Here is a 230,686-nt window from a genome sequence, read left to right as displayed (position 1 = left end):
GACGGCGCGCTGCGACTGCGAGCGACACAGCGAGTGCCGGTCGTCCGCCTTGCCGATGACGATGTTGGAGGCCGAGAGGTTGGCGAGAATGGTCGCCCCCGCCAGCGCTCCCTTGGACGACGGCGGGATCGGCGCCCACACGTCCTCGCAGATCTCGACGTGGAAGACGAAGCCCGGCAGGTCGGAGGCAGCGAACAGGAGGTCGATCCCGAACGGCACCGTGCGGCCGGCGACCGCGATCGCCTCGCCGACGCGCGAGCGGCCGTGCGAGAACCAGCGCTTCTCGTAATACTCGCGGTAGTTCGGCAGGAACGCCTTGGGTACCACGCCCAGGATCTCTCCCCGCGCGACCACCACGGCGCAGTTGTATAGCCGCCCTTTGTGGCGCAGAGGGGCCCCCACCAGCATCACCGGCGCCAGCTCCACGCTCGCCTCGGCGATGGTGGCGATCGCCTCGTCCACCGCCGCCAGCAGCGCCTCCTGGTGGAGCAGATCGTCGATCGCGTACGATGAGACGCACAGCTCCGGGAAGATCAACAGGTCGACGTGGGCGGCGTCGGCCCGGCGCGCCTCGGTGAGGATGGCGTCGCGGTTGAAGGCGACGTCGGCGGGCCGGCCGTTGGGCGTCGACGTCGCGACGCGCACGAAGCCGTGCCGGTGCATGGCATGAAAATTGGCGGTCGGCAGGGTGGTCACTCGCTGGCCCTCGGAAACGTCGGGCGGCGCACCCGCCCCGTCCCGTTCGTCCACCATTTCGCGCGGCGAGGCAAATCGCCGCCGCGCGGGTGGATGCGCGGCGCGGCGGTCGTCAGGCCGGGTCGAGCACGGACGCCGGGACCGGCGGCGCGGCGGTGAGGGTCGTCCCGAACCGCCGCTCGAAGGTGTCGCGCAGGACCATGTCCACCTCCTCCATCGAGGCGATGCGTCCGAGGGCGGCGAGGCTCGTCACCCCATGCTCGCGCACCCCGCACGGCACGATGCCGGAAAAGTGGGAGAGATCGGGCTCCACGTTGAGCGAGATGCCGTGGTAGGTGACCCAGCGGCGGATGCGCACGCCGATCGCGGCGATCTTGTCCTCGCCACTGCCGTCCGGCCGCACGACCCACACGCCGACGCGCCCGTCCCGCAGCTCGCCGCGGACGTTGAAGGCGTCCAGCGTGTCGATGATCCAGCCTTCCAGCGCCTCGACGTAGGCGCGCACGTCACGCCCCCGCTCGCGCAGGTCCATCATCAGGTAGGCCACCCGCTGGCCGGGGCCGTGATAGGTGTACTGGCCGCCGCGGCCGACGTGGATGACCGGGAAGCGCTCCGGGTCGACGAGGTCGGCCGGATCGGCGCTGGTCCCGGCGGTGTAGACGGGCGGATGCTCCAGCAGCCACACCGCCTCGTCGGCGCGGTGTTCGGCGATGGCGGCCGCGCGTGCCTCCTGCGCGGCGAGCGCGGCATCATAGTCGACGAGGTCGTCGGAAATCATCCATTGGGTCGGCATGGTCGCAATGTCGGCGACGCCCCGTCCGATTGCAAGCGTGGCGCCGCGCGCCTCAGCCGAAGATGCCGCGCACCGCGGGCGTGTAGGCCTCGGAAAGGCGGCCGGTGCCGTGCTGGTCCCGCTCGCCGGCCTCCCCGGCGCCGATCGCGCTGCGCTCGAACTGGCCGTCGCTCGGCGGCGGATCGAACGGCATGGTCTCGGCCTGGATCCAGTCGAAGTCGGCGGTGGCGGCGACATTGAAGGTGTTCACGGCGCGGTCTCCTCGTGCATTTGTGGCAAGGCCGCGGCCATCGCCGTCCACCTCGCACCATCGGATCTGGGAAGAGCAACGCGCTGTCCGTGTGATCGGTGTCACACAATGAGCGTCTACCGGTTTGCGAGGATGGAGTGGTTGATTTCGTGCCCAAACCCGCTTGCAAGACCGAACGGTGGGTGCTACTTGCGCCACTCCGATCGCGGTCGTGGCGGAATTGGTAGACGCGCAGCGTTGAGGTCGCTGTGGGGCAACCCGTGGAAGTTCGAGTCTTCTCGACCGCACCATCATTTATTTCAATGATTCGGAATTCACCCCGACTGGGTCCGGACGGATCCCGTCGGCCGGTGTGACTGAGGCCGACATCGCCCATCGATTCGCCGATCAGTGTCGCGGCATCCGCGCAACCGTCAAAAAACCACACGGGCTACCGCATCTTTCTGCTGCTGCATTGCGTGATCGCGATCCGACGCGTGTTATCGGCTAGGAGCAAGCGCAGGGAGAACGCCTCTACATGGCCGATCAGTTGACCGACGACGAGGTGACCGTCTCCGACGGCCTCCTGGACGAGGTCCGCGCACTGATCGGCGCGGACGACAAGGAGGGCCTGACCGCACTGGTCGAGGACCTCCACGAGTCCGACGTCGCCGAGTTGATCTCCCGCCTGGAGCCGGACGAGCGCGTCGAATTCGTCCGCCTGCTGGGTCGCGACTTCGACTTTACCGCGCTGACGGAGGTGGACGAGAACGTCCGCCTGCACATCCTCTCCGAGCTCGCCCCGACCGACGTCGCCGACGGTCTCGCCGACCTCGATTCGGACGACGCGGTCTACATCCTGGAAGACCTGCCGGACGAGCAGTCCGAGGCGATCCTGGCGCAGCTGCCGTTCGCGATGCGCCACCGCCTCAAGCGCAGCCTCGATTTTCCCGAGGAGTCGGCCGGCCGGCGCATGCAGACGGACTTCGTCGCCATGCCCCCGTTCTGGACCGTGGGCCAGGTGATCGACACGCTGCGCGAAGAAGTGGACCTGCCGGACCACTTCACCGAGATTTTCGTGGTGGATGCGGCGTTCCGCCTCATGGGGACGGTCAAGCTCGACCGCCTCCTGCGCACGCAGCGCCCGGTGAAGATCACCGAGATCATGGACGAGGACCCGCGGACCATCCAGGCCGAGGAGGACCAGGAGGAAGCGGCCCGCATCTTCCAGCGCTACGACCTGCTCTCGGCCGCCGTCGTGGACGATTCCAGCCGCCTCGTCGGCATCCTCACCATCGACGACATCGTCGACATCATCGAGGCGGAGGCGGAGGAGGACATCCGCGCCCTCGCCGGCGCCGGCGACGCGGAACTGTCCGACACGCCGCTCTACGTCGCCCGCACCCGCATCCCCTGGCTGATGATCAACATGATGACCGCCTTCCTGGCGTCCGGGGTGATCGCGCTGTTCGACGGGACGATCGAGGCGATGGTGGCGCTGGCGGTGCTGATGCCGGTCGTCACCGCGCTCGGCGGCAACGCGGGCATCCAGGCGATGACGGTGACGGTCCGCGCCATCTCCCAGCGCGAGATCACCAAGCGCAACGTCATCCGCGTTACGCTGCGGGAGGTGCTGGTGGCGCTGATGAACGGCACGTGCGTCGCGGTGTCGGTCGGCATCGTCGCAGCGGTCTGGTTCGCCAACATCGAGCTGGGCGGCGTGATCGCGGCGGCGATCGTCTTCAACATCATCTGCGCAGGGTTCTTCGGAGCGACGCTGCCGATGCTGCTCGACCGGATCGGCGTCGACCCCGCGGTCGCCTCGTCGGTCTTCCTCACCACGCTGACCGACGTGATCGGCTTCTTCGCCTTCCTGGGCATCGGCAGCTGGTGGTTCGGCATCGGCTAGCAAGGGTCCGTGCGACCCCGCTAGAATGCGACGGACGCCGCCGCGCGGGCGGAGCGTGAGGAGGAACGCGCCATGATGCGGCTCTTGCGCATCCGCGACCTGGAGTACTTCATCGCCATCGCCGAGAACGGCTCCTTCTCGCGGGCCGCGCAGGCGTGCGGCATCTCGCAGCCCACCCTCTCGGCCCAGGTTCGGCGGATGGAGGACCTCCTCGGCGTCACGCTGCTGGAGCGCCGCCACGGCCACACCTCGATCACCACCGAGGGGGCCGAGGTGCTGGCCGCCGCACGCGAGATCATGGACGCCTTCCACCGCGTGCAGCGCACGACCAAGGGCGACGGCGTGCTGCTCGGCCGTCCCATGCGCTTCGGCATCCTGCCGACGGTGGCGCCCTACCTCGCGCCGCACTTTCTCACCACCGTCGCCGAGCTGTCGGAAAACTCCGACATCACCTTCGTCGAGGACCGCACCGACCAGCTGGAGGCCGGCGTCGCCTCCGATCATCTCGACTTCGCGATCACCGCCACGCTGCCGCGCGCCAACGCCCTCACCGCGCTGCCGCTGGGGGACGAGCGGCTGGTCGTGGTCTCGCGGCACCCCTTGCCGGAGACGGTGTCGCTCGACGGTCTCAACGGCCCGCTCCTGCTGATGCAGGAAGGGCACTGCTTCCGCGAGGTGGTCTCCGAAGCGATCCGCCGGGCCCAGCTGCGGTTCGAACCGGCGATGAGCACGCGCATCGGCCCCTCCTCTTTCGCCACGCTGGTCAGCCTGGTGCGGGCGGGTGTCGGCGACACGATCCTGCCGGAACCCTACGCGCGGCAGAGTGCGGAGGCGGTGGCGGGGCTGTCGGTGGCGCTGATGGAGCCGCTGTCGGAGGGGCGGCAGCTGCATTTCGTGGTGCGGGCGGGCCGCGAGCGCTACCGCGACGTGACGCGTCTGGTGGAGGCGGCGCGAGACGCCCACCGCCTCGTCGGCGGCGATATCGGCGAGCCGGCGGGATCGTCGGCGCTGGCGAACTCGCCCTTTGCGCCGACCCTATAGCCCGAAGCTCCCCTCCCGCCTCGCACAAGCTCGCTAGGCTACGCTTCCACCCGGCGCCGATCGGCCGAGCCCCCATCGGGCTCGCCCGCCTCGACGCCCCGGACGCACGCCCCACGCCGCCGGCATGTCAGGCCCGCGGCACCGCACGTCCGGCCGGGAATGAGGCCCTCGGTGCCCCGCTCCGCCCATCCGGCGGGCGGGCACCTGCGTAACGTGTCGGGAGCGAACGATGCAGGTTCTTCTGGTGTTCGGCGGGCTGTTCGCCGCGGGCGTGGTCGTGCTGTGGCTCGTCGCACGCGGCACGCTGGACTTCGCCGAGCGGTTCGACCTCTCCGAGCATGCCGCCGTCCGCCTCACGGTCCCGGCGCGCCACGGCCATGGTGCCGATCCGCGGGCCGACGCGCCCCCCGCCGCCCCCGAGCGCTCGCCGCTCGACACCATCCACGGCCCGCTGCAAACCGTGGCCGCGCTCCTCTACTTCGTCTCCGGCGACGGGTGGGGCGAGGCGCGCCCGCAGGTCACCACCCGGCTGAGTCAGGTCGGCAATCGCCGCGACGTGGCGGCGGCGCTGCGGGTCGCGGCACGCGCGGCGGCGGGCGGTGTCGAGCCGGTGGTGGCGATCGACCGGCTGGCCGGCCGCCTCGCGGCACGGATGGACACGGCCGAGCGCGCTTGCGTCGCCGACATGATCCGCGCCGTCGCCTACACCGGCACGACGTCCGCCGCCCGCGCCACCCGCGCCACCGCACTCCTCCTCAAAGGCTGACCGCCCCCGCCCCCTTCTTCCCGCCGGCGTCCGAGGGCAGGGGCGGGGTCAAGTGCCCGCCCGGACCCACGCGCAGCGCGCGCCGGGCGGCGGCCGTCGGGATTGAACGAGGTTCGGCGGCCCGCCGCAGCATGGCGCGAGCATGGGGAGGACGGGCACTTGACGCCGCCCCGGCCCGACCAGGCTCGATGAGCCGTTCAGCTCAGTCGTTCGCCCTTCGCGACCGTCTGATCTGAACGGCTGGCCGTCGCCGAGACGGAGGGAGCGCGAGGGGGAACCCCCTCGCTCCGACTCGCCCCGCGGCAAAGCCTCGCCGTCCCACACGAAGCGCCGCCTACTCGATCCCCAACTTGCCGCGCACGATCTCCTGCACGGCCTTGGGATTGGCCTTGCCGCCGGTCCCCTTCATCACCTGGCCGACGAACCAACCGGCGAGGTTCGGCTTGGCCTTCGCCTGCTCGGCCTTGTCGGGGTTGGCGGCGATCACCTCCTCGACCGCGCGCTCGATGGCGCCGGTGTCGGTCACCTGCTTCATGCCGCGCCGGTCGACGATCTCGGCCGGGTCGCCGCCCTCGGACCAGACGATCTCGAAGAGATCCTTGGCGATCTTGCCGGAGATGACGTCCTGCGCCATCAGGTCGAGGATCCCGCCGAGCTGGGCGGCGGAGATCGGCGAATCCTCGATCTCGATCCCCTCCTTGTTGAGACGACCGAACAGCTCGTTGATCACCCAGTTGGCGGCGGCCTTGGCGTCGCGGCCGGTCGCCACGGTCTCGAAATAACCGGATGCGGCGACGTCGGTCACGAGGACCGAAGCGTCGTAGGCCGACAGGCCCAGCTCCTCGATATAACGCGAGCGACGCTCGTCCGGCAGCTCGGGAAGCTCGCCGCGCAACCGGTCGACCATCTCGTCGGTCAGGATCAGCGGCAGCAGGTCCGGGTCGGGAAAGTAGCGGTAGTCGTGCGCCTCCTCCTTGGAGCGCATGGAGCGCGTCTCGCCGGTGCGAGCGTCGTACAGGCGGGTCTCCTGGTCGATCTTCCCGCCGTCCTCGAGGATGCCGATCTGCCGGCGCGCCTCGTACTCGATCGCCTGGCCGGCGAAACGGATGGAGTTGACGTTCTTGATCTCGCAGCGCGTCCCCAGCGGCCCGCCCGGCTTCCTCACCGAGACGTTGATGTCGGCGCGCAGATTGCCCTTCTCCATGTCGGCGTCGGAGGTGCCGAGCGTCTTGAGGATGAGGCGCATCTTGGTGAGGTATGCGCGCGCCTCATCGGCGGAGCGGATGTCGGGCCGGGAGACGATCTCCATCAGCGCGACGCCCGACCGGTTGAGGTCGACCGAGGAGCGCCCCTGGTGGAGGTCGTGGACGGACTTGCCCGCGTCCTGCTCCAAATGCAGCCGCTCGATGCCCACGACGATGCGCTCGCCCGACAGCATGTCGACGATCACCTCGCCCTCGCCGACGATCGGGTGGGCGAACTGGGAGATCTGGTAGCCCTGCGGCAGGTCCGGATAGAAGTAGTTCTTCCGGTCGAAGCGCGAGACCATGTTGATCTGCGCGTTGAGGCCGAGGCCGGTCTTCACCGCCTGCTCGATGCAGGCCTGATTGATGACCGGGAGCATCCCCGGCATCGCCGCGTCGACGAGGCTGACATGGTCGTTGGGCTCACCGCCGAAGGCCGTCGCCGCGCCGGAGAACAGCTTGGCGTTCGACTGCACCTGGGCGTGGATCTCCATGCCGATGACGACCTCCCAGTCGTCCAGCGCGCCCTTGATGTACTGCGACGGGTCGGCCTCCCGCCAGCCCAGCTCCTTGTGCGTCGGCGGCGCGACATGTTCGTTCATGGCCTAACCTCACCCTCAAACCTCGGCCGTCGATATGCACCAGCGCGCGGGCGGCCGCAACGCGCCTACTGGGGGCCCGGTGGATCGATCGTCGCGCGCCGGCAGCCGTGACCGCGCGTCGGTGCCGCCCGGATCAGCGCGCCGAGATCCGGGTCGGCGGTGATCTCCCCGCGCAGCGCGATGCGCAGCTCCACCAACACGGTGCGGCCACTGTCGGGATCGCGGTCGCACTCGAAGGTGACGCGGCGGCGGGCGCCGGGACCGAAGGCGGCGTCGAACGCCGCGCCGATCACCGCAGTGTCGATCGTGCGGCCGACATTGTCCAGCATCGCCGCCCGCACGGGGGACGCGTTGAGCGCCTCCACCAGGGCGACGGTATCGGCGAAATATTCGTCGGCGTCGGCGTTGTAGCAGGTCCCGTGCGAATACCACTCGTGGCGCTCGAGATGGCTGAGCATGCCGGGCATCAGGGGCGCGAGGGCCGAGACGGTGGCGCGGCGCAGCGGCACCGGCGGAAGGTCCGACCAGCGGCGCGCGTCGCGGGCGGCGGCACCGGCCGGCCCGCAATATTCGCCCGCGTCCGGCCACAGGCCATGGATCGAGAAGCGAGCGGCGGCGGCGCCGATCCGGCCTCGCGCCAGCGCCCGGCACTCTCCCCGGCGCGGCGCGATCTCGCAGAAGGCGCTCTGCCAGCTCACCGCCAGCACGTTGCTCGTGGAGGCCGCACCCGCCCCGGCGCGCAGCTCCGGCGGGTCGTGCCGAGGCGGCGCTTCGGCGGCGCCCCGCGCGGCGTCGCGCTCCTGCAGCGTCCCGCACGACAGGGGCACCCAGCGGGCCGTCAACTGCGGCGCGCCGGGCACCTCGACCCGCAGATGGTCGCCGCCGGGGCGGTTCAGCTCCAGCGCCCGGTAGCGGGTGCCCGGCGCGGTGCGCACGTCGCCGGGATTGGCGCCCGAGCGGATGGAGCGCACCGCCGGGCACGCCTGGCGCGCCTCGAAGACGCCGTCCACCGGCGGACCGGCCGCCGCCGCGGTTGCGGTCGCGAGCAGCGCCAAGGCGCCGGCGAGTGTCCCACACGACCGCATCATGCTCGCCTCCCCATCAGATCGTCACGACGTTGTCGTGCTTGGCCTTGTGCTGCGGCTCGACGTGGATGGAGATCACCGACTCGCCCATCTCGCGCCGGATCGCCGCCTCGATCCGGTCGCAGATCACATGCGCGTCCGCCACGGACATATGGCCGGGCACGACGAGATGAAAGTCGACGAAGGTGCGCCGGCCGGCGTTGCGGGTGCGCAGGTCGTGCGCCTCCAGCGCGTCGCCGGAGTTCTCGGTGATGGCCTTGCGGATGCGCACCAGCTCCTCCTCGGGGGGCGCGGCGTCCATCAATCCGCTGACACTTTCGCCCATCAGCTGCCAACCCGAGCGCAGCACGTGGACCGCCACCACCGCCGCGAGGATCGGGTCGAAGATCGTCCACCCCGTCAGCACCGCCAGCGCCAGACCGACGGCGACCCCGGCGGACGTCACCACGTCGGCCATGATGTGGCGCCCGTCGGCCAGCAGTGCGGGCGAGCGTTCGCGCCGGCCGTGTCCGATCAGGATCATCGCCCAGACCCCGTTGATGACGCCCGCGGAGAGATTGATCGCGAGGCCCAGCCACGGCGCGTCGATCGGGTGCGGGTCGACGAGCGCGCTGAAGGCCTCGCGGAAGATCATCAACGCGGCGATGAGGATCAGCGCCGCCTCCAGCACGGCCGAAAGGTACTCGGCCTTGTGGTGGCCGTAGGGGTGATCGTCGTCGTCGGGCTGGCGGCTCCAGCGGATGGCGATGAAGGCCGCCATCGCGGCGCCGATGTTCACCGTGCTCTCCAACGCGTCCGAATAGAGCGCGACACTGCCCGTGACGCCCCAGGCCAGCAGCTTGATGGCGAATACCACCAGGCCGACGGCGATGCTGATGGCCGCCATCGTTGCGGTGTTGAGACGCGACAGCTCGATCATTGTTCAGCCTCGCTGGTTGCCGGCCTCGCGAGCGGCGGCGCCCTTGTCGCCCAATCCGCCCCGCGACACAAACCGCAGCGCATCGTTTCAGAGGACCCGGCTGGCGACGGGGCCGCCCCCCGCGCGAAGGCGGGGCGGAACGCCGGATACCAGACGGAAAAGGGGCCGCGCAGTTGCTGCGCGACCCCTTGATACGACGACTGGCGGCCGAAGCCGCGCAGCGATTAGCGCGAGTAGAACTCGACGACCAGGTTCGGCTCCATCTTCGCCGGGTACGGCACGTCGCCGAGGGCGGGGATGCGGGCGTAGGTGGCGGTCATCTTGGTGTGGTCGACGTCGAGGTAGTCGGGCACGTCACGCTCGGCGAGACCGACGGCCTCGAGCAGCGCGAGCATGTTCTTCGACTTGTCGCGCACTTCGATCAGGTCGCCCTGCTTGCAGCGGAACGAGGGGATGTTCACGCGGCGGCCGTTGACCTTGACGTGGCCGTGGCTGACGAACTGACGCGCGGCGAACACGGTCGGCACGAACTTGGCGCGGTAGACCAGCGCGTCCAGGCGGCTCTCCAGGAGACCGATCAGCTGCTCGCCGGTGTCGCCGCGGCGGCGGACCGCCTCGTCGTAGATGGCGCGGAACTGCTTCTCGGAGATGTTGCCGTAGTAGCCCTTGAGCTTCTGCTTGGCGCGCAGCTGCGTGCCGAAGTCGCTCATCTTGCCCTTGCGGCGCTGGCCGTGCTGGCCGGGGCCATACTCACGGCGGCCGGGGCTCACCGGGGACTTCGGGCGTCCCCAGATGTTTTCGCCCATGCGGCGGTCGAGTTTGTACTTCTGCGAATGTCTCTTCGTCATTCCATCACGTCTTCTTGGCGCCGCACGAGCCCATCCCGTGCGGTTGCCGGCCCCGGATCTCCGGTATGGCCGGCCAGAAAGACGCCCCTCCTCTGTGCCCCGCCGATCGTCTATCGACGATCGCAAAAGACACTGACAGGGCCTTGGCGGACGGCCGCCGCGACCCACGGGTGCGTTTTCGTCTCCTGAGAGAGCGCTCCATGTAGCGGCCCGGCGGTGGAAGGTCAACCTCGCGGACCGGGCAACATCTTGCCGCCTTAACAATCGCGTGGCACACCGCCCCCGGGCCCGAGTGGGAGAGTGAGCGTCCATGCATCTGTCCGACGAGACTATCGCCGCATATGGGCTGGCGGACAGCTTCATCCCTCCATACCCGCACCGCTATACCGAGCGGCTCTCTGTGTGGAAGCGTATCCGGCTCGGGTCGAAGAACCTGCTCGCCACGTTCCGCGACTTCGACTTTCAGAACAAGCGGATCAAGCAGTCGTTCCTCGGCCAGACGCTCCATGTCTGCAATCAGCCGGAGGGCGTGCGCGAGACGTTGCACCAGCAGGCGGTGACGTTCGAGAAGAAGTCGCCGGTGCAGCGCCACTCGCTGGAGCCGCTGCTGGGCGACGGGCTCTTCGTCTCGGACGGGCGGACCTGGGACGAGCGGCGCAAGATCGTCGCCCCCATCGTCCACGGCCGGCGGGTCGACACCTTCGCCCCCATCATGCACGACGTCGCCGAGGAGTGGTGCCAGCAGTGGGCGAAGGCCGGCGATGGGGCGACGCTCGACGTGCTCTTCGAGATGGGCGAGCTGACGGCGGAGATCATCTCGCGCACGATCTTCGGCGCCAAGCTGGGGCGGGAGAACACGCACGAGATCATCGCCGGGTTCGCCGCCTACCAGAAGTCGATCCAGGTGCTGGACTGGCTGACCCTCCTCAACCTGCCCGACTGGCTGCCCCGCCTGCGCAGCCGGCGCACCCTGCGCGCCCGCGACAAGGTGCACCGCGTGATCGACGACATCATGCGCCGCTTCCAGGCCGGCGCGGTGGACGAGCGGGCCGTCATCCGCAGCCTCTTCGAGGCGACCGATTCGCAGGGTAAGCCCCTCTCCAAGACCGCGATCCGCAACGAGGCGATCGTGATCTTCATGGCGGGGCACGAGACGACCGCCAACACGCTCGCCTGGGCGTTCTACTGCGTCTCGCAGAGCCCGCGCGTGCAGGCGAAATTGACCGAAGAGTTCGACCGCGTGCTGGGCGGGCGCACGCCCGAGCTGAGCGACGTGGCGAGCCTCGCCTACACCCGCGCCGTGGTCGAGGAGACGCTGCGGCTCTACCCGCCGGTGCCGCTGCTGGGCCGCACCGCGACGGCGAAGGGCACGCTGCTGGGCAACGAAGTGAACCCCGGCGACCTCCTCATCGTCGCGCCCTGGCTGCTGCAGCGCAACCGGGACATCTGGTCCCTGCCCGACCACTTCGTGCCGGAGCGCTTCGTGCCGGAGATCGCGCGGCGCCCCAACAAATACGCCAACATCCCCTTCGCCAGCGGTCCGCGCGTGTGTCCGGGGATGACGTTCGCGCTGACGGAGGCGACCATCTGCCTCGCGGCCCTGATGCAGCGGTTCGACGTGCGCCTGAAAGACGGCCTCACCGTGGAGACGGACTGCCGGCTGACGCTGCGTCCGACGGCCCCGTTGTCGATGACCATCCACGAACGGGTGCCGGCCACCGTCCGCGAGCCGCAACGTGCGTAACAAGGACATCCCCTGGGCCGCGACGTACGCGCCCGAGCCCGTCGCCCCGCCGCTCGCCGAGCTCTTCGCCGGCGACGAGGGGCTGCGCAAAGCCGCCCGGCGCTTCCATGTGCAAGACCGTCTCTATGGCGGCGGCAAGGTGGCGCTGCACCGCCTCTTCGCGATGCTGCCGCCGGCAACCGGGTCGAACTTCGCCGGCCGCGTGGTGGCGCCGCGCTCGCGCGAGTTCTACAGGGGCAAGCCGTTCATCGACCGGATGAACACGATGATCAGCCGGCTCGACCCGGCGCTGGCCGACGACCCGGCCGGGCGCGAGGCGCTGATCGGCCGCTGGTTCGAGAACACCGCGCGGGCGATGGCCGAATTCTCGCAGCTGGAAGCGATCTGCAACGAGCCCTACACCACCGTCGAGGGGCTCGACATCGTGCGCCGCCTGCAGGCGGAGGGCCGCTCGATGGTGCTGACGACCGTCCATACGGGGATGTGGGAGATGATCTCCTACCTCTCCTCGCGCCATTTCGGCGACAAGGGGACGGGGGCGTGGGCGCCGCAGTCGAACCGGTTCGAGAACCGGATCGTAGCGAGGACACGCGAGAAGCTGGGCATCAAGGTGCTGCCCGCGACGCCGAAGCTGGCGCGCCAGCTCTACCGCATCCTCGCCGTGCCGGGGCAGACGATCGTGCTGGTGATCGACGAGCCGTCCGAGAAACAGGTGAAATTCCCGCTGTTCGGCCGGCCGATCGAGGAGCGCTGCAACTTCGCCTTCGCATTGTACGCGGCGCAGCGGACGAAGGCGGCGATCGTGCCGGCGGTGATCACGCGCACTGGACCGACGCGGTTCACCTTCGCCTACCGCGAGCCGATCGAGGTCGGCCCGGGCGAGGACGGTTTCCGCGACGCCGCGTTCGCCCTCAACGCGGTCTACGAGCCACACGTGCTGGCGCACCTGGAGCAGTGGTACATGCTGCACGAGGTGAAGGTCCCAGCCCCCGTCCCCCGCTGAGCGGCCCGGAACGAGCGGCCCGGAACGGTGTGCTGAACCCCGCTTTTCGCCCGCGAGCGCTGCCGGCCCAATACGGCGGGAATACGGCGGTGGGCAAGGCGCACCGGGTACGGCCCTCGAACCGGCCCGCCGCGGTGCCGACGACGAGCGCGAACCATTTGAGAGCGCCGGCAACCGGAGCCCGCCGGCCGCCGCAGCGGCGCGGAGCGCGCCGGCCTCCACCGAGGAGTGTGCCCGCTTTTTCGTCGACGGGCGGGGCGTGCCGATTGCCTTGGGCGGGCGAAGCCGGTCGCTGCGGGTGTTCGGGCGGAGGGTGAGTGGGCCGCGCGGAAGCCGGCCGGGCGGGGAGCCGCCCGATCGGCTGCGCTGGTGCCTACCGGTGTAGCCGCGGGCCGGACCGGCGGCGGGTCAGCTACGCTCGACGAACTTGTGAAAGCGGCTGGTGCGGCCGGACTTCGTCTTCTCTCGGAAGAGGAAGGCGAGGCCCTTCTCGTCGAACGTCGACAGGAAGCTGTCCCAGGAGACTTCCGCCAAGCCCTCGTCCGGCTCCTTGAAGTCGATCCGCAGGACGCCGAGGTCATTCTTGGAGGCGGTGTCGGCGACATGGCACGGACGGCCGCCACGGGCCTCGACCCACTCGCGGATGCGGGAGTGGTCGGTGGTGCGGTGCGCGTCGTCGTCCGCGTCGGCTTTCGCCTTGCGGGCGGCACCGGCTGCGGCATCCGCCTTGGCCTTCGCCGAAGAACCCGCCTTCGCCGCACCGGCGGGCTTGGCGGCACTCGCGGTCTTGGTGGCGCGTGCGGCCTTGGCCGATGCGGGGGCCTTCGATGCACCGGTCGTCTTGGCGGGGGTCTGGGCGGAGGCTTTCGCGGCCGACTTCGGCGCCGCCGTCTTCGTCGACCCCGTCTTCGTCGATTCCGTCTTCGTCGGTCCCGCGGCGCTCGCCTTCGGGGTGCCGGTGGTCGCTTTCTTGGTGGATGCCTTTGTCGACGAGGACTTCGTGGCGGCGCTGGAGGCGGTCGCCTTGGCGGACGTCGCCTTGGGCGTCGCTCTTGCCGTCGCTTTGGTTGCACCGTTCGCCTTGGCCGCCGCCGCCTTGGCGGGGGCGGGCTTGGTGGAGGCCGCCTTCGTGGTCTTCGCCGTCCCCGCCTTGGCAGTGGATTTGGATGCCGTGCTCTTGGCGGGCGCCTTGGCTGCGGGCGATTTGGCGGTGGTGGCCTTGGATGTGGCGGCCTTCGTAGCGGCCTTGGCGGGCGTGGCCTTCTTGGTGGTGGCCTTCGCCTTGGTGGCGGACTTGGCCGGTGTCTTCGGCGCGGCCTTTGCCTTCGTCGTGGCAGACTTGCTCGGCGCCTTGGCCGTGCCGCTCTTGGCGGCGCTGCTCTTGGCGGTGCTGGTTTTGGGCGCGCTGGTCTTGGCGGCGCCGCTCTTGGCCGGGGTGGCCTTCGCGGTGGCCTTCGCCTTGGGCTTCGCCGCGCCGCTCTCCGCCGCGTCGACGAACTTGACGAACTTGCTCGTGTTGCCCGCCTTGGTCTTCTCCTGCAGGAGGACGGCGAGCTTGTACTCGTCCATCATCCGGAAGAAGTCGTCCCACGAGATGCGCTCCAGCGAGCCGTTGGGCTTGCCGAAGTCGAACCGTAGGATGGCGCCGGGGACGCCGTTATTCGTGGTGTCGGATACGACCGCGGGACTGGCCTTGCGGGCGTCCGCCCAAGCCACGATCCGGTCACGATCACGCGTCAATTCAGCATCACTCATGAAGCAAGCCCTCCGCCGATGGCTCGAGACGTGGAGTCGTCCACGCCTCGAAGAGAAGAATGACAGATTTCCCCGGTAAGAACAGATATCGGGCCGTTAAGTTCGCCGATCTCGGCAAATTTCCCGGTCGGAGACGGATCGAGCGCCGTGGCAGCCGCCCGCCCCTCTGTCACCGTTCCAGGTCGCGACCAGTCCAACACCCGTCCTTATCGTGACCATCACTTACGCTCTGCTCGCTGCGACGCGTCGTCACCGACGTGCAGTCTCACAGTCCGTCGAGAAAATCGGTATCGGTCATATGGCTGCAATAGCGCGCGAAGATGGCCCGAGGCTTACCGCGGCGGTTTCCCCCCACTCGACATGCTCTTAGTCCGCACATCTTGCCGAGATCGGCGGGCGGAACGGCCTCGTTCATTTCAATACTGCAAAACTCGAACGCGCGGGGCCGGGCCCCGCGCGTTCGCATCGCATCGCCGGAACGACCGCGTCAGGTGTGCTGCGCCGCCCGTCGTCGCCACCCGTAGAGCCACAAGGCCAGCGGCAGGAGCCACATCGCGAACGTCACGACGCCGAGGCTGCCGGCGATCGGCCGCTCGAAGAAGGCGAGCATCGAGCCGTCGGCCTTGATCAACGAGGTGATGAAGTTCTGCTCCAGCATCGGGCCCAGGACGAGGCCGAGGATCGCCGGCGCCACGGGAAAACCGTTCTCCTCCATGAAGAAGCCCAGGACGCCCAGGGTCAGCGCGATCACCACGCCGTACATCGAGTTGGTGATCGCAAACGCACCCACCACGCAGAACATCAGGATCAGCGGCATCAGCACCCGCTGCGGCACCCGCAGCGCCTGCTTGGAGAGCTTGATCGCCGCCCAGCCGAACGGCAGCAGAATGAGGTTGGCGAGGAAGAAGACGATGAAGACCGCGTGGATCAGCTCCGGCTTGTGGATGAAGATCGTCGGACCCGGATTCATCCCCTTCACATAGAGGACGCCGATCACCACCGCGGTGATGGAATCGCCCGGGATGCCGAACACCAGCGCCGGGATCCACGCGCCCGACAGCGCGCCGTTGTTGGCCGCGCCCGCCTCGGCGAGCCCCTCCTCGTGGCCGGTGCCGAACTTCTTCGGCGTCTTCGAGAAGCGTTTGGACAGGGCATAGGCGATCCACGCGGCGATGTCCGCCCCCGCGCCCGGCAGCGCGCCGATGGCCGTGCCCAGCACCGAGCCGCGCAGGCCCTGCTTCCAGTAGCGCCGCAAGTTGGCACCCTGTCCGCGCAGAATGCCCGTCATCGCCCCCGCCTCCGGCTTCAGCGACAGCCCGTTCGACACCACCGCCCGCATCACCTCCGAGACGGCGAAGAGGCCGATCATCGCGGGGATGAAGGGGACTCCGGTCAAAAGCTCGTAGTGGCCGAAGGTGAAACGCGGCTGTCCGGCCGGATTGTCGATCCCGATCGTGGCGATCAGCAGTCCGATGAAGAGCGACACGAGACCCTTCATCGGCGAGGCCGGCGAGATGAAGACCGCGCACGACAGCCCCAGGCACACCAGCCAGAAGTACTCGAACGAGGAGAAGGAGAGCGCGAACTCGGCGAGGACCGGCGCGGCCAGCACCAGGACCGTCGTCCCGAAGAGACCGCCGACCACCGAGAAGACCAGACTGGTCCCCAGCGCTCGCTCGGCCAGGCCCTTGCGCGTCATCGCGAACGCCTCGTCCGCATAGGCCGCGGAGGCCGGCGTGCCGGGGATGCGCAGCAGGCAGCCCGGAATGTCGCCGGAGAAGATCGCCATCGCCGTCGCCGTCACGATCGCGGCGATGGCGGGGACCGGGTCCATGAAGAAGGTGACCGGCACCAGCAGGGCCGTGGCCATGGTGGCGGTCAGCCCCGGAATGGAGCCGACGAAGAGACCGAATGCCGCCGACGCCGCGATGACGGCGAGGACGTACGGGTCGAGAACCAGGCCGAACGCGGTGATGAGATCACTCATCGTCTACCACCAACCCGACAGGATCCCGCGCGGCAGCGGCACGCGCAGGAGGTTGCCGAACGCCCAGGCGACCACGTAGGTCGCGATCGGCGACACCACGACGGCGACGAGGACGTTCGCGCGGAAGGTGAGGAGCAGGCCGAACATCAGGGCCGACCCCGCGATGAGGAAGCCCAGCTTGTCCGCCAGCATGACGAACGCCGTCACCAGGACGACGATCGCCAGCAGCCGCAGCCAGGACGAGAGCTGGCGCCCCCATCCCTCGACGGCGACGGAGAACCCGTCGCCGCGGGTGATCCCGGTGATGGTCATCACCGCGCCCAGCCCGATGAGGCAGACGCCGATGGTCACCGGAAAGGTCGCCGCCCCATAGGCCTGGTTCGGCAGATTGGGCAGCGACCACGCACTCCAGGCGACCACCAGGCCGAGGAGCGCGACCAGCGCGCCGATCGCAGCGTCACCGACGCGCATCGCAAGATACTCCGAACGCGGGGCTCGTTACTGGACGAGCCCGGCCTCTTTCATGACCTTGCCGAAGTCCTCGTCGGACTGGCCCATGAACGTGGCCGCGTCGCTGGAGGGCTGCCACATCAGACCGAAGCCGCGGTCCTTCATGAAGCTCTGGAACTCGTCGGAGTTGTAGGCCGCCTCGACCGCGCCCTCGAGCTTGGTCTTCACGTCGTCCGGCAGCCCCTTCGGCGCCACCAGCGCGCGCCACGCGGCGACCGTCCAGTCGGACGAGGTCGCCTCGGAGAGCGTCGGCGTGTCGGGGAAGATCGCGCTGCGCTCGGTCCCCATGGTGGCGAGCGGGGTCACCTTGCCGGCCTCGATCAGCGCCCGGCCTTCGGGCAGCGAGGAGGTCACGATGTCGACACCGCCGGCGACCATGTCGGTCAGGCCCGGCGCGGCGCCCTGGCTCGGCACCCACGTCACCTTGTTGGGGTCGACGCCTTCGGACATCAGCCAGCCGGCAAGGCCGACGTGCCAGATGCCGCCCTGCCCGGTGCCGGAGGCCTTGAAGGTGCCGGCGGGCTCGTTCTTGATCGCCGTCAGCAGGTCCTCGAGCGACTCGTAGCCGGAGTCGGCCGAGACCATCACGCCGCCCGGATCCGCGTTCACCAGCGCCAGGACGTCATAGTCCTCGTAGGTGAGCGGGGTGAGGCCCTGATGGTGCATCATGGTGATCTCGACGGTCATGACGCCGAGGGTGTAGCCGTCCGGCCGCGCCGAGGAGATGGCCGTATGACCGACGACGCCCGAGCCGCCGGTGCGGTTCACTACGTTGACGGGCTGGCCGAGTTCCTTCTCCAGCAGCGTCGCGAAAATGCGGCCCACGGCGTCGGTGCCACCACCCGCGCCCCACGGCACGACGAGCTGGATCGGACGATCGGGATAGTCGGCAAAGGCGGGGGCGCTGGCGGTCGCACCGGCAAGCATCATCGCAGAGAAGGCGAGCGCCTTCACAAAACCGCGTCGTTCCACGGTATCCTCCCATAAAGACAGGCGATCTCTGGTGTCGCCGTTGAGGGGAGACAACCACGACCCGGCCCCGGGCGCAAGATTGTCGAGCCGTCTCAACACATTCATGGATAAAGGCGACCTCGCCATCACCTGCGCCGCCGCGCCAGCCGGGTGGCGCGGTCGCGGCGCAAAGCATCGCGTCGCCGGCATCCCCGAGCCTCGCCCCACCGCCGCCGTCCGCCCATCCGTGCGGGGAGCGTGCGCGCCCGCCGCGCCGTCCTTTTGCCGCAATGCATCCGGCGCCCGGTCGTCCGCGCGGCGACGCCCTTTTGGAAATGACACGAACGATCGGGGAGGCTAAGTTTGGTCTCGCGGAGCGGGCCAGATTCAATTGTACGCGGTCGTCCCCGGCATCAGGCCGGCGGACGTCGCGGGCTAGGAGCGTTCCACGGTGCCCGTCCAACAAGCCGAGACTCCCATCCGCGTCGGCGTCCTGTTTTCGCAGAGCGGCGTGACCGCCGTCGTCGAGCAGACCCAGCGCAACGCCGTCGCCATGGCGATCGACGAGGTGAACGCGGACGGCGGCATCGACGGCCGCCTTATCGTCGCCGACTATGCCGACCCGCGCTCCGACCCCAAGAAGTACCGCGAGGCGGCGCAGGCGATGGTGGACGCCGGCATCCGCATCCTCTTCGGCTGCTACATGTCGTCGACGCGCAAGGCGGTGCTGCCGGTGGTCGAGCAGGCCGGCGCCCTCCTTTTCTACCCCACGCTCTACGAGGGGTTCGAGTTCTCGCCCAACTGCTTCTACGGCGGCGCCAGTCCCAACCAGAACTCGATCGGCCTGGCGCGCTATCTGATGCGGACCTACGGGCCGGACTTCTACCTCATCGGCTCGAACTACGTGTTTCCGTACGAATCGAACCGCATCATGCGCGACTTCATCGAGACCGAGGGCGGGCGCGTCCACCAGGAGCGCTACGTACCGCTCGCCTCGAGCGACGAGGATTTCGCCCGCGCCATCGCCGAGATCTCCAGCCAGCCGCGTATGACGGTCCTCTCCACCGTCGTCGGCGACGGCACCGCGCGGCTCTACCGCGCCTACCGCGAGGCGGGACTCGACCCGGACGTCACCCCCATCGGCAGCCTGACGACGGGGGAGCCGGAGGTGGCGCTGATGGGCGGTGCCCTCGCCGAGGGGCACTACACCGCCGCCCCCTACTTCGAGACGGTGAAGACCGAGGCCAACCGCGCCTTTCTGCGCCGTTACCGCAGCCGCTTCGGCGCCCACGCGCCGGTCTCGGCCTGCACCGAGGCCGCCTATGTCCAGGTGCACATGATGGCGATCGCGGCCCGCGACGCATCCGACAACGTCGACGATCTGCGCACCGCGCTGGGCGTGGCCGAGTTCGACGCGCCGCAGGGCCGCGTGCGCATCGACGGCGATAACCATCACACCTGGCTGTGGCCGCGCATCGCCCGCGCCGACGCCAGCGGCACCTTCCGCATCGTGTCCGAAAGCCGCACGGCACTGAAGCCGGACCCCTACCTGATCACGCCCCCGTCGGCCGACTGGGCACCGTCCGCGACGGTGGCCTGAACCCTGCCTCCCCCTCCTCGTCGACCACGACCTCAAGGGACCCCATGAAGCGGGACAAGGCCCACGCCTTCGCACTGAAGGACCTGCGCGAACTGTCGGTGCATGTCGTCCACGCACCGGACGAGGACGGGCTGGCGTTGCTCGACCACCTGCGCCGCATCGGCTGCAAGGCGGAGGCGCACTGGCCGCCGCCCGAGCGGCTGCCGGGCCACGCCGACCTCCTGTTCGTCGCCATCGACCGCGAGATCCACGCCCAGGTCACCAAGCTCCTGCGCCGGGCGGAGACCGCGCCCGCGGTGGTCGCCGTGGTCGACTACGAGAACCCGGCCACCTTGCAGCTCGTCCTCGAAACGCGCTCGTTCGCGGTGATCGGCAAGCCGATTCGCCCGTTCGGGCTGCTCGCCAACCTCGTCGTCGCGCGCAACACCTTCCTGGAACTCGAGAAATTGCAGGGACGCCTCAGCACCTTGGAGGCCAAGCTCGCCAGCGAGCGCAACATCGCCAAGGCCAAGTCGATCTTGATGGAATTCCAGGGCCTTAGCGAAGCCGAAGCGTACCGATCGCTGCGCGCCCAGGCGATGGCCAAGCGCACCACGATCGAAGAGATCGCGCTGGCGATCGTCCACGCAAATGACCTCTTGAACTTCCGTCCGGACCGTGCTTAAAAAACTGGCGCGCTCAAAACAAAGGCGTTTTTGAGCCCCTGCCGCCGGGACGGCGGTCCGCCGGTCCGGCGGTGTGACTGGGTCACAGACGACCCGATCCGGCACGCGCCCCGTCGCCGCTGACGCGGTCGCGACGCCACCATACTTCCCCTGTCGATGCCGGGATCGCGCGGCCACCCGCCCGCTTTTCCATCACCCTGACCGACGTGGTTTCGGACGGCACCTTCGCCGCTCCGCACCTGGCGATGCGCCCAAGCCTTGCCGCTTGCCGCCCGACGCCGCGTCGGCCTGCGCCGTGCGCCCCGCGACGGGCCCGGCGCCCGGCTCCCTGCCTCGACAGCCCCGCCCTCACCGTCCGCTCGTCAAGGAGAGCCCACCCATGTCGATCACTCGGCGCAATCTCATCAAGACCTCCGCCATCGTCGGCGCCGGTGCGCTGGCCGCGCCGTACCACTTCATCCGGCCGGCCGCCGCCAACGGCACCGTGGACGTGGGCGTGCTCTTCTCGCTCACCGGCGGTCTCTCGATCATCGAGAAGTCGCTCTCCGACGTGACGCGCATGGCGATCGAGGAGATCAACGCCGAGGGCGGCGTGAACGGCATGATGATCAATCCGATCGTCGAGGACGGCGCCTCCGACCCGAAGACCTACAACGAGAAGGCCTCCAAGCTCGTCATCCGCGACCGCGTGCCGACCGTCTTCGGCTCCTACACCTCCGCCTCGCGCAAGGCGGTGCTGCCGGTCTTCGAAAAGCGCCGCAACCTCTACTTCTATCCGACGTATTACGAGGGCTTCGAGTGCTCCAAGAACGTCGTCTACACCGGCGCGGTGCCGAATCAGCAGCTCTCGAACTTCATTCCGTGGATCATCGAGAACCTCGGCAAGAAGAAGTTCTTCATCGTCGGCTCGAACTACATCTACCCGCGGGAGATGGCCAAGGTCTGCAAGATCCTGATCGAGCAGAACGGCGCCGAGTGGGTCGCCGACGAGTACCTGGAGCTGGGCCACTCCGAGTGGGGCGCCATGGTGCAGAAGATCAAGGACTCGGGCTGCGACGTGGTCCTCTCCAACGTCGTCGGCGACTCGGTCGTCGCCTTCTATCGCGAGTTCATCAACCAGGGCCTCGACCACGACACCCTGCCGATCTGCGCCACGGTGACGTCCGAGATCGAGATCCAGGCGATGGGTCCCGAATTCGCCGCCGGCTCGTTCACCTCCTTCCCCTACTTCCAGGCGATCGACCGGCCGGAGAACCACGCCTTCATCGAGCGCTACCGCAAGTTCGTGAACGACCCGAAGGCGGTGACGCACCACGCGCTCGAGTCGTCCTACTTCCAGGTCTACCTGTGGAAGCAGGCGCTGGAGAAGGCCGGCGAGGCCACCCCCGAGGCGATCCGCGAGGGCGTGAAGGGTCAGGAGTTCGACGCCCCCGGCGGCCACGTGAAGGTCGACGGCGAGAACCTCCACACCTACCTCACGCCGCGCATCGCGCAATGGGGCGCGGACGGCCAGGGCACCATCGTCGACGCTTACCCCGAGCCGGTGATGCCGCTTCCCTACGTCGCCTACGGCGAGACCCCGGACAATCTCTACTGCACCGCCAAGGGTCTCGACACCTCCAAGCTCTGAGGCGCACGGCCGGGGCGGCCGCGGCCGCCCCGCCCGGACCCGCGCGCCGCCACCGGCGCGCCCCCGACACACCACACGAGGCGCCGTACATGGCCGACATCCTCTTCATCGGATTGTCTCTGGGCTCGATCCTGCTCCTGATCGCGCTGGGGCTGATGATCACCTACGGCGCCATGGGCGTCATCAACATGGCCCACGGCGAACTCGTCATGATCGGCGCCTACACCGCCGTGTGGTGCGGGCTCCTGTTCGACATGAACATGCTCATCGCGATCCCCGTCGCCTTCGTCGTCGCCGGCGCGCTGGGGCTCCTCATCGAGCGGCTCGTGATCCGCCACCTCTACGGGCGCATCCTCGACACGCTGCTCGCCACCTGGGGTATCGCGATCCTGATCCAGCAGGCCATCCGCCTGCAGTTCGGCCTCACCTTCTTCGACGTCAACGTCCCCGGCCTCGGCCCCGGCCTGCAGAACCTCTCGGTGCCGCACTGGCTGAACCGCCCGTTCGATGTCGGCGGCTTCACCGTGCAGCCCTACCGCAGCTTCATCATCGCCCTCACCCTGGTGCTCGTCGCGGTGACGTGGTGGCTGATGTACCGCACGCGCTTCGGCATCCAGGTGCGCGCGATCATGCGCAACCCGCAGATGGCGGCGGCCTGCGGCATCAACGTCAAGCGCATCTCCGCCCTCACCTTCGCCTACGGCTCGGGCCTGGCGGGGGTCGCCGGCGTCATGATGGGCGGGTTCAAGACCGTGTCGCCGGAAATGGGTCAGGCGCTGGTGGTCGACGGCTTCCTGGTGGTGGTCGTCGGCGGGGTGGGAAGCCTCCTCGGCACCGTCGTCGCCGCCGGGGGGCTGGGCGAAATCAACGGCGTCGTCGCCTCCATCACCAACGACATCCTCGCCCGCGCGGTGATGTACGGCCTCGTGATCGCGCTGATCATGTGGCGCCCGGCCGGCCTCTTCTCCTTCAAGCAGCGGTAGGGACCGATGCGCCTTTTCTCCGACCGCCACCACGTCGCCGAGCTTCTGGCCTACCTCGCCTTCATCGCCGTCGTCCTGGCGATGCCGGCGATGATGGACGTCTTCTGGCTGAACCGGTTCGCCAAGTATCTCGTCTACGGCATGCTGGGCATCGCCATCGCCCTCTCCTGGGGCTACGCGGGCGTACTCAATCTGGGCCAGGGGCTGTTCTTCGGCCTCGGCGCCTACATGGTCGCCATGAGCCTGAAGCTGCAGTCCTACACCTCGCTACAGCAGGGGTCGGACAGGCCGGTGCCGGACTTCATGCTCTGGAACGCCGAGCCGGGCGCGCCGACGGAGCTGTGCTGCATCACCCCCGGCTCCTGGCTCTGGCTCCCCTTCCAGACGACGTGGTTCGGCATCGTCATGGCGATCGTGGTTCCGACCGTCATCGCCTACGCCATCGGCTCGGCGATCTTCCGGCTGCGCGTCTCGGGCGTCTACGTGGCGATCATCACCCTGGCGCTCGTCCTCCTGGTGCGGCTCCTCATCATCGACTTCCAGCCCATCACCAACGGGTTCAACGGGCTGACGGATCTCGGCTGGCTCACCGTCGGCGGGTTCGAGTTCGACCCCTACATGGTCGAGACCTACTACCTCATCGCGGTGCCGACGATCGTCGTCCTCCTGCTGGCGCGCGCGCTCGTCGCCACCCGCGCCGGCCTCATCCTCCAGTCGACCCGCGACGACGCCAACCGCGCCCGCTATCTCGGCTTCGACGTCGCCGGCTACCAGGTGTTCTTCTTCGCCGTCTCGGCCGCCATCGCCGGCCTGGCGGGGATGCTCTACGTCGTCGCCGCCGAGTTCGCCTCACCCACCTTCATGGACCTCACCTTCTCGATCTCGATGGTGGTGTGGGCCGCGGTCGGCGGGCGCAGCTCGCTGCTGGGCGCGGCGATCGGCGCCGTCCTCATCAACACGATCGAGGCGACGGCGTCCGAGACGGAAATGCTGCAGGAGAGCTGGCGCGCCATCATCGGCCTCGTCTTCGTTCTCGTCGTCCTCTTCCTGCCGCGGGGCCTCGCCGGCCTCTCCCACGACATCGTCGCCCGGCTGCCGTTCGGCAAGCGGCGGCGCGAGACGGCCGCCGGCGCCGTCGCCAACCCTGCGGAGTAGGTCATGGCCGAGGCAGCCCTCACCATCGACGGTCTCGGCGTCACCTTCGGCGCCTTCCGGGTGATCGACAACTTTTCCATGATCGTCGAGGACGGCGAACTACGCACCCTGCTGGGTGCCAACGGCGCCGGCAAGACGACGCTGATGGACCTCATCTCCGGCCGCACCCGCTCCACCGAGGGCCGCGTCTTCCTTTTCGACAAGGAGATCACCAACCGCCAGGAGCACGAGATCGCGCGCGCCGGGGTCGGTCGCAAATTCCAGATCCCGTCGATCTTCCGCGACCTCACCGTGCGGCAGAACATGGAGGTCGCCGCCACGCCCGAGCCCGCGGTCCTCAAGAACCTCGCCTTCGGGCTGCCGCGGACGGCCCGCGTCCGGGTCGAGGAGGTGATCGAACTGACCGGGCTCGAGGACGTCCTCGCCAAGCGCGCCGGCGACCTCAGCCACGGGCAGATGCAGTGGCTGGAACTCGGCATGCTCATCATCCAGGACGCCCGCGTGATCCTGCTCGACGAGCCGACCGCCGGCATGACCTCCGGCGAGACCTACAAGACGAGCCAGATCATCAATCGCCTGAAGGGCCGCCACACGCTGCTGGTGGTCGAGCACGACATGGCCTTCGTTCGCGAGATCGCCAGCAAGATCACCGTGCTGCACCACGGCCAGCTGCTCGCCGAAGGCTCCATCCGCGACATCGAGACCAACCCGAAGGTGGCCGAAGCCTACCTCGGGTCCGGAGGGATCCACTGATGCTCACCCTCGCCTCGGTCGATTCGTTCTACGGCCGCAGCCACATCCTGCACGGCCTCTCGCTGGTGGCGGAGGCGGGCAAGGTGCTCGCGGTGCTCGGCCGCAACGGCGTCGGCAAGACGACGCTGCTCAAAACCATCCTCGGCCTGACCGACAAGCTCGCCGGCACCATCCGCCTCGGCGACACCGACCTCTCCCGGGCGCCGACCCACGAGCGCGCCCGCGCCGGGATCGCCTACGTGCCGCAGGGCCGGCAGATCATCCCGGACTTCACCATCCGCGACAACATCCTGATGGGCGGCTTCGCGGCGGCCTCCGGGAGCGCCGGGATTCCCGAGATCGTGCGCGAGCTGTTCCCCTACCTGATCGAGAATCTCGACCGGCCCGGCGGCGTCCTCTCCGGCGGCCAGCAGCAGCAGCTCGCCATCGCCCGTGCCCTCGCCGCCGAGCCGTCGGTGCTCCTGATGGACGAGCCCACCGAGGGGATCCAGCCCAACATCGTCGCCCAGATCGAGGAGGCCATCGTGCGGCTCAACAAGGAGCTGGGGCTCACCGTCGTCCTGGTGGAACAGAACGTGCGCTTCGCCCGCGAAGGGGCCGACGCCTTCGTCATGATGGAGAACGGGCGCAACGTCGCCGCCGGTCCCATCGCCGAGCTGACGGACGAGATCGTCGGCCGCCACATGACGATCTGAGCGATGAGCGCCGCACCGATGCACCCGTCCGACGCCCCCCTCACCGCCATCCTCGGCAGCGCCCGCGACGAGCCGCTGCATTCGCGCCTGCACGCCCTCGGCGAGCGGGTCGAAACGGTGGAACTTGCCCGGAGCGACCTCGCCCGCCGCCGCCTGCGCGTCACCACCGACCGCGGCCGCAGCGTCGCCATCGCCCTCGCCCGCTCCGAACGGCTTTTCGACGGCGCCGTCCTCTACCTCGGCGGGACGGCGGCGATCGTCGTGCGCGTCGCGGCCGAGCGGTGGCTGCGCCTGGCACCGGCGACGGCGGCCGACGCACTGGCGCTCGGCTATCACGCCGGCAACCTGCATTGGCGGGTCGCGTTCGAGGGCGAGCACCTCCTCGTCGCCGTCGAAGGCGAGGACGAGGGGGCCGAGGGGCGCTACCTCGCCCGCCTCGCCGACTTCCTCCAGAGCGGGCGGGCCGTGCTCCTCGCCGCCGCCAAGCCGCGGCCGAGCACGACCGCGACCAACGGCCACCACCACCCGCTGGGCGGAGGCCACCCGTGAGCGACGCGGGCACGACGCTGCGCCTGTTGCAGGTCGCCGACAGCCTCTTTCCATCCGGCGCCTTCGCCTTCTCGGGCGGGCTCGAGACGCTCGCCGAGGACGGCCTGGTGCGCGGCGCGGACGCCCTCGGCGCGGTCCTCGCCCACCAGATCCTGCCCCGCTGGGCCGGCATCGACCGCCACTTCCTCGCCGCGGCCCAAGCCGCGGCCGATGACCTCGACACGCTGACCGCCCTCGACGCCGATTGCGAGGCACATGTCACGGTCGCCGAGGCGGGCGAGGCGTCGCGTCGCACGGGCGCGGCGCTGCTCTTGACCCACACCCGCATCGCCACGCCCGGCGCCGAGGCGTACCGCGCACGCGTCGCCTCCGGCGCGCCGGGGCATGCCGCCGTGGTGCAGGGTTTCGTCGCCGCCCGCTTCGGCCTGCCGCGCGCCGAGGCCGAAGCCGGTAGCCTCTACGGCGCGGTGCAATCCTCGCTGAGCGCGGCGGTCCGCCTCGGCATCGTCGGCGCGCTGGGAGCGCAGCGGCTCCTCGCGGAGCTGCGCCCCGCCATGGCCGCCGCGCTCCGGGCGCCGCCACCGCCGCTGCCCGCCGCCCTCACCCCCTTTGCCGACATCGCCCTGGCGCGCCATGCCGCGACGCCCGGCCGACTGTTCGCCTCCTGACGGAACGACCATGCTGCTGACGCCCACCGAGTACGAACGCCTCACCATCTTCACCGCGGCCGAGCTCGCCCGCAAACGGCGCGCCCGCGGCCGCACGCTGAACTACCCCGAGGCCGTCGCCCTCATCACCGACGAGATCCTGGAGGGCGCGCGCGACGGCCGCACGGTCGCCGACCTCATCTCCTACGGATCGACGATCCTCACCACCGACGACGTGATGACCGGCGTCGCCGACATGATGGACATGATCCAGGTCGAGGGCGTGTTCCCGGACGGGACCAAGCTCGTCACCGTCCACCAGCCGATCCGCCCTGGCGCCGGCGCCGACCTGGCGGACGCGGTCGCACCCGGCGCGATCGAGGCCGCGGACGGCGAGATCGAGATCAACGCCGGGCGGCCGAAGACGGCCGTCACGGTGGTCAACACCGGCGACCGGCCGGTTCAGATCGGCAGCCACTACCACTTCTTCGAGGTGAACCGCGCGCTCGACTTCGACCGCGGCGCCACCTACGGCCTGCGCCTCGACATCGCCGCCGGCACCGCGGTGCGGTTCGAGCCCGGCCAGTCGCGCGAGGTGACGCTGGTGCCGTTCGGCGGCGAGGCGCGCCTCGGCGGCCTCAACGCGCTCACCGACGAGCGCCCCCTCACCGCCGACGGGCGCGACGCGGCGACGGCGCGCGCCCGCGCCGCCGGCTTCCGGGGGGCTTGAGCGCGATGGCGATCCTCTCCCGCCGCGCCTACGCGGAACTCTACGGCCCCACCAAAGGCGACCGCGTGCGCCTCGGCGACACCCAGCTTTGGGCCGAGGTCGAGCACGACCACGCCGTCCCCGGCGACGAATGCCTGCACGGCGGCGGCAAGACGCTGCGGGACGGCATGGGCCTCGCCGCCGGCGTCCTCTCCGCGGGCGTGCTCGACATGCTGATCTGCAACGTCCTCGTCATCGACCCGGTGCTCGGCATCGTGAAGGGCGACATCGGCATCAAGGACGGGCGCATCGTCAAGGTCGGCAAGGCCGGCAATCCGGCGACGATGGACGGCGTCGACCCGGAACTGGTCGTCGGCGCCGCCACCACGGTGCGCGACGCGGAGGGCATGATCGCCACCCCCGGTGCCATCGACGTGCACGTCCACTTCGATTCCGCGCAGCTCGTCGAGCACGCGATCTCGTCGGGCATCACCACCATGCTCGGCGGCTCGCTGGGGCCGATCACGGTGGGGATCGACTCGGGCGGACCGTTCAACGTCGGCAAGATGTTGCAGGCGTCCGAACAGTGGCCGATGAACTTCGGCTTCCTCGGCCGCGGCAACGCCTACAAGCCGGACGCACTGCGCGAGCAGATCGAGACCGGCTGCCTCGGCCTCAAGATCCACGAGGACTGGGGCGCGATGCCCGCCACGATCGACTGCTGCCTCGGCGTCGCCGACGAGATGGACTTCCAGGTCCAGCTCCACACCGACACGCTCAACGAGAGCGGCTTCGTCGAGGATACGCTGGCCGCCATCGCCGGGCGCACCATCCACATGTACCACACCGAGGGCGCCGGCGGCGGCCACGCGCCGGACATCATCCGCGTCGCCGGCGAGGCCAACTGCCTCCCCTCGTCGACCAACCCGACGAACCCGTTCACCGTCAACACCTTCGACGAACACCTCGACATGACGATGGTGTGCCATCACCTCAACCCGAAGGTGCCGGAGGACGTCGCCTTCGCCGAGAGCCGCATCCGCGCGCAGACCATCGCCGCGGAGGACGTCCTGCACGACATCGGCGCGATCTCGATGTTGGGGTCGGACAGTCAGGGCATGGGCCGCATCCACGAGGTGATCTGCCGGACCTGGCAGCTCGCCTCGAAGATGAAGACCCAGCGCGGCCCGCTGCCGGGCGACGGGCGCGGCGACAACGCGCGCATCAAGCGCTACATCGCCAAGTACACCATCAACGCCGCCCGCTGCTTCGGGATCGAGGCGCATGTCGGCAGCCTCGAGCCCGGCAAGCTCGCCGACGTGGTGCTGTGGCGCCCGGCTTTCTTCGGCATCAAGCCGGAGCTGGTGGTGAAGGGCGGCTTCATCGCCTGGGGGGCGATGGGCGATTCGGCCGCCTCGCTGATGACGTGCGAGCCGATCGCCCTGCGCCCGCAATGGGGCGCGTTCGGCCGCGCCGCCCCGGCGCTCGGCGCCTCGTTCGTCAACCCGCGCGCCATCGCCAATGGCCTCGCCGCCCACCTCGACCTGAAGAAGCCGCTGCTGCCGGCGGTCGGCACCCGCACCCTCACCAAGCGGGACATGGCGATGAACGACGCACTGCCCGACATCCGCGTCGACCCGGCGACGTTCGAGGTGTTCGTCGACGGCGTCCTCGCCACCTGCGAGCCGGCGACCGAGCTGCCGCTCGCCCAGCGGTACATGCTGCGATGAGCGCGCCTCCCCTCCAGCTTCCGTCGGCGGCGCGCATCGGCATCGGCGGCCCCGTCGGCTCCGGCAAGACCGCCCTCATCGAGGCGCTGATCCCCCGCTTCGCGGCGCGCGGCGTGTCGCTCGCGGTGGTCACCAACGACCTCGTCACCAAGGAGGACGCCGAGCGGCTGCAGCGCTCCGGCCTGATCGACCCGGACCGCGTCGCCGCGGTGGAGGCCGGCGCCTGCCCGCACACCGTCATCCGCGAGGATCCGACGCTCAACATCGCCGCCGCCGACGCGCTGGAGACGCGCTATCCGGGCCTCGACCTCATCATCATCGAGTCGGGCGGCGACAACCTGGCGTCCACCTTCTCGCTCGACCTCGTCGACTGGTGGATGTTCGTGATCGACGTCGCGCAGGGCGACGACATCCCGCGCAAGCGCGGCCCCGGCATTCTGCAATCCGACCTCCTGGTCATCAACAAGGTCGACCTCGCGCCCCACGTCGGCGTCGACGCCGGGGCGATCCTCGCCGAGGCGACGGCGGTGCGCGGCGGGCGGCCGACGATCGCCTGCCGCTGCCGCGGCGCCGAGGGCACCGGGCTCGACGCCATCGCCGACCTCATCGCCCGCGACGTCCTCATGCGCGCCGCCGACGGGAGGGCGGCATGACGCTGCACGCCGCGCCCGCCGACTTCCTGACCGCGCGCCGGGTCGCGGCGCAGCTGTCGTTCCGCCGCGCCGGCCGGCGCACGGTGCTCGGCGCGCAGCACACGCCGCACCCGTTCCACATCACCCGCCCGTTCGCGCACGACGGCGATCCGGATGGGATGGCGACGCTCTACCTGCAATCCTCCTCCGGTGGGCTCTATGCGGGCGACGACCTCTCGCTCGACGTCACCGTCGGTCCCGACGCGGCGGTCCACCTCACCACGCAGGCCTCCACCGTCGCCCCCGGCGCGCGGGGCGGCACGGCGCGGCAGCGGACCGCGATCACCGCCGCCGCCGGCTCGCTCACCGAATACGTCGCCGATCCGCTGATCCTGTTCGACGGCGCGGCGGTCGAGACCACGCTCGACGTCACCCTCGCCCCCGGCGCCCGCGCGATCCTGATCGACGGGCTGATGCTGCACCGCCCAGGCGCACCGGGCCCGGTCGACGCCGCGTGGCGCTCGACGCTGCGCCTCGCCTGGACCGGCGGCGCGCATGGCCCGCTGGTCGACCGGCAGGCCGCCGCCGGGGCCGCCCTTGCCGCCGCGCTGACACCACCGGGCGGCACCGCGCCGTTCGCGATGGCGACCGTCGTCCTCGCCGGCGCCCCGCCGGATGCGCCGGCCCGCCTCACCGACGCGCTCGACACGGCGGTCGCCGCCGCGCCGCTGCGCGCATTCGCTGGCGTCACCCACCTGGCCGGCAAGGGCGTTATCCTCGCCCGCATCGCCGCCCCCGACGGGGCGACCCTCACCCGGCTCACCGCCGCGGCCTGGAGCGCCGCGCGGCTGAGCTTCCACCCGGACCTCCGCCCCCGACCGCGACGCAAGTAACGGATGGGCGGCGCGTCCGCCCGACCGACACAAAGGACGACACCCGTGGCGCTGGACACCGAGATCTTCGAGGCAGGCCCCTTCACCCTCCAGTCGGGGGCGACGCTCGCCGCCGCGACGATCGCCTACAAGACCTACGGCACCCTCGCCCCGGCGAAGGACAACGTCGTCGTCCTGCCCACCGCCTTCGCCGGCCGGCATTCCGACTACGAGTGGATGATCGGCCCCGGCCAGGCGCTCGACCCGGCGCGCCTCTTCGTCATCATCCCCAACATGCTGGGGAACGGCCTCTCCTCGTCTCCCTCCAACACCCCCGCCCCGCACGCCGGTCCCGACTTTCCCGCGGTCACCATCCACGACAACGTCGTGCTGCAACAGCGCCTGCTCGCCGAGGTCTTCGCCATCGAACGGGTCGCGCTGGTCGTCGGGCGCTCGATGGGGGCGTTGCAGGCCTTCCACTGGGGCGCCCTGTTCCCGGAGCGGGTCGCGCGCATCGCCGCCATCGTCGGCGCGTCGCGCTGCTCGCGGCACAATTTCGTCTTTCTGGAGGGGGTGAAGGCCGCCCTCGGCGCAGACGCCGCCTTCGCGGACGGGCGCTACACCGCGCCGCCGGAGAAGGGCCTGCGCGCGATGGGCCGGGTCTACGCCGGCTGGGGCTTCAGCCAGGCCTTCTACCGCCGGGAGGAAGACCGCACCGCCTTCGGCTACGCCACGCTGGAAGACTTCCTCGCCGGCTTCTGGGATCCCTTTTTCGCCGCCAAGGACGCCAACGACCTCCTCGCGATGATCGCCACCTGGCAACACGCCGACATCGCCGCCAACGACCGCTACCGCGGCGACCGTGCCGCCGCGCTCGGCGCGATCACCGCGCGCGCCTTCGTCATGCCCTCGCAGACCGACCTCTACTTCCCGCCCGAGGACAGCGCCCTCGAGGTGGACCTGATGCCAAACGCCGAACTGATCCCGATCCCGTCGATCTGGGGTCACTTCGCGGGCGGCCGGGGAAATCCCCAGGACGCCGCCTTCCTCGACGAGAAGCTGAAGCTGCTCCTCGCGAGCTGACCTTCCTGCAACGCCCCCAAAGGAGTGAGCGATGTACCACGGTGATATTACGTCCAGCAACGACACGGTCGGCGTCGCCGTCGTCAATTACAAGATGCCGCGCCTGCACACCAAGGACGAAGTGCTGGCCAATGCCCGCAACATCGCGGACATGATCCAAGGGATGAAGGTCGGCCTGCCGGGCATGGACCTCGTGATCTTCCCCGAATACTCGACCCACGGCATCATGTACGACGAGAAGGAGATGTACGAGACCGCCTCGTCCTGCCCGGGCGACGAGACGGACATCTTCGCCGCCGCCTGCCGCGCGGCGAACGTGTGGGGCGTCTTCTCCCTCACCGGCGAGCGGCACGAGGAGCACCCGAACAAGGCGCCGTACAACACGCTCATCCTGATGAACAACAAGGGCGAGATCGTCCAGAAGTACCGCAAGATCATGCCGTGGGTGCCGATCGAGGGCTGGTATCCCGGCAACTGCACCTACGTCTCGGACGGGCCGAAGGGCATGAAGATCTCGCTGATCATCTGCGACGACGGCAACTACCCCGAAATCTGGCGCGACTGCGCGATGAAGGGGGCCGAGCTGATCGTGCGCTGCCAGGGGTACATGTACCCCGCCAAAGAACAGCAGATCACCATGGCCAAGGCGATGGCGTGGGCCAACAACACCTACGTCGCGGTGGCCAACGCCACCGGCTTCGACGGGGTCTACTCCTACTTCGGCCACTCGGCGCTGGTGGGCTTCGACGGGCGCTCGCTGGGCGAATGCGGCACCGAGGAGAACGGCATCCAGTATGCGCAGATGTCGGTCTCGGCGATCCGCGACGCGCGCCGCAACGGGCAGTCGCAGAACCACCTCTTCAAGTTGCTGCACCGCGGCTACACCGGCATGATCAACTCTGGCGACGGCGACAAGGGCCTCGCGGCCTGCCCGTTCGACTTCTACACCAAGTGGACCACCGATCCGGAGGGCACCCGCGAGATGGTCGAGGCGATGACCCGCACCACCGTCGGCACCGACGAATGCCCGATGGACGGCATCCCCAACCAGAAGACCGCCGCGCACCGCTGACGGATCCGCCGGCGCCGCGCGGTGCCGGCCCCCACCCCCGCAAGAGGAGGCCGCCGATGGCGCTCGATGCCTACCGCATCACCGAGGAGCCCTACTACAGCCCCGCCGGCAACGAGGTGCGCCTCTTCGAGGCCGCCTACGCCGTGCGGCTGCCGATGATGCTGAAGGGCCCCACCGGCTGCGGCAAGACGCGCTTCATCGAGCACATGGCCTGGCGGCTCGACCGGCCGCTCGTCACCGTGTCGTGCCACGAGGACATGACCGCGTCCGACCTCGTCGGCCGCTTCCTGCTGGAGGGCGACACGACCGTTTGGCACGACGGGCCGCTGACGACGGCGGTGCGCGAGGGTGCCGTGTGCTACCTCGACGAGATCGTCGAGGCGCGGCAGGACACCACCGTCGTCATCCACTCGCTGACCGACGACCGGCGCATCCTGCCGCTGGAGAAGAAGAAGGAGCTGGTGAAGGCGCACCCCGACTTCCAGCTCGTGATCTCCTACAATCCGGGCTACCAGTCGGTGCTCAAGGACCTCAAGGAGAGCACCAAGCAGCGCTTCTGCGCGATCGACTTCGCCTATCCCGACAGCGCGGCCGAGGCGGCGATCATCGTCGCGGAGGCGGGGGTCGAGCGGAAGGTGGCCGACCAGCTCGTCACCATCGCCGCCCGCTCGCGCAACCTGAAGGGGCACGGGCTGGAGGAAGGCGCGTCGACGCGGATGCTGATCCACGCCGGCAAGCTCACCGGCCACGGGGTGCCGTTCGGCGAGGCGTGCCAGATCGCCCTCGTCACCCCCATCACCGACGATCCGGACATCCGCGACGCGCTGGCGTCCGTGATCCGCGCCGCCGTCTGAGCCGTGGCCGGGAGGGCGCCGTTCCTGAAGGTGGTCGGCACACCGCAGGCACCGCCGGCTGCACCCGCCGCGTTCGCGCCGCCGTTCCTGGCGCCCTACCTGCGCGCGGTGCGCAAGCTGGACGGGGCCGGCTACGGCGCCTCCCTCGTGGCCGCCTACGAGCGCGCGGCCGCCGAGGTCGCCGCGGCCGTCGGCCCCGAGCCGGCGATCGAGATGGCCGACACGGTCTCGGCGGTCGTCGTCAAAGCGGGCCGGCGCTCGGGCGAGCGCGTCGCCGACGCCGCCGGCGATGCGGCGCGGCGGTTCGCCGACCCGCTGCGCTTCCGCTCCTGGCTGGGGCTGATGCAGCGCTTCGCGGCGATGGCGCCGGATTCCGTCGCCGCGGTCGGCGAGCGGATGGCGACGCTGCTCGGCACGCTCGATCTCTCCGGCCTGGAGGCGTGGCTGCTGGCGGGCGTGCGCGAGGCGGGCGGCGACACCGAGCGCCGCGCCGCCTTCTTCTCGTTCGATCGCCCGGAGGCCGCGCGCTGGCTGGCTCGCGAGGCCGGCGAGGTCGTCTTCGCCGACCACGAGAGGCGGCTGAAGGCCTACCTCTGCGCCCTCTTCGACGTGCACGTCCCGATCCGCGAGCCGGCCCCCGGCGCGCCCGAGCCGCAGCGGCGGCGCCCCGGCTTCGCGGAAGGTCTCATCCGCATGCCGCCGACCTTCCCCGGCTACCGCGGCGAGGCGGCGCAGGACGTCTTCCGCGCAGCGCTCGCCCACGTCGGCGCGCACATCCGCTTCACTGGCGCGCGCTTTCCGGTCGGTCAGCTGAAGCCGATGCAGGTCGCCGTCGTTTCGCTGATCGAGGACGCGCGCGTGGAGGCGCTGGCGATGCGCGAGCTGCCGGGTCTGAAGCGCCTGTGGCTCCCCTTCCACATCGCCCACCCGTCCGGCCCGGCGACCGCGCCGTCCCTCTTCGCCCGCTTGGCGCGCGCCCTCATCGACCCCGACTTCGAGGACCGCGACGGGTGGGTGCGCAAGGGCCGTGACCTCTTCCACGCCGCGGCGGAGCGGATGGAGGACCCGGCGATCTCGCGCCGGATCGGCAACGTGCTGGGCAACGACCTGGGGCAGATGCGGGTCCAGTTCAACGCCAAGACCTACGTCGTCGAGCCGCCCTACCGGGACGACAATCTCGGCCTGTGGGACTTCGGCGAGGCGCCGCCCGAAGATGAAGAGGCGGAGGTGATCGTCGAGGCCGTGACGATCCGCCAGACGCGCGAGGACGAGGGCGCGGCCGACCGCGACCGCCCCGAGGAGGCGGACGAGGGCCACACCAGCGTGCGCCTCGCCGACCCAGACCCGGCCGCCGGCGTCCCCGTCGCGCGTTACCCGGAGTATGACTACCAGGTCGGCCGCGAGCGGGCGGACTGGGTGACGGTCAAGGAATACGCACCGCGGCTCGGTTCGGCGCGGACGGTCACCGCGATCTTGGAGCGCCACCACGCCGTGCGCCGACGCATCGAGGCGCTCATCAAGACCGCGCGCGTCGGCCGGCCGGAGCGGCTGAAGCGCCGGATCGAGGGCGAGGCGCTGGACCTCGACGCCGTGCTGGACGCCGCGATCGACCGGCGCACCGGCTCGACCCCGGACGAACGCGTCTACCAGACGACCGCGCGGCGCCAACGCAGCCTCTCGGTGCTGGTCCTGGTGGACACCTCGCAATCCACCCGCGACCGGGTGAAGGGCGCCACGACGTCCGTGCTCGACATGGAGCGCGACGCGACGCTCCTGCTGGCCGAGGCGATGGACGGCCTCGGCGATGCCTTCGCCCTCGCCGCCTTCGCCTCCGACACGCGCGAGGACGTGCGCTACACGCGCCTGAAGGACTTCACCGAGGACTATGGCGGGCGGGCGCGCGAGGCGCTGGCCGGCCTCGCGCCGGGCTACTCCACCCGCCTCGGCGCCGCGCTGCGTCACGCCGGACGCGACCTCGCCGCCCAGGCGACGCACCGCCGCCTGGTGCTGGTGCTGTCGGACGGCGAGCCCTCCGACATCGACTGCCCCGACCCCCGCTACCTCGTCGAGGATGCACGCCGCGCGGTGCAGAGCCTCGCCGCGCAAGGGATCGACGCCTTCTGCATCGCGCTCGACTCCGGCGCCGACGCCGCGCACGCCAAGATCTTCGGCGCGCGCAACGTCCTTCCCATCGCGCGGGTGGAGCAGCTGCCGCAGCGCCTGCCGATCCTCTACATGCGCCTGACGTCGTAGCCCGGCGTCAGGCCGCGGGCGGGGTCGACGGGCGCGACCCGGACACGGGGAGGCACCGCTCCCCCTCGCCGGCGGGTGCGGCGAGGCCCGCCGCGCCGAGCCCCTCGGTGGTGGCGGGCGGCGCGGGGACGGGGCGTGGCACGCCCGCGTCCTCGGCGTGCACCAGCTCCTCGGCGAGGCGCGTGGCGGCGACCGTATCGAGCTTGCCGGTCCCCAGCAGCGGGATCGCCTCGACCTGGTAGATGCGCGCCGGCAGGTAGCGCTCGGGCAGCATTTTGCGGTGCAGCTCGGCTTGCAGCGCCTCGCGCGACGGCGCCGAATATTCGGTGAGGAGGACGATCGTGTCGCCCTTGCGCCCGCCCGCCACGGCGGCGGCGGCATGCGCATGGTCCGGCCAGGCCGCGCCGGCGAGGTTCTCCACCGTCACCAGCGACGTCATCTCGCCGGCGATCTTGGCGAACCGCTTCAGCCTGCCGCGGATCGTCAGGTAGCCGTCCTCGAACGCGGCGACGTCGCCGGTGTCGTGCCAGCCGTCGACCGGCGGCGTCAGCTCTCCCTCGTCGCCGAGGTAGCCCTTCAGCACGTTGGGACCGCGCACGTGCAGGCGCCAGCCGTCGCCGAGGCCCGGCACCGGGTCGAGCCGCGCCTCCAGGGACGGGACGATGCGGCCGACGGTCCCGTCGCGCACCTCCTCCGGGTGGTTGACGGCGATCACCGGGCTCGCCTCGGTCACGCCGTACCCCTCGACCACCTCGAACCCGAAGCGCGAGCGCACCAGGTCGCGCGTCTCCGGCCGCACCCGCTCGGCCCCGCACACGGCGAATTGCAAGGTCGAGAGCGAGCCGTCCGCCCCCACCCGCGCGTACTGGCGCAGGAAGGTGTCGGTCGTCAGAAGCACGTTGGCCTTGGTGTCGGCGATCCGCTGCGTCACCTCCTTGATGCGCAGCGGTGACGGGTGCAGCGCCAGCTTGATGCCGAAGGTGAGCGGCAGGATCATGCCGGGGCCGAGGCCCAGGGAATGGAACACCGGCAACGGATTGAAGAACACCTTCACCACCGACAGCGGCAGATGGCGGTGCACCTGGGCGCAGTTGGACAGGAGGTTGCGGTGCGACAGCACCACCCCCTTCGGCAGCCCCTCCGAGCCGGAGGTGAAGATCACCGCCGCCGTGTCGTCCGGCTGGGGGCGCGGCAGCAGGCCGAGCGGATGCGCGGCGGCGGCGAACGCCTTGTCGCTCAGCCGCAGGCGGCCGCGCAGCTCCTCCAGCGCCAGCACGGGGGCGGTGTAGGAGAGGCTTTCCGCCAGCGGCTTCAGATCGGCGATCTCGAGGAAGCGCTCGGCCGTCAACACCGCGGAGGCCCCGCAGGCCGTCAACGCGTGGCGGATCGTCCCCTCGCCGGCGGTGAAGTTGAGCATCGCCGGGCGCAGCCCCGCGGCCAGCACCGCGTAGTAGGCCACCGCCGCCGCCGCGCTCGACGGCAGCATGATCGCCACCGTGTGCGCGTCCCGCGGCACCGCGCGGCGCAACACGCGCGACATCGCCGCCGCGGCGCGCACCAGTTCCCGGTAGGTCAGCCGGCGACGGTCGCCATCCTCCAGCGCCACGGTGTCCGGCCCGACGCGGACCATCGCCGCCCGCAATGCGCACAGCACGCTCTGCCCGCCGATCGCCTCGATCTCGGCCAGATCGGCGGGGCTGCCCTGGGCCGGAACGTAGAGCGTTCCATCCGCGGTGACCTCGGTGCCCGGCGGCAGGATCACGCTCGGAACGCCGTGCGGTCGGTGCCTTCGTACAGCGCGGCCACCTGCGCGCCCATCGAGCGGGCGTGCGCGGCGCGTGCGGCGTCGTCGAGATCGGCGACCGGTTGCGGCTCGAGCTGGAAGTGGCCGTAGGTGTCCTTGCCGCGGACGAGCATCGCCCAGTCCTCGGCCTTGGTCTGGGCGAGACGCGTCGGGATGTAGCGCAGCGCGAAGCCGATGCGCCGATCCGCCGTGGTGTTGGCCTTCGACCCATGCACCAGGAGCACGTGGTGCAGGCTCATCTCACCCGACTTCAGCGGGACGGCGACGCCCTCGTCCTGCGGCACCTCGACGGCGATCTCCTGCCCGCGCGACAGGAGGTTGTCGTCGGCGAAGGTGTCCTTGTGGGGAAGCTGGAGCTGCTGATGGCTGCGCGGCCAGAAGGTCATCGCACCCGATTCGACCGGTGCATCCGCCAACGCCACCCAGGCGGTGACGACATCCGACCCGTCGAGCCCCCAGTAGGTCGCGTCCTGGTGCCAGGAGACGAACGCGGTCGTCTTCGGCTCCTTGATGAAGAAGGACGAGCCCCAGAGCAGGACGTCCGGCCCGAGGATCGACGCCACGGCGTCGACGATGCGCGGATTGTGGGCGATCTCGTTGGCCCAGGTGAACAACAGGTGCGACTTGTGGCGCATGTTGCCGGCGATCGGCCCGCCGTTGTCCCGCTCGAACGCTTCGAGCCTGGCGCGGTAGGAGGCCGCCTCCGCCCGGCTCATCACCTCGACCGGGAACACGTAACCCTCGCGCCGATAGTGCGCGACCTGATCCTCCGTCAGACCCATCACTTCCCCCCTAAGTTGATCTTTTGCCGACCAACGTGGCGCCGCGCGGGCGACAACACAAGCACCCGCCCCGCACCGCTCGCGGCAATGGGACGGATCAGCCGCGCGCGCCGACCTTGAAGAGGCGCTTCGGGGTCGTGGCGACCATGGTGACGCAGTCCGCCTCGGCGACACCGCAATGGCCCAGCAGAACCAGGAACTCGCGCAGCCCCTCCACCGGCCGCGGCAGCACGCCGACGCCGCAGTCCGAGGAGAGGATCGCCCGCTCCGGCCCCGCCGCCGCGATCGACGCCGCGATCTCGGCCGGGTGGACGAACGGCACCGCGTGCGCCGCCGCGTCGACATGGGTGAGGCCGATGCGCGTGGCGTGGGAGACGGCGAAGAACGAGAATTCGCACACCGCGCCCAACCCCGCGAGGGTCGCGACGGTGGCCGCGTCGTAATGCGCCGCCGGCACCAGAATGCGCCCGACGCCCCGCGCGCGGGCGACCTCGACCAGCCGCACCGCCTCCGGGCCGGAGACGTGCCCGGTGTTGAAGACGACGTCGGCCGCGGCGACGAGGTCGAGGATCTCGGGGAGCGGATCGGGCAGCGGGCCGGTGTCGGGGATCGCCAGGCAGCTCTCGACATAAGCCGGCGAGCGGCGTTCCAGGCGGGCGACGTTGCGGGTGTGATGGGTCGGCAGCGAGACGAACCGCGCGCCGTCGCCCGGCCGGTAGCCGTAGGCGAGCGCGATGCGCACCGCCTCCGCGCTCAATCCGCCCGCCGGCGGCTCCATGATGAGCCCGCCGAAGACGTCGATCGCCAGTTCCGGCAGCGCGGCCCGCGCGAGGGCGGCATAACCGGCGCTGTTGGCGAAGTTGTCCATCAGGCCGAGCGCGGCCATGCCGGCGTCCGCCGCTTCGCGCACCGCGGTGAGCACGTCCAGCGAGCGGGCATTGATGTGGGGGCAGGCATGGACATGATTGTCCATCGCGCCGACGAGGAGATGCGCGCCCGGCGGCGCGAGGCTCATCGTGCGCGCTCCATGCCGGCGAGGCGGGCGACGGGGGTGGGCGTGGCGAGATTTTGCAGCGGATCGGTCCCTTCGGCAGCGCGCTTGCATGGCATGCAATTGCCTTGCCGGACAGGGCCGGGCGGGCGGACGAACCGGCGTGGGGATGATGAGCGAACCGACCGACTGCGCGCGTGAGGTCGACGGCGACGGAGACGGAGGCGGAGACGGAGACGGCGGCGCGTGCCTCGACGTCGACGGCGCGCGCATCCCGTTCCGGCCGGGCGAGACGGTGGCCGTGGCGTTGCTGCGCGCGGGGATCGTGGCGTTGCGCTCCAGCCCCGCGGCCGGCATGCCGCGCGGCGCGTTCTGCTTCATGGGCGCGTGCCAGGAGTGCGTGGCGATGGTCGACGGCGAGCTGCGCCAGACCTGCCTCACCCCCGCCGCACCCGCGATGACCGTCACGCTGACGGATCGGCCGTGAGCGACGGCACGGCGCGGCCGCTGCACGTCGACGTGGCGGTGGTGGGTGCGGGGCCGGCCGGCGCGACGGCGGCGATCGCGGCTTGCGCGGCCGGCGCCCGCGTCGTGGTGGTGGACGAGGCGGACGCCGCCGGCGGGCAGATCTGGCGCCGCCCCGCCCTTCCCCGCCCCGTCCCCGCCCTCGACCCACGCCCCGACCCACGCCCCGACCCGGGGGCCAGCACTGCCGGTGCCGCAGGCGCAGGGCCGGACCGCCGGCGCGGCGACGCCCTGCGCGAGGCGCTGGCGAGCAGCGGCGCCGTCCCGCTCCTGGGCGTGCGGCTCTGGTCGGTCCTCGCCATCGGCGGCCGGTTCCGGCTCGACGGCGTGGGCGGTGACGGCCCGGTCTCCATCGACGCGGCGCGGCTCGTGGTCGCCACCGGCACATCCGAGCGGGTGGTGCCGTTCGCGGGCTGGACGACGCCGGGGGTGGTCGGCCTCGCGGCGACGACGATCCTTCTGAAGGCGTTCGACACCGCGCCCGGCCGGCGCACGCTCGTCGCCGGTGCGGGACCGCTGCTGGCGGCGGTGGCGGCCGGGATCATCGCACATGGCGGCACCGTCGCCGGCATCGTCGACCTCAACGGCCGGGCCGACTGGGTGCGCGCCCTCCCCGCCCTCGCCCGCCAGCCGGCCCTGGCGCTGAAGGGCGCGGGCTGGCTCGCCGCCGTCCGGCGCGCGGGTGTGCCGGTCTGGCACCGCCACGCCGTGCGCCGTGCCCATGGCGGTAAGGTCCTGGAGGCGGTGGAGGTCGGCCCCGTCGACCCCGGTGGGAGGCCCTGCGGCCCGACGCGCGCCATCGCGGTGGACGCGCTCGCCATCGGCAACGGCCTCTCCCCCGGCACCGAGATCACCCGCCTTCTGCGCGCCGAACACACCTTCGACCGTGCCCGCGGGGGCTGGCACGCGGTGGCCGGGCCCTCCGGCGCGACCACGATCCCGGGCCTCTACGTGGCGGGCGACTGCGCGGGCGTCCTGGGTGCGGAGGCTGCGGTCCGGTCCGGCGCCGCCGCCGGTGCGGCCGCCGCCGGCGGCGGACACGGTGGCGGCGGACGCGGTGGCGGCGCCGGGCCACGCGGCCGGTCGGTGGGTGCGGCCATGTCGCGCCTGACGGCACTGCGGCCGGCGCAGGTCGCCGCGATCGCCGACGAGACGGTGGTCTGCCGCTGCGAGGACGTGACAGCCGGCGCGATCCGCACCGCCGTCGACGCCGGCGCCCACGACCTCAACCAGATGAAGCATTTCAACCGCTGCGGCATGGGGCCGTGCCAGGGGCGGATGTGCAGCGACATCGCCGGCGAGGTGATGGCGATCCGTCTCACCGGCGCCACGGACCCCGCCACGCTCGACCGCGCGCGCACCCGCATCGGCCAGCTCACCGGCCGCGTCCCCCTCCGCCCGGTTCCCCTCGGCCAGATTATCGGCTCCTTCGACTATGACGACATCCCCGTCCCCCCGCCCGCCCCGCTCTGAGGACGGCGGCGCGGACGCCGTGGGTCCGCCCCTCCCACCGGCCGGGGCACCCGCGGCGCCACGCACCCCCACGGGCCGGCCGCCGTACGATGTCGCGGTGATCGGCGGCGGCATCCACGGGGCAACGGCGGCGCTCTTCCTGGCGCGCGGCGGCATGCGCGTCGCTCTCTTCGAGCGTGGCGGGCTGTGCCGCGAGGCGTCCGGCGTCAACGCCGGCACCTTGACGATGCAGATGACGCGCGTCGCCCTGATCCCCTACGCGCTCCAGGGCCACGCCATGTGGGCGAGCGCGCGCGAATGGCTGGGCCACGACGTCGGCACCGTCGTCACCGACGGCCTGTCGCTGGCCTTCACGGAGCGGGAGGCGGCATTGCTGGACGAGCGCGCGGCCAGGCGCCGCGACGCCGGCGCCCCCATCCGCATCGTCACCGCCGCCGAGGCGCGGGCCATCGAACCCGGCCTGTCGGACCGGCCGATCCTCGCCGCGCATTGCCCCGTCGACGGCTTCACCGCCTCCTACCTCACCGGCAAGGCCTACCGTGCCGCGCTCCTCGACGCGGGCGTCGCCCTCTACGAGCACACCCCCGTCCTCGCGGTCGAGCCGGGCGCCACTTACGGTGTCCGCACCGCGGGCGGAACGCGGTACGCACAGCGGGTGGTGTTCGCCGGCGGGGTGTGGATCGAGCCGATGCTCGCCTGGCTCGGCGTCCACCTGCCGATCAAAGTGCTGGTCAACCAGCTCGCGGTCACCGAGCGCACGCCGCCGGTGATGCGCACGGTGGTCGGGATCGCCAGCGGCCTCCTGTCGCTGAAGCAGTACCCCAATGGGACGACCGTCATCGGCGGCGGCTGGCAGGGGTGCGGCGACCGGGCCCGCGGCGGCGAAGCGCTGCTGCCCGAGCGGCTCGTCGGCAACATCCGCCTCGCCTGCCACGCGATCCCGGCGCTCGCCGGGGCGCGCCTCGCCCGCGCATGGGCCGGGCTGGAGGCCGAGACGGCCGACGCGATGCCCGCCGTCGGCCCCGTTCCGGGCTTCGAGGGCGCGTACGTGGTCGGCAGCGTCCACTCCGGCTACACCAGCGGCCTCTACATCGCCCGCCTCCTCGCCGCGCACATCCTCGGCCGCGAGCCCCCCCTCCCGCTGTTCCCGATCGACCGGCTCGTCGGCACGCCGCCGGCCTCCAAGGATCCCACCCATGGCTGAACCCTCCCTTTGGCGCGGCGTCCTGCCGGCGCTCCCCTGCCCACTCGACGCCGACGGCACCGTCGACCATGCGTGCCTCGCCGCCCATGTCGACCGGCTCGCGGCGCTGGACGGCGTCACCGGCTTCCTCGTCAACGGCCACGCCGGCGAGAACGTGACCATGCCGCTCGCCTGGCAGCGGGACGTCGCGCGCACGGCGATCGACGCGGCGGCGGGGCGGGTGCCGATCGTGGTGGGCGTCAACGTCCCGGCCGCGGCGGAGGCCGCGCGCCACGCCGCCGCGCTGGAGGAGCTGGGCGCTGCCGCGATTATGATCTTCGCGCCCGACGGCTGGGGCCTCTTCAACGACCCGGCTGCCGTGGAGGCGCACCACCACGCGATCCTCGCCGCGACCAAGGGCGACGTCATGCTCTTCCAAGGCTCGGTCAACACCGGCCGGATCAGCCACCACCCGGCGGTGTTGGCGCGGCTGGCGCAACTCCCCCGCGTCGTGGCGGTCAAGGAGGGGAGCTGGGAGGTCGCCGCCTACGAGGCGAGCCGGCGCGCGGTGAAGGCGGTGGCGCCGCAGGTGGCCGTGATGGGTTCGGGCGACGAGCACCTCTTCACCAGCGCGGTGATCGGCAGCGAGGGGGCCATCGTCAGCCTCGCCGCAGTGACGCCGCAGCCGATCATCGACCTTCTCGCCGCCGTCGAGGCCGGCGACCTCGCCGCGGCGCGCGCCGCCAACGACCGGATCTACCCCATCGCCCGCGCCATCTACGGCGCCGCGCCCGGCGGCCGCGCCAACGCTCGCCTCAAGACCTGCCTCGCCATGCGAGGCGTCTTCCCGCGCGACACGATGATCGCCCCCACCGCGCCGACGCCCCCGCAGGAGCACGCGATGCTGCGCGAGGCGCTGGTCCTCGCAGGCGAGACGCTCCGCGCCTGAGCCGGCCGGTCGTCAGATCACCCCCAGCTCGGCAAGGCTGGTCTCGGCGCCGCGGCCGATGATGAGGTGATCGTAGAGCTTGATGCCGACGGTCTCGAGCGCGGCCCTGATGGTCTCGGTCAGGCGGATGTCCTGGCGCGAGGGCGTGGGGTCGCCGGAGGGGTGGTTGTGGATGAGGAAGACGCCCACCGCGTTGTGCTGCAACGCGCGCTTCACCACTTCGCGCGGATAGGCGGGCGTGTGGTTCACCGTGCCGCGGCCCTGCTCCTCGTCGGCGATCAGCTCGTTCTTGGTCCCCAGGAAGAGGACGCGGAAGTGCTCGACGCGGTGGTGGGCCATGATCGTGCGGCAATAGTCCTTCACCGCGTCGCGCGAATCGAAGCTGATCGCATCCCGCAACCGGACCTTGGCGAGGCGCTGCGCGATCAGCTCCGCCAGCTTGAACTGGTGGACGATCCAGTGATCCACCTTCGGATGCGCCGCCAGCTCCTCGCGCGAGGCGGTGAGGAGTTGCTCGATCCCACCGAAATCTTCCAGCAGCGTCTTGGCGAGGGGCTTCACGTCGACCTTCGGCACCGCGTTGAAGAGCAGCATCTCGACCACCTCGTAATCGGGCATGCTCTCTCCGCCGCCGGCGGCGAAACGCTCGCGAACCCGTTGGCGGTGTCCCCAATAATGCGGCCGTTCGGCGGCACTGCGACGAGGCGTCCGGTCGGCGCGCGCCGGACGATCGGCCGGAAACTCGGTGACGGGGGGCGCCGGGTCGATCGGCCCCTCGACACGCCGCGGCCGCGACGGGACGGCCCGCGCCACGGTGGTGTCGAACGCGCGCACGGCCTGCTCGCTCAGCCCGAACGGCGCCGCCGCATCCTCCCCCGCCTCATTCCACTCGCCGTGTGACATGTGCGCAGCCCGCCCCCAGGCGGCTACCTTAGCGCGCAATCATCCGCCCAACAATCAAGGGTATAGTGCCGGAGCGGTCCGCCCCGCCGCCACGAATCGGCCTCGATTCGCAGCGATGCGGCGAGGGATGGCGTCAGCCGGCGCTACGCCGCGGGAGCGGTGCCGGGAAGACGAAGTGTGCGGGGATCACGATCGAGCCACATTCAGTGGTGGAGCCGAGGGGATTCGAACCCCTGACCTCTGCAGTGCGATTGCAGCGCTCTCCCAACTGAGCTACGGCCCCGTGCGCGCCGATATGCGAGCCTGAGACGCCAAAGTCAACAAGCATCGGCGGTGTTTGCACCTGAGGATGACCTCAGGCCAGTCTGAGACCCGAGCGAAGGACCGCACGTGATCGTCTTCATCGAGATTCCCTTCTCCGCAGGACGCGGGGCGTTCCAGGCATTTACCAAGGCTTTGAGCGCCAATCGCGTCGGCTGGCTGGGCCGGAACGCCACGATGAAGGACCTCAAGGCGCCGGACGCGCCGGAAAAATATGATCTCGTCGGCGGCCGGTTCACGCTCGACGACGCGCTGAAGATGAAAGGTGTCACCGGGTATGCCACCGTCGCCGGCGATCCGGTGCTGCGGATGCTCAACACCTGGAACGCCTGGGAGCGGCAGGCGCGCCACCAGCTCCACTGGCTGCCGCACACGTTCAACCTGCGCGAGGCGATCGACGAGCGTATCCTGCCGGTGATGGAATCGACCGAGGCGATGATGCGCTCGCTGCGCAAAGCCGGCGTCGGCACCGAGATCGACCGCATCGTCGCCGACCTCGCCGCCCTCCCCGTCACCATCGGCTTCGGGGAGCATCCGGAGGCCTTCGCCGAGGCGATCGCCGCCAAGCTCGGCCTCGGCCCGGACGACCTCAACCCGGACGCGTTCGCCGAATATGGCCGCGCGCCGGCCAATACCGGGCTCTACCAGTCGCTGGTCAACGGCACCGTGCCGGACCGCACACTGCACCTGCGCCTCACCGAGGCCGCCGCCGACGAGCCGGTCTGGACCACGCACTGAGACCCGGCGGCCGCGTCAGGCGGCTTCATCACGCGGCCGCGTCAGGCGGCTTCATCACGCGGCCGCGTCAGGCGGCCGTGCGGTTGGCGGCCTGCATCTCGATTTCGCGCAGGCCGGTCATGAATTTCTCGGCGTTGCCGACATAACTCAGCGCCTGGCGCTTGAGCTGCTCGGCCGCCGCGTCATCGAGCTGGCGAATCACCTTGCCGGGCGTGCCGACGACGAGGCTGCCGTCCGGGATCTCCTTGCCCTCGGTGATCAGCGCGCCGGCGCCGATGATGCAGTTGTTGCCGATCCTGGCGCCGTTGAGGACGATCGCCCCCATCCCGATCAGCGTATTGTCGCCGATCGTGCAACCGTGGATGATCGCCCGGTGCCCCACCGTGCACCCCTTGCCGAGAGTCGCCGGGTAGCCCGGATCCACATGCACCATCACGTGGTCCTGGATATTGGTGCCTTCGCCGATGGTGATGGTCGTGTTGTCGCCACGCAGCACGGCGCCGAACCACACGCCGGTCCGCTCGCCGAGCACCACGTCGCCCATCACATGCGCGCCCGGCGCGATCCACACCGAACCGGACGCAGGAAGGGTCGGGCGAACGCCGTTGAGTTCGTAGAGCGGCATGGGGGGTCCTCCGAAGGCTGGCCGGTCTCGCGGCCGGCGTCTTGTGTCGCCCGATGATGGGCCGCGGGCTCGCGCCCTTCAACCCACCCCGCCCTTCGCCCCACCCCGCTCTTCGACCTACTCTGCCTTTCGCTCGATCGAGATCGACGGAACGCCAGCGGCTCTAGGTCACCATCCGGCGCAGCTGCTGGGACAGGATGTCCGTCAGCGACACGGTCAGGACGACGACGATGATGATCGCCGCGGACTGCGCGTAGTAGAAGCCGCGAATCGATTCGAACAGGATCTGGCCGATGCCGCCGGCGCCGATCACGCCCAGCACCGTCGCCGAGCGCACGTTCGATTCGTAGCGGTAGAGCGTGTAGCTCATCCACAGCGGCAGCACCTGCGGGATGACGCCGAACACCACCTCCTGCACGCGCGTCGCGCCGGTGGCGCGGATCCCCTCCACCGGCCGCGGGTCGATCGCCTCGACCGCCTCCGAGAACAGCTTGGCGAGGATGCCCGTGGTGTGAATGAACAGCGCCATCACACCCGCGAACGGCCCGAGCCCGACGGCGACGACGAAGAGCACAGCCCAGACGATCTCGTGGATGGCGCGGAAGGCGTCCATCAGCCGGCGCACCGGCTGCCAGATGTACCAAGGCACCATGTTGTGTGACGACAGGATGCCGAACGGCACCGAGAACACCACCGCCAGCGCCGTGCCCCAGACCGCGATCTGTACCGTCACGACCATCTCGCGCACGTAGTAGCGCCACTCGGAGAAATCGGGCTCGGTGAACTCGGCCGCGTACTGGCGCATATTGTCGAAGTCGGTGAACAGGAAGGTCCACCGGTCCATTTCCGACGGGTACCAACTCCACGCCAGCAGCGCGATCAGTACGATCCACACCGCCGCGTTGAACAGCGTGCGCGACCAGTCGCGCCGCAGCTCCAGCTTGCGCGGCGGCAGGCTGGAGGGACCCGTCCCGTTGGTGACCGTCTGGCTCATCTCAACCTCACAAAAAAGACGGCGAGCCGAAGCCCGCCGCCGGTCGTTGCCGCAGGGACAGCGGGGCGATCAGCCCTGCGTGTCGTTGGCGTCGATCTGCGCCTGGAACTCTTTCTTCTGCGCCTCGAGCTCTTCGACCTTCGCGGCCTTCTCCTCGTCCGACAGCTTGTCGTCGGACTGGACCTTGGCCTGCTCCTTGGCGATCTCCATCACGCGGATCGGCAGCAGCTGGTCGTTGGTGGACTCGCGGAACGGCGCCCAGGCGAGGCCCTCGAGGATTTCAAGCTCGGCGGCCTTGTCGCCGGCGGTCTCGTCGGTGCCGTAGGTCACGAAGAAGGTCTTGATCTTCTCCTTCACGTCGGCCGGCAGGTCCTTGCGCCACACGATCGGATCGGCCGGGATCAGCGGCGACTTCCAGATGATCTTGATCTTGTCGAAGGCGGCCGGGTTGTTGGCCTCGATGCGGGCGAGGTTCTCGGTGTTGTTCGCCGCCGCGTCGACCTGGCCGTTGGCGACCGCCATGGCGTTGGTCTCGTGGTTGGCGTTCGTCACGTTCTTGAAGCACTCCTTCGGGTCGACGCCGTTGGCGGCGAACACGAAGGTGGTCGGCACCAGGAAGCCGGACGTGGAGTTCGGGTCACCGAGGCCGAAGTTCAGCGAGCCGTCGCACTTCAGGAGGTCGTCGAGCGAGTTCAGCTCGGAATCCTTCGGCGCGAGGATCAGCGACCAGTAGCCGGGGTTGCCGGACGAATCGACGGTCTGCACGAAGATCTCGCCGTCCGAACGGTCCACCGCTTCCATGGCCGACTTGTTGCCGAACCAGGCGACCTGCACCTTGTCGAAGCGCATGCCCTCGATGACGCCGGCATAGTCGGACGCGAAGAACGCGTTGACCGGCATGCCGATGGCCGACTCCATGTCTTCCAGGAACGGCTCCCACTGGGTGCGCAGATTCTGCTGCGACTCGGTGGAGATGATGCCGAAGTTGATCTCGCTCACCTCTTGCGCCACGGCCGGCGCCGCCAGCGCGAGCGACAGGGCGGCCGCGCCCAGCGTCTTGACGATGTTCATCGTGCTTCTCCTCGTGATGTCGATTTTGTGGATCAGGCCGTGGCCAGGGTCGGGCCGTGGATGATCCCTTCGCGAGAGGTGTCCATCCGCAGCGGTGCATCGGGCAGCACCAGCTCGTCGGACGCCTCGCCGTAAAGCTCTTTGAGAAAGGCCGGGGTCAACGCCGTCGACGGGCCGTCGAAGGCGATCTCACCGTCCCGCAGGGCGATGGTGCGCGGGCAGTAGCGACGCGCATATTCGACCTGATGGAGCGAGACGAGGATCGTGATCCCCTCGTCGCGATTGATGGTGGCGAGGGCCTCCATCACCGTCTTCGCCGAAGCCGGGTCCAACGAGGCGATCGGCTCGTCGGCGAGGATGACGCTCGCCTTCTGCACCAGGGCGCGGGCGATCGCCGCGCGCTGCTGCTGCCCGCCGGACAGGGTTGAGGCACGGCGGCCAGCGGTGTGGGCGATCCCGACCCGGTCCAGCGCGGCGAGCGCGGTCGACTTCTCGTCCCTGGTGAAGAGGCCGAGCGTGCCGCGCCACTGCGGCATCTGCCCCAGCAGGCCGACCAGCACGTTGGTCATCACCGCGAGACGGTTCACCAGGTTGAACTGCTGGAAGACGACGCCGACGCCGCGGCGGATCGCCTTCGCGTCCGCGGCGAGGCGGCCCCGCTGCTGCATGACGCGCTCGCCGATCGCGATCTCGCCGTCACCGCTGTCGCCGCGCACGAGGCCGGCAATGTGGCGGATGAGGGTCGACTTGCCGGAGCCCGATGCCCCGATCAGCGCCACCATCTCGCCCGACTCCACGGACAGGGAGATGCGGTTCAGGGCCTTCTGGCCGCCGAACGTCTTCGATAGCTGCGCAACGCGGACACTCGCCATGGGCACCTCGTGTTTCAGGTGCTCCCATATCCGCCGGAGTTAACGGATATGTGCCGGTCTGGTGACGGTTGGATGACAGCCGAGACACCTGAGACCGCGGCTGCTTCGTCCGACGCCGGGCCCCCTCGCCCCGCCGCCGCCCGAACCGGGGCGCCCGAAGGGCATCGACGGCGCCCCGCACAGGCAATGGACGCAGCGCGAGAGGCTATGATTCAGGCCGCGTGACGACATCGGCGCCGGGCGTCGGACGGGTTCGGCACCGGCCGTGACCGGCGCCCCGAATGCGTGGCGTGGGGGCGATGGGTCAGCCGGCGGCGTTCGAGCAGCCGGTGGCCGGCCACGGCTGGCGGTCGATGTCGACGAGGGCGGGAGCGGTCGTGCGAGCGCGATGGGGCGGCGCGGCGGGGGCGAGCGCGATGGGCGCGGCGCGGTGCGGGCTGGCGCGGCGGTGGCTGGCGCGGTGGATCTGGCGCGGCGGGGCGGCCGGGCGTGTCAGACGTGGCGGCGCACGGCCTCGTTGAGGAGTTGCAGCACCGTCGCCACCCCGGCGAGGCCGCTGGTCGCGATCTTGTACTCGATGGCCGCCTGAAGCTCGCTATCGATCTCGGCAGCCACGTCCGCCAGGTCGTACGGCTCTCCCGAACCGCCTCCCGGATCACCGTGATCACCCTGGTGGAAGGGTGGGCTTTGCCTCAGCATCGGCACGGACCTCTCAACCCACGAACCGGACTTCGAGGACGCTAGCAACGGATTGCCACGAATAGCAACCTTGAATATCATCGCGTCTAAATTTTACGTTGATTACCGGCCGATGAAATCGAGTGTGATCGTGCGGGTGTGCCGGCGGTCGCGGTGCTCGATGAGATAGAGCGCCTGCCAGGTCCCCAGTTGCAGACGCCCGTCCGCCACCGCGACAGAGATAGAGGTGTCGCTCAGCATGGCCTTGATGTGCCCGGGCATGTCGTCCGCTCCCTCCACGCTATGCGCATAGCGGGCGCCGCGCGGGGCCAGCCGGCCCAGCGCGGCGAGGAGGTCGGACTGCACGTCCGGGTCGGCGTTCTCCTGGACGGTGAGCGAGGCGGTGGTGTGGACGACGAACGCGGTCAGCACGCCGTCGCGCAGTGCATTGTCGCGCACGAAGGTGGAGAGCGCGGCGGTCACGTCCGTCATGCCGGGGCCGTCGGTGGCAACGTCCACCCGGCCGCGCACCATACGCTCGACCGGCGCCTCCCCCAGGGTCTCGACGTGGATCAACGCTCCTCAGCCGTCAACGCTTCGACGAGGCCGCGGAACCGGTTGACCGCGTAGACCGTGATCTCGGCCGCTTCGTCGATGTCGCGCCGGACCTTGGCCGCGTCGAAGGCGGGCTGCTCGGCGTCGGCGATGGTCGCGGCGGCGTCGTCGCGGCCGTCGGCGATCGCGATGATCCGGCCGAGGCGCCGCTCCAGCACCGCGACGCGCTCCGCGAGGCGCCGGTTTTCGGCCGCCATCTCGGCGGACGTGCCGTCGGCGGGGTCGGCCTCGACCAGCGTCTTGCATTGCCAGGCCGTCCCGTCGTCACGGCAGGAGGCGATCTCGCCGGTGTCCCGGTCGAGCCGCAGGACGTTGGCGCCGGAGCGCTCGAGCTGATAGCGCCCCGCGGACTGCGCCGCGGCCGGCGTCACCGCCGGGAGCGCCAGGATCGCGGCCAGCATCGCCGGGGCCGCTCCGTGTCTCGTCGCCATGCTTCCCCCTCGCCGCCGCCGCGCGGCCGTTACTGTTCGATACGCAGCGCCGTGAAGCGCAGCGCTCCGTTGGCGCTGGACAGCGTCAGGAGCGCGGTGTTGCGGTTCCGCTCTTTCAGCGCCTCGACCTGGTCGGCCACCTCCTGCGGCGTGGTGACAGGCTTTTGGCCGACCTCGATGATCACGTCGCCCGCCGAGATCCGCTTCTCGGCCGCGAGGCTCCCCGCCTCGATGTCGACGACGATCACCCCGGCGACCTCGGCGGCGATGTCGTAGGTCTGGCGCAGCTCGTCGGTCAGGGGCGACAGGCCCATGCCCAGCAGGGTCATCTTGGCCTCGGACGCCGGGTCGACGGCGGTCGGCGCCTCGGTCGCCGGCTCTTCAGCCTCGGCCTCGGGCGTCGTCGCCAGCTCCGGCTCGGCGCGGGCCTGGTCCTCTTCCAGCAGGCCGATCGTCACCGCCACGGTGATCTCCTCGCCCTCGCGCAGCACGCCGACGTCGACCGAGCTGTCGATCTCGGTCTGCGCCACCAGGAGTGGCAGCTCGCGCATCTCGGCGATGGGGTGGCCGTCGTAGCTCAGCACCACGTCGCCGGTCTGCAGGCCGGACGTCTCGGCCGGGCCGCCGGCCGTCACCCCCGCGACGAACGCGCCGCGCGGCTTGTCGAGGCCGAGGCTCGTGGCGAGTTCCGGCGTGATCTTCTGCAGGCGCACGCCGAGCCAGCCGCGCCGCGTCTCGCCATATTGGCGCAGCTGGTCGATCACCGCGGTGGCGATCTCCGCCGGGATCGCGAAGCCGATGCCCACCGAGCCGCCGGAGCGCGAGATGATGGCCGTGTTGATGCCCACCACGTCGCCGCCCATGTTGAACAGCGGCCCGCCGGAGTTGCCCTGGTTGATGGCCGCGTCCGTCTGGATGAAGTTGTCGTAGGGGCCGGAGCGCAGATTGCGGTTGCGCGCCGAGACGATGCCGATGGTCACCGTCCCGCCCAGGCCGAACGGGTTGCCGATCGCCATCACCCAGTCGCCCACGCGCAGGTTCTCGGTGGAGGCAAAGTCGAGCGGATTGAGCGGCGTTTCGGGCTCCACCTTGAGGAGCGCGATGTCGGTCTTGGGGTCGCGGCCGACGATCTCGGCGTCGAGCACCGTGCCGTCGGCGAAGTTCACCACCACCGCCTCGGCATCCTTGATGACGTGGTTGTTGGTGACGACGTAGCCATCCGCCGAGATGACGAAGCCCGAACCCATGGACTGGGCGCGCCGGCGCTGCGGCGGGCCGTCCTCGCCGAAGAAGTCCTCGAAGAAGTCGCGGTAGGGCTCCTCGGCGTCGTCCTCGCCCTCCTCCGCCTCCTCGCCGCCCGGCATCGGGGCGGACCGTTCGGCGACCACGCGTTCGGTGGTGGAGACGTTGACGACGGAACCCAGCAGCGAATCGGCGAGGTCGGCGACGGAGCGAGGCCCCTGGTCCTGGGCCCACGCCGGATAGGTCGTGGCGGCCATCGGGGAGATCGCCAGCAGGGCGCCGGTCACGGCGGCGCACAATTGACGGGTGATCAGGCTCATGAAGCTCCTCCCGGCGCCGCGCTACGCGGCCCTTACGATCCACACCAGAACCACGCCGACCACCGCTGCGACGAGCCCGGTGACGCGCAGCACATCGTCCGGGGTCGTCGTCAGTTTGGCCATCATGCCACGCATCGCCCCCGGCGCCAGAGCGTACAACGCACCCTCCAGCACCAGGACGAGACCGATCGCCGAGACGAGGTCGCTCACTCGCGAGCGGTCGTCTCGTCGGCCTCGTCGCCCGTGGCATCCGCCGCGTTCGTGTCGCCGGACCCGGTCGCCGTCGTCGCGTCGGAGGGCGCTTCGCCCGCCGTCGCATCCGTGGCCGCCGGGGCGGTTTCGCTGGCCGCCTCGCTGGAGGCGGAGTCATTTTCGTCGGGGTCGGACATCGCGGGGATGTCCTCCTGCGGGACGTCCTCGCCCAGGGTGCCCTCGGCGGCCGCGTTCGCGGCGTCCGACGGCGCCGGCTCCGCGGTGTCGACGGCGGCCTCGGTCGACGCCTCGTCGGCCGGGACGGCGCCGGACGTCGATCCGCCGGCGTCGGTGTCTTCGCCCGTCGCCGTCGCCTCCGACTCCTGCTGCAGGGCCGCGCCGATGTCGCCACTGTCGGCCGACAGGGCCGACGTGCCGACGACCGGCTCCACCGCGGTGACGTCGCCGGCGATCTCCTCGATCTGCTGGCGCACGCCCTCGGCCTTGGCTCGGCTCTCCTCGTCGTCGAGCGCGGCTTGCGGCTCGACCTCTTCCTCGACGATCACCCCGGCATCCGGCGCCTCGCCCTGCGCGGCCTCGCCGTCGGGCTCGGCCTCGCCGGCGGGGGCGGCGGCCCGCGGCGTCGCCGCCAGACCCTCGTTGACGCCGCCGCGACGCGGTGCGCCGCGCGGGTCGCCGAGATAGCGGAAGAAGTCCGTGTCCGGCGACAGCACGAGGCGCGTATCCTGTGCGCTCAGACCCTGTTCGTAGGCCTGCATCGAGCGGTAGAAGTCGAAAAAGTCCGGATCGAGCGAGAACGCGGCGGCGAAGATGGCGCTCTTCTTCGCGTCGCCCTCGCCTCGGATCTGCTCGGACTGACGCCGTGCCTCGGCGCGCAGCACCGTCGCGGTGCGGTCCGCGGCCGCCTCGATGCGGCGGGCCGCCTCGGCGCCCTGGGCGCGGATCTCGCGCGCTTCCTGCTCGCGCTCGGTCTGCATCCGCCGATAGATCGCCGCGGAGTTGGCCTCCGGCAGATCCGCACGGCGGATCTTCACGTCGATGATCTCGACGCCGATCGCCTCCGCACGCGCCGCCACGTCCTGCTTGATGCGCTGCATCAGATCAGGGCGATTGTCGCGCACGATGTCGGTGAAGGTCGCGTCGGCCAGGACGGCCCGCAGCGAGGCCTGGACGAAGGTGTTGAGACGCTGCGAGCCTTCGTTGACGTTGTTCACCGTCTGGAAGAACTCGACCGGGTTGCGGATGCGGTAGCGCATGAACGCGTCCACCACGAGGCGCTTCTGGTCGGCGGCGATGATTTCCTGCGCCGGGACGTTGAGGTCGAGGATCCGCTTGTCGAGGATCATCACGTCCTGAATGAACGGCACTTTCACATTGAGGCCGGGCTCACGGATGGTGTTCTTCACCTGACCGAATTGCAGGACCAGCGCCTGCTGCGTCGGGTTGATGATGAAGAGTGCGTTGAGCGCGGCCACCACCGCCGCGACGACGACGATGGCGAAAACGACGAGACCGGCACGCATCAACGATTCCCCTGCGCGTTCGAGTTGGTGGTCGTGCTCGGAGCGCGGTTCATACGGTCGAGCGGAAGATACGGCACGACGCCGGAGCCCGCACCCTGATCGATGATGATCTTGTCGGTCTTGGAGAACACGCGTTCCAGCGTCTCCAGGTAGATGCGCTGGCGCGTCACCTCGGGCGCCTTGGCATATTCCTCGTACACGGAGAGGAAGCGGTCGGCCTGACCGGTCGCCTCGGCGACGACCTGATCGCGATAGGCCTGTGACTGCTCGACGATCTGCGCCGCCTCACCGCGGGCCTCCGGCACGACCTCGTTGGCGTAGGCGTCGGCGCGGTTCTGCGCGGTCTCCTGGTCGGCGCGGGCGGCCTGGACGTCGCGGAAGGCGTCGATCACCTGCTCGGGCGGGTCGACCTTCTGCATCTGCACCTGGGTGATGGTGATGCCGGCCTGATACTCGTCGAGCGTCTGCTGCATCAGTTGCTGCACGGCGAGCTGAATCTGCTGGCGCTCCTGGGTCAGGATCGGCTGGATGTTGCGCCGGCCGACGACCTCGCGCATCGCGCTTTCGGCGACCTGCTTCACCGTGCCTTCCGGATCCTCGATGTTGAAGAGGAAGTTGGCCGGATGGTCGCGGTTGATCTGCCACTGCACCTTGAAGTCGATGTCGACGATGTTCTCGTCGCCGGTCAGCATCAGGCTTTCGGCGGGAACGTCGGTCGTGGCGCCGCGCCCGTTGCCGCGCGTGCCGATGACGAGCTCGCGGATGCGCAGCACGTCCGGCGTAAAGACCTCACCGAACGGGTATGGGACATTGTAGTTGAGGCCCGGCATGGTGTTGCCGACATGGCGGCCGAGCACCAACTCGACGCCGACCTCGCCCGGGCGGACCGTGTAGATGCCGGTCAGGCCGTAGATCACCGCCACGACGATCGCCGCCAGGGCGATGCCGCGCGCACCGATGCCGCCGAGCGACGGGCCACCGCCGCCGCCCCCCGGCCCGCCGCCGCCGCGCCTGCCCGGAAAGACCCGCTTCAGCCGGTCCTGGCTGCGGCGGAGCAGCTCCTCGAGGTCGGGCGAATTCTGCGGATCCTGTCCGCCGCCACGCTGCGGGCCGTTGCCCCATGGGTTGTTGGGCCGGTTCGGTCCGTTACCCCACGGGCCGTCGCCACCCCCCCAAGGACCACCGCCCTTACCGCCCGACTGGTTATTCCAGGGCATTCTTGCTCCCTCTGCCGCCTCTGCCTTGATGCCGGGCGCGAAGCCCTAAGCGCACATAATGATGCTGATCTTCTCCGCAAACGCGGCGAAACGCGCGCCCTGCGCGTGCCCTTATAGGCCGAGGGAGACCGCAGTCGCAATCAAGCCGGTCACGACAACCTTACGTAGGTTTCGAATTGGAATCCATACTCATCTCGCGGTCCCCTCTCCCCGGGCACCGTGGCGACCCGTCGGAACCGTGCCGGATCGATCGCCGGAAACACCGTGTCGCCGTTGGGCGCGCCGTCCACGCGGGTGAGGTGAATCTCGTCGGCATGGTCCATGCCTTCGGCGTAGATCGCGTGGCCGCCGATCAGCGCCACCGGGCCCCGCGCCGCCGCCAGCGCGGCCGGCAGCGAGGGCACCGTCTCCACCCCCTCTATCGTGCGCGAGGTGACGACGAGGTTGCGCCGCCGCGGCAGCGGTTTGCCCAGCTCTTCCCAGGTCCGACGCCCCATGACGACCGTGCGCCCCAGGGTCAACGCCTTGAAATGCTTCAAGTCCGAGGGGATGCGCCAGGGCAGGTCACCGTCGCGGCCGATCACGCCGTTGCGCGCCACCGCCGCCACCATGATGATCGACGCGGCCGCGCCCTCGCCCCGCAAACTCACACCGCGACCGGAGCCTTGATCGCCGGGTGCGGGTCGTAGCCGCGCACCTGGATGTGCTCCGCCGCGATGGCGAAGAGGTCGCGCGGGGCGGTCGACAGGTCGAGCGTCGGCAGCGGCCGCGGCTCGCGCGAGAGTTGTTCTTCGACCTGCGCCATATGGTTCAAATATATGTGTGCGTCGCCGAGGGTATGGACGAGGTCGCCGGCCACCAGCCCGGTGGCGTGCGCGACCATATGCGTCAGGATCGCATAGGAGGCGATGTTGAACGGCACCCCGAGGAAGACGTCGGCCGAGCGCTGATAGACCTGGCACGAAAGCCGCCCGGGTCCGTCCGCCTGCGGCGCCACGTGGAACTGGAAGAGGAGATGGCATGGCGGCAACGCCATCTCGTCCAGCTGCGACACGTTCCAGGCGGAGACGATGTGCCGGCGCGAGGCGGGGTCGGTGCGGATCTGCTCCACCACGCGGGCGAGCTGGTCGACCGGGCCGCGCTCGGTCGGCCACGCGCGCCACTGCCGGCCGTAGACCGGGCCGAGCTCGCCGTCCGCATCCGCCCACTCGTCCCAGATCGTCGCGCCGCGGGCCCGCAGCTGGTCGGCGTTGGTTTCACCGGCGACGAACCACAACAGCTCGGCGACGACGGACTTCATGTGCACCCGCTTGGTCGTGACCAGCGGCAACCCCTCGGAAAGGTCGTAACGCGTCTGATGGCCGAATACCGACAGCGTGCCGACGCCGGTCCGGTCGGCCTGACGCACGCCCTCGCCGAGAATGCGCCGCAGAAGGTCGTGGTAGCTTTTCACCGTCGGGTCACCTTCGTCTGTGGCCGGGCGTCGCCGCGTCTGGGTCGAACGGCGGGCCGCTCTGCCGCCGGGCAGACACATCAGGCCGCCGGCCGGGTCGGTTCAAGGGGGCGCGCCACCCTGTCCACTGTGTTGCAGGCTTGCCCACAGCCCACCGCGGCGTCCATCGCGGCACGCCGCCCCCCTTCTCCTCGGGCGCGCCATCGCCTATATTCGATCCTGCCAGCGACGGTTGGCTATGGCGATAAACGAGACGTGCAATAAGCCTTTCGGACCCGGGGGCGGTACCCGGCGCCTCCACCCAAGTGACCCGCATTCGCGGCGGGCCGTTTCGGCGGGGGCGAAATAGGATCGACGAGGGTCTAAAGACGTTTTTTTCGCTCGGCATGGTACCACCGACATCGGGCCATCTTTGTAGTTGCGAATGACAACTATGCTGAGGCCCGTCTCGCTGCGTAAGCGGCGCGACACCTCAATTTAAGTCCTCCTACCGCAAGTAGGAGGCGGGGTCGGGAGGCACCTGGCAACAGAAGCCCCCACTTCCCTCTCCCCTATGTGTCCGCTCCCTATGTGTCCGCTCCCTATGTGTCCGCGCGCGATCGTTTCGGCCGCGATCCGTAGCCGGCTGAGACGCTCGGCCGCGGAAAATCGTCGTGGGTGGCGCCAGTTCCCTGCATTCGTGTGTTGGATTGCGCCAGTCGCTGCGCTACCTATCCCGGACCGAAGGAGGCGCGATCGTGGCAGACGATCTGATCCGATACGACGTTCTGGTGCAGGACGCCTTGCGCGGTGTCGTGCGCAAGGTGATGCGCGAGGTCGCGGAAGGTGGGCTGCCCGGCGAGCATCACTTCTACATCGCGTTCGACACGACCGCGCCGGGCGTGCGCATGTCCTCGCGGCTGCGCCAGCAGCATCCGGAGGAGATGACCGTCGTCCTGCAGCACCAGTTCTGGGACCTCGCCGTCTCCGAGCACGGCTTCGAGGTCGGCCTCTCCTTCGGCGGCGTGCCGGAGCGGCTGCTGGTGCCCTACGCGGCGGTGAAGGGCTTTTTCGATCCCTCCGTCCAGTTCGGGCTGCAGTTCGACCCGGCGACCGCCAACCAGGGCTCCGACGCGGTGTCCGAGCTGCCCGCCGGTGTCGTCCCCGGCACCGCCGGCATCCCCGCCCCCGCCACGGAAGCGCAGTCCACCCCCGAGCCCGAGGCCGACGAGGACGACGACAAACCGACCGAGGGCGCCGAGGTGGTCTCGCTCGACGCCTTCCGGAAGAAACCATAGTGGACATCCAGAAGCGCATCGCGCTCTCGGCACACGACGCCGTGAAGCCGGCGCTCGTGGCCTGGGCCTTCGCCAACGAGCGGAACCTGTCGCGCCATCATCTGACGGCGACCGGCAATACCGGCCAGCTCCTCCTGCAAGAGACCAACCTCGGCGTCGACCTCGTGCGCTCCGGCGCGCTGGGGGGCGACATGGAGCTCGGCGCGATGATCGCCGAGGGCGCGATCGACATCTTGATCTTCTTCACCGATCCGGTGACGCGCCAGCCGCACGATGTCGACCCGGCGCCGATCTGGCGCGTGGCGACGCTGGCGCAGACGGCCGTCGCCATCAACGAAGCATCGGCCGACTTTCTCATCCGCTCCGAGCTGATGAGCCGCACCTACCGCCGCCCGCACGCCCAGGCCGCGCTCCCCTCCGCCCGCCGGCGCCTCGACGCGCGCAAGGACGTCGAGCTGAGCTGACCGGCCGGGCGGCAGCGCCGTTCCGAAGCGAATCGGGATGAGACGAGGGCGCCTCCGCCGACGGAGGCGCCGCGTTCAGATCTGCGTCAGCGAGCCGGAGCCCAGGCGCTCGCCGGTCGGCTGGCCGGTGGGCGAACCGCCGGCCGGCTCGGACGTGACCACGAACTCGGCGCTGGCGTCCATCAGGTCGAACGCCTCGGGCGGGAGGGCGAGGTGAGAGCGCTGCACCGCGTCGAGGAGGCCCAGGGAGACCGGCACCCCGGAGGGCGGAACCAGCCACAGCTCGGCCGAGCGATCCGGCCCCACCGTGGGCACCGGCTCGGCGACCAGGCGGCCTTCGTCATCGACCCGCGCCAGCGCGATCGTGCCGTCGAGCCGGACGATCGCCGCGATCCAGTCCTCCGCGCGCGGGCCGCCGCCGAGCCCGACGAGATCGGGCCGCACGACGATCACCACCAACGAGGCGGCCGTGATTCCGGCGACCGTCATGAAGACCAAGGCCGCGTCGCGCCAGAAGGCGATCGCCCGGCGCGCCTTGCGCATGGCGCGCTCGTCGGCGCCGAACAGGCGTGAGGCGACCGCGCGCCAGACCCGGCGCGGCGCCGGCCGCGGCCGCAGCGCATCGGCGAGCGGGCGGAACCGCTCCTCCCAGCTCCAGACCGCCTGCGACAGCTCCGGATCGTCGATCAGCGCCGCCTCGAAGCGGCGCCGCTCGGGGTTGGCCTCCAGGCCGAGCGCATATTCGCCGGCGTCGATGTGGTCGCCGTCGCTGAGGCTCATCGCGTCAAGCACTCCTTCAGCGCGGCGAGCGCGCGCCGCATCCGGCTTTTCACCGTGCCGAGCGGCGTCCCGTCACGCTCGGCGAGTGCTTTGTAGGTCACACCGCCGAAATATGCGATCCGCACCATCCGCCCGTCGGCGTCGCCCAGGCCGTTGATGCAGTCGATCAGCCGCTGCGCCTCGTCGCCGGCGAGCGCCTTCTGGTCCGGCCGCATCGCCGCGTCGGCGACGTTCTCGGCCGCATCGAGCGCGGCGCCGGGCGCGCGCTTGGTGCGCAACCGGTCGATGCACTGGTTGCGGGTGATGGCGATCATCCACGTGCTCGCACTCGCGCGCGAGGCCGCGTAGCGCTCGGCATAGCGCCAGATCTTCACATATGCGTCCTGCATCGCATCCTCCGCCTCGGCCTTGTCTTGAAGGATACGCAGGCAGAGCGCGAAAAGCTTCGCATTGGACTTCTCGTAGAGCGCCTCGAAGGCGCGACGGTCCCCGAGCGCGGTCTTTCCCAGAAGCTGTTCGAGACTGGCTTCGTCCATCGCCCGGCGCCCCAGATTGCCGCATGGGCCGGCGATGACCGACGGTCGCAACCGCCGCGCTGACAGGGCGCCCGAGCTTCGGCCGCTTGCCTGCCATCGCCCCGCAATCGGGCGTCACACTGCCAACGGCCGCGCGTTCTACAACAACGCGCTAGCCATAGCCGTGAACAAGCGCAGAGACAATCGGCTCGGCGACCGCGGGCGGCGCGATCTACGGCCGGGCCGCGATCAGGCCGGTACCGGGCGCCGCGAGCCGACCAGCAGCTCGATCACGAGAGCCTGGTCGCGCGCCGTGGCATGGCGGTAGAGGTCGGCGATCGCGCCGGGATGAGCACGCCATTCCGGCGCTTCGGGTGGCTCATCGCGGATCGTGCCGCGTTCGTCGCGCACCAGCTCGGCCAGCGAGGTATCCAGCGCATCGGCCACAGCCTTCAGACGCACGATCGAGATATTACCCTTGCCGTGCTCGAGCTGTGCCAAGAAGCGCTCGGACACCCCGCTGCGCTCGGACAGCACACGTCTCGAAATACGACATTTGTTGCGCTTCAATTTCACCCGCGCGCCGACGTCCGCAAGGAACGTGTCGCGACGTCCCGTCATTTCGACCGGACACAGGCTGCCATCTAGAATCTGTTCAATCATTCCGTCCCTCGTTTTCTTGACTTCCAAGCAAATACGAGGATCGACCTTCGCGCACCGGCGTGTTGGTGATCGGGTCGGTCCTTACGTCATCCTCAGCGGTTCGGTGACCTGATCGAGGCACCAGCGGTTGGCGTCCTCGGGCGACAGCTCGAGCGCGAGCAGCGCCGCCGACAACAGCTGCGCGCAAATGACCTCGCCGCCCCCCTCCGCTTCGGCCCGCGCGTACTCGATCAGGCGGCTCAGCACCTCCCGGTCGTTGAGCATGGTGACGCGTTCGCTATTCTGCGGGGCCTGAAAACAACCTGACATTTAGTAGCTCCTTTAGCCGTCAACCCGACGTGACAGCACATACATATTATGTCATCGTGATTTCATCGTGAAACTTGTCGGTTTGGCATAGATCAAGTGTCGCTGAACCAAACTGTACTGGTTCAGCGGTGTGTTCAGCTCTAACGGTACGCGACACCATGATGACCACGCCTTCCGGGCTTCAGATCCGATTACTAGGTACGCCGTCTTTGACGATCGGCACCGAGAGGGTAGAATTTCCTAGTCGTAAATCTGCTGCACTTTGTCTTTATCTTATCGCCAATGGTGGCCGTCACATCGAGCGCAGCCACCTCGCCGCCTTACTTTGGGGCGACAACGATGCCGAGGCCGCGCGCGCGTCGCTGCGCAAGTCCTTGTCTCTGCTTCGCGCCAACGAGGTCACGGCGCCGCTGATCGGGTCCGATCGCGCGCACGCCTGGTTCGCCGGCGACCCCACCCGATCCGACCTCGCGACCTTCAACCGTTGCCTCGGTGCGGGAACCGAGCGGGCCTACCGCGAAGCCGCCCGCCTGTGGCGCGGCATCCCGCTGGCGGACCTGGAAACCGGTGAGGCGCTGTTCGACGAGTGGATCGCGCAGTTTCGGGCCGAAACCGTCAGTGTCACGCATAAGTGCTTGGGCAAGCGGCTCGATTCCATGCCGGAGGCCACGACGCCGCTGACACTGCAAATCGCGGCGTGCGAGCTGTTGATCGCCATCGAGCCGTCCGATTCGGAGGCCAACGAGCGCCTCTTGCGCCTCCTTCTGCGCGACGGACAGCGCGCCGCGGCGGCGCGACAATTGCGCACATACACCCACGCGCTGAAGGAATTGGACCTCGCCCCGTCCGAAGAGCTGGTCGACGCGGTGCGCAAGGCGACGGGCCAGGTGCGCCCCGAATCGCTGCCCCAGCCGCACGCCGACTATCAGCCCAAACGCTACGCCGACCGCCCGCACGTGGCGCTGATTCGCGCGCGCCAGGGCAACCAGGCGGTGCCTGACCTTCTCAGCTTCGCCCACTCGGAGGTGATCCACCAGCTGACGCGCTTCCGCTCGGTGCGCTGCTTCGAGCGTGACGATCGCGACGATGTCGACGGGCGCGACAACGGCCTGATCAGCCGCGTCGGCTTCTCCGACGCGCTCGACCACGACTACCGCCTGCTGCTGTGGGACGAGCCGCGGGCCAAGTCGATCTACCTGCGCTGCGTCAACGCGCGGCGGCAGGACACGGTGTCGTGCGTTCGCATCAGCTACGAGTGCCTGGACGATCGGAGCTCGGCCGAGACGATCATCGCGACGGCGATCAACAGCCTGGAGCAGGACATCATCATGGACGAGCGGCCGCGCACCTGCGCCTCGCCGTTCGACCGCTGGCTCGAGGCCTACCAGCTCCTCACCCAATGGAGCGAAGCGTCCGCGCGGGCCGCGCTGCCGATTCTGGAGGGGTTGGCGAACGAGGAGGAAGGCAAGCGCCTCAGCCTGGTCCACTCGTCGATCAGCTCGCTGTTGATGATCCGCCGGCTGACGATCCCGACCAGCGCGCAGCTGGCGCGTGCCGATCAGGAGCGGGCGCGCGAGGCGGCATTGCAGGCCATCGCCCTCGACGCGCTGGAGCCGTTCAACCACGTCGTGCTGGGCTGGATGCGCATGCAGGCCAACGAGCACGACACCGCGCTCCTCTCCTTCCAGGACGCGGTCGCGCTGAACCCCTACTCCGCCGCCACCGTCGTCGCCGCGGCCGAAGCGAACGCCTACGCTGGCAACGTGACGACGGCGCAGTCGCTGGCGGAGAAGGCGATCGCGCTGTCGGGTCGCTACACGCCGGCCTATTTCTATGCCTACCTCGCCAACATCGCCTACCTGCGGGGAGATCTGGGGCAGTGCATCGAGTACCTGCGCCGCGCGCCGGAGAGCATGCACACCGCCACATTGATGGTCGCCGCACAGGCCGAACGCAACGACATGAAGGCCGCCGGCGCCGCGCGAGTGCGCTTCGAGCGCGAACTGCGTCAGGCCGAGCCCTACTCCAAGATCGACGGCTCGACCCTGTCCAAGTGGCTGGTCTCCACCAACATGCACCGCGACGCATCGGTGCGGCGGCGCATGTTCTCCTCGCTGGAACGCGCGGGCCTTCCTGTCGACGCGGCGATGTAGCCCGCACCGTCGCGACACGAAATGCCCGCCCTCGCGAGTCTCGCAGGGGCGGGCATTTCGTGTCGCGAGGGGGACGGAACCGCGCCGGCCTTGTCACCGGCCAGGCGAATTACCGGCCGGTCAGATCACGCGTCCGGCAGATCACGTGTGGGTCAGATCACCGGGCGGCAGCAGCCGAGGACGGCGGCGGTGCCCAGCGCGTTGAGGTACTCTTGGTCTTCCCCTTCCAGGCGCTGCGCATCGACGCGCGACGGCAGGACGAAATGCAGCGTGCTGTCGTCGTCCTCGTGCAGCACGACGTTGAGACCCGCGAGGCTTTCCTCGGCGATGCCGCAGGATCGCAGGTACCCCACCGGGTCGGCGCGGAAGGCCTCGCGCTTTCGAGGGTCGTTCGCCGCCTCGCCAAAGGCCTTGCCGATCGTGTTGATGGCCGTCCGTTTCACCGGGATGCGCGCCATGCCTTCTCCTATGCATTGTGGCGGATTAGACTGCGTCTCGCGATCCGACACCTCAATCGACGCCATGTCAATTTGAGGGGCCCCGATGCCTCACGCGACGGTCCGCTTTGAATCTGAAACGTGATTCCCGACTGGGTCGGATCGTAAGTCTGCCCCTTGCCGCTGGGAACCTCGAAAACGCGGACCTGTCGCTGGTTCGCGCCGTTCTTGCCGATTGTCCGGCATCGTTCGTCGTCGCCCGGCCGCGGATGGCCGGAGCCGCGCCGCATTGGATGCACGGCTGGGGCGTTTCCGCCGGCCGCGGCCTCACCCTGGAGGATGCCCAGATGGGGGCGATCTTCGAGGCGATCGAGCGGGCCAGCCTCCTGGCGCAGCGCCCGCACGACCCGCGGGCCGTGCCGGTCGCCCCCGGCACCCGAACGCCGGCCCCCGGAAACGCCTATTGGCACTTGAGTGCCGCACAGCTGGCCGAAGCCGGCGCTACAATGCACGAATGCGGCGCCGATAGCGACCTATTTGTCGACAGCGCGGCCCTCCCCGCGGTCGACCTCGTCACCGGCGCGCGGTTTCCGGTGCCCGCCAGCGCCGCGTTCGTCGACGAGGACCTGCGCCGCGGATGGCCCCCGGTTATGGGCACGTCCACCGGGACGGCGGCGCACACCCGCTTCGACGCCGCCACCCGCGCCGGCCTGCTGGAATGCATCGAGCGCGATGCGGTGGCGATCTGGTGGTACAACCGCCTCCCGGCGCGCCGCATGTCACAGGCGGCGATGACGGCGGCCCTCCCCGCCCCGCTCGCCGGCTGGATCGCCGGGCGCCGGCGCCGCACCTGGTGCCTCCTCGCCGAGACCGATCTGCCCGTTCCCGCCGTCGTCGCCCTCTCCGCCGCGCCGGACGGGCGCCGCCCGGCCATCGGCGCCGCGGCCCGCCTCGACACGGCCGCGGCCGTCACCGCGGCCGTGCTCGAGATGCTGCAGGGCGAAGTCGGCCTCGCCCACATGCGCGCCGCGCAGACCGGTGCCTCGCCCCCCGCGCCGCCCCCGCTCCTCGCCTGGTCCGAGGCGACCGACGCCTTCGCCGCGCCCGAACTCCAGGGCGAAGGCGGCGCGCCGCTCCCCTCCGTCACCACCTGGGACGACCTCCTCGCCGCGCTGGAACGCCGCCGGATCGATGTCGCGGTGGTCGACCTCACGACGGACGAGTTCGCCATCCCCGTCGCCAAGGTCGTCTCGCGCACGCTGCGGGACTGGCAGCCGCGGTTCGCCCCCGGCCGCCTCTACGACGTGCCGGTCGCGTTCGGACATCCGCGCCTCGCCGAGGGCGACCTCAACCCCGTCCCATTCGTGATTTAGCGCCGGACGCGAAGTCCGCTACATCGGTCCCGAAGCCCTCTGAGGACGACGCCCATGATACGCCACCGCCGCTCGCCCCGCCTCGCCGGTCCGGGCGCTGCGCTCCTTCTGACCCTGCTGCTCGCGGGGTGCGTCGGCGGCGGTGGGTCCGCGGGCGGGGGCGGGGGCGGCTGCGCCACGCCGGCCTCACTCGCCGACCGCGACGACGACCTCGCCGTCTTCGGCTCGGCCTGCGCCGACGCGGTGACATTCTCCGAGGGAGGCGAGAGCTGGACGATCCAGACCTTCCGCAATGGGAGCGGGCCCCTCTTCGTGGTGCCGCACGACGACGAGAACGCCGCCCTCGCCACCGCCGCCGCGGCATTGAAGCGGTACGGCGGGACGGTGGCGATGGTGGAGACCGGCGGCGCGCGCTTCAACGGCCGCATCGACCCCAATCGCAATTTCGACGGGGGGCGGCTCTCCTGCGGCAAGGCGGGGCGCAGCCCGCAATTCGTCGCCGCGATGCTGCCGGGCGGACGGCCGATCGTCGGCCTCCATACCAATAGCCGGGGATCGGCCAGGACCGGCGGCAGCGGCACGATCTCGATCCGCTCGCCCTATGCCGGGGCCGAGGCCTTCCCCGCCTCCGGGCCGCTGGCGGGCGAGGACGCGATGGTGATCCTCGCCAGCCGCGACGGCGCCAAGTCCGTACGCAATCAGGTGCAGCGACTGAACGCGGCCGGCGTCAACGTGATGGTGGAGACGGTGGACCTGGCGAAGACCGATTGCTCGCTCTCGCACTACGCCGCCGCCAACGGCATCCCCTACGCCAACGTCGAGGCCGCGCACGGCGACGGCGCCACGCAAAAGGCGATCCTCGACATCGTCATGCGCACGCTTTGACCCCTCGGCGCGCGCCCGCATCGGCCGGCGGTGGCCCGCAGGCCACGCCGCGACGCCGATCTCCGCCGGAGCGTTGACTCAAGGGGCCCGGAGCGGCAGCGTCCGCCGCATGCCCCGGACGGCCGGGCGCCTCATCCGCGAGGCCAACAATGACATATACGTTTACCACCGCTGGCGGTGTCGGGATCACCCGGACCGATCAGCTCGTCGACCATGACACCGCGCTCGATCGGTGGATCACCCGGCTCGACCACGAGCGCGGCTGCGTCTTCACATCGAGCTACGAGTTTCCCGGCCGCTATATCCGATGGGACTTCGCCCTGGTCGACCCACCGCTGGTGGTCGAGGCCAAGGGACGCAAGGTCACGGTCAAGGCGCTCAACCCGCGTGGCCGGCCGCTGCTGTCCGCCGCACAGGCCGCCTTCACCGCCGCCGACCTGCGGGCGACGCGCGACGGCGACGTGGTGACGACGATCGTCCCCGAGCCGCACGACGAGTTGCTGTTCGAGGAAGACCGGTCGCGCAGGCCCACCGCGTTCACCGCGCTTCGCGCCCTGCGCGCCTTCTTCGCCACGCCGGAGGACGCGCAGCTCGGCTTCGCCGGCGCCTTCGGCTACGACCTCGCCTTGCAGTTCGACCCGATCCCGCTGGTGCTGGAGCGACCCGACAGTCAGCGCGACTTCGTCCTCTATTTCCCCGACGAGATCCTCGCGGTCGACCACTACGCCAAACAGGCGACGGTCGCCTCCTACGAGTTCCTGTTCGACGAGGAGAGCACCGACGGGGTGCCGCGGGTGCCCTCGCCCCGCCCGCTCGCCTCCAAGCGCAATGCCGCCGAGGACGACCACAAGCCCGGCGAATATGCCGACACCGTCCGCCGCGCGTTCGACTACTTCAAGCGCGGCGACCTCTTCGAGGTGGTGCCGAGCCAGACCTTCCGCGACCCGCTGGCGGATGCGCCGTCGGCGATCATGCGGCGGCTGACGCGAATCAACCCCTCGCCCTACGGCTTCTTCATCAACCTGGGCGAGGACGAGTTCCTGGTCGGCGCCTCGCCGGAGATGTTCGTGCGCGTCACGGGCCGGCGGGTCGAGACGTGCCCGATCTCCGGCACGATCAAGCGCGGGCGTGACGCGATCGAGGACGAAGAGCAGATCCGCAAGCTGCTCAACTCCACCAAGGACGAGACCGAGCTGACGATGTGCTCGGACGTCGACCGCAACGACAAGAGCCGCGTGTGCGAGCCGGAGTCGGTGCGTGTCCTCGGCCGGCGACAGATCGAGATGTACTCGCGCCTGATCCACACGGTGGACCACATCGAGGGCATCCTGCTGCAGGATCGCGACGCGCTGGACGCCTTCCTCTCCCACGCCTGGGCGGTGACGGTGACCGGCGCCCCCAAGCGCCGCGCGATGACCTTCATCGAGGCGAACGAGCGCAGCCCGCGCGCCTGGTACGGCGGCGCGGTGGGGCTCGTGCACCTCAACGGCGACCTCAATACCGGGCTGACCCTGCGCACCGTCCACATTCGCGACGGCGTGGCGGAGGTGCGCGCCGGCGCGACGGTGCTGGCCGATTCGGACGCGGACGCGGAGGAAGAGGAGACCGTCCTCAAGGCTTCGGCGATGCGGGCGGCGATCCGCGGCGAGGGCGCAGACCGGGTGACCGCAGCGCGCAAGTCGCCGCCGGGCGCAGGCAAACGCGCGCTTCTGGTCGACCATGACGATTCGTTCGTCCACACGCTCGCCGGCTACCTGCGCCGCTGCGGGCTGGAGGTCGTGACCTTGCGCTCCCCGGTCGACCGCGCGACCTTCGCCCGCATCAAGCCCGATATCGTGGTGATGTCGCCCGGCCCCGGCATCCCGTCCGACTTCGACTGTACGGCTACGATCCATCTCGCCGAATCGCGGCGCCTGCCGGTGTTCGGCGTGTGCCTCGGCCTACAGGCGATGGTGGAATCGCAGGGCGGCAAGCTCGCCTTCGCCCCGCCGATGCACGGCAAACCCTCGACCTTGGTGACCGAGTCCGGATCGCGGCTGTTCGACGGGATCGCCGGCCCGCTCACCGTCGGCCGCTATCACTCGCTGGTCGCCGATCCGGATGCGCTGCCGAAGGAGTTCGTCGTCACCGCGCGGGCGCCGGACGGAGCGATCATGGCGATTGAGCACCAGAGTGCGCCCATGATGGCGGTACAGTTCCACCCCGAAAGCATCATGTCGCTCGGCAACAATGTGGGGATGGCGATCCTCGAGAACGCCATCACCGCGCTGCTCGACAAGGCGCCCTCCTCGGAGGCGGCGGCGTAGCACGGCCGCCCCAGGCGCTTTTCGCCGGGGTCGCGCGGGATCGCGGCCCTGAGCGAGGACGGGAGCGCAGACGGCTGCGGTCGCACGCCCTCGCCTCGTCTCGCCGCCCCGGCCCCTCGCCGCGCAGGTCACGCACGAGGGGCGAGGCCGGCGGCTACTCGATGACGGCGCAGGCGATGCGGTTGCCGGCGTCACCAGCGGGTTGCGATTCGTAGTCGTCGGCGCCGGAGTGGATCATCAGCGCCGATCCGTCGTCGTCGAGAAGCGGGTTCTCGCCGCCTTTGACCGACACCATCGTGTTCAGCACCGAGACCTTCAGCACGCCGTCGCTGCCGACGGTGACGTTGGGCATGTCGCCCGGGTGCGGCCCACCCTCGACGAGGAAGCCGTGCTTCATGCCGCCGGCGTAGTGCCCGCCGGCGGACTTGAAGCCGTCCGACGCGTCGCACTTTCCGGTCTCGTGGATGTGGAATCCGTGCTCGCCTTCCGGCAGATCGGAAATATCGGTGGTGATGAGGACACCGGCGGGCGTCTGCTGGAAGGTGATCGTACCGATCTCGCCGCCGTCCGCGTTGATCATGTTGCCGGCTGCGGTCTCGGACACCTGAGCGGCGGCTGGGCTGAGGCTTGCAGCCACCAATGCGGCACCGGCGCTCAGGGCTAGAAGGGCATGGCGCATAGCGGGTCTCCTGTGTTCGCGGCCAACGGCCACGTTAACTCGGAAAACGTGAGCCGCGACCCCGCTGTTCCCCGCGTGCGACGGATCGTGACTCCGGCGCGCCGCGCCCTTGTCAGCCTCCGCGACGCGCGGCCGGATGGGCGCCGAACTTGCGCCGGCACGCGGGGCCGGGACCGCGCATATAATGTTTCTCCGGCTGGTAGCGATCCCGCAGCCGGTTCAGGGCCGTCGTCGCGCAGGCCTGGGCCCACACGCGCAGGCGGCGCGAGGCGCCGTTCGGCGCAACCGACGCCACGGTTTCCAATGTCCAATGCACGACACACACTCCAGTGAGCACGCGTGGAGGAAAGACGTCCTCCCCGCATTGCCGCGATGACATGATCTGCTGGAGCGAGGCTTGATGCTCGGTGAATCCGGCGCCGGCAATTCTCCCGTGGCATCGATTGTCGCACGGTGTGGCCCGCCCGCCCCGGAAACCGGCCGCCCGGCGACCAATTATGGCGGAATCCGGGCACTCCGGACCGCCAGCGCGGTGCCACCCTCAAGGGCCGGGCGCACCGGGCCGGGTCCCGGTCGCCGTCACCCATCGCGCGCGGTCTGGGCCGGGGAGAGGCCCGAGAAAGCCAAGCCGCGCGAGGCTTAGAGAATGAAGTCCAGGTCCGACAAGGACAGGATACCGTCCAGTTCGATCTGCAGGTCAGGCAGGCGATCGTCGTCGACGTTGGCGCTGACGATGGTGGAGGTGTCGGTGAAGGTCACGCCGACCTCGCCGGTCCCCAGCACTGCCGCGCGGCCGACGAAGGTGAACGCCTGGTCGCCCGGCAGCACACCGTCTGCGTCGATCGCGGAGAGGTCGAGCCGATCCTCGCCGGAGACGAAGTCGCGCACGATGTCCCGGCGGGCGGCGCCGAGGCCGGTGTCGCCCTGTGCGAAGACCACCACGTCGTCCCCGCCGCGCAGGGCATGCACGTCCTGTCCCGCCCCGCCGACCAGCGTGTCGTCACCCTCGCCGCCGACCAGCGTATCGTTGCCGGCGCCGGTGACGAGACGGTCGTCGCCGCCCTCCCCGCGCACGTAGTTGTCCAGCGCATTGCCTGTCAGGACGTTGGCACCGTCGTTGCCGCTGCCGGCGTTGACGCCCGCACCCAGCACCATCGCCTCGACGTTGTCGCCGAGCGTCGCGTTGGCGACCTCGGCGCGCACGGTGTCGAACCCCTGCCCGCTGCCCTCGATGACCACGTCGTCGAGCGAATCGACGACGTAGACGTCGTTGCCGGCGCCGCCGCGCATGACGTCGCGCCCCGCGCCGCCGTCCAGCGTGTCGTTGCCGTCGCCGCCGGCGAGGGTGTCGCTGCCGGCCGCGCCGTTCAGGACATTGGCGAGCGCGTTGCCGGTCAGTCGGTTGGCGGCGGCATTGCCGGTGCCGGTGAGCGTGCGGCCGGCAAGCTCCAGCCCCTCGACCTCCGCGCCCAGCACGAAGCCGTCGACATAGGTCTCGACCGTGTCGAACCCGCCGCCGGCCTTCTCGTCGACCACGTCGCCCGGCAGCCCCAGGACGTAACGGTCGTTACCCGCGCCGCCGACCATGGAGTCGATGCCGGCGCCGCCGTCGATCGTGTCGTCCCCGTTGCCGCCAACGATGGTGTCGCTGCCGCGTGCCCCGTCGATGGAATCGTCGCCGTCCTCGCCGCGCAGATAATTGTCGAGCTCGTTGCCGATGATGGCATTGCCCGCGGCGTTGCCGTAGCCGGCGTTGTTGCCGCTGCCCAGGACGAGCCGCTCGACGTTGCGGGGCAGCGTATAGTTGGCGACGTAGGCGATGACGGTGTCGTAGCCCTGCGCGTAATCCTCGATCACCTCGTCGCCGACGATGCCGACGACGTAGCGGTCGTCCCCCGCGCCGCCGCGCATCAGGTCCGCGTCGGCGCCGCCGTTGAGCGTGTCCGCCCCCGCGCCGCCCAGGAGCGTGTCCTCGCCCTGCCCGCCGGAGAGCGCGTTGTCGGCGCCGTTGCCGGCCAGCGTGTTGGCGAAGGCGTTGCCCAACCCGTCGACGTCGCCGGCCGCGCCGGCCAATTGCAGCCGCTCGACATTGACCGGGATGGTGTAGCTCGATGCGGACGACACGACGGTGTCGTCGCCTTGACCGAGCTTCTCGGTGACGACGTCCTCGGTGTGGTCGACGACGTAGAGGTCGTCGCCCTCTTCGCCGGCCATGACGTCACGGTCGCTGCCGCCGTCCAGCGTGTCGTCGCCCTCCTCGCCGTAGAGGTAGTCGATCCCGGCGAGGCCGGAGAGGAGATTGTCCTCCTGATTGCCGTGGATCGAGTTGCGCAGGGCGTTGCCGGTCCCCTCGAACGCGCCGATCGACAGGTTCAGCCGCTCCACGTTGTCGGGGAGCGTATAACGCGCCAGCCGCGAGTTGACGGCGTCGAACCCCTCGTCCGCCGCTTCGATGTAGACGTCGCCCGGATGGTCGAGGTAGGCCCAGTCGTCGCCCGCGCCACCATAGATGGTGTCGGCGCCGGCACCGCCGTCGAGCGCATCGCCGCCGCCGCCGCCCTTCAGGACGTCGTTGCCGCCGAGGCCGGAGAGAAAATCGTAGGCGTCCGTGCCGATCAGCGTGTCGTCGCCCTGCCCGCCTTCGAGTTGCTCGATGCTGGAGAACGTGTCGACACCGTCGACCGTGAAGGTGCCGGCGCCGAGGTCGGCGCGGAAGCCGCGGGTCTGGTCGCGGAAGGAGACCATGTCGGCCCCGTCGCCGCCGACGAAGGTGTCGTTGCCGGAGCCGCCGACGAAGTGATCGCCGCCGGAGCCGCCGTCCAGCCAGTCGTTGCCGGGGCCGCCGTCGAGCGTGTCGGGCAGGTCACCGGCGCGCAGGACATCGTGGCCGGCCCCGCCGCTGAGACTTTCGTTGGCGTACTTGTCGCCGCCGTCGATCGTGTCGTTGCCGGCGCCGCCGTCGATCGTGTCGCTGCCGTCGCCGCCGTTGATCTCCTCGTCGAGGCGGCTGCCCTGGAAGGTGTCGTTCTGGTTGGTCAGCTCGAAGCGGGCGGCTTCGACGTTGCGGATGACGGTCCCGTCGCTGAATTGGTAGACGACCGTCTCGCCGTCGACCACCACCCCACCGGACAGCGCCGGATTGGTCCATCCGGAGAGGCTGCCGCCCTTTTCGCCCAAGCGGGTGAAGTAGACCGTGTCGAAGCCCGGGCCGCCGTCCAGCGTGTCGGCGCCGCGAATGGACTGCAACTCGTCGTCGCCGCCGCCGCCATAAAGGTAGTCGTCACCGAAGAGGCCCAGTGCGCCGCCGGTCTCGGTGAGAAGGTCGCTGCCGGCGCCGCCGACGAGATAGTCGTCCCCGCCCGCGCCGACCAGCGTGTCGTTCCCCTCGCCGCCGTTGAGCGTCGTGTCCGACGTCGGCTGCTCGGTGAGCGTGTCGTAGGTCATGGGCGTGGCGGCGAGGCGATCGTTCCCGGCCTCGCCGTAGACGACGTCGTTGCTGTCGCCGGAGTAGATCGTGTCGGCCCCGTCGCCGCCGTAGATCGTGTCGTCCGAGGCGCCGAGGCCGAGGAGATCGCCGTAACGGGTGCCGTAGAGGACGACGCGCGAGAAATTGCGGATCTCGGTCCCGTCGGCGAAACTGACGTTGCTGTAGGGCTCGACGCGGTCCGAAAAGCCGACGTTCGTGGTCCTCAGCGCACCTCCGTCGAGGCGGCGGTCGAGGACGAGGACGTCGTCGAAGCCGTAGCCGCCGTCCAGCGAGTCGGGGCCGCCGTAGCTGCGGATCGTATCGTCTCCGAGGCCGCCGAGGACCGTGTCGGCGGCCGAATTGTAGCGGGGGGTGCCGCCCTCGGTGGCGTCGTCGCTCAGGAGATCGTCGCCGGCGTCGCCCTCGATCCGGTCGGCGCCGCTGCCGCCTGTCACGGTGTCGTTCCCGGCTTGAGCCCGGACCGTGTCCGCGTTGTCGCCGATGACGATGTTGTCGTCACCGATCGTGGCGTCTTCGTCCATGTCCGTCCCTTCGTCCGCCCCCGGCGCGCCCCGGCGTGGGTGCGGTCCTCGCGGATCGCACGAGCGCGCGCGGCGCACGACGCCCACCAGAGGCACGCGGCCGCCGTACCGCAGCGCACCGCCACGCACGCCACCGCGCTCGGCCGAGGAGAGGCGCGCGACGGTCACACGACCGCCGCCAGCCGCTCGTCTTATAGACCGTGCACCTAACCATCCTGTCAATTGGCTATATCAATAAGCAGGTGCATCGAAACACGTTTTGCCCTGTACATGACAAAATCTTAAACAAATCCCGATCGAAAAACAGTTATAGCGAATGTAAGTGAAGGTAATCGCGCGCGGTCATGCTCCCGGCGCGGTGCGAGATCCAACGCGCCGGTCGCCGGAGAGCGGGGAAACCTCCGTCGGGCCGAGGCCTGTCACGGCGATTTCGGCACTGTCGACACCATGCGGCGCGCGGTGGTCTCCGGGCCGCGCCGGGCGTCCTCGATAAACCGCGGACCGCCGATCATGCCGGCGACGACGGGTCCGGTGTGGATCCCGACCCGCAGCGACCCCGCGCCATCTCCTTGGCGAGCGCGCGGCGCGTGGCCCACGCCTCCCGCCGCCCCCGCTCCGAGGCGTAGGCGCCGAAGGCCAGAACCAGCAGCGTCGAGACCAGAAAGAGGATCGGGATGGTGCAGGTCACGCCCGGCATGAAGATCACCATGCGCTCGGCATAGGCAAGCGTGGCGACGGCGGCGATCGGCAGCGCGAGGCGGAAGAGGAGCGCGGGCAGCACCAGCGTCATCGCCAGTGCCATGATGAAGGCCGGGATCATCGCCAGAACCTGGCTGCCGTAGCTCTGGACCGAGAGGTAGAGCCCGCCGTTGAGGGCGATGAAGAAGCCGGCCAGCACGAGTTGCCCCCACCGCACCATCGTCGGCGACCGGCTGAGCGCCAGCGCGCCCGCCACCGCCGCGATACCCAGGAGACGGCCCGGCAGCAGCGCCGTCGCGGCCGGCGAGCCGGTGACGAGATCGAACACGGCAAGGAGCGCCACGAGCGCGATGCAGAGCGCGCCCAACGCACGCACCGGGCCGACGGCGCGCTGGTTGTTGTCGGCGATGAACAGGCACTCGATGCGCGGATCGCGGAAGGCGAGAGACAGGGGCCAGAAGCGCGGCGGGGTCGTTGGGGTCGGACGGATGGTCGGCGCTCCGGCTCGTTCGGGGGACACGCCGCCGGCGGACGACGCGTGCGCGCCCCTTGCCCCGGGCATCGTGGTGCCCGGCCGCGAAGGGCCGCCGCGGACACGCATCCAGCGCCCGCCGGCACCGACCTTAGGCCATCGGCGCCGACTTTGCGCCCCGTCCGCGGCGCAATCCTCGTCATTCCGGAGCGGGCGGGGCCGCGGCCGGCTCAGTAGATGAAGTTGCCGGCGCCGAGGTCGCCCGGCGCGATGCCGGCGAGGAAGATCGCCGGTCCGACGGGGCCGAGGACCACCCGGTGTCGCCCCAGTTCTTCGATCCGGTCGGGCGGCCCTGCAGAATGCATCGATCCAACCGGAGTGATAGGCGCGGCCATCACGATCGCGTCAGAAATAAAGCAGCATAGATCATAAAGCCTTGGATCGTGCGCCCCGCGCGCTCGCCTAGGTTTCGCAGACCCCACAACTTTTACGATAAATTACAATTCTCCCCTTGTTTTAGATCCTATGGCAGAGCAGGTTTTTCAGGGTTGATCCAGTTTAATGCCGGGTCATCCGCCGTTGCGTATTCGCACGCTCATTGCGGATCAATTCACCGGATCACGCCAGTAATGTTGGTGAAACACCAAAACGAGTATGCTCAAATCTTCGAACTTTTCGAGCTATCCCCCGCCGGGCTCGCACTGTTCGATGCGCAGACTCCATTCCGCGTCCACACCCACAACCCGCGATACCAGACCTTTTGGGACGAGCCGTTCGCCTCGGACGGGATGGTCGGCATGCCGTTGCAGAGCTTCGTCACCGAGGCGCGGCCCGCCGGCATCCTCGCCGCGTTCGAACGCGTGGTGCGCACCGGCCAGGCCGAATCCGGTGTCGACTTCCCCTACGACGGGCTGGCGCGCGGGCGTGTGTGGCTCAACTGGCACCTGGCGCCGGTGGTGCAGGGCGGGCGCGTCGTCTCCATCGCGCAGACGCTCATCGACGTCACGCGCGAACACGAGGCGCGCGCCAAGCTGGAACGCGAGGTGGAACGGCGCCAGGCGATCGAGCGGGAGCTGCGCGATCAGGAGCACAAGCTGCTGATGGAACAGAGCTTCTTCGATTCGATCATCGAGGTGGCACCGGTCGGCATCTCCATCGCGCGCGACCCGATGGGCAAGCCGCCGATCATCAACCGCACCGCGCGCGAAATGACCGGCCTGTTCCAGATCCCCGGCGGCCTGGAACGCTACGACCAGGGCAAGGCCGTGCACGAGGACGGCCGCCCCTACACCTTCGAGGACTATCCGACGGCCAAGGCGCTGCTGCACGGGGTCGTCACCCGTAACGAGGAGATGCGCTACCGCACCGCCGACGGCGACCGGCGCTGGCTGCTCAACTCCAGCCCCCTGCGCGACGACGAGGGCAAGATCATCGCCGCGATCACCGCGTTCGTCGACATCGAATCGCAGCGGCAGGCGGAAGAGCACGTGCGGTTGATGAACCGTGAGCTGAACCACCGCCTCAAGAACCTCTTCAGCGTGCTGCGCGGCCTCGTCGTCGTCGGCGCGCAGCAGGAGAAGGACGCGCGGCAGGCTGCCGCGAAGCTGTGCGCGCGGCTCGACGCGCTGGCGGCCGCCCACCTCATCAGCATCGACAGCGACCGGATGGAACCGATCCCGGTCAACCGCCTCCTGGAGGCGGTGCTGTCCCCCTACGAGGACGCGCTGCGCAGCTGGGAGCTGAGCGGACCCGACCTGCTGATGGCGCGCCAAGCGGTCACGCCGATCGGCCTCGTCATCCACGAACTGGCGACGAACGCCATCAAGTACGGCGCCTGGTCCCCCTCCGGCGGGCATGTGGAGGTCACGTGGGGCCGCCAGGACGACAGCTTCTGCCTGGAGTGGCGGGAATTCATCTACGCGTTCGAGGATCGCCAGCCGAAGACCGAGCCCGCCGACGGATTCGGCGGCCGGCTGATCCGTTCCTCGGTTGCACAGCTCGGCGGACGTATGGCACGCCGATGGGCGCCGGAGGGCGTCCTGATTCGGATTCAGATTCCCTCGGAAAACCTGGTGGAAGCGTGATTATCGACATTGTAGCGGACGAGCTCGTGGCAGGCCAAACCGCCCCCCCTCTTCGCCTTCAGAACGTGCGCGTCCTCCTCGTCGAGGACGAATCGCTGATCGGGATGCTTCTGGAACTGGCCTTCGTGGAGGCGGGTGCGACGGTGATCGGCCCACTGTCGCAGCTGGAGGACGCGGTGCTGGCGGCGCAGGAGGATTCGTTCGACGTCGCCGTCCTCGACGTCGACCTCAACGGCAAGGACGCCTATCCGGCGGCCGATGTCTTGGAGGATCGGGGGATCCCGTTCGTCTTCCACACGGGCCACGGCACCAAGCGAGAGCTGAGGGCGTCCTACCCCACCGCCCCGGTGATCAAGAAGCCGACCCCGCCCGAGGAGATCATCACGCAGCTCGCCAAGCTCGTTTGACCTCGGTGCCGCCGCCGACGGCCCGACACGGCGCCGTACACCGGTCGCGAGCGGCGGCGGATGAGACGAGGCGGTTCGGGACGAGAAGTCTCGGAGATCGGGAAGCTCGGAGATGGGGAGACATGGTGGGCGCGACTGGGATTGAACCAGTGACCTTTCCGGTGTGAACGGAATGCTCTCCCGCTGAGCTACGCGCCCTCAGCCAGAGGCCGCGATATACGAGCTTCCTGGCGTGGAGGCAAGGGGTCGTCTCCGCCCTTTCGGTGGAAAGTCCCCTCGCCGTGCGCTCGACCCGTGCGCGGCGCCTCAGGCCTTGTCGACGCGCGGGTGGACCCAGGTCTCCTCGAGGCCCGCGGCACGCCACTTGCGGTAGCTCGCCTCACCCTGCACCGCCTCGACGTAGGCGCGGGTGGGACCCTCCATCGGCCAGGAATAGCCGGTGAGCCGGGCGGCCACCGGCGCGTACATCGCGTCGACCGCGGTCCATTCGCCGAACAGGAACGGGCCGCCGCTGCGGGCCAGACGGTCGCGCACCATCGCCTCGAAGCGGGCGACGTCGCGCGCGGTGGCCGAGCCGCCGCGGTGCTTGAAGCGCTTCACGACCTTGAGGTTCATCGGGCACGAGGTCCGCAGCCCGGCGAAACCGGCGTGCATCTCCATCGCCAGCGAGCGGGCGCGGCTGCGCGCCTGCAACTCCGCCGGCCAGATGGGAAGATCCGGGTGCCGCTCGGCGAGATACTCGATGATGGCCATGCTGTCCCACACCGCGAAGCCGCCGTCGAGCAGGACGGGGACCTTCCCGGCCGGCGAATGCTCGAGAATCGTCGGCCGCGTCTCCGGCATGTCGAGGGGAACCATCACCTCCTCGTACGCCAACCCGAAGTGGTCGAGCACGAGCCACGGCCGCATGGACCATGAGGAATAGTTCTTGTTGCCGATGACGATGGTGTACTTCATGGACGATCCTGAGGTTGAACGGCGGCCCCGTCCGGGCCGGTCAGACTATGTCGCGGTGCGCTTTGCCATGGCAACCTGCGGGCACGCCACCGGCTACCCGCTCTCCGCGCCCGATGCGGCGCCCGGCGGCGACGGCGACGGCGACGGCGACGGCGACGGCGAACCGGTGGGCCCGGAGGCGGCCGGGCCCGGCAATAGCTCGCCGGTGCGGCCGAGCAGGCGGTAGGCGGCGAGCGAGAGCCACTCGCGCAGAGCCCAGTCCAGTTCGCTGAGGCCGCTGCCGGCGTCGCGCGGGACGTCTTCCCAGATGTCGGTGGTGATGCGGCCGGTGGGGACGGCGACCATCTCCGGCCAACCCACGCGGCGGAAGATGCCGATCGAGCGGGGCATGTGCGAGGCGGAGGTGACGAGGGCGTAGCGCTTGGCCGGGTCGGGCTGCATCACCTCGTAGCCGTAGCGGGCGTTTTCCCAGGTGGAGGTGGCGCGGGGATCCAGGAGGATCCGGGCCGGGTCGACGCCGAGCTCCACCAGTGCCGCCCGCGTGCGCCCGGCTTCCTCCGTCCCGGTCATGAGGATCGGCACGTCCGGGAAGCGGCGGGCGAGCATGGCGGTCACCAGCAGCCGGTCGCCCGCCCAGCCCAGCTCCAGCGCGTAGGGGTCGGTCTCGTGGCCGGCGAGGAAGCCGCCGAGCAGGACGATCCCGTCCACCCGGTCCGGAAGCTGACGGGGGAAGCGCGTCTCCAGCGGCTCGGCGAGCAGGCGGCCGAGCGGCAGGTAGGCGACCGCGCCCCAGGCGACGAGCGCCGAGGCGAGGACCGTCATGCCCAGCCGGCGCCGCCAGAACAGCATGAGAAAGCCGGCGACGGCGAGAAGGTAGACGGCGTTCGACGGCTTGAGGACCGCGTACACCGTCTCCAGCGGACCCAAGGCGTCAGTCCCAGTCGGGCGCGAATTCCGGATCGACGAGGCGGCCCGCCGGGCTGCGCAGCGCGTCGAGCGCCGCGCGTTCCTGCGCCGTCAGAACCACGTCGACCGCCTCGAGGTTCTCCATCAGCCGCGCCGGAGAGCTGGACTTGGGGATCGCGATCACCGAGTCCTGGCCGATCAGCCACGCCAGCGTCAGCGCCGCCGGGGTGACGTCGTGGCGCGCGGCGATGCCGGCGATGGTCTCGTCCTCCAGCACCTTGCCGCGGGCGAGCGGGCAGTAGGCGGTGAGACCCATGCCGTGCTTGGCGAGTGCCGCCATCACCGGGCCCTGGTCCATGAACGGGTGGTACTCGACCTGATTCACGGCGAGCTCCACCTCGGTCGCGTGGACCGCCTCCTCGATGAGCTTGGTCGGGAAGTTGGAGATGCCGATCGACCGGGCGAGACCGCGCGAGTGGATGCGGTTGAGCGCGGCGATCGCCTCGGCGACCGGGACGTCGCGGCTCGGCCAGTGGATCAGATAGAGGTCCACCCGGTCGAGGCCGAGGCGCTTCAGCGAGGCCTCGCAAGCGGCCTGCATGGCACTGTCGGACAGGTGATCGTGCCAGACCTTGGTGGTGACGAAGATCTCGTCCCGCGCCAGTCCGGAGGCGCGGATCCCCTCCCCGACGGCCACCTCGTTGCCGTACATCTCGGCGGTGTCGACGTGGCGATAGCCGCCCTGCAGGCCCTCGGCGACGGCGCAGGTCGCCGGCTCGCCGTCCATGTTGAAGGTGCCGATCCCGATCTTCGGGATCGACACGCCGGCGACGTCGAAGGTCGGCATCGCCATCAGGAGAGCTCGCCCGTGCGCTTCACGATCTTGCCGACGAGGCCGTAGTCGACCGCTTCCTCGGCGCTCATCCAGTGGTCACGGTCGGTGTCCTTCTGGATGCGCTCCAGCGGCTGGCCCGTCGCCTCGACGAACAGCTTCTCGAGGCGTTCGCGCATCTTGAGGATCTCGCGAGCCTGGATCTCGATGTCAGAGGCCGCACCGCCGGCACCACCGGAGGGTTGGTGAAGCAGGAAGCGCGTGTTGGGCGTGCAGTAGCGCTGCTCCTTCGGCACGGAGATGTAGATCAGCGCACCGGCCGACGCGACCCAGCCCATGCCGAGGATATTCACCTTCGGCGAGATCATGGAGATCGTATCGTGGATCATGTCGCCGGATTCGACGTGGCCGCCGGGCGAGGACACGATCACGGTGATCGGATCGTTCGACACATGGGCGAGCGCCAAGAGGCGCTGGCACACGTCGCGTGCCAGGTCCATCGAGATCTGGCCGACGATCATGACCTGCCGCGCGTCGAAGAGGTGCTTGTCGACAGGGATCGACTGCTGGCTCTTCAGCTTCTCTTCGTCCTCGTCGTCGTCATCGTCGAAGCGGGAAAATAGGGGCATTCTCGTCCTCTCGAGTGTTGGCCGCTATCTATGAGGGTGCGGCCCGAAACGCAAACGGGATCGGATCACCGGCCGGTCGCGTTCCTTCCATCCGAACGGAGAAACCGGATGGAAGACAAGACGCCCTGGCAACGCGTGAACAAGCGCAAGCTCTTCGAGCGCTTCGCGATCGAGATCGGCCCGGCGATCGTATTCGTCGTGGCGCTGCAAGGCGTCAACCTCAAGGCGGCCACGCTGCTCTTCGTCGTCGCGACGGGGGCGAGCGCGGCCTATTCGTGGATCGAGAAGCGGCATTTTCCGTTCATCCCGGCGGGGATGGTCCTCCTGGCGGCGGCTTTCGGCGCGCTGACCATAGCCTTCGACGATCCCGACTACATCCAATTTCGCGCGACGGTGGTGAACGGCGGCGGCGCGCTGGCGATCCTTGCCGGGCTGCTGACGGGACGTCTCCTGCTGAAGCGCTCGCTGCAAGACGGATTTCGCCTCACCGACGGCGCGTGGTGGACCCTGTCGCTGCGGATGATCGTCTACCTGACGACGATGGCGGTTGCGAACGAGATCATCTGGCGCACCATGTCGGTCGAGGCGTGGGCCTGGTTCAAGACCATCGCACCGACGTTCAACATCCTCTTCCTGTGGCTGAGCTGGCCGGTGATCCGCGAGAACCTGCGGACCGAGGACGGCGCCTGCCTGGAGGAGAGCCCGCCGGCGGGCGCCAAGTCGGCGATGAACCCGGCCGCGCATTCGGCCTGACCTCCGACCCGCGAAGGGAAACGCCATGAGCGACAGCGCCGAGGCGCTCGCCCGGAGCGTGCCGCGGCGGGACTTCGCCCGCTTCGTCGTCGCCCTCGCGCGGGACGAGCTGGACCATTCGCGCCGCTCCGCCGCCGCTTGACGAAGTGGACCCGCGCGGTGAGGTTTGCCGACACCGCAGCGCCAGCGCGCGCCGAGGCAGCGTGCGCCGAGGGAGGCCGATTTGTCCTACATCACCATGAACCGCTTCCAGGTCCGCAAAGGCTCCGAAGCCGACTTCGAGGCCGTCTGGCTCGGGCGTGACACGCACCTCGGCGAGGTCCCGGGCTTCGTCGAGTTCCACCTGCTCAAGGGGCCGGAGAAGGACGATTACACGCTCTACGCCTCCCATACCGTGTGGGCATCGCAGAGCGCCTTCCTCGACTGGACGCGCTCGGAGGCCTTCCGCAAGGCACACGCCGGCGCGGGGGACAACAAGCCTCTCTACATGGGTCACCCGGAGCTGGAGAGCTTCGACATCATCCAGACGGTGAACTGAAACCCCGCGCGCGGCACGGCGGCCGGTCAGCGCGCCACCACGCCGCGGATTTCGCCGACGACGTGACCGTTGCGGTCGGCGACCGGGCGGCGTGCCATGGCGGCGACGCTCGCCGCCGCCTCGTCCGGAAGCCCGCCGTGGCGCAATGTGAGGGCGGCGACGAGCGCCTCGGCCGCGCGGGTGCCGCCGTCGTCACACTTCAGCGCCAGCGCCACGCCGCAATGCGGGAAGGCGGCGACGTAGACCCCTTCCGCCCCCGTCTTGGCGTAGACGTGGCCGGGAGCGGCCTGCATCAGCGCCGTGCACAGGCGGCCCGTGCCGGCGACGAGCCAGGGCTCGGCCATCGCCGCCTGCATCAGCCGGCGCGCCGCCGCCGCCCGTTCCGGCGCGAGGTCGGCGCCGGTGGCAAGCCGGGCGAACCCGCGCGCCAGACCCTCCAGCGGCATGGCGAAGGTGGGCGCCGAGCAGCCGTCGATGGAACAGCAGTCGCCCGCGATCACCCCGCCCACGAGGCTCTCGACCGCCGCCTTCGCCGCGCGCTGCACCGGGTGCGCGGGATCGAGGTAGGTGGCGACGTCGGCACCGAGGTGGCGGGTCGTGGCGAGGAAGCCGGCATGCTTGCCGGAGCAGTTGTTGTGGACCCGGCCCGGCGCGCCGCGCGACATGAGGACGGCGGCCGCGTCGCGCACCTCGGCCGGCCATTGCGGGCCGCAGCCGAGGGCGTCCTGCGTCAGCCCGACGCGCTGCAGCATCTCCTGCGCCAGCGCGACGTGCCCCGCTTCGCCGGAGTGAGACGCGCCGGCCAGCGCCAGCGCGCGGGTGCCGAACCCCGCCGCATCCGCCGCACCGCTCTCCACCAGCACCAGAGCCTGCATCAGCTTCATCGCCGACCGCGCGAAGACCGGCCGCGCGACATCGCCCGAGGCGGCGATGACGCGGCCGGAGCCGTCCACCACCGCATAGGCGCCACGGTGAACCGATTCGACGATCCCCCCGCGGGTGACCTCACAGATGACCGGATTGGGCATGTTCACTCCTGGCATGATGCGGCGGCGCGACGAGCGGATGCGCCGCCCTCCTAGCGCCCTGCGAAAGCGAAGGACAGCTCACACGAAGGACGGCTCATGCGAACGACGGCTCATGCGAACGACAGCGGCCCGCGCGCCAACGCCGTCAGGAGGGCCGGGTCCTCGCCGGCGACGACCGTGGCCCCCAGCTCCCAACCGAGCGTGTCGATACGGCGGAGCGACCGGGCCGCCGCCGTCTCGTCGACACAAGGCGGCAGCGTCCCTGCGGCGATACCGGCGGCCGAGGTGCCCGCGCCGCCGACCAGGAGAACCGGCCCCGCCCCGCCCACCTCCACGATCAGCGACTGGTGGCCGCGGGTGTGACCGGGAGTGGCGACGACGGTCACCCCTTCGTCCATCACCCGGTCCCCGTCGACGAGGTCGAACCGCGCGGGTGGGAGGTCGTAGTCGAGCGGCAGGTAGCGGGTGTCGGGCGGGCCGCCCGGCGCGAACGCCGCGTCGTACTCGGCGCGCTGGAGGGCGACCGTGGCGGCGCAGAGCGACTTCAGCGCCCCGGTCGCCTCGGCGTGCAGGTGGCTGAGGATCACCTGGTCGACATCGCCGGGCGCCAGGCCGAGGCGTTGGAGCTGCGCGGCGAGGTCCCGGCCGGGCTCGACCATGGGCGCCGGTGCGTCGTTGCCGCGGGCCTCGAACATCACCGCGCGCCGGACCGGGTCGTTCACGTGGCGCGGGTCGACCCCGGTGTCGAACAGGATCGTCCCATTGAGGGTGCGGGCGAGGGCGGCGGTGATCGGCACGCTCTCCACCGCACCGCCCGCGCCCGTCAGCGGTACGAAGCGCACGCCCACGAGCAGGACGTGAAGCTCCAGCACGCTGGTCATCGCCCGGTCGTCCGCATGCTCGTCCGCCGTCCGCTCATCGCCTCGCTCCGCTCGTCGTAGTCGCCTCGCCCGGTCCTCGCGGCACCCGATCACCGGCCCCGTCCCCGGCCCCGTCCGATCCCGGTCCCCGCCCGGTCCGAGCGGAACCGCCGGGGTCCGGCGGCCGGAACGCCTGCCGATGCGGCATTCTATCGCAACGGTGATCGCGCAAATGCCATATCCGGGCGGTCGTCTTGAAGACGTTACACGTACCGTCGTCCATAATGGTTGCGTTTAGAGGACATATTGCTCTAACTCGATATCTGTCACAAATTTCAGAAATCTCTGAAATCCAGACGGGAGACGCCCATGTTCGACCAGTTCGATGCGCTGCTTTTGGCGCGCATCCAGTTCGGCTTCACGGTCGCCTTCCACTTCCTCTTCCCCGCCATCACCATCGGGCTGGCGAGCTACCTTGCGGTGCTGAACGGGATGTGGCTGTGGCACCGCGACGAGGCCTACCTCCGGCTGTGGAAATTCTGGGTGAAGCCGTTCGCGGTGGTGTTCGCGATGGGCGTCGTCTCCGGCATCACCATGAGCTACCAGTTCGGCACCAACTGGTCCGTCTTCGCCGACAAGACCGGCCCCGTCCTCGGCCCGTTGATGGCCTACGAGGTGCTGACCGCCTTCTTCCTGGAGGCCGGCTTCCTCGGCATCATGCTCTTCGGGCGCGACAGGGTGGGCGAGAAGCTGCACATGTTCGCGTGCCTGATGGTGGCGGTCGGCACGGCGGTGTCGGCCTCGTGGATCCTGTCGGTGAACTCGTGGATGCACACGCCGACCGGCTACACCATCAGCGAGGACGGCCAGTTTCTGCCGGCGGACTGGTTGGCCGTCATCTTCAACCCGTCGTTCCTGCACCGCTTCGCCCACACGGTGACGGCGGCCTATCTCACCACGGCCTTCATCGTCGGCGGTGTCGGCGCGTGGCACCTGCTGCGCGGCCGCGGCGCCAACCGGTCGGTGACGACGATGTTCTCGATGGCGATGTGGATGGCCGCGCTAGTGACCCCGGTGCAGATATTCCTGGGCGACTCGCAGGGCCTCAACACGCTGGAGCACCAGCCGGTGAAGGTGATGGCCATGGAGGGCCACTACGAGAGCCACCCGGACGGCGCCCCCCTCGTCCTCTTCGGCATCCCCAACGACGCCGAGCGGCGGGTCGACTATGCGATCGAGATCCCCAAGCTCTCCAGCCTGATCCTCAAGCACGACCTGAACGCCCCCCTCGCCGGGCTCGACAGTGTGCCGCAGAGCGAGTGGCCGCCCACCGCGATCGTCTTCTTCGCGTTCCGCATCATGGTCGGCCTGGGCTTCCTGATGCTGGGGGTCGGCATGTGGAGCCTGTGGGCGCGGTGGCGCGGCACGCTCTATACCGGGCGCTGGCTGCACCGGGCGGCGGTCGTGATGGGCCCCTCCGGGCTCGTCGCGGTGCTGGCCGGCTGGTTCACCACCGAGGTCGGCCGCCAGCCCTACACCGTGTACGGCCTGCTGCGCACGGCCGACAGCGTGTCACCCGTGGGGGCCCCGGCGGTCGCGACCTCGCTGATCGCCTACATCGTCATCTACTTCGTCGTGTTCGGGGCGGGCGTCTGGTACGTGCTGCGCCTCATCGACCAGGAGCCGGGCGGCGGGACGACCGACGGGGCTGGCGACGGGGCGGACGCACTCGGTCCCATCCGCAGCGCCGGCATCACACCCTCGCCCCAGGTCGCCGAGAAAGGCGCGTTCGGACCGGGGGCGGCGGAATGAACGCCTCTCCCACCTCCAAGGCGGCGCGCCGGGGCGCGGCCTTCGCGACAATCGCACAGTGCCGGGGAGCCTAAGCGATGGATCTGGCTGTCAGCTTCGACTTGACGGTGGCATGGGCGCTGCTCCTCGCCACCGGCATCTTCATCTACGTCGTGCTCGACGGGTTCGACCTGGGCCTCGGCATCCTCTACCCCTTCTTCCCGACGCGGAAGGACCGCGACCTGCTGATGAACTCCGTCGCGCCGGTGTGGGACGGCAACGAGACGTGGCTGGTGCTGGGCGGCGGCGGGCTCTTTGCCGCCTTCCCCCTTGCCTATGCCATACTGATGCCGGCGCTCTACCCGCCGATCATCGCGATGCTGTTGGCGCTGGTTTTCCGCGGCGTCGCCTTCGAGTTCCGCTGGCGCTCCGAAAAGCGCCGCTATCTATGGGACTTCGCGTTCATCGGCGGCTCGACGCTGGCGGCCTTCTGCCAGGGCGTGGCGCTGGGGGCGATCCTCCAGGGTGTCGAGGTCGAGGGGCGGGCCTACGCCGGCACTTGGTGGGACTGGCTGTCGCCGTTCACCGTGCTCACCGGGCTCAGCGTCGTCGCCGGCTACGCGCTGCTGGGGGCCACGTGGCTCAACATGAAGCTCGCCGGGGAGCCGCAGGAGAAGGCCCGCAAGATTGCCTGGGTCTGCGGCGTGGCGACGGTGGGGTGCATCGTCGCCGTCAGCCTCGCCACGCCCTTCCTCGGAAACGCCTACTGGGAACGGTGGTTCGCCCTGCCGCAGCTCCTGTTCGCCGCGCCGGTGCCGATCCTGGTGGCGCTGCTGACGCTCGCCCTCTTCCGCTCGCTGATGCGCCACAACCAGGACATCGCGCCCTTCGTCATCGCGCTGGCGATCTTCTTCATCACCTTCGTGGGGCTGGGGATCTCGATGTGGCCCTATGTGATCCCGATGGAGGTCACGATCTACGACGCGGCCTCGCCGTTCAAATCGCAGCTCTTCATGTTCGTGGGCGCGGTGGTGATGCTGCCGATCATCCTGGGCTACACCGCCTATTCGTACTGGGTCTTCCGCGGCAAGGTCGACCCGGACAAGGGCTATCACTGAGCCCCTCTTCCAGGGCCGCGCGCCATGCGACGCGCGCCCGCAACCGGCGAAATTCCCGCTATGCCGACCACACTGCGAAAAGTCCTCTGGTTCGTGGCGCTCTGGTGCGTCGGGGTGGCGACGGTCGGCTCCGTCGCCATCGCGATCCGCTTCATGATCGGCTGAGGCACGCCTCTCGTGCCGACGAGGCCTTGCGCCCGGCGCCACGGCGACGATATCGAGGCGTCCGAACAAGGAGATCGCCGTGAAGGCTGAGACCGAGACCCTCGTAGATGAGATCAAGCAGGCACTCAGCCTGCTGAGGAGGCATCTTTGACTGGGATAACGCCGTCAAACGCCTCGAAGAGCTGAACGCTGCGGCCGAAGACCCGTCGTTGTGGAACGACGCGCAACGCGCGCAGGGTTTGATGCAGGAGCGCCAGCGCCTCGAGACGTCGATCACCACGATCAACGGGATCGCCCGCGACCTCGACGATACCGTCGAGCTGATCGAGCTGGGCGAAATGGAGGGCGACGCCACGGTCGTCGCCGACGCGGAGGGCGCGCTGAAGCAGCTCAAGGCGGACCTCGGCAAGAAGCAGATCGCGGCCCTCCTCTCGGGCGAGGCGGACGCGAACGACTGCTACGTCGAAATCCACTCCGGCGCCGGCGGGACCGAATCGCAGGACTGGGCGTCGATGCTCCTGCGCATGTACGTGCGCTGGGCCGAGCAGTCGGGCTTCAAGGTCTCCACGATGGAGTACCAGGACGGGGAAGAGGCCGGCATCAAGTCCGCCACCATCGAGGTGAAGGGCGAGAACGCGTACGGCTGGCTGAAGACCGAGTCCGGCGTCCACCGCCTCGTGCGCATCTCGCCGTACGACAGCCAGGCGCGCCGGCACACCTCGTTCGCCTCGGTCTGGGTCTACCCGGTCATCGACGACCGGATCGACATCGAGGTCAGCGAGAGCGACGTGCGGATCGACACCTATCGGGCCTCCGGCGCGGGCGGCCAGCACGTCAACACGACCGATTCGGCGGTGCGCATCACGCACATTCCGACCGGCATCGTGGTGGCGTGCCAGAACGAGCGGTCGCAGCACAAGAACCGCGCCACGGCGTGGGACATGCTGCGCGCCCGGCTCTACGAGGCGGAGCTGAAGAAGCGCGAAGAGAAGGCGCAGGCGGAGGCGGATTCGAAGTCCGACATCGGCTGGGGCCACCAGATCCGCTCCTATGTGCTGCAGCCCTACCAGCTGGTGAAGGACCTGCGCACGGGGGTCGAATCGACCGCGCCCGACGATGTGCTGGACGGCGAGCTGACCCCCTTCATGGAGGCCTCCCTCGCCCAGCGCGCCTACGGCTCGACCGAGGAGGTCGAGGACGTCGACTGACTTGGTCCAGGGTCGCCGCGGCCGGGTCCGCGGCGATCGCCGGTGCCTTTGCGGTGACCGGCGCGAATGATACCTTGCCGAGAGCGGAGCGTTCCGCTACCTCTCGGCACACCGGCACCCGTAGCTCAGCTGGATAGAGCGCTGCCCTCCGAAGGCAGAGGTCACAGGTTCGAATCCTGTCGGGTGCGCCAATCTTTTCAATACATTATCGGCGTTCCGGCGCACATCCCTGGCGCACTCTCCGCGCACCGGAGCCATCCGCCTTGCGCCCCACCCACGCACGCCGGACGGACGCGGCATTCCCCGGCGGCGAATTTCCGGTAAGGCCTCTCCACGCGAACCGACCGCGACATGGCGAAAATGCGGCGTTCGCGTACCCGCGCCGGCGATCTTGTGGACGAGGCATGGTCTTTGGCCGGCCAGGACGATCCGACGCGGGAGTCGCGTCGCCCCGCTTGCGCGTCCGTGGTAAGGCGCACGACGTGTACAGTAGCCTTGGGACTTGCTCGTGCAGTTCGAGACCCAGTCGACCATCGACGTCGCGCGCGACGAGTTCGCCGAGTACGTCACCATCACGCTGGACCGGGACTTTCGCAGTACCAGCTTCGCCACGATCGCCGCCGAGGCGCGGCAACGCGGCCTTTTCACCGCGCGCGAAATGACCCAGTGCCAACGCGGCTCGGCCCTTCCGGACTGGCTGCTGGAGCGCATCACCAAGGTCGCGCCGCCGGCGTTGTCGAAGGCCTGGACCCGCCACACGATCGACGAGCCCTTCGGCGCCGGCAGTCACCCGGTCGATCTCTTCGAGGCGGGACCGGCGCGGCTCTCGATCCACAACCACAACCGCCTGGCGCTGGTGGCGGACGGGATCGTGCCGGCGATGTCGCCGCCGGAGGGACGCTGGACCGCGCCCTGGGTCGCCGCGGCGACGGACGTTCCGGCCCTTCCCGGAACGACCATGAACGCCGTCGTCGAAGGGGGCCCGCTCTACTCGCATTGGATCTTCGACGCGCTGCCCAAGCTCCTGGCGCTGCGCCGGCACATGGACCTCGACGCGGTCGACAACTTCCTTTTCACCTCTCTGCGCAACCCCTTCCATGCCGAGACGCTGGCGCTGCTCGGGATCGACCCGGCCCGCTGCCACACCCGCGAGCATCACGGTGCCGTCGTCGACGTCGAGCGGGTCCTGTGGGTGCCACGGCAGCGCCGCGCCGGTCTCGCCCGGCCGGAGCTCTATGACGCCGTGCGCGATCTCTTCCGGCCCGAGACGCTGGACCCCGCCACGCCCCGGCGCGTCTACGTCTCGCGCGGGAGGGCCAGTCGGCGCCGCCTCGTCAACGAGGAAGAGCTGCTGCCGATCATCGCCGCGCGCGGCTATACGGTGGTCAACTTCGAGGACTACGGCATCGCCGGTGCGGCCGGGCTGCTGCACCAGGCCGAGCACATCATTGGCTTGCATGGGGCGGGTTTCGCCAACATCGTCTTCGCCCCGCACAGCTGCCGCGTCACCGAGCTGCACGGCCCCCACATCAGCGCCGAATTCCACCGCATCGCCGAGACCTTCGGCCTCCCGTACGAGGCGTACGACTGCGGGTACGACCGCGCCGCCTACGGCGGCGACTCGCTGGGCATGAGCCACGCCGACGTCGTCGTATCGAAGGAGGCGTTCGCGGGGTTGCTGCTGCCCTGAGGGCGCGGCGCAGGCGAGCTGGTACGGGCGGCGGGACTCGAACCCGCACGGGCAAAGCCCTCCGGATTTTAAGTCCGGTATGTCTACCATTCCATCACGCCCGCGGCGGACCGGGTCCACGGCACGGTGCGGCTGGCGCTTGGCCGTCCCGGGTCGGCCCCGGCCTCCCAGGCGGTTTCGGTAGCAGGCGGGACGACGCGGCGGCAAGGCGCTTGTGGCGCCCCCGCGCCGAAGCGCCGGCGCACGGCGTACCGCCGCGCACGGCTCCGGTGCCCGGTGCGGCGGTCCCCTCCCCGTCGACGTCGCCAAGGGGCCTAGAGTGCCGCGCTTGCCCCGGCCTGCCGCGCGAAGAAAACCGCGAGACTATGACAATTCCCGCGCATCATCGCACAACCCGCGCGAATTGCGGGGTTTGCCGGCCGCCGCAAGCCTCGCACGAGGCACGTCTGGAATAGCCGAACCAACGCAGACAGCCTCGTTGCAGGTGACAGCAATGGCGACACAAGCGCGCGAATGGGTCGAGGCGAGGTATTGCTCGATCCTCGACGAAGACGACGGCGAGGACGACGACGCTCGCGGACCCGAGCGGCGCGCGGTCCCGCGCACGGCCGCACCCTCGCACGACCGCGGCACGGCGGAGCGCCCCCCGCCGGCCGAGGTCGCTCCCTGGCAGGCCCTCGCCGCACGCACCCGCCGCGCCCCGATGCCGGGCGAGGTCTATCGCAACAGCGACCGCCTGACGATCTGAGCCATACCGGCCTGCCTGCCGCGCCGCCGCTCGGCTGCGTCAGCGCGGGGCAAGACAGCGTCCTTAGGCTCCCGGAGAGCCCCCGGCCGATGCAGGCCGCGTTGCGAGTGGAATGTCATGACCGGACCCCGCCGATCCACCGCCTCCACCGCCATGCGCCCCAAACGCCCGATGCCGCGTCGGCCGAGGGCGCCACGCTCACCATAGGCCGCCCGTGGCCTGTGCCGGACGACCCCAGGCCGGCGAGCAGCGCCGGCAGCCCCACCTCGCCCCGACCCCCGACATGACCGGATCGACCGAAAGGACGCGGCAGTGACAGACCCCAGCGTTTCCAGCGCCCTCCCCACCGACCTTGCTGCCACGGGCGGCAAGGCACGACGCATCCTGATCGTCGAGGACGAAGCGCTCATCGGCTTCACGCTGAAGATGCTCTTCGAGGACGAATTCGGCTTCGAGGTCCTGGGGCCGATCGGCCGCCTCGACGAAGCGGTGCGCGCGGCCCGCGAGGAGACGGTCAGCTTCGCGATCCTCGACGTGAACATCATCGGCGGCGAGGTGTTCCCCGCGGCCGATATCCTGCAGGCCCGCGGCATCCCGTTCATCTTCCACACCGGCCATGGGGTGAAGAACGAGTTGCGCTCGATCTACGCCGGCTCCGAGGTGCTCTCCAAGCCGACGCCCGACGACGCGCTGATGAGCGCCGTGCGCCGGATGCTCGTGTAGCGCCGGGCACGGGTGCGCGGCGAGCGGTGGCCGCCCGAGCGCGCCGACGGACCGCACTGTCGCTGGTGTGAGCCTTGCCGCATCGAGGGACAATCTGGCTACCCACAAGGATAGCCGGCCGACCGCGCGCCGTGCTCGGCCTACAGCCGAAGCATTGGCGCGTGGATTATGGGATCCTGCAATAGCCTCCCGAGCAATACACACGGGGGCACCCCTCCAATACGCTTTATCCCGTACGAAAAGCCTGGAGGATACGCCGTGACTGACATGACAACGGAGCAAGGCCTCCAGGAGTCGAAGCTCTACGAGGCTGGCGATCTGTTCGACCACAGCCATGGCGTCGCCGGTCTGAGCCCGGCGAAGGCGACGCCCCACGATCCACGGCCCGACGACATGGCCGACGCACCGCGCGATGCCGCCGCGACCATGGCCGCCACATCGCGCGAGGCGGCGTCCGGCGGTGAGGACGCGCAGCCCGCCGCCGAAGGTCCCGCCGCCGGCCTCGCCGCGACCGACGAGACCGACGCCGCCATTTCGCCCTCCGCAGGGACGCTCACGCCCCCTGTGCAGACGGCCGAGCCCGCGTCGCCCGACGACGCGTCCCTCGCCGCGTCCGCCGCCCCGCTCCCAGGCCCGGGTCCGGTCGTGCCGCTCCCGCTTGCCGACATCGCCCTCCCCGACGCCCCCGGCCAGGCCGTGCCGAGCGACGCGCCCCGCCCCGACGCCACCCCCTCGCCCACGGCCTCGCAGCCGCCCGTCGAAGACCCCGTCGCGGACAGGCCGGTCGCCGATGAGCCCGTCGCACTCGAGCCCACTGGCGTCGAGCCCGCTGTGGACCCCGTCGTCGAGCCCACTGGCGTCGACCCCGTCGTCGACACCGTGTCCCCATCGCGGCCGAGCGCCGAGCCGGACCCGCAGCCGCTCACAGACACCACCCCGACGACGGCCCCCCTCATCGAACCGGGACCGAACAACGGCCCCACGACCGAAACGCCCCCGTCGGACGGACCTGCACCGACGAGCGACCCCATCGCCGTCGACGAGCCGGCAACGCCCACCGCGGCGGATGTCGCCCCCGAGCCTGATCTCGAGACCAGCCCGGCCCCCGTTTCTCCGGTACCGGCGCCCGAGCCCGTCGCCGAGCCCACCGTGGCCGAGCCCGTCGCCCTCGATCCCGCGCCGGAGCCCGTCGCGGAACCGGCCGAGGAGCCCGTGGTCGAACCCATCGTGGCCGAGCCCGTCGTGACCGAGCCCGCCGCCCTCGATCCCGCGCCGGAGCCCGTCGCGGAGCCGGCACCCGAACCCGTCGCCGAGCCCATCCTGGCCGAACCCGCCGCCCTCGATCCCGCGCCGGAGCCCGTCTCAGAGCCGGCGCCCGAACCCGTGGTCGAGCCCATCGTGACCGAACCCGTCGCCCTCGATCCCACGCCGGAGCCCGTCGCGGAGCCGGCGCCCGAACCCGTGGTCGAGCCCATCGTCGCCGAACCCGTCGCCCTCGATCCCGCGCCTGAGCCCGTCGTCGCGGAGCCGGCGTCCGAACCCGTGGCCGCGCCCATCGTCGCCGAACCCGTCGCCCTCGATCCCACGCCGGAGCCCGTCGCTGAGCCGGCGCCCGAATCCGTGGCCGCGCCCATCGTCGCCGAACCCGTCGCCCCCGATCCCACGCCGGAGCCCGTCGCTGAGTCGGCGCCCGAACCCGTGGCCGAGCCCGTCGTGGCCGAACCCGTCGCCCTCGATCCCACGCCGGAACCCGTCGCTGAGCCGGCGCCCGAACCCGTCGCCGAGCCCGTCGTGGCCGGACCCGTCGCCCTCGATCCCACGCCGGAGCCCGTTGCAGAGCCGGCGCCCGAACCTGTGGCCGCGCCCATCGTCGCCGAACCCGTCGCCCTCGATCCCACGCCGGAGCCCGTCGCGGAGCCGGCGCCCGAACCCGTGGCCGCGCCCGTCGTTGCCGAACCCGTCGCCCTCGACCCCACGCCGGAGCCCGTCGCTGAGCCGGCGCCCGAACCCGTGGCCGAGCCCGTCGTGGCCGAACCCGTCGCCCTCGATCCCATGCCGGAGCCCGTCGCTGAGCCGGCGCCCGAACCCGTGGCCGAGCCCATCGTGACCGATCCCGTCGCCCTGGATCCGGAGCCCGTCGCTGATCCGGCCGAGGAGCCTGTGAGCGAACCGCAAGCGGTGGAACCCGTTGCATCCGAGCCGGTGGACGACCCGGTCGTGACCGCGCCAGCCACGGAACCCGTCACAGCGGACACCGATCCGGCGCCAGCCGCCGACCCAGTGAGCGAGGCCGCACCCGTCGGCGCCGATCCGTCCGCGGAAGTCGCAGCGGAGCCGGAATCCGAGCCCGAATCCGGCGATGCCGTCGTGACTGCCCCTGTCGAGGCGCCTGAGAGCGAACCGGAGGCTATAGAGGCAGTCACCGCCGACCCGGAGCCTGCGCAGACGCCCGTCGCGACCGATCCGCCGGCCGAACCCAGCGCGGAAGAGCCCGTGGCCGACGGATCATCAACCGGTGCCGCCGAGGCGCCGGCGGCCGAGCCGGTCGCCGCGGAGGTCGTGGCCACCGAGCCTGCCGGGCCTGCCGCAGAGCCCGCGGCCGAGCCCGAATCCGCAGAAGCGCCCGCAGATCCGGAGACTTCCGAGGCGGCCGTCGCAGACGAGCCAGTAGCCGAACCTGGCGCGGAGGATCCCGCGGCCGTCGAAGCTGTGATGGCCGATCCGGAGGCTGCGGAGGACGTTGCGACCGAACCCGCGACGGAGGAGCAGGTGGCAGCCGCACCGTCGTCGGAGCCAGCCGCCGATGACCTGACGAGTGAACCCGCTGACGAACCTTCAGCGCAGGCGGCCGAGCCCGAGGCGGCCGTCGCAGACGAGCCGGTAGGAGAACCCAGCGCGGAGGACCCCTCGGCCGTCGAAGCTGTGGTGGCCGAACCTGAGCCTGCGGAGGACGTTGCGGCCGAACCCGCAACGGAGGAGCAAGTGGCAGTCGCACCATCATCGGAGCCAGCTGCCGATAGCACGGCTGGTGAATCCGCTGACGAACCTACAGCAGAGGCGACCGAGTCCGCGCCGGCGGAACCCGTGGCGGCAGAGCCTGTGGCCGCTGAACCCGCGGCCGACGAGCCCGCGGCCGCAGAGCCCGTCGCCGCAGAGCCCGCGGCCGCAGAGCCCGTCGCCGCAGAGCCCGTCGCCGCAGAGCCGGCCGCGGAGCCCGTGCCCGTGGCTGTGGAGCCGGTCGTCGAGGCGGTGCCGCCGGAGCCGGTGGAGATCGACCTCAACGACTTCGTCATCGCGCAGGACTATGCCGGCAGCCTCACCTTCCTCTCCGAGGATGCCGGCTTCCAAAGCTCGCTCGGCATGTACAAGATCGCCGACGACGGCACCATCGAGGACGTCGAGTTCATCTTCAACAACACCTCCGGCCTCGGCAGCGGCGGCGACCTCGTCGGCGGCGAAAGCACCGTCGACCTCATCCTCGAAGGGGGCGACAGGGTCGGCTTCTTCGTCGTCCCGCACGGCTTCGGCATGGATCAATACGGCCTGCTCCCGGCCGATCTCGACTATGTCTTCCGTGACCCGCAGGGCAATGCCGGCAACATCAACACCGAGGAGGACCTTACCCTCTACGCGGTCATTCCCGGCTGGGGCGAATACCCGATCTACAGCGCCTTCGGCACCGAGATCTACCACAGCGCCGCCTCGGCGCAGAACGGCTTCGCCCTCAACCCGGACGACTACAAGCACACCGTCGGCAAGCTCGACATCGAGACCGGCACCGTTCAGCTCGGCTTCGAGGACTTCACCAACGGCGGCGACCAGGACTTCAACGACCTCCTGTTCGAGTTCGATATCGGCGAATCCAACGCTCAGGTGCTCGACCCCAACATCGTCTACGCGGCGCCGGCCGAGGTGGGCGCCGTCGGCGACGCGCTGGGGACGGACGCCGACGCGACGTCGATGCTCGCCAAGATGGCCGGCGTCGACGACGAGCTGGACGCCGACCTCGCCCTCCTCTCCGCGCCCGAAGCCGGCGCGGCCGACAGCGCGGACGCCGCCGCCGGCAGCGGCGATACGCTGAACGACCTCTTCCTCGACGCCGACAGCGCCGAACCGGCGGCCGAGTTCTCCGACCCCGCCGACGCCGGCGCCATGGACTTCGACACCGACATGGGCCTCGACATGGACGCCAACGACACGCTCCAGACCCACGCAATGTAGAGCGTCTAGTGCTTCGGCATGGCTCAGATCACGGTGCCCAGCAGCGAACCGTTGGCCTGGAAGCGGTCCCTGACGGGACTGCTCCTGGGGACGATGGCGCTCAACGTGCTGGGCTTGAGCGTGCCGCTGGCCGCCTCGCTGGTGTTCAACCGCGTGATCGGCAATCCGGGAAGCACGACGCTGCCGATCATCGTCGTGTGCGGGCTGATCATCGCGCTGGCGGAGGGCGTCCTGCGGCTCGGCCGTGCCTCGATGCTGACCCACTCGCACGCCGGCTTCGCCTGCGCACTCACCCACAAGGTGCTCACCCACGTCGTCAGCAGCGACCTCGGCGCCGAGCGCTCGTCCTCCTCGCGAAGCCTGGAGCAGCTCAGCGCGATCCACCAGCTTTCGGAGCGCCACTCGGGGCAGATCCTCGTCGGCATCGTCGAGCTCTTCTTCCTGCCGCTGGTGATCGGCGTGATCTTCTACATCTCCTTCACGGCGGGACTGCTGGTGATGGGGAGCCTTGCCCTCATCGGCAGCGTGACGCTGGCGTACGCGGTGCGGATGAAGACCCTCGTCGCCCGCGCCCAGCGACTGGACGAGGAGCGCTACGACTTCCTCTTCGGCACGCTGAGCGCACTGCACTCGATCAAGGCGATGGGGATCGAGGACAAGATCACCCGCCTCTACGAGGTGGTGCAGGCCCGCGTCGCGCGGGGCAACTTCCAGCTCGCCAAGACCACCGACCGCCTCCTCAACATCGCCCCCCTCGCCAGCCAGACCATGGTGGCGATCATGCTGGTGTTCGGCGCGGTCGCCGTGGGAGCGGGCGAGATCACCATGGGCAGCGTGACCGCGCTCGTCCTGCTGGCGGGCCGCGTGATGGCGCCGCTCCAGCACGGCTGCTTCATCTTCGCCCAGTTGAGCGACGTCGAGGCGGCGCGAGAAACGGTCGACGGTGTCCTCGCCCGCCCGCGCATCGCGCTCGGGGACCATACCGGCCTGGTCGACAATGTCGGCCACCTGACGCTGGAGGGGGTGAGCTACGGCCCGCGTGCGCGCCCGCTGGTGGCCGACGCCGATTTGACGCTCGAGCCGGGCGAGGTGCTGGCCGTCTCCGGCTCCAACGAGGAGTCGACCGCGCTGCTGCGGCTGATGGGCGGGATCGTCGCACCGTCCGAGGGTGAGGTGCGGCTCAACACCATCGCCCCGACGCGCTATCCGCAGCGCCTGCTCAACCGCTGCGTCGGCTACGTGCCGCCCAACGGCGCCCTCTTCCGCGGCACCATCCGGGACAATATCACCCGCTTCGGCGAGGTCTCCGTCAACGAGGCGCTCAGCGTCGCCGCGCTCCTGGAGATCGACACGCTGATCAAGGAGCTGCCGCGCGGCCTCGACACGCCGGTGAGCGGCGGGCCGGGCGAGTTCCTTTCGCCGGGCTTGATCAAGCAGCTCGCCATCGTGCGCGCGCTCGCCCCGCGCCCCAAACTGATCCTGCTCGACCGTGCCGGCCGCAGCCTCGACAAGGACGCCTACGAGAAGCTGCATCGCTTCCTCGGCATGATCCGCGGCCAGGCGACGCTGGTGATCGCCACCGGGGACGAGAACCTCGTCGGCCTCGCCACCAAGCGCTGCCGGGTGGTGGACGGGCGGTTGAGCTTCCTCGCGCCGCTGGCCGGCCGGCCCCGCATCGCCTACCGGGAATTGCGGTTGTGACGGCGCCGGCGGCGCAGGTGGGCCGCGCGACGGGCACGGCGCCGATGGTCGTCGACGCGGCCGCCCCAGCGTCCAACGGGGAGGCCTTCGCCGAAGCGGCCGATCGGTTGATGACGATCGTGCGGCAGAACGTGTCGCCCGGAGAGGGGGAAGGGCCGGGGCTGGAGCGTCTTTTGTGCCTCCTGTGCCTGTCCTGCGAATTCAAAGTGCCGGTCGCCCGCCTTGCCACGGCGCTTCCCGAGGGCACCGGCCCGCTCGACGTCCACGGACTGATGGCCGCGATGGCCAACTTGGGCTTCCACGCCACGCTGGTGCCGGCCGCGCTGGCGCGCGCGCCGCACTCCGCCCCGCTCTTGTTGGAGGGCGGGCGCGCCGGACCCCATGTGGTGCGCAACTGTCCGGAGACGGGTCGGCGCACCGTGGTGTGGCCGTGCGGGCGGATGGAGACGCTGGCGCCCGGCGCGCCGCCCCCCAAGGCCGCGCGCGCCTGGATCTTCCGCTACGGCCAGGAGCACGACCCCGTCGGCAAGATGCGGCGCGGGCACGCGCGGCAAAGCTGGTTCCGTGCCCTGCTGGCGCTCCATGCGGCGCCCGCCATGACCATCCTGGGCTGCACCGTGGCGCTCGCCCTCTCGGCCTTGGTGATCCCGCTCTTCACCATCTACGCCTACACTCAGATCGTCAGCCTGGGCGCCTCGGCGCCTTTGCCGGGGTTCATCGCCGGGGCGGTGCTCGTCATCGTCGTCGAGGCGCTGCTGCTGGCGCACCGCGGGCGGATGATCGCCTTCGTCGCCAACCGGCTGGAATATCTGGTCGCTACCGCGTCGATGGAACGGGTTCTGAAGATCCGCGCCGCGCTGTCGGAGACGCTCGGTCTGACCGACCAGGTGGCGCGGCTGAAGTCGTTCGACAACGTGCGCGGCTTCCTCACCAGTCCGTCCTTCTCGGGCATGATCGAGGCGCCGGCCAGTGTCGCCTCGCTGATCGCCATCATGCTGCTCGGCGGATGGATCGTGATCGTGCCGCTGGGCGGGATCGCGGCGCATCTGGCGGTCTTCGCGCTGGCGCGGCGCAGTGCAATCCCCGCGACACGCACCTCCGCGGACCACTCCACCGAGATGCAGCGCCTGGCGATCGACACCTTCGAGAAGCGCGAGGAGATCCGGGACGCCGGGATCGCGCACGTATGGTCCGCGCGCATCGCCGATGCGCTGGTGCGCCAGCAATCGGCCATGAGCCGGCTGCGGATGGTGGGGGCGTGGGGCAAGGCGCTGTCGGCGTTCGTGGTGACGGCGACGGCGATGCTGCTCCTGGGTGCGGGCGCGCAGGCGGCCTGGCAGGGCGTGCTGGGCTCCGGCGCCTTCCTGGCGATCACCATGCTGGGCCTGCGCGCGCTGGCGCCGTTTCACATGCTGTGCCTCTCCATCCAGCGCATCGAGCAGGTGAAGAGCAGCGTGGCTCAGCTCAACCAGCTGATGGAGATGGAGCCGGAGCACGACACCGAGCGCTACTACGCGCCGATGGAGGCGCTCTGCGGCGCGGTGACCTTCGTCAACACCGGGCACCGCACCGGGGACACGCGCCCCGTCTTCATGGGCCTCGATCTCGAGGTGGCGCCGGGGACCGCGGTCGCCATCACGGGCGGAACGGGTTCGGGCAAGACGTTGATCCTGAAAATGATCCAGGGCATGACCGACATCTCCATCGGCACCGTGCGGATCGACGGGATCGACCTGCGGCAGCTCCCGCTCGACGAGTTGCGCCGGCGCATCGGCTACGTGCCGCAGCGGCCGCGCCTCTTCGCCGGCTCGCTGCGCGACAACCTCCTCCTCGCCAACCCCCTCGCCTCCGACGACAAGATCGCCCAGGTGCTGGCATGGACGGGCCTCGCGGAGGACCTCGCCGTGCTCGACGGCGGCCTCGACCGCGAGCGCGGCACCGCCGAGATCGCCGTCTTCCCGCAGCGCTTCCTGTTCAAGTTCGCGCTGGCCCAGGCCCTCCTCGTCGGCTCGCGCCTCATCCTGCTCGACGCGTTGCCCAACGCCGTCCTCGATGGCGAGGTCGGCGACGTGGTCCGGCGCATCATCGGCCTGTCGAAGGAAGGGTGCACCATCTTCTACGCGACGCAGCGCAGCGACTTCCTCCCCCTCGCTGACCGCATCGTCAGCTTGCAGTACGGCAAGGCGCCGCTCGTCACGGTCGCCAACGATCATCTGGCGGAGTCCGCATGAGCCCCCTCACCCCGATCGGTGCCGGAGGCACCGCGCCTTCCCCCGCGCCGGCGCGACCGCAGTCGCTGATGCTGGACCTGTCGCAGCCGCTGTCGGCCTCGCAGGCTCGCAATCAGGCCTTCCTGCAACGGCTGTGCATCATCATCTCGCTCGCCGTTCTCGCCCTCGTCGCATGGTCCGGCTTCGCCACGGTGCACGAGGTGTCGGTGGCGCGCGGGTCGATCGTCCCGGCCCAGTTGGAGCGCGTGGTGCAGCACTTCGAAGGGGGCGTGGTGCGGCAGATCCTGGTGCAGCCGGGTGACCGGGTCAGCGCCGGCTCGGCCCTCTTCGTGCTGGAGGACGCCACCACCTACGAGGACCTCGCCCTCGCCCAGCGCCGCCGGGCCGACCTCGAAGCCCGCATCGAGAGCCTCCTCGCCCTGTCGGAGGACCGCCCCGCTGACTTCTCCCGCTTCGACGACGAGATCGCCGAGGACGCCGCGGCGACACACCGGACCAAGCGCGACGCGCTCATCGCCCAGCACCAGCTCCTGGAAAGTCAGATCGCCCAGGCGCAGCACCTCGACGCCACCTACGACGCCCAGCTCGAAAGCCTCGAGGACGATCGGATCTTCGCCGAGCAGAACTTCGCGCGGATCGAAAGCCTCGTCGACAAGGGCTACGCGACCCGCGCGCTCCTGGCCGAGCGACGCAAGGCGATCACCGACGCGCTCAACCAGATCGTCGTCGCGCGCGAGAAGAAGAAGGCCGCCGCCGAGCAACTCGCCGAGGCCGAGAAGCAGCTCACCGCCTTCCACGCCGACACCCACTCGCAATGGGCCGAGAGCCTCCAGGCTTTGCGGACCGAACTCGTCGCCCTGATCGGCGACGTCAGCCGCTCGACCCGTCGCCAGGGGCGCCTCACCGTGACGTCGCCCGTCGCGGGGCGGGTGAAATCGCTCGCCGTCACCAGCGCCGGCGACATCGCCCAACCCGGCGAGACGTTGGCGACGATCGTGCCCATCAACCAGGCCCTCCTCGCCGATACCAAGGTCCCGGTCAGTGAGATCGGCTACATCGATGTCGGCGCGCCGGTCCACGTGAAGGTCTCCGCCTTCGACTTCACGCGGTTCGGCTGGATCGACGGCACGGTGACGCGCATCTCCCCGTCCGCCTTCATCGAAGACGGCGAGGACGCCTACTACCAGGTGATCATCAGCCTCGCGGCGAACCACCTGCCCGGCATTCCGACCGCCAAGCTCGTCCCCGGCATGAGTGTCGAGGGCGACATCATCACCGGCGACAAGTCGGTGCTGGCCTATCTGCTGGTGCCGCTTCGCAAGGCGCTGAAATCCTCGTTCATGGAGCGCTAGCATGACGACCGAAGAGACCACGACACTGGTCCCCGCCGGCGACGTCGCGGCGAAGGTGCTCATCGTCGAAGACGACACCACCACGCTCATGACGCTGGAGGCACGGGTCGGCGCGCTGGGCTACGCCGTGCGCACCGCCCGCAACGGCGCGGAGGCCTACGCCCTCCTGCGCGGCGAACCCGGCGCGATCGACATCGTCCTGACCGACTTCATGATGCCCGTGATCGACGGGATCACGCTGACCCGGCGGCTCAAGCGCGAGACCTCGACCAAGCACATCCCGGTCGTCATGCTCACCGCCTCCAGCGAGGTGGCCGACGTCAGTGCCGGCCTGGAAGCGGGCGCCTTCTACTACCTCACCAAGCCTCCGGTGGAGCAGCTGCTCGCCTCGGTCCTCTCCTCCGCCGTCGCCGACGTCACGCGCCAGCGCCAGCTTCAGGCCGACCTGGAAATTCACCAGTCGGCCTTCGCCAACCTCGCCGTCGCCAAGTTCCGGCTGCGCCTGCCGCACGAGGTGGAGCCCGTCGTCAGCATGCTGGCCAGCATGCAGGACAACCCCGGCCGCACCATCCAAGGCATCTTCGAGCTGGTGCAGAACGCGGTGGAGCACGGCGTGCTGCGCTTCGGGTTCGAGGCGAAGGCCAAGCTGCTGCGCGACGGCATCTGGCAGGACGCCTTGCGCGAACGTGCCGCCGACCCCCGCTACGCCTCCGGCCTCGTCGAGGTCACAGGCACGCGCAAGGACGACGGCGTCTACGTCAGCGTCAAGGACAACGGACCCGGCTTCGACTGGAAACACTTCATGCATACGGACCGTGGCCGCGCCACCGCTCCTTGCGGCCGCGGCATCTCCCGCGCGGCGACCGGCGTCTTCGACAAGCTGATCTTCGATCAGACGGGCAACCAGGTCGTGGGATTCGTCGCCAATTCGCCTCCCATCAGATGGTGATCTGATCCATGACCGACCAAGCGAAGTCGCGCCCGGCCATCCTGCGGCCCTACCTCGTCATCGCCGTCATCGTCAGCCTCATGGCGGGAATGATGATCTGGTACATCGATCGGCGCACCGCCGAGCATCGGCAGATGTTCGAGTACGAAGTGGCGAACTTCGAGCGGTCCATGGAGGAGCAGCGGTCGGCACTCGCCCTGCGCGTGAAGGACACGGTGGGCTTCATCTCCGCCGGCATGGGCGCCGAGATCGCGCGCAAGCTGCGCGACACCACCTTCCGCTCGCCCTACCTGCTGCGCCTCGGCCGGTTTCCCCTGAGCAGCCCGCGAAACATCACCCCCTACCGCGGCGACCCGCTGCTCTTCTCGCGCGTCGACACGTTCGAATACCAGCAGCTTCTGCAAAAGTACGAAAAGTACCCCGGCATCATATTCACCTGGACGAAGAACCAGTTCACCGCGCTCTTTCCCGACCTGCCGATGCATTCGGTCGTGATGGCCCAGTCGATGCCGGTCAGCTCCGGCGATGAGGGGCGCGCGGTCGTCTACGCCGCGATCGACATCGAGGGGCTGGTGCAGGATTCAGCCAAGAAGCTGCAAAAAGGCGCGCTGAAGTCCGTCCGGTTCGACAGTCCGGGTTTCTGGTATCGCACGCACTACCCCGTCCAGACGCACTGGATGGACTTCCTCTACACCCCCGCCGAGGCGACCTTTCCGGTTCTCTTCGGCCGCGGCAGCGCCTTCACGGTGACGCTGCGGGAGCGCACCGACCAGCTCTCCTCGCTCTTCGTCATGGTCTTCGGCCTCGGCACCCTCGGCATGGTGAGCTTCGTGCTGGTGCTCTCCTACCAGCGCATGCAGCGCATCGCCGGGCTCAAGCTGCGCCACGCGCTGAGCGAGGCCAAGCAGGCCAACCACGCCAAGTCCCTCTTCCTCGCCAACATGAGCCACGAGATCCGCACCCCGCTCAACGGCGTCCTCGGCATGGCCGAGCTGCTCGCCCGTTCCGAGCTTCCCAAAGGCCAGCGCCATTATGTCGAGCAGATCAAGTCGTCCGGCTCGACACTGTTGACGGTGCTCAACGACATTCTGGACATCTCCAAGCTGGAGTCGGGCCAGATCGCCATCGACCCGATCCGCACCGACCTGCGCTCGCTGGTGAGCGAGGCGACGGCCTTCTTCGCCCCCAACGCGCATCAGAAGGGGCTCGAGATCCTCCTCGACCTCGACCCGCGGCTCCCGGTGGAGGTGAACGTCGACCCGGTACGGGTGCGCCAGATCATCAGCAATTTCATCTCCAACGCGGTAAAATTCACGGAGGTCGGGTCGATCATCGTCACGGCGACGATGAAGTCGGTGGACCCGGCGACCAAGTCGGCCACCATCACCTGCTCGGTGCGCGACACCGGCATCGGCATCTCCGAGCAGAACGCCGCCGCTCTCTTCTCCCGCTTCACCCAGGCCGAGACCGAGATGACCCGCCTCTATGGCGGCACCGGCCTCGGCCTCGCGATCTGCAAGGAGATCTGCGAGCTGATGGGGGGCACGATCGGCGTGGAGAGCCGGAAGGGCGAGGGGTCGAACTTCTGGTTCTCGCTGCCGGTGCGCTACTTCGCGCTGCCTGAAAAGCCGTCCGTTCCGCCGGTGCGCCTCGCGGTGTTCTCCGGCTCGGCCCAGCTCCTCGCGGTGGTGGAGCGGGCGGCCGAACACCGCGGCATCTGCGTCGTGGCCTACGGCACCGGCATGGAGGACGCCCGCGCGGCGATCGCCGCCCACGCCAAGAACCCGTTCGACATGGCGATCCTCGACGAAGGCCCGCACATGGCCCAGCCCCGCCTCCTCCGCGACACGCTGAAGGACCATCCCGAGACGACCGCGCTCCCCTGCGCCATCCTCGGCCGCCAGGAAATCGACGACGCCTACAAGGACTTCGACCTCGTCGTCACCGTCCCGTTCGACGGAGCGGTGCTGATCGACCGCCTGCTGGCCCATCTCGGCCTCGGCCCACGCGTTTCCGGCAGCGCCGGAGACCGCGGCGCGTCGACGGGCGCGTCGAACACGTGGAGCGCCCGGTACGACGGCCGCAACGCGCTGCTGGCCGACGACAACAACCTCAACGTCCTCTTCGGCAGCGAGGTGCTGCGACAGCTGGGGTTCCGCGTCACCACCGTCAGCAACGGCAAGGAGGCGCTCGACGCCGCCCGCGCCGAGCGCTTCGACGTGATCTTCATGGACTGCCAGATGCCGGTGATGGACGGCTACGACGCTTCGCGCCAGCTCCGTCGCCTGATCCGCGAGGGCGTGATCGAGCCGGTGCCCATCGTCGCCGTCACCGCCAACGCGCTCAAGGGAGACAAGGAGCGCTGCCTCGAGGCGGGGATGGACTACTTCATCACCAAGCCGATGAAGGTCCAGGACCTGGAGAGCGTGCTGCGCAACCTCTTCCGTGCGCCGGCGACGCTGCTGCCGTTCAACCGCGCGCAGCGCGCCGGGCGGCAGCAGGCGGCGGCCCCCTCGCCCGCCGGCCCACCCCACGACAATCCCCAAGCGAAGGACGCCGAGTCACCGACGATGCCAAACCGCCAACCTGCCCCCCACATCGACATCACCGCCGTCCTGAGGGGCGTGCCTCACCTCGACGCGGAGACCTTCAAGGAGACGTGGGACTCGATGCCGAACTTCGAGATCCTGCTGTCGCTGTTCCGCAAGGATACCGAGAAGTATCTCGACGCGATCCGCCACGCGATCGACATGGAGCGCGACGGGGAAGCCGGCATCCCGGCGCACATGGTGAAGGGGTCGTGCCGGATCCTCGGCGCGGCCGCGCTGGCCCAGCTCGCCGAGCTGATGGAGGACCGTGCCCGGCTCGACCCGCCCAACACCGCCGAGCTGATCGAGATCCACAAGCACATGAAGCAGGTCTTCGCTGCGACGCTCGAAGAGATGGAGACAGCCTACCGGGCCGACCAGGACCGCCTCGCCGTCGGTTGAGGCCGGCTCGCGCACCGGCCTCGGCGGCCCGACGTTTCTATTGGGCCGGCGGCACCGGGCAGGATGTGTCGCCCTCCTCGCAGTGGAGGAAGCCGTCCAGCGTGGCGGCCCGTTCGTCGGTCAGCGAGGCGATGCACTCGCCCCACACCAGCGGGTAGATCGACCCTCCGGCGACCCCGCTCGCGGCGAAGGTGCACTCGGCGTCGCGGTAGGCGGTCCAGGCCTCCTGCGCGGCCTGGAAGCCGGCGCGGGCCTCCTCATCGGGCAGGCGGGCGAGGATCTCTTCGCTCATTTGCGCAAGGTCCGCCTCGGCAGCGTCCACCGCGCGGCCGGCACAGGCGTTGAGTTCGGCCTGGGTCGCGTCGTCGCCGCAGGGCTGGGCCGCCGCGCCGCCGATGCCCGCCGCCAGAAGCAGCGCCGCCGCCGCGCCGCACCAGCCCCACCGATCCGCTCTCGTCATAGTCGTCGCTCCCTCGCCAGTCGGCCCGAGCCTACACACCGAAGCGGCGCGATGCATCATTGGGCCCGTGGCCGCGCGCAGAGGCCGTCGAGGAAGACGTCGAGCAGGCGCACCACGCTGTCCTGCCAGTCGGGCGGCTGATTGCCCATGTAGCAAAGGCCCAGCATCGTGCGCAGCAACTCCTCCGGTGAGACCTCGTCGCGCAGCTCGCCCGCGGCGACCGCCCGCCCCATCAAAGCCGCCAGCGCGCCGCCGACCCTGGCGGCATTGTCGGCATAGAAGGGCGAAGTGTTGTCGATCGCGGGGGCGAGCGCGGCGACCATACCCTTCTTCGTCGCCACCATCCTCACCGCCGCGCGCAGCCATGTGCGCAAGCCCGCCAGCGGTTCCGCCTCCGCGGTCAGCCGCTCGGCCGCCTCCACCAGCTCGTCCACCTCGTGACGGTAGACGGCCTGAAACAGCGCCTCGCGCGTCGGAAAATGGCGGTAGAGCGTGCCGATGCCGACGCCGGCCGTTCTTGCCACCGCTTCCAGACTGGCGTCCGGCCCGCCGGCCGAGAAGACGGCCGCCGCCGCCTCCAGCAACCGCTTGCGATTGCGGACGGAATCGGCCCGCGGCTTGCGCTGCGGACGCCGTTTATTCTCTTCGGCCTGGACTACGATTCACTCCAATCCTAAAAACGGAGGCGCGCTCCGCCTTGAAAGCGGAGGCACCCTCCGTATATGTGCTTCCAGGCGGCGGCGTTCACCCACCTTTTCCATCGCGTGGTGACGCCGTTCCGCCTCCTCAGGACATACACCTCATCGGAGGCACGATGACCCTTTCCCTGTGTCTCACTGTCAACGGAGAGCGCCGCGAGGTCCAGCTCGAGGACGCGCGACCCACTCTTCTCGACGTCTTGCGCGAGCGGTTGCAGCTGACCGGTACCAAGAAGGGCTGCGACCGTGGCCAGTGCGGCGCCTGCACCGTGCTGGTCGACGGCCAGCGCGTGAACGCGTGCCTGACGCTCGCCATGAGCGTCGACGGCGCCGAGATCACCACCATCGAAGGCCTGTCGGCGGACGGTGTGCTGCATCCGGTGCAGGCCGCTTTCGTCGAGCATGACGCCTTCCAGTGCGGCTACTGCACGCCAGGCCAGATCATGAGCGCCGTCGGTCTGCTCGCCGAGGGCGAGGCCGGCGCCGACCCGGAGCGCATCCGCGAGGGGATGAGCGGCAACCTGTGTCGCTGCGCCGCCTACCCCGGCATCACCGAGGCGGTGCTCGACGCCCACGCGCGCCTCGCCCGCAAAGAACGGACACCGGCATGAACGTCTTCGACTACGTCCGCCCGGCCTCGGTCGACGAGGCAGTCGCGGCGGCGACCGAACCGGGCGCCGCCTACCTCGCCGGCGGCACCAACCTTCTCGATCTGATGAAGGGCGGCACCCGCCACCCCACGCGCATCGTCGACATCCGCCGTCTCCCCGGCCTCGACCGGATCGAGACGCTGGCCGACGGCGCCATTCGCATCGGCGCGCTGGTGACGAACGCCGCCCTCGCCCGCAACGGGGATGTGCGCGAGGCCGCCCCGGCAGTTGCGGAGGCGCTGCTTTCCGGCGCCTCGCCACAACTGCGCAACGCGGCGACCGTGGGCGGCAATCTCATGCAGCGCACCCGCTGCGCCTATTTCACCGACCCCCACAGCGCCTGCAACCGCCGCACCCCCGGCGCCGGATGCGACGCCCACGGCGGAGACACACGCGGCCAAGCGGTGCTGGGCTGGAGCGAGGCGTGCATCGCCACGCACCCGTCCGACTTCTGCGTGCCCCTCTTGGCCCTCGACGCGGTGGTGGAGATCGCCGGGCCGGCAGGCTCGCGCGACCTTCCGCTCGACGCACTGCACCGCCTCCCGGGCGACACGCCCGCGGTGGAAACGGCGCTGGAGCCGGGCGAACTCATCACCGCCGTGCGCCTCCCCCCGTCCGCGGCGGGCTTCGCCGGCCATGCGCGGTATCTGAAGCTGCGCGAGCGTACCTCGTACGCCTTCGCGCTGGTGTCCGCCGCGGCGGCGCTGCGGATGGAAGACGGCGTCATCGCCGAAGCCCGCCTCGCGCTCGGCGGTGTCGCGGCCAAGCCGTGGCGGTCTGCGGCGGCCGAGGCGAGCCTTGCCGGTGCACCCGCGTCGCCCGAGGCGTTCCGCGCCGCCGCCGCGCTCGCCCTCCAGGGTGCCCGCCCCTCCGGCGACAACGCCGCCAAGATCGAACTCGCCGGCCGCGTCGCCGCCCGTGCGCTGGCGCTCGCCGCCGCCGGCACCCCGGAGACGATCCCGGCCCTTCCCGCCTCCGTCTTCGCGACCGCCCCCGTGCATGGAGCCACCGCCCATGGCTGAGACCCTGGATGCTTCCACCGGCCACGTCCGCCTCGGTTCGAACGCGGGCCAGCCGATCACCCGGCGTGACGGCCACGCCAAGGTCACCGGCGCGGCGACCTTCGCGGCCGACAACCACCCGCAGGGCATGCTCTTCGCGGTCTACGCCAGTGCCGCCGTCGCCCGCGGGCGCGTGACCTTCCTCGATGTCGCCGCCGCCAAGGCGCACCCCGGCGTCGTCGAGGTGATCACGCCCGCCAACCGCCCCGCCCTCGCCCGCGATCCGGACGAGAAGGTGCACATGTTCTCATGGCGCACCGAGGCACTGCAGAACGACGCCGTGCGCTACGCCGGCCAGCCGGTCGCGGTGGTCGTCGCCGAGACGCTGGAGGCCGCCGCCGAGGGCGCGCGCCTGCTCGCCCCGCGCTACGACGTCGAGCCCGCGCACGTGACGCATGACGACGGCGAAGTGTACGACCCGCCCGGCGTCGGCATCGGCGCCGAGCCGGCGTTCGCCAAGGGCGACGTCGAGGTCGGCCTCCGCGACGCCGCGCACCGCATCGAGACCGCCATCGAGACGCCGCTGCAGTACCACAACGCGCTGGAGCCGCACGCCATCGTCGCCGCCTGGGACGGCGACCGGCTGACGATCGACGTGCCCAATCAGGCGATCAACATCGCCCGCGGCGACTTCGCCGGCTACTTCGGCGTGCCGGCGCAGGACGTGCACCTCAAGAGCCCGTTCATCGGCGGCGGCTTCGGCTCGAAGGCGATCCTCAACGGGCCGCAGCTCCTTTGCATCCTGGCCGCGCGCATGGTCGGCCGCCCGGTCAAGCTCGTCCTTCGCCGGGACCAGATGTTCGGCCCCGTCGGCCACCGTGGCGGCACCCGCCAGCGCATCACCCTCGGAATCGACGCCGAGGGGCGGCTGACGGCGCTCGACCATCACGCCCAGTCCACGACCTCGCGGTTCGACGACTTCCTGGAGCCGGCGGCCAACGCCTCGCACAACCTCTATGCGACGCCGGCGCTGCGCACCGGCCACACCGGCGTGCGGATCGACACCGGCACCCCCGGCCCGATGCGCGCGCCCGGCGAGGCGACCGGCTCGGCCGCCCTCGAATGCGCGATGGACGAGGCGGCGGAAGCGGCCGGCCTCGATCCCTTGGCGTTCCGCCTCCTGAACTACGCCGAGACGGACCCGGCGACCGGACGCCCGTTCTCGTCCAAGGAGCTGCGCCGCTGCTACCTGGAGGGTGCCAGCCGGTTCGGCTGGGCCGGCCGGCCGCTCGCCCCGCGGCAGATGCGCTCGCAAAGCGGCGCGTTGGTGGGCTGGGGCATGGGCACCGCGCTGTTCCCGGCGCCGATGTTCCAGGCGCAGGCCAGCGCGACGCTGCGTGAGGACGGCACCGCGGTGGTGGAGATCTCGGCGGTGGAGATGGGCCAGGGCGCTCTCACCGCGCTGGCCCAGATCGCCGCCGACGGCCTCGGCCTCGACGCCGACAAGGTGGAGCTGCGCGCCGGCGATTCCGAGCTGCCCGACGGCGGGGTCGCCGGCGGGTCGGGCCACACCGCCACCGCCGGCAGCGCCATCTTCGCGGCCGGCGGCGAGGCGATCGCGCGGCTGGCCGAGATCGCCACCGCCGATCCCGCCTCGCCGCTCTTCGGCGCGGGCAACCAGGGCGTCGTCGGCCGCGGCGGACGGCTCCAGCATGCCGACGACGAGACGCGCAGCGAGAGCTACGCCGAGATCATGCGCCGGGCGGGGGTGAACCAAGTGGAGGGCGCCGGCACCGGGGCACGCAACCCCGCCGACGCCGAGGACTACGCCATGTTCACCCACGGCGCCGTCTTCGCCGAGGTGATGGTCGACCCGGACTTGTGCCAGGTGCGCGTCAGCCGCCTCGTCGGCGCGTTCGCCGCGGGGCGGATCATCAACCCGCGGCTGGCGCGCAGCCAGCTCACCGGCGGCATGATCTGGGGCCTGAGCTTCGCCCTCCACGAGGCGGCCGTGCATGACCCGCGCACCGGCCGGCCGATGAACGCCGACTTCGCCGGCTACCACGTCCCCGTCAACGCCGACGTCCCGTCGATCGAGGCGTTGCTGGTCGACGAGGTGGACCCGCACGTCAACGCCCTCGGCGTCAAAGGCGTGGGCGAGGTCGGCATCACCGGCACCGTCGGGGCGATCGCCAACGCGATCTGGCATGCCACCGGCGTGCGCGCCCGGCGCTTCCCGATCCGCATCGAAGAGCTGCTGCGCTGAACCGTCCGGCCGGCCTCGTGATCGGGGCCGGCCGGACACCCCAAAGACGAAATCGACGTAATCCGCCAGTCGCGTGCGCAACTTGGAAAGTCACCGGAAGCAGGCTGCATCCATGGGCGGCACGCTGTCTGCAACGGGCCCGTCTTCCCGCCATACGCGTCGCGATTTCCCGCCACTAAAACGCCACATTAAACGACGGCCCCGGCGCTTTGGGACATTTCAACGCGCTCAAACGCGCGTTTGTGAAAATATAGGCTCATTTACAACGATGGATCGGTAATTTTACAACGGTCCTTATCACGCTCGCTCCAACTGCACGCCGGCATCTCCCTGGCAAGGCAACGCCGCTGTGGCGTGTCTCTCATCGAACATGTCTTTGGAGCGTGACAATGCCATTTGTCCCCATTAACGGCACGATCTTCGCGGACTTGATTGACGGCACCGGCGCCGACGAGCTGATCAATGCCAGGGCTGGCAACGACGATGTTTTCGGCCGCGGTGGCAACGATATTCTTCTGGGCGGCCTCGGCCGCGATTTTCTGTCCGGCGGTGCCGGCAACGACACGCTCGACGGCCAGCTCGGGTCCGACACTCTCGTCGGCGGCCTCGACGACGACCTGATGCGTTGGCAGGAGAGCGACGGGCCGGGCAACGATCTCTTCGACGGTGAGGACGGCTACGACCAGGCGAACTTCATCGGCAGCGACGGCTTCGTCGGCGACAACTTCACGCTGGCGTCGGCGGGCGGCCGGGTCGAGTTCAACAAGGTGGCGAGCCCCTCCAGCGTCAGCGTCGGCACCACGGAGCGGATCCTCGTCGTCACCCGCGGCGGCAACGACCGCGTCGACGCCGGTGCCCTGCAGGCCGGCATGGTCGAGCTGGTCATCGACGGAGGCGGCGGCAACGACGAGCTGCTCGGCAGTCAGGGCGACGACACCCTTCGCGGCGCCGCCGGCGAAGACACCCTCGTCGGCAACGCCGGCGACGACACCATGCTCGGCGGTGCCGACGACGACCTGATGATCTGGAACAACGGTGACGGCAACGACACCATGGACGGTGGCGACCAGTTCGACACCGGCGAGATCAACGGCTCCGACAGCGCCGGCGACGCCTTCAAGGTCTCCACCACCGGCCCGCACGTCCTGCTGGAGCGCACCAATTTCGGCAACTTCTCGGTCCAGCTGCGCAACACCGAGCTGATGGAAGTGAACGGCCAGGGCGGCGACGACACCATCGACGGCAGCCTGGTCGCCGACGGTTTCATCCAGTTCAACGCCGACGGCGGGGCGGGCGACGACCTCCTCCTCGGCACCCAGGGCGACGACCTCCTCGAGGGGGGGCTCGGCGACGACAAGCTCGTCGGCAACGAGGGCGACGACACCATGCTCGGCGGGCTTGGTGACGACCAGATGGTCTGGAACAACGGCGACGGCTCCGACACCATGAACGGCGGCCTCGGCGACGACATCGCCATCGTCAACGGATCGGACGGGAGCGGCGACGCGTTCGTCGTCGGCAACACGTTCGGCACCGTCGAATTCGACCGGGTGAACTTCGGCCAGTTCGGCCTCGAGATCGACAACACCGAGACGCTGGTGGTGAACGGCCTCGGCGGCAACGACACCGTGGACGCCGGCGACCTGCGCATCGGACTCATCGACCTGAAGATCAACGGCGGCGCCGGCGAGGACGAGCTGATCGGCTCCAACGGCGGCGACACGCTGGCCGGCGACACCGGCAACGACACCATGCTGGGCGCGCGCGGCGACGACCTGATGATCTGGCGCAACGGTGACGGCTCCGACCTCATGAACGGCGGTGCCAACGACGACACCGCCCTCGTCGAAGGGGCCGACGGTGCCGGCGACAGCTTCGAGATCAGCACCAACGGCGGCAACGTGCTGTTCGAGCGCGTCAATTTCGGCAACTTCACGCTCGACATCCGCAACACCGAGACGCTGGAGGTGAAGGGTCTCGCCGGCAACGACAGCATCGACGCCAGCGCCCTCGACAACGGGCTGATCGACCTCGAGCTCTTCGGCAACACCGGCAACGACGAGATCACCGGCAGCGCCGGCAACGACACGATCGACGGCGGCGAGGACGACGACGTCATGACCGGCGGTGCCGGTGCCGACATCTTCGTCTACGAGGAAGGCGCCGATTCGATCACCGACTTCGGGACCGGCTTCGACCGCATCGAGATCTCCGACGACCTCGGCTTCAACTTCTTCCAGACCAAGCAGGCGATGACCCAGGTCGGCGCCGACGTGGAGATCGACTTCGGCAACGGCAACGTCCTCACGGTCGAGAACACGGCGGTGAACGACCTCAACTTCATCGATTTCATCTTCTGATCCCCGCGGCGGGCGGCCCCCGCCCGCCGCACCGCGCCATCGACGACCCGTCCCGGCCCCCGCGAGCCCGCTCGCGGGGGCCGTTTCGTCTCCCCGCCCCCGCCCGGGACCGTGCCGGGTCGTGCCGGGCCGGGACACGGCGCACGAAAAAGGCCCCGCCGCGGACGCGACGGGGCCGTTCTCGCTCGGCGGTGTCCCGGTGAGGGGCCTTCCGCGCGGGCCGCCTCAGGGGCGCAGGTCGCGTTTGATCTCGGCGATCTGCGCACGGGTCAGCCCGACATCCGTCAACAGATAGTCGGGCATGTCGAGCAGCCGGCCATACTCCCGGCGGCGGGTGAGGTAGGTGGCGAGCCGATCGGCCAGGCGCCAGAAAGGTTGCGCAGGTCCGGGGGGCGCCGCATGGCGGTTCGCCGCGAATACGGCGATCCGGGGTCCGGTATCAGTCGATGTCATCGGTGAAATTCCGTTCGTTACAGGGTGAAAAGGCATCGGGCGCGGCCGAATTCGTGCGGTCGCGCCAAACAGGGCGACGGCGCTAGCCGTGCCTCTCGGCATCGCGGCGGGAGACGCACCGCGGGTCGGGCGCAGCGATCGCCGTCCCTCTTGTCGTGCCGGGGCCGGCGCCGCCGGGTGCCGTGCGCGTCATCCGATACGCACCTCCATCGGTGTAATCTGGCGGATGCCGCCGATGCCGCTCAGGTGCGGGCGCCGGACCATGGTCAGGTTCGGCGCCCCGGCGACCAGTGCGGGACCGCTCCGGGTCACGGTAGAGGTGGGGGTCGCGCATCGCCGACATTGTGCTGATGCGCACAATCGCCCTGGCCGGCACCACCACGTCGCCGATCGGCACCGGCGCGGTGGTGAAGCGCACGGAGCCGACTGGGACCCGTGCGGCCATCCGGTCGACGAAGTCGAACTTCTCGCCCAGCGGCAGTCCGGCGACGATGCGCTCGGCGACGATGCGCACGCCGGCGCGGCGCGCGCGGACCGCTGAAATTGCTTGGAAACGTGCTCATCCGCGGCCGAACGGGCGGCGCGCCGGCCGGAACCTCGCGTGCCGTGCACGTCACCTGCCGCCGGTTGCGGGACGAATCTTGACGTTGATGGAACTTCGGCGCGGCGATACACGCGCGCCCCGCCGCATACAGAATACGTTCAGACGATTAGAAGAATTCTTGAACCCATAAACTTACCCACACGCCTGCATTCAGACGCGGCGAGCCCCATATCTGCCATAATTACGGGCACCACCCCCTCGATTACGCAGATCGCACCGCACAATTTGTCATCTGAGGGCGCCGCGTTGTTGCCAGCGTTGTGAATTGCGTATTATTCGACGCGCGTTCGCGTTGTTTTCATGGGCTGGAGCCGTGGATGCCGTCACACGATCTGGAAATTACCCTCTTCGGCGAGCTGAAGGTGTTCGCGGGCGGGAGCGCGGTGGCCCTCCCCTCCTCACGCAAGGCGCGGGCGTTGCTGGCCTTTCTCGTCGCGACGGGCCGGCCGCAGCGGCGTGAGCGGCTGTGCGAAATGTTCTGGGGCCTGCCGGACGATCCCAAGGCGGCGCTGCGCTGGTCGCTCAGCAAGCTGCGCAAGGTGGTCGACGCGCCGGACCGCGTGCGCATCGTCGCCGACCGCGAGCGGGTGACGTTCGATGCCACCGGCGTGACGGTCGACCTGGCCGAGATCGAGCGGCAGTTGAGCGGCGGGGCGGCCCCGGTCGACCTCGCCGCCCTGCAGGCGATGGCCGAGCCGCTCGGGATGGTCTTCCTCGACGGGATGGACGGTGCGGGGGACGCCAGCTTCGAATCCTGGCTGGCCGTGCAGCGGCACGACGCCCTGGTGACACGGGCGCAGGTGCTGCGCCGCCTCGCCACCCACCCCGAGCTACCGCCGCTCGAGGGGCAGAAGTGGCGACGCCTGTGGCGCGAGGCGGACCCGGCCGGCGCCGAGGCGCACATGGCCGCGGCCGCGCCCCCCGCCAATGCGCGCGTGCCGAGACCGCCGCCGCCCCACCCGCCCGCGCGTCGCCGCCCGGACCCGGTGGACCCCGCCCACGCCCCGGCGGTGCCGGCACGCCGGCCGCGCCGCGTCACCGACATCCGCCACCGTCCGTTGCGCGCGCAGCGGATCGGCTTCTGCGACGTGCCGGACGGCACCAAGATCGCCTATGCGACCGTCGGCTCAGGGCCGCCGCTGCTGAAAGCGGCCAACTGGCTCAACCACCTGGAGTTCGACTGGTCCAGTCCGATCTGGGGCCGCAGCTTCGCCGCCATCTCGCGCACCCGCACCTTCGTGCGCTACGACGAGCGCGGCTGCGGCCTGTCCGACTGGGAGGTGGACGACCTCAGCTTCGATGCGTTCGTGGAGGATCTCGAGGCGGTCGCCGACCGGCTCGGCCTCGATCGGTTCCCGCTGCTGGGCGTGTCGCAGGGCTGCGCGGTGTCGATCGAATATGCGGTGCGCCACCCGGAGCGGGTCAGCGGCCTCATCCTGGTGGGGGGCTACGCGGCAGGGTGGCGCCACCTCGCCAGCGCCGCGGAGCAGGCGCGGCGCGAGGCGGTGCTGACCCTGACTGCGCTGGGCTGGGGGACCGACAACCCCGCCTACCGGCACATCTTCTCGCAGACCTTCATGCCCGAGGCGAGCGCCGACGAGCTCGCCTGGTTCGACGACTTCCAACGCCAGACGACCTCGCCGTCCAACGCGGCGCGGTTCCAGGACGCGTTCGGCTACATCGACGTGCGGCACCGGCTCGCTGCGGTCCGCGCGCCGACGATCGTGCTGCATTCCAAGTACGACCAGCGGATCCCGCTGGAGCAGGGCCGCGCGGTGGCGGCGGGGATCCCGGGGGCGCAGTTCGTGCCGCTGGAAAGCCGCAACCACATCATCGTCGACCACGAACCGGCCTGGAAGGTCTGCTTCGAGTGCATCGGCCAATTCCTGGCCGAACACGGCATCTGACCCGCCCCCGTCTCACCCCCTAAACGCCCCCGGCACGACGTCCCCACCGCACGGCGCCCACGCACCGGGCCTTTCGGAGCCTGATCGCCGGAGCCGCCGTCGCGCCCCCCGTCCGGCAGGGGCGGTGGCGCCGCGCAAGGGGCCGAAGGCCGGCGCAGCCGCTCGCCCTTGCGCGGTGCCGCGGGCGCTGCCAGGGGGACAGCGCGACGGCGGTTCCGGCGATCAGGCGGGCCCCCTGATCGCTGGTGGGACCCGAGCCCGCCGGAGGCCTGCGGCGGGCTCGGCCGGAACGCGGCTCAGCCGCCGAGCCCCGCGGCGCGCGGCCCGTAGCTCGCGACGGCGCCCTCCGGCGTCAGGAACCCGTCGTCGATGTCGCGGGCGATCGCCGTGGTGGGACGCTCGTCGGGAGGGCCGTAGCCGCCGCCGCCGGCCTGCTCGAGGCGCAGCTCGGCGCCCGGAACCAACACGTGCCGCCCCTGGCCGTCGACCTCGACCCCGTCGATCATGTGACGCCGCCGCGCGCCGGGCCGGCCTCCGAAGAGGCCCTCGGCGGCGAACATCGTCCGGTTGGCCATGGCGAAGAAGACCATGTCGCGCGCCGTGCCGTTGCGCATCACCACGGTCTGCCCGGCGCCGCCGCGGAACGCCCCGGCGCCGCCGCTGTCGGCCAGCAGAGACTTCTCCTCCACGACGAGGCCGCTGAGCGGCTCGAACACCTCGATCGGCGTGGTCCCCATGTTGGACGAGCCGGGCGTCGTCTGCCGCCCGTCCATCCCCTGGAGGCCCCCGAAGCCGCCGCATACGAAGTAGTTGGCGGCCATCTCGCGGCCGTCGTCGTGCCGTCCCTGGAAGGTCATGATGTCGATGAGGCCGCTGGCGGCGGTGACGCGGTCGGGCACGATGCGGGCCATCGCATCGAAGATCAGAGGCACGACGAAATGGCCGATCGTGTGACGCCCGGCAGAGGGCGCCGGCGGCACCGCGGCGAGGATCGAGCCCACGGGCGCCACCACGTCGATCAGGGCCGTGGCGCCGTCGTTGTTGGGGATGCCGGGCGTCGTGATGCACTTCAGCGCGTAGAGGGCCATGGCGCGGGTATACGGAAACGGCACGTTGATGCCAGCGCCGACGCACGGCCCGGTCCCCTCGAAGTCGACGGTGAGCCGGTCTCCCGCCTTCACGACGCGGCAGCGGAGGGTCCGGACCTCGTCGTAGGCCTCGACCTGCGCCCGGCTGGTATATTCCGCGTCCGGCATCGCCAGGAGCGCCTGGCGCACGGCATTCTCGGACTGGGCGAGGATCTCGTCGGCGAGCGGCGTCAACGAGGCCAAGCCGTATTCGTCCATGAACTCCAGCACATGGCGCACGACGACCGACGTGCAGGAGATATTGGCGAAGATGTCGCCCGCGACCTGGTCGGGCACGCGCACGTTGAGCTTGATCAGCTCCATCAGGTCGTCGTCGAGCACGCCCTTCTTCACCAGCTTGGTGATCGGCAGGCGCAGACCCTCGTGGTAGATCTCGGTGGCGGAGACGGAGAACCCCATCCCGCCGATATCCGGCAGGTGCGTGATGGACATCGCATAGCCGGCCAGCGTGCCGTTGCGGAAGATCGGCCGCATCACCGCGAGGTCGTACATGTGGCCGGTGCCGATGGTGGGATCGTTGGAGATCACCACGTCGCCCGGATCCAGCGTGGCGCCGGGGAACTTCCGCAGCATGTGCGAAAGCGTGATCGGCGCGGTTCCGATGAACACCGGAATGCATTTGGTCGACTGGGCGATCATCCGCGCGTCGGCGTCGAAGATCAGCACCGAGAGGTCGAACCCCTCGCGCACCAGGGTCGAGAACGAGGTGCGGATGAGCGCGGTCGCCCCTTCGTCGGTGATCGAGACGAGGCGTTCCCAGAGGATGGAGAGGTCGACGGCGTCGAACGTGGGCGTCATGGTCGTGTCCCTCAGGCGATCGCGGCGGCGATGCTGGCGACGACGGCGCCGCTGGGATGCACCTCGGCGGTGTCTCCGGCATCGAGCAGGATGGTGGATTCGCGCTCCTCGACGAGGCAGGGCCCGGCCAGGCGCTCGCCCGGCGCGATCCGGTAGCGGTCGTAGACCGGACAGTCGACGAGGCCGCCGGCCGCCGGGAAATAGGCGCGGCGGTAGCCCTTCAGCGCAGCGGCGAGGGCGCCTGCCGTACCGGCGTTGCCGGCGGCGAGCGGCATGTCGGGCCGCGGCCCCGTCGCCTCGACCTTGAGGCTGGCGATCTCGAGCGGCTGGTCGAGCGTGGTGTCGAACGTCGCGCGGTAGGCCTCGGCGAAGAGGCCGGACAAGGCATCCGGGATCGCCGCAGGCGCCAGCCCCGCGGGAACGGCGACCTCGATGTCGTAGCCCTGGCCGCGGTAGCGCATGTCGAGGCGGCGCTCGACGGTGATCGCGTCGGCGGTGAGGCCGGCGGCGAGGAGGTAGGCCGTCGCCTCCGCCTCGATCTCGCTCAGCGTCGCGGTGAAGGCGGCGGCGTCCAGCCCGGCGACGGGCGCGCGGTAGGAGCGCACGATCTCGAACGAGGTGGCGCCGACCAGCATGCCGAACGCGGACATCACGCCCGCGCCGGCCGGGTAGATCACCTGCGGCACCTTGAGTTTGCGGGCGATGCGGGCGGCGTGGATCGGCCCGCCGCCACCGGACGCCACCATGCCCGAGCGGCGATAGTCGAACCCGCGCTCGGTGGCGTGCATGCGGAAGGCGCGGCAGATGTCCTCGTTGGCGATGTCGTGGATGCCCCAGGCGGCGCGGACGGTCTCCAGGCCGAGCGGCGCGGTGCGCGCGGCGATGGCGCTCTCGGCGGCGGCGGGGTCGAGGGGCATCCGGCCGCCGAGGAAGAAGTCGGCGTCGAGGTAGCCGAGCGTCAGGTTGGCGTCGGTCAGCGTCGGGTCGGTGCCGCCGCGGGCGTAGCAGGCCGGCCCCGGCACCGCGCTCGCCGACCGCGGGCCGACGCGCAGGAGGCCCAGCTCGTCGATCGAGACGATGCTGCCGCCGCCCGACCCGATCTCGGCCATGTCGATCACCGGGATCTGGAGCTTCAGCCCGCTGCCGGTCTTGTGCTTGTAGGAGTGCGCCGCCTCGAACGCGTAGGCCTTGAAGGGGCGGCCGCCACGCACGAGCGCGCCCTTGGCGGTGGTTCCGCCGAGATCGAACGCCAGGAGATCGTCGACGCCGACCACGTCGCCCACGCGCGCGGCCATCAGGACGCCCGCCGCCGGCCCCGATTCCAGGAGCCGCACCGGGAACCGGCGCGCCGTCTCCAGCGTCATCAGCCCGCCGCCGGAGCCGATGATGGCGAGCCGGCCGGCGAAACCGGCGTCCGCCAGCCCCGCCTCCAGCCGCGCCAGATAGGCATCGACCATCGGCTGGCCATAGGCGTTCGCCGTGGTCGTGGTCCAGCGCTCGAACTCGCGCGCATAGGGGAAGACGCCCGACGAGGTGGATATGTAGAGGTCCGGGTAGGCCGCTGCGGCGATCCGCCGGGCCCGCTCCTCGTGATCGGCCGAGGCGTAGGCATGCAGGAAGCAGATCGCCAGCGCCTCGACCTTCTCCTTCTCGACGAGGTGGGTGACGGCGGCGGCGACGGCGTCCTCGTCGAGCGGGGCCAGCACCGAGCCGTCGTGCTTCAAACGCTCGGGGATCTCCACCCGAAGCCGGCGCGGAACCAGCGGATCGGCGAACTTCAGGCGCAGGTCGTAGAGGTCGTAGCGCTGCTCCTGGCCGATATCGAAGGTGTCACGGAAGCCCTTCGTGACCAGCATCCCCGCCCGCGCGCCGCGCCGCTCGATCAGCGCGTTGGTGACGAGCGTCGTGCCGTGGACGATCTCGCCGATGTCGGCGACCGCGATCCCCTCCGCCGCTGCGATCGCCGCGACGCCTTCGATCACGGCGCGGGCGGGGTCGTCGGGCGTGGTCAGCCGCTTGTGGACGGCGGCGCGCCCGCTGTCGCTCTCCACGAGCGCAAAGTCCGTGAAGGTCCCACCGATATCGACGCCGAGCCGTAACATTCACACACCGTTTCTGAAGGAAGGCGCCAAACTACGCGTGCCGCCGGGGCGGTCAACGCGGCGAGGGTCGCCGTGCGCGCCAAATTCCCGGCAACATCTGACCGATAATCAGCCGCTTGCGCATTGTGCGCGCACCGCGCGTGGGGCCGGGTCCTATTCGCCCGGCAACCGCTCCACCACGCTCTGGATCGGCCTCAGGTGGCGGTTGAGGAGGCCGACCACGCCGTCGCCGTCGCCGCGGTCCAGGGCGTCGACCATCGCCTCGTGCTCGGCGAGGATGGTTTCGAGGCGCGACGGGTCGGCGTTCAGCACAGCATAGGCCACCTGCTGCTGGCGGGCGCGCAGGGCGTCCAGCACCTCCATCAGCACGTCGTTGCGCGAGCCTTCGACGAGGGCGACGTGGTAGTCGCGGTCGAGGTCGACGTGGCGGCGCAAGTCGCTGTCGCCGAGGGCACGCATCTCCGCCGCGAGGCGCTTCATCTCGACCGGGGCGCCCTTCGCGGCTTCGCAGATGCGGCGGGCGGCAAATCCCTCGATCAGCCGGCGCGCCTCGTAGACCTGCATCATCTCCTGCGCCGTCACCTGGCGCACGCGCGCCCCGCGCCGCGGCAGCAGCTCGATGAAACGCTCCGATTCCAGGCGGTGGAAGGCCTCCCGCACCGGCGTGCGCGATACGCCGGCGGCCGAGGACACCCACTCCTCCTCGATGAAGTCGCCGCCGCGGAAGTCGCCGCGGATGATGTGGTCGAGCACGTAGGCGTAGGCCTTGGCGCGTGCCGTCGGGACCGATCTGTCTTGGTGGATCTTGCTGGCCATGCCGTCTCGTCGAACGCCGTTGAGTTCGTGCGGATTGAAATAATGAGAGGTTGACAAAGCGGGCTGGAAATCCCGTTATGCATCCGCCGTGTATACATGACGGATGCGCGGCGTGCCAACTTTCATCGGGAGGCCCCATGCAGACCGAACGGACCTGGCGGGTCGGGGTCGACTCCGGCGGCACGTTCACCGACGTGTGCCTGTTCGACGAAGCCACCGGCCGCACCGACGTCTGGAAGGTCGCCTCCACGCCGCACGACCCGTCCGAGGGGATCGCCGCGGGCGTCGCCGAGGGGATGGCCCGCGTGCTGCCGGGCGAGGCGCAGGCGGCCGCGCGCATCGCCTACTTCGGCCACGGCACCACCGTCGCCACCAATGCGTTGATCACCCACCGCGGCGCGCTCGTCGGCCTCGTCACGTCCGAGGGGTTCCGCGATCTCCTCGAGATCGGCCGGCAGAAGCGTCCCAGCCTCTACGACCTCTTCGAGGATAAGCCGCAGACGCTCGTCGCGCGGCGCCATCGCAAGGAGGCGGCCGAGCGGCTGCGCCACGACGGCACGGTCGAGACCCCGCTCGACGAGGCGGCCGTGCGCCGCGCCGCGCGCGAGCTCGCCGAAGCCGGCTGCCAGGCGGTGGCGATCTGCTTCCTCTATTCGTTCGTCGACCCCGCGCACGAGGCGCGGGCGCGGGCCATCGTCGCCGAGGAGCTGCCGGACGCCTTCATCTGCGCCAGTCACGAGATCGCGCCCGAATTCCGCGAGTTCGAGCGGCTGTCGACGACCGTGGTCAACTCCTACCTCGGCCCGATCATGCAGCGCTACATCGACCGGCTGACGCCGCGGCTGGAAGCGCTCGGCATGACCGCGGCGCCTCACCTCACGCAGTCCAACGGCGGCGTGGTGAGCTTCGAGGCCGCGTCCCGCACGCCGGTGCGCGCCGTCCTCTCCGGGCCCTCCACCGGGGTCGTCGCGGCCGAGGCGATCGGGCGCGAGGCGGGCTTTTCCAACCTCATCACCTTCGACATGGGCGGCACCTCGACCGACGTCGCGCTGATGCAGGGCGGCCAGCCCAAGCTCGCCTCCGAGGCGATCGTCCACGGCTACCCGATCAAGGCGCCGATGCTGGACATCCACACGGTCGGCGCCGGCGGCGGGTCGATCGCCTACATCGACTCCGGCGGGCTCCTGAAGGTCGGCCCGCAGTCGGCCGGCGCGGACCCCGGCCCGGTCTGCTACGACCGCGGCGCCACCGCCCCCACCGTGACCGACGCCAACGTCGTCCTCGGCACGCTCAACCCGACGCACCTCCTCGCCGGCCGCATGCCCATCCGCCGCGACCTCGCCGAGACGGCGATCGGCGCGCTGGGCGATCGGCTCGGCCTCTCCACGATGGCGACGGCCGAGGGCATCCTCGCCGTGGTGACGGCCAACATGGCGCGCGCGATCCGCACCATCTCGGTCCAGCGCGGCCACGACCCGCGCGACTACGCGCTGATGGCGTTCGGCGGTGCCGGGCCGCTGCACGCCGCGCGGCTCGCCGACGCGCTCGACATGGGCCGCATCGTCATCCCGCCCAGCCCCGGCATCATGTGCGCCATCGGCCTGCTGCTGACGGATTTGCGTGCCGATTTCGCCGCCACCAAGCTGATGGCCGCCGAGGCCGAAAACGCCGCCGCCGCCGAAACGACGCTCGCCCCCCTGGTGGAGGAGGCGGAAGGCTGGCTCGCCGCCGAGCACGTCGCGCCCGACGCGCGGCGCCTGTCGCGCACCGTCGACATGCGCTACCGCGGGCAGAACTACGAGCTCGCCGTGCGCGTCCCCGCCGGGCCGATCTCGCCGGACAGCGTCGCGGCTTTGATCGACGGCTTCGAGGACGCGCACCGCCAGCGCTACGGCTTCCTCGCCAAGGAGGAGGCGGTGGAGTTCGTCACCTTCCGCGTCGAGGCGTTCGGCGTCGTCGAGAAGGCGAGCCTGCCGCGCGCCGAGCCCGGCTCCGCCGACCCCTCCGGCGCCGAAGTCGGCACCCGGCAGACCTATTTCGCCGCCGCCGGCGAAGTCGTCGCGACGCCCGTCTACGCCCGAACCGCGCTGAAGCCCGGCATGACGTTCGAAGGCCCCGCGATCGTCGAGCAGATGGACACCACCACCGTCGTCCCGCCCGGAACCCGCCTCACCGTCGACCCCATGGGCAACCTCGTCATGGAGGCCTCGTGATGGACGCTCCCGCCACCGCCACGCAGCTCGACCCGATCACCGTGGAAGTGATCGGCGCCGCGCTCTCCTCCATCGTCGAGGAGACCGGCGAGGCGCTGATCCGCGCGTCCTACTCCACCAACATCAAAGAGCGGCGGGACTGCTCCACCGCGCTCTTCAACACCGCCGGGCAGACGCTGTGCCAGGCCGAGCACATCCCGCTGCACCTCGGCTCGTTCATCGGCATCATCCCGAAGATCCTGGAACTGCACGACGTCGCCGACATGGCGCCGGGCGACGTCTTCGTCGGCAACGACGCCTATATGGGCGGCGGCACGCACCTTCCCGACATCGTCCTCGCCGAGCCGATCTTCGTGGACGGCGAGATCGCGGCCTGGACGGTGAACCTCGCCCACCATGCCGACTTCGCCGACCGCGGCCACGCCCACATCTACCAGGAAGGCCTGCGCATCCCGCCGATCCGCCTCTACAAGGCGGGCGCGCTGCAGAAGGACGTGCAGGACCTCATCCTCCTCAACTGTCAGGTCCCGCGCGAGCGGCTGTCGGACCTTCGAGCGCAGATGGCGGCAAACCGCGTCGGCGTGCAGCGCTTCCAGGACTTGTGCGCCAAGTGGGGGACCGAAACGGTGCTCGCCGCCGGCGACGCACTGCTCGACTATGCCGAGCGCAAGATGCGCGCCGGGATCGCCGCGCTGAAGGACGGCGTCCACACCTTCGAGGACGTGTTCGACGGGCCGGAGTTCGACACCACCCTCCCCCTCGCCGTCACGTTGACGGTGACGGGCGACGAGATGACGGTGGACTTCACCGCCCCGCCGCAACAGCGCGCCGGCATCAACATGACGTGGACCGCGCTGGCGGCGACCGTCTACTACATCGTCAAGGCCGTGGTGGACCCCACCGTGCCGCCCAACGCCGGCCTTGCCCGACCCATCACGGTGACCGCGCCCTCGGGTTCGCTCCTCAACTGCCGGCACCCCGCGGCGGTCAACGGCCGGGTGCAGCTCTGCCAGCGCGTCGCCGACCTCACCCTCGGCGCGCTCTACAAGGCCGCCCCAGACAAGGTGACCGCCTGCACCAACTCGGCCTGCTGCGTGGCGACCTTCACCGGTCAGCGCAAAGCCGACGGCACCATCTGGGTCTACCTCGAGACGTTCGGCGGCGGCGGCGGTGCGCGGCCCACCAAGGACGGGCTCGACGGCATCCACGTCCACGTCACCAACACCTCCAACCTCCCGGTCGAGGCTCTGGAGCTCGAATATCCGCTCACGGTGGTCCGCTACGAGCTGGTCAACGGGTCGGCCGGCGAGGGCAAGTTCCGCGGCGGCATGGGCCTCAGGCGCGTGGTGCGCGCGGAGGAGGACTGCCTCGTGCGGGTCGACGTCTCGCGCACCCGCTCCCGCTCGTGGGGGCTTGAGGGCGGCGGCGAAGGCGGGCACGGCGCGCTGGAGCGCGGCCCCGGCGTCGCCCCGTTCGATCATGACAAGGGCCAACTCGCCGCCGGCCAGTGGTTCGCACTCGCAACGCCTGGCGGCGGCGGCTTCGGCCCCGCCGACGAGCGGACCGCGACTCTAAAAACACAAGACGAACTCGATGGCATAGCCTCTGCAATCTGACGGCAGACCGGCGGGCCACACCCGCATCCACCAAGGGGGAGAGACGACATGAGCTTGGATCTGACACGTCGCCGCTTCATGGCCGGCGCGGCCGCAGCCGGTACCATCGGCTTCATCGGCGCACCGACGGCCCGCGCACAGGCCACCGGCATCCTCACCTTCGGCCTGTCGTCCTACCCGCCCAGCTTCGCCGCGCTACAGAATGCCGGCACCGCGGCCGGCACCGTCAAGCTGATGATCCACCGCGGCCTCCTAAGCTACGACAACGCCGGCCAGATCCGCGGCGAGCTCGCCGAGGACTGGGGCGTCGACGAAAGCGGCGTGTGGACCTTCAAGCTGCGCGACAACGCGGTGTGGCACGACGGCCGCCCCGTGACCGCCGCTGACGTGAAATACACCATCGAGACCGGCGCCGCGGAGGGATCGTCCGCCGCCTACACCACCTCGCTCCAGCTCATCGAGAAGATCGAGATGCCGGACGCCAAGACGGTGAAGCTCACCTTCTCCGAGCCCTTCGCGACGGCCGAGACGCTGTTCGCCCACTACAACATGCCCATCATCCCCGAGGGGTCCGACGAGGAAGCCCTCGTCGGCGCAGGACCGTTCAAGATCGACAGTCGCGAGCGGGGCGTTTCGGTCGATCTCGTCGCCAGCGACAACTACTACAAGCCCGGCCTTCCCAAGCTCGCCGGCATCAAGGCGGTCGCCTACGCCGACGAGAACCTGCGCGTCGCAGCGCTCGAAGCCGGCGACGTCGACCTCATCGAGTACGTCCCCTGGCCGGCGATGGGCTCCATCGACGACAACCCGTCGCTGACGCTCGACGTGGTCGAGGGGCCGTTCATGTACCTCACCTTCAACGGCGCCCGGAAGCCGTTCGACAACCCGTTGGTGCGCCGCGCGATCGCCCACGCGGTCAAGCGCGAAGACGTGGTCGACGCCGCCTTCTTCGGCCGCGGCGCAGGCCTGGCACACCTGCCGATCTCGGACGCCAGCCCGTTCTACAACCCGCAATACGCCGACGCCTGGGCCTACGACCCGGAGAAGGCCAAGGCGCTGCTGGCCGAGGCCGGCCACCCGGACGGGTTCGACTGCACGCTGCTGTCGACGGCGCAGTACGGCATGCACACCTCCACCGCCGAGATCACGCAGGCGTACCTGTCGATGATCGGCATCAACGTCACGCTCGACCTGCCCGACTGGGCGACGCGCGTGCAGAAGGGCAACGCCGGCGAGTATGACTTCGCGGTGATGGGGACCTCCGCCGATTCCAACGATCCGGACGGCATCGCCCGCCTGATCGACCCGGCCTTGCCGCCCTCGTTCGCCCGCAGCATCAACCTCGACATTCCTCAGATCACCGCCCTCCTCACCGAGGGGCGCTCCACGTTCGACACCGAGGCGCGTAAGGTGATCTACGAGAAGCTTGAGGGCATCGCGATCGACGAGGTGCCGCTGGCGGGCTTGTGCTGGCGCGCGCAGGGCTACGGCATGTCGGACAAGGTGTCCGGCTTCAAGAACCTCCCCGGCCAGCTCACGTTCTATTCCGGGCTCACCCTGGAAGAGACCGCGCTCTCCTGATGCTCGCCTATGTGGCCCAGCGGATCGCGGTCGCCGTCCTCATGGTGTGGCTGGTGGCGACGATCGTCTTCCTGCTGCTGCACATCGTTCCGGGCGACCCGGCCGAGCTGCTCCTGTCGACCGGGAGCACCGCGCCGGACCCCGCGGCGGTCGCCGCACTGCGGGAGAAGCTGGGCCTCAACGCGCCGATCTACGTGCAGTATTGGGATTATCTGACGGGCCTGGCGCGCGGCCACCTCGGCAACTCGCTGCAGGACGGCACCCCGGTCGCCGAGCAGGTGGCGCTGCGTCTGCCACGCACCTTGGAGCTGATCGTCACCGCCGCGCTGGTGGCGACGGCGATCGGCATCCCCGTCGGCATCCGCGCCGCCACCCATGCCGGCGGGATCACCGACCGTCTCGCCTCGGGCGCGGCCGCCGTCGCCCTGTCGACGCCGGTCTTCGTCATCGGCACGCTCGCCATCCTCCTCTTCGCGCAGACGCTGAAGATCGCCCCCGCCGGCGGCTACGTCGCCTTCGCCGACAATCCGGTGCGCCACCTCGGCCTCCTCATCCTTCCCGCCCTCACCGTCGCCACGCCGTTGACGGCCGTCATCGTGCGCATGACGCGCAGCGCCGTCCTCGAGGTGTTGGAGCGCGACTTCGTGCGGGCGGTGCGGGCGCGGGGCGTGGCGCCGCGGCGGATCCTGTCGCGCCATGTGCTGCGCAGCGCGCTGGTGCCGGTCGTCACCGTAACGGGGCTGGAGCTCGGCACGCTGCTGGGCGGCACGGTGCTGGTCGAGTTCGTCTACAACTGGCCGGGCCTGTCGGGCTTCCTCGTGCGGGCGGTGGATGCGCGCGACTATCCCGAGGTGGTCGGCATCGTCCTGACGATCTCGGCGCTCTTCGTGCTCATCAACCTGGTGGTCGACCTCCTCAACGCGATGCTCGACCCCAAGGTGCGGCTGAGCGCATGACGGCACGGGCGGCGACCAAGCTCGCGATCCCCGTCGCGCTGGTTCTTCTCATCGTCGGGGCGGCCGTGCTGGCCCCGCTCCTGCCGCTGCCGGATCCGACCAAGATCGACATTCCGCACCGCTTCGCCGGCCCCTCCTGGACGCATCCGCTGGGACAGGACGAGTTCGGCCGGGACGAGCTGTCGCGCATAGTCTGGGGCGGGCGCGCCTCGCTGGCGGTGGCGATCCTGTCCTCGCTCGTCGCCGCGGCGATCGGCACCGCGCTCGGCCTCATGGGCGGCTACTTCCGCGGCCTAGCCGAGCTCTTCACGGTGCGCGCGGCCGAGGTGCTCCTATGCCTGCCGCCGCTGCTTCTGGCGCTCCTCGTCGTCACCCTGCTCGGCTCGGGCGCCACCACGCTGGTGATCGCGCTGTCGATCCTCTACACGCCGCGCTTCGTGCGCGTCGCCTACGCCGCCACGTTGCAGACGCGCGGGCTCGAGTTCGTGGTCGCGCAGGAAGCGCTGGGGCGCCATCCGGTGCCGATCCTGGCGCGCACGCTGCTGCCCAACATCGCCCCGCCGCTCCTGGTGCAGCTCTCGGTGACGGTCGCGTCGGCGATGGTGATCGAGAGCGGGCTCTCCTTCCTCGGGCTCGGCGTCGTGCCGCCGGCGCCGTCGTGGGGCCTGATGATCCGCGGCGCGCGCGCGGCGATGGACACCGCGCCGCTGCTTCTGGTGTGGCCGTGCCTGGCGCTCGTCCTGGCGATCTTCTCGTTCAACCTCCTGTGCGATGCGCTGCGTGACGTCCTGGATCCGCGCGCCGCGCCGAAGGGCACCGTGAGCTGGCTGCGCAAGCGGCGCGGCACGGCGCCGGCCGCGACCGCCGGCACCGGCGGCGCGGTCGCCCGGCTCGACGGGCTTACCGTCGCGATCGGTCCCGGCCCGACCGCGACGCGGCTGGTGCGCGACGTCTCGTTCGACGTGCGCCCCGGCGAGACGCTCGCCCTCGTCGGCGAAAGCGGCTCGGGCAAGACGCTGTCGGGCCTCGCCATGATGGGCCTGCTGCCGCCGGGCCTCGCGCCGAGCGGCACCGTTTCCCTCGCCACCGGCGAGGGCGAGGTCGACGTGCTGACACGCTCGGAAGAGGAGCTGCGGCGGCTGCGCGGCCGCGACGTCGCGATGGTGTTCCAGGACGCTTCGGCGAGCCTCAGCCCGGTGATGCGCGTCGGCGAGCAGATCACCGAATCCATCCACGCCCACACCGACGGCGTGGTCGACAGGCGCGAGGCCGCCCGCCGGGCCGAGGCGCTGCTCGCCCGCGTCGGCATGCCCGACCCGCGCCGCGCCGCGAAGGCCTGGCCGCACGAGCTGTCCGGCGGGCAGCGCCAGCGGGCGATGATCGCCGCCGCGCTCGCCAACGGCCCCAAGCTCCTCATCGCCGACGAGCCGACCACCGCGCTCGACCCGACGATCCAGGCGCAGATCCTCGCCCTCCTCGAAGAGCTGAAGGCGGCGGAGGCGGGCATGGCGATGGTCTTCGTGACGCACAACCTCGCCATCGTCGCCGAGATCGCCGACCGCGTGGTGGTGCTCTACGCCGGCGAGCTGGTCGAGACCGGCCCGGTCGCCGAGGTGTTCGCCGCGCCGCGCCACCCCTACACGGCCGCGCTCCTGAAATGCGTGCCGGAGAGCGGTGAGGACCGCCTGCTGGCGATCCCCGGCGTCGTCCCCGCGCCGCACGAGCTTCCCGAGGGGTGCCGCTTCGCCCCCCGCTGCACCCACGCCGCGCCCGCCTGCCACACCGACCACCCGGTGGTGGAGGAGGCCGGCCCCGACCACGCGGTGCGGTGCCTCAGATGGCGCGAGCTGGCATGAGCGCCCTCACCCCCCTCGTCTCGGCCAGAGGCGTCTCGCGCAGCTACACGGTGCGGCGCGGGCTCTTCGGCGCCGCCGCGCTCAAGGCGGTCGACCGGGTGGACCTCGACGTCTATCCGGGCGAGGTGGTCGGCATCGTCGGCGAGAGCGGGTGCGGCAAGTCCACCCTTGGGCGCCTGCTGCTGGGCCTCGCCCGCCCGACCGCGGGCGAGGTGACGTTCGCCGGCGAGCCGTTGAGCGCGCGCCGCGGCGCCTCGCGCCGGGCGCTGAAGGCGCGCATGCAGGTGGTCTTCCAAGACCCGTTCTCCAGCCTCGACCCGCGCCGCAGCGTCGGCGCACAGATCGCCGACGGCTTGCGCATCCACGAGACGGTGGCGCGCAGCCAGATCGCCGCCGAGGTGGCGCGTCTCCTCGCCATCGTCGGCCTCGACCCGCAAGCGGCCGCGCGCAGGCCGCACGAATATTCCGGCGGGCAGCGCCAGCGCATCGCCATCGCCCGCGCCCTCGCCACCCGGCCGGACTTCATCGTCGCAGACGAGCCGGTGTCGGCGCTGGACGCGTCGATCCAGGCGCAGGTGGTCAACCTCCTGGCCGACCTCCGGGCGGAGCTGAAGCTGGCGCTGGTCTTCATCAGCCACGATCTCCACGTCGTGCGCCACCTGTCGGACCGGATCGCGGTGATGTACCTCGGCCGCATCGTCGAGGAAGGGCCGGCGGCGGAGGTCTTCAGCGCCCCCGCCCACCCCTACACGCGCGCCCTCATCGAGGCGACACCGTCGATGAAGGCGCGGGCGAGCGAGCCGCCGCTGCAGGGCGAGCTGCCGGATCCGGTCGCGCCGCCCTCGGGCTGCGCCTTCCGCACCCGCTGCCCGATCGCCGAGGCACGCTGCGCCGAGGCCGAGCCGGCGCTCGCCGCCGTGGGCAACACCCGGCGGGCCGCTTGCATCAAGCCGCTCGTTCGCCTGTAATTTTGCAATGGCTCCCGTGAACCCCTCGCAACACCCCACCCTCCCCGCCGCGGTCGACGTCGTCGTCATCGGCGGCGGCATCGTCGGCGTGACGGCCGCCCGGTACCTCGCCAAGGACGGCCATTCGGTCGCCCTCGTCGAGAAGGGGCGCATCGCCGCCGAGCAGTCCTCCCGCAACTGGGGCTGGATCCGCAAGCAGGGCCGCGACGCGCGCGAGTTGCCGCTGATGATCGAGAGCGCACGCCTGTGGGAGGGCCTCGCCGCCGAGACGGGCGAGGAGATCGGCTTCGGCGCCAAGTCCACCACCTACCTCGCCCAGACCGAAAAAGAGCTCGCCACCCGCGCCGCCTGGCTCGACGAGGCGCGCGACTACCAGCTCGACACCCGGATCCTGTCGCCGGCCGAGACCGACGCCCTCCTCGGCCGCGACGACCGCCGGTTCGCCGGCGCGCTGCACACCCCGTCCGACATGACCGCCGAGCCGACGCTCGCCGTCCCCGCCTTCGCCCGCCGCGCCGCGGCCGAGGGGGTGACGATCGTCGAGGGCTGCGCCGCGCGCGGGGTCGAGACCGCCGGCGGGCGGCTGTCGGGCGTCGTCACCGAGCGGGGCACCATCGCCTGCACGGCGGCGATCCTCGGCGGCGGGGCCTGGTCGCGCACATTCCTCGAGAACCTCGGCGTCTACATCCCGCAGCTCGCCGTCCGCTCGCAGGCCGCGCGCACCACGCCGGGGCCGCTGATCCACCCCGGCGGCATCGGCGCGACCGGCGCCTCGCTGCGCCGCCGGCTCGACGGCGGTTACACGCTCGGCCGCACCAACGCGTCCACGTTCCAGATCGTGCCGGCCGCGTTCCGCCACTTCTTCACCTTCGTGCCGACGCTCTATCACCGCTGGGGCATGGCGAAGATCCGCGTCGGGCGGGATTTCTTCGGCCCCCTCGGCCACGCGCGGTGGGAGAACGACGAGGTGACGCCGATGGAGAAGGTCCGCATCCTCGACCCCGAACCCGACCACGCCCTCCTCGCCGACATGCTGAAGAGCGCCAAGGAGATCCATCCCGCGCTCGCCGGCGTCGAGATCGCCGAGAGCTGGGGCGGCATGATCGACGTCACGCCCGACGAGATCCCCATCATCGACGAAGCCCCCGGCACGCCGGGCCTTTGGATCGCGACCGGCCTCTCGGGCCACGGCTTCGGCATCGGCCCCGGCGTCGGCCGCCTCGCGGCCAGCCTCGTCGAGGGGCGCACGCCGGTGGTCGACCCCGCCCCCTTCCGTCTCTCCCGCTTTGCCGAGGCCGCCGCATGAGTGCCCCCGACGTCCTCGTCATCGGTGCCGGGATCACCGGTGCCGCCGCCGCCCTGTCGCTCGCCGAAGCCGGCGCCAGCGTCGAGGTGATCGACGCCTACGGGCCCGCCGCGATGGCCTCGGGCTGGACCTTGGCGGGCGTGCGCCAGTCCGGCCGGCACCCCGCGGAGCTGCCGCTGGCGCAGGCCGCCGTCGCCGAGTGGCCGCACCTCGCCGCCAAGCTCGGCGCGCCGACTCACTACCGCCAGGAGGGCAACCTGCGCCTCGCCCGCGACGACGGCGAGGTGGAGATCATCAAGCGCCTCGTCGCCGACCAGTCCGCCGCCGGGCTCGAACTCACCTTCCTCCCCACGTTGTCGGACGTGCGCACCATCGCCCCCGCGATCTCCGACAAGGTGATCGCCGCCTCGTTCTGCCCCAGCGACGGCCACGCCGACCCGGTCGCCACGGTGACGGCGCTGCTGGCCGCCGCCGAGCGTGCCGGCGCGCGCCTCCGCTACGGCGAGCGCGTCCGGTCGCTGGAGCACGAGGGCGGTCGCATCACCCACGCCGTCACCGCCACGCGCCGCATCGCGGTGGGCGCGGTGGTGATCGCCGGCGGCGTCCACGTCAACGACCTCTTGGCCCCGCTCGGCGCCAGGATCCCGATGATCGTCCCCATCGTCACCGTCGTGCAGACCGAGCCGGTGGCACCGACGCTCGGGCCGGTCCTCGGTGTCGCCAACGCCAACCTCGCGGTGCGGCAGGAGGCGAACGGCTGCTTCCGCCTCACCAGCGGCCGCGAGACGTTCGACGGCACGCTGGAAGAGGAGAACGGCCGCCCGGTCGCCCGCCCGCGCACCAAGCAGATCGCCACCACCATCGCTCGCACCGTCGAGGTGCTGCCGGTGGTCGGCGAGGCCCGGTTCCAGGCCTTCTGGGGCGGCCTCCTCGACCTGACCCCCGATTCGCTCCCCGTCATCGACCATGTGCCGGGGATGGACAACGCGGTCGTCGCGGCCGGCTTCTCCGGCCACGGCTTCTGCCTCGGGCCGGTAACGGGGCCGCTCGCCGCCGACCTCGCGCTCGGCCGCGCGCCGCGCTTCGACCTCGCCGCCTTCCGGTTCGACCGTCTCGCGAAGCTCGACGCGAACGCCGCCGACCTGACCCTGCACGGATGAGGACGGGCAGCGACATCGCCGTCGTCGGTGGCGGCCTCGTCGGCTCGGCGCTCGCCTTCGGGCTGGCGACGCGCGGCGCCACCGTCACCCTGTTCGACCCCGACGCGGACGACCTGCACGCCTCGGTCGGCAACTTCGGCCTCGTGTGGGTGCAGTCGAAGGGGATCGGCGCGCCGGCCTATGCGGACCTTTCGCGCCGCTCGGCCGCCGCCTGGGACGCCTTCGCCGCCGACATCGCCGAGCGCTCCGGCGAGAACCCCGCCTACGAACGCTGCGGCGGCGTCAAGATCGCGCTCAGCGAGACGGAGCTGGCCGCGCTGGACGACACCGTGCGCCGCCTGCACAACCAGGGCGCCGGCGACGTCGAGGTGATCTCGCGCGAGGCGCTGGTGGAGCGGGTGCCCTCGGTCGGGCCGGAGGCGGTCGGCGGGGCGTGGTGTCCGGCGGACGGGCACGCCGACCCGCTCGCCACGCACCTGGCGTTGCGCGCCGCGCTTCTGGGCACCGGCCGCGCCCGCGTGGTGCGCCGGCGCGTCGACGACGTCACGCCCGAGGGGGGCGGGTTCGTTCTGACGGCGCAAGGGGAGCGTTTCGCCGCCGGGCAGGTGGTGCTCACCGCCGGTCTCGGCACCACCGCGCTCGCCGCCGAGCTGGGCCTCGACGTGCCGCTGAAGCCGCAGCGCGGGCAGATCCTGGTGACCGAGAAGCTGCCGCACTTCCTCGATCCGGCGTGCTTCATCGTGCGCCAGACGAACCAGGGGAGCGTGCTCATCGGCGACTCGAAGGAGGACGTCGGCTACGACCGTGGCACCACGACCGAGGTCGGCGGCGCCATCGCGGCACGGGCGGTGCGGATGTTCCCCCGCCTCGCCGGGGTCCGGGTGGTGCGCCAGTGGGGCGCGCTGCGCGTCATGTCGCCGGACGGCTTGCCGATCTACGCCCAGTCCGAGGCTCACCCCGGGGCGATGGCCCTCTCCTGCCACAGCGGCGTGACGCTCGCCGCCGCCCACGCCGGCGAGGTCGCCGAGGCCGTCCTCGCCGAGACGCTCGCCGAGCGCTACCCCGCCTTCTCGCCCCGGCGCTTCGCCGAGGTGCCGGCATGAGCGGGTTCCGCCGCATCGGCGAGGGCCGCGCCGTGACGATCACCGTCGACGGCGCCCCGTTGGCGGCGCGCGAAGGGGACAGCGTCGCGCTGGCGCTGCTGGCGGCCGGGCGACCGACGATCGGCGACGGACCAACGCCCTACTGCCTCATGGGCGTATGCTTCGGCTGCCTCGTCACGATCGACGGGCGCCGCGGCGAGCAGGCCTGCATGGTCCCGGTGCGCGAGGGCCTCGCGGTCCTGACCGAGCGCGGCGCGGTCCTGACCGAGGACGGCGCGGTGCTGACCGAGGGCGGGGCGTGAGGACCGTCGACGTCGCCGTCGTCGGCGCCGGGCCGGCCGGCCTGAGCGCGGCCGCCGTCACCGGCGCGGCCGGCCTCACCACCCTCCTGATCGACGAGCAGCCCGCGCCGGGCGGGCAGATCTGGCGCGCCGCCGAGGCCGCCGCCGCCGACCCCGCGCGCGCCGCGCTCGCGGCCGGCTATGCCGGCGCCGCGGCCACCATCGCCGCCGCCCGCCGCCACGCCACGCTCGCGGCCGGGGCCGAGGTGGTCGACATATCGTCCGACCGCGAGATCCTGTGGTTCGACAAGGCGGCCCGCCGGCTGCGGCAGACGCGGGCCCGCGTCCTCCTCGTCGCCACCGGCGCGATGGAGCGGCCGGTGCCCTTCCCCGGCTGGACGCTCCCCGGCGTCAGCGGCGTCGGCGCGTTGCAGATCGCGTTGAAGCAGGGCGGCATGGTGCCGGACGGCCCGGTCGTGCTCGCCGGCCAGGGTCCCCTCGTCCTGCTGGTGGCGCGCCAGCTCGCCGCCTTCGGGGTCGAGATCGCCGCCACGCTCGACTTCGCCCCGGCGCTCCCGTCCCGCGCGGCGCTCGCCCGGCTACCGGCCGCGCTCGCCGACGACGCCGGCCTCCTCGCCAACGGCGCCGCTCTCGCCGTACGCCGTTTCCTCTCCGGGACCGCCTATCGCGACATCTCGCATCTGGAGGCGCTGGGGGGCGAGCGGCTGGAGGCCGTGCGGTTCCGCGCCGCGGGGCAGATCCACACCCTCCCCGCCGGCCGCCTCGCGGTGCACGACGGCGTCATCCCCAACACGCAGCTCACCCGCCTCCTCGGCCTGCCGCACCGCTGGGACGACGCGCAGGCCGCCTTCGCCGCCGAGGTCGACGCCGCGGGCCGGACCCCGCACGAGGGCGTCTTCGTCGCCGGCGACGGGGCCGGGATCGGGGGCGCCGCTCTCGCCGCGCGTCAGGGCGAGGCGGCGGCCCACGCCATCTGCGACGCGCTGGGCGTCGCCACCGGACCCACCGCGTCCATCGACGGCCGCCGCGCCCGGCACTTCGTCGACACGCTCTATGCGCCGCGCCCGGTGAGCGCCTTCGCCACCGACGACACGGTGCTGTGCCGCTGCGAGGCCGTCACCTACGGGGCGGTGCGGCGCGCGGTCGAGCTGGGGGCGACGGGGCCGAACCGGGTCAAGACGGCGACGCGCTGCGGCATGGGACCGTGCCAGGGGCGCATCTGCGGGGCCAATCTCACCCGCCTGCTGGCAGCCGAGACCGGGCGCGCGCCGGGCGAGGTCGGCGCGTTGCGGATCCGCCCGCCCCTGAAGCCGCTGCTGTTGAGTGACTACGCGGCCCTTGCTACCGCAGATGGTACATGATGGCATGCAAAACATGACAACGGGAGGCGCCGGATGAGGGAGGACGCCGACATCGCCATCGTCGGCGGCGGGCTGATCGGCCTCTGGACGGCCGTGCGCGCAGCGCGAGCCGGTCGCCGCGTCCACCTCCTCGAGGCCGAGACGATCGGCCGGCACGCCTCCTGCGCGAGCGCCGGTGGGATCCGCAGCCTCAACCGGCACCCCGCAGAGATCCCACTCGCCCGCGCCGCGCTCGCCCTCTGGCGCACCGCCGCAGCCGACCTCGGCTCCGACGTCGGCTTCGTCCCCTCCGGGCAGGTCCGCGTCGCCGAGGACGACGAGGCGATGACCGCGCTCGAGGCCCGCGCCGCCGCCACCCGCGCGCTCGGCTACGACCACGAGGTGACCATCGGCGCCGCCGCCCTCGCCGCGCTGGAGCCGGCCCTCGCCCGGCATTGCCGCGGCGCGCTCGTCGTGCGGGACGACGGCTTCGCCGATCCGCTGAAGACCGTCCACGCCCTCGCCCGCGCCGCCCGTGCCGCCGGCGTCCGGGTCAGCGAGCAACGCCCCGCCCTCGCCGTCGTGCGCGACGCCGCGTGCCTGCGGGTGGAGACGCCCACCGGGCCGGTGCGCGCACCGATCGTCGTCAACGCGGCCGGGGCGTGGGGCGATGCGCCGGCGGCCGGCGCGGGTGAGCCGGTGCCGCTCACCCCGACCGCGCTGCAAATGAGCGTCACCGAGCCGCTGGCCCCGTTCGTGAGCGCGGTCGTCGGCACGCAAAACGGCAAACTGTCGTTGAAGCAGAAGCGCTCCGGGCACGTCGTCATCGGTGGCGGCTTCGCCGGCGAGGTGGACGCGGCACACCGGATCGGGCGCCCGCGCCCCACGCTGGTCGGCGCCAACCTCGCCAACGCACAGCGACTTTTCCCGCACCTCGCGGAGGCGCGGATCGTGCGCACCTGGGCCGGGCTGGAAGGCGTCACCGCCGACGGGCTCCCGATCATTTCGGCAAGCCGCACGACGACTGGCCTCATTCATGCCTTCGGCTTCTCAGCGCACGGGTTCGCCCTGTCGCCGCTGATCGCACACCTCATCCTGGAGATCGCCGACGGGCGGCCTTCGTCAGCCCCGATCGCGCCCTTCGGCGTCGACCGGTTCCCATCCGTTTTGGAGGAGCGTCGCTATGCTTGAGCCCGAGGGCCGCGTCATCATGATTTCGGGGGCGAGCCGCGGCATCGGCCGCGCCCTCGCCGAGACGCTGCTGGCCAAGGGCTATTCGGTCAGCGCCGGTGCCCGCAACGTCGACGCGATGGCCGCCGCCCTCCCCGACGCGCCGCAGGACCGCTTCCTCGCCGCCCGCTACGACGCCGAGGACCGCAGCACCTACCAGGCCTGGATCGACGCCACGGTGGCGAAGTTCGGCCGGATCGACGGCCTGGTGAACAACGCCGGCACCTCCAACACCTTCTCGATCGAGGCGGGTGACGAGGCGGACCTCGACACGCTCTTCACCATCAACATCAAGGGCCCGCTCTACATGACGCGGCTGGCGCTGCCGCACCTGAAGAAGGCCGGCTCCGGGCGCATCATCAACGTGGCGTCTCTCTCCGGCAAACGCGTGCGCAACGACAACATCGCCTACGCGATGACCAAGCATGCCCTCATCGCCTTGACCCACGGTACGCGGCGTATCGGCTGGGAGGACGGCGTGCGGGCCACGTCCGTGTGCCCCAGCTTCGTCGCGACCGACCTCACCGCCGGCGTCACCAAGGTGAGCCGCGAGGAGATGATCGACCCCGACGACCTCGCCGAGCTGATCGCCACGGCCATCGCGCTGCCCAACACGGCGGTGATGGCGGAGATGCTCGTCAACTGCCGCCTGGAAGACCTGTTCTGAGCCTTGTTCTGCGTGCCGGGCACACCCGACCGAACCGACATCGAAGGAGGAGTTCCATGAAAACGAAAATCCTACTGGCCGGCCTCGCGAGCATGCTCATGGCGAGCGCCGCCCATGCCGACGGGACCACGCTCAACGTCGGCATGGGGACGGCCGACGCGGGCACGCTCGACCCGCACGTCGCCACGACGACGCCCGACAAGGGCCTGCTCTACTGGATGTTCAACGGGCTCGTGCGCATCACCCCCGGCCAGTCGAGCCCGGAATTCATCGAGCCCGACATCGCCGAGAGCTGGGAGACGTCCGAGGACGGCCTGACCTGGACCTTCAAGCTGCGCGAGGACGTCGACTGTCACGGCGAATACGGCAACCTCGACGCCGAGGACGTGGTCTATTCGCTGAAGCGCTCGGCCAACGGCGACACCTCGTCCTTCGCCAAGGACTACACGCCCATCTCCTCCATCGAGGCGACGGGCCCCTACGAGGTGACGATCCAGCTCGAGCACGCGATTCCGAGCCTTCTGGGGCTGCTCGTGCCCTATCACGGCGGCAACATCGTCTGCCAGGACGCGGTCGAGGCGCTGGGCGACGACTTCAAGACCAACCCGATCGGCACCGGCCCGTTCATGTTCGCCGAGTATCAGCCGCAGCAGTACGTGAAGCTGGTCGCCAATCCGGACTACTTCCGCGGCGAACCCGAGATCAAAGAGATCTACTACCGCTACATCCCGTCCGACGCGGCGCGTGACCTCGCCTTCCAGGCCGGCGAGATCGACATGATCTACGGCCGCCAGGACCAGACCTGGGTGGAGCGCATCGAGAAGGTGCCGAACACCAAGGTCTCGGTGATGGTGCCGGGCGAAATGTCGGTCATCCACCTCAACATGACCAAGCCGCCGCTGGACGAGATCAAGGTGCGCCAGGCGATCGCCCACGCCATCGACCGCGACACGATGGTGGCCTTCAAGGGCGACCGCGTGACGCTGCCGGCGATCTCGCCCGTGCCGGAAGGCTACCTCGGCTACACCGACGACGTGCCGACCTACGAGTTCTCGGTCGAGAAGGCCAAGGAGCTGCTGGCGGAGGCCGGCCACCCGGACGGCATCACCATCAAGGCGATCCACACCACGCTGCCGGGCATGCTCTCGACGATGGAAGCGGTGCAGGAACTGCTGCGTCAGGCGGACATCAACATGGAGATCGAGACGGTGGAGCACGCAACGTTCCACAGCCAGATCCGCGAGGACGCCAGCGACGTGGTCCACTATTCGGCCGCCCGCTTCCCGATCGCCGACACCTACCTGACGCAGTTCTTCCACTCCGACTCGACCGTCGGCACGCCGACCGCGGTGACGAACTTCTCGCACTGCGACGTCGCCGACGACGAGATCGAGGCCGCCCGCACCGAGACCGACCCGAAGAAGCAGGCCGAGCTCTGGGCGAGCGCGCAGCAGAAGATCATGGAGGAGGTCTGCGCGGTGCCGATCTACCAGAACCTCCAGCTCTGGGCGTGGAAGGACAATCTCGATCTCGGCTACGACATCAAGGGTTCGCTGAACCTGTCGCCCGCCGTCACCGAGAAGGCCCACTTCACCGACTGACGCGCCTGGCGGCCGCCCGCGGGTGGCCGCCATCCGCCCACCTCGGAGGACCGATGGCAGAGGCCACGCACCCCTGGCGGCCGACCGCACGCGCGGGCCTGGACCGGCACGCGGTGAGGCTAACCCTCGTCCCGGTCCACCCGTTCAAGCAGGAGACTTCCCCATGACGGGACTGCCCCCGACGGGCCACGCGACCGCCGGAGGCGAGCGCCGGTGACGGCCTTCGTCCTCAAGCGGCTCGGGTTCGCCTGCGTCACGCTGTTCGGCGTGCTGACGGTCGTGTTCTTCATCGTGCGCGTGCTGCCGGGCGATCCGGCGCTGATCATCCTGGGCGATCAGGCGAGCCAGGCCTCGATCGCCTCGCTGCGCGAGCGGCTCGGCCTCAACGAACCGATGATCGTGCAATATCTGCGCTTCCTCGGTGGCGTGATCGTCGGCGACTGGGGCGTCTCGCTGGTCTCGGGCCGGCCGGTCATCGAGGAGGTCATGAAGGTCCTCCCGGCGACCTTGGAGCTGACGAGCGTCTCGCTGGTGATCGGCGCGGTGCTCGGCATCCCGCTCGGCGTCTGGTCCGCGCTCCGCCGCAACAAGTTCACCGACTACGTCATCCGCATCACGTCGCTTCTGGGCCTGTCGCTGCCGGCGTTCGTGTCGGGCATCCTGCTCCTGATCGCGTTCGCCATCCAGCTGGACTGGTTCCCGGTGATCTCGTCCGGCCGCGGCACCACGCTCGGGGACCGCCTGTCGGACCTCGCCCTGCCGGCGATCAACCTCGGCCTCATCATGGCGGCCTACATCACCCGCGTCGCCCGCTCGGCGATGCTGGAGGTTCTCAACCAGGATTATGTGCGCACCGCCGAGGCGAAGGGCCTCGCCTTCGCCGTCATCGTCTGGCGCCACTGTCTGCGCAATGCGCTGATCCCGGTGGTGACGGTGGTCGGCCTCTATCTCGGCTACCTGATCGGCAATTCGGTCCTGACCGAGATCGTCTTCAACCGGCCGGGGCTCGGCAAGCTGATCGTCGGCGCGCTCAACCAGCGCGACTACACGATGCTGCAGGGGATGATGGTCATCTACACGCTGATCGTCGTGCTGGTGAACCTTTGCACCGACCTCGTCTACGGCCTCATCGACCCGAGGATCAAATACAAATGAGCACCCTCGGATCCCGCCCCCCCACCTCCCGCCCCCCCACCTCCCGCATCGCCTATGTGAGCCGGGTCTCGAGGGCGTTCGGCGCCGGGCTCTACAAGGCCTTCAACGCCAACAAGACGTCGTGGGTGGGGCTCGGCCTCTTCCTCGCCGTGTGCCTGCTGGCGATCCTCGCCCCGTGGATCGCGCCCTACGACCCGATCGACCAGTCCATCCTCTTCCGCCTCAAACCGCCGTCGGCCGAGCACTGGTTCGGCACCGACTATTACGGCCGCGACGTCCTCTCGCGCATCCTCTACGGCGGACGCATCTCGCTCACCATCGGCCTGCTCGCGATCGGCCTGGCGCTGGTGGTCGGCACGATGATCGGCATGATCGCCGGCTACTTCGGCGGCGCGATCGACATCGTGCTGATGCAGATCATGGACGTCTTCCTGGCGTTCCCGGCGCTGATCCTGGGGCTCTTCATCGTCGCGATGCTGGGCCCCTCGGTCGAGAACCTGATCTTCGCCATCGCCGTCACCGCGGTCGCCCCCTTCGCACGCATCGCGAGGGCTCCCACGATCTCCATCAAGGAGCGCGAGTTCGTGGAGGCGGGCCGCGCGCTCGGCTTCTCCAACCGGCGGCTGATCGTGGGGCATATCCTGCCCAACATTCTCCCCGAGATCCTGGTGATGGGCTCGCTCTACCTCGCGACCGCGATCCGCGTCGAAGCCTCGCTCGCCTTCATCGGCCTCGGTGTCGCGCCGCCGACACCGACATGGGGCGGCATGATCCGCGAAGGCTTCGAGAACATCCTCGACTCGTTCTGGCTGGCGGTCTTCCCGTCCATCGCGATCCTCATCGTCGTGTTCTCGCTGAACCTCCTCGGCGACGGCCTGCGCGATGCGATCGACCCGCGTCTGAAAGGCGAAGAATGAGAGTGCTCAGCGTCGACGAACTCTCGGTCGCCTTCCGCTCCGAGGGCCGCTGGCTCACGGTGGTCGACGGCGTCTCGTTCCATATCGAGGAGGGCGAGACGGTGGCGGTGGTGGGCGAATCGGGCTCCGGCAAGTCGGTGACCGCGCTCTCCATCATGCGCCTCCTGCAAAAGGGCGTCTCACGCATCGAGGGGCGCATCTCGCTCGGCGACACGGAACTGACCGCGCTGAGCGATGCGGCGATGCGCGACGTGCGCGGCGCTGACATCGGCATGATCTTCCAGGAGCCGATGACGAGCCTCAACCCGGTGCTGACGGCCGGCTTCCAGGTGACGGAGGCGCTGCGCCGCCATCGCGGGATGTCCGCCGCGGATGCGCGCAAGGAGGCGCTGCGCCTCTTCGATCTCGTCCGCATCCCCGACGCCGGGCGCCGCTTCGACCAGCACCCGCACACCTTCTCGGGCGGCCAGCGCCAGCGCGTGATGATCGCGATGGCGATGGCGTGCCGGCCCAAGCTACTCATCGCCGACGAACCGACGACGGCGCTCGACGTCACCATCCAGGCCCAGATCCTGTCCCTGATCGCCGAACTCCAGAAGGAGATCGGCATGGCGGTGATGTTCATCACCCACGACATGGGCGTGGTGGCGGAGATCGCCGACCGCGTCGTGGTGATGCTGAAGGGCGACAAGGTCGAGGAAGGCCCGGTTCGCGAGATCTTCGCCGCCCCGCGCGAGCCCTACACGCGCATGCTCCTCGCCTCGGTCCCCCGCCTCGGCGCCCTCGGCGAGACGACCACCCCCCGCCGCTTCGCCGACCTTTCGGCCGCCGAGCCGATCGAGGTGCCGCAGGAGCCGGACAAGCGGGGCGCGCCGATCCTCTCGGTGGAGAACCTCGTCACCCGCTTCCCGGTGCGCGGCGGGCTGCTCGGCCGCACGGTCGGCCACGTCCACGCGGTCGAGGACGTCTCGTTCGCGGTGCGGGCGGGCGAGACACTGGCGCTGGTGGGCGAATCGGGCTGCGGTAAGTCCACCACCGGCCGCTCGCTGCTGCGGCTGATCGAGCCGACGGGCGGGCGCATCGCCTTCGAGGGCGAGGACGTGATGGCGGCGAAGCCCGCCGAGATGCGACGGATCCGCCGGCGGATGCAGATGATCTTCCAGGACCCGTTCGGCTCGCTCAACCCGCGCAAGACGGTGGGCGCGGCGATCCGCGAGCCGATCCGCGTGCACGGCCTCGCCAGTGCGGCGGAGGCCGAGGCGCGGGTGGCGGACCTGTTGGAGCGCGTCGGCCTCACCCCCGACCACGCGCTGCGGTTCCCGCACGAGTTCTCGGGCGGCCAGCGCCAGCGGGTGTGCATCGCGCGGGGCCTGGCGCTCGACCCGACGCTCCTCGTCGCCGACGAATCGGTCTCCGCGCTCGACGCGTCCGTGAAGGCGCAGGTGGTCAACCTGATGCTCGACCTGCAGCGCGACCTCGGCCTCGCCTACGTCTTCATCAGCCACGACATCGCGGTGGTGGAGCGGGTGAGTCACCGGGTGGCGGTGATGTACCTGGGCGAAATCGTCGAGATCGGTCCGCGCGCGGCGGTCCTGACGTCACCGCGGCACCCTTATACGCAAAAGCTCATCGCCGCGGTGCCGATCGCCGACCCGGCCGAGCGCCAAGGCGCGCGCGACCTCCTGACCGACGAGATCAAGGGCACCGTCCGCCCCCTCGACTACGTGCCGGAAAAACGCCGCATGATCGAAGTCGCGCCGGACCACTTCGTCATGGAGCACTGACCCCGCCCCTCACCCCTCGAGGCGGCACCCGCACGGCCCGAGGGATGCGGCGGGGTCAAGCGCGCACCCGGAGCCACGCGCAGCGCAGCGAGCATGGCGAGGACGAGCGCTTGACGCTGTCGCAGCCCACTCCACGCTGGACCGGGTCTGCAGGAATGAAGGGCGCCAGCCCGCCCATCCTGCAGGCCTGCCCATCGGCGAGATGGAGGGAGCGCGAGGGGGGAACTCCCCTCGCTCCGCCTCTCCGCCCGGCAGCGCGCTCACGGGTTCAGGCGGGGCCGCGCCTCAAGCGTATCGAGAGAGGAACCGCTGCGCCCGTTCCGTCTTGGGGTTGCCGAAGAACTCGCTCGGCGTCGCGTGCTCGACGACCACGCCGCGGTCCATGAACACCACCTCGTCGCAGACGTCGCGCGCGAAGCCCATCTCGTGGGTGACGACGACCATCGTCATCCCCTCCTTGGCGAGGTCGCGCATCACGGCGAGCACCTCGCCGACCAGCTCCGGATCGAGGGCACTGGTGGGCTCGTCGAACAGGAGCACGTCCGGCTTCATGCACAGCGCGCGGGCGATGGCGACGCGCTGCTTCTGCCCGCCCGAGAGCGCGTAGGGGTAGACGTCGCGCTTGTCGGCGAGGCCGACCTTGGCGAGCAGCGCCTCGCCGTGCGCGGTGGCGTCGGCCTTGGAGACGCCGAGGACCTTGGTCGGCGCCTCGATCACGTTCTGCAGCACGGTGAAGTGCGGCCACAGATTGAAGCTCTGAAAGACCATCCCCATCCGCGCACGACTGCGGGCGAGTTCCTTGTCGCTCATCAGCCGCCCGTCGGGGTGACGGCCGACCGGCTCGCCGCGCAGGAGCACCCGGCCCTTGTCGGGCGTCTCCAGGAAATTGAGGCAGCGCAGCATGGTGGACTTGCCGGAGCCCGACGGCCCCAGCACGGAGATCGTGTCTCCGGGGTTCACCACGAGCGAGATGTCGCGCAGCACCTCCAGCTCGCCGAAGGTCTTGGAGATGTGACGCGCTTCGAGGGCGGGGGGCGCGGGATCAGGCACGGCCGAGGCCTCTCTTTCTGGCAAAGCGTCCGACGAGGAAGACGAGGCCCTCGATCGCCATCGTCATCAGCCAATAGAGCGCGATGGCGACGATGAAGGGTTGCAGCGGCACGAAGTACATCGACTGCACCGAGGAGGCCGCGTAGGTCAGCTCCTGCACGGTGATGATCATCAGGAAGGCGGTGTCCTTCAGCATGTAGATGAGCTGATTGCCGAGGATCGGCGCGCTGCCGAGGACGAGCTGCGGCAAGACGATGCGCAGGAACAGCTTGGCGCCGTGGAAGCCCATGGCGCGGGCCGCCTCGGTCTGCCCCGGGGGAAGCTGCGCCCACGCGCCGCGCAGGATCTCCGCCACGTAGGCCGCATGGTAGAGGATCAACCCGGACAGCCCCGCCGTCCACGCCGACATGCGGATCCCGACCGACGGCAGGCCGTAGTAGAGCAGATAGGCGAAGATCAGGAACGGGAGCATGCGCATGCCGTCGACGTAGACGTGCGCGGCACCCTTGACCGACGGGTTGCGGGCGACGAGGGCGTTGGCGAGGAAGGCGCCGAGAACGAAGGCGCCGACGACCGAAACGCCGAACAGCATCAGCGTATTGGAGAAGCCGCGCGCGAACCGCGGCCACTCCTGGAGGACGATCTCCCAATCACTCATGCGAGGTCACTCATGCGCTGTCACCCACCCGAACGCCTCATGCGGCACGTTTCGCGGCGCGCGCTTCGAGCACGCGTTGCAGGCGCACCATCCCGGCGATGATGAGCATGTAGATGACGCCCGCCGCGATGATCGGCGGCAGCGGCTCGTAGGTGCGCGCGGAGATGCGGTCGGTCACGCGCGTGAGGTCGACGATGCCGATGACGGCGATCGCCGGGCTCGCCTTGATGAGCAGGGTCGCCTCGTTCATCAGCCCCGGCAGGGCCGCCATCGACATCTGCGGCAGCATGATGCGGCGAAAGATCAACGGCCGCGGCATTCCCACCGCCTGCGCCGCCTCGACCTGGCCGCGGGGGAACGCGTCGTACACCGAGCGCCAGATCTCCGCGTTGAACGTCGCGGTATTGAGGAGCAGCGTCAGCACGCCGGCGGTGACCGCGTCGATATCGATGCCGACCACCGGCAGGCCCACGAAGAGCAGCAGCACCAGCGTCACCAGCGGCGTCGCGCGGCCGATGGAGATGTAGAGCGCCAGGACCTGCGACAGGACGGGGATCCCCGCGACCCGCCCCAGCCCCAGCAGGAGGCCGAGCGGTACGCCGCCGACGATGGCGAGCGCGGAGATCCAAATCGTGGTCCATGCGCCCGAAAGGAGCATCTGGAATTCGGCGCCGGTCACCCGTCTCGCCTCCTGTGCGCCGGGCGGATCAGTCGACCCGCGTCAGCGCTTCGTAGGTCTCGACGGAGGTGATGGGTTCGGCGGGCAGGTCCGGGAAGGCCTGGCCGAACCATTTCTCCTGCAACTCGGCGAGCTTGCCGCTCTCCTTCATCTCGAGGATGAACCCGTTGATGAAATCGAGCAGCTCCTCGTTGCCCTTGGGCACCGGGTAGGCGTGGAAGCCGGGGCCGGAGACAGGCTCGCCGAGGGTGAACTCGTCGCCGCGCTCGGCGATGAGGCTCTTGGCGGAGATGATGGAGTTGACCGTATAATCGAGGCGCCCGTTCTTCAGGTCCTCGTAGATCTCCGGATAGGACGTGTACTCGACGACGCGGCCCATCGACCCGCCGCTCTCCTCCAGCATCGCCTCGAGCTCCGGCAGGCGCGACAGGAGCACCGAGCCGGCCTGCACCCCGACGGTCAGCCCGTCGAGGTCGGCGATGCCGGCGATGCGGTCGTCGTCGGCGCGCTTGATGTAGTAGTGCTGGGCCGAGGCGGTCGGCACCGCGAAATCGAAGACCCGCAGTCGCTCGGGAGAGATGATCGAGCCGGTGATCGCCGCGTCGTACTTGCCGGCACGCACCGCGGCGAGCAGGCCCGACCACGGCAGGATGTCCTGTCGGATCTCGAACGGGGCGTATTCCTTGAGAGCGGCGACCATGTCGTGGGTGAAGCCGGTCGGCGTGTCACCCTCCATGATCTCGAACGGTGCGTAGTTGTCCTCGGTGGCGATGCTCATGTAGCCGCGCTCCTTGATCTCGGCGAGATCGGCGGCGCCGGCCGCGAGCGGCGCCGCGATCAGGCCGAGGGCGAGGACGGTCCGGCTGAGGACGTTGGGCAGATCCACCATGTCTTGCTCCGTTCTGGTTGCCTGGGCGGCCCGCCGCGGCGGCGGTACGGGCGGGGTTGCGTGGCCCGGAGCGCTGCAACCTCAATGCCAGATCCGAAACCGGCGGCGAAAAGTCGACGCGCCGAGCCCGAGCTGTCGGCCGGCAAAGCCGGAGCGGGCCGCACATGGCGCCGGGCGCGCATTTATTGCACCATTGCCCGACGAGCCGGGCGCGACGGCCTCCGGCACGCGAGCGAGGAACGGAGAATGCGATGGCGGCGCGGCGTGCGATGTGGATTTCGGCAACGCTGGCGTCGGCGCTGGCCGTGACCGCCGGCGGCGGCGCACCGGCACACGCGCAGGAGGTCGGCCCCGGCGCCTATGCGTGCCAAGGGGCGCGGGCGGTCTCCATCCGCCACGAAGACGACGGCACCCCGGTCGCCGGGGCCGAGGCCCCGCCGGAGATGCCGTTCCGGATTCTGATCGGCCGGGCCGACCCGGAGGACCAGTTCATGAACTGCATGGCAATCGCCGGGGCGGACGACGACACCATCCAGGACCTCTGCCGCGACGGCGACCTCGTCATCTACGAGGCGGCGATCGCCGACCGGGACGAGCCGTGGTTCGCCGCGCTCTACGCCTGGGCCGGCCGGATCGAGGCCGGGGCGCCGGTGACGTTCATGAACGGCCCCTCCTCGCTGCACTTCTTCGCCGGCCGGGGCGACTTCCGCTACACGCTGATCTACTCGGTGCCGCAGTCGGTGCCGATGGGGTTCACGTTCGACTACGTCACCGAGCAGGGCAGCTGCCGGCGGACCGGGTGAGCCGGGCTCAGTCGGTCGCGGCGATATCGTCGATGCCGGTGCGGGTCAGCCGCTCGTAGCGCCGGCGATACATCGCGACGACGGTGTCGAGCACGCAGGGCTCGGTGTGGCCGATGGCGTCCAGCGCCGCCTTCATGCGCTCGACGTCTCCGTCCTGGGCGGCCTCGGCGAGGATGTCGATCCCCTTGGCGGTCATCTCCAGCTGATGCGACGGCGGGTGGTTGGGGCCGCCGATGAGGCCGAAGACGTCGATCGCCTCGGTCTTTCCCTTCACCTTCACCTTATCCACCAGGGCGAAGAGATAGCCGGCGGGACGCGCCTGCTCGGCCGTCCTCGGACCGACGAGGATCGGCAGCCCGTAGGTCTTCGTCTGGCTCTCCAGGCGCGAGGCGATGTTCACGTCGTCGCCGATCACCGAATAGTCGAACCGCTGGCTGGCGCCCAGGTTGCCGACGCAGCACACGCCGGTGTTGAGGCCGATGCCGATGGCCGTCTCCGGCAGCGCCCCACCCGAGCGCGCGTTGAACGCCTCCAGCGCGTCGAGCATGTGGAGCGCGGTCTCGCAGGCGTGGGCGGCGTGGGCGAAGTCGTCCAGCGGCGCGTTCCAGAACGCCATGATGGCATCGCCCATATATTTGTCGATCGTGCCGCGGTGGGCGAGGATGACGCCCGTCATCTCTGTCAGGAAGGCGTTGAGGTAGGCGGTCAGCGCCTGGGCGTCCATCGTCTCGCCGATGGTGGTGAAGCCGCGAATGTCCGTGAAGAGGATCGTCATCGGGCGCATCTCGCCGCCGAGCGTCAGCCGGGCGGGGTCTTGCGCCAGGTTCTCCACCACGTCGCGCGAGACGTAGCGGCTGAAGGCGTCGCGCACCCAGCGCCGGTCCCTCCGCTCGCGCACGGCGACCCATGCCGTCGTCGCGAACAGGGTCACCGCGCTGGCGAGTGACGGGTAGGACGGGTCGAGGAAGAGCCCCGCACGCACGAAAGCGGCGTAGCTGCCGGCGAAGACGAGGCCGATGGTCGCCACCCCCACCAGCACCGCCGTCTGCGGCGAGAAGAGCCCCGAGACGAAGCCGAACAGGACCGCCAGCACGATGAAGACGACGAGCTCCAGCCCCTCCGCCCAGTCCGGCCGCTCCAACCACACCCCTTCGACGATCTGCTCGATGAGCTGGGCGTTGATCTCGATGCCGGGGATCGCGACGTCGATCGGCGTCGCCTGAAGGTCGAACAGCCCCGTCGCCGTCGCGCCGACGAGGATGATGCGCCCGGCGATCTCGTCCGGGTCGACGAGCCCCTCCAGCACCCACCAGGCGGGGATCAGGCGCGCCGCTTCGTGCGGGGTGTAGTGCATCAGCACGCTGCCGTCGCGGGTCGTCGGCACGGCGAAGGCGCCGATCTTGACCGCGTTGATGCCGGTGTGAGCGCCGAACGAGGTCTGCCCGCTGGCGTTGGAGGAGCGCACCACGAAGCCGGAGGCCTGCTGCGCGACGCGCAGCGTCTCGGCCGCGAGACCGGGCATGTAGACGCCGTCCTCGGCATGGAAGAGCAGCGGTACGGTGCGCACGATCTGGTCCGTACCCGGCAGCCAGTTGAGCGCGCCGAGGCCGAGGGCGGCCTGCGCCAAGCCCGGAAGCGGCCCGTTGATCCGGCCGAAGTGGGGGAGGAACTGGTCGGGCGGGTCCCCGGCGAAGGCGAACCCGGCCTTGGGATCGGTGAAGCCGCGGTCGGCCTGCGGCGCGTCGACCCCCGGCCCCGCCCCCGCCTCCAGCAGGACGCCCACCACCGCCGGCGCATTCTGGAGCGAGACGGCCAGCATATCGTCGCCCCGCGGCACGCCCTGTAGCGCCGCGGCGACACGCTCGCGCTCCGGCCCCTCGGGCATCAGGCGGGCGATATTGTCGGGCGACATGCGGTCCGCCTCGGCGAACAGGATGTCGAGGCCGATCGCGGCGGCGCCCATCTCGGTCAGCCGGTCGACCAGATCGGCGACGCGGCTGCGCGGCCAGGGCCATTGGCCGAGCCGGTCGAGGGATTCCTCGTCGATGGCGATGATGCGCACGGGGGCATCGAGGTCATACTGCCGCGGGTGGAGGTTCTGGTACTCATCGAACACGATCGTCCGCAACCGCTGCAAGGCGGCGAAGTTCTCGACCCTGACGAGAATGCCGGTCACGATGAGGGCGAACGTGATCAGGGTCAGCGGTGCCACGCGGCGCAGCAGCCGGCGCCACCGAGTGGGGCGCAGGCGGCGCTGTTTCAGGGCTTGCGGACCGGAGCCGCCCCCCTCGCCGGTGCGTTCCATCGACCCGCCACCCCGCCGTCATCTCAAAATTGTTGCCGAGACGCGACACACGCCGGAAGAACGCAGAATCGGCCCCCATGGACCGATGTGATCATGCCAGCACTGTGTCAAGTTCGGCTGTATCAATTTGCATCCTTATGTCTGTTTCTGACGAAGAGGTTGGTCCATGGCCCGCATGTCGACGGTGCGCCGCCGAACAGCACGCGGAGCCCTGCTTCGTGGTGTCCTGTCGCTCTTCGTCGTGGTCGCGCTCGCGGGCACGGGATGGGCGCAGTCGTCCACGGGGCCGAGCTCGCTGGAGGCCCGGCGCGACCAGCTCTTCCTCGCCACGCTGAACGATCCCGACAACCTCGACGTCGCCTTCGAGTATGCGCTCGTCTCCGCCCAGCTCGGCGACTACGAGGGTGCGATCGCGACCCTCGAGCGCATTCTCGTCTTCGCGCCGAACCTGCCACGCGTGCAGCTCGAACTCGGAGTGCTGTACTACCGCATCGGCGCGCGCGAGATGGCGCGCAGCTACCTCGAGGCCGTCGCCGCACAGCCCAACATCCCGGCCCCGGTCCGCGAGCGCGTGCAGAGCTTCCTCGGCCAGATCGACGCGCAGGACCGGCGGTTCTACGTCTCCGGCCAGGTGGTCGGCGGCATCCAGTACCAGACCAACGCCAACGCCGCGCCGGGCGACGATACGATCACCGTGAACGGCATCCCGGTGGTCTTGAACCAGGACGCGCGGGCGGCCGGCGACTGGAACGTCTTCTCGCTGGCGCGGGCGCACTTCTCCTACGACCTGCGCAACCAGGGCGACCTCATCGAGGCCGACATCACCAACTACAACAGCGTCTTCGGCGACATGCGCCGGCTCGACCTCAACCTGATCGAGGCGCAGATCGGCCCCTCGTTCGGGCTCGGCCGGGTGGGTCTCGACGAGGCGCGCATCGGCGTCTACGGCATCCTCGGCGCCAATGCGCTCGGGCACTCGATCTACTCCAGCACCTACGGCGGCGGCGTGCGCTTCCAGAGCAAGCTGATGGGCAACCTGCTCTACGACGGGCGGGCCGAGGTGCGCGCGCTCAACTACGACAACTCGCAATATTACCCCACCGTCCGGCTACAGACGGGTGAGGAGTATCGCGGCTCGGCCCGGCTGACGGGACTGTGGTCGCCGCAGTGGATCACCTCGCTCGCCGCCGGCTCGCGCATCGTCGACGCGCGCGACGACTTCAAGAGCTTCGCCGAGCTGTCGCTCGTCGGCAATGTCACCTACCGCTTCTTCGGCCCCGGCTACGGCCCGCTCGACCAGGGGGTGCCGTGGGCGCTGTCGCTGACGGGCGGCACCTTGTGGCGCGGCTACTGGGGTCCGGACCCGCTGATCGACCCCAACTCCACCGAAGACGACTACGCCTTCTGGGCCGAGGCCGGCGTCTCGGTGCCGATCGAGAACAACTTCTCGGCCTTCCTCACTGGCCAGATCCGCCACCAAGCGTCCAACTACGACACGCGCGAATATACCAACGCAATCTTCACGCTCGGGCTCTCCAAAAGGTTCTGATGATGGCGAAGACCATGACCCCCGCGCGTCTCGGCCTCCTGGCCGCCACCGCCCTCGCGACGACCGCGCTCGCGCCCCTGTGGACCGCCTCGCCCGGCGCCGCGCAGGACCGCATCGGCGTGACCACCGCGGTCAACCAGAACACCGACGTCGAGCGGATCGCCGGGCGCCGCACCGTCGTCATCGGCGACAACATCCTCTACCAGGACCGCGTCGTCACCTCGTCCGACGGGCTGGCGCAGATCATGTTCGTGGACGGGTCGGCCTTCACCATCGCCTCCAACTCGCGCGTGGTGATCGACGAGTTCGTCTACAATCCCGCCTCCTCCGGCGGCTCGCTGGCGGCCGAGGTGACCCAGGGCGCGCTGCGCTTCGTGGGCGGCAGGCTGTCCAAGCAGGGCGGGCAGGTGCGCTTCGGCACGCCCGTCGGCACGCTCGGCGTGCGCGGCGCGATCGTCAACATCGACCTCGAGCCCGGCTGCATGACGGACGGACGCTGCCCCTCGGCGACCGCCTCGCTGGTGTTCGGCGACGAGATCGTCCTCAACCCGAACGGCGGCGGTCCGCGCGGCCGCATCTACAAGAACGGCTACTCCTTCGCATTCTTCGGCACCGGCGCCGGGGTGCGGGTCGAAACGGTTCCCACCTCCCTGCTCGACCAGTCGACCCTTCAGGGGCGCCTCTCGGGCCGGCCGGGCAAGAATGGCGGCGCCCGCTCACGGCCGACCAACGAGCAGGTGGTCGCCAGCCTCATCCCCGACATGAACTCCGAGCTGGCGCCGCTGACCGTCTTGCCGCGACCGCGGCCGCAGATCGTGCGCAGCAGCATGGCACCGGAGGTGGAAGAGGTCGGCATCGTCAGCGCCACCAACGAGATCCAGACCACCATCGTCGAGCAGGCGGCGGGCGACGAGATCCGCGACGACGTCGGCAATCAGCCCGAGCCGCCGCCCCCACCGCCGCCTCCGCCCCCGCCTCCTCCTCCTCCGCCGCCCCCGCCTCCGCCGCCCCCGCCGGAGGACGAGTTCCCGCTGCGCGCGGCCCGCACGCCCGGCTTCAGCCCCCTCACGCCCGGCATCCCCGGCGAGGAGGTGGACTACGGCGGCCTGACGCTGCTCGCCAATTACCCGCTCGGCGAGACCTTCACCTACATCCGCGACGACGACGGCACGATCACCGGCATCCGCACCGACAGCGGCACGCGCCTCCCTTACGACGAGGCGGAAGGCGACTTCCGCTTCCGCCTCGAGTCCAACACCCTGGGCTTCAACGTGAACGAGGAGGGCGAATCGGAGCCCACACGCGGGGTCATGTACCGCCGCGCCGACGGGTTCGTGCTCTACTACCTGCAACCCGACCGGCCGGACGGCGCCTTCGAGCAGGTGATGTTCACCGGCTACGGCGGCGTCGCGACCCCGGCCGGCGTCTTCTTCCCCGAGGAGGGCGAGCGCGCGCCGCTGGTGCGCACTTACGAGATCGGCTCCAACCCGCAGTGGGACAACCAGGATCTCAACTCGCAGCTTCCGTACCTGAACCCGCTGATCGCGCGGGAATTCGGCCGCTCGCTGCTCTCGGCGAGCACCACCGACCTCTACATGGTCGACGCGGACGACTTCCAGGAGCAGCCCGGTACCTTGCAGGCGGGCATGGTCATCAACGGGTCCGGCGTCGATCAGCGGTCGGTCGTCTCGGTCGGCGTCGGCTTCGTCAGCGGCACCTTCGACGATATCGACGATGCCGGCCTCTTCGCCATCGGCTCGCGCCGCGGCACCTACCGCACCTCGTCCGACTTCGCCCCCTCGGCGATGACCGGCGCGCTCGGTAGCGCCGACTTCATCGTCGACGGCAAGCCGCAGACGATTTACGGCCGCAACGGCGAGACCTTCGCCATCGTCCCCGGCACGGTGCTGTCGGACGACGAGCCCTACGCCGACGACACCGTCGTGCCGCTACGCGAGCCGGTCGTCGGCTTCGTCGACGTGCAGCCCGAGAGCGGCGGATTCCTGAAGGACAACGAGCTGATCAGCGGCACCGGCGTCCTCGCCAACCTCGCATCGCAGACGCCGGTCACCGCGTTCGACCGGGTCGTGGGCCAGTTCGAGGGCTTCGCCGCCGGCATGCTGGAGCCGGACGACGGCGCCCCGGTGGCGATGCGCTCCACCGAGGTCGGCCAGTTCGTGTTGCAGACGCTGGTGCAGAAGTCCGGCATCGGCGGCGTCATCATCGTCGACGACGTCAACGAGAGCGAAGACCCGGTGGCGCGCTACCAGGTCCCGTTCGGCCTCGGCACGGTGGACCTGTCGCAGCGCGCGGACGTCACCGGCCAGGTGGAGGCCTCCATTGCGCTGGTGCGCGGCTCGACGACGACCGAGACCTACGTCGACCACGACACCTACGGCGCCATCGAGGCCGGCTACAACAACGAGCCCGGCAGCCCCGACACGCAGATGACGCTCGACGGCGGCCAGGTGGCCCGCCAGGTCGCCGACCAGAGCCCGGCGACGTACATGATCCCCTCGACCCTCACCCCGCAGCCGCAGCTCTTCGCCGACGCGGGCGTGACGGAGTGCGAATGCGCCTTCCTCGAATGGGGATGGTGGGGCACCCAGACCGACACCGAAACGGGCGACGGGGAGACGCGGCGCGACTTCGTCCATCTGGGCACCTGGGCCGCCGGCGACGTCACCCGCCAGGTCGACATCCCGACCACCGGCTCGGCCACGTTCGACGGTCACGCCGTCGGCAACGTCGCGGCCGAAACCGAGACGGGCACCGCGCGCTATATCGCCGTCGGCGACGTCCACATGGACTTCGACTTCGGCGAGCGGGCCGGCAGCATCCAGTTCTCCAACTTCGACGGCCGGGACTTCGGCGGCGGTGTCGGCATGAACGAGACGCAGTCCGCGCTCAACCAGTTCAGCGGCTCGCTCGGCGGCTCGGACTACGCCGCCAACGCCGAGTTCCCGACGCTGTACGGCAGCGTCTCCGGGGCGTTCGTCGACGGACCGGAGATGAAGGCGCAGGGCATCATCGGCTCCTTCTCGGCCGCCGAGCCGGGATGGCAGGCGACCGGCACGTTCGTCGGCCAGCGCTGACCTTCGGCGGCGGCGCCCCCGAGGGCGCCGCTCGCCATACGAAACGTTGTTTCAGTCTCGGTGAATCCGCGTAAGGTGTCCGCAAAAATGCCCAAGGACACGAGAAACGGTTTGCCATGACACGCGACACCACCCGCGACATGATCCGCGACCCCTACGACGGCCCGTCGCTGAAGCGCCTGTTCAATCCGCAGAGCATCGCCATCGTCGGCGTCTCCTCGCGCGAGACGTCGTTCGGCGCGCGTTTCGTCGCCAATCTCTATGCCTTCACCGGCCGGCTCTACCTCATCAACCCGAAGCGGGCCGAGCTTTATGGGCGGCCCTGCTATCCCTCGCTGGCGGACCTGCCGGAGGCGCCCGACTGCGTCGTCATCGCCACCGATCTGAAGACCGTCGAGCCGATCTTCGAGGATTGTGTCGCGGTCGGCGCGGGGGGCGCGGTCGTCATCGCGTCCGGGTTCGCCGAGACGGGGGACGCCGAAACCGCCGCGATCCAGACCCGCCTCGCCGCGCGGGCGGCCGAGACCGGGGTGCGCCTCAACGGCCCCAACACCATCGGCTTCGTCCACTACGAGTCGCGCGCCGCGGCGACGTTCCTGTCGGACCTGCGGTTCGAGCGGTGCTGGGAGCAGCCGCGGGAGGCGCGGCGCATCGGCTTCATCAGCCAGTCCGGCGCACTGGGGCTCGCGTTCAGCCAGGCGGCGCAGCGTGGCGTCTATTTCAGCGCCGTCCTCACCTGCGGCAACTCGGCCGACGTCAACCTCGCCGACTGCATCTCCTATCTCACCTGCGATCCGGACACCGCGGTCATCTCCTGCCTGCTGGAGGGGATGCCCCACCCGCGCCAGATCGAGACCGCCGTGCGCAACGCCACCGCGGCCGGCAAGCCCGTACTCCTCTACAAGATGGCGAAGGGTCAGGAAGGCGCGCGGGCGGCCGCCTCGCACACCGGCAACCTCGCCGGCTCGCAGGACGCCTACCGCACGATGGTGGAGCGCGCCGGCGGCATCTACGTCGACAGCTACGAGGAGCTGCACGAGCTGTCCGCCTTCTTCGCCAAGGTCGGCCCCCCGGTGGCGGACGGGACGGTCGTGATCGCGACGTCGGGCGGTGCGGCGATCATGGCGGCGGACGCGGCGGAGGTGTCCGGCGTGCCCCTGCCGCAGCCCAACGCCGAGGTCGCGGCGACGCTGGCGGCGCGGATCCCCGAGTTCGGTTCGGCGCGCAACCCGTGCGACGTCACCGCCCAGGTCATCAACGACATGGAATCGCTCGAGGTCTGCATCCGCGCGGTGATGAGCCAGCCCGAGTACAACTCCGTCATCGTCCCGCACGTCCTGGCCTATGAGACGAGCCTGCCGCGCATCGCGCTGATGAACGAGATCGCCGGCCAGTCCGGCAAGCCGATCATCGTGCCGTGGCTGACGGCGTGGCTGGAAGGGCCGGGCGCGCTGGAGATCGAGGAGGCGCGGCACCTGGTGCTGACGCGCTCGATGGACGTGTGCTTCAAGGCAATCGCGCTGTGGACCGACTGGCACGCCCGCCGCGACCGGCCGCAGGGCGGCGGCAGGGTGAGCGACCCGGCGGCCGCCGCACTCGTCGCGCCCAAGCTCGTCGGTCCCGCCCGCACGCTGACCGAGCGTGAAGCGAAGGAGGCGCTGGCGGCCTACGGCGTGCCGGTGGTCGGCGAAGAGGTGGCGCGGACGGCCGAGGAGGCCCGCGCGATCGCCGAGCGGCTCGCCATGCCGCTAGTGGTGAAGATCGATTCACCCGACCTGCCGCACAAGACAGAGGTCGGCGGCATCGCCCTCGACCTGCGGACGCCGGACGCCGTCGCGCAAGCCTTCGCGCGCATGATGGAGACCGTCGCCGCCGCCGCTCCCTCCGCTCGGATCGACGGCGTTCTGTTGCAGCCGATGGTGCCGCGGGGCGTCGAGATCGTCGTCGGCGCGACGGTGGACGCGGCGTTCGGTCCGCTCGTCGTGGTCGGCCTGGGTGGCGTCCTCGTCGAATTGCTGCAAGACAGTGTGGCCGCTCCGGCCCCCGTCACCGTCCAAGAGGCGCACGATATGCTGCGACGCTTGCGTGGGAACGCCATCCTCGATGGCTTCCGCGACCTCCCCGAAGTCGACGTCCCGGCGCTCGCCGCCGTCATCGCCCGCGTGTCCGAGTTCGCCGCCGACCATCGGGGCCACGTTGCAGAGCTCGACGTCAACCCGCTGATCTGCCGGGGTGCGGACATCCTCGCGGTCGACGCGCTGATCGTGACGCACGACCCGGCCGCGGCCGAGGCCGGCCCGACGATGGTCGAACCGGCATGAGCGCGGGGGCGATCGACGGGGTCCGCTCCATCACGCTGACGGTCAAGGACCTCGCCAAGGTGCGCGACTTCTACGTCGACGTCGTCGGTTTGCGCGTCCTCGACGAGGCGGCGGGCGTGGCGCACCTCGGGGTCGACGGGGCGGCTCTCCTGGAGCTGGTCGCGGACCCGGCGGTCACCATCGGTCAGCCCCGCTTCCCGGGTCTCTTCCACACCGCTTTCCTCCTCCCCTCGCACGCCGACCTCGGGGCCTGGCTGCACTTCGCCGCCGGGCGGCGCTACCGGCTCGATGGCGCGGCCGACCATGCGGTGAGCGACGCCGTCTACCTCTCCGACCCGGAGGGCAACGGCATCGAGATCTACGCCGACCGGCCGCGCGAGACCTGGCCGTGGAAGGACGGCGAGGTCCAGTTCGTCAACGATCCGATGGATTTCGAGGGGATCGCCGGTCGCGCCAAGGCGCCGTGGCAGGGGGCGCCGGCGGGCACGATCGTCGGCCACGTCCACCTGCGCGTGGGCGAATTGGGCGCGGCGCGGGCCTTCTACGGCGAGGTGCTGGGGCTGCCGGTGACCGCATCGCATTATTCCGGTGCGATGTTCTACGGTGCCGGGCGCTACCACCACCACCTCGGAACGAACATCTGGGCGAGCCGCGGCGCGGGGGCGCGGCCGATCGGCACCACCGGCCTCGCCCGGGTCACCTTCACCGCGATCGACGCGCCGGAGCCGATCGCCGCCCGCGCGGACAAGGCCGGCATCCCGGTCGAACGGGTGGACGAGGGCATCGTCCTCGCCGATCCGTGGGGCACGCAGGTCCTCGTCGCCGCGTAGGCCGGCCCTCGCGCCGGGTCAGCCGGGCAGCTTCCAGGTCGAGGTGGCGTGGGCGCACAGCCGCCCTTCCTCGTCCGTCAACCGGCTCTCCAGGAAGCACATGGTGCGGCCGCGACGCAGAAATCGTCCCTCCGCCGTCGCGAGGCCCGGCCCCACCGGGCGCATATATTGCGTCTTCATCTCGATCGTGGCGGTCCCCGTCGCGCCGGTCGCCTTGTTCAGGAGGTGGCCCATGGAGATGTCCATCGCCGTGGCGACGATGCCGCCGTGCAGCGTCCCCTGCGGGTTGAACATGAACGGCTCGACCCGGAACCGCACGCGGCAGGCCTCGACCTCTCCCGCCGGCACGCCCTGCGGCAGATAGGTGAACGTCGCCCCCAGGAGCCGCGCCAGGAAGAAGGTCTCGAAACCCGGCGCCTGCTCGGCCAGCGCGGTGTCGATGCGGGCGCGGACGGCGTCGCCGTCGATCTCGGAATGAGCCACGCTCAGGCGTCTCCCTTGGTCTCTCGTGCGGGTCACTGTCACACCCCGGTGCGGGCGCGGGCAAGGGCGCGCCCCGCCCCGCTCCCAGCGCGTGGCGGCATCCCGGGGGGGCGCGGTGTTCGGCCGCCCTATTCTGTGCCATCACACATATTCGCGGCGATCGTCGCGCCCCGCGCCGACCCGACGAGGAGCCTGCATGTCCGTCATCGCCACCCCCCGGACGTTGACGGACCAACAAGCGGGCATCGCCCTCGGCCTCGTCACCGTCGCCATATGGGGCGCCTACCTCGCCATGAACCGCTACGGCACCGCCTCGGGGCTGACGATGGCGGACCTGACTCTGCTGCGTTTCGGCCCGGCGGCGCTGATCCTGCTGCCGTGGTTGCTGCGCCACGACCCGGCGCGGCTCGCCGGGGTCGGCTGGCGGCGCGGGCTCGTCATGACGCTCGTGCTGGGCCCCGGCTTCATGTACCTGGCGGTCGGCGGCTACTATTTCGCCCCGCTCGCGCACGGTGCGGTGTTCCAGCCGTCCGGGCTCATCGTCTCCGGGCTGGTGCTGGGGGCACTGGTGCTGGGTGAATCCGTGCGGCCGATCCACATCCTGGGGATGGCCGTGATCATCTCCGGTCTGGCGCTGGTTGCGGGACCGACGCTCTTCAGCGGCGGCACGCACGCCTTCATCGGCGATATGCTGTTCTTCACCGCCGGCAGCTGCTGGGCGCTGTTCACCGTCCTGGCGAAGAAATGGGCCACCCCGCCGATCGCCGCGGCGGCGATCATCGCGGTGCTCTCCAGCGCGGTGTTCGTCCCCTACTACCTCGCCACGCAGTCGTTCGACCGCCTCGCCGCGCTGCCGCTGCCCAATCTCCTCAGCCAGCTGGCGGTGCAGGGGGTGCTCGCCGCGGTCGTCGCCACGGTGACGTTCACCCGCGCCGCGCAGCTCATCGGCGCCGGGCGCGTCTCGGCCTTCCCGGCGCTGGTGCCCGGCTTGGCGATCCTCATCGGCGTACCGATCACCGGCGAGTGGCCGGGGCCGGTGCAGGTCCTGGGGATCGCGGTGGTGGTGCTGGGGCTGCTCATCTCGATCGGCGCGTTCCACCGCCCGCGCCGCTGAGTCCGCCTATTTGGTGTCGAAGCCGACGAAGATCTGCGTCTGGCGGGTCTCCGAGACGGTGACGTTCTCGTCGACGAAGGCCCAGTCCTTGGATGGCCCGTCGAACTGGACGTCGACGGTGTGGACCTTGCTGTAGGTGGTGTCGTTCCCCTCGCGTACGGCGACCCGCAGCGGCAGCGAAATCGAGCGCGTGCCCCCACCCTTCGGCCCGCGCACGATCCGCCCCGCGACACCGACGCGCACCCGCATGCCGGTCCCGCTCGGCGCGCACTCGCGCGCGGTCTTGGTGATGGAGGCCTGCCACTGCAACGCGTCGTCACCCCCGCCCGCGGCCTCGCGCCGCACGACCTCGGTATCGGGCAAGACGTAGACGCCGGGGCACTTGGCGCTGTTCTGCGGCACGGACGCCGGCGTCGGCTCCGGCTTCTGCTCCGGTCCACCGCCGACGTTGAGCAGCGAGGTCACTCCGCCGACCGCATCGTTCACGCTGCTGTTGCCGCAGCCGGCCAGGCTCAGCGCGGCGATCATCGCCAACGCTGCCGTCACTCGATACGCCATCCGCGGCCCCGACCCTCGATGCGACGCGTCGCGTCGATTGCACTCCATATGCCCGCGCTCCTTGACTCCGTCGCGCATCGCTCCTGTATGACGTTCGTGATCGCCAATCAAATGCGGAGTGACGCCGTGATGACCGAGCGTGCCAACCTCAACGTCGTCCTGTGCGCGCCCCGCGGCTTCTGCGCGGGCGTCGATCGGGCGATTCAGATCGTGGAGATCGCGCTCGAGAAGTTCGGGGCCCCTGTCTACGTCCGCCACGAGATCGTGCACAACCGCTACGTTGTCACATCCCTCGAAGAGAAAGGCGCCGTCTTCGTCGAGGAACTCGAGGAGATCGAGGAGGACGACCGTCCGGTCATCTTCTCGGCCCACGGGGTCCCCAAGGACGTCAAGGCGGATGCGGCCGCGCGCAACTTCTTCTTCCTCGACGCGACCTGCCCGCTCGTCTCCAAGGTGCACAAGGAAGCCGAGATCCACTTCAAGCGCGGGCGCGAGATCATCCTCATCGGCCACGCGGGCCATCCGGAGGTGGTCGGCACCATGGGCCAGCTGCCCGACGGCGCGGTGACCCTGGTGGAGACCGTGCGCGACGTGGTCAAGCTCGCGCCGCAGAACCCGGACAACCTCGCCTGGATCAGTCAGACGACGCTTTCTGTGGACGACACGCGCGACATCGTCGCCGCCCTGGGCGAGCGTTTTCCGTCGATCGTCGGCCCGCACAAGGACGACATCTGCTACGCCACCACCAACCGGCAGGAGGCAGTGAAGGCCGTCGCCTCGGACTGCGACGCGATGATCATCGTCGGCGCCCCCAACTCGTCGAACTCGCAGCGGCTGCGCGAAGTCGCCTTGCGGGCCGGTTGCCGGAATGCAAAGCTCATCCAGCGTGCCGCCGAGATCGACCTGAAGCACTTCGCCGGCATCAAGACTTTGGGCATCTCCGCTGGCGCTTCCGCTCCGGAAGCGCTGGTCGAGGAGGTGCTGGACCGCTTTGCAGAGGCGTTCGACATCAAGGTGACCACTTCCCGAACCGCGGACGAATCGATCGAGTTCGCCCTCCCCCGCGCCCTGCGCGACGCACGCACGGTTCAGCCCTCGCTGACCGAGTCGCTCTCCGGCTGAACGGTTCGTGGCGGTCTATACCGCCGTCGACGATCAAGCGCTGACGGCCTTCCTCACCGACTACGACATCGGCGACCTGCTCTCTGCCAAGGGCATCGCCGAGGGTGTCGAGAACACCAACTACGTCATGATGACGACGACGGGGACCTACATCCTCACGCTGTACGAGCAGCGTGTGGATGCGGCGGACCTGCCGTTCTTCCTGCATCTGATGAACCATTGCGCCGACAAGGGCATCGCCGCGCCGCAACCGCTGCCGCGGCGCGACGGTGCGCTGCTGGGCGAGTTGTGCGGCCGGCACGCGGCGATCGTGACCTACCTCGACGGGATGGCGACGAAGAAGCCCAAGCCGCTGCACTGCGCCGAACTGGGCCGCGGCCTCGCCGCCTTCCACAACGCGACGCAGACCTTCGGCATGGCACGGCCCAACGCGCTCGGCGTCGCCTCCTGGGGCCCGCTGTTCGACGATTCGCGCGACCAGGCCGACGCGGTGATCCCCGGCATGGCCTCGCTGGTGGACGAGGAGCTGGTGGCACTCGACGCCGCGTGGCCGCGCGACCTGCCGCAGGGCGTCATCCACGCCGACCTCTTCCCGGACAACGTCTTCTTCATCGGCGACCGCCTCTCGGGTCTGATCGACTTCTACTTCGCCTGCAACGACATGCTGGCCTACGACCTCGCCATCTGCGTCAACGCCTGGTGCTTCGAGGACGACCTCGCCTTCAACGTCACCCGTGCGCGGGCGATGATCGAAGGCTACGACGCGGTGCGCCCCCTTTCCGCCGCCGAGCGGGACGCGCTGCCGCTGCTGTGCCGCGGCGCGGCGCTGCGCTTCTGCCTGACACGCCTGCACGACTGGCTGCGCGTCCCCGAGGACGCCCTCGTCACCCCGAAGGACCCGCGGCCCTACTACGAGCGCCTGCGCTTCCACCGCAGCGTCACGAGCGCCACCGAATACGGCCTCTAGGTCGTGGACTCATGGTGTCGTAGCCATAGGCGGGTCGATGCCAAGGCGACGGCGGCCATGAAGTTTCGGGCGAGTTTGTCGAATCGGGTGGCAATGCGGCGGAAGTGCTTCAGCTTGTTGAAGTACCGCTCGACGAGGTTGCGCAGCCGATAGAGCGGTGGTGCAACGGTGCGCATAACACGAACGTTGCGCTGGCTCGGGATGTGGGCGGTGGCGCCTCTGGCCGCACACCATTCGATCAGCGCCTTGGCGCTGTAGCCGCGGTCGGCCACGATGTCCGGTGCGAGTGGGAGCCCGTCGAGGAGGATCGGCGCTGTTGTCTTGTCGGAGGCCTGACCAGCCGTGATTACGAAGCGGATCGGCAGGCCCCGCTCGTTGACGACGGCGTGGAGTTTGGTCGTCAGTCCTCCACGAGAACGGCCAATGGCGTGATCCGGGCCCCCTTTTTTCCGCCGGCTGCGTGCTGGTGAGCCTTCACGATGGAGCTGTCGATGAGCTGGAGCGCGGCCGGCTCTTCTCGAGCAAGTGCCTCGAACACCACCAGCCATACGCCGCGCTTGGCCCATCTGTTGAAGCGATTGTAGACCGTCGTCGATGGGCCATAGCGCGCCGGCAAGTCGCGCCACGGTGACCCGGTCCGCAACACCCAGAAGATGCCGTTGAGGACACGCCGGTCGTCCACACGCTGCTTTCCGGCCGGCGCCGGCGGCAACAGCGGCTCGATGATCGACCATTCCACTTCGCTCAGATCGTAACGTGCCACGCCCCAACTCCTGACTGACAGGAGATTGAATCATGGGCGCGACCATTTGAGAATCCCGGACCATGAGTTCACGACCTAGGCGCACGGCACCGTCGATACCGCCCCCCGTTCGGTTGCCACCGGCGGGCGGGCGTGGTTCCACGGCGCGGTGCCAGCCTGCTCCCCCAGCCAAGAGGATCCCATGACCGCCGACGCCCCTGCGGCCACCCCCAAGGTCGTGATCTATACGGACGGCGCGTGCAGCGGGAATCCGGGTCCGGGCGGCTGGGGCGCGATCCTGACCTATGGCGCGCACGAGAAGGAGCTCTACGGCGGCGAGGCGCACACCACCAACAACCGCATGGAGCTGACGGCGGCGATCAAGGGCCTGGAGGCGCTGAAGCGCCCGACCGAGGTCGAGATCGTCACCGACTCGCAATACGTCCGCCAGGGCATCACGCAGTGGCTTGCGAAGTGGAAGCGCAACGGCTGGCAGACCGCCGAGAAGAAGCCGGTGAAGAACGACGACCTGTGGCGTGAACTGTCGGACCTGACGCAACGTCACAAGGTGGAGTGGTCCTGGGTGAAGGGCCACGCCGGCCACCCGGAAAACGAGCGCGCCGACGAACTCGCCCGCCAGGGCATCAAGGACATCCGCGCCGCCCGATAGAGCCCTTCCCGTCCCACGGCACGGCGTCGCCGGGCGCCCCACGGGGACGGCCCGCCGGTGCCTGTTCCTCGGAGCCGACCGTCGCTGAAGCCCGATCAGGTCCGAGGCGAGGGGATGCGCAAGGCCGCAGAGCGACCGCAGGGAGCGTGCCTTGCGCCTCGCCTCGCCTCGGGCCAGGGCTTCTTCGGCGACGGTCGGATCCGAGGGACAGGCACCCCGCCCTGTTCCTTGGTGAGACCCGAGCCCCTGGCCGCGGTTCTCAGACCTTCACGACCCGGTCCAGCGCCATCAGCGTCTCAAGGAACGCGCGCATGTCGGTGAGGGGGAGCATGTTGGGTCCGTCGGAGGGCGCATTGTCGGGATCTTGGTGCGTCTCGACGAAGACGGCCGCGACGCCGACGGCGACCGCCGCGCGCGCCAGGGTCGGCACGAAGCGGCGGTCGCCGCCGGAGGAGCCGCCGCGCCCGCCGGGCTGCTGCACTGAGTGGGTGGCGTCGAAGATCACCGGCGCGCCGGTCTCGGCCATGATCGGCAAGGCGCGCATGTCCGACACCAGCGTGTTGTAGCCGAAGGAGACGCCGCGCTCGGTCAGGAGCACGTTGGGATTTCCGCTCTCGGTCACCTTGCGCACGACGTTGGTCATATCCCAGGGCGCCAGGAACTGCCCCTTCTTGACGTTGACGACACGCCCGGTCTCCGCCGCGGCGACGAGGAGGTCGGTCTGCCGGCACAGGAAGGCGGGGATCTGCAGAATATCGCAGGTGGCGGCGACGACCGCACACTGCTCGGCGGTGTGGACGTCGGTCAGCACCGGCACGTCGAACGTGCGCTTCAGATCGGCGAACACCGGGAGGGCCGCGTCGAGCCCCATGCCGCGCGCGCCCTCGAGCGAGGTGCGGTTGGCCTTGTCGAAGCTCGACTTGTAGACGAAGCCGATGCCCAGCTCCGCCGTCAGCGCCTTCAGCGCGCCGCACATGTCGAAGGCGTGGTCGCGGCTCTCCATCTGGCAGGGGCCGGCGATCAGCGCGAGCGGAGCGTCGTTGGCGAAGGCGACGCCGCCGACGTCGACCCGGCCGCGCGGCGCAGTGGTGGTCGGATGGTCCATCATCGCCTCTCGGATTAGGAATTGGGCATTCAATGCCCCGCCCGGAGCCGGCCTTCAAGGCCGTCGCGGTTGCAGCGCCCCTGCTCTCACGGTATGGCCGAGCCTCGCCGACGAGGAGTAAAACTTGGGCACCGTCATCATCATCCCGGCGCGGTTTCCGTCGATCCGGTTCCCGGGCAAGCCGCTGCAGCCGCTGCGCGGTGCCTCCGGCGTCGCCAAGAGCCTGCTGCAACGCACCCACGACGTGGCGCTGAAGGTGCCGGATATCGACGCCGTCTACATCGCCACCGACGACGAGCGCATCGCCGAGCATGCCGCGACGTTCGGCGCTGCCGTGCTGATGACGTCCGACCAGTGCCGCAACGGCACCGAGCGGTGCGAGGACGCGCTCGACAAGCTGCCCGCCACGCCCGACCTCGTCGTCAACCTCCAGGGCGACGCCCCCCTCACCCCGGCGCATTTCGTCACCGAGCTGATCGAGGGCATCGGCGACGCGGCGGTCGCGACCCCGGCGCTCCTGTGCGACGACGAGACCCTGGCGCGCTTCCGCCAGGACCGCGCCGCCGGGCGCGTCGGCGGCACCACCGTGGTCATGACCCGCGAGGGCCGCGGCCTCTACTTCTCCAAGGAGGTCATCCCCTACGTCGCCGAGGGCAAGCCCGCCCCGCCGGTCTATCACCACGTCGGCCTCTACGCGTACCGCCCGGCGGCGCTGCGCCGGTATGTCGGCTTCGAGCCCGGCCCGCTGGAGACGCACGAAGGTCTGGAGCAGCTGCGCTTCCTGGAGAACGGGATCGACGTGCAGTGCGTCACGGTCGAGGCCCGCCAGTCGATGTTCTGGGAGGTCAATAACCCGGAGGACGTGCCACGGGTCGAAGCCGCCCTCGCCAAGCTGGGGATCGACTGAGCCCCACCGACCAAGGCCCCGGTTCCGCCCCCTTGGCTCCGCCGGCGCGAGCGTCGACACTCCCGCCCGGTTCTGCCACCAAGGGCAAAACGCGGGAACGACAATGAAGAACAAGCTGAAAGACATCTGGGCGGACGGCCGAGGGACGATCAACGGCTGGTGCTCGATCGGCAGCCCCTTCACCGCCGAGATCATGGCGGCGCAGGGCTACGACAGCGTCACCCTCGACCTCCAGCACGGGGCGCTCGACTACTCGATGGCGCTGCCGATGCTCCAGGCGCTCGCCGGGAGCCAGGTGACGCCGCTGGTGCGCGTGCCCTGGAACGAGCCCGGCATCATCATGAAGGCGCTGGACGCGGGCGCGCACGGGATCATCTGCCCGATGGTCAACACCAGGGCGGAGGCGGAGGCTTTGGTCCACGCGATGCGCTATCCGCCCGAGGGGAGCCGGTCCTACGGCCCGACGCGCGTCTCCATCGGCGCCGGTCCGGGCTACTACGCCGCCGCGAACTCGCAGCTCCTGGCCTTCGCGATGATCGAGACCGCGGAAGCGGTGGCGAACGTCGATGCGATCGCCGCGACGCCGGGCCTGGACGGGCTCTATATCGGCCCCGCGGACCTCACCCTCGGCGTCACCCAGGGCCGTCTCGCGCCCGGGTTCGACCGGCAGGAGGACGAGATGGTCGCCGTCATCAAGCAGATCCTCGGCGCCGCGAAGGCCGCCGGCAAGCGCGCGGCGCTCCACTGCGGGAGCGCCCAGTACGCCGCCAAGGCGATCGGCTGGGGGTTCGACATGACCACCGTTTCCGGCGACGTGCGCCTGCTCGCCACCGCGGCCGAGGCGAGCGTGCGCGAGTGGCGCGGTCTCGTCGGCTCCTGAGCGGAGCCGGGCCGAGCACCGGAGCCGCGGCGGTCCGTGCGACACGCCCGCGCTACCGGTGCTCCTCCACGCTCGCCTCTTCCAGGCGGCGGTTGTAGGCCCGCAGCGCCTGGACGTGCGTGACCGTGCCGACGACCGCGTCGGTGTTACGCGCGTCGACCACCGCCAGCGCGTCGGCGCCGGTCTCGTTGAAGACGCGCAGCACCGTCTCCAGCGTGTCGTAGCGGCGCACCGCCCGCGGGTCACCCCGGTCGGCGAGGCTGGCGGGCTCTTCGAGTTCGGTCATGAAGGTCGCCACCGTGACCGTCTTCAGGAAGAAGCGGTGCGGGCCATCCGACAGCACGACGCCCCGCGTCTCGAGCTGGTGGTGGAAGTAGGAGCGGCCATGGACGGCGAGGTGCAGTCCCGTGGCGATCGAGACCGAGAGGAGGAGCGCGATCGATAGCGCGTAGCCGCCGGTCAGCTCGAAGACGATCACCGTCGTCGAGATCGGCGCGCCGAGGAGCGCCGCCGCCACCGCGCCCATGCCCAGGATGGCATAGAGCCCATGGTCCGACGCCAGGTGCGGAAACTGCGAGGCGGCAACCATGCCGAACGCGCCGCCGGTCATGGCGCCGAGGTAGAGGGCCGGCGAGAAGATGCCGCCGCCGAACCGACTGGCCAGCGACAGCGAGGTCGCCAGGATCTTCGCCACCACCAGCGTGACCATCGTCCACAGCGCGAAGCCGCCGTGCAGGGCGGTGTCCGTGGCCTCGTAGCCGACGCCCATCACCTCCGGCACCCACAGGCCGAATCCCCCCATGATGACGCCGCCCACCACCGGCCGCGTCCACGCCGGCATCATGATCGAGCGCGCCGTCTGATCGAACACGATCAGCGCGAATTGGAAGGTGATCGCGACCATCGCCGCCACGACGCCCAGGAGCGCGAAGGCCGGCATCTCCCAATAGGAGCCGATCGCGTAGGCGGGGATCTCGAACGCTGCGACGTCGCCGATGAAGAGGAGCCGCCCGGCGAGTGTCCCCGCCACCGAGGCGATGACGATGGGCACGAACGCGCTCACCGCGTAGTGGCGCAATATCACCTCGTGGGCGAAGAGGACGCCGGCGATCGGTGCATTGAACGAAGCCGAGATGCCGCTCGCCACCCCGCACGCGAGGATGACGCGCGCGGCGGCGGGGGGGTAGCTGAAGGCCCGCGTCGTCGTCGTCGCCAAGGTCGCGCCGAGGTGGATGACGGGGCCCTCCCGCCCCGCGCTCGCCCCGGCCCCCAGCGAGATGACGGTGGTGATCGCCGACCAGATGCCGTTGCCGAGGGCGAGCCCCCGCCCGGCCTGGGCCGAAGCCTCGATGATGTCGGCGACCGCGCCGGCGCGGCGGCCGGACAGGACGTACTGGTTGAGGAGCCCAACCACGAAGCCCCCGGCGACCGGCGCGAAGAACACCACCCACCACGGCTGCGCACGGATGATGTCGATGACGTATTCGCTCGTCTCACCCAGCCACAGCCACTGCACCCAGCCGATGCCGATGCGGAAGATCACCGCCGCGGTGCCGATGCCCAGCCCCACCACCAGCGCGATCAGCCACAGTCCCGGCTGGCGGTCGGACATGAAGCCCTTGAAGTTCTCCTTGGAGCGCTCGTACTGCGCCTTGGACCAGGCGCGACTTTCGCTCAGCTTACCGGCCAGCCGCTCGAAGCGGCGGCGATGCGGCGCCGGCGTCACCGGGCCGACGACGAGGTCGGCGAGTTCCTCGGCTCTGGCGTCGGCGCTGTCTTCGGCGTCCTCTTCGGCTTCGCGGGCCGCGGCTCGGCGGGTGATCGCGGCTCCGCCCGCGCCGGTGGCGGCGGCGGGCGCGCGTGGCGGCTCACCGGCGCCGGCGGTCCCGTCGGGAGGGTCGTCGTCGTCGCGCGCCATCAGTCGAGCGGGGCGATGCGGCGTCCCGCCATCGTCGGCATGCCGGCGCCGGCCTGCCGGGCGATCATCTCGTCCGCCGCCGCCAGCCCCTGGGCGGGCAGCGAGGAGACCTGCCGCGTCGCCAGATCGACGTGGATGAAGAGGGATTCGGAGGTGGCGGCGAGTTGATCGTCGACCGAGCGCACCATGGTCTGGAAGCCGTGCAGGCGCTTGTCGTCCCGGCCGACGAGGTGAAAGCTCACCCGCACCCGGTCATGCGCCGAGATCTCGCGACGATAGACCACATGGGTCTCCACGTTGAAGATCGACGCGTCCTGCCGCTCGCGATAGTCGCGCCCGAGGCCCAGCAGGTCGAACGCGATATCGACCGTACGGTCGAACATCACGTGGTAGTAGGCCATGTTGAGATGGCCGTTATAGTCGAGCCAGCCGAGCTCGATGTCGTACGGCTCGGACCAGATCAATCCATCGGGCCCGAAAGGTGGCTCGTTCGGCTCACGCATGATCGTCGCGGTCGGCTCCCTGTTGCCCATCGAGGTTGTGATGGGTGAGGCATTTGCTAGTGTGCCGGAAAAACCACACGAACGGGACCCTTCAATGGCTCTGGCCACAACGCGCCAAGCACGCGACCAATCCGGCATCGATCTCGCGCTGCCGATCATTCGGCAACGCTTCGGTGATCGCTGCGAAACCGGGCGCGCTCTATGCGAGCAGCACGGCCACACCACCACCTGGCTCGCCAACGAGGCGCCCGACGCCGTCGTCTACCCCGAGAACACCGAAGAGGTCGCCGCCCTCGTCGAGATCTGCCGCGAGCACCGGGTGCCGATCATCCCGTTCGGCGTCGGCACCTCGCTGGAGGGGCACGTCAACGCCCCGTTCGGCGGCATCTCGGTCGACTTCGCGCGCATGAACCGGGTGCTCCAGGTCAACGACGAGGATCTCACCTGCATCGTCGAGCCGGGGATCACGCGCAAGGCGCTCAACGCGCACCTGCGCGACCGCGGCCTCTTCTTCCCCATCGACCCGGGTGCCGATGCGACCATCGGCGGCATGTGCGCCACCCGCGCCTCCGGCACCAACGCGGTGCGCTACGGCACCATGCAGGGCAACGTCATCGCGCTCGAGGCCGTGATGGCGGACGGCGAGGTGATCACCACCGCCAGCCGCGCCAAGAAGTCCTCCGCCGGCTACGACATCACCCGCCTCCTCATCGGCTCGGAGGGGACGCTCGGCGTCATCACCAAGATCACGTTGAAGCTGTCGGGCATCCCGGAGGCGATCTCCGCCGCCGTCTGCCCCTTCCCGTCGGTGGACGCGGCCTGCCGGGCGACCATCGCGACCATCCAGTCCGGCATTCCCGTGGCGCGGATCGAGCTGCTGGACGCCATGCAGATGAAGGCCGTCAACGCCTACGCCAAGCTCGACCTCGCCGAGACACCGACGCTCTTCCTGGAGTTTCACGGCTCGGAGGCGGCGGTCGCGGCCGACAGCGAGATGGTCGCCGCCATCGCCGAGGAGCTGGGGGGCGGCCCGTTCCGCTTCTCCACCCTCGCCGAGGAGCGCACGCGGCTGTGGCAGGCGCGGCACGACGCCTATTTCGCCGCGCTGGGCCTGCGCCCCGGCTGCACCGTCTTCTCGACCGACGTGTGCGTTCCCATCTCGCGCCTCGCCGAGTGCGTCGCCCAGACGCGGGACGACCTCGATTCGCTCGATCTCGTCGGCCCCATCGTCGGCCACGTCGGCGACGGGAACTTCCACGTCCTGATCTTGATGGACCCGGCCGACGCGGCCGAGCGGGACCGCGCGTCGGAGTTCCTGGAGCGGCTGTCGCAACGGGCGATCGCCATGGACGGCACCTGCACCGGCGAACACGGCATCGGCCAGGGGAAGATGAAGTATCTGCGCCGCGAACTGGGCGGCACGGTGGACGTCATGCGCGCGATCAAGCTGGCGCTCGACCCGGACGGCATTCTCAATCCCGGCAAGATCTTCCAGTAGAAGGACGACATTACTTGTACCGCACGGCATGACCTTCGCATGTGCCGTGCCATTCGGGCTCGGGTCTCGGTGAGCCTGACGAAAACGAGGTGAACTGCGTGAATTGGTTCATAATCAGCGTCGGGGTTGCCATTGTGTTGGCGTTGACCGCTGCCGTTGTGGGCCCCATCTTCATCGACTGGACCGCCTACCGGACCCAGATCGAGGCCACCGCGCAGCGCGCCCTCGGTGCCGAGGTGAGCTTCACCGGGGAGGCGGACGTGCGCCTCCTGCCCCGTCCGCGGGTCACGATCGAGAACGTGACCCTCGGCCCCGTGGACCGGCCGCTGATGACCGCGCGGCGCGTCGAAATGCAGATCGAGCTGACGCCGCTGATCAAGCGCGAGATCCGCATCGTCGACCTCACCGTCGAGCAGCCGACGGTGTTCGCACGCGTGGCACCGAGCGGGCGGATGGAGCTGCCGGACCTCGCCGCCGAGCGCACCATCGCCGCCTACTTCGACGTCGCCAACGTCATGATCGACCGCGTGGCCGTCAGCGACGCGACGCTGGTGGTGGTGGACGAACGGACCGGCGTGCGGCGGATGATCGACCGCGTCGACCTCTCCGGCAGTGCCCGATCGCTGCGGGGGCCGTTCAATGTCGCGGGAACGGTGGCGACCGGCGGGACCACCAGCAACATCACCATCGCCGCCGGCGCGCTGACGGACGGGACCATCCCCGTCTCCGCCCGCCTCGCCCCGCAGGCGACGCCGATCGCGGTGACGTTCGAGGGCGCGCTCTCGCCCCAGTCCGCCGCGCCGGGGCTGGCGGGCGCGTTCGCGCTCACCAGCACGTCCGAGACCGTCCCCTGGTCGATCCAGGGCGACATGGCGCTCGATCCCGTGGCCCTCCGCCTCGGGCGCGCGACGCTCACCTACGGCGCCGGCGACACGCCGCTCCAGCTCACCGGCCGTGCCACCTACAACCTCACCCGCTCCGACCCGATCGCGGTGGTGCTGGAGGCCCGGCAGATCGACCTCGACCGGGTCGACCGCGCGCTGCGCGAGGGGGACGGCCCCAGCATTCCGGCCGACATGCTCGCCCGCGTGGTGGGCCACCTCTCCCCCGCCGTCGCCGGGATCGCCGCCCTGCCGCTTCCCGACCACCCCCTGACGGCCGACATCGACATCGGCACCCTCCTCGCCGGCGGGGCCGTCACGCGGGACGTTTCGCTGCGCCTCGCGACCGGGGCGACGGGGCTGGAGGTGGAACGGGCCGAAGCGCTCTTTCCGGGGGACACGCATGTCGAGACCACCGGGCGGATCGCCGCGGAGGGTTACTCCGGCGCGGTTCGCGTCTCCGCCTCGCAGCCCTCGATCTTTGCGCATTGGTGGTCGGGCGACCAGTTTTCCGGCGGCATCGTCGACCCGATCCTGATCGAGGCCGACATCGACGTCACCGCCGCCGCGTTCGACGCGCGGCGCCTGTCGCTCCGCGTGGGCGACAGCCGGGCCAACGGCAGCTGGCGGATGCGCCGCACCGGCGAGCGACGGCGGATCGACGTCTCCCTCGGCGCTCCGATCGTCGACGTCGACGACGTGCTGGAGGCCTGGGCCATCCTGCCCGACCGCCTAATCCCGTCCGAGGGGACGGACATGACGCTGGACCTCACCGTCGGGCGGATCCTCATCGGCACGGTGGAGGGGGCGACCCTCAACGTCGACGCCAGCTATGCCGACGGGACACTCCAGATCGACGCGATCGAGGCGGAGCGGCTGGGCGGCGTCTCGCTGTTCGCGGTCGGGCAGCTCGGCGACCTGACCGGCGAGCCGATCGGCTCCATCAACGGCACGCTGGAGGTGCTGGACGGAGATGCGCTCGCCGCCAGCGCCCGGCAGCTCTTTCCGCTGAGCCCCGCCGCCCGCCGCTTCGCCGGCATCGCGCCGCATCTGGCACCCGGAAATCTCAGCTTCCGCATCGTCGGCGACACCGCGCCCGATGCGCCCGGGCTCGCCGTCTCGCTGGAGGGCACCGCGGGAGGGACGCAGGTGAGCTTCGCCGCCGCGGGCGACCTCGTCGGCGCCGATTGGACGCAGCGGCCCACGACGCTCACATTGCGCCTCGCCAACCCGGACGGAACGGCGCTGGCGCAGCAGTTCGGGCTGGTGCCGCCCCAGGCCCCCGGCCCCGGCACCGTGAGCCTGACGCTCGACGGGACCCCTGCCACGGGGGCGGAGGCCGACCTGTCGGCCAGCGCCTTCGGCACGTCCGTCCGCTACACCGGCACCGTGCGCACCGGCGAGACCCCATCGCTCGACGGTCACGTCAGCCTCGCTGCCGAGCAGGTGGGTCCGCTCGCGACCGTCACCGGCGTGGCGCTCCCCGCGATCGCCGGCCTCACGCTGGAGGCGGACGTCAGCACCGGCGACGCACTCGAACTCGGCGCCCTGCGCGGAACGGTGGACGGGGTCGCCGTCAGCGGCGCCCTGCAGGTCGGCCGCACCGCGGTCGGCGGGACATTGAAGGTGGCGACGCTGGATGCGGCCGCCCTGACCACCCTGCTCCTCGGCCCGGACGCCTGGACGCCGGCCGACACCGGCTGGCCGAGCGCCGCCTTCATGCGTGGCGGCGGACCGGACCTTCCGATCTCCCTCGCGATCGAGGCCGATTCCCTCGTCCTCGGCGGCAACACCGTCACTGACACCGCCTTCACGCTCGACCTCGCCAGCGACCGGCTGACCCTCACCGAGGCGCGCGGGACCCTCGCCGGCGGCACCGCCAGCGGGTCGCTGCGGATCGACCGCTCCGGGGCCGAGGCGCGCGTCTTCGGCAGCTTCGCGCTGGCCGGGGCGCAACTGGCGCCCCTGGTGTGGCGGGTCGGCGAGGGACCGGTGGCCGAGGGGACGCTGACGCTGGACAGCACCTTCTCCACATCCGGCTACACCGTGGCGGACCTCGTCAGCGGGCTCGACGGGGCGGGGACGCTCGCCGTCGCCGACGGACGGTTCGACCGCTTCGACCCGGCCCCGTTCGACTGGGACGACGACTCCGGCGCCGCACCCGACGAAGCGCGGGTCCGCGCCGACTTCCTGGACCACCTCGGCGCCGGCGACACGCGGTTCGAGGCGCTGCGGGCGGACGTCGCCATCGAGGGCGGCGTCGTGCGGCTGCGCAACGTGCGCTTCGATCCCACGCTGCCGTTGAGCGTGGAGGCGGCGACGGTGGACCTCGGCGCGTGGCTGATGCGCGGCGATCTGGCGCTGCGCACGATCGTCTCGGGCACGCCGGCGGTGCCGATCGGGGTGACCTTCTCCGGGCCGCTCGGCGCGCCGCAGCGCAGCGTCGACGTCTCGCGCCTCACCACCTGGGCGGCGCTGCGCAGCATCGAGCGGCAGGTGGAGGCCGTCGAGAGCGACAACGAGGCGCTGAAGGCCGAGGCCGACGCACAAAGCGCACCCTCCTCCGAGGCGCTCGACCGGCTCGGCGCCGGCCCCACCCCGGCGCCCCCGGCCGACCCGGTCGCGCCGCCCCTCGAGGCGTCGCCCGCCACCGGCGGACCGGACGGCGCCCCGGCGCCAGGCACGGCGCGCCAACCGGCCGACGCCGACGCCGGCCCGGCCACCGTCCCGTCATCGCCGGCGGAGGAGATCGACCCGCTGGCCGGCGAGCCGGACCCCGACGCGCCGGCATCCCCGTTCCCGCCGATCCCGGCGCCGTCTCCGCAGGACGCCCGCGCCCCGGCCGGAACGCCCGGCGCGGCCGCGGACGACACCGCCGCAGCGGCGCCGGCGACGGCCGATCCGGTCGGCGCCTATATCCGCAGCGTGCGTGAGCTGGATTCGGAGATGACCGCCTACGAGGCCCGCCGCGCCGAACGCCAGCGCGTCGCCGACGAGTTGCAGCGGACCCTCGGCCTCGGCGGTGCCGACGTGGCGCCGCGCGCGCCGGACCGCGCGACGGAAGGCACCGCTCCGCAATAGCGCCTCGGCGAACGCCGGCGGCACGGGCGGTGCTGCGGGCGAAGGCGCCGCCTAAAGGACGGGCGAAGCCGCCGCGTTTGCGGCGGCCGGGTCAGCGGCTGGGGTCGCGGGCGAAGGCGTAGGCGAGTACGGCGAGGCGCAGGGCGGAGGCGAGCGATCCATCCTCGCGCCGGCGGTCGATCGAGGCGATCAGCGCCGCCAGCGACACGCCCTCGTCCTGCGCCCAGAGTTGGAGCGCATCCCAGTACGCCGGTTCGAGGGCCACACTGGTCGCGTGGCCGTGCAAGGTGACCGAGCGCTTATGAAGTCCGGTCGAGCTTGTGCGCTTCGTGCCGGGCATTCTCGCGCTCCTTGCTCAGCGTGTCGTTCTTGCGATCGGCGGCGGTGCGGCCGTGGCGGGAGCGGCTCTGCGCCGCGGCCTCCCGCTCGGCATCCTTGGTGCGGCGCTTGCGCTGTTGCCGCAGGTTGACGACCTCGGCCGTCACTTCGGCCCCGTCATCAACTCGGGCCGCACGACGCGGTCGAAGGTCTCCTCGGTGACGTAGCCGCCGCCGACGGCCTCCTCGCGCAAGGTCGTGCCCTTCTTGTGCGCGGTCTTGGCGATGGTCGTCGCGTTGTCATAGCCGATTTCGGGCGCCAGCGCCGTCACCAGCATCAGCGAGCGTTCCATCAGGTCCTGGATCCGGTCGCGATTGGCCTCGATGCCGACGACGCAGTGATCGGTGAAGCTCATGCAGCCGTCGGCCAGGACCCGGACCGACTGCAGGAAGGCGTCCGCCATCACCGGCTTGTAGACGTTGAGCTCGAAATGGCCCTGGCTGCCGGCGACGGTGATGGTCGTCTGGTTGCCGAACACGCGGCAGGCCAGCATCGTCATCGCCTCGCACTGGGTGGGGTTAACCTTGCCGGGCATGATCGAGGAGCCGGGCTCGTTCTCCGGCAGCGACAGCTCGGCGAGGCCCGAGCGGGGGCCGGACGCCAGGAGGCGGATGTCGTTGGCGATCTTGAAGAGCGCGGTGGCGGCGGTGTTCAGCGCACCATGGGCGGCGACGAGCGCGTCGTGCCCGGCGAGCGCGGCGAACTTGTTCGGCGCGGTGACGAAGGGCAGGCCGGTGATCTCGGCGATCTTGGCCGCGACCGCCGTGTCGAATCCGGGCTTGGCGTTGAGCCCGGTGCCGACCGCGGTGCCGCCTTGCGCCAGCGGATAGAGGCTGGAGAGCGAGGCCGCCACCTGCTCGATCGCGTAGTCCATCTGGGCGACGTAGCCGGAGAATTCCTGGCCCAGCGTCAGCGGGGTGGCGTCCTGGGTGTGGGTGCGGCCGATCTTGATGATGTCGTCGAACTCGGCCTGCTTCGCGGCGAGCGCGTCGCGCAGGTGCTTCATCGCCGGCAGGAGGCTGTGCGTCACCTCCTCGGCCGCGGCGACGTGCATCGCGGTCGGGAAGGTGTCGTTGGAGGACTGCGAGCGGTTCACGTGGTCGTTAGGGTGAACCGGGTCCTTGGAGCCGATCGTCCCGCCCAGCCGCTCGATGGCGAGGTTGGCGATGACCTCGTTGGCGTTCATGTTCGACTGGGTACCCGAGCCCGTCTGGTAGATGACGAGGGGGAAGTCCTCGCCCCGCTTGCCGTCGATCACCTCCTGGGCGGCGTCGGCGATGGCGTCGGCGAGGCGCGGCTCGAGGTTGCCGAGCTCCTTGTTGGCGAGCGCGGCGGCCTTTTTGACGACGCCGAGCGCTCGCACCAGGGGCGCGGGCATCTTCTGCTCGCCGATCTTGAAGTTGATCAGGCTACGGGCGGTCTGGGCGCCATAGTAGCGCTCGCTCGGGACTTCGAGCGGACCGAAGGAATCCGTTTCAGTGCGGGTGGTCATCAGCGGGCCTCATGCGTGCCCGCGTCAGTTACCAACTTTTCGCCGGGGGTCCAACGCTCTTCCGCGTGGACCGGCTACCCGTCGGTGCCGTTCTTGGGCGTCGGCGTCTCGGCGATGGCCTCGATGATGCCGACCGCCTTCTGCTTCAACTGCGGGTCGGAGATGTTGGCGAAGGCGCGCACCAGACGGACGGTGGCCGGGTCGCTGAGCGCCTGGGTGAGCGGTGCGGCATCATTGACGCGGGAGATGCCCGCATCGGTCGCCCCCTCGAAGAAGTAGGTGATCGGCGCCTGCAGAACGATGGCGATCTGATGCAGGCGGCTGGCGCCGATGCGGTTGGTCCCCCGCTCGTACTTCTGCACTTGCTGGAAGGTGATTCCGAGTTGCTCGGCGAGCTTTTCCTGGCTGAGGCCCAACTCGAGGCGGCGCAGGCGAACACGTGATCCCACGTGCCCGTCGACGGAGTTTGCCGACCTCTGGTTGGGAACAGATTCGGAGCGCGGCTCACTCATTTGGCTTGGCTCGCTTACGGCTGTCGACATTTCCCACGTCCTCTTCGCGCGATCACATGCATCCCACCGGCCGTTGGTCGTCGGCATCGAACCGGCTGCCTTGAAACTGGCAATTGGGACGTTGTTGCGGGTGCCGGCGGTGAAACGCAACATCCACAACAAGTTAGCTGCTGTGCAACTACCGGATACGTCCGCCTAGGACAACCCAAGAATGACCAGTCTCTACACAAAGTTACCGAAAGATATGACCAGATATACGTCGTCTGGTGCACGTCCAGGCACAAGTCGTTCGTGCGATGATTGGGCCGCGATTATTAGAACTGTACCAAACACAACTTCGACACAGGCGAGCATCGCAAAAACGGCTCTGATTTTATCTCGATCCGACCATCATCGCGGCAGAAACACGGCCCACCCATTGCACGCGGTCAAGTCGGATTGCATGACATTCATATCCTTGGAAACAATCTCGCGCAATCGTCTGACGACGCGAAAGACCCGAACAGGGCTATGGACGGACGGAAATCGAGATGCTAGGTACCCCCCCGTTGCCGCAGTAGCTCAGTGGTAGAGCGCACCCTTGGTAACAATTGCCTCGCTCACGGGAGACCGTGGGACGCAAACCGCTCAAATTCGGGGAACGCTGCAATGCCGATCCCGAGCCAAGTCCGCTTCGGCGGAAAGGTGTAGAGACTAGACGGGCGGCACCCTCCTTCCGCTGTGGAAAAGGGTGAAGGGATAGTCCAGACCACAAACGCACCGCACCGGTGCGGCGGCGAAAGCCGAAGTGGTATGAAGGGTGAGGTCGGGAGTTCAATCCTCCCCTGCGGCACCAGATCACGTCATTCGCCCCCATCCCATCCACCCTGCCGGCTTTCGCGACAGACCCGCTCTGTCGGCGTGACGCTCGGGCCGGTTGGCCTGTCCTGCGCATCCGGTTCATGCGCAATCGTTCCTAATCGCCCCTACAATCACCTAGGGCAAGGGGCGCATCAATCCACCCCTTGGTTGTATTCATTTTTGCTAGATCGCCCGCGGATCGGTATGACCGATCCAGAAACGCATAATACCGCCGATTTATCGGTAATTGTCACACAACTTCGGTCGCATACAGTAGGTATGCATGATTGCATACCAGATACGCGATAGAAGAAAATTCACTAGCCTGGGATAATTTGCCGCCTGAGGGCGCCGGATCGACCCGGCATCACCCGCCCCTCACCCGCACGGGACGGGTCGGACGCGGCGGGACGGCGCCTCGAAGGGCGCGATGCGACGGCGCCTCGGAGGGCGCAATGTGACGGCGCCTTGCGGGGCCAGCGGCCGATGCCGACGCGGGCGGCGCGCGGCCCGCCGTCACAACCGCATCGGTGCCGCAGCGTTCCACGTCTAGCGTGGGCGCCGCACCCAGAGTCCCGCGCGGACCGCATGGGCCGCGCGAGGCTTCTCGTAAAGGATACGGCGGGCGTTCCTGCGGATCCGGACGGCCGCCCGCCGGCGTGTCAGATGCGGCGGGCCGACGCCACCGCGACGATGAGCCAGCCGATGAGCAGCAGCACGCCGCCGACCGGGGTGACGTACATCGCCTCCGCCGGGCCGCCGAGCGCCATCAGGTAGAGCGAGCCGGAGAAGAGCAGCACGCCCAGCCCGAACGCCCAGGATGCTGCCCCCAGCAGGATCGGCAGGACATGCCCCTTCAGCCCGCCGATCGCCACCATCGCGATCGCGTGGATCAGCTGGTAGAAGACCGCCTTCTCGAAAATTTCGCTGTCTTGCGGCACGAAATTGCTGTCGAGCGCGTGTGCCCCGATCGCACCCAGTCCCACCGCCAATGCGCCATAAAGAGCGCCAACCACAACAACCCGCATCAGAGTCCTCTTGTCTTCCGTTCCGCTGCCGCCGGGCCGTTCATGGCCGGACCGCTGCATTTCGCGTAGCAAGAACCATGCATCGTGTCCGGATTTTTTGGCCGCCCGGCGCGCCCGCGCCCGCGTCGACGGCCATCAAACCGCTGATAATGCTGATAAATTCAGCGTGACCAGCGCGCCAACAAATCATGGCACAGTTGCGATCACACGGTGGCCGCCGACCCCGCGGCGCCACCCGGGCGCCCGACGAATCAGCACGGTCATGCGCCATCTCGCCGCGGCGCGAGGCGGACGGGTCGCGACGGGGGTCAGCTGATGGGGCATCCGTCCTGCTGCGTGCGCCAGGCCGGGACGTTCTGCGACATGCCGCACCGTGCCAGCACCCGCCGGGCGCCGAGCCTCAGGCACGACAACTCCCCCAGTTCGACGCGCACGCCGTCCGTGTCGGTGCAGTAGCAATCGGGGTAGGAGAAGCCTTCCTTGGCGGGCGGGCGCGAGAATTGCGGCGCAGCGCCCTCCTCACCCCACCCGATGGCCGGGTGGAGCAACGTCAGAACCGCGGATAAGGCAACCCAGCGCGCTCCCATAGGCCGAGCCTACACCCGGCGGCGCCAAGCTCAAGCGCAAATCGACCCGACGACGCGCCTGCGGGTCAGCCGAGGTCCGGCATCGGCGCGACGGTCAGAACGTCGCCGAACTGGGCGCGCATGTCGCTCCAGTTCCACTCGCCGTGCCGGTCGGGCCGCAGCGGCGTGATGGTGATGTGCCCCTCGCGCAGGAGGCTGATGTCGCACGCCGGATCGTCGACCTCCTCGGCGGAGCGGCGGAATTGCAGCCAGTGGTAGGACAGGCCCCTCACGTCGACCCGCTCCACCACGTTCACCCCGTCGATGAAGCCGTGACCCGGATGGCACAGCGTCACCCCGGCGATGTCGCCCGGATCCCGGTGCGGAAAGTTGATGTTGGGCACCACGCTCTGCGGCCACTTCACCTCCAGCAGCCGCTCGATCAGCGGCTTGGCGTAGGCCCGCGCGCACTCCCACTTCACGTCGACGCCCTGGAAATACTGGCTGAGCGCGATCGCCGGAACGCCGACGGTCAGCGCCGTCATCGCCGCGCCGACGGTGCCCGAATAGGCGATCGAATCGGCCATGTTGCCGCCGCGGTTGACGCCCGCGAGGACGAGGTCCGGCTTGGCGTCGAGCAGGTGCTCCACCCCCAGGATGACGCAGTCCGCCGGCGTCCCCTTCACGAAGTAGCGCTTCTCGCCCTCGCGGTGGACGCGCAAGGGCTCGTGCAGGCTGATGGCGTGGCTGACGCCGGACTGGTCGAACTCGGGCGCGACGATCCAGACATCGTCGGTCATCGCGCGGGCGATCTCTTCCAGGAGCTTGATGCCGGGGGCGCGTGCGCCGTCGTCGTTGGTGATCAGGATTCGCATCGCCGTCCTCGTTGGTGCGAGCGGGCGTAACCCGCCCGCCCCCGCCTCGCAACCCGGCGCGCACTTCCACTCAGACCGGAACGCGCGCCTTCGCCCCCGCCGCGCTGACGGCGGCCTCCTTCACCTCGCCGACGCGCGCCTCCACCGGGCGCGGCTCGGCCACGCGCTTGGCCGGGGCCCCCGCCTCCCGCCGCCACGGCTCGGACTTGAACCAGCCCACCAGATAGGCGATCCCGATCAGGACGATGCAGCCGGAGATGTTGGCCATCGCCAGTGCCGCCGGCCCACGCTCGGCGCTGAGGTCCAGCGCCGCGCCCATGATCTGCGACAGCACCATCCCCGACACGAACACCGCCAGCGACTGCTGCCCGACCTTGCGGATCACGTCGACCGCGCGACCGGGGAGGCCGTCCATCGCCAGCCGCCGCCCGCTCTCGCCGACGATGAACCAGGCGATGTAGCAAAGGGCCAGGAAGTGGACGATGCGGAAGATGCCGAGGTCGGTCTTCCAGAAGAGCCACGAATTGGCATGGCGAAAGGGGATCACCCAGGCGACGTTGTCCCAGCCGAAGCGCGATGCGGTGAGGACGCCGAGCCCCAGGACCACCACGGACGCGGCCACGAGCCACCAGCTGCGCGGCGGCGGCTTCAGCCACCCCATCACGAAGCTGAAGCCGACGAAGAAGATCAGCTCCCAGCCGAACGGGTTGAAGAACCACTCCCGCTCCACGCCCTCGCGCACCTCGGCACTGAAGTGCAGCACGTCGAACTGGGCGAGCAGCCACACCCCGCCCATGAAGGCGAAGGCGGCCCAGCGCGAGCGCAGCCCCAGCGCGACGACAACGGGCATCATCATCAGGATGACCATATACATCGGCAGGATGTCGAAATAATTCGGCACGTACTGGAGCGTCATGAACGCGACGAGATGCTGGCCCGTCGCCTCGAAGATCGGGCGCGTGTAGAGGCGCGTCGTGTAAAAGTCGTCGCCGTGCCACTGGTCGAACAGGGCAAGCACCGTCAGCGTGACGATGAAGAGGCACACGTGCGCCCAGTAGACCTGCCAGACCCGGTAGGCCGTGCGCGCCGTCCCCAACAGGAACGAGCGGTCGCGGAACAGCGCGCCGAACGCCAGCGCCGAGGCCATGCCCGAGCAGAACACGAAAAGCTCCGTCGCGTCCGAAGGTCCGAACGCGGCCGGGATCCACTGCTTCCACGGATTGTGCGGCATGTGGGCGATGAAGATGATGAACATCGCCAGCCCCCGGAAGAAGTCCAGCCGCAGGTCGCGCGGACGCCTCGCCCGCTGCTGCGTGCTCACGAATCGTCCGCGAGGGTGGCTGCTGTTCGCGTCATTGTCGGCTCCAGTTGACGGCTCGGCTGCGTAGCACTTTAGGCTGAACCTGCCCCGAACCATGTTTCGGCTCAGGCACTAAAGTTCCGGCTGTGACACTCTCGCATCGGGCCAGGCGCGATCGCGCGAAACGGTCCTGTCCGGGCATTGACGCATGCTCTCGGACCAGCCGCTGCGCGACATGGGGTCGCCGTGCCCGCACCGCGCCGCCGACGGTGGTGCGTGCGGACACCTCCCGCCGAACTCGTCGCCGCCAACGGACGGCGAGATGGCGTCGGAATTCGGCCATGACATCCTCGCATGCTCGGTCCGGCGCGTGCGGCCCGTGGCACTCATCATGTACGAACGGATTTGCGAGGAGGCCCTGAACTCCCTTCACGCTTGCTTGACAAGGCCGTGAACGCCCGTCCGTCAGGGCCGCGGAACCGGCGGCGTCGCGTCGTTGCGGGCAAAGGTCGGCGTGGGGTGCGCGCCGGGGCTCAGTCGGGGTCGTTGAGGATGCGCCGCGCGGCGCCCTCCATGTCCGAATACTGGTCCGAGCGGACCGACCAGATGAAGGCGGCGAGGCCGAGGCCGCCCAGGACGAGCGCCGCGGGGATCAGCAGAACCAGGATCGACATTCAGCCCCTCTCTTCGCCGGTGCCGCGCAGCAGGCGCAGCGCATTGAGTGTCACGACGATGGACGACGACGACATCGCGATCGCCGCGACCAGCGGCGAGGCATGGCCCAGCACCGCCACCGGCACCGCGATGCAGTTGTAGACCACCGCGACGCCGAGGTTCTGCGCCACGATCCGGTGCGCCCCGCGCGCGGTGGCGAGCGCGGTCCACACCCCCGTCAGCGACGACCCCGTCATGACGAGGTCGGCCGCCGTCCGCGACAGGTCCGAGGCCCCTGCCGGTGCAATGGACGCGGTCGCGGCGGCGAGGGCCGGGCCGTCGTTGAGGCCGTCGCCGGCCATCAGCGGGTTCGCCCCGGCGCGCTGGCGCGCGGCGAGATGGGCCACCTTGTCGGACGGAGAGAGCCCGGCGCGCCATTCGGTCACGCCCAGTTCGGCGGCGACGCGGGCGACCGCCTCGGCCCGGTCACCGGACAGGATCGTCACCGGGAGGCCGCCCGCGCCGAGCCGGGCGACGAGCGCGGCGGCGCCGGGGCGAAGCTGCTCGGCGATGGCGATCGGCTGCGGCGCCGCTCCCTCGCGCACGAAGCACAGCCCCTCCCCGCCGACGACCCCGGCGGCGGACGCCTGGCCCAGGAAGACACGCACCCCGTCGACCACGCCTTCCATGCCGCGGCCACGCCGCTCGACGACGCCGGTGGCGACCACGCGCGGCAACCCGCGCGCCTGCGCCGCCTCGACGATGGCGCGCGAGACGGGGTGCGTGGAATGACGTGCGAGCGCGGCGGCGGCGGCGAGGTCCGCCGGGGCGAGCGTTGCAGGCTCGGCGAGCGAGGGAACGGTGAGCGTCCCGGTCTTGTCGAACACCACCTCGTCGATCCGCTCCAGCCGCTCCAACGCCGCGCCGTCCTTGATGGCCAGGCCCTGGCGGAACAGCCGCTCGCACGCGGCGACGTGAACCGCCGGCACCGCCAGCCCCAGCGCGCAGGGGCACGTGATGACGAGGACGGCGATGGCCGTGGTCAGCGCCGCGCCCGCCCCCGCCCCCGCGGCGAGCCATCCGACAAAGGTCGCGAGAGCCAGGAGGTGCACGATCGGCGCATAGAAGGCGGCCGCCCGGTCGGCGATGCGGGCGTGGCGCGAGCGGACGCTCTCGGCCGCGGCCTGCAACGCGGCGAGCCGTGCGACATAGGAATCGGCCGAGGGTCGCAGCACGGCGAGGCGGTGCGGCCCCGAGACGGCGAGCGCGCCGGCCATGATCTCGCCGCCCGCCGCCACCGCCTCGGGCCGCGACTCGCCGGTGGCGAGCGAGGTGTCGAAGGCCGCCTCCCCGCCGATCAGGCGCGCGTCGAGCGGCACGCGCTCTCCGGCCGCGACCTCGATCACCGCGCCGGGGGCGATCTCCTCCACCGCCACAGGCGCGATGCCGGCCGCACTCACCACATGGGCGTACGGCGGGCGCATGGCGGCGAGGCGGCCGACCGACTGGCGCGCCCGCTCACGGGTCCAATGGTCGAGCAGGCGGCCGATCAGGAGGAAGAAGGTGAGCGTGATCGCCGCGTCGAAGTACGTCTCGCCGCCGCCGGCGATGGTCGTCGCCAGCGAATGCGCGGCGGCGAGCGTGATCGCCAGCGTGATCGGCACGTCCATGTTGAGCCGGCCGTGGCGCAGCGCGCCGATCGCCGAGCGGACGAAGGGCCGCGCCGCATAGGCGAGTGCCGGCAGCGCGATCAGCGCCGAGAACCAGTGGAAGAGGTCGCGTGTCGTCCCGTCCGCGCCCGACCAGACGGAGACCGACAGGAGCATCACGTTCATCGCCGCGAAGCCGGAGACCGCGACCGCGCGCATCAGCTCCGCGCCACGGCGATCCTCGACCTCGGTGGCGGTGGCGAGCGGCTGCGGCGTATAGCCGAGGTCGCGCAGGACGGCGACCGGGACCGCCGGGTCGAAGGTCGGCGCGTCCCATCCCAGCGTCACGGTGCGACGGGTCAGGTTGACGCGCGCCTGGCCGCCGCACGGGGCGAGCGCGCCTTCGATATTGGCGATGCAGGCCGCGCAGTGGATGTCCGGCACATGGAGGACGAGGCGCCCTCCGGTGCCCTCCGGGGTGATCGCGGCGCGGATCGCGTCGGGCAGCGTGCCCCACTGGCCCGAGAAGCCGGCGCGCGGATCCGCGCAGCAGCTCACGGCGTCACCGTCTCCACCGGGGCATGCCAGGCCAACCGCTCGCCGCCGTGCTCGATGCCGACGCGCACCACCCACTCGCCCGGCGGCACCGGAGAGACGGCGCGGTAGCGGCCCGCCGAAACCGCGGCGAACTCCAGCGGCAGCGGCGGGTCGTGCTTCACCAGCGGCTCGATCGTACCGCTGACGACGGCGACCAGCGGCGCGCCGGCCGCGTCCGTCAGGTCGACGCCGATCCGGTGGCGGTCGGCCACGACGGCGACCGTCCAGCCCAGCTCGGCGGCCCGGGCGCGGTTCTCGATGTCCTTCTTGTAGTCGATCGAGGCGACGTAGCCGTTGCGCGCGGTCAGCCCCGTGAACGTGGTGTTGGCCAGCACCGCCATCACCACGTTGACCGCGATCACGACGCCGAAGAAGGCCACCATGATCAAGAGCATGTGCAGCCCGGTGAATTCTCGCTCCCGCTTGACGATGGCCATCTAGTCGCGCTCCGGCGTGTCGAACACGGTCTCGGTCGCGGTCTTCTCGCGGCCGCCGATGTCGAAGGTGCGGAAGGTGAAGGGGACCGTGTCGCCCGCCAGGTCCATGGGGTCGGCCTTCACGAAGACGCGGAACTCGCGCACCTGATCGGGACCGACGGGGACGGCGAAGCGCCGCGCCGGTTCCTCGACGATATTGGGGCTCCACATCAGCCCGCCCGGCAGGCCCTCGAGGCCGAAGTCGAACTCCCGCGGTTCGGGCTCCATGTTCATGATCTTCACCGTGTAGCCGTTGCGGACCGACCCGTCCGAAAGCTGGACGAAGCGTGGGTTGCGGTCGTGCGCAACCGAAAGATCCAGCCGGTCGCGGGCGAGGACGGCGATCACCATGGCGATGCCGATGGCGCTCCACAACACGAAGTAGACGAAGACGCGCGGGCGCATCACCTCGCGCCAGCCGGGGAGCACCTGGCTGGCCTTGGCCGCCTCCATGCCCTCCGCCGCGGCACGGGCGGTGTTGGCGGCGAAATCCTGCAGCGTGGTGTAGGAAATCAGGCCGCGCGGCTTGCCGATCTTCGTCATCACGTCGTCGCAGGCGTCGATGCACAGCGCGCAGGTGATGCAGGGGAGCTGCTGGCCGTCGCGGATGTCGATCCCGGTCGGGCACACCGCCACGCAGGCGTTGCAGTCGATACAGTCGCCGACGGCCTTGCCCTCGCGCTCCATGCGCTTGGCGTGCCGCGAGCGGGGCTCGCCGCGCCAGTCGTTGTAGGTCACGGTGAGGGACTTCTCGTCCATCATCGCCGCCTGGATGCGCGGCCAGGGGCACATGTAGGTGCACACCTGCTCACGCATCAGGCCGCCGAGGGTATAGGTGGTGAACGTCAGCACCGCCACCGTGACGTAGGCGGTTGCCGGGGCCTGACCGCGCACGAACTGGCCCAGCAAGGTCGGCGCGTCGGCGAAGTAGAAGATCCACGCGCCGCCGGTCGCCACCGCGATCACGAGCCAGATGGCGTGCACGGTGATCTTCAGCCGCGCCTTGCGGGCCGAGAACGGCGACTGGTCGAGCTTGATGCGGGCGTTGCGGTCGCCGATCACCAGCCGCTCGATCCAGATGAAGAGGTCGGTCCAGACCGTCTGCGGGCAGGCGTAGCCGCACCACGCCCGGCCAACGGCGGACGTCACCAGGAAGAGACCGATGCCGGCCATGATCAGCAGACCCGCGACGTAGAAGAATTCCTGCGGCCAGATCTCGATCCAGAGGAAGTAGAAGCGGCGGTTGGCGAGGTCGACCAGCACTGCCTGGTCCGGGGCGTAGGGGCCGCGGTCGAACCGGATCCAGGGGGTGGCGTAATAGATGGTGAGAGAGAGGGCCATGATGACCCATTTCAAGGTGCGGAACCGGCCGTGGACGCGGCGCGGGTAGATCGGCTCGCGACCCTTGTAGAGCTTGGGCTTCTTGCCCTTGTTGACGGCCTGATCCGGATATTGCCGCACGCCGGACGGGTGAGTGGCGTCGCCGGGAACGGGGTCGGCGACGGAGGCGGTGACGGCCGACGCGGCGCCGCAGAGGCCGCGTTCGGTGCTCCGCGGGCCGGCCGCGCCCGCCGCACCGGCGACCTGCGTCCGGACGTTGGAGGCGATGCGGGATCCGATCAGAGCGACAGACATTTCAGAAATTCCTGAAAACTCACGAGATCGACGCCGTACGCCCGCAGCGTGCCGCGAGCGTTGATTTGGATCAATTCTACGCCGGACCGACCGGCGGCCCGGCGGCGCGGGAGGAACCCGTGCCGGGTCGTGCGGACGGTCGAGGGCGGGGCGGATCACCGCATGCCCCGCCCCGCCGCGGCGCTACTGGCCGCCGCCGAGGTTGTGGACGTAGATCGCCAGCTTCTTGCGGTCCGCCTCGCTGAAGAACTGGCCCCACGGCGGCATCACGCCCATGCGCGGGTTCGAGATCTGCGCAATGATCTGCTCGAGGTCGGAGCCGTAGAGCCAGATCGCGTCGTCGAGCGCCGGAGCACCGAGGTCCTGGCTCCCCTCGCCCTCCATCCCGTGGCAGGCGGCGCACTGGATCTCGAAGGTCTCGCGTCCGCGCTCGGCCGCCGCCTCGTCGTGCTCCAGGCCGGACAGCGAGCGGACCGTGTTGGCGACGTCGCGGATCTCGGCGCGGGTCAGCATCTCCAGCGCCCCGTAGGCCGGCATCTCGGAGAAGCGGGCGTCGGGGTCCTGCTCGTTGCGGATGCCGTGGGTGATGGTGAAGTAGATGTCGTCCAGCGTGCCGCCCCACAGCCAGTCGTCGTCCGACAGGTTGGCGTAGCCGAACTTTTGGCTGCCCTGCGCGTCCGAGCCGTGACACTGCACGCAGGCGATCTTGAACGCCGAGGCGCCGGAGCGCTGCGCGTAGTCGGCCAGCGCCGGGTCGGCGTTGATCTCCTCGAACGACAGGCCGGCGAGCCGATCGTCCAGCTCGGCGCGGGTGGCGGAGACGCGGGTGATCTCGGCCTCGACGTCGGCCCGGCTCGACCAGCCGAGGAGGCCGGCGGTCCCTCGCGTGAGCAGCGGCCAGGACGGGTACAGCACCCAGTAGACCAGCGCCCAGACGATCGTCGCGTAGAAGAGGTAGAGCCACCAGCGCGGCAGCGGGTTGTTCAGCTCTTCGATGCCGTCCCAGCTGTGGCCGGTGGTCTCCGTGCCGGTCACCTCGTCGACCGGATTGCCGTTCGGCTTCATGGTCTGTCCTCGCGCTCGGGCGGAGCGTCCACCCCGGTCGCCTTGATGGTATTGATCTTCTGGTCGCTCTCGGCCGGGCTCTCCGGCGCCTCCATCGGGATCCGCGCGGCGCGGCGGTACTGCTCGCTGGAGCCGCGGCGGAAGATGAAGACGAGCATCATCGCGAAGACGATGACGAGGAGCGCCAGTCCCCAGGTGTCCGCGAAATGACGGAAGGCGTCGTAGGTCATCGCCCTTCCCGCACCGGCTCGAACGTCGACAGGTCGACCATCGTGCCCAGCACCTGCAGGTAGGCGACGACGGCGTCCATCTCGCTGAGATGACGCGGGTCACCGTCGAAGTCGCGCACGTTGACGGCGTCGCCGTAGCGCTCCAGCAGCCCGTCGGTGTCGTCCGACATGCCGGCCTGGGCCATCATGTCGGCGCCGGCGCTCTCGATCATCTCGTCCGAGTAGGGCACGCCGACGGCGCGGTTAGCGACGAGATCATCGCCGATCAGGCGCGGGTCGAGCCGGGCGTTCGCCAGGAACGAGTAGCTCGGCATGATCGATTCGGGCACCACCGAGCGCGGCTCGACGAGGTGCTGCACGTGCCATGCGTCCGAATAGCGTCCGCCGACGCGGGCAAGGTCCGGCCCGGTCCGCTTCGAGCCCCACTGGAACGGGTGGTCGTACATCGACTCGGCGGCGAGGCTGTAGTGGCCGTAGCGCTCCACCTCGTCGCGGAAGGGGCGGATCATCTGGCTGTGGCAGACGTAGCAGCCCTCGCGGATGTAGACGTTGCGGCCCGCCAGCTCCAGCGGAGTGTAGGGGCGCACCCCGTCCACCTCCTCGATCGTGTTGTCGACGTAGAAGAGCGGCGCGATCTCGACGATGCCGCCGATCGCGACGACGATGAACGACAGCACCAGGAGCAGCGTGACGTTACGCTCGATCCGGCCGTGGTCCCAGACCGGGGCCTTGTCGCTCTCGTGCGGATCCTGCGACGGCGGGGGCGTGGTGTTGGTGTCGGAAGCGGACACTGGCTTACTCCGCGGGCGCGAGGCGACGGCCCGCGGCGGCCGGCTCGCCGGCCACCTTCCCGCGGATCGTCTGGGTGATGTTGATGACGAAGAGGATGCCGCCGACGAGGTAGAAGATGCCGCCGACCGCGCGGATGACGTAGTACGGATGCAGCGCCGCCACCGTCTCCACGAAGGAGTACACGAGGTATCCTTCCTGGTTGTACTCGCGCCACATCAGCCCCTGCGTGATGCCCGACACCCACATCGACGCCGCGTAGAGCACGATGCCGATCGTCGCGAGCCAGAAGTGCCAGTTCACGAGGCGCATCGAATAGAGCTGCGTCCGCTTCCACAGCACCGGCGCCAGGTAGTAGACGACGCCGAAGGTGATGAGGCCGTTCCAGCCGAGCGCGCCGGAGTGCACGTGGCCGATGGTCCAGTCGGTATAATGCGACAACGAGTTGACCGACTTGATCGAGAGCATCGGCCCCTCGAACGTGGACATGCCGTAGAAGGCGACGGCCATCACCATCATGCGCAGCACCGGGTCGGTGCGGAGCTTGTCCCAGGCGCCCGACAGCGTCATCACGCCGTTGATCATGCCGCCCCAGGACGGCATCCACAGCATGATCGAAAAGGTCATGCCCAGCGTCTGCGCCCAGTCGGGCAGCGCGGTGTAATGCAGGTGGTGCGGGCCGGCCCAGATGTAGAGGAAGATCAACGACCAGAAGTGCACGATCGACAGGCGGTAGGAGTAGACCGGCCGGTCGGCGCGCTTGGGGATGTAGTAGTACATCATGGCGAGGAAGCCGGCTGTCAGGAAGAAGCCGACCGCGTTGTGCCCGTACCACCACTGTGTCAGCGCATCCTGCACGCCCGAAAACAGCGAGTAGGACTTCGACCCCAGCAGCGAGACCGGCACCGCCAGGTTGTTCACCACGTGCAGCATCGCGATCGTCACGATGAAGGCGAGGTAGAACCAGTTGGCGACGTAGATGTGCGGCTCTTTGCGCTTGATGAGCGTGCCGACGAACATCACTAGGAAGGCGACCCACACGATGGTCAGCCACAGGTCGACGTACCATTCCGGCTCGGCGTACTCCTTCGACTGGGTGACGCCCATCAGGTAGCCGGTCGCCGCCAGGACGATGAACACCTGGTAGCCCCAGAAGATGAACCAGCCGAGCGCCTCGCCGCCGAACATACGCGCGTGGGTGGTGCGCTGGACGACGTGCATCGCGGTCAGGATCAGCACCGAGCCGCCGAACGCGAAGATCACCGCCGAGGTGTGCAGCGGGCGCATCCGCCCGAAGTTGAACCACGGCTCGAGGTTGAGGTCCGGAAAGGCGAGTTGCAACGCGATGTAGACGCCGACGAGGAAGCCGGCCGTCCCCCACACCATCACCGCGACGACGCCGGCCTTGATCGGCCCGTCGACATAGCCCGTCGTGTCGGACGACCCGAGGATCAGCCGGCCGTCGGCCTCCCAATCGACCCGTTTGGCGTTGTAGATGGCGACGATGGCCGAAATGGCCGCCAGTACCCACATGTGGGTGGCGAACTGCTGGTCACGCGCCAGGGCCGCGAAGACCACGGCCAGCAGTGAGATGATACCGAAGATCGGTATGAGGGCGACGTTTCCCATGGGCTCCTCGGCGGTACGCGAATGCGTGCCACGCTAGGAGCGACGGGAGGTCGGGGCTTTGACCTTGATCAAGTTCCGGTGACGTGGCGCGGACCGTCCCCTCGTGCGGTCCCGGCGCGTCAGTTCGCGACGGAGCGCAGCCGCGCGACGTTCTTCAGCTTCACCGTTCGTGTGCCGACCAGATCGATCGCCGCCTGATCGCACAGCCCCCGCAGCTTGCGGCTCACCGTCTCGATCGTCAGACCGATGTGGGCGGCGATCTGCGCACGGGTGATCGGGATGTCGAACACCATGCCGTCGCGCGCCTCCTGGATGGGATAATGCCGGCAGCCCGCCTCGGTGTAGCGCGTGGCGAGACGCAGCAGGAAGGTCGCGACGCGCTCCTCGGCGGTCTTCTGGCCCAGCAGCAGCATCCACTCGCGCGCGTTGCTGAGTTCCTGCCGCGCGTGGCCGAGATAGGCCATCTGGAGGCCCTGATGCTCCTCCAGCAGCTTCTGGAAATTGGCTCGATCGTGCATGCACAGCCGCACGTCGCTCACCGCCTGCACGGTGGTGTCGGACACCCCGTCGAGGTCGCCGCTCACGAAGTCGGCCGGGAACAGGATCGAGACGATCTGCTCGCGCCCGTCCGGCAGCGACTTCTTCTCGATGCATACGCCCGACAGGATATTGCCGACGATCGCCGGCTCCCCCTCGATGACAATCGTCTGCCCCTCGAAGAATTGGCGGTGACGGGAGGATGCGTTCAGCGCCCCCAGCTCGTCCGGTGTGAGGACGCCGCACAAGGCTCCGTTGCGCACCCCACACTGACGGCACTGGGGAGGCAGACCGGTGATGTCCAGGCTCATGGCGCACTCCGACCGGCGCAGCGCCGATCCACGTTCGGGTCCTCACGCCTGTGTTATAAGATCGCGACGAACACCACAAACGATTGCACAATCCTGCGCCATCCGGCGTCCTGCCGCGATAATCCGCCGTCGGCCCGACAGCATCGTCGCGCCCATCGCCGGCAGATCCCGCGGCTCCTGGGTTGCAAGCCCAACATGCGCCGCTATTGTTGCGGAAGAGATCTACAATTCATTCGAAAACGAGCCGCTGCGATGGCGAAAATTAGGCGATTGTTCGATCGGAATCGGCTCTGGTCCGAACGGATTAAAGAAATCAATCCGCGATATTTCGAGGATCTTTCCAAACAGCAGGCGCCCGAATTCTTGTGGATCGGCTGTGCCGACAGCCGCGTCCCCGCCAACCAGATCATCGACCTGCCGCCCGGCGAGGTCTTCGTCCATCGCAACATCGCCAACGTCGTCTCGCCGTCGGACCTCAACTGCCTGTCGGTGCTGCAATATGCGGTCGAGGTGCTGAAGGTCCGCCACATCCTGCTGTGCGGGCACTACGGCTGCGGCGGCATCCGCGCCGCGCTGGAGGACGAGGACCACGGCCTGATCGACAACTGGCTCAACCACATTCGCTTCATCCGCCGCCTCTACCAGGAGGAGATCGACGCGCTGGAGGGCGAGGCGCAGGTGGACCGCATGTGCGAGCTGAACGTCATCGAGCAGGTCCGCAACGTCACCAACACGACCATCGTGCGGGACGCCCTCGCCCGCGGGCAGGACCTCAGCATCCACGGCGTCGTCTACAGTCTGAAGGACGGGATCCTGCGCGAGCTGACCACCAGCGGCGAGATCCTGCGCGACGCCGAAGACGCCCCCTGATGTACGTCCGCCACGGCATCGATTTCCGGCACATCCTGCGCGACTCGTGGAAGCTCATGCTCCTGTCGTTCGTCTGGTCGACGCTCGTGGTGGGCATCTACTCGATCCTGGGGTGGCGCTGGATCGAGATCCCCATCGAGCCGGTGACGACCATCGGCATCGTCGTCTCGCTCTACCTCGGCTTCAAGTCGAGTTCGGCCTATGACCGCTGGTGGGAGGCGCGCAAGATCTGGGGCGCCATCGTCAATGACAGCCGCATCTGGGCCAACCACGTCCTGACCTTCGTCACCGACGCCAGCCCCGAGGAATCGCGCGCCCTGATCTACCGGCACCTCGCATGGGTGAACGCCCTCTCCTACCAGCTGCGCAAGAACACGCGCCTGCGCCCCGCCCCCAAGCAGCACATCTTCGACCGCCGCCTGGAGGACATCAGCCAGTTCTCGGTCGCCGACAAGGACTGCTACCGCGCCTACCTGTCCGCCGACGAGGTCGAGGGCGTCGCCAAGTACGCCAACCCGGCCGTGCACATCGTGCGCAAGCAAGGCAGGCAGCTGCAGGCCCTGCTGGCCTCCGGCAAACTCGACGACAACCGCCTGGTGGAGATGGCCGAGGTGCTGGGCCGCTTCTATGCCAGCCAGGGCCAGTGCGAGCGGATCAAGAACGCGCCCTTCCCGCGCCAGATCACCCACTTCGGCCGCATCTTCACCTACATCTTCATCGTCCTGATGCCGCTCGCGCTGCTGGAGGCGTTCGCCAGCGAGGCGCGGCAGATCAGCGGCAGCAGCATGCTCACGGTCGAGTACCTCTTCACCCTGGTGCCGTTCACCGTGCTGATCTCCTGGCTCTTCTACATTCTGGAAAAGATCTCCGAGAGCTGCGAGGATCCGTTCGAGTGGGGCACGACCGACGTCCCCATCGCCGCCCTCACCCGCACCATCGAAATCGACCTCCTGCAGATGCTGGGCGAGGCCGATACCCCGCCCCCGCTGCAACCGGTGAACGGCGTCCTCTACTGAGCCGGCCGCCCCGCCGAGCGCACCCGCGAGATCCGATGAGCGACACCCCCGACGCCCCCCTCGACGCCCGCTTACGCACCGTCGCCACCGCGCGTCACCGCACCGCCTTCCTCGAGGCGGGGCCGCCCGGCGGGCCGCTGATGATCCTGATGCACGGCTGGCCGGAACTCGGCCTGCTGTGGCGCCACCAGCTCGCCCACTTCGCGGCGTCCGGCTGGCATGTCGTCGCGCCCGACATGCGGGGCTACGGCGGCTCGGGCGTGCCGGACCGGATCGACGCCTACGCCGTCCCCGAGATCGTCGCCGACATGGTCGAGCTGCACGACGCGCTGGGCGGCGCCCCGGCGATCTGGGTCGGACGGGACTGGGGAAGCCCGGTGCTGTGGGGCATCGCCAGCCATCATCGCGCGCGTTGCCGCGGCGTCGTCTCCATGTGCGTGCCCTACCTCGCCCGCGGCTTCACGCTGGCGACGCTGGTCCCGCTGGTCGACCGCGCGATCTACCCGGCGGACGCCTTCCCCGTCGGCCAATGGGACTATTGGCTGCACTACCGCGAGGATTTCGCCGCCGCCGCCCGCTGCTTCGAGGCGGACATCGCCGCCACCATGGCCGCCCTCTTCCGCTCCGGCTCGCGCCGCGCGCAAGGCAAGCCCACCATCACCGCCGACGTGCGCGCCCGCGGCGGCTGGTTTGACGGCGCCGGGCGTGCCCCCGACGCCCCGCGCCACGCCCACCTGATGCCCGACGCCGACTTCGCCGTCCTCGTCGCCGCCTTCGCGGCGACCGGCTTGCGCGGCGCGAACGCCTGGTACTGCAACGACGTGCCGAACGCCGCCTACGCCGCCGCCGCGCCCGACTTCGGCCGCCTGACGCTGCCGGTGCTCTTCCTGCACGCCGCGCTCGACACCGTGTGCCAGACCGTTACCGGCCGCCTCGCCGAGCCGATGCGCGCCGACTGCACCGACCTCACCGAAGCGACCATCGAGGCCGGCCACCACCTGATGCTGGAGAAACCGGCCGAGGTGAACGCCGCGATCGACGGATGGCTCGCGGCGAAATCGCTCGCCTGAGCCTACCCCGTCCCGATCCGCACGACGCCCGCCGCGTCGACATGCACCGGCACCGGGTCGAGCGAGCAGCCGAGCCCCGGCCCGGCGACGCCCTCGCCCGTTGCCGCATCGAACGCCGCGCCGTGCGAGGTGCACATCAGCCGCGCCCCGTCCGCCGACAGGATCTGCGGCCCGCGATAGTCGAGCGGCAGATACTGGTGCGGGCAGGCGTTGACGTAGGCGCGCAGGTCCGCTGCGACCCGCACCACGAGGAGCGGAAAGTCGCCCTTGGCGGAGCGCACCGTGAGGCCGTGCGCGCCGGTGATCCGGGCGGCGGGAGCGACCGGCGTGCCCTCCGGCGGCGCGGTGGAGAGCTGCCGCCACGCCTCGCTCACGGCCGCGCCGGCAGGACCGTGCCGCCGACCGCGCCGAAGCCGATGCGCACCGCCCCCTCCCGCTCGCACCAGCCTCGGAGCGTCAGCGTGTCGCCGTCTTCCAGGAAGGCGCGGGTCGTGCCATCGGCGAGCGGCACCGGCGTCGTGCCGTTCCAGCCCAGCTCCAGGAGCGAACCCCAGCTCCCCGCCTCCGGCCCCGAGACGGTGCCCGAGCCCAGGAGGTCGCCCACCCGCATCGCGCAGCCGCAGGCGCTGTGGTGCGCCAGCTGCTGTGCCGCGGAGAAGTAGAGCCCGCGCGCGTTGGTGCGCGAGACCGTGCGCGCCGCGCCGCCCGCCGGCGCCAGGTCGACCGTGAGCGACAGGTCGAGATTGTTGGGCGTCTCTTCGACGAGGTAGCCCAGCAGCGGCACCGCCCGCTCCGGCGGCGCGACGCGAAACGGCTCGAGCGCCGCCGCCGTCACCACCCACGGCGAGATCGACGTCGCGAACGCCTTCGCCTGGAACGGGCCCAGCGGCACGTACTCCCAGACCTGGATATCGCGCGCGGACCAGTCGTTCAGCAGCACGTAGCCGAAGATCGCCGCGTCCGCCTCGGCGGTCGTCAGGCGGGTCCCCATCGCCGAGGGCACGCCGACCACGGCGCCCACTTCCAGCTCGAAGTCGAGCCGCTCGCAGGGGGCGAACCGCGGCGCCCGGTCGCGCGCGCCCTTCAGCTGTCCCATCGGGCGGACGATGTCGGTGCCGGAGACGACCACCGTGGACGCGCGCCCGTTGTAGCCGATCGGAATGTGCAGCCAGTTGGCCGGCAGCGCATGGTCGGCGCCGCGGAACATGGTGCCGACGTTGGTGGCGTGCTCGCGCGAGGCGTAGAAGTCCGTGTATTCGGCGACCGCGAACGGCATGTGGAGCCTGGCGCGCGCGGCCGGCACCAGCGCGCGGGCGGCGAGCGCCGGGTCGTCCTTCAGCCGTCCGTCCTCCCCGCCCAGGAGCCGAGACAGGGCCCGGCGCGTCGCCAGCCAGGCGGGCGGGCCGAGCGCCATGAACGGGTTGAGCGCGGCGGCGTCGAACACGGTGCGATCCGGGTCCGGACGCACCAGCCCGGCCGCTTCGAGCGTGGCGAGGTCGGCGATGTGGTCGCCGATCGCGACGCCCACCCGCGGCGCGTCGCCGGCGGAGAAGACGCCGTAGGGCAGGTTCTGCAGCGCGAAGTCCGGGTGCCCCGCGGCCCCCTCGACCCAGCTGGCGCGTGCCGGATCGTGCGTCTCGTCGCGCATCCCTACCCGTTCCACTCCGGCCGGGCCGGATCGAAGTTCTTCGCCAGTCCCGCCCAGCAGTCGCGATAGCCCGTCTGCAGGCTCGGCAGTTCGGCGGCATAGCGGGTGAGGTGCTGTGGCAGCAGCGTCTCGAACATGAAGGCGATCGTGTTGTCGAGCTTGGCCGGCTGCATCGGCGCGAACGAGCCTTTCATGAAGGCTTCCGTGTCGGGCCCGTGGGGGAGCATGCAGTTGTGCAGGCTCATCCCGCCCGGCACGAACCCCTCGGGCTTGGCGTCGTACACCCCCTCGATCAGGCCCATGAACTCGCTCATGATGTTCATGTGATACCAGGGCGGGCGGAAGGTGTTCTCCGCCACCAGCCAGCGCGGCGGGAAGATCACGAAGTCGACGTTCGCCGTCCCCGCCGCACCCGAGGGCGAGGTCAGCACGGTGAAGATCGACGGGTCGGCATGATCGAACAGGATCGGCCCGACCGGCGAGAAGTTGCGCAGATTGTATTTGTACGGCGCGTAATTGCCGTGCCAGGCGACGACGTCGAGCGGCGAATGGTCGATCTCGCCGGCGTGGAAGTCGCCGCCCCATTTCACCGTCAGCGTGCAGCGCGTGCCGTCCTTCTCCTCGTAGGCGGCGACGGGGGTGAGGAAATCGCGCGGATTGGCGAGGCAGTTGGCGCCGATCGGCCCGCGGTCCGGGCACGTGAACTTGGCGCCGTAGTTCTCCAGCACGTAGCCGCGCGCCGGCTCGTCACCCAGGAGGACCTTGAACTTGCAGCCGCGCGGCAGGATCGCGATCTCGCCGGGCGCGACGTCGATGATGCCCATCTCGGTGAAGAAGGTCAGCGCGCCGACCTGCGGCACCACCAGCATCTCGCCGTCCGCGTTGTAGAAGTAGGCGTCCTCCATCGAGCGGGTGACGTGGTAGACGTGCGTCGCCGTGCCCTGGTGGCCGGAGGCGTCGCCCGCCGCGCACACCGTGCGCATGCCGGTGAGGAAGGTCAGCGGTACGTCGGGGATCGGCGCCGCCCCCCAGCGTAGCGGGATCGGCGGGGTCTTGGCCTCGCCGCGTACCGGGGCGGAGCGCCACAGCGGCAATTCCACCGGCACCATGGCGCCGAAGTGGCGCACCGTCGGGCGCATCCGGTAGAGCCACGAGCGCTCGTTGGCGACGCGTGGCGCGGTGAACGGCGAGCCGGAGAGCTGCTCGGCGTAGAGGCCGTAGGGGCAGCGCTGCGGCGAATTGCGGCCGACCGGGAGCGCGCCGTAGAGCGCCTCGGTCTCGAAATCGTTGCCGAAACCGGGCATGTAGCCCTCGTGCGTGGTGACGCGCGGGCGGGTGGCCGGGTCGGTCGCGATACGCTCCATCTTGTTCACGGGTCGTCCCTCTCTCAGGCGCTATTTCGCCGGCTCGGGCGCCAGCACGCCGCGGCGGATCTGGTCTTCCTCGATGGACTCGAAGAGCGCCTTGAAGTTGCCCTCGCCGAACCCGTCGTCCCCCTTGCGCTGGATGAACTCGAAGAAGATCGGCCCGATGACGGTCTTGGAGAAGATCTGCAGCAGGATCTTGGTCCGCCCGCCGCCGACGACCCCCTCCCCGTCGATCAGGATGCCGTTGCGCTTCATCCGGTCGATCGGCTCGTCGTGCCCCTCCACGCGGCGGTGGGACATCTCGTAGTAGGTGTCCGGCGGGCCGGGCATGAATTCCAGGCCGCGGGCGGCGAGCTGGTCGGTCGCGTCGTAGATCCACTCGGTCGCGACGGCGATGTGCTGGATCCCCTCGCCTTTATATTCCCTGAGATATTCCTCGATCTGCGAGTTCTCGTCGGTCGACTCGTTGATCGGGATGCGGATCTTGCCGCAAGGCGACGTCAGCGCCCGGCTGGTGAGGCCGGTCATCTTGCCCTTGATGTCGAAGAAGCGGATTTCGCGGAAGTTGAACGTCTCGTGGTAGAACTTATACCAAGTGTCCATATTGCCGCGGACCACGTTGTGGGTCAGGTGGTCGAGGTAGTAGAAGCCGACGCCTTGGGGCTGCGGATCGGCCTCGCCCAGCCAGTCGAACTCGGCCGTGTAGCAGGACCCGTCCTCGCCGTAGGTGTCGACGAAATAGAGCAGCGAGCCGCCGATGCCGACGACCGCCGGGACGTCGAGCGTCTTGCCCGGCCCGGTATATTCGGTGGCGCCGAGGGCGACGGCGCGCTTCAGCGCGTGCTGCGCGTCGACCACGCGCCAGGCCATCGCCGGGGCGCAGGGGCCGTGCTCGGCGACGAAATCGGCCGCGTGGCTGCCGGGTTCGGCGTTGAGGATGTAGTTGATGCGGCCCTGGCGGTAGAGGGTGATCGCCTTGGTCTTGTGGGTGGCGACCGGCTCGTAGCCCATTTTGCGAAAGAGCGTGTCCAGCACCGCCGGGTCCGGGTGGGCGAACTCCACGAACTCGAACCCGTCGGTGCCGGCGGGGTTGGTGTCGGTAATCGTCGACTTGGGCGCGTCGTGCGGGAACGGTCCCATCGCACTCTCCTGTCGTTCGGCTCGATAAGACAGGATTATAGCGCACGGCGCCGGCCTCAACGAGCGCGGCCGCACGCCGCGCCGCCTAAAGCCCCAGCGCGCGCGGCAGCGCGGTGGCGAGGGCCGGGACGCCCAGCACCACCGCTAGCGCGAAGAGGATGAGGAGCACATACGCCCACGCCCCGCGCGCCACCTCGCTCTGCGGCATGTTGGCGATGTTGCGCACCACGTAGAGCGTCAGGCCGAGCGGCGGCGTGATCGCGGCGAGGCCGAGGGTCAGCGCGATGGCGACGCCCGTGGTGAGGAGGTCGACGCCCTCGACGGAGAGCGCCGGCAGCGCCAGCGGCGTCGCCACCAGGATGACGACCGCCCCGTCGAGCGCCAGCGCCGCGAAGAACACGAACGCCAGGAAGAGCAGCACGAAGACGGGCACGGTGAAGCCCGCGCCGGCGACCCAGTCGGCCACCATCGCCGGCACGCCGACCACCGTCGCCGCCGCCACGAAGATCGCGGCGCCCACCAGCAGCGCGGCCAGCGGCACCACCGCCCGCAGCGCCTCGACGGTCGCCTCGCCGATCGCCGCCAGCCCGAGCCGCCGCGGCGGCAGCAGCGCCACGGCGAGCGCGTAGGCGGCACCGATGCCGGCCGCCTGCGTGACGGTCACCAGGTGGAGGGCGATCGCGCCCAGGATGAGCGGTGGCGCCAGCAGCACCGCGAACGCCCGCGCGAACACCGCGCCGACATGGCCCCAGCCGGCGAACGCGGTGCGATCCTGACCGTGGCCGCCGATCTCCAGCGCCGCGCCGACGGCGAAGAGCAGCCCCAGGAAGAGCCCCGGCAGCAACGCCGCCAGGAACAACGCCCCCATCGACACTTTCGCGGCGAGCGCGAACAGCATCAACGGAACGGCCGGCGGCGTCAGCAGCGCCAGCGCCCCTCCGGCGGCGACGAGCCCGGCCGCCCGGTGCCGCGGCGCGCCCGCCCGCTGCATCGCCGGCAAGGCCCGCGCGCCGATGGCGATCGCCGTCGCCACCGGCGAGACCGAGACCGCCGCCAGCCACACCGAGGCCAGCACCGTCGCGACGCCGAGACCGCCCCGCAGCGGCGCGACCAGCGTCCGCGCGACCTCGAACAGGTCGTCGACGATGCCGACCCGCGTCATCACCTTGCCCATGAAGAGGAAGAGCGGGATCGCGCCGATCTGCGGCTGGGTCAAAGTCGCGCCGACGGTGTTCACCAGCAGATCGACGCTGCCGCCGTAGGCGATGAGGATGGCGCCCCCCGTCACCGCCAGCGCGGCAGAGACGGGCACCCCCGCCATGCGCGTCGCGGCCAGCAGCGCCACGACGACGGGCCCGGTCAGCGCCACGGCGCGGCCCCGGCGGTGAACGCAGGCAGCGCGCGGTGGGCGGAGGCGATCGCCGAGCGGCTCGGGCTCGCTCCCGGCAGAGCGCGCACGGCGGCGCGGCCCGTCGAGGGCGGGTCGTGCGGCATGAGCGTCTCTCTCCCCGGCGGTGCCTCGTGGGCCGCCGCCTGTCCGTTTCGTCCGACTGGCTTAGCCAATTGTGCAATCAGATGCACCACACCTCGCGCGGGAAAGCATGTCGCACGGGCGATCGCCCGCGCCCGCCGGTGGGGCGCGGCCTAGCGCTCCGCGGTCTGCGCCAGGGCGCCGAGGATCTCCTCGTTGTGCTCGCCGATCGCCGGAAGGTCCATCGTATCGGCGACCGGCGGCACCCCGTCGACCTCGAACGGCAGTGTCGGCGCGCGGAAGCTCTTGCCGCCGGTCTCGTTGGAGACGAAGAGCCCGCCGGGTCGGTTGACGTGCGGGTCGTCGTACATCTCCGCGGGGCGCAGGATCGGCGAATAAGGGAGCCCCGCCGCCTCCAGCGCCGCCTCCAGCGGGTCGCTGCGCTGCCGGGCGATCGCCTCGGCGATCACCGGGATGGTGCGGTGACGCTGGGCGATCTGCTGCGGCCGCGTCTTCAGCTCCGGATCCGTGAGATAGTCGCTCAGGCCAAGGATGGTGCACAGCTTGGCCCACTGCCCTTCCGTCACCGATCCGACGAAGATCTGGCGGTCGTCCGCGGTGGTGAAGATGTCGTACACCGGCCAGGAGAAGTGCCGTTCGGGCATCGGCGGCGCCTCGACGCCTTCGAGGTCGAACTGCACCATGTGCTGGCAGACCATCAGGAGGCTGGTCTCGAACAGGCCGGTGCGAATGTCGGCCCCCTTGCCCGTGCGCTCGCGCTGCATCAGCTCGCCCATCACCGCGTAGGCGCTGGCAAGGCCCGCCATCAGGTCCGTCGCCGAGGAGCCGATGCGCAGCGGGCGCCCGGTGGGGCCGGTCATATAGGCCATGCCGGTCATCATCTGCACCACCTCGTCGAGTGCGGTGCGGGTCTTGTACGGCCCCTCCAGGAAGCCCTTGCAGGACGCGGTGACGAGGCGCGGATAGAGCGCGTGCAACTCGTCCGGCGTCAGCCCCATCGACTCGATCGTCTCGTCGCGGAAGTTCTCGACGAAGACGTCCGCGGTGGCGAGGAGGTCGTGCAGCCGCTTCAGCCCGTCCTCGGACTTCAGGTCGAGCGTGACGGACTTCTTGCCGCGGTTGAATGTCGGGAAGAAGCCGGCGCCCATGCCGGTCAGATCGCGCGTCTTGTCGCCCTGGGGCGGCTCGATCTTGATGACCTCCGCCCCCATGAGCGCCAGGTACATGCCGCAGGACGGCCCCATGATCATGTGGCTGATCTCGACCACCCGGATGCCGTGTAGCGGCTTCATGCCCCGCGCTCCCTCGCTGTCGCTCTTCGTCGGTGCCACTCGTGTCGTGAAGCCGGGGACGGGGCAAGCGCCTTTTTCGTCTTTGGGCAACGCGGCGGCCGGCCGGCCGCGAGCGCCCCCCGGATATGCGTGGGCCGCCGCACCGGGATCGGCACGGCGGCCTGGTCGCTCGGCGGATCGCCCCGCGGGCGGGGCGCCGCGCGTCAGACGTCGGCGCTGCGGGCCGCCGGGATCCCGTCGCGCACCTGGGCCGAGGCCGAGGCTCCGACACTGTCGAGTCCATGCGGGACGAGGACCTGGCGCAGCGCGGTGCCGTTGTGCAGGCGGTCGAAACCCTCGTTCAACTCGTCGAAGGTCACCAGCCCGTCGATCAGCGCGTCCACCGGCAGCGCACCGGACTGGTAGAGCTCGATGAAGCGCGGAATGTCGCGCATCGGCACGCACGAGCCCATGTAGGAGCCGCACACGTGCTTCTCGCCCAGGACCAGGTCGCCGTGGTTGACCGAGAAGGTCTTGCCGGTGCCCGACAGGCCCGCCGTCACCACCTTGCCGCCGCGGCAGGCGACCGCGTAGGCGGCCTCCATCGCCGGGATCGCGCCGGCAAGCTCGACCGCATGGTCGACGCCGCCGTTCGTCAGGTCCTTGATCTTCTCGACGAGGTCCGGGTCCTTGGCGTTGAAGGCGTGCGTCGCCCCCAGCTCCAGCGCCTTCTTCAGCTTGGCGTCCTCGAGGTCGACCGCGATGATGGTGTGTGCGCCGGAGACCTTCGCCCCCATCACGCCGCACAGCCCCACGCCGCCGAGGCCGAAGACGGCGACCGATTCGCCGGGCTTCACCTGGCTGGTGTTCACCACCGCACCGACGCCGGTCATCACCGCGCAGCCGAAGAGCGCCGCCTCGGTCAGCGGCAGCGAATCGTTGATGACGACGATCGAGCCGCGGTGCACGACGACATATTCGGAGAAGCAGGCGACGCCGACCATGTGCTTGACCGGCTCGCCGTCCGCGTCGCGGAAGTGGACGCCGCCCGACATCAGCCCGCCGTGGGCGCGGGCGGCCATGAAGGTCTCGCACAGCTGCGGCTTACCGCCCTGGCACTGCTTGCAGCGCCCGCAGTTGCCGGCGAACTGGAAGGCGATATGGTCGCCCGGCTTCAGGTCCGTGATCGCCGAGCCGACCTCCAGCACCTCGCCCGCGCCCTCGTGGCCGAGCACCACCGGCAGCCCCCGGCCCAGCGAGCCGTTGATGACCGACAGGTCCGAGTGGCAAAGGCCCGCACCGACGACCTTGACGAGAACGTCCATCGGCCCCGGCGGCACGATGGTCAGCTCTTCGATCGTGATGGGGCGGGAATGCGCGTAGGGCAGCGGTTTGGCCAGCTCGCGCAGCACCGCGGCTTTGGTTTTCAGGGTCATCGATCCCTCCCGGCCCGCAACGACGCGGGCCACGCTCTGATTTGCCGAGACTTTCGTCTCTTTTTAGCGCCTTGTCACCCATGGGCATGGCGGCGAGGTCGCGTGATTGTCCTTTTCGTGGAGTTGCTTGAATGTCGGCGTGGGCGCGCGGCCGGCCCACTGCGGCCGCCCCGCCCGCAAGCACGGCCCCGGTGCGGCACCGCCCCCGGCGCCCGACGGTGAAGAATGGACGACGCGATGACCGACACGCCACCCCCGCGCCCCCCGGCCGACCCGGCCTTTCGCGAACGGGTCACCACCAGCTTCGCCAAGCAGGGGCTGATGGAGACGCTGGGCGCATCGCTGAGCGCGGTGGAGCCCGGCGCGGTGACGATCGCGCTGGTGCCCGGCGCCGCGGTCACGCAGCAGCACGGCTTCGTCCACGCCGGCGCCGTCTCGGCCATCGCCGACAGCGCGGCCGGCTATTCCGCGCTCACCCTGATGCCGCCGGGTGCGGGGGTGCTGACGGTGGAGTTCAAGATCAACCTCCTCGCCCCGGCGGCGGGCGATCGCATCGTCGCCCGCGGGCGCGTCGTCAAAGCCGGCCGCACGCTGACCCTGGCCCAGGCCGACGTCTTCGCCGAGGCGAACGGGGCGGAACGGCTGGTCGCGGTGCTGAGCGCCACGATGATGACGATCGAAGGCCGCGAGGGCGTCGCCGACTGAGCGGCGCGGCGGGGATATTTCGGGCCCGGCGAATTCAAACCGCGCGCCGGATGGGGTAGCTCTCCGCCGGACAACGCGCGGAGGACATCGTGGCAGGCCCGGCGAACACGGCGACGGCGAACATCCAGGCGGTCGACGCCCGCCACCACTGGCACCCCTTCTCGGACATGGCCGCGCTCAACGCGGCCGGCTCGCGGGTGATCGTCGGCGCCGAAGGCGTCTCGCTGACCGACAGCGAGGGGCACCAGATCCTCGACGGCATGTCGGGCCTGTGGAACGTGGCGGTCGGCTACGGGCGGCGCGAGATCGTCGACGCGGTGGCCGAGGCGCTGACGACGCTGAGCTACACCAACACCTTCTTCCAGTGCACGCACCCGCTCGCCGCCACCTACGCGCAGGCGATCGCCGAGCTTCTGCCCGCGCACCTGAACCGCGTGTTCTTCACCAGCTCCGGCTCGGAGGCGAACGACACCGCCTTCCGCGCCGCGCGCACCTACTGGGACCTCAAGGGCCGGCCGGGCAAGAAGCGCTTCATCGCGCGGCGCAACGGCTATCACGGCTCCACGGTCCTGGGCGCGTCGCTGGGCGGGATGGCACCGATGCACGCCCAGTCGGGCCTGCCGATCGAGGGGATCAGCCACATCGACCAGCCCTACTGGTTCGGCGACGGGCGCCATCTCGGCATGACGCCGGACGAGTACGGCATCTTCGCCGCCGACCGGCTGGCCGCCGAGATCGACCGGCTGGGCGCCGACACCGTGGCCGCCTTCATCGGCGAGCCGATCCAGGGCGCGGGCGGCGTCGTCATCCCGCCGGACACCTACTGGCCGCGCATCGCCGAGATCTGCCGCAGCCGCGATATCCTGCTGATCGCCGACGAGGTGATCTGCGGCTTCGGGCGCACCGGGGCGATGTGGGGGTTCGAGACGTTCGGCTTCTCGCCCGACATCGTCACCATGGCGAAGGCGATGACCTCCGGCTACGTCCCCTGCGGCGGCGTCGCCTTTTCCGACGACGTGGCCGCGACGCTGGAAGAGGGCGGCGAATTCTTCCACGGCTACACCGCATCCGGCCATCCGGCGGCATGTGCGGCGGGCCTCGCCAACCTGGCGATCTTCGCGCGCGAGCGGCTGGTGGAGCGCGTCGCGGACGACATCGGCCCCTACCTCGCCAAGCGCTGGGCGAGCCTCGGCGATCACCCGATCGTGGGCGAGGCGCGCATGCGCGGCCTGATCGGCGCGTTGGAGCTCGTGCGCGACAAGGCGGCGCTCGCGCGCTTCCCGGGTGCCGCCGGCGCCGGCACCCGCTGCCGGGATCTCGCGGTCGCCAACGGTCTCGTGATGCGCGCCGTGGGGGACACGATGGTCATCGCCCCGCCGCTGGTGATCTCGCACGCGGCGGCGGACCGTCTGGTGGCGCGCGCACGTGCGACTTTGGACGCGTTGGCCGCGGAGCTACTCCCCGCTTGATCGCGCGGCGGGCATCGGAAACAGTGGCACAAAGCCGGCGCTGGCACAGCGATTGCTGCCCGCAGCCGCAACAAGGGGCCACGCCGAACGGCCCAGCGATGGAGCGCGCAATGCATCTTTGGATCAAAACCGGGTTGGCCCTTGCGATGTTCGCCACCCCTGCCGCCGCGCAGGAGGTCGTCAACATCTACAACTGGTCGGACTATATCGACGAAAGCATCCTGACCGACTTCACCGCCGAGACCGGCATCCAGGTCCGCTACGACGTCTTCGATTCCAACGAGATGGTCGAGGCCAAGCTCCTCGCCGGCTCCACCGGGTACGACATCGTCGTGCCGACGGCCTATTTCCTGTCGCGCCAGATCCGCGCCGGTATCTTCGCCCCGCTCGACAAGGCCAAGCTCCCCAACTTCGACAACCTGTGGGCCGACATCCTCGAGCGTACCGACACCTATGATCCGGGCGCCGAGTACGCGATCCCCTACATGTGGGGCACCACCGGGCTCGGCTATGTGAAGGAAAAGATCGAGGAGCGCATGCCGGACGCCCCCGTCGGATCCTGGGACATGCTGTTCGACGTCGACGTCGTCTCCAAGTTCGAGGATTGCGGCGTCTTCGTGCTCGACGCGCCGACCGACATGTTGCCCATCGCGATGAACTATCTCGGCCTCGATCCCGACTCCAAGGAGGCCGACGACATCAAGAAGGGCGCGGAGCTGCTGACGAAAATCCGCCCCTACGTGCAGAAGTTCGATTCGTCCGAATATATCAACGCGCTCGCCAACGGCGACATCTGCCTCGCGGTCGGCTGGTCAGGCGACGTGCTCCAGGCGCGCGACCGCGCCGCGGAAGCCGACAACGGCATCACCGTCGAATATTCGATCCCCAAGGAGGGGACGATGATGTGGTTCGACATGATGGCGATCCCGGCGGACGCCCCCAACAAGGACAACGCCCTCGCCTTCCTCGACTACATCATGAAGCCCGAGGTGATCGCCAAGGCGACGAACTACGTGAACTACGCCAACGCCAACAAGGCCTCGCAGGAGTTCGTGGACGAGGCGGTGCTGGACGATCCGGCCGTCTACCCGCCGCAGGAGGTGGTCGAGAAGCTGTTCACCACCACCGAGCTGCCGCCGCGCACGCAGCGGGTGGCGACGCGCGAGTGGACGCGGGTCAAGACCGGGCAATAGGCCCGGTCGCCCACCGCCCGGCGCCATGAGCACCCCGACCAGAGCGGCTCCCGCGGAGCCGCAACCGGCGCGTCGGCGCCAAGGCACGGGCACCCCCGTGTTCGCCCCCTGGGACGACCCGGCGGCCGTCCCCCTCATCTCCTATCGCGGCGTGTCGAAGCGGTTCGAGGACGTCGTCGCGGTGCACGACATGTCGCTCGACATCTACCCGCGCGAGTTCTTCGCCCTGCTCGGCCCATCCGGCTGCGGCAAGACCACGCTGATGCGCCTCCTGGCGGGTTTCGAGACGCCGTCGGAGGGGCAGATCCTGCTGGACGGCGCGGATCTCGCCGGGGTGCCGCCGCACCGGCGGCCGGTGAACATGATGTTCCAGTCCTACGCCCTCTTCCCGCACCTCTCGGTGAAGGACAACATCGCCTTCGGCCTGCGCCGCGACGGGCTGCCGGCGCGGCAGGTCGCCGAGCGGGTCGACGAGATGCTGACCCTGGTGCAGCTCACCGCGCAGGCCAGGCGCAAGCCGCACCAGCTCTCCGGCGGCCAGCGCCAGCGCGTGGCCCTGGCGCGCTCGCTCGCAAAGCGCCCGCGGGTGCTGCTGCTCGACGAACCGCTCGCCGCGCTGGACAAGCGGCTGCGCGGGGAGACGCAGTTCCAGCTCGTCAACCTGCAGTACGAGCTGGGCATCACCTTCCTCGTCGTCACCCACGACCAGGACGAGGCGTTCGCGCTCGCCGACCGCATCGCCATCATGCGCGACGGCAAGATCGAGCAGGTCGCCCCCCCCGCCCAGCTCTACGAGAGCCCCGCCTCGCGCTACGTGGCCGACTTCGTGGGCGACGTGAACCTCTTCGACGGCACGGTGCGCGCGACCGGCGAGGAGACGGTGGTCGTCACCGACACCGGCCTCGCCTTCGCCGCCGGCCCCTCCTCGGCGACGGTGGGCGGGCACGGCTGCATCGCGGTGCGGCCGGAGAAGCTCCTCATGCACGCCCCCCACGAGGCGCCCGACCTGCTGCACAACCGTATCGCGGGCACGGTGGAGGATATCGCCTACGGCGGCGATTTCACGCTCTACCGGGTGAAGACGGCCGCCGGCATCGTCGAGGCGAGCCTCTTCAACCGGCGCCGCACGACCGAGGCGGCATTCACCTGGGACGACGAGGTGGTGCTGACCTTCGACACCGCCGACACCGTCTTCCTCGACCACTGAGCGCGGCGCGAATGGCCGGCGCGAACCGGCACCCTATGCCCCGTTGACGAGGCGCGGACGACGGGTCAACGTCCCGAAAGGAGGCCGGGAACCAACCCGGCCACGCTTAACGAGACGAGGAAACACCCATGTTCGTGAACCGCACGATCGCCGCCCTCGGCATCGCGGCGCTGATGAGCGCTGGCCCCGCCGTGGCGCAGGACACCATCTACGTTCCGCTGATCTCCAAGGGCTTCCAGCACCAGTTCTGGCAGGCGGTGAAGGCCGGGGCCGACAAGGCGGCCGACGAACTGGGCGTCGAGGTGACGTTCGAAGGGCCGGACAACGAGGGCCAGGTCGACCGGCAGATCGACATGCTGGCCGCCGCGCTCGCCAAGGAGCCGCAGGCGGTGGGCTTCGCCGCGCTCGACAGCCAGGCCGCGATCCCGCTCCTGCGCCAGGCGAAGGACGCCGGCATCCCCGTCATCGCCTTCGACTCGGGCGTCGACAGCGACATCCCCGTCTCCACCGCCTCGACCGACAACATCGCCGCCGCCGCGCTCGCGGCCGACAAGATGGCCGAGCTGATCGGCGGTGCCGGCCAGGTCGCCGTCGTCGCCCACGATCAGACGAGCCGCACCGGCATCGACCGCGTGGAAGGCTTCACCGGCCGCATCAAGGACCAGTACCCCGATATCGAGGTCGTGACCGTGCAGTACGGCGGCGGCGACCAGCTGGAGTCGACCGAGCTGACGAAGGCGATCCTCGCCGGCAACCCGGACCTCAAGGGCATCTTCGGCGCCAACGAAGGTTCGGCGATCGGCGTCATCAACGGTGTGCAGGAGATGGGCCGGGACGACGTCGTCATCATCGGCTACGACTCCGGCACGCAGCAGAAGCAGGCGATCCGCGACGGCGTGATGGCCGGCGCGATCACGCAGAACCCGGTCGGCATCGGCTACGAGACGGTGAAGGCCGCCGTCGCCGCCTCCAAGGGCGAAGACGTGAAGGGCGCGATCGACACCGGCTTCTACTGGTACGATGCCGACAATATCGACGATCCGGAGATCGCCGCCGTCCTCTACGACTGAGGCGCGCGGGCGAGCGCACCCGCTCGCACGACCATGAACGGCGCCCTCCGCGGACGGCGCCGCACCGCCCGCGCGCGCCCGTCCACGGCGCCGGGGCCAACGTTCGAGCCGGTTCGGTGCGCTGCGCCGGGCCGGCTCGCCACGAGAGGATGGATGAGATGGACCTCGGACTGAGCGGCAAGGTCGTCGTCGTCACCGGCGGCGGCTCGGGCATCGGCGCCGCCATCACCATGACCCTCGCGGCGGAGGGCGCGGTGCCGGTGGTGCTGTCGCGCAGCCTCCCGGCCGAGGCCTTCTGGGGCGAGGTGCTCGCCCGCGCGCCCGAGGCCCACGCCATCGCGCTGGAGCTGTCCGACGATGGCGCCTGCCGCGCCGCGGTCGCCGAGATCCTCGCCCGCTTCGGGCGGGTGGACGGGCTGGTGAACAATGCCGGCGCCAACGATTCGATCGGCCTCGACGCCGGGCCGGACGCGTTCCGCGCCTCGCTGGAGCGCAACCTCGTCCACTACTATACGCTGGCCCACCTCGTCGTCCCGGCGCTCGCCAAGACCCGGGGCGCCATCGTCAACATTTCGTCCAAGACGGCGGTGACGGGTCAGGGCGGCACCTCGGCCTACACCGCGGCCAAGGGGGCGCAGCTGTCGCTGACGCGCGAGTGGGCGGCGGACCTCGCCGGGGACGGCATCCGCGTCAACGCCGTGATCCCGGCCGAGGCGATGACCCCGCTCTACGCCCGCTGGTTGGAGACGTTCGACGACCCGGCCGCGCGGCGCGAGGAGATCGAGCGCCGCATCCCGCTCGGCAAGCGGATGACCGAGCCGGAGGAACTGGCTGCCACCGTCGCCTTCGCGCTGTCGCCGCGGGCGAGCCACACCACCGGGCAGTGGCTCTTCGTCGACGGCGGCTACACCCACCTCGACCGAGCCCTCACCTGACCGCGCCCTCACCTGAGCGCGGCCGGCCGGCGCCGATCGGAGCGGCGCGGGGTCAGAAGTCGGCGATATCGTGCGAGAAGTCCCACTCCTCGCGCAACGACGCGGCCTCGAACCCGTCGGAGAAGGCGGCGACGACGTCACCCTGTGCGTCGAGGATCACGCGCCCTCGGAACGTCAGGTCGTCGTAGTCCAGGCCGTCGAGGTAGAGGCTGTCGACGCCCTGCTCGAAGTCGGTGATGACGAGCGCGCCCCCATCGTCGTTGATGACGAAGACGTCCCTGCCGACGCCGCCGGTCGCGATGTCGTGGCCGGGCCCACCGTCCAGCGTGTCGTAGCCCTCGCCGCCGAGGAGCGTGTCGCGGCCGGTGGCGCCGAAGATATGGTCGCTGCCGTCGCCGCCGGAGATGCTGTCGCCTTTGCTTCCGCCGATCAGCACGTCGTAACCGTTGCCGCCCAGGAGCGTCGCCGAGAACCGGTTGCCGTAGAGGGTGTCGTTGCCGTCCTGTCCGGCGAGGATGCTCCACCCGCGCCCGGTTTGGATCACGTCGTCGCCGCTGCCGCCCACGAGCGTGTTGCTGCCGTCGCCGCCGTCGATATAGTCGTCGCCCGCACCGCCGCGCACGAGGTCGTTGCCGCGGCGCGCGAGGATGAGGTCGTCGCCGTCGCCGCCCAGCACGGTGTCGTTGCCGCCGCGGCTGTCGATCCAATCGTGCCCCGCGCCGCCGTCGGCGAACGAGGTGTCGACGATCTTGTCGTCGCCGTCGCCGCCGTAGGCCTCACCGTAGACGCCGATCAGCTTGTCGTCGCCGCCGCGGCCGTAGACGATGTTGGTGCCGGGCCCGCCGAACAGGCGATCGTTGAAGTCGGAGCCGTTGATCGTATCGTCGCCTTCGAGGCCTTCGACCCTCCCGCCTGCGGGCTCGTAGGCTTGGAGGTCGTCCGGCCCCTCGGTGCCGATGACGGTATGCGGGCGTTGGGGGCGAGTATTCATGGCGGCATCGTCGGGTGCAGTGGAAGGGGTGAGGATTTAGGTCCCATTCCGAGAATTCGTCAAGCGGCTAAGCAATGCTGCGAAATTAAATTTTTGCCGGAATATTAGCCGCGATATCGCCGAGTCCCTGGCCGCTCCGGTCGACATTGTATTCGCGCAATGGGTTGGCGGGCGGGCGAAAGAAAACGGCGCCGCGGGGGCGGCGCGGGCGCGGGAGCGATGTCGGTCGCGCCTCAGGCGAGCGTCGGCTCGGGGAGCACGTCGGCTTCCGTCGGCAGCGCGGCGTCGAAGCCGTTCGCGAAGGTGACGAGGAGATCGCCTCCGACGCCGATCCATGGCGAGTTCCCTTCGGAGATCAGAGCCGGGTCCGCCGTTCGTCCTCATGGGTCCCGCCCCTAGGTCGTGAACTCATGGTCCGGGATTCTCAAATGGTCGCGCCCATGATTCAATCTCCTGTCAGTCAGGAGTTGCGGCGTGGCACGTTACGATCTGAGCGAAGTGGAATGGTCGATCATCGAGCCGCTGCTGCCGCCGGCGCCGCCCGGAAAGCAGCGTGTGGACGACCGGCGTGTCCTCAACGGCATCTTCTGGGTGTTGCGGACCGGGTCACCGTGGCGCGACTTGCCGGCGCGCTATGGCCCATCGACGACGGTCTACAATCGCTTCAACAGATGGGCCAGGCGCGGCGTATGGCTGGCGGTGTTCGAGGCACTTGCTCGAGAAGAGCCGGCCGCGCTCCAGCTCATCGACAGCTCCATCGTGAAGGCTCACCAGCACGCAGCCGGCGGAAAAAAGGGGGCCCGGATCACGCCATTGGCCGTTCTCGTGGAGGACTGACGACCAAACTCCACGCCGTCGTCAACGAGCGGGGCCTGCCGATCCGCTTCGTAATCACGGCTGGTCAGGCCTCCGACAAGACAACAGCGCCGATCCTCCTCGACGGGCTCCCACTCGCACCGGACATCGTGGCCGACCGCGGCTACAGCGCCAAGGCGCTGATCGAATGGTGTGCGGCCAGAGGCGCCACCGCCCACATCCCGAGCCAGCGCAACGTTCGTGTTATGCGCACCGTTGCGCCACCGCTCTATCGGCTGCGCAACCTCGTCGAGCGGTACTTCAACAAGCTGAAGCACTTCCGCCGCATTGCCACCCGATTCGACAAACTCGCCCGAAACTTCATGGCCGCCGTCGCCTTGGCATCGACCCGCCTATGGCTACGACACCATGAGTCCACGACCTAGTTCATCCGAACCATTCTGGAGGCATGTCGTCCAGCGCCGGCAACTTGAAGATCGAGCGTCGCTCGTTGATCGAAGCGAGCACGCGATGTCGATAGAGGTCTGCGTTGTCCAAGCTCAGCAAGAACGGCTCCACCTAGTCCATGCCGAACTCGGTGGCGGAACGTAGGTAGGTCTCCGCAATTTCTAACCGACCGATCAGTCCGGCCAAAATCCCGGCGTCGGTCCGGGAAACGTGCCACGGTGGCGCTTCAGACTCCAAGTCGGCGATCAACGCATCAACGGCCTGCGGAATCGTTTTGAACCTCGAACGATTCCGCTGCGCAGCGGCGGCTCCCTGTTCGGCCATCTCGATCGTCAGAAATGCGAACCGTTCGATCGTATCGAATTCGATGAAATCCGCGAGACGATCATAGACGATGCTCGGATCCCAAGGCCACTCGATGCCGGAATTGAGGTAGCAGCCCCTTGCCCATGCACTCGATTGGAACTCGACGATATTGACCCAAAAGCCCTCGTCAGAGAACCAAACTCGGGACAGGCCCTTCCGTCTGAAGCCGATCGGCCGAAGGATCGCCTTGGCAGCCTGGGCGATGATGCGCCCATGTTCCGTCTCGGCCATCTCCCGCCCCCGCCCGCACCGCGTGACACGCCGGGTCGACAAAGTCGCACCCTGCGCCGGCCAGACGGCCGCACGCAATGATATTAAACCATATCGTGCAGTGCCATGGGCATCGACCCGCCGGCTCGGTCGACCCTCGGCCGCGAGCGCATCGCCGGCGGCTGGCCCGATCGTCGGCGCGACGGGCTCGTTTTCCGGCGCACCTCGCTCAGCCGGAATTGTGCTCGGCGCATGGCGATCGCCCGATGGGGATCTTGGAATCGGATCGACCTTGACGGACCATGTCGGTGGGATGCGGCCCTAGATCCCGGTCGCGACGATTGACCGGACCGGGTGAAGCGGTCCAATAGCCCCGACCCGATCAGCGAGCCTCAGATGCGACTTTCCCGGACGTTCCTGCCCCTTTTGAAAGAGACCCCCAAGGAAGCGGAGATTGTCTCGCACCGCTTGATGCTGCGCGCGGGCATGATCCGCCAGCAGTCGGCGGGGATCTATTCGTGGCTGCCGGCGGGCATGCGGGTGTTGCAGAACGTCGCCCGGATCGTGCGCGAGGAGCAGAACCGGGCGGGGGCGCAGGAGATCCTGATGCCGACGATCCAGTCGGCCGACCTGTGGCGCGAGTCGGGCCGCTACGACGCCTACGGCGCGGAGATGCTGCGCATCACCGACCGGCACGAGCGCGACATGCTGTACGGGCCCACGAACGAGGAGATGGTGACGGACATCTTCCGCACCCACGTCCGCTCGTACAAGGCGATGCCGATGAACCTCTACCACATCCAGTGGAAGTTCCGGGACGAGGTGCGGCCGCGGTTCGGCGTGATGCGCGGACGCGAGTTCCTGATGAAGGACGCCTACTCGTTCGACATCGACCAGGCGGCGGCCGAGCGGTCCTATCACCGCATGTTCGTCGCCTACCTGCGGACCTTCCGCCGGATGGGGCTGACGGCGATCCCGATGGTGGCCGAGACCGGGCCCATCGGCGGCAACCTTTCCCACGAATTCATCATCCTCGCCTCGACCGGCGAGAGCGCCGTGTTTTGCCACAAGGACATGCTGGACAAGCCGATCCCCGGCGAGGACACCGACTTCATGGGCGACCTGAAGCCCATCGTCGACGACTGGACCTCGCTCTATGCGGCGACGGACGAGATGCACGACGAGGCGGCGTTCGCGGCGATCCCCGAGGACAAGCGGGTCGAGGCGCGCGGCATCGAGATCGGGCACATCTTTTATTTCGGCACCAAGTATTCCGAGCCGATGGGCGCCGTGGTGGCGGGGCCGGACGGGGCGGACGTGCCGGTGCACATGGGCTCCTACGGGGTCGGCGTGTCGCGTCTGGTGGGCGCGATCATCGAGGCGAGCCACGACGACGACGGCATCATTTGGCCCGAGAGCGTCGCGCCCTGGCAGGTCGGCATCGTCCACATGCGCCCCGGCGACGCGGCGTGCGACGCGGTGGTCGACCGCCTGGAGGCCACGCTGGAGGCCGCCGGCCGCACCGTCCTCGTCGACGATACCGACCAGCGGCCGGGCGCCAAGTTCGCGGCGATGGACCTCATCGGCCTCCCCTGGCAGGTGATCGTCGGCCCGCGCGGCGTCGCGGCGGGTGAGGTGGAGCTGAAGAACCGCGCCACCGGCGAGCGCATCACGACGAGCGAGGCCGACCTCGTGAACCGCCTCACCGCGGGGGCGGCCGCGTGACCCCCTTCGGCGCGCTCGAATGGTCCATCGCGCGGCGCTACCTGCGCGCCCGGCGGCGTGAGCGCGCCATCTCGGTGGTCTCGTCCTTGTCGATCACCGGCATCGTGCTCGGCGTCGCGGCCCTCATCATCGTCATGAGCGTGATGAACGGCTTCCGCACAGAGCTTTTCAGCCGCATCCTGGGCATCTCCGGCCACGTCGTCGTCCAGGCGGCCGACGGGATGCCCGGCTACGACGGCCTCGCCGACACGCTGGAGGGGGTCGACGGGGTCACCCGCGCGGTGCCCTACGTGCTGGGCCAGGCCTACGCCACCGGCAACGGCGGCGCCTCGGGCGTGCTGCTGCGCGGCGTCTCGAAACGCAACATGGAGCGCACGCCGCTCCTGGAGAAGCACCTCGTCGCCGGCTCACTGGACGAATTCGGCGAGGGCAAGGGCATGGTCATCGGCGCCGGCCTGGCGCGCTCGCTGGGCGTCACCATCGGCGACAAGGTCACCGTGATGACGCAGGACGGCCCCGTGACGCCGTTCGGCCAGACGCCGCAGATCGACAACTATCCGGTGCTGGCGATCTTCGACGTCGGCATGAGCCAGGTGGACGGGACCATCGCCTACCTGCCGATCGCCGAGGCGCAGCTCTTCCTCAACATGGACGAGCGCGCCACCGGCATCGAGATCTTCTCCGAAACGCCGGACGACATGGACGCGCTGAAGGCCGCCATCGCCCGGGCCGCCGACCGGCCGCTCTACCTGTCCGACTGGCGGCAGAACAACCGCGCCTACTACACCGCGCTGACGGTGGAGCGGAACGTCATGTTCATCATCCTCACCCTCATCGTGCTGGTGGCGTCGATGAACGTCATCTCCTCGATGACGATGCTGGTGAACGAAAAGACGCCCGACATCGCCATCATGCGCACCATCGGCGCCTCACGCGGCACGGTCCTGCGCGTCTTCCTGATGGTGGGGCTGACGATCGGCGTCGGCGGCACGTTGATCGGCCTCGCGCTGGGAACGCTGATCGCGGTCAACATCGAGGCGATCCGCCAGGCGATCACGACGATCTTCAACATCCAGCTCTTCCCGCCGGAGCTCTACTACCTGACGCAGATCCCGTCCGACATCTCCTCCACGCAGACGGCGATGGTGGTGTTGATCTCGCTGATCCTCGCCCTGATCGCGACCGTGCCGCCCGCCTGGAAGGCGGCCGCGACCGACCCCGTCGAAGCGCTGAAGGCCGAGTGATGGCACCCCCCCTCGTTCTCACCGACATCGTGCGCACCTTCTCCGACGGGGCGGACGAGGTCCACGTCCTCAAGGGCGCCAACTTGACGCTGAACGCCGGTGAACTGGTGGCGCTCGTCGCCCCCTCCGGCGCCGGCAAGTCGACCCTGTTGCAGATTGCGGGCCTGTTGGAGCAGGCCACCGGCGGGTCCGTCACCATCGACGGGACGGAGGCGACGCGCCTGTCGGACAAGGACCGCACCGTGCTGCGGCGCGATCTGATCGGCTTCATCTACCAATTTCATCACCTCTTGGGCGACTTCACCGCGCGCGAAAACGTGGCGCTGCCGATGCGGCTCGCCGGTGCCAAGACGGGTGCCGCCCTCGCCCGCGCCGACGAACTGCTCGACCGGCTGGGCCTCGCCGAGCGGCGCACCCACCGTCCCGGCGAGCTGTCCGGCGGCGAACGCCAGCGCGTGGCGATCGCGCGCGCCGTCGCCAACAACCCGCGCGTGATCCTGGCCGACGAGCCGACCGGCAACCTCGACCAGGGGACCGCCGCAACCGTTCGCGACGCGTTCCTGTCGCTCAGCCGCGACACGGGTCTGTCGGCGGTGGTGGCGACCCACAACCAGACCCTGGCGAGCGAGCTGGACCGCACGGTAACCCTGAAAGAAGGCCGAATTTCACCGCTCGAATTGAGCGCACCCGCTGAATAAGTTTCTCTGCCTCGACCCTTGATGTTCCCGGAACATTCCCGTACGTTCCGATGAGAACAAAGAGAGGTCAGTGATGCAGCGGTTCTTTCTCGATTGTGGTGCGTTCGTTTCCTGCTCGGCATTCATCGTCGCCGTCTATCTGTGGATGGACGGGATGCAGGTCCCCCTCGTCTGATCGAATTTCACCTCTGCCCCGGCTAAGCTCCCACGCCGGTACGAGGGAGGCGCGTCATGTTCATCCACCTGAGGGTCCATTCGGCCTATTCCCTCCTGGAAGGCGCGCTGCACCTGAAGAAGATCGTCGGCCTCGCCGCGGCCGACAATCAACCCGCCGTGGCGGTGAGCGACACGGCCAACCTCTTCGGCGCGTTGGAATTTTCGGAGAAGGCCTTCGGTGACGGGGTGCAGCCGATCATCGCCTGCACCGTGCCGATCCGCCTCGCCGAGCGCATCCAGGGCGGCAAACGCATCGCGCCCGTCGCGCGGCTGCCGATGGTCGCCACCAGCGAAGAGAGCTTCGCCAACCTCCAGCGCCTGATCTCCTACGCCTACCTGCGGTCGGACGGCGGCGAGGTCGCCCTCCCGGTCGACGGGCTGGCCGGCGCGGTGGACGGCATCATCGCCCTCTCCGGCTGGATCGACGGGCCGGTGGGCAAGACCCACGCGCTGGGCGATCCCGAGAGCGCTTCGGCGCTGTTCGATCAACTTCACGAAACGTTCGGTGATCGTTTCTATTGCGAGGTGCAGCGCCATGGAACATCGGCGGAAAACACCTTCGAGTCCTTCGCCGTCGGCGAGGCCTATCGCGCCGGCGTCCCGCTGGTGGCCACCAACGAAGTCTACTTCGCCGCCCGCGACGACTACGAGGCGCACGACGCGCTGATCGCCATCGCCGAGGGCCGGCGCCTGGGCGACGACGACCGCCGCCGCCTCACGCCCGAGCACTACTTCAAGACGCAAGGGGAGATGGAAGCCCTCTTCAGCGACCTGCCGGAGGCAATCGCCTCCACGGTGGAAATCGCGATGCGCTCCCACTTCCGCGTCAAGAAGCGCCCGCCGATGCTGCCGCGCTTCATCGCCACCGAGCGCAAGGTCGCCGGCCTCCCCCCCGTCGAGCAGAGCGACGAGGAGGCCCTCGCCGAGGAAGCCGAGCGGCTGACGCAGATGGCGCACGACGGCCTCGAGCGCCGCTTCGCCTCGCGCGGCATGGCCCCCGGCGTCGACCGCGAGGCGTACATGAAGCGCCTCGACCACGAACTCGGCATCATCTGCCGCATGAAGTTCCCCGGCTACTTCCTCATCGTCGCCGACTTCATCCAGTGGTCCAAGGCGAACGACATCGCCGTCGGCCCCGGCCGCGGCTCGGGCGCGGGCTCCCTCGTCGCCTACGCGCTGACCATCACCGACCTCGACCCCCTCAGGTTCGACCTCCTCTTCGAGCGCTTCCTCAACCCCGAACGCGTCTCGATGCCCGACTTCGACGTCGACTTCTGCCAGGAGAAGCGCGACCGGGTGATCCACTACGTGCAGGAGCGCTACGGCGCCGACCGCGTGGCGCAAATCATCACCTTCGGAACGTTGCAGGCCCGCGCCGTGGTGCGCGACGTCGGCCGCGTGCTGGACATGCCCTACTTCAAGGTCGACCAGCTGGCGAAGATGGTCCCCTCGAACCCGGCGAACCCGATCACCCTCGCCCAGGCGCTGGAGCAGGAGACCAAGCTGCAGGAGGCCAAGGCGCAGGACGGCGAGATCGACCGGCTGCTGCAAATGGCGCTGAAGCTCGAGGGTCTCTACCGCCACGCCTCGACCCACGCCGCCGGCATCGTCATCGGCGACCGGCCGCTGGAGGAGATCGTCCCCCTCTACCGTGACCCGCGGTCCGACCTTCCGGTCACCCAATACAACATGAAGTGGGTGGAATCGGGCGGCCTCGTCAAATTCGACTTCCTGGGTCTCAAAACGCTCACGACCATCGAGCGCGCCCTCTCGCTCATCCCGGTCGAGATCGACCTCGACACCCTCCCCCTCGACGACAAGGAGACCTACGAGCTCCTCGCCCGCGGCGAGACCGCCGGCGTCTTCCAGCTGGAAAGTCAGGGCATGCGCAAGGCGCTGGTCGGCATGAAGCCCGACCGGTTCGAGGACATCATCGCCATCGTCGCCCTCTACCGTCCGGGTCCGATGGACAACATCCCCTCCTACAACCTGCGCAAACAGGGCCTCGAAGAGCCGGACTACCTGCACCCCAAGCTGGAACCGATTCTGAAAGAGACCTACGGCATCATCATCTACCAGGAGCAGGTGATGCAGATCGCGCAGGTCCTCTCGGGCTACTCGCTCGGCGAAGCGGACCTCCTGCGCCGCGCCATGGGCAAGAAGATCGCCGCCGAGATGGCCGTGCAGCGCGACCGCTTCGTCGACGGCGCGGTGAAGGACGGCACCAAGGCCGCCGACGCCAACCGCATCTTCGACCTCGTCGCCAAGTTCGCCAACTACGGCTTCAACAAGTCGCACGCGGCCGCCTACGCCCTCGTCGCCTACCACACGGCCTACCTCAAGGCGCACTATCCGTCCGAATTCCTGGCCGCTTCGATGACGCTCGACATGGGCAACACCGACAAGCTGGCCGACTTCCGCGGCGAGGCGCAGCGCATGGGGATCACCGTGCGCCCGCCCTCCATCGCCACCTCGAAGGGGGAGTTCTCGGTCGAGAAGGGCGACATCGTCTACGGCCTCGGCGCGATCAAGGGCGTCGGCTGGCCGCTCGTCCACCACATCGAGGCGACCCGTGCCGCGGCGCCCTACGAGGACCTGTCCGACTTCGCCAACCGGCTCGACCCCAAGGCCGCGCCGAAGCGCTCGCTGGAGGCCCTCGTCGCCGCCGGCACGTTCGACGAGTGGGTGCCCGACCGCGGCAGCCTCTCGGCCGGGATCGAGCAGGTCCTCGGCGTCGCGAACCGGGTTGCGTCGGGCGCGGCCGTCGGCCAGAACGACTTTTTCGGCGCGGCCGCGGCGGAGGACATCCGCCTCCCCACCGGCGCCGTCTGGACCCCGCACGAACGGCTGAAGCGCGAGCTCGACGCCATCGGTTTCTACCTCTCGGCCCACCCGCTGGACGACTACCGCGAGACGCTGGAGAAGGCCGGCATCCCGCAATGGCGCGACTTCCCCGCCGCGCTGCGCCGGGGCGAGGGTGCCAAGCTCGCCGGCGTCGTCGTCTCGCGCCAGGAGCGGCGCACCAAGAGCGGTAACCGCATGGGAATCATCGCCCTGTCCGACCCGTCCGGCCAGTACGAAGCGATCGCCTTCTCCGACACGCTGGACGCCTGCCGCGAGAAGCTGGAGCCCGGCAACTGCGTGCTGCTGTCGGTCTCCGCACGCGAGGAGGAGGAAGGCGTCTCGGTGCGCATCGGCCACGTCGAGCCGTTGGAAAAGCTCGCCGCCAAGCAGTCGACCACGCTCACCGTCTTCCTCGACCGGGCCGACGTTATCGAATCCATCGACCGCCTGATCGGCCACCAGGGCATGTGCTCGGTCCGCCTCGTCGCACTGACGGGCGCCAACGGTCACAGCCGCGAAGTCGAGCTGGCGTTGAAGGAGCCGCGCGCCGTCTCCCGCTCGGTCGCCAACGCCATCAAGGCGATGCCGGGCGTGATCGACGTCGCCTACGCCTGAAGCCCGGCGGGCGGCCCCCCCGCTAGCCCGCCGGGCTGCGCCGGACCCCGTGTGACCGCGGCGGCCGATTGCCGCTCGGTTGGGCAGTGCAATTCAGTGATGCATTGCGCCGCATAGGCAAATGCACGCGCGATAAGGTAAGGAGGCGTTTTCCAGCTTGGGCGGCGTACCCGCTGTCCGGTTTCCACCTCAATCCAGGACCAACGCACGACCTCGAGGCGCCGTTTTGCCGCCTTTGCCTCCCCACCGTCGAGGCGCGGCGTACCACGGCCGCCCGCCCCGCGCGTGGCATCGGCGCGGACCGGCGTCGCCCGGTGGCGGCTCCGCGAAAATCGCTCTGGAGCGCGCGCATGGAACGTGCTCTAGGCTGAAATATGAATGCGTGCAGCGGCACGCGATTGGCTGCGAAGGCTCAACGATGGCTCAGTTCTTCATCGATCGTCCCGTTTTCGCCTGGGTGATCTCGATCATCATCATGGGCATCGGCGTCCTGGCGATCCTGACGCTACCGGTCGCCCAGTACCCACAGATCGCGCCGCCTTCGGTCTCGATCACCGCGACCTATCCCGGCGCCTCGGCCGAGACGGTGGCCAACACGGTCACCCAGGTGATCGAGCAGCAGATGACCGGGCTCGACGGCCTGCGCTACATCTCCTCCAACTCGACGTCGACCGGTCAGGCCGAGATCACGCTGACCTTCCGCACCGGCACCGACCCGGACATCGCCCAGGTCCAGGTGCAGAACCGCCTCAGTCAGGCGACGCCGCTCCTTCCCGAACAGGTGCAGCGCCAGGGCATCCCGGTGGAAAAGTCCTCTGCCGGCTTCCTCATGGTGATCGGCCTCATCTCCGAGGACGGCACCCTCGATCAGGTGGACCTGTCCGACTACCTCGTCTCCAACATGGTCGACGAGATGAGCCGGATCGACGGCGTCGGCCAGGTCCAGGTGTTCGGCTCGCAGTACGCGATGCGCATCTGGCTCGACCCCTCCAAGCTCGCCGCCTACGAGCTGTCGGCCGAGACGGTCGTCAACGCCATCGCCTCGGAGAACGCGCAGATCTCGGCCGGTGAGTTCGGCAGCCTGCCCGCGATCGAGGGCCAGCAGCTCAACGCCACGATCACCGCGCAGTCGCTGCTGCAGACGCCGCAGGACTTCGAGCAGATCGTCGTGCGTGCCGAGACCGACGGCGGCCTGGTGCTGCTGCAGGACGTGGCGCGCGTGGAGGTCGGCGCCGAGACCTACCGCACCATCGCCCGCTACAACCGCCAGCCGGCCTCCGGCATGGCGATCCAGCTCGCCACCGGCGCCAACGCGCTCGACACCGCGACCGCCGTGCGCGAGAGGCTGGACGAGTTCGCCGAGTTCTTCCCCGAGGGCGTCAGCTACGTCATCCCCTACGACACGACGCCGTTCGTCACGATCTCGATCGAATCGGTCGTCCACACGCTGTTCGAGGCGATCGTCCTCGTCTTCTTCGTGATGCTGCTGTTCCTGCAGAACCTGCGCGCGACGTTGATCCCGACGCTCGCGGTGCCGGTCGTGCTCTTGGGCACCTTCGGCGTGCTGGCGGCGGCCGGCTTTTCCATCAACACCTTGACGATGCTGGCGATGGTGCTCGCCATCGGCCTGCTCGTCGACGATGCGATCGTGGTGGTGGAGAACGTCGAGCGCATCATGGAAGAGGAAGGCCTGTCGCCGCGCGAGGCGACGCGCAAGTCCATGGGGCAGATCACCGGCGCGCTGATCGGCATCGCGATGGTGCTGTCGGCGGTGTTCGTGCCGATGGCTTTCTTCGGCGGGTCGACCGGCGTCATCTACAAGCAGTTCGCCATCACCATCGTCTCGGCGATGGCGCTCTCGGTGGTCGTCGCCGTGACGTTGACGCCCGCCCTCTGCGCCCAGCTCCTCAAGACGCCGAAGCAGCACGGCACGCAAAAGCGTGGCCCGTTCGGCTGGTTCAACCGCGGTTTCAACGCCACCCAATCGGGCTATGCCGGGCTCGTCGGCGCCACCGCCGGTCGGCCGTTGAGGATGGGCATCATCTACGCCGCCCTCGCCGCCGGCATGGTCTACCTCTTCATCAACACGCCGACGGGCTTCCTGCCGGAGGAGGACCAGGGGATCATGTTCACCCTGGTCCAGGCGCCGACGGGGGCCACCGCCGGGCGCACGCTGGAGACCGTCCAGACCATCGAGGATCACTTCCTCGACACCGAGGCGGCCGACGTCACCTCGATCTTCACGGTGGTCGGCTTCTCGTTCGCGGGCGGCGGGCAGAACATGGGCATCGGGTTCGTGCGCCTGAACGACTGGGACGAGCGCACCGAGCCCGGCCAGGAGGTCCACGCCATGGCCGGCCGCGCCTACGGGGCGCTCAGCCAGATCCAGGACGCGATGGTCTTCCCCGTGGTGCCGCCGGCGGTGATCGAGCTGGGCAACGTGTCCGGCTTCGACTTCTACCTCCAGGCCCGCGGCGGGCAGACGCACGAGCAGCTCCTCACCGCGCGCAATCAGTTGCTGGGGGCGATGGCCGCCTCCCCGCTGATCGCCTCGGCCCGCCCCAACGGGCTGGAGGATGCCGCCCAGTTCAACCTCGACATCGACTGGCGGGCCGCCGGCGCGATGGGCGTCACCGCGACCGATGTCGGCGATCTGCTGCAGATCGCCTGGGCCGGATCCTATGTGAACGACTTCCTCAACCAGGGCCGGGTCAAGCGCGTCTACGTCCAGGGCGAGCCGTCCGCCCGCTCGGCGCCGGAAGACCTCCGGCTGTGGCGCGTGTCGAACGACGAAGGCGGGCTCGTGCCTTTCGCCAACTTCGCCACCGGCAACTGGCGCTACGGCCCGCAAGGCCTCTACCGCTACAACGCCATCCCGGCGATGCAGATCCAGGGCTCACCCGCGCCGGGCGTCACCACCGGACAGGCGATCGCGGAGGTGGAGCGGCTGGCGGCCGATCTCCCAGGCTTCGCGGTGGCGTGGACGGGGCTGTCGCTGGAGGAGATCGAGTCCGGGTCGCAGGCGCCGCTCCTCTACGCGCTGTCGCTGGCGGCCGTGTTCCTGTCGCTCGCCGCGCTCTACGAGAGCTGGGCGATCCCGTTCGCGGTGATGCTGGCGATGCCGATCGGCGTCTTGGGCGCGCTGGCGGGCGCCTATCTCGGCGGGTTCGACAACGGCGTCTTCTTCCAGGTGGGCCTGCTGACCGTCATCGGCCTGACAGGCAAGAACGCGATCCTCATCGTCGAGTTCGCACGTGATCGGATGGAAGGCGGGGAGGACCCGGTGACGGCCGCGAAAGAGGCCGCCCGGCAGCGCTTCCGGCCGATCATCATGACGTCGATGGCCTTCTCGCTGGGCGTTCTTCCGCTGGTGCTGTCGACCGGGGCGGGCTCCACCGGCCGCAACGCGATCGGCTCGGGCGTCCTGGGCGGCACGCTGTCGGCGACGGTGCTGGGCGTGGTCTTCGTCCCGATCTTCTTCGTGGCGGTGCAGCGGCTGGTGCGGCTCTTGTCCTTCCGCCGCAAGAAGACGCCGCAGGCCGACGCGCCGGCCCCGACGCCGGCGGAATGACGGGACCCTGACACGAAGAGGCCGGCTCGATGAGCCGGCCTTTTTCTTGGGCGTGGCGGCGGCTCAGCGGATGCCGCGCAGCGCCAGGTAGAGCGCATTGTAGCGGGCGTGGGCGGCGGCGAAGGCGCCGGCGAGGCTGCGGTCGGGCTCGATCGTCTCGGCGATCGCCGGGGGCGTGCAGAGCTCCGCACCGCCGCCTGTCGCCGCCATCTGGCCCAGCCGCGCCGCGCCGAAGGCGGCGCCGTAGTCACCCGCGACCGGCACGTCGATCGGGATCTCCAGCGCGCTCGCCATGATCTCGAGCCATGCGCGCGAGCGGCTGCCGCCGCCGACGGCGATCGCCCGCTCCACCCGCGTCCCGGCCGCCTCCAGCGCATCGCGGCAGTCCGCGACGGCGAAGGCGACCCCCTCCATCACCGCGCGGGTGGCGGCGACGCGGTCGGTCTCGTGGCCGAGGCCGAAGAAGGCACCGCGGATGCGCGCGTCGTTGTGCGGCGTGCGCTCACCGCCGAGGTAGGGCAGGAACGTGGTGCCGGAGGGGGCCCGCAGCTTCCCCACCTCCCCCGTCAACGTCGCCGGGTCGGCGCCGACGAGCCCGGCGTGCCAGCTCAGCGCATCGCTGGCTGCCAGGATCACGCCCATCTGGTGCCACCGCTCGGGCAGGGCGTGGCAGAAGGTGTGGACCGAAGTCTCGGGATCGGGGTCGTAGCCGGGCGACGGGGCGAAGAGCACGCCCGAGGTGCCGAGCGAGAGGAAAGCCTGCCCCGGCGCGATCACGCCCATGCCGACCGCAGCGCCGGCGTTGTCCCCCGCGCCGCCCGCGACGACGACCCCCGGCGCGAAGCCGAAGCGGGTGGCGATGCTGTCACGCAGCGCACCCGAGGGGGCGGAGCCTTCCACCAGGCGCGGCATCTGTGCCCGGCTCATGTCGCAGGCGCCCAGCAGCGCGTCGGACCAGGTGCGGGCGCCGGTGTCGAGCCAGCTGGTGCCGGCGGCGTCGGACGGGTCGCTCACCGCCTCGCCCGTCAGCCACAATCGCAGCATGTCCTTCGGCAGAAGCACCAGCGCCGTCTTGGCGAAGACCTCCGGCTCATGCGCCTTGGCCCAGACGAGCTTGGGCGCGGTGAAGCCGGGGAAGACGATGTTGCCCGAGATCGCGCGGAACATCGGCATGGCGTCGAGCGCGGCGGCCTCGGCGCTGGCGCGCGTGTCGTTCCACAGGATCGCCGGGCGCAGCGGCTCGTGGTCGGCCGCCAGCAGCGTCGCGCCGTGCATCTGGCCCGAGAGGCCGATGCCCTTCACCGCCGCCAGCGACGTCGCCGCCGCAAGGCGGGTCAGCACCTCCTCGGCCGCGGCGATCCAGTGGGCCGGGTCCTGTTCCGACCAGCCCGCGTGCGGCCGCGCGACCGACAGAGGCGCGACCGCCTCGGCGACGGGCCGTTGATCCTCGTCGATGACGACGCCCTTCAGTCCGGAGGTGCCGAGGTCCAGGCCCAGGTACATAGGAGGTCTCGCTCGTGCGTTGCGTGCTCGGGTTGGTTTAGCCGGTCGCCGGCGGAGGCGACCAGCCGTGGATGCGCCCCGCCCCCACGCGCCGCAGCGCGAAGTCTGCCTCCGCGTTCGGGGCGTGCGGGCCGATCTTGGTGCGCAGGTTGTAGCTCGTCGGCGTGCCCCAGAAGTCGAAGCCGTAGAGATGCACCTCGCCGTCGCCGACGAGGCGGGTCAGGAGATCGATACCCGCCGCGCCGGTGGACGGGCTGGCGCCGAGTTCGGCCTCCAGCGCGCCATGCCACGCGGCGGGGTAGAAGCTGAGCCGGCGGACCAGCCAGGCCGGTAGCCGCGGCCGGTCGCGAACGCCCATGAAGAGCATGTGTGCCGGGGGCCGGCGCAGCGTGCGCGCGTCCACCGCCAGGCCGATCGCCATGCGCCGGCCGGCCACCAGCACCACGTCGGTCCGCGCGCCGATGGTGCCGGCCCGCTCGGCGACGTGGGCGCCGCGGTTGATGCGCACCACCACGTCGTGATCGTCGATCCCGGCGGGTGGGTGCGCCAGCAGGCTGGACGCGTTGCCGACGAGCGCGACGCTGCGACCGGCGACGAGCGGGGCGATGACGGCGGCCGCGTCCGCCGCCCGCGGGCCGAGCGCCGGGGGGACCGTCCGGCGGCTCCGCCACCACCCGGTGCGCCCGCGCTGCAGCCACTCCTCCGCCGCCAGCACCGCCTTGGCGCGCACGGACGGGTCGACGCGGATGCGCGGCGCCATCTAGACCGTGACGGGCATCGGGGTCTGCGCGCCGACACCGAAGACGCGCTTGTAGCGGGCGATCTCGCTCTGCGGCCCGGTCGCCTTCTCCGGATTGTCCGAGAGCTTCACGGTGGGGCGCCCGTCAGCGGAGACGGCCTTGCACACCAGGCTGAACGGCTTCAGCGCGTCGCCCGCGACGAGACCGCGGAAGTCGTTGGTGAGCAGGGTGCCCCAGCCGAAGGAGACGCGGGCGCGGTCGGCGAAGCGGGCCTGAAGGAAGAGCATCGTCTCCACGTCGAGGCCGTCGGAGAAGATGATGCGCTTTTGCGTCGGATCCTCGCCACGCGCGCGCCACCAGGCGATCGCCGTCTCGGCCGCCCAGGCGGGATCGCCCGAATCGACCCGCACCCCGGTCCACCCCGCCAGCCAATCCGGCGCATTGTCGAGGAAGCCCTTGGTGCCGTACGTGTCGGGCAGGACGATCCTCAGGTTGCCGACATGCTCCTCGTGCCAGTCGGCGAGGACCTGGTAGGGCGCCTGAGCGAGCGCCTCGTCCGAATCGGCGAGCGCGGCATAGACCATCGGCAGCTCATGCGCGTTGGTGCCGATCGCCTCCACCTCGCGCCGCTGGGCGATGAGGCAGTTGGAGGTGCCGGTGAAGGACGCACCCAGCCCCTCGATCATCGCCTGCACGCACCAGTCCTGCCACAGGAAGGAGTGGCGACGGCGGGTGCCGAAGTCGGCGATGGCGATCTCCGGGACCGTGCGCAGCCGCTCGACCTTCTGCCACAGCTTGGTCATCGCGCGGGCGTAGAGGACCTCGATCTCGAACCGGGCCATCTTGTTGAGGACGGCGCGCGAGCGCAGCTCCATCAGCACCGCGAGCGCGGGGATCTCCCACAGCATCACCTCCGGCCAGGCGCCCTCGAAGGTCAGCTCGTACTGCCCGTCGCGCTTCTCCAGCGTGTAGGGCGGCAGCTTCAACGCCTCGAACCAGGCCATGAACTCCGGCGAGAACATCTGCCGCTTGCCGTAGAACGTGTTGCCGCGCAACCAAGTGGATTCGCCACGCGACAAGGAGAGCGATCGAATATGATCGAGCTGCTCGCGCAACTCGCCTTCGTCGATCAGGTCGGCGAGGCGGATATCTTTGGAGCGATTGATGAGCTGGAAGGTAACGCGCGTGTTCGGCTTGTTGCGATGCACCGACTGGCACATCAGGAGCTTGTAGAAGTCGGTGTCGATCAAGGAGCGGACGATCGGGTCGATCTTCCACTTATGGTTCCAAACACGCGTGGCGATGTCGACCAAGACGTCCTCCGGTACAGTCCTGCTTGCGGTTTACGCAAAACCGACCGGCGTTGCATAGCAGATGGTCCGGAAAATTGCCGCCCCCCGCATCGCCGCCGCGCGCGCGTGCAGGTCGATGGGGCGCGGGCTCAGTCCCCGGAGGCGAGGTCGGCGACCGCGCACAGCAGCACCTCCGCGCCGCGCTCGATGGCGGACCACGGGGTAAATTCCTCCGGCGCATGGCTGATCCCGCCGCGGCTCGGCACGAAGAGGAGCCCCGCGGGGCACACGCTCGCCATCATCTGCGCGTCGTGGCCGGCGCCGGAGGGCATCGTCACCGGATCGGCGCCGAGGCTGCGGGCAGCGTCCATCAGCCTCCCCCGCACCCCGGCGTCGAGCGCGACCGGGTCGAGCCAGCTGCGCGTCGCAAGCGCATAGGCGAGCCCGGTCTGCGCACACACCTCGCGCAGCCGCGTGTCGATCGCGGCGGCCATCGCCTCCATCGCTCCGCGCTCCACGTCGCGCAGGACGATGGTGAACGTGGCTTCGCCGGGGATCGTATGCGGCTGGTTCGGCGTCAGCTCGACGAAGCCGATGGTGAGCCGGGCGTCGTCGGTGCCGACCGTCCGGGCGATCTGCGGCAACGCCGCGCCGACGTGCGACAGGCCGACGAGGGCGTCGCGGCGCATGTCCATCGGGGTCGTGCCGGAGTGGTTGGCGGCCCCCGTCAGCGTCACCGCCAGCAGCGCGCACCCGGAGATGCCGGTGGCGACGCCGATGTCGCGCCCCTGCGCCTCGAGGACGGGGCCCTGCTCGATGTGGAGCTCCAGGAAGGCGTGGAGCCCGGCCGGGTCGCGCCGCGCCGCATCGGCCTGCGCCGGGTCCAGCCCGGCGGCCCGCATCGCCTCGGCGAGCGGGACTCCCTCGGCGTCGCGCGCATCCGCGATCCACCCGGGCGGCAGCAGTCCGGCGATCGCCTGGCTTCCCAGCATGCCGCCGAAACGCCCCTCTTCGTCGGCCGTGGCGAGCACCTCGATCGGCCGTTGCAGCGCCAGCCCCGCCTCACGGACGGCGCGCACACACTCGAGCCCGGCCGCGACGCCGAGCGCCCCGTCGAACGCGCCGCCGGCGGGGACGGTGTCGAGGTGGGAGCCGACGACCACGGCCGGCCCCGGCGGACCGAAGCGGCCGACGACGTTGCCGACGGGGTCCATCCACGCCTCCAGCCCGTCGCGGCGCATGGTGTCGAGGAGCCAGCGGCGCACGTCCATATCGGCCGCCGAGAAGGCGCGGCGGTCGTAGCCGCCGGTCGCCGGGTCTGCGCCGAAGCGGTTGATGGCGCCGAGCAGGGCAGCCAACCGGTCGGAGTTGATGTGGGCGCGCACGTTCGATCTCCCTCGGCTGAGGCGTTCACGCCACAGCGTAGGGACGGCCGGGCGCGGCCGCCAGCCGCCGATCCGGGCCGGCGCCGCGCCGTGGCGGCCGCAATTGCACGGAGCTGACCGCTGGCCCGGACGATCGACAACGCAGCCATGCCCACGTGGGCGGTCACGTTCGACGCCCGATCGCTTACATTGGGCGTGTTGGTAACAGTTGAACGGATGAGCTGAAGAGATGATGCAACGCATGCGTCGCGCCATGACCGATTGGTTTGAATATCGCCGCACGGTCGACCAGTTGTCTCGCCTGCCGGATCGGCAGCTGATCGACATCGGCGTCTTCCGTGACGAGATCCAGTCGCTCGCGCGGACCCGCCACGGGCGCATTTAATTGCGCAATACCTGGAACTACATGATCAGCGAAACGCGCCGCGGCTCAGCCCGTCCGGCGCGTTTTTGCATTTTACGGACACAGGCGGAGAGCCGGCACGCCGGTCGCTGACGACATAAGATGGTTCGCGCCTGACCGATATCCGCCGCCGCGCATAGCTGCGGTGCGGGCCGGCGGGGTCTGACCGCGCCCGGCGCGGCGAATGCCGTGACGCGCGGCGCGCTAAGGTCGCGCGGGGGACTGCGCGAACCAGGTGTCGAGCGGCATCACGTCCGGCGGCACGCCGTTGGCGGCGGGCCAGGAATCGATCGCCCAGGCCTCGTCCTCGCCCAACAGCACCGCCGTCGCGTGCGGGTAGCGCAGGTCGAGGAAATAGCCGCGCGACACCGGACTGCCGACGCGGTGGTGCTTCAGGAGGCCCGCCTCCTGCGCCACCATGAGGTAGCTCGTGGTGTTGGTGGCCTCGTCGATGCAGTCCATCTGGCCGACGACACCGGAGTTGCGCAGGTCCAGCCCCCCGACGTCGTCCTCCGACCCCACCGTCGGCGCGACACGCGTCTCCGCCCAGGCGATCATGCGCCGCACCCCGGCGCGCTCGTCTTCGGCCGAACCGTTGCCGACGAGCTTCTTCATACGCGCGATGTCGGCAGGGCCGAAGGTGAACGCCGTCTTGCGGTGGCAGCCGAAGCCGTGACACACGACCACCCGCCCCATCTCCCGCGGGGCGACGCCGCCGTGCGCGGCGTACCACGTCGTCGGCTCGCCCTTGCTGAGCTCGGCGCAGCCGGCCAGCAGCGTCAGAGCGCAGAGCAGGAATAGGCCGGAACTATGCCGCACGTCGCACCTCCAGCCCCTCGTTTACGGTGCGGGGCCGGAGCTGTCGCGCGTGCGGCCGGCGCCATCCACAATCTCGCCTAGAAGTGATCGCGCATCGATCGCGCCTTGAAGCGGGCGCGCGGCATCTCCATCATGAGCGCCATGGCAGACATTGACGTGATTGGCGGCGGCCTCGCCGGTTCTGAAGCAGCTTGGCAATTGGCCGAGGCGGGTCACACCGTGCGCATCCACGAGATGCGCCCGACGCGCATGACCCCGGCGCACAAAACCCACGCCCTCGCCGAGCTGGTCTGCTCCAACTCCTTCCGCTCGGACGATGCCACCAGCAACGCGGTGGGCGTCCTGCACGCCGAGCTGCGCGACCTCGGCTCCATCATCATGCGCTCGGCCGATGCGCACCAGGTTCCCGCCGGCGGCGCGCTGGCGGTCGATCGGGAGGGCTTCTCCGCCGCCGTCGCCGCCGCCATCGAGGCGCATCCCAACATCACCGTCCTGCGCGAGGAGGTGACGGCGCTGCCCGCGGGCCCGGCGATCATCGCCACCGGCCCCCTCACCTCGGACGCGCTGTCGGCCGCGATCGCCGCCGCCACGGGCGCCGACGCGCTCGCCTTCTTCGACGCGATCGCCCCCATCGTCTACCGCGAGAGCGTGGACATGGACGTCGCCTGGTTCCAGTCGCGCTACGACAAGCCCGGCCCCGGCGGCACCGGCGCCGACTATCTCAACTGCCCGATGACGCGCGACGAGTACGAGGCGTTCATCGATGCGCTGCTCGCCGCCGACCGGGTCGACTTCCACGAGTTCGAGGACACCCCCTACTTCGACGGGTGCCTGCCGATCGAGGTGATGGCCGAGCGGGGCCGCGAGACGCTGCGGCACGGGCCCATGAAGCCCATCGGCCTCACCAATCCCCGCGATCCCCAGGTAAAGGCACACGCGATCGTCCAGCTGCGGCAGGACAACGCGTTGGGCACGCTGTTCAACATGGTCGGCTTCCAGACCAAGCTGCGCTACGGCGCGCAGGCCGAGGTGTTGCGGATGATCCCCGGCCTGCAGAACGCGGAGTTCGCGCGCCTGGGCGGGCTGCACCGCAACACCTACATCGACGCACCGCGCCTCCTGGACCCCACGCTGCGGCTCAAGACGGCGCCGAACCTGCGTTTCGCCGGCCAGATCTCCGGCTGCGAGGGCTATGTCGAGGCGGCCTCGACCGGGCTGATGGCCGGCCGGTTCGCCGCGGCCGAGCTTTCCGGCACCATCGCGACCGTGCCGCCTCAGACCACGGCGATGGGCGCGCTCCTGGCCCACATCACCGGCGGCCATTTATCGCATGAAAGCACCGGACCGCGGTCCTACCAGCCGATGAACGTCAACTTCGGCCTCTTCCCGCCGGTGACGCCGATTGCAACGGGGCGAAAAGGTCGCGGCCAGCGCAAGGCGGGCCGCAAAGCGGCCTATGCCGAGCGGGCGCGCGAGGATTTCGCCGCATGGATGGCCCAGACGCCCGTGCCGCAGGCCGCAGAGTAGCGGCTGGCGTTGTCGACTTGTTAAGGTGTTGCACGTCAGCTGCACATCTGAAACGTCGCAAATGACTGGTTGATGCCTTCGCATCGATTGCAAGACGCTGTATAAAGCATCGGTCACCTTATCGAGGCGCGCGATCCGCGGCGGCCGATGAACGGAACAGAGTATGCGCATGGCCGTGACGGACCCTTCGGTACACTACAAGGACATCGTCAACTCGATGATGTCGGCCATGCTGGTCGTCGATAGCGACCTCGTCGTCCAGTTTGCGAATTTGGCTTATTATCAGTTGTTTGGCGGAACCGAAGCGGAGACCCTCGGGCACTCCATCTTCGAGGTCCATGCCGAGATCTGGGACGAGCCGTCCCTGCGCTCGCTGTTGGAATCCGTCATCCCCCACGATGTCGACGTGCGGGGCTACAAGCTGGAGCAGACCTTCCCCGTCATCGGCGCGCGCGTTCTGAACGTCTCCGCCCGCAGGGTCTCGCGCGCCGGCGCGCCGACCGGGCAGATGCTCGTCAAGATCGAGGACGCGACCAACGCGGTGATGGCCTCTCGCGCCGCCGACGAGAGCGTCGAGAAGACCCACGCGATGATGACCGAGGTCCATCACCGGGTGAAGAACAACATCGCCTCGATCCTTTCCATGCTGCGCATCGAAGGCCGCCAGCTCGAGGACGAGATGGGCCGCGAGGTGCTCCAGCGCATCGCCCTGCGCGTCGAATCGATGGGTTCGCTCTACGAACTGCTGGCGATCCACGACAACACCGGCATCGTCCAGCTTCGCCCCTACTTCGAGCGCGTGTGCCATTCCATCGAGCAGATGGCGACCTCCGAGCACATGGGCTGGTCCATCGAGGTGCGCGGCGACGACCTGCCGATGTCGATCGACGATGCGATCGCGCTGGGCGCGGTGGTCAACGAGCTGGTCGCCAACGCGGCGAAGTACGCCTTCAACGGGCGGCAGGACATCGGCTCGATCCGCGTCCACATGCTGGACCGCGGCGACGAGATCCACATCACCGTGACCGACAACGGCATCGGCTTCGACAAGGATCATGTCGACCCGAAGTCGACCGGCCTCGGCATGCGCCTGGTCGACATGTACCTCGCCACGCTGGAAGGCGAGATCGAGCGCGAGAGCGGGCCGATGGGCACCTCCTGCTTCATCCGCGTGCCCAACCGCACCCGCGCCAACGACCTCGCCTCTTCCGGGACGATGATCGCCCCCAAGGCGACCCGCAAGTCCGCCGTGCTGCGCTCCGAGCCGGCGGCCAACAAGCCGACCACCGCCCCCCGCCGCGCCGCCGAGAGCGTGAAGGAGAGCACCAAGGAACCGGCCACCGCCGCCGAGTAGGCGCACCGGCCGCACAACGAAAAACGCCCCGTCGCGGATGCCGCGGCGGGGCGTTTTTGCGTTCGGCGATGACGATCTTCAGCTCAGGAAGCCGCTGATCGCCTCGATGCTGTGGCGGTCCCACAGGAACGGCGCGTGACCCTCGTCCGGCACCACCAGGGTGCCGAGGCCGCGGTGGCGGCGGCGCATCGACTCGACCGTCGCGGCCGACAGGAGGTCCGAGTGGGCCCCGCGCACGACCAACACCGGGCGCCCGCAGAGCGCGTCGAAGCCGGGCCAGAAGTCCGGCGCCGGCTCGGCCGGGTCGTAACCGCGCACCGTCTCGGCGAGGCGCGGGTCGAAGTCCAGCGTCACGCCGCCGGCGTCGTTGGGTGAGGCCAGCTGCTTGGCGAAGCGGATCCACTTGGTGCGCGGCATCCGGGGGAACTGCGAGCCTTGCGTCTCGGCCAGATGGTCGGCCAGCGCCTCGTAGGAATCGTGATCCATCTTCTTGCCGATCCCGCTCGCGATCCGCGCCAGGCCGCTCCGCTCGATGGTGGGGCCGATGTCGTTCAGGATGGCGCGGTCGATCCGCTCCGGCGCCTTCATCGCCAGCAGCATCGTCAGCAGCCCACCACGCGAGGTGCCGATGAACTGCGCCCGCTCCACGCCCCACGCATCGAGGCAGACGAGGAGATCGTCGAGCTCCTGCAGGACGTTGTAGCTTTTCGTCTCGGCCCATCCGGACCGCCCCCGACCGCGCGATTCGACGACGATCACCCGGCGCGCCGGCCACCCGTCCGGCGTCGACAGCGCCGTCGCCAGGGCGCGGAAGTCGCGCGCGTTGCGGCTGAGGCCGGGCAGGCAGATGATGGGCCGGGGGTCGGCCTCCGGGCCGAAGGTCTCGGCGTTGATGATCGTCCCGTCGCGCGCGGGTGTCGTCAGGTTCGCGCTCAGCTCTGCCTCCCTCGCGACAGGTCCGTCTCGATCGCCAGGCGCCCCGTGCCGAGCGCCTCGCGGTAGACCTGCACGTTCTCCATCACCCTCTGCACGTAGTTTCGCGTCTCGGGATATGGAATATCCTCGACCCAGGCCAGCGCGTCGACGTTGGGGTCGCGCGGGTCGCCGAAGCGCTGGATCCACTCGTTCACCCGCCCCGCGCCAGCGTTGTAGGCGGCGAAGGTGAGGATGTAGGAGCCGTTGTAGTTGCCGAGGCGCTTGGCGAGGTAGGCCGCGCCCAGCGTCGCGTTGTAGCCGGGGTCGCTGGTGAGCTTCGACTGCGAGTGGCTGAGGCCCAGCTCGCGTGCCATGGCGGCCGCTGTCTGCGGCATCACCTGCATGAGCCCGCTGGCGCCGACGGGGCTGACGGCGCCCGGATTGAACTCCGATTCCTGCCGCGCGATCGAGAACACCACCGCCCGGTCGAGCCCGGTCGGCACCTTCGCGGTGTGCGGGATGGCGTTGCTGGGATAGGCGAGCCGGCCGACGTCGAGCCCGCGCCGCTGCGCATCCTTGGCGACCATCAGCGCCAGATGCGGGTAGCCAGCCTCGTCCGCGAGCTGCGCGGCGAGGGCTGCCTGCCCGGGCGTCGGCACCGTCTTCGCCAGGTGGGCGAGCAGCGTGGCGATCCGGTGCTTGTGGCCGGACTTGATGAGCCGCGAGACCGCCTCGGCGACCTCGTTGCGCGCGAACATCGCCCGGTCGGACGGCGTGGGGTCCGGCGCGCGGCCGACACCGGTGCCGCTTGCGCCGATCTCGGCGCGGGCCAGCTGGCCGTAATAGGTGAAGCCGAAGTGCGCGGCCTCGTTGTAGGCGGTGCGCGCTTCGCCGCCGTGTCCCGCCAGCGCCGCGGCGCGGCCGCGCCAGTAATGCGCCCGCGAGAGCGAGAGCGGCGTCGTCGCGATCTGTTCCAGCTCGGCGAAGTGGCGCGCGGCGCGGTTGCCGTCCCGCAGGTAGCGCATGGCGAACCAGCCAGCGTGGAAGGCCTGGTCCGCCCGCTCCACGGCGCCCTCGGCAAAGCCGATCGTCACCAGCTGGTAGGCGCGCTTGCCGTCGCCCTTCTCGGCCATCATCCG

Annotated in this window: 196 protein-coding genes, 5 tRNA genes and 1 other RNA gene (2 of these 202 cut by a window edge); 105 read left to right on the top strand and 97 right to left on the bottom strand. The window is 69.9% G+C overall.

Annotated elements, in window-relative coordinates:
* The 3 genes from MRB58_RS20555 to MRB58_RS20545 all read right to left on the bottom strand — a co-directional run.
* Positions 1-663, bottom strand: the 5' portion of a protein-coding gene (locus MRB58_RS20555) for an NAD(+) synthase (RefSeq protein WP_244782064.1). It extends 1,365 nt beyond the left edge of the window; only the first 663 of its 2,028 coding nucleotides appear in the window; its start codon is at positions 661-663; the stop codon falls past the left edge of the window.
* A 145-nt stretch (positions 664-808) separates the two neighbouring features.
* Complete coding sequence (gene lipB / locus MRB58_RS20550; RefSeq protein WP_244778946.1) at positions 809-1,489, bottom strand: lipoyl(octanoyl) transferase LipB; 681 nt, start codon at positions 1,487-1,489, stop codon at positions 809-811.
* 52 nt (positions 1,490-1,541) lie between these two features.
* Entirely contained in the window at positions 1,542-1,739 is a 198-nt protein-coding gene (locus MRB58_RS20545; RefSeq protein WP_244778945.1) for a hypothetical protein, read from the bottom strand.
* A gap of 205 nt (positions 1,740-1,944) precedes the next feature.
* Here MRB58_RS20545 and MRB58_RS20540 point away from each other — a divergent pair.
* From MRB58_RS20540 to MRB58_RS20525, 4 genes are all read left to right on the top strand, one after another.
* A tRNA-Leu gene (locus MRB58_RS20540) sits at positions 1,945-2,029 on the top strand.
* 227 nt (positions 2,030-2,256) lie between these two features.
* Entirely contained in the window at positions 2,257-3,627 is a 1,371-nt protein-coding gene (gene mgtE / locus MRB58_RS20535) for a magnesium transporter (RefSeq protein WP_244778944.1), read from the top strand.
* 72 nt (positions 3,628-3,699) lie between these two features.
* Positions 3,700-4,668 (top strand): LysR substrate-binding domain-containing protein, encoded by a 969-nt coding sequence (locus tag MRB58_RS20530; protein WP_244778943.1) that lies wholly within the window; start codon positions 3,700-3,702, stop codon positions 4,666-4,668.
* Positions 4,669-4,897: 229 nt separating this feature from the next.
* Positions 4,898-5,434, top strand: a complete 537-nt coding sequence (locus MRB58_RS20525; protein WP_244778942.1) for a hypothetical protein — start codon at positions 4,898-4,900, stop codon at positions 5,432-5,434.
* 334 nt (positions 5,435-5,768) lie between these two features.
* Here the strand turns inward: MRB58_RS20525 and gatB are convergent, their stop codons facing one another.
* The 4 genes from gatB to rpsD all read right to left on the bottom strand — a co-directional run bounded on the left by gatB (position 5,769) and on the right by rpsD (position 10,132).
* Positions 5,769-7,280: an Asp-tRNA(Asn)/Glu-tRNA(Gln) amidotransferase subunit GatB gene (gene gatB / locus MRB58_RS20520; RefSeq protein ID WP_244778941.1), complete on the bottom strand. Its 1,512-nt coding sequence runs from the start codon at positions 7,278-7,280 to the stop codon at positions 5,769-5,771.
* A gap of 65 nt (positions 7,281-7,345) precedes the next feature.
* Positions 7,346-8,368: a ribonuclease gene (locus MRB58_RS20515; protein WP_244778940.1), complete on the bottom strand. Its 1,023-nt coding sequence runs from the start codon at positions 8,366-8,368 to the stop codon at positions 7,346-7,348.
* A gap of 13 nt (positions 8,369-8,381) precedes the next feature.
* Positions 8,382-9,284: a cation diffusion facilitator family transporter gene (locus MRB58_RS20510; protein WP_244778939.1), complete on the bottom strand. Its 903-nt coding sequence runs from the start codon at positions 9,282-9,284 to the stop codon at positions 8,382-8,384.
* Between the two features lie 224 nt (positions 9,285-9,508).
* Positions 9,509-10,132: a 30S ribosomal protein S4 gene (gene rpsD, locus MRB58_RS20505; protein ID WP_244778938.1), complete on the bottom strand. Its 624-nt coding sequence runs from the start codon at positions 10,130-10,132 to the stop codon at positions 9,509-9,511.
* 310 nt (positions 10,133-10,442) lie between these two features.
* On the opposite strand from rpsD, the gene MRB58_RS20500 reads away from it, so the two are divergent.
* Both MRB58_RS20500 and MRB58_RS20495 read left to right on the top strand, forming a co-directional pair.
* Positions 10,443-11,876 carry a cytochrome P450 gene (locus tag MRB58_RS20500; protein WP_244778937.1) on the top strand — a complete coding sequence of 478 codons (1,434 nt, stop codon included), beginning with the start codon at positions 10,443-10,445 and terminating at the stop codon, positions 11,874-11,876.
* The gene (locus tag MRB58_RS20495) at positions 11,869-12,879 is read left to right on the top strand and encodes a lysophospholipid acyltransferase family protein (RefSeq protein ID WP_244778936.1); all 1,011 of its coding nucleotides are present in this window, start codon (positions 11,869-11,871) and stop codon (positions 12,877-12,879) included. Before MRB58_RS20500 ends, MRB58_RS20495 begins: the two co-directional genes overlap by 8 nt.
* Before the next feature lie 408 nt (positions 12,880-13,287).
* Here the strand turns inward: MRB58_RS20495 and MRB58_RS24985 are convergent, their stop codons facing one another.
* From MRB58_RS24985 to MRB58_RS20475, 4 genes are all read right to left on the bottom strand, one after another.
* Positions 13,288-14,634, bottom strand: coding sequence for a hypothetical protein (locus MRB58_RS24985; RefSeq protein ID WP_371747209.1), 1,347 nt, complete (start codon positions 14,632-14,634; stop codon positions 13,288-13,290).
* 487 nt (positions 14,635-15,121) lie between these two features.
* Positions 15,122-16,621: a tripartite tricarboxylate transporter permease gene (locus tag MRB58_RS20485; protein WP_244778935.1), complete on the bottom strand. Its 1,500-nt coding sequence runs from the start codon at positions 16,619-16,621 to the stop codon at positions 15,122-15,124.
* 3 nt (positions 16,622-16,624) lie between these two features.
* Positions 16,625-17,092, bottom strand: coding sequence for a tripartite tricarboxylate transporter TctB family protein (locus tag MRB58_RS20480; protein ID WP_244778934.1), 468 nt, complete (start codon positions 17,090-17,092; stop codon positions 16,625-16,627).
* Between the two features lie 27 nt (positions 17,093-17,119).
* On the bottom strand, positions 17,120-18,061 hold the full coding sequence (locus tag MRB58_RS20475; protein WP_371747306.1) for a tripartite tricarboxylate transporter substrate binding protein: 942 nt from the start codon (positions 18,059-18,061) through the stop codon (positions 17,120-17,122).
* Positions 18,062-18,533: 472 nt separating this feature from the next.
* Between MRB58_RS20475 and MRB58_RS20470 the strand changes: the two genes are divergently transcribed.
* The 17 genes from MRB58_RS20470 to MRB58_RS20390 all read left to right on the top strand — a co-directional run bounded on the left by MRB58_RS20470 (position 18,534) and on the right by MRB58_RS20390 (position 35,964).
* On the top strand, positions 18,534-19,682 hold the full coding sequence (locus MRB58_RS20470; RefSeq protein WP_244778932.1) for a transporter substrate-binding domain-containing protein: 1,149 nt from the start codon (positions 18,534-18,536) through the stop codon (positions 19,680-19,682).
* A gap of 44 nt (positions 19,683-19,726) precedes the next feature.
* Positions 19,727-20,347 carry an ANTAR domain-containing response regulator gene (locus MRB58_RS20465; protein WP_244778931.1) on the top strand — a complete coding sequence of 207 codons (621 nt, stop codon included), beginning with the start codon at positions 19,727-19,729 and terminating at the stop codon, positions 20,345-20,347.
* A gap of 379 nt (positions 20,348-20,726) precedes the next feature.
* Entirely contained in the window at positions 20,727-21,977 is a 1,251-nt protein-coding gene (locus MRB58_RS20460) for a transporter substrate-binding domain-containing protein (RefSeq protein WP_244778930.1), read from the top strand.
* An 89-nt stretch (positions 21,978-22,066) separates the two neighbouring features.
* Entirely contained in the window at positions 22,067-22,960 is an 894-nt protein-coding gene (gene urtB, locus MRB58_RS20455; RefSeq protein WP_244778929.1) for an urea ABC transporter permease subunit UrtB, read from the top strand.
* Positions 22,961-22,966: 6 nt separating this feature from the next.
* Positions 22,967-24,115, top strand: a complete 1,149-nt coding sequence (urtC, locus tag MRB58_RS20450; protein ID WP_244778928.1) for an urea ABC transporter permease subunit UrtC — start codon at positions 22,967-22,969, stop codon at positions 24,113-24,115.
* Positions 24,116-24,118: 3 nt separating this feature from the next.
* On the top strand, positions 24,119-24,868 hold the full coding sequence (gene urtD / locus MRB58_RS20445) for an urea ABC transporter ATP-binding protein UrtD (RefSeq protein WP_244778927.1): 750 nt from the start codon (positions 24,119-24,121) through the stop codon (positions 24,866-24,868).
* Positions 24,868-25,563 carry an urea ABC transporter ATP-binding subunit UrtE gene (gene urtE, locus MRB58_RS20440; RefSeq protein ID WP_244778926.1) on the top strand — a complete coding sequence of 232 codons (696 nt, stop codon included), beginning with the start codon at positions 24,868-24,870 and terminating at the stop codon, positions 25,561-25,563. Before urtD ends, urtE begins: the two co-directional genes overlap by 1 nt.
* A gap of 3 nt (positions 25,564-25,566) precedes the next feature.
* A complete protein-coding gene (locus MRB58_RS20435) occupies positions 25,567-26,112 on the top strand; it encodes an urease accessory protein UreE (RefSeq protein ID WP_244778925.1) in 546 nt (181 codons plus the stop codon).
* The gene (locus tag MRB58_RS20430; RefSeq protein WP_244778924.1) at positions 26,109-26,780 is read left to right on the top strand and encodes an urease accessory protein UreF; all 672 of its coding nucleotides are present in this window, start codon (positions 26,109-26,111) and stop codon (positions 26,778-26,780) included. Before MRB58_RS20435 ends, MRB58_RS20430 begins: the two co-directional genes overlap by 4 nt.
* Positions 26,781-26,790: 10 nt before the next feature.
* A complete protein-coding gene (locus MRB58_RS20425) occupies positions 26,791-27,489 on the top strand; it encodes an urease subunit gamma (protein ID WP_244778923.1) in 699 nt (232 codons plus the stop codon).
* A 5-nt stretch (positions 27,490-27,494) separates the two neighbouring features.
* Positions 27,495-29,198, top strand: coding sequence for an urease subunit alpha (gene ureC / locus MRB58_RS20420; RefSeq protein ID WP_244778922.1), 1,704 nt, complete (start codon positions 27,495-27,497; stop codon positions 29,196-29,198).
* Positions 29,195-29,851, top strand: a complete 657-nt coding sequence (gene ureG, locus MRB58_RS20415) for an urease accessory protein UreG (protein WP_244778921.1) — start codon at positions 29,195-29,197, stop codon at positions 29,849-29,851. The genes ureC and ureG overlap by 4 nt, the downstream gene beginning before the upstream one ends.
* Positions 29,848-30,723 carry an urease accessory protein UreD gene (locus MRB58_RS20410; protein ID WP_244778920.1) on the top strand — a complete coding sequence of 292 codons (876 nt, stop codon included), beginning with the start codon at positions 29,848-29,850 and terminating at the stop codon, positions 30,721-30,723. The genes ureG and MRB58_RS20410 overlap by 4 nt, the downstream gene beginning before the upstream one ends.
* Before the next feature lie 3 nt (positions 30,724-30,726).
* Positions 30,727-31,785 carry an alpha/beta fold hydrolase gene (locus MRB58_RS20405; protein WP_244778919.1) on the top strand — a complete coding sequence of 353 codons (1,059 nt, stop codon included), beginning with the start codon at positions 30,727-30,729 and terminating at the stop codon, positions 31,783-31,785.
* A 31-nt stretch (positions 31,786-31,816) separates the two neighbouring features.
* Positions 31,817-32,857, top strand: coding sequence for an aliphatic amidase (locus MRB58_RS20400; protein WP_244778918.1), 1,041 nt, complete (start codon positions 31,817-31,819; stop codon positions 32,855-32,857).
* A 56-nt stretch (positions 32,858-32,913) separates the two neighbouring features.
* Complete coding sequence (locus MRB58_RS20395; RefSeq protein ID WP_244778917.1) at positions 32,914-33,711, top strand: CbbQ/NirQ/NorQ/GpvN family protein; 798 nt, start codon at positions 32,914-32,916, stop codon at positions 33,709-33,711.
* A gap of 3 nt (positions 33,712-33,714) precedes the next feature.
* Complete coding sequence (locus MRB58_RS20390) at positions 33,715-35,964, top strand: nitric oxide reductase activation protein NorD (RefSeq protein WP_244778916.1); 2,250 nt, start codon at positions 33,715-33,717, stop codon at positions 35,962-35,964.
* A gap of 7 nt (positions 35,965-35,971) precedes the next feature.
* Here the strand turns inward: MRB58_RS20390 and MRB58_RS20385 are convergent, their stop codons facing one another.
* The 3 genes from MRB58_RS20385 to MRB58_RS20375 form a co-directional block, all read right to left on the bottom strand.
* Positions 35,972-37,726 (bottom strand): AMP-binding protein, encoded by a 1,755-nt coding sequence (locus MRB58_RS20385; protein ID WP_244778915.1) that lies wholly within the window; start codon positions 37,724-37,726, stop codon positions 35,972-35,974.
* A complete protein-coding gene (locus MRB58_RS20380; protein ID WP_244778914.1) occupies positions 37,723-38,550 on the bottom strand; it encodes a phytanoyl-CoA dioxygenase family protein in 828 nt (275 codons plus the stop codon). The genes MRB58_RS20385 and MRB58_RS20380 overlap by 4 nt, the downstream gene beginning before the upstream one ends.
* 97 nt (positions 38,551-38,647) lie before the next feature.
* Entirely contained in the window at positions 38,648-39,565 is a 918-nt protein-coding gene (locus MRB58_RS20375) for a DUF6282 family protein (RefSeq protein ID WP_244778913.1), read from the bottom strand.
* A gap of 148 nt (positions 39,566-39,713) precedes the next feature.
* On the opposite strand from MRB58_RS20375, the gene MRB58_RS20370 reads away from it, so the two are divergent.
* The 4 genes from MRB58_RS20370 (at position 39,714) to MRB58_RS20355 (ending at position 43,671) form a co-directional block, all read left to right on the top strand.
* Positions 39,714-40,028: a 2Fe-2S iron-sulfur cluster-binding protein gene (locus MRB58_RS20370; protein WP_244778912.1), complete on the top strand. Its 315-nt coding sequence runs from the start codon at positions 39,714-39,716 to the stop codon at positions 40,026-40,028.
* Entirely contained in the window at positions 40,025-41,539 is a 1,515-nt protein-coding gene (locus MRB58_RS20365; protein WP_244778911.1) for an NAD(P)/FAD-dependent oxidoreductase, read from the top strand. The genes MRB58_RS20370 and MRB58_RS20365 overlap by 4 nt, the downstream gene beginning before the upstream one ends.
* A 97-nt stretch (positions 41,540-41,636) precedes the next feature.
* Positions 41,637-42,743: an FAD-binding oxidoreductase gene (locus MRB58_RS20360; RefSeq protein WP_244778910.1), complete on the top strand. Its 1,107-nt coding sequence runs from the start codon at positions 41,637-41,639 to the stop codon at positions 42,741-42,743.
* On the top strand, positions 42,736-43,671 hold the full coding sequence (locus tag MRB58_RS20355; protein ID WP_244778909.1) for a dihydrodipicolinate synthase family protein: 936 nt from the start codon (positions 42,736-42,738) through the stop codon (positions 43,669-43,671). The genes MRB58_RS20360 and MRB58_RS20355 overlap by 8 nt, the downstream gene beginning before the upstream one ends.
* Before the next feature lie 12 nt (positions 43,672-43,683).
* Here the strand turns inward: MRB58_RS20355 and radC are convergent, their stop codons facing one another.
* A complete protein-coding gene (radC, locus tag MRB58_RS20350; protein WP_244778908.1) occupies positions 43,684-44,574 on the bottom strand; it encodes a DNA repair protein RadC in 891 nt (296 codons plus the stop codon).
* Positions 44,575-44,781: 207 nt separating this feature from the next.
* Positions 44,782-44,857 (bottom strand) — tRNA-Ala (locus MRB58_RS20345).
* Positions 44,858-44,964: 107 nt separating this feature from the next.
* Between MRB58_RS20345 and MRB58_RS20340 the strand changes: the two genes are divergently transcribed.
* Positions 44,965-45,633, top strand: coding sequence for a hypothetical protein (locus MRB58_RS20340; protein WP_244778907.1), 669 nt, complete (start codon positions 44,965-44,967; stop codon positions 45,631-45,633).
* Between the two features lie 67 nt (positions 45,634-45,700).
* Here MRB58_RS20340 and MRB58_RS20335 read toward each other — a convergent pair whose 3' ends face one another.
* The 13 genes from MRB58_RS20335 to MRB58_RS20275 all read right to left on the bottom strand — a co-directional run bounded on the left by MRB58_RS20335 (position 45,701) and on the right by MRB58_RS20275 (position 56,887).
* Positions 45,701-46,258, bottom strand: a complete 558-nt coding sequence (locus MRB58_RS20335; protein ID WP_244778906.1) for a gamma carbonic anhydrase family protein — start codon at positions 46,256-46,258, stop codon at positions 45,701-45,703.
* A 163-nt stretch (positions 46,259-46,421) separates the two neighbouring features.
* Positions 46,422-47,252, bottom strand: coding sequence for a phosphonate ABC transporter, permease protein PhnE (gene phnE / locus MRB58_RS20330; protein WP_244778905.1), 831 nt, complete (start codon positions 47,250-47,252; stop codon positions 46,422-46,424).
* Between the two features lie 69 nt (positions 47,253-47,321).
* The gene (phnD, locus tag MRB58_RS20325; RefSeq protein WP_244778904.1) at positions 47,322-48,323 is read right to left on the bottom strand and encodes a phosphonate ABC transporter substrate-binding protein; all 1,002 of its coding nucleotides are present in this window, start codon (positions 48,321-48,323) and stop codon (positions 47,322-47,324) included.
* A 32-nt stretch (positions 48,324-48,355) separates the two neighbouring features.
* Complete coding sequence (phnC, locus tag MRB58_RS20320) at positions 48,356-49,195, bottom strand: phosphonate ABC transporter ATP-binding protein (protein WP_244778903.1); 840 nt, start codon at positions 49,193-49,195, stop codon at positions 48,356-48,358.
* A gap of 492 nt (positions 49,196-49,687) precedes the next feature.
* Positions 49,688-49,894 (bottom strand): hypothetical protein, encoded by a 207-nt coding sequence (locus tag MRB58_RS20315; RefSeq protein ID WP_244778902.1) that lies wholly within the window; start codon positions 49,892-49,894, stop codon positions 49,688-49,690.
* Positions 49,895-49,996: 102 nt separating this feature from the next.
* Positions 49,997-50,449, bottom strand: a complete 453-nt coding sequence (locus MRB58_RS20310) for a secondary thiamine-phosphate synthase enzyme YjbQ (protein ID WP_244778901.1) — start codon at positions 50,447-50,449, stop codon at positions 49,997-49,999.
* Positions 50,446-50,919: a hypothetical protein gene (locus MRB58_RS20305; RefSeq protein WP_244778900.1), complete on the bottom strand. Its 474-nt coding sequence runs from the start codon at positions 50,917-50,919 to the stop codon at positions 50,446-50,448. The genes MRB58_RS20310 and MRB58_RS20305 overlap by 4 nt, the downstream gene beginning before the upstream one ends.
* A gap of 29 nt (positions 50,920-50,948) precedes the next feature.
* Positions 50,949-52,481 carry a Do family serine endopeptidase gene (locus MRB58_RS20300; RefSeq protein ID WP_244778899.1) on the bottom strand — a complete coding sequence of 511 codons (1,533 nt, stop codon included), beginning with the start codon at positions 52,479-52,481 and terminating at the stop codon, positions 50,949-50,951.
* 21 nt (positions 52,482-52,502) lie between these two features.
* Positions 52,503-52,691, bottom strand: coding sequence for a DUF2065 domain-containing protein (locus tag MRB58_RS20295; RefSeq protein WP_244778898.1), 189 nt, complete (start codon positions 52,689-52,691; stop codon positions 52,503-52,505).
* Entirely contained in the window at positions 52,688-54,217 is a 1,530-nt protein-coding gene (locus MRB58_RS20290; RefSeq protein ID WP_244778897.1) for an SPFH domain-containing protein, read from the bottom strand. The genes MRB58_RS20295 and MRB58_RS20290 overlap by 4 nt, the downstream gene beginning before the upstream one ends.
* Positions 54,217-55,434, bottom strand: coding sequence for an FtsH protease activity modulator HflK (hflK, locus tag MRB58_RS20285; RefSeq protein WP_244778896.1), 1,218 nt, complete (start codon positions 55,432-55,434; stop codon positions 54,217-54,219). The genes MRB58_RS20290 and hflK overlap by 1 nt, the downstream gene beginning before the upstream one ends.
* 149 nt (positions 55,435-55,583) lie before the next feature.
* The gene (locus MRB58_RS20280; RefSeq protein WP_244778895.1) at positions 55,584-56,084 is read right to left on the bottom strand and encodes a dihydrofolate reductase; all 501 of its coding nucleotides are present in this window, start codon (positions 56,082-56,084) and stop codon (positions 55,584-55,586) included.
* A complete protein-coding gene (locus tag MRB58_RS20275) occupies positions 56,081-56,887 on the bottom strand; it encodes a thymidylate synthase (RefSeq protein ID WP_244778894.1) in 807 nt (268 codons plus the stop codon). Before MRB58_RS20275 ends, MRB58_RS20280 begins: the two co-directional genes overlap by 4 nt.
* A 181-nt stretch (positions 56,888-57,068) precedes the next feature.
* Here MRB58_RS20275 and ssrA point away from each other — a divergent pair.
* The 3 genes from ssrA to MRB58_RS20260 all read left to right on the top strand — a co-directional run bounded on the left by ssrA (position 57,069) and on the right by MRB58_RS20260 (position 58,628).
* Positions 57,069-57,428: a transfer-messenger RNA gene (ssrA, locus tag MRB58_RS20270) on the top strand.
* 196 nt (positions 57,429-57,624) lie between these two features.
* Entirely contained in the window at positions 57,625-58,164 is a 540-nt protein-coding gene (locus MRB58_RS20265; RefSeq protein ID WP_244778893.1) for an SspB family protein, read from the top strand.
* Positions 58,164-58,628 carry a methylglyoxal synthase gene (locus tag MRB58_RS20260; protein WP_244778892.1) on the top strand — a complete coding sequence of 155 codons (465 nt, stop codon included), beginning with the start codon at positions 58,164-58,166 and terminating at the stop codon, positions 58,626-58,628. The genes MRB58_RS20265 and MRB58_RS20260 overlap by 1 nt, the downstream gene beginning before the upstream one ends.
* Positions 58,629-58,703: 75 nt before the next feature.
* Here the strand turns inward: MRB58_RS20260 and MRB58_RS20255 are convergent, their stop codons facing one another.
* From MRB58_RS20255 to MRB58_RS20240, 4 genes are all read right to left on the bottom strand, one after another.
* Positions 58,704-59,408 carry an anti-sigma factor domain-containing protein gene (locus MRB58_RS20255; RefSeq protein WP_244778891.1) on the bottom strand — a complete coding sequence of 235 codons (705 nt, stop codon included), beginning with the start codon at positions 59,406-59,408 and terminating at the stop codon, positions 58,704-58,706.
* The gene (locus MRB58_RS20250; RefSeq protein WP_244778890.1) at positions 59,405-59,944 is read right to left on the bottom strand and encodes a sigma-70 family RNA polymerase sigma factor; all 540 of its coding nucleotides are present in this window, start codon (positions 59,942-59,944) and stop codon (positions 59,405-59,407) included. Before MRB58_RS20250 ends, MRB58_RS20255 begins: the two co-directional genes overlap by 4 nt.
* 228 nt (positions 59,945-60,172) lie before the next feature.
* Positions 60,173-60,586 carry a helix-turn-helix domain-containing protein gene (locus tag MRB58_RS20245; RefSeq protein WP_244778889.1) on the bottom strand — a complete coding sequence of 138 codons (414 nt, stop codon included), beginning with the start codon at positions 60,584-60,586 and terminating at the stop codon, positions 60,173-60,175.
* An 81-nt stretch (positions 60,587-60,667) separates the two neighbouring features.
* Positions 60,668-60,895, bottom strand: coding sequence for a hypothetical protein (locus MRB58_RS20240; protein ID WP_244778888.1), 228 nt, complete (start codon positions 60,893-60,895; stop codon positions 60,668-60,670).
* 374 nt (positions 60,896-61,269) lie between these two features.
* Here MRB58_RS20240 and MRB58_RS20235 point away from each other — a divergent pair, with 374 nt between their 5' ends.
* Positions 61,270-63,048 carry a bacterial transcriptional activator domain-containing protein gene (locus MRB58_RS20235; RefSeq protein WP_244778887.1) on the top strand — a complete coding sequence of 593 codons (1,779 nt, stop codon included), beginning with the start codon at positions 61,270-61,272 and terminating at the stop codon, positions 63,046-63,048.
* 152 nt (positions 63,049-63,200) lie between these two features.
* Here the strand turns inward: MRB58_RS20235 and MRB58_RS20230 are convergent, their stop codons facing one another.
* Positions 63,201-63,506: a hypothetical protein gene (locus MRB58_RS20230; RefSeq protein ID WP_244778886.1), complete on the bottom strand. Its 306-nt coding sequence runs from the start codon at positions 63,504-63,506 to the stop codon at positions 63,201-63,203.
* 272 nt (positions 63,507-63,778) lie between these two features.
* Here MRB58_RS20230 and MRB58_RS20225 point away from each other — a divergent pair, with 272 nt between their 5' ends.
* The 3 genes from MRB58_RS20225 (at position 63,779) to MRB58_RS20215 (ending at position 68,049) form a co-directional block, all read left to right on the top strand.
* Positions 63,779-64,858, top strand: coding sequence for a YcaO-like family protein (locus tag MRB58_RS20225; RefSeq protein ID WP_244778885.1), 1,080 nt, complete (start codon positions 63,779-63,781; stop codon positions 64,856-64,858).
* Positions 64,859-64,912: 54 nt separating this feature from the next.
* Positions 64,913-65,743: a hypothetical protein gene (locus MRB58_RS20220; RefSeq protein ID WP_244778884.1), complete on the top strand. Its 831-nt coding sequence runs from the start codon at positions 64,913-64,915 to the stop codon at positions 65,741-65,743.
* 149 nt (positions 65,744-65,892) lie between these two features.
* Positions 65,893-68,049 (top strand): anthranilate synthase component I, encoded by a 2,157-nt coding sequence (locus MRB58_RS20215; RefSeq protein WP_244778883.1) that lies wholly within the window; start codon positions 65,893-65,895, stop codon positions 68,047-68,049.
* Between the two features lie 154 nt (positions 68,050-68,203).
* Here MRB58_RS20215 and MRB58_RS20210 read toward each other — a convergent pair whose 3' ends face one another.
* From MRB58_RS20210 to MRB58_RS24855, 4 genes are all read right to left on the bottom strand, one after another.
* Positions 68,204-68,728 (bottom strand): superoxide dismutase family protein, encoded by a 525-nt coding sequence (locus MRB58_RS20210; protein WP_244778882.1) that lies wholly within the window; start codon positions 68,726-68,728, stop codon positions 68,204-68,206.
* A 639-nt stretch (positions 68,729-69,367) separates the two neighbouring features.
* Positions 69,368-72,736: a calcium-binding protein gene (locus MRB58_RS20205; RefSeq protein WP_244778881.1), complete on the bottom strand. Its 3,369-nt coding sequence runs from the start codon at positions 72,734-72,736 to the stop codon at positions 69,368-69,370.
* Between the two features lie 508 nt (positions 72,737-73,244).
* The gene (locus MRB58_RS20200) at positions 73,245-73,955 is read right to left on the bottom strand and encodes a hypothetical protein (protein WP_244778880.1); all 711 of its coding nucleotides are present in this window, start codon (positions 73,953-73,955) and stop codon (positions 73,245-73,247) included.
* Positions 73,956-74,137: 182 nt separating this feature from the next.
* Positions 74,138-74,272 carry a hypothetical protein gene (locus tag MRB58_RS24855; RefSeq protein ID WP_256461687.1) on the bottom strand — a complete coding sequence of 45 codons (135 nt, stop codon included), beginning with the start codon at positions 74,270-74,272 and terminating at the stop codon, positions 74,138-74,140.
* A gap of 270 nt (positions 74,273-74,542) precedes the next feature.
* Here MRB58_RS24855 and MRB58_RS20195 point away from each other — a divergent pair, with 270 nt between their 5' ends.
* Both MRB58_RS20195 and MRB58_RS20190 read left to right on the top strand, forming a co-directional pair.
* Positions 74,543-75,991, top strand: a complete 1,449-nt coding sequence (locus MRB58_RS20195; RefSeq protein ID WP_244778879.1) for a PAS domain-containing protein — start codon at positions 74,543-74,545, stop codon at positions 75,989-75,991.
* A 26-nt stretch (positions 75,992-76,017) separates the two neighbouring features.
* Positions 76,018-76,398 (top strand): response regulator, encoded by a 381-nt coding sequence (locus tag MRB58_RS20190; RefSeq protein WP_244778878.1) that lies wholly within the window; start codon positions 76,018-76,020, stop codon positions 76,396-76,398.
* 123 nt (positions 76,399-76,521) lie between these two features.
* Here MRB58_RS20190 and MRB58_RS20185 read toward each other — a convergent pair.
* The 5 genes from MRB58_RS20185 to MRB58_RS20165 all read right to left on the bottom strand — a co-directional run bounded on the left by MRB58_RS20185 (position 76,522) and on the right by MRB58_RS20165 (position 79,722).
* Positions 76,522-76,596 (bottom strand) — tRNA-Val (locus MRB58_RS20185).
* Positions 76,597-76,704: 108 nt separating this feature from the next.
* Positions 76,705-77,355 (bottom strand): glutathione S-transferase family protein, encoded by a 651-nt coding sequence (locus MRB58_RS20180; protein ID WP_244778877.1) that lies wholly within the window; start codon positions 77,353-77,355, stop codon positions 76,705-76,707.
* A gap of 93 nt (positions 77,356-77,448) precedes the next feature.
* Positions 77,449-78,282: a YdcF family protein gene (locus tag MRB58_RS20175; RefSeq protein ID WP_244778876.1), complete on the bottom strand. Its 834-nt coding sequence runs from the start codon at positions 78,280-78,282 to the stop codon at positions 77,449-77,451.
* A gap of 4 nt (positions 78,283-78,286) precedes the next feature.
* Complete coding sequence (locus MRB58_RS20170) at positions 78,287-79,114, bottom strand: aldo/keto reductase (RefSeq protein WP_244778875.1); 828 nt, start codon at positions 79,112-79,114, stop codon at positions 78,287-78,289.
* The gene (locus MRB58_RS20165; protein ID WP_244778874.1) at positions 79,114-79,722 is read right to left on the bottom strand and encodes an ATP-dependent Clp protease proteolytic subunit; all 609 of its coding nucleotides are present in this window, start codon (positions 79,720-79,722) and stop codon (positions 79,114-79,116) included. Before MRB58_RS20165 ends, MRB58_RS20170 begins: the two co-directional genes overlap by 1 nt.
* 108 nt (positions 79,723-79,830) lie before the next feature.
* Here MRB58_RS20165 and MRB58_RS20160 point away from each other — a divergent pair, with 108 nt between their 5' ends.
* Both MRB58_RS20160 and MRB58_RS20155 read left to right on the top strand, forming a co-directional pair.
* Positions 79,831-80,475, top strand: a complete 645-nt coding sequence (locus MRB58_RS20160; RefSeq protein WP_244778873.1) for an inner membrane-spanning protein YciB — start codon at positions 79,831-79,833, stop codon at positions 80,473-80,475.
* 238 nt (positions 80,476-80,713) lie between these two features.
* Entirely contained in the window at positions 80,714-81,013 is a 300-nt protein-coding gene (locus MRB58_RS20155; RefSeq protein WP_244782062.1) for an antibiotic biosynthesis monooxygenase, read from the top strand.
* A gap of 26 nt (positions 81,014-81,039) precedes the next feature.
* Here the strand turns inward: MRB58_RS20155 and MRB58_RS20150 are convergent, their stop codons facing one another.
* Positions 81,040-82,041: an asparaginase gene (locus MRB58_RS20150; protein ID WP_244778872.1), complete on the bottom strand. Its 1,002-nt coding sequence runs from the start codon at positions 82,039-82,041 to the stop codon at positions 81,040-81,042.
* A gap of 110 nt (positions 82,042-82,151) precedes the next feature.
* Positions 82,152-82,922, bottom strand: coding sequence for an N-acyl homoserine lactonase family protein (locus tag MRB58_RS20145; protein ID WP_244778871.1), 771 nt, complete (start codon positions 82,920-82,922; stop codon positions 82,152-82,154).
* A 348-nt stretch (positions 82,923-83,270) separates the two neighbouring features.
* Here MRB58_RS20145 and MRB58_RS20140 point away from each other — a divergent pair, with 348 nt between their 5' ends.
* The 5 genes from MRB58_RS20140 (at position 83,271) to MRB58_RS20120 (ending at position 88,873) form a co-directional block, all read left to right on the top strand.
* The gene (locus MRB58_RS20140) at positions 83,271-84,713 is read left to right on the top strand and encodes a cytochrome ubiquinol oxidase subunit I (RefSeq protein WP_244778870.1); all 1,443 of its coding nucleotides are present in this window, start codon (positions 83,271-83,273) and stop codon (positions 84,711-84,713) included.
* A gap of 77 nt (positions 84,714-84,790) precedes the next feature.
* Positions 84,791-85,810, top strand: a complete 1,020-nt coding sequence (cydB, locus tag MRB58_RS20135; RefSeq protein WP_244778869.1) for a cytochrome d ubiquinol oxidase subunit II — start codon at positions 84,791-84,793, stop codon at positions 85,808-85,810.
* A gap of 244 nt (positions 85,811-86,054) precedes the next feature.
* Positions 86,055-87,183, top strand: a protein-coding gene (prfB, locus tag MRB58_RS20130; RefSeq protein ID WP_244778868.1) for a peptide chain release factor 2 whose coding sequence is annotated in 2 segments (ribosomal slippage) — positions 86,055-86,123 and positions 86,125-87,183 — 1,128 coding nt in all. Because the reading frame shifts where the segments join, the coding sequence is not laid out codon by codon here.
* Positions 87,184-87,297: 114 nt separating this feature from the next.
* Positions 87,298-87,374 (top strand) — tRNA-Arg (locus MRB58_RS20125).
* Between the two features lie 317 nt (positions 87,375-87,691).
* Complete coding sequence (locus tag MRB58_RS20120) at positions 87,692-88,873, top strand: DUF563 domain-containing protein (protein ID WP_244778867.1); 1,182 nt, start codon at positions 87,692-87,694, stop codon at positions 88,871-88,873.
* Between the two features lie 19 nt (positions 88,874-88,892).
* Here the strand turns inward: MRB58_RS20120 and MRB58_RS20115 are convergent.
* A tRNA-Leu gene (locus MRB58_RS20115) sits at positions 88,893-88,977 on the bottom strand.
* Positions 88,978-89,366: 389 nt separating this feature from the next.
* Here MRB58_RS20115 and MRB58_RS20110 point away from each other — a divergent pair.
* From MRB58_RS20110 to MRB58_RS20075, 8 genes are all read left to right on the top strand, one after another.
* The gene (locus tag MRB58_RS20110) at positions 89,367-89,621 is read left to right on the top strand and encodes a hypothetical protein (protein ID WP_244778866.1); all 255 of its coding nucleotides are present in this window, start codon (positions 89,367-89,369) and stop codon (positions 89,619-89,621) included.
* 312 nt (positions 89,622-89,933) lie between these two features.
* Positions 89,934-90,344 (top strand): response regulator, encoded by a 411-nt coding sequence (locus MRB58_RS20105; protein WP_244778865.1) that lies wholly within the window; start codon positions 89,934-89,936, stop codon positions 90,342-90,344.
* Between the two features lie 267 nt (positions 90,345-90,611).
* Positions 90,612-94,565 carry a DUF4114 domain-containing protein gene (locus MRB58_RS20100; RefSeq protein ID WP_244782061.1) on the top strand — a complete coding sequence of 1,318 codons (3,954 nt, stop codon included), beginning with the start codon at positions 90,612-90,614 and terminating at the stop codon, positions 94,563-94,565.
* An 18-nt stretch (positions 94,566-94,583) separates the two neighbouring features.
* Positions 94,584-96,266 (top strand): ABC transporter transmembrane domain-containing protein, encoded by a 1,683-nt coding sequence (locus MRB58_RS20095; RefSeq protein ID WP_244778864.1) that lies wholly within the window; start codon positions 94,584-94,586, stop codon positions 96,264-96,266.
* Positions 96,263-98,497, top strand: a complete 2,235-nt coding sequence (locus tag MRB58_RS20090; RefSeq protein ID WP_244778863.1) for an ATP-binding cassette domain-containing protein — start codon at positions 96,263-96,265, stop codon at positions 98,495-98,497. The genes MRB58_RS20095 and MRB58_RS20090 overlap by 4 nt, the downstream gene beginning before the upstream one ends.
* Entirely contained in the window at positions 98,494-99,849 is a 1,356-nt protein-coding gene (locus MRB58_RS20085; RefSeq protein WP_244778862.1) for an HlyD family type I secretion periplasmic adaptor subunit, read from the top strand. Before MRB58_RS20090 ends, MRB58_RS20085 begins: the two co-directional genes overlap by 4 nt.
* Position 99,850: 1 nt before the next feature.
* The gene (locus tag MRB58_RS20080) at positions 99,851-100,798 is read left to right on the top strand and encodes a response regulator (RefSeq protein ID WP_244778861.1); all 948 of its coding nucleotides are present in this window, start codon (positions 99,851-99,853) and stop codon (positions 100,796-100,798) included.
* An 8-nt stretch (positions 100,799-100,806) separates the two neighbouring features.
* Positions 100,807-103,788 carry an ATP-binding protein gene (locus MRB58_RS20075; protein WP_244778860.1) on the top strand — a complete coding sequence of 994 codons (2,982 nt, stop codon included), beginning with the start codon at positions 100,807-100,809 and terminating at the stop codon, positions 103,786-103,788.
* Positions 103,789-103,825: 37 nt separating this feature from the next.
* Here the strand turns inward: MRB58_RS20075 and MRB58_RS20070 are convergent, their stop codons facing one another.
* Positions 103,826-104,248: a lysozyme inhibitor LprI family protein gene (locus tag MRB58_RS20070; RefSeq protein ID WP_244778859.1), complete on the bottom strand. Its 423-nt coding sequence runs from the start codon at positions 104,246-104,248 to the stop codon at positions 103,826-103,828.
* Between the two features lie 56 nt (positions 104,249-104,304).
* Positions 104,305-104,910: a TetR/AcrR family transcriptional regulator gene (locus MRB58_RS20065; RefSeq protein ID WP_371747305.1), complete on the bottom strand. Its 606-nt coding sequence runs from the start codon at positions 104,908-104,910 to the stop codon at positions 104,305-104,307.
* Positions 104,911-105,062: 152 nt separating this feature from the next.
* On the opposite strand from MRB58_RS20065, the gene MRB58_RS20060 reads away from it, so the two are divergent.
* The 4 genes from MRB58_RS20060 to MRB58_RS20045 all read left to right on the top strand — a co-directional run bounded on the left by MRB58_RS20060 (position 105,063) and on the right by MRB58_RS20045 (position 111,223).
* Positions 105,063-105,557, top strand: a complete 495-nt coding sequence (locus MRB58_RS20060) for a (2Fe-2S)-binding protein (RefSeq protein WP_244778857.1) — start codon at positions 105,063-105,065, stop codon at positions 105,555-105,557.
* Entirely contained in the window at positions 105,554-106,618 is a 1,065-nt protein-coding gene (locus tag MRB58_RS20055) for a xanthine dehydrogenase family protein subunit M (RefSeq protein WP_244778856.1), read from the top strand. The genes MRB58_RS20060 and MRB58_RS20055 overlap by 4 nt, the downstream gene beginning before the upstream one ends.
* Positions 106,611-108,863 (top strand): xanthine dehydrogenase family protein molybdopterin-binding subunit, encoded by a 2,253-nt coding sequence (locus tag MRB58_RS20050; protein ID WP_244778855.1) that lies wholly within the window; start codon positions 106,611-106,613, stop codon positions 108,861-108,863. The genes MRB58_RS20055 and MRB58_RS20050 overlap by 8 nt, the downstream gene beginning before the upstream one ends.
* Positions 108,864-109,252: 389 nt before the next feature.
* On the top strand, positions 109,253-111,223 hold the full coding sequence (locus MRB58_RS20045; protein ID WP_244778854.1) for a calcium-binding protein: 1,971 nt from the start codon (positions 109,253-109,255) through the stop codon (positions 111,221-111,223).
* 225 nt (positions 111,224-111,448) lie between these two features.
* Here the strand turns inward: MRB58_RS20045 and MRB58_RS20040 are convergent, their stop codons facing one another.
* Positions 111,449-111,676 (bottom strand): DUF1127 domain-containing protein, encoded by a 228-nt coding sequence (locus MRB58_RS20040; protein WP_244778853.1) that lies wholly within the window; start codon positions 111,674-111,676, stop codon positions 111,449-111,451.
* 82 nt (positions 111,677-111,758) lie between these two features.
* Positions 111,759-112,190: a cytochrome P450 gene (locus MRB58_RS20035; protein WP_244778852.1), complete on the bottom strand. Its 432-nt coding sequence runs from the start codon at positions 112,188-112,190 to the stop codon at positions 111,759-111,761.
* Positions 112,191-112,597: 407 nt separating this feature from the next.
* Here MRB58_RS20035 and MRB58_RS20030 point away from each other — a divergent pair, with 407 nt between their 5' ends.
* Positions 112,598-114,187: an alpha/beta hydrolase gene (locus tag MRB58_RS20030; protein ID WP_244778851.1), complete on the top strand. Its 1,590-nt coding sequence runs from the start codon at positions 112,598-112,600 to the stop codon at positions 114,185-114,187.
* 296 nt (positions 114,188-114,483) lie between these two features.
* Here MRB58_RS20030 and MRB58_RS20025 read toward each other — a convergent pair whose 3' ends face one another.
* The 3 genes from MRB58_RS20025 to MRB58_RS20015 all read right to left on the bottom strand — a co-directional run bounded on the left by MRB58_RS20025 (position 114,484) and on the right by MRB58_RS20015 (position 119,051).
* Positions 114,484-116,133 (bottom strand): hydantoinase B/oxoprolinase family protein, encoded by a 1,650-nt coding sequence (locus MRB58_RS20025; protein ID WP_244778850.1) that lies wholly within the window; start codon positions 116,131-116,133, stop codon positions 114,484-114,486.
* 11 nt (positions 116,134-116,144) lie between these two features.
* Positions 116,145-118,235: a hydantoinase/oxoprolinase family protein gene (locus MRB58_RS20020; RefSeq protein WP_244778849.1), complete on the bottom strand. Its 2,091-nt coding sequence runs from the start codon at positions 118,233-118,235 to the stop codon at positions 116,145-116,147.
* Positions 118,236-118,388: 153 nt separating this feature from the next.
* Positions 118,389-119,051, bottom strand: coding sequence for a GntR family transcriptional regulator (locus MRB58_RS20015; protein WP_244778848.1), 663 nt, complete (start codon positions 119,049-119,051; stop codon positions 118,389-118,391).
* Positions 119,052-119,188: 137 nt separating this feature from the next.
* Here MRB58_RS20015 and MRB58_RS20010 point away from each other — a divergent pair, with 137 nt between their 5' ends.
* From MRB58_RS20010 to MRB58_RS19930, 17 genes are all read left to right on the top strand, one after another.
* The gene (locus MRB58_RS20010; protein WP_244778847.1) at positions 119,189-121,264 is read left to right on the top strand and encodes a hydantoinase/oxoprolinase family protein; all 2,076 of its coding nucleotides are present in this window, start codon (positions 119,189-119,191) and stop codon (positions 121,262-121,264) included.
* Positions 121,264-122,880 (top strand): hydantoinase B/oxoprolinase family protein, encoded by a 1,617-nt coding sequence (locus tag MRB58_RS20005; RefSeq protein WP_244778846.1) that lies wholly within the window; start codon positions 121,264-121,266, stop codon positions 122,878-122,880. The genes MRB58_RS20010 and MRB58_RS20005 overlap by 1 nt, the downstream gene beginning before the upstream one ends.
* A gap of 48 nt (positions 122,881-122,928) precedes the next feature.
* Positions 122,929-124,461, top strand: a complete 1,533-nt coding sequence (locus MRB58_RS20000) for an ABC transporter substrate-binding protein (RefSeq protein WP_244778845.1) — start codon at positions 122,929-122,931, stop codon at positions 124,459-124,461.
* Entirely contained in the window at positions 124,461-125,417 is a 957-nt protein-coding gene (locus MRB58_RS19995) for an ABC transporter permease (RefSeq protein WP_244778844.1), read from the top strand. Before MRB58_RS20000 ends, MRB58_RS19995 begins: the two co-directional genes overlap by 1 nt.
* Positions 125,414-127,273, top strand: coding sequence for a dipeptide/oligopeptide/nickel ABC transporter permease/ATP-binding protein (locus tag MRB58_RS19990; protein ID WP_244778843.1), 1,860 nt, complete (start codon positions 125,414-125,416; stop codon positions 127,271-127,273). The genes MRB58_RS19995 and MRB58_RS19990 overlap by 4 nt, the downstream gene beginning before the upstream one ends.
* Positions 127,270-128,241, top strand: coding sequence for an ABC transporter ATP-binding protein (locus MRB58_RS19985; protein WP_244778842.1), 972 nt, complete (start codon positions 127,270-127,272; stop codon positions 128,239-128,241). Before MRB58_RS19990 ends, MRB58_RS19985 begins: the two co-directional genes overlap by 4 nt.
* A 16-nt stretch (positions 128,242-128,257) precedes the next feature.
* Positions 128,258-129,547, top strand: a complete 1,290-nt coding sequence (locus MRB58_RS19980; protein ID WP_244778841.1) for an FAD-binding oxidoreductase — start codon at positions 128,258-128,260, stop codon at positions 129,545-129,547.
* A complete protein-coding gene (locus tag MRB58_RS19975; protein WP_244778840.1) occupies positions 129,544-130,707 on the top strand; it encodes an FAD-binding oxidoreductase in 1,164 nt (387 codons plus the stop codon). Before MRB58_RS19980 ends, MRB58_RS19975 begins: the two co-directional genes overlap by 4 nt.
* A complete protein-coding gene (locus tag MRB58_RS19970) occupies positions 130,704-131,810 on the top strand; it encodes an FAD-binding oxidoreductase (RefSeq protein WP_244778839.1) in 1,107 nt (368 codons plus the stop codon). Before MRB58_RS19975 ends, MRB58_RS19970 begins: the two co-directional genes overlap by 4 nt.
* A complete protein-coding gene (locus MRB58_RS19965) occupies positions 131,807-132,112 on the top strand; it encodes a (2Fe-2S)-binding protein (RefSeq protein WP_244778838.1) in 306 nt (101 codons plus the stop codon). Before MRB58_RS19970 ends, MRB58_RS19965 begins: the two co-directional genes overlap by 4 nt.
* A complete protein-coding gene (locus tag MRB58_RS19960; protein ID WP_244778837.1) occupies positions 132,109-133,473 on the top strand; it encodes an NAD(P)/FAD-dependent oxidoreductase in 1,365 nt (454 codons plus the stop codon). The genes MRB58_RS19965 and MRB58_RS19960 overlap by 4 nt, the downstream gene beginning before the upstream one ends.
* A gap of 33 nt (positions 133,474-133,506) precedes the next feature.
* Positions 133,507-134,643 carry an FAD-binding oxidoreductase gene (locus tag MRB58_RS19955; protein ID WP_244778836.1) on the top strand — a complete coding sequence of 379 codons (1,137 nt, stop codon included), beginning with the start codon at positions 133,507-133,509 and terminating at the stop codon, positions 134,641-134,643.
* Complete coding sequence (locus MRB58_RS19950) at positions 134,636-135,349, top strand: SDR family NAD(P)-dependent oxidoreductase (protein WP_244778835.1); 714 nt, start codon at positions 134,636-134,638, stop codon at positions 135,347-135,349. The genes MRB58_RS19955 and MRB58_RS19950 overlap by 8 nt, the downstream gene beginning before the upstream one ends.
* A gap of 56 nt (positions 135,350-135,405) precedes the next feature.
* Complete coding sequence (locus tag MRB58_RS19945; protein ID WP_244778834.1) at positions 135,406-136,950, top strand: ABC transporter substrate-binding protein; 1,545 nt, start codon at positions 135,406-135,408, stop codon at positions 136,948-136,950.
* Positions 136,951-137,163: 213 nt separating this feature from the next.
* A complete protein-coding gene (locus MRB58_RS19940; protein WP_244778833.1) occupies positions 137,164-138,105 on the top strand; it encodes an ABC transporter permease in 942 nt (313 codons plus the stop codon).
* Entirely contained in the window at positions 138,102-139,022 is a 921-nt protein-coding gene (locus tag MRB58_RS19935; RefSeq protein ID WP_244778832.1) for an ABC transporter permease, read from the top strand. The genes MRB58_RS19940 and MRB58_RS19935 overlap by 4 nt, the downstream gene beginning before the upstream one ends.
* On the top strand, positions 139,019-140,806 hold the full coding sequence (locus tag MRB58_RS19930; protein ID WP_244778831.1) for an ABC transporter ATP-binding protein: 1,788 nt from the start codon (positions 139,019-139,021) through the stop codon (positions 140,804-140,806). Before MRB58_RS19935 ends, MRB58_RS19930 begins: the two co-directional genes overlap by 4 nt.
* A 285-nt stretch (positions 140,807-141,091) precedes the next feature.
* On the opposite strand, the gene MRB58_RS19925 is transcribed toward MRB58_RS19930, so the two are convergent.
* From MRB58_RS19925 to MRB58_RS19910, 4 genes are read right to left on the bottom strand one after another with little or no spacing between them, the layout of a single operon-like run.
* Positions 141,092-141,856, bottom strand: coding sequence for an amino acid ABC transporter ATP-binding protein (locus MRB58_RS19925; protein WP_244778830.1), 765 nt, complete (start codon positions 141,854-141,856; stop codon positions 141,092-141,094).
* Positions 141,849-142,514 (bottom strand): amino acid ABC transporter permease, encoded by a 666-nt coding sequence (locus MRB58_RS19920; RefSeq protein ID WP_244778829.1) that lies wholly within the window; start codon positions 142,512-142,514, stop codon positions 141,849-141,851. The genes MRB58_RS19925 and MRB58_RS19920 overlap by 8 nt, the downstream gene beginning before the upstream one ends.
* Before the next feature lie 37 nt (positions 142,515-142,551).
* Positions 142,552-143,193: an amino acid ABC transporter permease gene (locus MRB58_RS19915; RefSeq protein ID WP_244778828.1), complete on the bottom strand. Its 642-nt coding sequence runs from the start codon at positions 143,191-143,193 to the stop codon at positions 142,552-142,554.
* Positions 143,194-143,221: 28 nt separating this feature from the next.
* Positions 143,222-144,082 (bottom strand): transporter substrate-binding domain-containing protein, encoded by an 861-nt coding sequence (locus MRB58_RS19910; RefSeq protein WP_244778827.1) that lies wholly within the window; start codon positions 144,080-144,082, stop codon positions 143,222-143,224.
* 251 nt (positions 144,083-144,333) lie between these two features.
* Here MRB58_RS19910 and MRB58_RS19905 point away from each other — a divergent pair, with 251 nt between their 5' ends.
* Complete coding sequence (locus MRB58_RS19905) at positions 144,334-144,885, top strand: hypothetical protein (protein WP_244778826.1); 552 nt, start codon at positions 144,334-144,336, stop codon at positions 144,883-144,885.
* A 7-nt stretch (positions 144,886-144,892) separates the two neighbouring features.
* Here the strand turns inward: MRB58_RS19905 and MRB58_RS19900 are convergent, their stop codons facing one another.
* Complete coding sequence (locus tag MRB58_RS19900; protein ID WP_244778825.1) at positions 144,893-147,190, bottom strand: CHASE2 domain-containing protein; 2,298 nt, start codon at positions 147,188-147,190, stop codon at positions 144,893-144,895.
* Between the two features lie 166 nt (positions 147,191-147,356).
* Here MRB58_RS19900 and MRB58_RS19895 point away from each other — a divergent pair, with 166 nt between their 5' ends.
* The 4 genes from MRB58_RS19895 to MRB58_RS19880 all read left to right on the top strand — a co-directional run bounded on the left by MRB58_RS19895 (position 147,357) and on the right by MRB58_RS19880 (position 154,985).
* Complete coding sequence (locus MRB58_RS19895) at positions 147,357-148,739, top strand: hypothetical protein (protein WP_244778824.1); 1,383 nt, start codon at positions 147,357-147,359, stop codon at positions 148,737-148,739.
* Positions 148,739-151,834 carry a FecR family protein gene (locus tag MRB58_RS19890; RefSeq protein ID WP_244778823.1) on the top strand — a complete coding sequence of 1,032 codons (3,096 nt, stop codon included), beginning with the start codon at positions 148,739-148,741 and terminating at the stop codon, positions 151,832-151,834. Before MRB58_RS19895 ends, MRB58_RS19890 begins: the two co-directional genes overlap by 1 nt.
* Before the next feature lie 116 nt (positions 151,835-151,950).
* Positions 151,951-154,155 (top strand): acetate--CoA ligase family protein, encoded by a 2,205-nt coding sequence (locus tag MRB58_RS19885; RefSeq protein ID WP_244778822.1) that lies wholly within the window; start codon positions 151,951-151,953, stop codon positions 154,153-154,155.
* Positions 154,152-154,985 carry a VOC family protein gene (locus MRB58_RS19880; RefSeq protein ID WP_244778821.1) on the top strand — a complete coding sequence of 278 codons (834 nt, stop codon included), beginning with the start codon at positions 154,152-154,154 and terminating at the stop codon, positions 154,983-154,985. Before MRB58_RS19885 ends, MRB58_RS19880 begins: the two co-directional genes overlap by 4 nt.
* An 18-nt stretch (positions 154,986-155,003) precedes the next feature.
* Here MRB58_RS19880 and MRB58_RS19875 read toward each other — a convergent pair whose 3' ends face one another.
* The gene (locus MRB58_RS19875; RefSeq protein ID WP_244778820.1) at positions 155,004-155,468 is read right to left on the bottom strand and encodes a PaaI family thioesterase; all 465 of its coding nucleotides are present in this window, start codon (positions 155,466-155,468) and stop codon (positions 155,004-155,006) included.
* A gap of 196 nt (positions 155,469-155,664) precedes the next feature.
* On the opposite strand from MRB58_RS19875, the gene MRB58_RS19870 reads away from it, so the two are divergent.
* Complete coding sequence (locus MRB58_RS19870; protein ID WP_244778819.1) at positions 155,665-156,582, top strand: DMT family transporter; 918 nt, start codon at positions 155,665-155,667, stop codon at positions 156,580-156,582.
* Positions 156,583-156,588: 6 nt separating this feature from the next.
* On the opposite strand, the gene MRB58_RS19865 is transcribed toward MRB58_RS19870, so the two are convergent.
* Positions 156,589-157,128, bottom strand: coding sequence for a hypothetical protein (locus MRB58_RS19865; RefSeq protein ID WP_244778818.1), 540 nt, complete (start codon positions 157,126-157,128; stop codon positions 156,589-156,591).
* A gap of 141 nt (positions 157,129-157,269) precedes the next feature.
* Between MRB58_RS19865 and ispH the strand changes: the two genes are divergently transcribed.
* On the top strand, positions 157,270-158,262 hold the full coding sequence (gene ispH, locus MRB58_RS19860) for a 4-hydroxy-3-methylbut-2-enyl diphosphate reductase (protein ID WP_244782060.1): 993 nt from the start codon (positions 157,270-157,272) through the stop codon (positions 158,260-158,262).
* Between the two features lie 7 nt (positions 158,263-158,269).
* The gene (locus MRB58_RS19855; protein WP_244778817.1) at positions 158,270-159,229 is read left to right on the top strand and encodes a homoserine kinase; all 960 of its coding nucleotides are present in this window, start codon (positions 158,270-158,272) and stop codon (positions 159,227-159,229) included.
* On the opposite strand, the gene MRB58_RS19850 is transcribed toward MRB58_RS19855, so the two are convergent.
* Positions 159,226-159,992 (bottom strand): IS5 family transposase gene (locus MRB58_RS19850; protein ID WP_244778430.1). Its coding sequence is split into 2 segments (ribosomal slippage): positions 159,226-159,683 and positions 159,683-159,992, totalling 768 coding nucleotides; the frame shifts between segments, so codons are not numbered across the junction. The two genes, MRB58_RS19855 and MRB58_RS19850, sit on opposite strands and share 4 nt — an antisense overlap.
* A gap of 181 nt (positions 159,993-160,173) precedes the next feature.
* On the opposite strand from MRB58_RS19850, the gene rnhA reads away from it, so the two are divergent.
* Positions 160,174-160,641: a ribonuclease HI gene (gene rnhA / locus MRB58_RS19845; RefSeq protein WP_244778816.1), complete on the top strand. Its 468-nt coding sequence runs from the start codon at positions 160,174-160,176 to the stop codon at positions 160,639-160,641.
* Between the two features lie 259 nt (positions 160,642-160,900).
* Here rnhA and kdsA read toward each other — a convergent pair whose 3' ends face one another.
* Positions 160,901-161,746, bottom strand: coding sequence for a 3-deoxy-8-phosphooctulonate synthase (gene kdsA, locus MRB58_RS19840; RefSeq protein ID WP_244782059.1), 846 nt, complete (start codon positions 161,744-161,746; stop codon positions 160,901-160,903).
* Positions 161,747-161,870: 124 nt separating this feature from the next.
* Between kdsA and MRB58_RS19835 the strand changes: the two genes are divergently transcribed.
* On the top strand, positions 161,871-162,653 hold the full coding sequence (locus tag MRB58_RS19835; protein ID WP_244778815.1) for a 3-deoxy-manno-octulosonate cytidylyltransferase: 783 nt from the start codon (positions 161,871-161,873) through the stop codon (positions 162,651-162,653).
* 103 nt (positions 162,654-162,756) lie between these two features.
* A complete protein-coding gene (locus MRB58_RS19830) occupies positions 162,757-163,533 on the top strand; it encodes an HpcH/HpaI aldolase/citrate lyase family protein (RefSeq protein ID WP_244778814.1) in 777 nt (258 codons plus the stop codon).
* Between the two features lie 52 nt (positions 163,534-163,585).
* Here MRB58_RS19830 and MRB58_RS19825 read toward each other — a convergent pair whose 3' ends face one another.
* On the bottom strand, positions 163,586-165,451 hold the full coding sequence (locus tag MRB58_RS19825) for a chloride channel protein (RefSeq protein ID WP_244778813.1): 1,866 nt from the start codon (positions 165,449-165,451) through the stop codon (positions 163,586-163,588).
* The gene (locus MRB58_RS19820; RefSeq protein ID WP_244778812.1) at positions 165,451-165,954 is read right to left on the bottom strand and encodes a thioesterase family protein; all 504 of its coding nucleotides are present in this window, start codon (positions 165,952-165,954) and stop codon (positions 165,451-165,453) included. The genes MRB58_RS19825 and MRB58_RS19820 overlap by 1 nt, the downstream gene beginning before the upstream one ends.
* A 94-nt stretch (positions 165,955-166,048) precedes the next feature.
* On the opposite strand from MRB58_RS19820, the gene MRB58_RS19815 reads away from it, so the two are divergent.
* Both MRB58_RS19815 and MRB58_RS19810 read left to right on the top strand, forming a co-directional pair.
* A complete protein-coding gene (locus MRB58_RS19815; RefSeq protein WP_244778811.1) occupies positions 166,049-167,452 on the top strand; it encodes an FAD-binding oxidoreductase in 1,404 nt (467 codons plus the stop codon).
* Positions 167,453-167,493: 41 nt separating this feature from the next.
* Complete coding sequence (locus MRB58_RS19810) at positions 167,494-171,414, top strand: AsmA family protein (protein WP_371747208.1); 3,921 nt, start codon at positions 167,494-167,496, stop codon at positions 171,412-171,414.
* 91 nt (positions 171,415-171,505) lie between these two features.
* Here the strand turns inward: MRB58_RS19810 and MRB58_RS19805 are convergent, their stop codons facing one another.
* From MRB58_RS19805 to MRB58_RS19725, 17 genes are all read right to left on the bottom strand, one after another.
* Positions 171,506-171,679: a ribbon-helix-helix domain-containing protein gene (locus MRB58_RS19805; protein WP_244778809.1), complete on the bottom strand. Its 174-nt coding sequence runs from the start codon at positions 171,677-171,679 to the stop codon at positions 171,506-171,508.
* 34 nt (positions 171,680-171,713) lie between these two features.
* Positions 171,714-171,899, bottom strand: coding sequence for a DUF4169 family protein (locus MRB58_RS19800; protein ID WP_244778808.1), 186 nt, complete (start codon positions 171,897-171,899; stop codon positions 171,714-171,716).
* Complete coding sequence (fumC, locus tag MRB58_RS19795) at positions 171,896-173,284, bottom strand: class II fumarate hydratase (RefSeq protein ID WP_371747207.1); 1,389 nt, start codon at positions 173,282-173,284, stop codon at positions 171,896-171,898. Before fumC ends, MRB58_RS19800 begins: the two co-directional genes overlap by 4 nt.
* 74 nt (positions 173,285-173,358) lie before the next feature.
* Positions 173,359-173,796 (bottom strand): helix-turn-helix domain-containing protein, encoded by a 438-nt coding sequence (locus MRB58_RS19790; RefSeq protein WP_244778807.1) that lies wholly within the window; start codon positions 173,794-173,796, stop codon positions 173,359-173,361.
* Between the two features lie 1,502 nt (positions 173,797-175,298).
* Positions 175,299-175,664, bottom strand: coding sequence for a DUF423 domain-containing protein (locus MRB58_RS19785; RefSeq protein WP_244778806.1), 366 nt, complete (start codon positions 175,662-175,664; stop codon positions 175,299-175,301).
* 308 nt (positions 175,665-175,972) lie between these two features.
* Positions 175,973-176,212, bottom strand: a complete 240-nt coding sequence (locus MRB58_RS19780) for a hypothetical protein (RefSeq protein ID WP_244778805.1) — start codon at positions 176,210-176,212, stop codon at positions 175,973-175,975.
* Positions 176,213-176,316: 104 nt separating this feature from the next.
* The gene (gene surE, locus MRB58_RS19775; RefSeq protein ID WP_244778804.1) at positions 176,317-177,105 is read right to left on the bottom strand and encodes a 5'/3'-nucleotidase SurE; all 789 of its coding nucleotides are present in this window, start codon (positions 177,103-177,105) and stop codon (positions 176,317-176,319) included.
* 70 nt (positions 177,106-177,175) lie between these two features.
* On the bottom strand, positions 177,176-178,426 hold the full coding sequence (locus tag MRB58_RS19770) for an OpgC family protein (RefSeq protein WP_244778803.1): 1,251 nt from the start codon (positions 178,424-178,426) through the stop codon (positions 177,176-177,178).
* Between the two features lie 512 nt (positions 178,427-178,938).
* Entirely contained in the window at positions 178,939-179,079 is a 141-nt protein-coding gene (gene ccoS, locus MRB58_RS19765; RefSeq protein WP_244778802.1) for a cbb3-type cytochrome oxidase assembly protein CcoS, read from the bottom strand.
* On the bottom strand, positions 179,080-181,266 hold the full coding sequence (locus MRB58_RS19760; protein ID WP_244778801.1) for a heavy metal translocating P-type ATPase: 2,187 nt from the start codon (positions 181,264-181,266) through the stop codon (positions 179,080-179,082).
* A complete protein-coding gene (locus tag MRB58_RS19755; RefSeq protein ID WP_244778800.1) occupies positions 181,263-181,742 on the bottom strand; it encodes a FixH family protein in 480 nt (159 codons plus the stop codon). Before MRB58_RS19755 ends, MRB58_RS19760 begins: the two co-directional genes overlap by 4 nt.
* Entirely contained in the window at positions 181,743-183,416 is a 1,674-nt protein-coding gene (ccoG, locus tag MRB58_RS19750) for a cytochrome c oxidase accessory protein CcoG (RefSeq protein ID WP_244778799.1), read from the bottom strand.
* A gap of 183 nt (positions 183,417-183,599) precedes the next feature.
* Complete coding sequence (ccoP, locus tag MRB58_RS19745; protein WP_244778798.1) at positions 183,600-184,481, bottom strand: cytochrome-c oxidase, cbb3-type subunit III; 882 nt, start codon at positions 184,479-184,481, stop codon at positions 183,600-183,602.
* The gene (locus tag MRB58_RS19740) at positions 184,478-184,711 is read right to left on the bottom strand and encodes a cbb3-type cytochrome c oxidase subunit 3 (RefSeq protein ID WP_244778797.1); all 234 of its coding nucleotides are present in this window, start codon (positions 184,709-184,711) and stop codon (positions 184,478-184,480) included. Before MRB58_RS19740 ends, ccoP begins: the two co-directional genes overlap by 4 nt.
* Positions 184,708-185,415 carry a cytochrome-c oxidase, cbb3-type subunit II gene (gene ccoO, locus MRB58_RS19735; protein ID WP_244782057.1) on the bottom strand — a complete coding sequence of 236 codons (708 nt, stop codon included), beginning with the start codon at positions 185,413-185,415 and terminating at the stop codon, positions 184,708-184,710. Before ccoO ends, MRB58_RS19740 begins: the two co-directional genes overlap by 4 nt.
* Positions 185,416-185,506: 91 nt before the next feature.
* Positions 185,507-187,129, bottom strand: a complete 1,623-nt coding sequence (gene ccoN / locus MRB58_RS19730; protein WP_244778796.1) for a cytochrome-c oxidase, cbb3-type subunit I — start codon at positions 187,127-187,129, stop codon at positions 185,507-185,509.
* A 119-nt stretch (positions 187,130-187,248) separates the two neighbouring features.
* Positions 187,249-187,977: a Crp/Fnr family transcriptional regulator gene (locus MRB58_RS19725; protein ID WP_244778795.1), complete on the bottom strand. Its 729-nt coding sequence runs from the start codon at positions 187,975-187,977 to the stop codon at positions 187,249-187,251.
* Positions 187,978-188,229: 252 nt separating this feature from the next.
* Here MRB58_RS19725 and can point away from each other — a divergent pair, with 252 nt between their 5' ends.
* The 3 genes from can to MRB58_RS19710 are packed head-to-tail and all read left to right on the top strand — an operon-like array spanning position 188,230 to position 190,933.
* Complete coding sequence (gene can / locus MRB58_RS19720) at positions 188,230-188,847, top strand: carbonate dehydratase (protein ID WP_244778794.1); 618 nt, start codon at positions 188,230-188,232, stop codon at positions 188,845-188,847.
* Positions 188,847-189,863 carry a bestrophin family protein gene (locus MRB58_RS19715; protein WP_244778793.1) on the top strand — a complete coding sequence of 339 codons (1,017 nt, stop codon included), beginning with the start codon at positions 188,847-188,849 and terminating at the stop codon, positions 189,861-189,863. Before can ends, MRB58_RS19715 begins: the two co-directional genes overlap by 1 nt.
* A gap of 35 nt (positions 189,864-189,898) precedes the next feature.
* On the top strand, positions 189,899-190,933 hold the full coding sequence (locus MRB58_RS19710; RefSeq protein ID WP_244778792.1) for an alpha/beta fold hydrolase: 1,035 nt from the start codon (positions 189,899-189,901) through the stop codon (positions 190,931-190,933).
* 2 nt (positions 190,934-190,935) lie between these two features.
* Here the strand turns inward: MRB58_RS19710 and MRB58_RS19705 are convergent, their stop codons facing one another.
* From MRB58_RS19705 to MRB58_RS19675, 7 genes are all read right to left on the bottom strand, one after another.
* Positions 190,936-191,307, bottom strand: a complete 372-nt coding sequence (locus MRB58_RS19705) for a Rieske 2Fe-2S domain-containing protein (RefSeq protein ID WP_244778791.1) — start codon at positions 191,305-191,307, stop codon at positions 190,936-190,938.
* Positions 191,304-192,581 carry a fumarylacetoacetase gene (gene fahA / locus MRB58_RS19700; RefSeq protein WP_244778790.1) on the bottom strand — a complete coding sequence of 426 codons (1,278 nt, stop codon included), beginning with the start codon at positions 192,579-192,581 and terminating at the stop codon, positions 191,304-191,306. Before fahA ends, MRB58_RS19705 begins: the two co-directional genes overlap by 4 nt.
* Positions 192,582-192,583: 2 nt before the next feature.
* Positions 192,584-193,945 (bottom strand): homogentisate 1,2-dioxygenase, encoded by a 1,362-nt coding sequence (gene hmgA, locus MRB58_RS19695; RefSeq protein ID WP_244782056.1) that lies wholly within the window; start codon positions 193,943-193,945, stop codon positions 192,584-192,586.
* A gap of 30 nt (positions 193,946-193,975) precedes the next feature.
* The gene (hppD, locus tag MRB58_RS19690; RefSeq protein WP_244778789.1) at positions 193,976-195,088 is read right to left on the bottom strand and encodes a 4-hydroxyphenylpyruvate dioxygenase; all 1,113 of its coding nucleotides are present in this window, start codon (positions 195,086-195,088) and stop codon (positions 193,976-193,978) included.
* Positions 195,089-195,173: 85 nt separating this feature from the next.
* The gene (locus MRB58_RS19685) at positions 195,174-196,457 is read right to left on the bottom strand and encodes a TRAP transporter large permease subunit (protein ID WP_244778788.1); all 1,284 of its coding nucleotides are present in this window, start codon (positions 196,455-196,457) and stop codon (positions 195,174-195,176) included.
* A gap of 275 nt (positions 196,458-196,732) precedes the next feature.
* Positions 196,733-197,872 carry a CaiB/BaiF CoA-transferase family protein gene (locus tag MRB58_RS19680; protein WP_244778787.1) on the bottom strand — a complete coding sequence of 380 codons (1,140 nt, stop codon included), beginning with the start codon at positions 197,870-197,872 and terminating at the stop codon, positions 196,733-196,735.
* Positions 197,873-198,075: 203 nt separating this feature from the next.
* Complete coding sequence (locus MRB58_RS19675; RefSeq protein WP_244782055.1) at positions 198,076-199,281, bottom strand: zinc-binding dehydrogenase; 1,206 nt, start codon at positions 199,279-199,281, stop codon at positions 198,076-198,078.
* 243 nt (positions 199,282-199,524) lie between these two features.
* Here MRB58_RS19675 and MRB58_RS19670 point away from each other — a divergent pair, with 243 nt between their 5' ends.
* The 6 genes from MRB58_RS19670 (at position 199,525) to MRB58_RS19645 (ending at position 205,866) form a co-directional block, all read left to right on the top strand.
* Positions 199,525-199,992, top strand: coding sequence for a PaaI family thioesterase (locus tag MRB58_RS19670; protein ID WP_244778786.1), 468 nt, complete (start codon positions 199,525-199,527; stop codon positions 199,990-199,992).
* Between the two features lie 89 nt (positions 199,993-200,081).
* Positions 200,082-201,461: an aspartate aminotransferase family protein gene (locus MRB58_RS19665; protein ID WP_371747206.1), complete on the top strand. Its 1,380-nt coding sequence runs from the start codon at positions 200,082-200,084 to the stop codon at positions 201,459-201,461.
* Between the two features lie 110 nt (positions 201,462-201,571).
* The gene (locus MRB58_RS19660) at positions 201,572-202,654 is read left to right on the top strand and encodes a polyamine ABC transporter substrate-binding protein (RefSeq protein WP_244778785.1); all 1,083 of its coding nucleotides are present in this window, start codon (positions 201,572-201,574) and stop codon (positions 202,652-202,654) included.
* A gap of 97 nt (positions 202,655-202,751) precedes the next feature.
* Positions 202,752-203,861: an ABC transporter ATP-binding protein gene (locus MRB58_RS19655; protein WP_244778784.1), complete on the top strand. Its 1,110-nt coding sequence runs from the start codon at positions 202,752-202,754 to the stop codon at positions 203,859-203,861.
* 128 nt (positions 203,862-203,989) lie between these two features.
* Entirely contained in the window at positions 203,990-204,931 is a 942-nt protein-coding gene (locus tag MRB58_RS19650; protein ID WP_244778783.1) for an ABC transporter substrate-binding protein, read from the top strand.
* A gap of 158 nt (positions 204,932-205,089) precedes the next feature.
* Positions 205,090-205,866, top strand: coding sequence for an SDR family oxidoreductase (locus MRB58_RS19645; RefSeq protein ID WP_244778782.1), 777 nt, complete (start codon positions 205,090-205,092; stop codon positions 205,864-205,866).
* Between the two features lie 52 nt (positions 205,867-205,918).
* Here MRB58_RS19645 and MRB58_RS19640 read toward each other — a convergent pair whose 3' ends face one another.
* On the bottom strand, positions 205,919-206,857 hold the full coding sequence (locus MRB58_RS19640; RefSeq protein ID WP_244778781.1) for a calcium-binding protein: 939 nt from the start codon (positions 206,855-206,857) through the stop codon (positions 205,919-205,921).
* A gap of 474 nt (positions 206,858-207,331) precedes the next feature.
* On the opposite strand from MRB58_RS19640, the gene MRB58_RS19635 reads away from it, so the two are divergent.
* A protein-coding gene (locus tag MRB58_RS19635) for an IS5 family transposase (RefSeq protein ID WP_244778780.1) occupies positions 207,332-208,098 on the top strand; the annotation gives its coding sequence in 2 pieces (ribosomal slippage) (positions 207,332-207,641 and positions 207,641-208,098; 768 coding nt in all).
* A gap of 133 nt (positions 208,099-208,231) precedes the next feature.
* On the opposite strand, the gene MRB58_RS19630 is transcribed toward MRB58_RS19635, so the two are convergent.
* Positions 208,232-208,717, bottom strand: coding sequence for a DUF4304 domain-containing protein (locus MRB58_RS19630; RefSeq protein ID WP_244778779.1), 486 nt, complete (start codon positions 208,715-208,717; stop codon positions 208,232-208,234).
* 375 nt (positions 208,718-209,092) lie between these two features.
* Between MRB58_RS19630 and proS the strand changes: the two genes are divergently transcribed.
* The 5 genes from proS (at position 209,093) to MRB58_RS19605 (ending at position 219,609) form a co-directional block, all read left to right on the top strand.
* Complete coding sequence (gene proS / locus MRB58_RS19625) at positions 209,093-210,421, top strand: proline--tRNA ligase (protein WP_244778778.1); 1,329 nt, start codon at positions 209,093-209,095, stop codon at positions 210,419-210,421.
* Positions 210,418-211,665: a lipoprotein-releasing ABC transporter permease subunit gene (locus tag MRB58_RS19620; RefSeq protein ID WP_244778777.1), complete on the top strand. Its 1,248-nt coding sequence runs from the start codon at positions 210,418-210,420 to the stop codon at positions 211,663-211,665. The genes proS and MRB58_RS19620 overlap by 4 nt, the downstream gene beginning before the upstream one ends.
* Complete coding sequence (locus MRB58_RS19615; protein ID WP_244778776.1) at positions 211,665-212,363, top strand: ABC transporter ATP-binding protein; 699 nt, start codon at positions 211,665-211,667, stop codon at positions 212,361-212,363. The genes MRB58_RS19620 and MRB58_RS19615 overlap by 1 nt, the downstream gene beginning before the upstream one ends.
* A gap of 231 nt (positions 212,364-212,594) precedes the next feature.
* A complete protein-coding gene (dnaE, locus tag MRB58_RS19610) occupies positions 212,595-216,038 on the top strand; it encodes a DNA polymerase III subunit alpha (protein WP_244778775.1) in 3,444 nt (1,147 codons plus the stop codon).
* 418 nt (positions 216,039-216,456) lie between these two features.
* Entirely contained in the window at positions 216,457-219,609 is a 3,153-nt protein-coding gene (locus MRB58_RS19605) for an efflux RND transporter permease subunit (protein ID WP_244778774.1), read from the top strand.
* A 63-nt stretch (positions 219,610-219,672) separates the two neighbouring features.
* Here MRB58_RS19605 and xylB read toward each other — a convergent pair whose 3' ends face one another.
* The 4 genes from xylB to MRB58_RS19585 all read right to left on the bottom strand — a co-directional run bounded on the left by xylB (position 219,673) and on the right by MRB58_RS19585 (position 224,529).
* Entirely contained in the window at positions 219,673-221,112 is a 1,440-nt protein-coding gene (xylB, locus tag MRB58_RS19600; RefSeq protein WP_244778773.1) for a xylulokinase, read from the bottom strand.
* Positions 221,113-221,149: 37 nt separating this feature from the next.
* Complete coding sequence (locus MRB58_RS19595) at positions 221,150-221,872, bottom strand: hypothetical protein (RefSeq protein ID WP_244778772.1); 723 nt, start codon at positions 221,870-221,872, stop codon at positions 221,150-221,152.
* Complete coding sequence (pncB, locus tag MRB58_RS19590; RefSeq protein ID WP_244778771.1) at positions 221,873-223,165, bottom strand: nicotinate phosphoribosyltransferase; 1,293 nt, start codon at positions 223,163-223,165, stop codon at positions 221,873-221,875.
* A gap of 128 nt (positions 223,166-223,293) precedes the next feature.
* Positions 223,294-224,529 (bottom strand): Zn-dependent hydrolase, encoded by a 1,236-nt coding sequence (locus MRB58_RS19585; protein WP_244778770.1) that lies wholly within the window; start codon positions 224,527-224,529, stop codon positions 223,294-223,296.
* A 229-nt stretch (positions 224,530-224,758) separates the two neighbouring features.
* Here MRB58_RS19585 and MRB58_RS19580 point away from each other — a divergent pair, with 229 nt between their 5' ends.
* Entirely contained in the window at positions 224,759-224,914 is a 156-nt protein-coding gene (locus MRB58_RS19580) for a DUF1127 domain-containing protein (protein ID WP_244778769.1), read from the top strand.
* A gap of 222 nt (positions 224,915-225,136) precedes the next feature.
* Here the strand turns inward: MRB58_RS19580 and MRB58_RS19575 are convergent, their stop codons facing one another.
* Entirely contained in the window at positions 225,137-225,751 is a 615-nt protein-coding gene (locus MRB58_RS19575) for a hypothetical protein (RefSeq protein ID WP_244778768.1), read from the bottom strand.
* A gap of 141 nt (positions 225,752-225,892) precedes the next feature.
* Here MRB58_RS19575 and trmFO point away from each other — a divergent pair, with 141 nt between their 5' ends.
* Together trmFO and MRB58_RS19565 are read left to right on the top strand one after the other, a co-directional pair.
* A complete protein-coding gene (gene trmFO, locus MRB58_RS19570) occupies positions 225,893-227,278 on the top strand; it encodes a methylenetetrahydrofolate--tRNA-(uracil(54)-C(5))-methyltransferase (FADH(2)-oxidizing) TrmFO (RefSeq protein ID WP_371747205.1) in 1,386 nt (461 codons plus the stop codon).
* A 169-nt stretch (positions 227,279-227,447) separates the two neighbouring features.
* On the top strand, positions 227,448-228,632 hold the full coding sequence (locus tag MRB58_RS19565) for a sensor histidine kinase (RefSeq protein ID WP_244778766.1): 1,185 nt from the start codon (positions 227,448-227,450) through the stop codon (positions 228,630-228,632).
* 78 nt (positions 228,633-228,710) lie between these two features.
* On the opposite strand, the gene MRB58_RS19560 is transcribed toward MRB58_RS19565, so the two are convergent.
* Together MRB58_RS19560 and MRB58_RS19555 are read right to left on the bottom strand one after the other, a co-directional pair.
* Positions 228,711-229,475 carry an alpha/beta fold hydrolase gene (locus MRB58_RS19560; protein ID WP_256461746.1) on the bottom strand — a complete coding sequence of 255 codons (765 nt, stop codon included), beginning with the start codon at positions 229,473-229,475 and terminating at the stop codon, positions 228,711-228,713.
* An 89-nt stretch (positions 229,476-229,564) separates the two neighbouring features.
* On the bottom strand, positions 229,565-230,686 hold the 3' portion of the coding sequence (locus MRB58_RS19555; protein WP_244778765.1) for a lytic transglycosylase domain-containing protein. 1,224 nt of this gene lie beyond the right edge of the window; 1,122 of the gene's 2,346 nt are visible here — the last part of the coding sequence; its start codon lies beyond the right edge, outside the window — the gene reads right to left on this strand; it ends in the stop codon at positions 229,565-229,567.

The organism is Acuticoccus sp. I52.16.1 (assembly GCF_022865125.1).
Classification (GTDB): domain Bacteria; phylum Pseudomonadota; class Alphaproteobacteria; order Rhizobiales; family Amorphaceae; genus Acuticoccus.
Note: the sequence above shows the minus strand (reverse complement) of the source record. Positions and strands in the feature narration are given on the sequence as shown.

Coding starts and splice junctions, on each gene's coding strand:
- lipB (WP_244778946.1), bottom strand. CDS start 1,489: ATGCCGACCCAATGGATGATTTCCGACGACCTCGTCGACTATGATGCC.
- mgtE (WP_244778944.1), top strand. CDS start 2,257: ATGGCCGATCAGTTGACCGACGACGAGGTGACCGTCTCCGACGGCCTC.
- MRB58_RS20530 (WP_244778943.1), top strand. CDS start 3,700: ATGATGCGGCTCTTGCGCATCCGCGACCTGGAGTACTTCATCGCCATC.
- MRB58_RS20525 (WP_244778942.1), top strand. CDS start 4,898: ATGCAGGTTCTTCTGGTGTTCGGCGGGCTGTTCGCCGCGGGCGTGGTC.
- gatB (WP_244778941.1), bottom strand. CDS start 7,280: ATGAACGAACATGTCGCGCCGCCGACGCACAAGGAGCTGGGCTGGCGG.
- MRB58_RS20515 (WP_244778940.1), bottom strand. CDS start 8,368: ATGATGCGGTCGTGTGGGACACTCGCCGGCGCCTTGGCGCTGCTCGCG.
- MRB58_RS20510 (WP_244778939.1), bottom strand. CDS start 9,284: ATGATCGAGCTGTCGCGTCTCAACACCGCAACGATGGCGGCCATCAGC.
- rpsD (WP_244778938.1), bottom strand. CDS start 10,132: ATGACGAAGAGACATTCGCAGAAGTACAAACTCGACCGCCGCATGGGC.
- MRB58_RS20500 (WP_244778937.1), top strand. CDS start 10,443: ATGCATCTGTCCGACGAGACTATCGCCGCATATGGGCTGGCGGACAGC.
- MRB58_RS24985 (WP_371747209.1), bottom strand. CDS start 14,634: ATGAGTGATGCTGAATTGACGCGTGATCGTGACCGGATCGTGGCTTGG.
- MRB58_RS20485 (WP_244778935.1), bottom strand. CDS start 16,621: ATGAGTGATCTCATCACCGCGTTCGGCCTGGTTCTCGACCCGTACGTC.
- MRB58_RS20480 (WP_244778934.1), bottom strand. CDS start 17,092: ATGCGCGTCGGTGACGCTGCGATCGGCGCGCTGGTCGCGCTCCTCGGC.
- MRB58_RS20475 (WP_371747306.1), bottom strand. CDS start 18,061: ATGATGCTTGCCGGTGCGACCGCCAGCGCCCCCGCCTTTGCCGACTAT.
- MRB58_RS20465 (WP_244778931.1), top strand. CDS start 19,727: ATGAAGCGGGACAAGGCCCACGCCTTCGCACTGAAGGACCTGCGCGAA.
- MRB58_RS20460 (WP_244778930.1), top strand. CDS start 20,727: ATGTCGATCACTCGGCGCAATCTCATCAAGACCTCCGCCATCGTCGGC.
- urtB (WP_244778929.1), top strand. CDS start 22,067: ATGGCCGACATCCTCTTCATCGGATTGTCTCTGGGCTCGATCCTGCTC.
- urtC (WP_244778928.1), top strand. CDS start 22,967: ATGCGCCTTTTCTCCGACCGCCACCACGTCGCCGAGCTTCTGGCCTAC.
- urtD (WP_244778927.1), top strand. CDS start 24,119: ATGGCCGAGGCAGCCCTCACCATCGACGGTCTCGGCGTCACCTTCGGC.
- urtE (WP_244778926.1), top strand. CDS start 24,868: ATGCTCACCCTCGCCTCGGTCGATTCGTTCTACGGCCGCAGCCACATC.
- MRB58_RS20435 (WP_244778925.1), top strand. CDS start 25,567: ATGAGCGCCGCACCGATGCACCCGTCCGACGCCCCCCTCACCGCCATC.
- MRB58_RS20425 (WP_244778923.1), top strand. CDS start 26,791: ATGCTGCTGACGCCCACCGAGTACGAACGCCTCACCATCTTCACCGCG.
- ureC (WP_244778922.1), top strand. CDS start 27,495: ATGGCGATCCTCTCCCGCCGCGCCTACGCGGAACTCTACGGCCCCACC.
- ureG (WP_244778921.1), top strand. CDS start 29,195: ATGAGCGCGCCTCCCCTCCAGCTTCCGTCGGCGGCGCGCATCGGCATC.
- MRB58_RS20410 (WP_244778920.1), top strand. CDS start 29,848: ATGACGCTGCACGCCGCGCCCGCCGACTTCCTGACCGCGCGCCGGGTC.
- MRB58_RS20405 (WP_244778919.1), top strand. CDS start 30,727: ATGGGCGGCGCGTCCGCCCGACCGACACAAAGGACGACACCCGTGGCG.
- MRB58_RS20400 (WP_244778918.1), top strand. CDS start 31,817: ATGTACCACGGTGATATTACGTCCAGCAACGACACGGTCGGCGTCGCC.
- MRB58_RS20395 (WP_244778917.1), top strand. CDS start 32,914: ATGGCGCTCGATGCCTACCGCATCACCGAGGAGCCCTACTACAGCCCC.
- MRB58_RS20380 (WP_244778914.1), bottom strand. CDS start 38,550: ATGGGTCTGACGGAGGATCAGGTCGCGCACTATCGGCGCGAGGGTTAC.
- MRB58_RS20375 (WP_244778913.1), bottom strand. CDS start 39,565: ATGAGCCTCGCGCCGCCGGGCGCGCATCTCCTCGTCGGCGCGATGGAC.
- MRB58_RS20370 (WP_244778912.1), top strand. CDS start 39,714: ATGAGCGAACCGACCGACTGCGCGCGTGAGGTCGACGGCGACGGAGAC.
- MRB58_RS20355 (WP_244778909.1), top strand. CDS start 42,736: ATGGCTGAACCCTCCCTTTGGCGCGGCGTCCTGCCGGCGCTCCCCTGC.
- radC (WP_244778908.1), bottom strand. CDS start 44,574: ATGTCACACGGCGAGTGGAATGAGGCGGGGGAGGATGCGGCGGCGCCG.
- MRB58_RS20335 (WP_244778906.1), bottom strand. CDS start 46,258: ATGCCGCTCTACGAACTCAACGGCGTTCGCCCGACCCTTCCTGCGTCC.
- phnE (WP_244778905.1), bottom strand. CDS start 47,252: ATGAGCCAGACGGTCACCAACGGGACGGGTCCCTCCAGCCTGCCGCCG.
- phnD (WP_244778904.1), bottom strand. CDS start 48,323: ATGAACATCGTCAAGACGCTGGGCGCGGCCGCCCTGTCGCTCGCGCTG.
- phnC (WP_244778903.1), bottom strand. CDS start 49,195: ATGGCGAGTGTCCGCGTTGCGCAGCTATCGAAGACGTTCGGCGGCCAG.
- MRB58_RS20315 (WP_244778902.1), bottom strand. CDS start 49,894: ATGCTGAGGCAAAGCCCACCCTTCCACCAGGGTGATCACGGTGATCCG.
- MRB58_RS20305 (WP_244778900.1), bottom strand. CDS start 50,919: ATGGCGACGAGACACGGAGCGGCCCCGGCGATGCTGGCCGCGATCCTG.
- MRB58_RS20300 (WP_244778899.1), bottom strand. CDS start 52,481: ATGAGCCTGATCACCCGTCAATTGTGCGCCGCCGTGACCGGCGCCCTG.
- MRB58_RS20290 (WP_244778897.1), bottom strand. CDS start 54,217: ATGCGTGCCGGTCTCGTCGTTTTCGCCATCGTCGTCGTCGCGGCGGTG.
- hflK (WP_244778896.1), bottom strand. CDS start 55,434: ATGCCCTGGAATAACCAGTCGGGCGGTAAGGGCGGTGGTCCTTGGGGG.
- MRB58_RS20255 (WP_244778891.1), bottom strand. CDS start 59,408: ATGAGCCTCAGCGACGGCGACCACATCGACGCCGGCGAATATGCGCTC.
- MRB58_RS20250 (WP_244778890.1), bottom strand. CDS start 59,944: ATGGACGAAGCCAGTCTCGAACAGCTTCTGGGAAAGACCGCGCTCGGG.
- MRB58_RS20245 (WP_244778889.1), bottom strand. CDS start 60,586: ATGATTGAACAGATTCTAGATGGCAGCCTGTGTCCGGTCGAAATGACG.
- MRB58_RS20240 (WP_244778888.1), bottom strand. CDS start 60,895: ATGTCAGGTTGTTTTCAGGCCCCGCAGAATAGCGAACGCGTCACCATG.
- MRB58_RS20230 (WP_244778886.1), bottom strand. CDS start 63,506: ATGGCGCGCATCCCGGTGAAACGGACGGCCATCAACACGATCGGCAAG.
- MRB58_RS20225 (WP_244778885.1), top strand. CDS start 63,779: ATGCACGGCTGGGGCGTTTCCGCCGGCCGCGGCCTCACCCTGGAGGAT.
- MRB58_RS20220 (WP_244778884.1), top strand. CDS start 64,913: ATGATACGCCACCGCCGCTCGCCCCGCCTCGCCGGTCCGGGCGCTGCG.
- MRB58_RS20215 (WP_244778883.1), top strand. CDS start 65,893: ATGACATATACGTTTACCACCGCTGGCGGTGTCGGGATCACCCGGACC.
- MRB58_RS20210 (WP_244778882.1), bottom strand. CDS start 68,728: ATGCGCCATGCCCTTCTAGCCCTGAGCGCCGGTGCCGCATTGGTGGCT.
- MRB58_RS20205 (WP_244778881.1), bottom strand. CDS start 72,736: ATGGACGAAGACGCCACGATCGGTGACGACAACATCGTCATCGGCGAC.
- MRB58_RS24855 (WP_256461687.1), bottom strand. CDS start 74,272: ATGCATTCTGCAGGGCCGCCCGACCGGATCGAAGAACTGGGGCGACAC.
- MRB58_RS20180 (WP_244778877.1), bottom strand. CDS start 77,355: ATGAAGTACACCATCGTCATCGGCAACAAGAACTATTCCTCATGGTCC.
- MRB58_RS20170 (WP_244778875.1), bottom strand. CDS start 79,114: ATGGCGATGCCGACCTTCGACGTCGCCGGCGTGTCGATCCCGAAGATC.
- MRB58_RS20165 (WP_244778874.1), bottom strand. CDS start 79,722: ATGCCCCTATTTTCCCGCTTCGACGATGACGACGACGAGGACGAAGAG.
- MRB58_RS20160 (WP_244778873.1), top strand. CDS start 79,831: ATGGAAGACAAGACGCCCTGGCAACGCGTGAACAAGCGCAAGCTCTTC.
- MRB58_RS20155 (WP_244782062.1), top strand. CDS start 80,714: ATGAACCGCTTCCAGGTCCGCAAAGGCTCCGAAGCCGACTTCGAGGCC.
- MRB58_RS20150 (WP_244778872.1), bottom strand. CDS start 82,041: ATGCCCAATCCGGTCATCTGTGAGGTCACCCGCGGGGGGATCGTCGAA.
- MRB58_RS20145 (WP_244778871.1), bottom strand. CDS start 82,922: ATGACCAGCGTGCTGGAGCTTCACGTCCTGCTCGTGGGCGTGCGCTTC.
- MRB58_RS20140 (WP_244778870.1), top strand. CDS start 83,271: ATGTTCGACCAGTTCGATGCGCTGCTTTTGGCGCGCATCCAGTTCGGC.
- cydB (WP_244778869.1), top strand. CDS start 84,791: ATGGATCTGGCTGTCAGCTTCGACTTGACGGTGGCATGGGCGCTGCTC.
- MRB58_RS20110 (WP_244778866.1), top strand. CDS start 89,367: ATGGCGACACAAGCGCGCGAATGGGTCGAGGCGAGGTATTGCTCGATC.
- MRB58_RS20100 (WP_244782061.1), top strand. CDS start 90,612: ATGACAACGGAGCAAGGCCTCCAGGAGTCGAAGCTCTACGAGGCTGGC.
- MRB58_RS20095 (WP_244778864.1), top strand. CDS start 94,584: ATGGCTCAGATCACGGTGCCCAGCAGCGAACCGTTGGCCTGGAAGCGG.
- MRB58_RS20085 (WP_244778862.1), top strand. CDS start 98,494: ATGAGCCCCCTCACCCCGATCGGTGCCGGAGGCACCGCGCCTTCCCCC.
- MRB58_RS20080 (WP_244778861.1), top strand. CDS start 99,851: ATGACGACCGAAGAGACCACGACACTGGTCCCCGCCGGCGACGTCGCG.
- MRB58_RS20075 (WP_244778860.1), top strand. CDS start 100,807: ATGACCGACCAAGCGAAGTCGCGCCCGGCCATCCTGCGGCCCTACCTC.
- MRB58_RS20070 (WP_244778859.1), bottom strand. CDS start 104,248: ATGACGAGAGCGGATCGGTGGGGCTGGTGCGGCGCGGCGGCGGCGCTG.
- MRB58_RS20060 (WP_244778857.1), top strand. CDS start 105,063: ATGACCCTTTCCCTGTGTCTCACTGTCAACGGAGAGCGCCGCGAGGTC.
- MRB58_RS20055 (WP_244778856.1), top strand. CDS start 105,554: ATGAACGTCTTCGACTACGTCCGCCCGGCCTCGGTCGACGAGGCAGTC.
- MRB58_RS20050 (WP_244778855.1), top strand. CDS start 106,611: ATGGCTGAGACCCTGGATGCTTCCACCGGCCACGTCCGCCTCGGTTCG.
- MRB58_RS20045 (WP_244778854.1), top strand. CDS start 109,253: ATGCCATTTGTCCCCATTAACGGCACGATCTTCGCGGACTTGATTGAC.
- MRB58_RS20040 (WP_244778853.1), bottom strand. CDS start 111,676: ATGACATCGACTGATACCGGACCCCGGATCGCCGTATTCGCGGCGAAC.
- MRB58_RS20030 (WP_244778851.1), top strand. CDS start 112,598: ATGCCGTCACACGATCTGGAAATTACCCTCTTCGGCGAGCTGAAGGTG.
- MRB58_RS20025 (WP_244778850.1), bottom strand. CDS start 116,133: ATGACGCCCACGTTCGACGCCGTCGACCTCTCCATCCTCTGGGAACGC.
- MRB58_RS20020 (WP_244778849.1), bottom strand. CDS start 118,235: ATGTTACGGCTCGGCGTCGATATCGGTGGGACCTTCACGGACTTTGCG.
- MRB58_RS20015 (WP_244778848.1), bottom strand. CDS start 119,051: ATGGCCAGCAAGATCCACCAAGACAGATCGGTCCCGACGGCACGCGCC.
- MRB58_RS20010 (WP_244778847.1), top strand. CDS start 119,189: ATGCAGACCGAACGGACCTGGCGGGTCGGGGTCGACTCCGGCGGCACG.
- MRB58_RS20005 (WP_244778846.1), top strand. CDS start 121,264: ATGGACGCTCCCGCCACCGCCACGCAGCTCGACCCGATCACCGTGGAA.
- MRB58_RS20000 (WP_244778845.1), top strand. CDS start 122,929: ATGAGCTTGGATCTGACACGTCGCCGCTTCATGGCCGGCGCGGCCGCA.
- MRB58_RS19995 (WP_244778844.1), top strand. CDS start 124,461: ATGCTCGCCTATGTGGCCCAGCGGATCGCGGTCGCCGTCCTCATGGTG.
- MRB58_RS19990 (WP_244778843.1), top strand. CDS start 125,414: ATGACGGCACGGGCGGCGACCAAGCTCGCGATCCCCGTCGCGCTGGTT.
- MRB58_RS19985 (WP_244778842.1), top strand. CDS start 127,270: ATGAGCGCCCTCACCCCCCTCGTCTCGGCCAGAGGCGTCTCGCGCAGC.
- MRB58_RS19975 (WP_244778840.1), top strand. CDS start 129,544: ATGAGTGCCCCCGACGTCCTCGTCATCGGTGCCGGGATCACCGGTGCC.
- MRB58_RS19970 (WP_244778839.1), top strand. CDS start 130,704: ATGAGGACGGGCAGCGACATCGCCGTCGTCGGTGGCGGCCTCGTCGGC.
- MRB58_RS19965 (WP_244778838.1), top strand. CDS start 131,807: ATGAGCGGGTTCCGCCGCATCGGCGAGGGCCGCGCCGTGACGATCACC.
- MRB58_RS19955 (WP_244778836.1), top strand. CDS start 133,507: ATGAGGGAGGACGCCGACATCGCCATCGTCGGCGGCGGGCTGATCGGC.
- MRB58_RS19950 (WP_244778835.1), top strand. CDS start 134,636: ATGCTTGAGCCCGAGGGCCGCGTCATCATGATTTCGGGGGCGAGCCGC.
- MRB58_RS19945 (WP_244778834.1), top strand. CDS start 135,406: ATGAAAACGAAAATCCTACTGGCCGGCCTCGCGAGCATGCTCATGGCG.
- MRB58_RS19935 (WP_244778832.1), top strand. CDS start 138,102: ATGAGCACCCTCGGATCCCGCCCCCCCACCTCCCGCCCCCCCACCTCC.
- MRB58_RS19930 (WP_244778831.1), top strand. CDS start 139,019: ATGAGAGTGCTCAGCGTCGACGAACTCTCGGTCGCCTTCCGCTCCGAG.
- MRB58_RS19920 (WP_244778829.1), bottom strand. CDS start 142,514: ATGAGTGATTGGGAGATCGTCCTCCAGGAGTGGCCGCGGTTCGCGCGC.
- MRB58_RS19910 (WP_244778827.1), bottom strand. CDS start 144,082: ATGGTGGATCTGCCCAACGTCCTCAGCCGGACCGTCCTCGCCCTCGGC.
- MRB58_RS19905 (WP_244778826.1), top strand. CDS start 144,334: ATGGCGGCGCGGCGTGCGATGTGGATTTCGGCAACGCTGGCGTCGGCG.
- MRB58_RS19900 (WP_244778825.1), bottom strand. CDS start 147,190: ATGGAACGCACCGGCGAGGGGGGCGGCTCCGGTCCGCAAGCCCTGAAA.
- MRB58_RS19895 (WP_244778824.1), top strand. CDS start 147,357: ATGGCCCGCATGTCGACGGTGCGCCGCCGAACAGCACGCGGAGCCCTG.
- MRB58_RS19890 (WP_244778823.1), top strand. CDS start 148,739: ATGATGGCGAAGACCATGACCCCCGCGCGTCTCGGCCTCCTGGCCGCC.
- MRB58_RS19885 (WP_244778822.1), top strand. CDS start 151,951: ATGACACGCGACACCACCCGCGACATGATCCGCGACCCCTACGACGGC.
- MRB58_RS19880 (WP_244778821.1), top strand. CDS start 154,152: ATGAGCGCGGGGGCGATCGACGGGGTCCGCTCCATCACGCTGACGGTC.
- MRB58_RS19870 (WP_244778819.1), top strand. CDS start 155,665: ATGTCCGTCATCGCCACCCCCCGGACGTTGACGGACCAACAAGCGGGC.
- ispH (WP_244782060.1), top strand. CDS start 157,270: ATGACCGAGCGTGCCAACCTCAACGTCGTCCTGTGCGCGCCCCGCGGC.
- rnhA (WP_244778816.1), top strand. CDS start 160,174: ATGACCGCCGACGCCCCTGCGGCCACCCCCAAGGTCGTGATCTATACG.
- kdsA (WP_244782059.1), bottom strand. CDS start 161,746: ATGGACCATCCGACCACCACTGCGCCGCGCGGCCGGGTCGACGTCGGC.
- MRB58_RS19830 (WP_244778814.1), top strand. CDS start 162,757: ATGAAGAACAAGCTGAAAGACATCTGGGCGGACGGCCGAGGGACGATC.
- MRB58_RS19825 (WP_244778813.1), bottom strand. CDS start 165,451: ATGGCGCGCGACGACGACGACCCTCCCGACGGGACCGCCGGCGCCGGT.
- MRB58_RS19820 (WP_244778812.1), bottom strand. CDS start 165,954: ATGCGTGAGCCGAACGAGCCACCTTTCGGGCCCGATGGATTGATCTGG.
- MRB58_RS19815 (WP_244778811.1), top strand. CDS start 166,049: ATGGCTCTGGCCACAACGCGCCAAGCACGCGACCAATCCGGCATCGAT.
- fumC (WP_371747207.1), bottom strand. CDS start 173,284: ATGACCACCCGCACTGAAACGGATTCCTTCGGTCCGCTCGAAGTCCCG.
- MRB58_RS19790 (WP_244778807.1), bottom strand. CDS start 173,796: ATGAGTGAGCCGCGCTCCGAATCTGTTCCCAACCAGAGGTCGGCAAAC.
- MRB58_RS19785 (WP_244778806.1), bottom strand. CDS start 175,664: ATGCGGGTTGTTGTGGTTGGCGCTCTTTATGGCGCATTGGCGGTGGGA.
- surE (WP_244778804.1), bottom strand. CDS start 177,105: ATGCGAATCCTGATCACCAACGACGACGGCGCACGCGCCCCCGGCATC.
- ccoS (WP_244778802.1), bottom strand. CDS start 179,079: ATGTCGATCCTGGTTCTGCTGATCCCCGCGGCGCTCGTCCTGGGCGGC.
- MRB58_RS19755 (WP_244778800.1), bottom strand. CDS start 181,742: ATGGCCATCGTCAAGCGGGAGCGAGAATTCACCGGGCTGCACATGCTC.
- ccoG (WP_244778799.1), bottom strand. CDS start 183,416: ATGTCTGTCGCTCTGATCGGATCCCGCATCGCCTCCAACGTCCGGACG.
- ccoP (WP_244778798.1), bottom strand. CDS start 184,481: ATGAAGCCGAACGGCAATCCGGTCGACGAGGTGACCGGCACGGAGACC.
- MRB58_RS19740 (WP_244778797.1), bottom strand. CDS start 184,711: ATGACCTACGACGCCTTCCGTCATTTCGCGGACACCTGGGGACTGGCG.
- ccoN (WP_244778796.1), bottom strand. CDS start 187,129: ATGGGAAACGTCGCCCTCATACCGATCTTCGGTATCATCTCACTGCTG.
- MRB58_RS19725 (WP_244778795.1), bottom strand. CDS start 187,977: ATGAGCCTGGACATCACCGGTCTGCCTCCCCAGTGCCGTCAGTGTGGG.
- can (WP_244778794.1), top strand. CDS start 188,230: ATGGCGAAAATTAGGCGATTGTTCGATCGGAATCGGCTCTGGTCCGAA.
- MRB58_RS19715 (WP_244778793.1), top strand. CDS start 188,847: ATGTACGTCCGCCACGGCATCGATTTCCGGCACATCCTGCGCGACTCG.
- MRB58_RS19710 (WP_244778792.1), top strand. CDS start 189,899: ATGAGCGACACCCCCGACGCCCCCCTCGACGCCCGCTTACGCACCGTC.
- fahA (WP_244778790.1), bottom strand. CDS start 192,581: ATGCGCGACGAGACGCACGATCCGGCACGCGCCAGCTGGGTCGAGGGG.
- hmgA (WP_244782056.1), bottom strand. CDS start 193,945: ATGGAGCGTATCGCGACCGACCCGGCCACCCGCCCGCGCGTCACCACG.
- hppD (WP_244778789.1), bottom strand. CDS start 195,088: ATGGGACCGTTCCCGCACGACGCGCCCAAGTCGACGATTACCGACACC.
- MRB58_RS19680 (WP_244778787.1), bottom strand. CDS start 197,872: ATGAAGCCGCTACACGGCATCCGGGTGGTCGAGATCAGCCACATGATC.
- MRB58_RS19670 (WP_244778786.1), top strand. CDS start 199,525: ATGACCGACACGCCACCCCCGCGCCCCCCGGCCGACCCGGCCTTTCGC.
- MRB58_RS19660 (WP_244778785.1), top strand. CDS start 201,572: ATGCATCTTTGGATCAAAACCGGGTTGGCCCTTGCGATGTTCGCCACC.
- MRB58_RS19650 (WP_244778783.1), top strand. CDS start 203,990: ATGTTCGTGAACCGCACGATCGCCGCCCTCGGCATCGCGGCGCTGATG.
- MRB58_RS19645 (WP_244778782.1), top strand. CDS start 205,090: ATGGACCTCGGACTGAGCGGCAAGGTCGTCGTCGTCACCGGCGGCGGC.
- MRB58_RS19640 (WP_244778781.1), bottom strand. CDS start 206,857: ATGAATACTCGCCCCCAACGCCCGCATACCGTCATCGGCACCGAGGGG.
- MRB58_RS19630 (WP_244778779.1), bottom strand. CDS start 208,717: ATGGCCGAGACGGAACATGGGCGCATCATCGCCCAGGCTGCCAAGGCG.
- proS (WP_244778778.1), top strand. CDS start 209,093: ATGCGACTTTCCCGGACGTTCCTGCCCCTTTTGAAAGAGACCCCCAAG.
- MRB58_RS19615 (WP_244778776.1), top strand. CDS start 211,665: ATGGCACCCCCCCTCGTTCTCACCGACATCGTGCGCACCTTCTCCGAC.
- dnaE (WP_244778775.1), top strand. CDS start 212,595: ATGTTCATCCACCTGAGGGTCCATTCGGCCTATTCCCTCCTGGAAGGC.
- MRB58_RS19605 (WP_244778774.1), top strand. CDS start 216,457: ATGGCTCAGTTCTTCATCGATCGTCCCGTTTTCGCCTGGGTGATCTCG.
- xylB (WP_244778773.1), bottom strand. CDS start 221,112: ATGTACCTGGGCCTGGACCTCGGCACCTCCGGACTGAAGGGCGTCGTC.
- MRB58_RS19595 (WP_244778772.1), bottom strand. CDS start 221,872: ATGGCGCCGCGCATCCGCGTCGACCCGTCCGTGCGCGCCAAGGCGGTG.
- MRB58_RS19580 (WP_244778769.1), top strand. CDS start 224,759: ATGATGCAACGCATGCGTCGCGCCATGACCGATTGGTTTGAATATCGC.
- trmFO (WP_371747205.1), top strand. CDS start 225,893: ATGGCAGACATTGACGTGATTGGCGGCGGCCTCGCCGGTTCTGAAGCA.
- MRB58_RS19565 (WP_244778766.1), top strand. CDS start 227,448: ATGGCCGTGACGGACCCTTCGGTACACTACAAGGACATCGTCAACTCG.